The organism is Roseomonas sp. E05 (genome assembly GCF_030063475.1).
In the GTDB taxonomy this organism is placed as follows: Bacteria; Pseudomonadota; Alphaproteobacteria; order Acetobacterales; family Acetobacteraceae; genus Pseudoroseomonas.
This window is the reverse complement of record NZ_JASIRT010000004.1, coordinates 53,609-276,365: the sequence shown is the minus strand read 5'-3', so window position 1 is coordinate 276,365 and position 222,757 is coordinate 53,609. Positions and strand designations below refer to the sequence as shown.

General features: G+C 71.2%; 196 protein-coding genes, 1 tRNA gene and 2 pseudogenes. 127 read left to right on the top strand and 72 right to left on the bottom strand.

Going from position 1 to position 222,757, the window contains the following annotated elements; all coding sequences use genetic code 11:
• Positions 1-121 precede the first annotated feature (121 nt).
• A complete protein-coding gene (locus QMO56_RS07095) occupies positions 122-1,090 on the bottom strand; it encodes a LysR family transcriptional regulator (protein WP_283524476.1) in 969 nt (322 codons plus the stop codon).
• Between the two features lie 111 nt (positions 1,091-1,201).
• Here QMO56_RS07095 and QMO56_RS07090 point away from each other — a divergent pair, with 111 nt between their 5' ends.
• On the top strand, positions 1,202-1,633 hold the full coding sequence (locus QMO56_RS07090; protein ID WP_283524474.1) for a DoxX family protein: 432 nt from the start codon (positions 1,202-1,204) through the stop codon (positions 1,631-1,633).
• A 56-nt stretch (positions 1,634-1,689) separates the two neighbouring features.
• Here the strand turns inward: QMO56_RS07090 and QMO56_RS07085 are convergent, their stop codons facing one another.
• The 3 genes from QMO56_RS07085 to QMO56_RS07075 all read right to left on the bottom strand — a co-directional run bounded on the left by QMO56_RS07085 (position 1,690) and on the right by QMO56_RS07075 (position 4,348).
• On the bottom strand, positions 1,690-2,319 hold the full coding sequence (locus QMO56_RS07085; protein ID WP_283524472.1) for a hypothetical protein: 630 nt from the start codon (positions 2,317-2,319) through the stop codon (positions 1,690-1,692).
• Positions 2,320-2,472: 153 nt separating this feature from the next.
• Positions 2,473-3,708 (bottom strand): argininosuccinate synthase, encoded by a 1,236-nt coding sequence (locus QMO56_RS07080; RefSeq protein ID WP_283524471.1) that lies wholly within the window; start codon positions 3,706-3,708, stop codon positions 2,473-2,475.
• Between the two features lie 73 nt (positions 3,709-3,781).
• Entirely contained in the window at positions 3,782-4,348 is a 567-nt protein-coding gene (locus tag QMO56_RS07075) for a transposase (RefSeq protein WP_283524470.1), read from the bottom strand.
• A 213-nt stretch (positions 4,349-4,561) separates the two neighbouring features.
• Between QMO56_RS07075 and QMO56_RS07070 the strand changes: the two genes are divergently transcribed.
• Complete coding sequence (locus QMO56_RS07070) at positions 4,562-5,848, top strand: hypothetical protein (RefSeq protein ID WP_283524468.1); 1,287 nt, start codon at positions 4,562-4,564, stop codon at positions 5,846-5,848.
• Positions 5,849-6,131: 283 nt separating this feature from the next.
• On the opposite strand, the gene QMO56_RS07065 is transcribed toward QMO56_RS07070, so the two are convergent.
• Positions 6,132-6,851, bottom strand: a complete 720-nt coding sequence (locus QMO56_RS07065) for a response regulator transcription factor (RefSeq protein WP_283524466.1) — start codon at positions 6,849-6,851, stop codon at positions 6,132-6,134.
• 281 nt (positions 6,852-7,132) lie between these two features.
• Here QMO56_RS07065 and QMO56_RS07060 point away from each other — a divergent pair, with 281 nt between their 5' ends.
• From QMO56_RS07060 to QMO56_RS07045, 4 genes are all read left to right on the top strand, one after another.
• Complete coding sequence (locus QMO56_RS07060) at positions 7,133-8,302, top strand: GTP cyclohydrolase II (protein ID WP_283524482.1); 1,170 nt, start codon at positions 7,133-7,135, stop codon at positions 8,300-8,302.
• Between the two features lie 54 nt (positions 8,303-8,356).
• Positions 8,357-8,872, top strand: a complete 516-nt coding sequence (locus tag QMO56_RS07055; RefSeq protein ID WP_283524464.1) for a L,D-transpeptidase — start codon at positions 8,357-8,359, stop codon at positions 8,870-8,872.
• An 89-nt stretch (positions 8,873-8,961) separates the two neighbouring features.
• Positions 8,962-9,804, top strand: coding sequence for a bifunctional DNA-formamidopyrimidine glycosylase/DNA-(apurinic or apyrimidinic site) lyase (gene mutM / locus QMO56_RS07050; RefSeq protein WP_283524463.1), 843 nt, complete (start codon positions 8,962-8,964; stop codon positions 9,802-9,804).
• A gap of 20 nt (positions 9,805-9,824) precedes the next feature.
• Positions 9,825-10,607 carry an enoyl-CoA hydratase gene (locus QMO56_RS07045; RefSeq protein ID WP_283524462.1) on the top strand — a complete coding sequence of 261 codons (783 nt, stop codon included), beginning with the start codon at positions 9,825-9,827 and terminating at the stop codon, positions 10,605-10,607.
• Positions 10,608-10,740: 133 nt separating this feature from the next.
• Here the strand turns inward: QMO56_RS07045 and QMO56_RS07040 are convergent, their stop codons facing one another.
• Positions 10,741-11,091 (bottom strand): RidA family protein, encoded by a 351-nt coding sequence (locus QMO56_RS07040; RefSeq protein ID WP_283524460.1) that lies wholly within the window; start codon positions 11,089-11,091, stop codon positions 10,741-10,743.
• 250 nt (positions 11,092-11,341) lie between these two features.
• On the opposite strand from QMO56_RS07040, the gene rpsT reads away from it, so the two are divergent.
• From rpsT to QMO56_RS07005, 7 genes are all read left to right on the top strand, one after another.
• Entirely contained in the window at positions 11,342-11,620 is a 279-nt protein-coding gene (gene rpsT, locus QMO56_RS07035; RefSeq protein ID WP_283524458.1) for a 30S ribosomal protein S20, read from the top strand.
• A gap of 354 nt (positions 11,621-11,974) precedes the next feature.
• Entirely contained in the window at positions 11,975-13,429 is a 1,455-nt protein-coding gene (gene dnaA / locus QMO56_RS07030; RefSeq protein ID WP_283524456.1) for a chromosomal replication initiator protein DnaA, read from the top strand.
• 234 nt (positions 13,430-13,663) lie between these two features.
• Positions 13,664-14,617: a type I pantothenate kinase gene (gene coaA / locus QMO56_RS07025; RefSeq protein WP_283524455.1), complete on the top strand. Its 954-nt coding sequence runs from the start codon at positions 13,664-13,666 to the stop codon at positions 14,615-14,617.
• 239 nt (positions 14,618-14,856) lie between these two features.
• Complete coding sequence (locus tag QMO56_RS07020; RefSeq protein WP_283524454.1) at positions 14,857-16,470, top strand: MBOAT family protein; 1,614 nt, start codon at positions 14,857-14,859, stop codon at positions 16,468-16,470.
• An 8-nt stretch (positions 16,471-16,478) separates the two neighbouring features.
• Positions 16,479-18,392 (top strand): HAD-IIIC family phosphatase, encoded by a 1,914-nt coding sequence (locus QMO56_RS07015; RefSeq protein ID WP_283524452.1) that lies wholly within the window; start codon positions 16,479-16,481, stop codon positions 18,390-18,392.
• Entirely contained in the window at positions 18,389-18,646 is a 258-nt protein-coding gene (locus QMO56_RS07010) for an acyl carrier protein (protein WP_283524450.1), read from the top strand. Before QMO56_RS07015 ends, QMO56_RS07010 begins: the two co-directional genes overlap by 4 nt.
• Positions 18,639-19,703, top strand: coding sequence for a hypothetical protein (locus QMO56_RS07005; protein WP_283524448.1), 1,065 nt, complete (start codon positions 18,639-18,641; stop codon positions 19,701-19,703). Before QMO56_RS07010 ends, QMO56_RS07005 begins: the two co-directional genes overlap by 8 nt.
• A 199-nt stretch (positions 19,704-19,902) precedes the next feature.
• Here the strand turns inward: QMO56_RS07005 and QMO56_RS07000 are convergent, their stop codons facing one another.
• Positions 19,903-20,331: a VOC family protein gene (locus QMO56_RS07000; RefSeq protein WP_283524447.1), complete on the bottom strand. Its 429-nt coding sequence runs from the start codon at positions 20,329-20,331 to the stop codon at positions 19,903-19,905.
• A 559-nt stretch (positions 20,332-20,890) separates the two neighbouring features.
• Between QMO56_RS07000 and QMO56_RS06995 the strand changes: the two genes are divergently transcribed.
• The gene (locus tag QMO56_RS06995; protein ID WP_283524446.1) at positions 20,891-22,981 is read left to right on the top strand and encodes a methyl-accepting chemotaxis protein; all 2,091 of its coding nucleotides are present in this window, start codon (positions 20,891-20,893) and stop codon (positions 22,979-22,981) included.
• Between the two features lie 118 nt (positions 22,982-23,099).
• Here the strand turns inward: QMO56_RS06995 and QMO56_RS06990 are convergent.
• Positions 23,100-23,175: transfer RNA gene (locus tag QMO56_RS06990), tRNA-Ala, on the bottom strand.
• A gap of 110 nt (positions 23,176-23,285) precedes the next feature.
• On the opposite strand from QMO56_RS06990, the gene QMO56_RS06985 reads away from it, so the two are divergent.
• The 4 genes from QMO56_RS06985 to QMO56_RS06970 all read left to right on the top strand — a co-directional run bounded on the left by QMO56_RS06985 (position 23,286) and on the right by QMO56_RS06970 (position 26,289).
• Positions 23,286-23,579, top strand: a complete 294-nt coding sequence (locus QMO56_RS06985) for a YggT family protein (RefSeq protein WP_283524444.1) — start codon at positions 23,286-23,288, stop codon at positions 23,577-23,579.
• The gene (locus QMO56_RS06980) at positions 23,558-23,878 is read left to right on the top strand and encodes a DUF167 domain-containing protein (protein WP_283524443.1); all 321 of its coding nucleotides are present in this window, start codon (positions 23,558-23,560) and stop codon (positions 23,876-23,878) included. Before QMO56_RS06985 ends, QMO56_RS06980 begins: the two co-directional genes overlap by 22 nt.
• Positions 23,875-24,717, top strand: coding sequence for a bifunctional methylenetetrahydrofolate dehydrogenase/methenyltetrahydrofolate cyclohydrolase FolD (gene folD, locus QMO56_RS06975; protein WP_283524441.1), 843 nt, complete (start codon positions 23,875-23,877; stop codon positions 24,715-24,717). Before QMO56_RS06980 ends, folD begins: the two co-directional genes overlap by 4 nt.
• 384 nt (positions 24,718-25,101) lie before the next feature.
• Entirely contained in the window at positions 25,102-26,289 is a 1,188-nt protein-coding gene (locus QMO56_RS06970; RefSeq protein ID WP_283524439.1) for a GAF domain-containing sensor histidine kinase, read from the top strand.
• A 144-nt stretch (positions 26,290-26,433) separates the two neighbouring features.
• Here QMO56_RS06970 and QMO56_RS06965 read toward each other — a convergent pair whose 3' ends face one another.
• Entirely contained in the window at positions 26,434-28,731 is a 2,298-nt protein-coding gene (locus QMO56_RS06965) for an NADP-dependent malic enzyme (protein WP_283524438.1), read from the bottom strand.
• Positions 28,732-28,962: 231 nt separating this feature from the next.
• Entirely contained in the window at positions 28,963-30,540 is a 1,578-nt protein-coding gene (locus QMO56_RS06960; RefSeq protein ID WP_283524436.1) for an ABC transporter substrate-binding protein, read from the bottom strand.
• A 236-nt stretch (positions 30,541-30,776) separates the two neighbouring features.
• On the opposite strand from QMO56_RS06960, the gene mutS reads away from it, so the two are divergent.
• A complete protein-coding gene (gene mutS / locus QMO56_RS06955; RefSeq protein ID WP_283524434.1) occupies positions 30,777-33,512 on the top strand; it encodes a DNA mismatch repair protein MutS in 2,736 nt (911 codons plus the stop codon).
• Positions 33,509-36,346, top strand: a complete 2,838-nt coding sequence (locus QMO56_RS06950; protein ID WP_408906510.1) for a [protein-PII] uridylyltransferase — start codon at positions 33,509-33,511, stop codon at positions 36,344-36,346. Before mutS ends, QMO56_RS06950 begins: the two co-directional genes overlap by 4 nt.
• 102 nt (positions 36,347-36,448) lie before the next feature.
• On the opposite strand, the gene QMO56_RS06945 is transcribed toward QMO56_RS06950, so the two are convergent.
• Positions 36,449-36,787, bottom strand: coding sequence for a hypothetical protein (locus QMO56_RS06945; protein WP_283524433.1), 339 nt, complete (start codon positions 36,785-36,787; stop codon positions 36,449-36,451).
• 197 nt (positions 36,788-36,984) lie between these two features.
• On the opposite strand from QMO56_RS06945, the gene QMO56_RS06940 reads away from it, so the two are divergent.
• The 6 genes from QMO56_RS06940 to QMO56_RS06915 all read left to right on the top strand — a co-directional run bounded on the left by QMO56_RS06940 (position 36,985) and on the right by QMO56_RS06915 (position 40,901).
• Complete coding sequence (locus QMO56_RS06940) at positions 36,985-37,182, top strand: hypothetical protein (protein ID WP_283524431.1); 198 nt, start codon at positions 36,985-36,987, stop codon at positions 37,180-37,182.
• Between the two features lie 135 nt (positions 37,183-37,317).
• On the top strand, positions 37,318-37,668 hold the full coding sequence (locus tag QMO56_RS06935; protein WP_283524430.1) for a hypothetical protein: 351 nt from the start codon (positions 37,318-37,320) through the stop codon (positions 37,666-37,668).
• Positions 37,669-37,782: 114 nt separating this feature from the next.
• Positions 37,783-39,213, top strand: coding sequence for a LutB/LldF family L-lactate oxidation iron-sulfur protein (locus QMO56_RS06930; protein WP_283524428.1), 1,431 nt, complete (start codon positions 37,783-37,785; stop codon positions 39,211-39,213).
• Positions 39,210-39,890, top strand: coding sequence for a lactate utilization protein (locus QMO56_RS06925; protein WP_283524426.1), 681 nt, complete (start codon positions 39,210-39,212; stop codon positions 39,888-39,890). The genes QMO56_RS06930 and QMO56_RS06925 overlap by 4 nt, the downstream gene beginning before the upstream one ends.
• A gap of 130 nt (positions 39,891-40,020) precedes the next feature.
• Positions 40,021-40,554, top strand: a complete 534-nt coding sequence (locus QMO56_RS06920) for a Smr/MutS family protein (protein WP_283524424.1) — start codon at positions 40,021-40,023, stop codon at positions 40,552-40,554.
• The gene (locus QMO56_RS06915; RefSeq protein WP_283524422.1) at positions 40,551-40,901 is read left to right on the top strand and encodes a helix-turn-helix domain-containing protein; all 351 of its coding nucleotides are present in this window, start codon (positions 40,551-40,553) and stop codon (positions 40,899-40,901) included. The genes QMO56_RS06920 and QMO56_RS06915 overlap by 4 nt, the downstream gene beginning before the upstream one ends.
• A gap of 235 nt (positions 40,902-41,136) precedes the next feature.
• On the opposite strand, the gene QMO56_RS06910 is transcribed toward QMO56_RS06915, so the two are convergent.
• The 4 genes from QMO56_RS06910 to QMO56_RS06895 all read right to left on the bottom strand — a co-directional run bounded on the left by QMO56_RS06910 (position 41,137) and on the right by QMO56_RS06895 (position 44,286).
• Complete coding sequence (locus QMO56_RS06910; protein WP_283524421.1) at positions 41,137-41,901, bottom strand: (Fe-S)-binding protein; 765 nt, start codon at positions 41,899-41,901, stop codon at positions 41,137-41,139.
• Positions 41,902-41,997: 96 nt separating this feature from the next.
• Positions 41,998-42,156, bottom strand: a complete 159-nt coding sequence (locus QMO56_RS06905; RefSeq protein ID WP_283524420.1) for a hypothetical protein — start codon at positions 42,154-42,156, stop codon at positions 41,998-42,000.
• A 364-nt stretch (positions 42,157-42,520) separates the two neighbouring features.
• Complete coding sequence (locus QMO56_RS06900) at positions 42,521-43,606, bottom strand: murein transglycosylase A (RefSeq protein ID WP_283524419.1); 1,086 nt, start codon at positions 43,604-43,606, stop codon at positions 42,521-42,523.
• Positions 43,607-43,614: 8 nt separating this feature from the next.
• Positions 43,615-44,286, bottom strand: coding sequence for a Tim44/TimA family putative adaptor protein (locus QMO56_RS06895; RefSeq protein ID WP_283524418.1), 672 nt, complete (start codon positions 44,284-44,286; stop codon positions 43,615-43,617).
• 199 nt (positions 44,287-44,485) lie between these two features.
• Here QMO56_RS06895 and QMO56_RS06890 point away from each other — a divergent pair, with 199 nt between their 5' ends.
• From QMO56_RS06890 to QMO56_RS06875, 4 genes are all read left to right on the top strand, one after another.
• A complete protein-coding gene (locus QMO56_RS06890) occupies positions 44,486-45,043 on the top strand; it encodes a histidine phosphatase family protein (RefSeq protein WP_283524416.1) in 558 nt (185 codons plus the stop codon).
• Between the two features lie 118 nt (positions 45,044-45,161).
• Positions 45,162-45,698, top strand: a complete 537-nt coding sequence (gene secB, locus QMO56_RS06885) for a protein-export chaperone SecB (RefSeq protein WP_283524414.1) — start codon at positions 45,162-45,164, stop codon at positions 45,696-45,698.
• Between the two features lie 162 nt (positions 45,699-45,860).
• The gene (gene murJ / locus QMO56_RS06880) at positions 45,861-47,384 is read left to right on the top strand and encodes a murein biosynthesis integral membrane protein MurJ (protein WP_283524412.1); all 1,524 of its coding nucleotides are present in this window, start codon (positions 45,861-45,863) and stop codon (positions 47,382-47,384) included.
• 216 nt (positions 47,385-47,600) lie between these two features.
• Positions 47,601-48,338 (top strand): class I SAM-dependent methyltransferase, encoded by a 738-nt coding sequence (locus QMO56_RS06875; RefSeq protein WP_283524410.1) that lies wholly within the window; start codon positions 47,601-47,603, stop codon positions 48,336-48,338.
• 194 nt (positions 48,339-48,532) lie between these two features.
• On the opposite strand, the gene QMO56_RS06870 is transcribed toward QMO56_RS06875, so the two are convergent.
• Complete coding sequence (locus QMO56_RS06870; protein WP_283524409.1) at positions 48,533-49,237, bottom strand: alpha/beta fold hydrolase; 705 nt, start codon at positions 49,235-49,237, stop codon at positions 48,533-48,535.
• Positions 49,238-49,242: 5 nt separating this feature from the next.
• Entirely contained in the window at positions 49,243-49,617 is a 375-nt protein-coding gene (locus tag QMO56_RS06865; RefSeq protein ID WP_283524407.1) for a nuclear transport factor 2 family protein, read from the bottom strand.
• A 233-nt stretch (positions 49,618-49,850) separates the two neighbouring features.
• Here QMO56_RS06865 and QMO56_RS06860 point away from each other — a divergent pair, with 233 nt between their 5' ends.
• A complete protein-coding gene (locus QMO56_RS06860) occupies positions 49,851-50,675 on the top strand; it encodes a helix-turn-helix transcriptional regulator (protein WP_283524406.1) in 825 nt (274 codons plus the stop codon).
• Positions 50,676-50,720: 45 nt separating this feature from the next.
• On the opposite strand, the gene QMO56_RS06855 is transcribed toward QMO56_RS06860, so the two are convergent.
• The gene (locus QMO56_RS06855) at positions 50,721-51,035 is read right to left on the bottom strand and encodes a hypothetical protein (protein ID WP_283524405.1); all 315 of its coding nucleotides are present in this window, start codon (positions 51,033-51,035) and stop codon (positions 50,721-50,723) included.
• A 185-nt stretch (positions 51,036-51,220) separates the two neighbouring features.
• Between QMO56_RS06855 and coaBC the strand changes: the two genes are divergently transcribed.
• The 5 genes from coaBC (at position 51,221) to QMO56_RS06830 (ending at position 55,195) form a co-directional block, all read left to right on the top strand.
• Positions 51,221-52,429 carry a bifunctional phosphopantothenoylcysteine decarboxylase/phosphopantothenate--cysteine ligase CoaBC gene (gene coaBC, locus QMO56_RS06850; protein WP_283524404.1) on the top strand — a complete coding sequence of 403 codons (1,209 nt, stop codon included), beginning with the start codon at positions 51,221-51,223 and terminating at the stop codon, positions 52,427-52,429.
• Positions 52,426-52,875: a dUTP diphosphatase gene (dut, locus tag QMO56_RS06845; RefSeq protein ID WP_283524403.1), complete on the top strand. Its 450-nt coding sequence runs from the start codon at positions 52,426-52,428 to the stop codon at positions 52,873-52,875. Before coaBC ends, dut begins: the two co-directional genes overlap by 4 nt.
• Before the next feature lie 106 nt (positions 52,876-52,981).
• Entirely contained in the window at positions 52,982-53,809 is an 828-nt protein-coding gene (locus tag QMO56_RS06840) for a HesA/MoeB/ThiF family protein (RefSeq protein WP_283524401.1), read from the top strand.
• Complete coding sequence (locus QMO56_RS06835) at positions 53,806-54,180, top strand: DsrE family protein (protein WP_283524399.1); 375 nt, start codon at positions 53,806-53,808, stop codon at positions 54,178-54,180. Before QMO56_RS06840 ends, QMO56_RS06835 begins: the two co-directional genes overlap by 4 nt.
• 97 nt (positions 54,181-54,277) lie before the next feature.
• Positions 54,278-55,195, top strand: coding sequence for an SH3 domain-containing protein (locus tag QMO56_RS06830; protein ID WP_283524397.1), 918 nt, complete (start codon positions 54,278-54,280; stop codon positions 55,193-55,195).
• A 60-nt stretch (positions 55,196-55,255) separates the two neighbouring features.
• Here QMO56_RS06830 and QMO56_RS06825 read toward each other — a convergent pair whose 3' ends face one another.
• The 7 genes from QMO56_RS06825 to QMO56_RS06795 all read right to left on the bottom strand — a co-directional run bounded on the left by QMO56_RS06825 (position 55,256) and on the right by QMO56_RS06795 (position 60,964).
• Entirely contained in the window at positions 55,256-56,110 is an 855-nt protein-coding gene (locus QMO56_RS06825; protein ID WP_283524395.1) for a SirB1 family protein, read from the bottom strand.
• Between the two features lie 47 nt (positions 56,111-56,157).
• The gene (locus QMO56_RS06820; protein WP_283524393.1) at positions 56,158-56,538 is read right to left on the bottom strand and encodes a histidine triad nucleotide-binding protein; all 381 of its coding nucleotides are present in this window, start codon (positions 56,536-56,538) and stop codon (positions 56,158-56,160) included.
• A 29-nt stretch (positions 56,539-56,567) separates the two neighbouring features.
• Positions 56,568-57,125: a phosphoribosyl-ATP diphosphatase gene (locus QMO56_RS06815; protein ID WP_283524392.1), complete on the bottom strand. Its 558-nt coding sequence runs from the start codon at positions 57,123-57,125 to the stop codon at positions 56,568-56,570.
• Between the two features lie 4 nt (positions 57,126-57,129).
• Positions 57,130-57,906 carry an imidazole glycerol phosphate synthase subunit HisF gene (gene hisF, locus QMO56_RS06810; protein WP_283524391.1) on the bottom strand — a complete coding sequence of 259 codons (777 nt, stop codon included), beginning with the start codon at positions 57,904-57,906 and terminating at the stop codon, positions 57,130-57,132.
• A gap of 233 nt (positions 57,907-58,139) precedes the next feature.
• Positions 58,140-59,015, bottom strand: coding sequence for a 2-keto-4-pentenoate hydratase (locus QMO56_RS06805; RefSeq protein WP_283524389.1), 876 nt, complete (start codon positions 59,013-59,015; stop codon positions 58,140-58,142).
• Between the two features lie 119 nt (positions 59,016-59,134).
• A complete protein-coding gene (locus tag QMO56_RS06800) occupies positions 59,135-60,145 on the bottom strand; it encodes a tripartite tricarboxylate transporter substrate binding protein (RefSeq protein WP_283524388.1) in 1,011 nt (336 codons plus the stop codon).
• A 78-nt stretch (positions 60,146-60,223) separates the two neighbouring features.
• Positions 60,224-60,964 (bottom strand): RNA methyltransferase, encoded by a 741-nt coding sequence (locus tag QMO56_RS06795; RefSeq protein ID WP_283524386.1) that lies wholly within the window; start codon positions 60,962-60,964, stop codon positions 60,224-60,226.
• 201 nt (positions 60,965-61,165) lie between these two features.
• Here QMO56_RS06795 and QMO56_RS06790 point away from each other — a divergent pair, with 201 nt between their 5' ends.
• From QMO56_RS06790 to QMO56_RS06770, 5 genes are all read left to right on the top strand, one after another.
• Positions 61,166-62,173: a D-cysteine desulfhydrase gene (locus tag QMO56_RS06790; protein WP_283524384.1), complete on the top strand. Its 1,008-nt coding sequence runs from the start codon at positions 61,166-61,168 to the stop codon at positions 62,171-62,173.
• 308 nt (positions 62,174-62,481) lie between these two features.
• Positions 62,482-63,351, top strand: coding sequence for a branched-chain amino acid aminotransferase (locus tag QMO56_RS06785; protein WP_283524383.1), 870 nt, complete (start codon positions 62,482-62,484; stop codon positions 63,349-63,351).
• Positions 63,352-63,404: 53 nt separating this feature from the next.
• On the top strand, positions 63,405-64,112 hold the full coding sequence (locus QMO56_RS06780) for an RluA family pseudouridine synthase (RefSeq protein ID WP_283524381.1): 708 nt from the start codon (positions 63,405-63,407) through the stop codon (positions 64,110-64,112).
• Between the two features lie 4 nt (positions 64,113-64,116).
• Complete coding sequence (locus QMO56_RS06775) at positions 64,117-65,880, top strand: chloride channel protein (RefSeq protein WP_283524380.1); 1,764 nt, start codon at positions 64,117-64,119, stop codon at positions 65,878-65,880.
• A gap of 162 nt (positions 65,881-66,042) precedes the next feature.
• Entirely contained in the window at positions 66,043-66,360 is a 318-nt protein-coding gene (locus QMO56_RS06770; RefSeq protein ID WP_283524379.1) for a hypothetical protein, read from the top strand.
• Positions 66,361-66,378: 18 nt separating this feature from the next.
• On the opposite strand, the gene QMO56_RS06765 is transcribed toward QMO56_RS06770, so the two are convergent.
• The 4 genes from QMO56_RS06765 to QMO56_RS06750 form a co-directional block, all read right to left on the bottom strand.
• Positions 66,379-66,936: a cob(I)yrinic acid a,c-diamide adenosyltransferase gene (locus QMO56_RS06765; RefSeq protein ID WP_283524377.1), complete on the bottom strand. Its 558-nt coding sequence runs from the start codon at positions 66,934-66,936 to the stop codon at positions 66,379-66,381.
• Positions 66,937-67,168: 232 nt separating this feature from the next.
• On the bottom strand, positions 67,169-68,056 hold the full coding sequence (locus tag QMO56_RS06760; RefSeq protein WP_283524376.1) for a cation diffusion facilitator family transporter: 888 nt from the start codon (positions 68,054-68,056) through the stop codon (positions 67,169-67,171).
• A 400-nt stretch (positions 68,057-68,456) separates the two neighbouring features.
• Positions 68,457-71,957 carry a methionine synthase gene (gene metH / locus QMO56_RS06755; RefSeq protein ID WP_283524375.1) on the bottom strand — a complete coding sequence of 1,167 codons (3,501 nt, stop codon included), beginning with the start codon at positions 71,955-71,957 and terminating at the stop codon, positions 68,457-68,459.
• Between the two features lie 16 nt (positions 71,958-71,973).
• Entirely contained in the window at positions 71,974-72,927 is a 954-nt protein-coding gene (locus tag QMO56_RS06750) for a metalloregulator ArsR/SmtB family transcription factor (protein WP_283524374.1), read from the bottom strand.
• A gap of 40 nt (positions 72,928-72,967) precedes the next feature.
• Between QMO56_RS06750 and QMO56_RS06745 the strand changes: the two genes are divergently transcribed.
• Positions 72,968-73,318 carry a hypothetical protein gene (locus tag QMO56_RS06745; RefSeq protein WP_283524372.1) on the top strand — a complete coding sequence of 117 codons (351 nt, stop codon included), beginning with the start codon at positions 72,968-72,970 and terminating at the stop codon, positions 73,316-73,318.
• Positions 73,319-73,587: 269 nt separating this feature from the next.
• Here QMO56_RS06745 and QMO56_RS06740 read toward each other — a convergent pair whose 3' ends face one another.
• On the bottom strand, positions 73,588-74,154 hold the full coding sequence (locus QMO56_RS06740; protein WP_283524370.1) for a DUF4919 domain-containing protein: 567 nt from the start codon (positions 74,152-74,154) through the stop codon (positions 73,588-73,590).
• Between the two features lie 490 nt (positions 74,155-74,644).
• Here QMO56_RS06740 and QMO56_RS06735 point away from each other — a divergent pair, with 490 nt between their 5' ends.
• The gene (locus tag QMO56_RS06735) at positions 74,645-75,775 is read left to right on the top strand and encodes a 2-aminoethylphosphonate--pyruvate transaminase (RefSeq protein ID WP_283524369.1); all 1,131 of its coding nucleotides are present in this window, start codon (positions 74,645-74,647) and stop codon (positions 75,773-75,775) included.
• A 148-nt stretch (positions 75,776-75,923) separates the two neighbouring features.
• Here QMO56_RS06735 and QMO56_RS06730 read toward each other — a convergent pair whose 3' ends face one another.
• The gene (locus QMO56_RS06730) at positions 75,924-76,178 is read right to left on the bottom strand and encodes a tripartite tricarboxylate transporter substrate-binding protein (protein ID WP_349362346.1); all 255 of its coding nucleotides are present in this window, start codon (positions 76,176-76,178) and stop codon (positions 75,924-75,926) included.
• A 21-nt stretch (positions 76,179-76,199) separates the two neighbouring features.
• Between QMO56_RS06730 and QMO56_RS26915 the strand changes: the two are divergent.
• A pseudogene (locus tag QMO56_RS26915) lies at positions 76,200-76,262 on the top strand (hypothetical protein); the annotation flags it as partial.
• 49 nt (positions 76,263-76,311) lie between these two features.
• Complete coding sequence (locus QMO56_RS06725) at positions 76,312-76,707, top strand: LysR substrate-binding domain-containing protein (RefSeq protein WP_283524367.1); 396 nt, start codon at positions 76,312-76,314, stop codon at positions 76,705-76,707.
• Here QMO56_RS06725 and QMO56_RS06720 read toward each other — a convergent pair.
• From QMO56_RS06720 to QMO56_RS06710, 3 genes are all read right to left on the bottom strand, one after another.
• On the bottom strand, positions 76,622-77,287 hold the full coding sequence (locus QMO56_RS06720) for an exopolysaccharide biosynthesis protein (RefSeq protein WP_283524366.1): 666 nt from the start codon (positions 77,285-77,287) through the stop codon (positions 76,622-76,624). The two genes, QMO56_RS06725 and QMO56_RS06720, sit on opposite strands and share 86 nt — an antisense overlap.
• Before the next feature lie 266 nt (positions 77,288-77,553).
• The gene (locus QMO56_RS06715) at positions 77,554-78,072 is read right to left on the bottom strand and encodes a DUF421 domain-containing protein (protein ID WP_283524364.1); all 519 of its coding nucleotides are present in this window, start codon (positions 78,070-78,072) and stop codon (positions 77,554-77,556) included.
• A gap of 59 nt (positions 78,073-78,131) precedes the next feature.
• The gene (locus QMO56_RS06710) at positions 78,132-79,139 is read right to left on the bottom strand and encodes a PRC-barrel domain-containing protein (RefSeq protein WP_283524362.1); all 1,008 of its coding nucleotides are present in this window, start codon (positions 79,137-79,139) and stop codon (positions 78,132-78,134) included.
• A 161-nt stretch (positions 79,140-79,300) separates the two neighbouring features.
• On the opposite strand from QMO56_RS06710, the gene QMO56_RS06705 reads away from it, so the two are divergent.
• Complete coding sequence (locus QMO56_RS06705) at positions 79,301-79,915, top strand: DUF1194 domain-containing protein (protein ID WP_283524361.1); 615 nt, start codon at positions 79,301-79,303, stop codon at positions 79,913-79,915.
• A gap of 147 nt (positions 79,916-80,062) precedes the next feature.
• On the opposite strand, the gene QMO56_RS06700 is transcribed toward QMO56_RS06705, so the two are convergent.
• The 5 genes from QMO56_RS06700 to QMO56_RS06680 all read right to left on the bottom strand — a co-directional run bounded on the left by QMO56_RS06700 (position 80,063) and on the right by QMO56_RS06680 (position 85,366).
• Entirely contained in the window at positions 80,063-81,193 is a 1,131-nt protein-coding gene (locus QMO56_RS06700; protein ID WP_283524360.1) for a mechanosensitive ion channel family protein, read from the bottom strand.
• A 100-nt stretch (positions 81,194-81,293) separates the two neighbouring features.
• A complete protein-coding gene (locus tag QMO56_RS06695; protein ID WP_283524359.1) occupies positions 81,294-81,809 on the bottom strand; it encodes a GNAT family N-acetyltransferase in 516 nt (171 codons plus the stop codon).
• Between the two features lie 161 nt (positions 81,810-81,970).
• Positions 81,971-83,347, bottom strand: coding sequence for an esterase-like activity of phytase family protein (locus QMO56_RS06690; RefSeq protein ID WP_283524357.1), 1,377 nt, complete (start codon positions 83,345-83,347; stop codon positions 81,971-81,973).
• A gap of 101 nt (positions 83,348-83,448) precedes the next feature.
• Positions 83,449-84,486: a YihY/virulence factor BrkB family protein gene (locus QMO56_RS06685; RefSeq protein ID WP_283524355.1), complete on the bottom strand. Its 1,038-nt coding sequence runs from the start codon at positions 84,484-84,486 to the stop codon at positions 83,449-83,451.
• Between the two features lie 112 nt (positions 84,487-84,598).
• Positions 84,599-85,366 (bottom strand): GNAT family N-acetyltransferase, encoded by a 768-nt coding sequence (locus tag QMO56_RS06680; RefSeq protein ID WP_283524354.1) that lies wholly within the window; start codon positions 85,364-85,366, stop codon positions 84,599-84,601.
• Positions 85,367-85,487: 121 nt separating this feature from the next.
• On the opposite strand from QMO56_RS06680, the gene QMO56_RS06675 reads away from it, so the two are divergent.
• From QMO56_RS06675 to QMO56_RS06665, 3 genes are all read left to right on the top strand, one after another.
• Positions 85,488-86,279: a ferredoxin--NADP reductase gene (locus QMO56_RS06675; protein ID WP_283524352.1), complete on the top strand. Its 792-nt coding sequence runs from the start codon at positions 85,488-85,490 to the stop codon at positions 86,277-86,279.
• A gap of 343 nt (positions 86,280-86,622) precedes the next feature.
• Entirely contained in the window at positions 86,623-86,790 is a 168-nt protein-coding gene (locus tag QMO56_RS06670; protein WP_283524350.1) for a hypothetical protein, read from the top strand.
• 183 nt (positions 86,791-86,973) lie between these two features.
• Positions 86,974-88,479 (top strand): DASS family sodium-coupled anion symporter, encoded by a 1,506-nt coding sequence (locus tag QMO56_RS06665; protein WP_283524349.1) that lies wholly within the window; start codon positions 86,974-86,976, stop codon positions 88,477-88,479.
• A gap of 70 nt (positions 88,480-88,549) precedes the next feature.
• On the opposite strand, the gene QMO56_RS06660 is transcribed toward QMO56_RS06665, so the two are convergent.
• From QMO56_RS06660 to QMO56_RS06650, 3 genes are all read right to left on the bottom strand, one after another.
• A complete protein-coding gene (locus tag QMO56_RS06660) occupies positions 88,550-89,200 on the bottom strand; it encodes a LysE family translocator (protein WP_283524347.1) in 651 nt (216 codons plus the stop codon).
• 199 nt (positions 89,201-89,399) lie between these two features.
• On the bottom strand, positions 89,400-90,833 hold the full coding sequence (locus QMO56_RS06655) for a chlorohydrolase family protein (RefSeq protein WP_283524345.1): 1,434 nt from the start codon (positions 90,831-90,833) through the stop codon (positions 89,400-89,402).
• A 159-nt stretch (positions 90,834-90,992) separates the two neighbouring features.
• Complete coding sequence (locus QMO56_RS06650; protein WP_283524344.1) at positions 90,993-91,181, bottom strand: hypothetical protein; 189 nt, start codon at positions 91,179-91,181, stop codon at positions 90,993-90,995.
• A 114-nt stretch (positions 91,182-91,295) separates the two neighbouring features.
• Between QMO56_RS06650 and QMO56_RS06645 the strand changes: the two genes are divergently transcribed.
• The 3 genes from QMO56_RS06645 (at position 91,296) to purH (ending at position 96,501) form a co-directional block, all read left to right on the top strand.
• A complete protein-coding gene (locus QMO56_RS06645) occupies positions 91,296-91,520 on the top strand; it encodes a zinc-finger domain-containing protein (RefSeq protein ID WP_283524343.1) in 225 nt (74 codons plus the stop codon).
• Positions 91,507-94,371: a DNA polymerase I gene (polA, locus tag QMO56_RS06640; protein ID WP_283524342.1), complete on the top strand. Its 2,865-nt coding sequence runs from the start codon at positions 91,507-91,509 to the stop codon at positions 94,369-94,371. The genes QMO56_RS06645 and polA overlap by 14 nt, the downstream gene beginning before the upstream one ends.
• Positions 94,372-94,923: 552 nt before the next feature.
• Positions 94,924-96,501 carry a bifunctional phosphoribosylaminoimidazolecarboxamide formyltransferase/IMP cyclohydrolase gene (gene purH / locus QMO56_RS06635; RefSeq protein WP_283524341.1) on the top strand — a complete coding sequence of 526 codons (1,578 nt, stop codon included), beginning with the start codon at positions 94,924-94,926 and terminating at the stop codon, positions 96,499-96,501.
• A gap of 135 nt (positions 96,502-96,636) precedes the next feature.
• Here the strand turns inward: purH and QMO56_RS06630 are convergent, their stop codons facing one another.
• Both QMO56_RS06630 and QMO56_RS06625 read right to left on the bottom strand, forming a co-directional pair.
• Positions 96,637-97,152 carry a GNAT family N-acetyltransferase gene (locus QMO56_RS06630; RefSeq protein WP_283524339.1) on the bottom strand — a complete coding sequence of 172 codons (516 nt, stop codon included), beginning with the start codon at positions 97,150-97,152 and terminating at the stop codon, positions 96,637-96,639.
• An 8-nt stretch (positions 97,153-97,160) separates the two neighbouring features.
• Positions 97,161-97,739, bottom strand: coding sequence for a helix-turn-helix domain-containing protein (locus QMO56_RS06625; RefSeq protein WP_283524337.1), 579 nt, complete (start codon positions 97,737-97,739; stop codon positions 97,161-97,163).
• 98 nt (positions 97,740-97,837) lie between these two features.
• Here QMO56_RS06625 and QMO56_RS06620 point away from each other — a divergent pair, with 98 nt between their 5' ends.
• Positions 97,838-99,058, top strand: a complete 1,221-nt coding sequence (locus QMO56_RS06620; protein ID WP_283524336.1) for a DNA recombination protein RmuC — start codon at positions 97,838-97,840, stop codon at positions 99,056-99,058.
• 20 nt (positions 99,059-99,078) lie between these two features.
• On the opposite strand, the gene QMO56_RS06615 is transcribed toward QMO56_RS06620, so the two are convergent.
• Positions 99,079-99,390, bottom strand: coding sequence for a hypothetical protein (locus QMO56_RS06615; protein ID WP_283524334.1), 312 nt, complete (start codon positions 99,388-99,390; stop codon positions 99,079-99,081).
• Positions 99,391-99,616: 226 nt separating this feature from the next.
• Between QMO56_RS06615 and QMO56_RS06610 the strand changes: the two genes are divergently transcribed.
• The 4 genes from QMO56_RS06610 to QMO56_RS06595 all read left to right on the top strand — a co-directional run bounded on the left by QMO56_RS06610 (position 99,617) and on the right by QMO56_RS06595 (position 104,744).
• Positions 99,617-101,458 carry a glycoside hydrolase family 15 protein gene (locus QMO56_RS06610; RefSeq protein WP_283524332.1) on the top strand — a complete coding sequence of 614 codons (1,842 nt, stop codon included), beginning with the start codon at positions 99,617-99,619 and terminating at the stop codon, positions 101,456-101,458.
• 85 nt (positions 101,459-101,543) lie between these two features.
• Positions 101,544-101,798 (top strand): DUF2171 domain-containing protein, encoded by a 255-nt coding sequence (locus QMO56_RS06605; protein ID WP_283524331.1) that lies wholly within the window; start codon positions 101,544-101,546, stop codon positions 101,796-101,798.
• Positions 101,799-102,371: 573 nt separating this feature from the next.
• Positions 102,372-103,079 carry a sugar transferase gene (locus QMO56_RS06600; RefSeq protein WP_283524329.1) on the top strand — a complete coding sequence of 236 codons (708 nt, stop codon included), beginning with the start codon at positions 102,372-102,374 and terminating at the stop codon, positions 103,077-103,079.
• 138 nt (positions 103,080-103,217) lie between these two features.
• Positions 103,218-104,744: a lipopolysaccharide biosynthesis protein gene (locus tag QMO56_RS06595; RefSeq protein ID WP_283524327.1), complete on the top strand. Its 1,527-nt coding sequence runs from the start codon at positions 103,218-103,220 to the stop codon at positions 104,742-104,744.
• A gap of 97 nt (positions 104,745-104,841) precedes the next feature.
• On the opposite strand, the gene QMO56_RS06590 is transcribed toward QMO56_RS06595, so the two are convergent.
• Entirely contained in the window at positions 104,842-105,717 is an 876-nt protein-coding gene (locus QMO56_RS06590; protein ID WP_283524326.1) for a glycosyltransferase family 2 protein, read from the bottom strand.
• A 403-nt stretch (positions 105,718-106,120) separates the two neighbouring features.
• Here QMO56_RS06590 and rfbF point away from each other — a divergent pair, with 403 nt between their 5' ends.
• The 6 genes from rfbF to QMO56_RS06560 all read left to right on the top strand — a co-directional run bounded on the left by rfbF (position 106,121) and on the right by QMO56_RS06560 (position 112,329).
• The gene (rfbF, locus tag QMO56_RS06585) at positions 106,121-106,897 is read left to right on the top strand and encodes a glucose-1-phosphate cytidylyltransferase (protein ID WP_283524325.1); all 777 of its coding nucleotides are present in this window, start codon (positions 106,121-106,123) and stop codon (positions 106,895-106,897) included.
• Between the two features lie 5 nt (positions 106,898-106,902).
• On the top strand, positions 106,903-107,985 hold the full coding sequence (locus QMO56_RS06580) for an NAD(P)-dependent oxidoreductase (RefSeq protein ID WP_283524323.1): 1,083 nt from the start codon (positions 106,903-106,905) through the stop codon (positions 107,983-107,985).
• On the top strand, positions 107,982-108,548 hold the full coding sequence (gene rfbC / locus QMO56_RS06575; RefSeq protein WP_283524321.1) for a dTDP-4-dehydrorhamnose 3,5-epimerase: 567 nt from the start codon (positions 107,982-107,984) through the stop codon (positions 108,546-108,548). The genes QMO56_RS06580 and rfbC overlap by 4 nt, the downstream gene beginning before the upstream one ends.
• 18 nt (positions 108,549-108,566) lie before the next feature.
• A complete protein-coding gene (locus tag QMO56_RS06570; RefSeq protein WP_283524319.1) occupies positions 108,567-109,853 on the top strand; it encodes an NAD(P)H-dependent oxidoreductase in 1,287 nt (428 codons plus the stop codon).
• 522 nt (positions 109,854-110,375) lie between these two features.
• Positions 110,376-111,617 (top strand): outer membrane beta-barrel protein, encoded by a 1,242-nt coding sequence (locus tag QMO56_RS06565; RefSeq protein WP_283524318.1) that lies wholly within the window; start codon positions 110,376-110,378, stop codon positions 111,615-111,617.
• Positions 111,618-111,777: 160 nt separating this feature from the next.
• Entirely contained in the window at positions 111,778-112,329 is a 552-nt protein-coding gene (locus tag QMO56_RS06560; protein ID WP_283524316.1) for a polysaccharide biosynthesis/export family protein, read from the top strand.
• Between the two features lie 213 nt (positions 112,330-112,542).
• Here the strand turns inward: QMO56_RS06560 and QMO56_RS06555 are convergent, their stop codons facing one another.
• Positions 112,543-114,729 (bottom strand): Wzz/FepE/Etk N-terminal domain-containing protein, encoded by a 2,187-nt coding sequence (locus tag QMO56_RS06555; protein WP_283524314.1) that lies wholly within the window; start codon positions 114,727-114,729, stop codon positions 112,543-112,545.
• Between the two features lie 473 nt (positions 114,730-115,202).
• Here QMO56_RS06555 and QMO56_RS06550 point away from each other — a divergent pair, with 473 nt between their 5' ends.
• The 22 genes from QMO56_RS06550 to QMO56_RS06445 all read left to right on the top strand — a co-directional run bounded on the left by QMO56_RS06550 (position 115,203) and on the right by QMO56_RS06445 (position 143,871).
• The gene (locus QMO56_RS06550) at positions 115,203-116,486 is read left to right on the top strand and encodes a hypothetical protein (protein WP_283524313.1); all 1,284 of its coding nucleotides are present in this window, start codon (positions 115,203-115,205) and stop codon (positions 116,484-116,486) included.
• On the top strand, positions 116,483-117,349 hold the full coding sequence (locus QMO56_RS06545) for an aldo/keto reductase (RefSeq protein WP_283524311.1): 867 nt from the start codon (positions 116,483-116,485) through the stop codon (positions 117,347-117,349). Before QMO56_RS06550 ends, QMO56_RS06545 begins: the two co-directional genes overlap by 4 nt.
• Complete coding sequence (locus QMO56_RS06540; protein WP_283524310.1) at positions 117,346-119,061, top strand: FAD-dependent oxidoreductase; 1,716 nt, start codon at positions 117,346-117,348, stop codon at positions 119,059-119,061. The genes QMO56_RS06545 and QMO56_RS06540 overlap by 4 nt, the downstream gene beginning before the upstream one ends.
• Positions 119,058-120,320 (top strand): glycosyltransferase, encoded by a 1,263-nt coding sequence (locus QMO56_RS06535; RefSeq protein WP_283524308.1) that lies wholly within the window; start codon positions 119,058-119,060, stop codon positions 120,318-120,320. Before QMO56_RS06540 ends, QMO56_RS06535 begins: the two co-directional genes overlap by 4 nt.
• Before the next feature lie 112 nt (positions 120,321-120,432).
• Positions 120,433-121,485, top strand: a complete 1,053-nt coding sequence (locus QMO56_RS06530; RefSeq protein ID WP_283524307.1) for a class II aldolase/adducin family protein — start codon at positions 120,433-120,435, stop codon at positions 121,483-121,485.
• 14 nt (positions 121,486-121,499) lie between these two features.
• Positions 121,500-123,170, top strand: a complete 1,671-nt coding sequence (locus QMO56_RS06525) for an NTP transferase domain-containing protein (protein WP_283524305.1) — start codon at positions 121,500-121,502, stop codon at positions 123,168-123,170.
• Between the two features lie 28 nt (positions 123,171-123,198).
• On the top strand, positions 123,199-123,789 hold the full coding sequence (locus tag QMO56_RS06520; protein ID WP_283524303.1) for a phosphatidylinositol-specific phospholipase C/glycerophosphodiester phosphodiesterase family protein: 591 nt from the start codon (positions 123,199-123,201) through the stop codon (positions 123,787-123,789).
• Entirely contained in the window at positions 123,786-125,894 is a 2,109-nt protein-coding gene (locus tag QMO56_RS06515; RefSeq protein ID WP_283524301.1) for a phosphoribulokinase/uridine kinase, read from the top strand. Before QMO56_RS06520 ends, QMO56_RS06515 begins: the two co-directional genes overlap by 4 nt.
• A 9-nt stretch (positions 125,895-125,903) precedes the next feature.
• Positions 125,904-126,653, top strand: a complete 750-nt coding sequence (locus tag QMO56_RS06510; protein WP_283524299.1) for an HAD family hydrolase — start codon at positions 125,904-125,906, stop codon at positions 126,651-126,653.
• Positions 126,654-126,700: 47 nt separating this feature from the next.
• The gene (locus QMO56_RS06505) at positions 126,701-127,825 is read left to right on the top strand and encodes a glycosyltransferase family A protein (RefSeq protein ID WP_283524298.1); all 1,125 of its coding nucleotides are present in this window, start codon (positions 126,701-126,703) and stop codon (positions 127,823-127,825) included.
• Complete coding sequence (locus QMO56_RS06500) at positions 127,825-129,141, top strand: hypothetical protein (protein WP_283524297.1); 1,317 nt, start codon at positions 127,825-127,827, stop codon at positions 129,139-129,141. Before QMO56_RS06505 ends, QMO56_RS06500 begins: the two co-directional genes overlap by 1 nt.
• Positions 129,142-129,448: 307 nt before the next feature.
• Positions 129,449-130,099 carry a sigma-70 family RNA polymerase sigma factor gene (locus tag QMO56_RS06495; RefSeq protein WP_283524295.1) on the top strand — a complete coding sequence of 217 codons (651 nt, stop codon included), beginning with the start codon at positions 129,449-129,451 and terminating at the stop codon, positions 130,097-130,099.
• Positions 130,100-130,104: 5 nt separating this feature from the next.
• Positions 130,105-130,527, top strand: coding sequence for a hypothetical protein (locus QMO56_RS06490; RefSeq protein ID WP_283524294.1), 423 nt, complete (start codon positions 130,105-130,107; stop codon positions 130,525-130,527).
• Positions 130,524-130,979, top strand: coding sequence for a periplasmic heavy metal sensor (locus QMO56_RS06485; protein ID WP_283524293.1), 456 nt, complete (start codon positions 130,524-130,526; stop codon positions 130,977-130,979). The genes QMO56_RS06490 and QMO56_RS06485 overlap by 4 nt, the downstream gene beginning before the upstream one ends.
• Before the next feature lie 13 nt (positions 130,980-130,992).
• Positions 130,993-132,408: an efflux transporter outer membrane subunit gene (locus QMO56_RS06480; RefSeq protein ID WP_283524291.1), complete on the top strand. Its 1,416-nt coding sequence runs from the start codon at positions 130,993-130,995 to the stop codon at positions 132,406-132,408.
• Between the two features lie 14 nt (positions 132,409-132,422).
• The gene (locus tag QMO56_RS06475) at positions 132,423-133,715 is read left to right on the top strand and encodes an efflux RND transporter periplasmic adaptor subunit (RefSeq protein ID WP_283524289.1); all 1,293 of its coding nucleotides are present in this window, start codon (positions 132,423-132,425) and stop codon (positions 133,713-133,715) included.
• Positions 133,712-136,813 (top strand): efflux RND transporter permease subunit, encoded by a 3,102-nt coding sequence (locus QMO56_RS06470; protein ID WP_283524287.1) that lies wholly within the window; start codon positions 133,712-133,714, stop codon positions 136,811-136,813. The genes QMO56_RS06475 and QMO56_RS06470 overlap by 4 nt, the downstream gene beginning before the upstream one ends.
• A gap of 12 nt (positions 136,814-136,825) precedes the next feature.
• Complete coding sequence (locus tag QMO56_RS06465) at positions 136,826-139,927, top strand: efflux RND transporter permease subunit (RefSeq protein WP_283524285.1); 3,102 nt, start codon at positions 136,826-136,828, stop codon at positions 139,925-139,927.
• A gap of 551 nt (positions 139,928-140,478) precedes the next feature.
• Positions 140,479-141,231, top strand: a complete 753-nt coding sequence (locus QMO56_RS06460; protein ID WP_283524283.1) for a 3-deoxy-manno-octulosonate cytidylyltransferase — start codon at positions 140,479-140,481, stop codon at positions 141,229-141,231.
• Between the two features lie 34 nt (positions 141,232-141,265).
• Complete coding sequence (locus QMO56_RS06455) at positions 141,266-142,249, top strand: SIS domain-containing protein (protein WP_283524479.1); 984 nt, start codon at positions 141,266-141,268, stop codon at positions 142,247-142,249.
• 289 nt (positions 142,250-142,538) lie between these two features.
• Entirely contained in the window at positions 142,539-142,733 is a 195-nt protein-coding gene (locus QMO56_RS06450) for a hypothetical protein (protein ID WP_283524282.1), read from the top strand.
• Between the two features lie 112 nt (positions 142,734-142,845).
• Positions 142,846-143,871 carry a glycosyltransferase family 2 protein gene (locus QMO56_RS06445; protein ID WP_283524280.1) on the top strand — a complete coding sequence of 342 codons (1,026 nt, stop codon included), beginning with the start codon at positions 142,846-142,848 and terminating at the stop codon, positions 143,869-143,871.
• A gap of 16 nt (positions 143,872-143,887) precedes the next feature.
• On the opposite strand, the gene QMO56_RS06440 is transcribed toward QMO56_RS06445, so the two are convergent.
• From QMO56_RS06440 to pepN, 3 genes are read right to left on the bottom strand one after another with little or no spacing between them, the layout of a single operon-like run.
• Positions 143,888-145,267 (bottom strand): HAMP domain-containing sensor histidine kinase, encoded by a 1,380-nt coding sequence (locus tag QMO56_RS06440; protein ID WP_283524278.1) that lies wholly within the window; start codon positions 145,265-145,267, stop codon positions 143,888-143,890.
• Positions 145,268-145,275: 8 nt separating this feature from the next.
• The gene (locus tag QMO56_RS06435; protein ID WP_283524276.1) at positions 145,276-145,965 is read right to left on the bottom strand and encodes a response regulator transcription factor; all 690 of its coding nucleotides are present in this window, start codon (positions 145,963-145,965) and stop codon (positions 145,276-145,278) included.
• Positions 145,966-145,975: 10 nt separating this feature from the next.
• The gene (pepN, locus tag QMO56_RS06430) at positions 145,976-148,609 is read right to left on the bottom strand and encodes an aminopeptidase N (protein WP_283524275.1); all 2,634 of its coding nucleotides are present in this window, start codon (positions 148,607-148,609) and stop codon (positions 145,976-145,978) included.
• A gap of 148 nt (positions 148,610-148,757) precedes the next feature.
• Between pepN and QMO56_RS06425 the strand changes: the two genes are divergently transcribed.
• Both QMO56_RS06425 and QMO56_RS06420 read left to right on the top strand, forming a co-directional pair.
• Positions 148,758-149,483 carry a haloacid dehalogenase type II gene (locus QMO56_RS06425; RefSeq protein ID WP_283524273.1) on the top strand — a complete coding sequence of 242 codons (726 nt, stop codon included), beginning with the start codon at positions 148,758-148,760 and terminating at the stop codon, positions 149,481-149,483.
• Positions 149,484-149,530: 47 nt separating this feature from the next.
• Entirely contained in the window at positions 149,531-150,100 is a 570-nt protein-coding gene (locus QMO56_RS06420; RefSeq protein ID WP_283524271.1) for an XRE family transcriptional regulator, read from the top strand.
• Positions 150,101-150,329: 229 nt separating this feature from the next.
• On the opposite strand, the gene QMO56_RS06415 is transcribed toward QMO56_RS06420, so the two are convergent.
• Together QMO56_RS06415 and QMO56_RS06410 are read right to left on the bottom strand one after the other, a co-directional pair.
• Positions 150,330-151,151 (bottom strand): nitroreductase family protein, encoded by an 822-nt coding sequence (locus QMO56_RS06415; RefSeq protein WP_283524269.1) that lies wholly within the window; start codon positions 151,149-151,151, stop codon positions 150,330-150,332.
• 44 nt (positions 151,152-151,195) lie between these two features.
• The gene (locus tag QMO56_RS06410) at positions 151,196-151,387 is read right to left on the bottom strand and encodes a hypothetical protein (protein ID WP_283524268.1); all 192 of its coding nucleotides are present in this window, start codon (positions 151,385-151,387) and stop codon (positions 151,196-151,198) included.
• Between the two features lie 80 nt (positions 151,388-151,467).
• Here QMO56_RS06410 and QMO56_RS06405 point away from each other — a divergent pair, with 80 nt between their 5' ends.
• Together QMO56_RS06405 and QMO56_RS26910 are read left to right on the top strand one after the other, a co-directional pair.
• Positions 151,468-151,701, top strand: coding sequence for a LysR family transcriptional regulator (locus QMO56_RS06405; RefSeq protein ID WP_349362344.1), 234 nt, complete (start codon positions 151,468-151,470; stop codon positions 151,699-151,701).
• Positions 151,691-151,912: a hypothetical protein gene (locus tag QMO56_RS26910; RefSeq protein ID WP_349362343.1), complete on the top strand. Its 222-nt coding sequence runs from the start codon at positions 151,691-151,693 to the stop codon at positions 151,910-151,912. Before QMO56_RS06405 ends, QMO56_RS26910 begins: the two co-directional genes overlap by 11 nt.
• 45 nt (positions 151,913-151,957) lie before the next feature.
• Here the strand turns inward: QMO56_RS26910 and QMO56_RS06400 are convergent, their stop codons facing one another.
• Positions 151,958-152,941 carry a tripartite tricarboxylate transporter substrate binding protein gene (locus QMO56_RS06400; protein ID WP_283524266.1) on the bottom strand — a complete coding sequence of 328 codons (984 nt, stop codon included), beginning with the start codon at positions 152,939-152,941 and terminating at the stop codon, positions 151,958-151,960.
• A 242-nt stretch (positions 152,942-153,183) separates the two neighbouring features.
• A complete protein-coding gene (locus QMO56_RS06395) occupies positions 153,184-154,539 on the bottom strand; it encodes an LLM class flavin-dependent oxidoreductase (RefSeq protein WP_283524264.1) in 1,356 nt (451 codons plus the stop codon).
• A 160-nt stretch (positions 154,540-154,699) separates the two neighbouring features.
• On the opposite strand from QMO56_RS06395, the gene QMO56_RS06390 reads away from it, so the two are divergent.
• Together QMO56_RS06390 and QMO56_RS06385 are read left to right on the top strand one after the other, a co-directional pair.
• Entirely contained in the window at positions 154,700-156,355 is a 1,656-nt protein-coding gene (locus QMO56_RS06390; protein ID WP_283524263.1) for an ABC transporter substrate-binding protein, read from the top strand.
• Positions 156,356-156,442: 87 nt separating this feature from the next.
• Positions 156,443-157,336, top strand: coding sequence for an alpha/beta hydrolase (locus QMO56_RS06385; RefSeq protein ID WP_283524261.1), 894 nt, complete (start codon positions 156,443-156,445; stop codon positions 157,334-157,336).
• 70 nt (positions 157,337-157,406) lie between these two features.
• On the opposite strand, the gene QMO56_RS06380 is transcribed toward QMO56_RS06385, so the two are convergent.
• Positions 157,407-158,075 (bottom strand): YggS family pyridoxal phosphate-dependent enzyme, encoded by a 669-nt coding sequence (locus QMO56_RS06380; RefSeq protein WP_283524259.1) that lies wholly within the window; start codon positions 158,073-158,075, stop codon positions 157,407-157,409.
• 3 nt (positions 158,076-158,078) lie between these two features.
• Between QMO56_RS06380 and QMO56_RS06375 the strand changes: the two genes are divergently transcribed.
• From QMO56_RS06375 to holA, 6 genes are all read left to right on the top strand, one after another.
• On the top strand, positions 158,079-158,747 hold the full coding sequence (locus QMO56_RS06375; protein WP_283524258.1) for a thiamine phosphate synthase: 669 nt from the start codon (positions 158,079-158,081) through the stop codon (positions 158,745-158,747).
• Between the two features lie 118 nt (positions 158,748-158,865).
• The gene (locus QMO56_RS06370; protein WP_283524256.1) at positions 158,866-160,071 is read left to right on the top strand and encodes a porin; all 1,206 of its coding nucleotides are present in this window, start codon (positions 158,866-158,868) and stop codon (positions 160,069-160,071) included.
• A 100-nt stretch (positions 160,072-160,171) separates the two neighbouring features.
• A complete protein-coding gene (locus QMO56_RS06365) occupies positions 160,172-160,684 on the top strand; it encodes a DUF3576 domain-containing protein (protein WP_283524254.1) in 513 nt (170 codons plus the stop codon).
• A 140-nt stretch (positions 160,685-160,824) separates the two neighbouring features.
• Positions 160,825-163,407, top strand: a complete 2,583-nt coding sequence (leuS, locus tag QMO56_RS06360; RefSeq protein WP_283524252.1) for a leucine--tRNA ligase — start codon at positions 160,825-160,827, stop codon at positions 163,405-163,407.
• On the top strand, positions 163,400-163,951 hold the full coding sequence (lptE, locus tag QMO56_RS06355) for an LPS assembly lipoprotein LptE (protein ID WP_283524250.1): 552 nt from the start codon (positions 163,400-163,402) through the stop codon (positions 163,949-163,951). Before leuS ends, lptE begins: the two co-directional genes overlap by 8 nt.
• Before the next feature lie 46 nt (positions 163,952-163,997).
• Complete coding sequence (holA, locus tag QMO56_RS06350; protein ID WP_283524248.1) at positions 163,998-165,041, top strand: DNA polymerase III subunit delta; 1,044 nt, start codon at positions 163,998-164,000, stop codon at positions 165,039-165,041.
• A gap of 188 nt (positions 165,042-165,229) precedes the next feature.
• Here the strand turns inward: holA and QMO56_RS06345 are convergent, their stop codons facing one another.
• From QMO56_RS06345 to QMO56_RS06325, 5 genes are read right to left on the bottom strand one after another with little or no spacing between them, the layout of a single operon-like run.
• Positions 165,230-165,895: an RraA family protein gene (locus QMO56_RS06345; RefSeq protein WP_283524247.1), complete on the bottom strand. Its 666-nt coding sequence runs from the start codon at positions 165,893-165,895 to the stop codon at positions 165,230-165,232.
• Positions 165,895-166,668 carry an ABC transporter permease gene (locus tag QMO56_RS06340; RefSeq protein ID WP_283524245.1) on the bottom strand — a complete coding sequence of 258 codons (774 nt, stop codon included), beginning with the start codon at positions 166,666-166,668 and terminating at the stop codon, positions 165,895-165,897. The genes QMO56_RS06345 and QMO56_RS06340 overlap by 1 nt, the downstream gene beginning before the upstream one ends.
• Before the next feature lie 11 nt (positions 166,669-166,679).
• Positions 166,680-167,516, bottom strand: a complete 837-nt coding sequence (locus QMO56_RS06335; protein WP_283524244.1) for an ABC transporter permease — start codon at positions 167,514-167,516, stop codon at positions 166,680-166,682.
• Positions 167,513-168,598 carry an ABC transporter ATP-binding protein gene (locus QMO56_RS06330; RefSeq protein ID WP_283524242.1) on the bottom strand — a complete coding sequence of 362 codons (1,086 nt, stop codon included), beginning with the start codon at positions 168,596-168,598 and terminating at the stop codon, positions 167,513-167,515. Before QMO56_RS06330 ends, QMO56_RS06335 begins: the two co-directional genes overlap by 4 nt.
• A complete protein-coding gene (locus QMO56_RS06325; protein WP_283524240.1) occupies positions 168,595-169,647 on the bottom strand; it encodes an ABC transporter substrate-binding protein in 1,053 nt (350 codons plus the stop codon). The genes QMO56_RS06330 and QMO56_RS06325 overlap by 4 nt, the downstream gene beginning before the upstream one ends.
• Positions 169,648-169,809: 162 nt before the next feature.
• Between QMO56_RS06325 and QMO56_RS06320 the strand changes: the two genes are divergently transcribed.
• Positions 169,810-170,775, top strand: a complete 966-nt coding sequence (locus QMO56_RS06320; protein WP_283524238.1) for a 2-hydroxyacid dehydrogenase — start codon at positions 169,810-169,812, stop codon at positions 170,773-170,775.
• Positions 170,776-170,879: 104 nt separating this feature from the next.
• Here the strand turns inward: QMO56_RS06320 and QMO56_RS06315 are convergent, their stop codons facing one another.
• On the bottom strand, positions 170,880-171,458 hold the full coding sequence (locus QMO56_RS06315) for a phosphatase PAP2 family protein (RefSeq protein WP_283524237.1): 579 nt from the start codon (positions 171,456-171,458) through the stop codon (positions 170,880-170,882).
• A gap of 129 nt (positions 171,459-171,587) precedes the next feature.
• On the opposite strand from QMO56_RS06315, the gene QMO56_RS06310 reads away from it, so the two are divergent.
• Complete coding sequence (locus tag QMO56_RS06310) at positions 171,588-172,064, top strand: CreA family protein (protein WP_283524235.1); 477 nt, start codon at positions 171,588-171,590, stop codon at positions 172,062-172,064.
• 44 nt (positions 172,065-172,108) lie between these two features.
• Here the strand turns inward: QMO56_RS06310 and QMO56_RS06305 are convergent, their stop codons facing one another.
• The gene (locus tag QMO56_RS06305; RefSeq protein ID WP_283524233.1) at positions 172,109-172,426 is read right to left on the bottom strand and encodes a helix-turn-helix transcriptional regulator; all 318 of its coding nucleotides are present in this window, start codon (positions 172,424-172,426) and stop codon (positions 172,109-172,111) included.
• 96 nt (positions 172,427-172,522) lie between these two features.
• Here QMO56_RS06305 and QMO56_RS06300 point away from each other — a divergent pair, with 96 nt between their 5' ends.
• From QMO56_RS06300 to QMO56_RS06290, 3 genes are all read left to right on the top strand, one after another.
• Positions 172,523-173,590 (top strand): alkene reductase, encoded by a 1,068-nt coding sequence (locus QMO56_RS06300; protein ID WP_283524231.1) that lies wholly within the window; start codon positions 172,523-172,525, stop codon positions 173,588-173,590.
• A gap of 176 nt (positions 173,591-173,766) precedes the next feature.
• A complete protein-coding gene (locus tag QMO56_RS06295; protein WP_283524229.1) occupies positions 173,767-173,916 on the top strand; it encodes a hypothetical protein in 150 nt (49 codons plus the stop codon).
• Between the two features lie 180 nt (positions 173,917-174,096).
• Positions 174,097-175,077, top strand: coding sequence for a S1C family serine protease (locus tag QMO56_RS06290; RefSeq protein WP_283524227.1), 981 nt, complete (start codon positions 174,097-174,099; stop codon positions 175,075-175,077).
• Positions 175,078-175,203: 126 nt separating this feature from the next.
• On the opposite strand, the gene QMO56_RS06285 is transcribed toward QMO56_RS06290, so the two are convergent.
• A complete protein-coding gene (locus tag QMO56_RS06285; protein WP_283524225.1) occupies positions 175,204-176,514 on the bottom strand; it encodes a tetratricopeptide repeat-containing glycosyltransferase family protein in 1,311 nt (436 codons plus the stop codon).
• Positions 176,515-176,885: 371 nt separating this feature from the next.
• On the opposite strand from QMO56_RS06285, the gene QMO56_RS06280 reads away from it, so the two are divergent.
• The 10 genes from QMO56_RS06280 to QMO56_RS06235 all read left to right on the top strand — a co-directional run bounded on the left by QMO56_RS06280 (position 176,886) and on the right by QMO56_RS06235 (position 202,985).
• The gene (locus QMO56_RS06280) at positions 176,886-188,501 is read left to right on the top strand and encodes a calcium-binding protein (RefSeq protein WP_283524223.1); all 11,616 of its coding nucleotides are present in this window, start codon (positions 176,886-176,888) and stop codon (positions 188,499-188,501) included.
• Positions 188,502-188,577: 76 nt separating this feature from the next.
• Positions 188,578-188,868, top strand: coding sequence for a DUF3467 domain-containing protein (locus QMO56_RS06275; RefSeq protein ID WP_160937931.1), 291 nt, complete (start codon positions 188,578-188,580; stop codon positions 188,866-188,868).
• A 37-nt stretch (positions 188,869-188,905) separates the two neighbouring features.
• The gene (locus QMO56_RS06270) at positions 188,906-190,756 is read left to right on the top strand and encodes an efflux RND transporter periplasmic adaptor subunit (RefSeq protein WP_283524220.1); all 1,851 of its coding nucleotides are present in this window, start codon (positions 188,906-188,908) and stop codon (positions 190,754-190,756) included.
• Entirely contained in the window at positions 190,753-192,903 is a 2,151-nt protein-coding gene (locus QMO56_RS06265; protein WP_283524218.1) for a hypothetical protein, read from the top strand. Before QMO56_RS06270 ends, QMO56_RS06265 begins: the two co-directional genes overlap by 4 nt.
• Positions 192,896-193,720 carry an efflux RND transporter periplasmic adaptor subunit gene (locus QMO56_RS06260; protein WP_283524216.1) on the top strand — a complete coding sequence of 275 codons (825 nt, stop codon included), beginning with the start codon at positions 192,896-192,898 and terminating at the stop codon, positions 193,718-193,720. Before QMO56_RS06265 ends, QMO56_RS06260 begins: the two co-directional genes overlap by 8 nt.
• Positions 193,717-195,219 carry a TolC family protein gene (locus tag QMO56_RS06255; RefSeq protein WP_283524214.1) on the top strand — a complete coding sequence of 501 codons (1,503 nt, stop codon included), beginning with the start codon at positions 193,717-193,719 and terminating at the stop codon, positions 195,217-195,219. Before QMO56_RS06260 ends, QMO56_RS06255 begins: the two co-directional genes overlap by 4 nt.
• Positions 195,220-195,304: 85 nt before the next feature.
• Complete coding sequence (locus tag QMO56_RS06250) at positions 195,305-200,695, top strand: autotransporter domain-containing protein (protein WP_283524213.1); 5,391 nt, start codon at positions 195,305-195,307, stop codon at positions 200,693-200,695.
• 247 nt (positions 200,696-200,942) lie between these two features.
• Positions 200,943-201,758: a SapC family protein gene (locus tag QMO56_RS06245; RefSeq protein ID WP_283524211.1), complete on the top strand. Its 816-nt coding sequence runs from the start codon at positions 200,943-200,945 to the stop codon at positions 201,756-201,758.
• 32 nt (positions 201,759-201,790) lie between these two features.
• Positions 201,791-202,396 (top strand): invasion associated locus B family protein, encoded by a 606-nt coding sequence (locus QMO56_RS06240; RefSeq protein ID WP_283524209.1) that lies wholly within the window; start codon positions 201,791-201,793, stop codon positions 202,394-202,396.
• Between the two features lie 109 nt (positions 202,397-202,505).
• Positions 202,506-202,985: a hypothetical protein gene (locus QMO56_RS06235; protein ID WP_283524207.1), complete on the top strand. Its 480-nt coding sequence runs from the start codon at positions 202,506-202,508 to the stop codon at positions 202,983-202,985.
• Here QMO56_RS06235 and QMO56_RS06230 read toward each other — a convergent pair.
• On the bottom strand, positions 202,960-203,352 hold the full coding sequence (locus QMO56_RS06230; protein ID WP_283524206.1) for a hypothetical protein: 393 nt from the start codon (positions 203,350-203,352) through the stop codon (positions 202,960-202,962). The genes QMO56_RS06235 and QMO56_RS06230 overlap by 26 nt on opposite strands.
• A gap of 28 nt (positions 203,353-203,380) precedes the next feature.
• Positions 203,381-203,578 carry a hypothetical protein gene (locus QMO56_RS06225; protein WP_283524204.1) on the bottom strand — a complete coding sequence of 66 codons (198 nt, stop codon included), beginning with the start codon at positions 203,576-203,578 and terminating at the stop codon, positions 203,381-203,383.
• Between the two features lie 235 nt (positions 203,579-203,813).
• Here QMO56_RS06225 and ftsH point away from each other — a divergent pair, with 235 nt between their 5' ends.
• Positions 203,814-205,655 (top strand): ATP-dependent zinc metalloprotease FtsH, encoded by a 1,842-nt coding sequence (gene ftsH, locus QMO56_RS06220; protein WP_283524202.1) that lies wholly within the window; start codon positions 203,814-203,816, stop codon positions 205,653-205,655.
• A 66-nt stretch (positions 205,656-205,721) separates the two neighbouring features.
• Here ftsH and QMO56_RS06215 read toward each other — a convergent pair whose 3' ends face one another.
• Positions 205,722-206,036: a hypothetical protein gene (locus QMO56_RS06215; RefSeq protein WP_283524200.1), complete on the bottom strand. Its 315-nt coding sequence runs from the start codon at positions 206,034-206,036 to the stop codon at positions 205,722-205,724.
• Positions 206,037-206,209: 173 nt separating this feature from the next.
• Here QMO56_RS06215 and QMO56_RS06210 point away from each other — a divergent pair, with 173 nt between their 5' ends.
• From QMO56_RS06210 to QMO56_RS06175, 8 genes are all read left to right on the top strand, one after another.
• Complete coding sequence (locus QMO56_RS06210) at positions 206,210-207,307, top strand: glycosyltransferase (protein WP_283524198.1); 1,098 nt, start codon at positions 206,210-206,212, stop codon at positions 207,305-207,307.
• Positions 207,308-207,310: 3 nt separating this feature from the next.
• Positions 207,311-208,174 carry a nucleotidyltransferase family protein gene (locus QMO56_RS06205; protein WP_283524196.1) on the top strand — a complete coding sequence of 288 codons (864 nt, stop codon included), beginning with the start codon at positions 207,311-207,313 and terminating at the stop codon, positions 208,172-208,174.
• Between the two features lie 260 nt (positions 208,175-208,434).
• Complete coding sequence (locus tag QMO56_RS06200; RefSeq protein ID WP_283524195.1) at positions 208,435-208,878, top strand: hypothetical protein; 444 nt, start codon at positions 208,435-208,437, stop codon at positions 208,876-208,878.
• Between the two features lie 232 nt (positions 208,879-209,110).
• A complete protein-coding gene (locus QMO56_RS06195) occupies positions 209,111-209,632 on the top strand; it encodes a flavin reductase family protein (RefSeq protein WP_283524194.1) in 522 nt (173 codons plus the stop codon).
• Positions 209,633-209,673: 41 nt separating this feature from the next.
• Positions 209,674-210,480 carry an alpha/beta fold hydrolase gene (locus QMO56_RS06190; protein WP_283524192.1) on the top strand — a complete coding sequence of 269 codons (807 nt, stop codon included), beginning with the start codon at positions 209,674-209,676 and terminating at the stop codon, positions 210,478-210,480.
• Positions 210,477-211,031: a carboxymuconolactone decarboxylase family protein gene (locus QMO56_RS06185; protein ID WP_283524190.1), complete on the top strand. Its 555-nt coding sequence runs from the start codon at positions 210,477-210,479 to the stop codon at positions 211,029-211,031. The genes QMO56_RS06190 and QMO56_RS06185 overlap by 4 nt, the downstream gene beginning before the upstream one ends.
• Positions 211,028-212,758 carry an iron ABC transporter permease gene (locus QMO56_RS06180; protein WP_283524188.1) on the top strand — a complete coding sequence of 577 codons (1,731 nt, stop codon included), beginning with the start codon at positions 211,028-211,030 and terminating at the stop codon, positions 212,756-212,758. The genes QMO56_RS06185 and QMO56_RS06180 overlap by 4 nt, the downstream gene beginning before the upstream one ends.
• A 14-nt stretch (positions 212,759-212,772) precedes the next feature.
• Positions 212,773-213,846 (top strand): ABC transporter ATP-binding protein, encoded by a 1,074-nt coding sequence (locus QMO56_RS06175; protein WP_283524186.1) that lies wholly within the window; start codon positions 212,773-212,775, stop codon positions 213,844-213,846.
• A gap of 135 nt (positions 213,847-213,981) precedes the next feature.
• Here the strand turns inward: QMO56_RS06175 and QMO56_RS06170 are convergent, their stop codons facing one another.
• The 3 genes from QMO56_RS06170 to QMO56_RS06160 form a co-directional block, all read right to left on the bottom strand.
• Positions 213,982-214,722 carry an SDR family NAD(P)-dependent oxidoreductase gene (locus tag QMO56_RS06170; RefSeq protein ID WP_283524185.1) on the bottom strand — a complete coding sequence of 247 codons (741 nt, stop codon included), beginning with the start codon at positions 214,720-214,722 and terminating at the stop codon, positions 213,982-213,984.
• A gap of 2 nt (positions 214,723-214,724) precedes the next feature.
• A complete protein-coding gene (locus QMO56_RS06165; protein WP_283524183.1) occupies positions 214,725-215,840 on the bottom strand; it encodes an LLM class flavin-dependent oxidoreductase in 1,116 nt (371 codons plus the stop codon).
• Between the two features lie 110 nt (positions 215,841-215,950).
• Complete coding sequence (locus QMO56_RS06160) at positions 215,951-216,832, bottom strand: LysR family transcriptional regulator (RefSeq protein WP_283524181.1); 882 nt, start codon at positions 216,830-216,832, stop codon at positions 215,951-215,953.
• Positions 216,833-216,960: 128 nt separating this feature from the next.
• Between QMO56_RS06160 and QMO56_RS06155 the strand changes: the two genes are divergently transcribed.
• Both QMO56_RS06155 and QMO56_RS06150 read left to right on the top strand, forming a co-directional pair.
• A complete protein-coding gene (locus QMO56_RS06155) occupies positions 216,961-217,824 on the top strand; it encodes an SDR family NAD(P)-dependent oxidoreductase (protein WP_283524180.1) in 864 nt (287 codons plus the stop codon).
• A gap of 16 nt (positions 217,825-217,840) precedes the next feature.
• Positions 217,841-218,905, top strand: a complete 1,065-nt coding sequence (locus QMO56_RS06150) for an ABC transporter substrate-binding protein (protein WP_283524179.1) — start codon at positions 217,841-217,843, stop codon at positions 218,903-218,905.
• A 134-nt stretch (positions 218,906-219,039) separates the two neighbouring features.
• On the opposite strand, the gene QMO56_RS06145 is transcribed toward QMO56_RS06150, so the two are convergent.
• On the bottom strand, positions 219,040-219,993 hold the full coding sequence (locus QMO56_RS06145; protein WP_283524178.1) for an NAD(P)-dependent oxidoreductase: 954 nt from the start codon (positions 219,991-219,993) through the stop codon (positions 219,040-219,042).
• A 130-nt stretch (positions 219,994-220,123) separates the two neighbouring features.
• On the bottom strand, positions 220,124-220,306 hold the full coding sequence (locus tag QMO56_RS06140) for a hypothetical protein (protein ID WP_283524176.1): 183 nt from the start codon (positions 220,304-220,306) through the stop codon (positions 220,124-220,126).
• A gap of 237 nt (positions 220,307-220,543) precedes the next feature.
• On the opposite strand from QMO56_RS06140, the gene QMO56_RS06135 reads away from it, so the two are divergent.
• The 3 genes from QMO56_RS06135 (at position 220,544) to QMO56_RS06125 (ending at position 222,099) form a co-directional block, all read left to right on the top strand.
• Entirely contained in the window at positions 220,544-221,023 is a 480-nt protein-coding gene (locus QMO56_RS06135; RefSeq protein WP_283524175.1) for a hypothetical protein, read from the top strand.
• Between the two features lie 37 nt (positions 221,024-221,060).
• Positions 221,061-221,717 (top strand): hypothetical protein, encoded by a 657-nt coding sequence (locus QMO56_RS06130; protein WP_283524174.1) that lies wholly within the window; start codon positions 221,061-221,063, stop codon positions 221,715-221,717.
• Positions 221,718-221,823: 106 nt separating this feature from the next.
• Positions 221,824-222,099 (top strand): PfkB family carbohydrate kinase, encoded by a 276-nt coding sequence (locus QMO56_RS06125; protein WP_283524172.1) that lies wholly within the window; start codon positions 221,824-221,826, stop codon positions 222,097-222,099.
• Here the strand turns inward: QMO56_RS06125 and QMO56_RS06120 are convergent.
• Complete coding sequence (locus tag QMO56_RS06120; RefSeq protein ID WP_283524485.1) at positions 222,096-222,224, bottom strand: hypothetical protein; 129 nt, start codon at positions 222,222-222,224, stop codon at positions 222,096-222,098. The two genes, QMO56_RS06125 and QMO56_RS06120, sit on opposite strands and share 4 nt — an antisense overlap.
• Positions 222,225-222,353: 129 nt before the next feature.
• Here QMO56_RS06120 and QMO56_RS06115 point away from each other — a divergent pair.
• Positions 222,354-222,749, top strand: a pseudogene (locus QMO56_RS06115) (PfkB family carbohydrate kinase); the annotation flags it as partial.
• Positions 222,750-222,757: the final 8 nt, after the last annotated feature.

The following is a 222,757-nucleotide window of genomic DNA, read 5'->3' as shown; positions in this document are numbered from 1 at the left end:
CACTGGTCATCGCGCAACGCATCCGGGTCCGCGCTCATCCAGGCCAGCCTCCAAAAGCCAGCCTTGAATCACGCCCCGCTCAGCAGCGGAATCCCTCAGATCAGGAAATCGTCACCACCGCCTAGTCGTCCGCGGCGAGCACCAGACCCTGTTGCAGGGCCTTGATGCGGTCACAGCCCTCCGTCGCCTCGCGCGCCACCGCCAGGAGCAGGCGACGCAGCCAGGCGTGGCCCTGATCCGCCTCCAGCCGGCGCGGAAAGATCAGGGAGAGGCGCGTGTGCGGGATCGCCACCGGGCAGGATCGCAAGGCGAGCCCATGCGCCTCGGCCAGTTGCATGGCCAGGCGGGCGGTCAGCGCCATCACCATGTCGGTGCGCTTCAGGATGCCGGGCACGGCCGAGAGATGCGCCACCACCGCCCCCAGGCGGCGCGGATGCCCGGCCTGCCGCATCGGTTCGTCCAGCGCCCCCTCGCGCGATCCGTTCGGGGAATGCAGCAGATGGGGCCAGGCGGCGAAGCGCTCCGGCGTCATCGGCCCCTCGGCCAGGGAATGGTCGGCCCGCATCAGCGTCAGGAAGATCTCGGGCAGCAGGCGCAGCCGGGTATAGAGGGCGGGCGGCTCCGGCAGCATGCCCACCGCCAGTTGCACCGCGTCCTGCTCCAGCAGGGCCATGGCATTGGTGCGGTCGGCATGGCGGATGGCGAGCAGGCAGCCCGGCGCCTCGGCGGCCATCCGGGCCAGCAGGGGAGGCGCCAGCACCGCTTCGGCATATTCCGAGAGGCCGATCGGGAAGACGCGCGTGGCGCTGGCCGGCTCGAAGGGTGCATGCACGGCCAGCGCATCGCGGAGCCGGTCCAGCACCTCGGCCACCGGCTGCATCAGCGAGAGGGCAAGCGCGGTCGGCTCCACCCCGCCGGGGCGGCGCAGGAACAGCTCGTCCTGCAGGGTGGTGCGCAGCCGGGCGAGCGCGTTGGAGACGGCAGGCTGCGACAGGTTCAGCCGCTGCGCCGCGCGCGTGACATGCCGCTCGCGCGCCACCGCGTCGAACACCCGCAGCAGGTTGAGGTCGAGCCGGGCCAGGTCCGTCATTGATGCAGCCAATGATGGCCGTTTCCGATCGCGGTTGGAAGCGGCCGCCGGTGCAGGACTACAGGAGGGCATGGCGGCCACCCCGGCCGCAGGCCTCCTGGAGAGCGATCCATGCTCGATTCCCGCACTGCCCCCTATGCCGCCCTGCTGCTGCGCGTCAGCCTCGGCGTGATGTTCCTGGCGCACGGCTTCCTGATGAAGATCCTGACCTTCGGCCTCGCCGGCACGATGGGCTATTTCGGCAGCCTGGGCTTCCCGCCCCTCCTCGGCGCCGTGGTCGCGCTGACGGAGACGGCGGCCGGCATCGCGCTGGTGCTCGGCCTCTGGACGCGGCTGGTCTCGCTGCTCGCGGTGCCCATCCTGATCGGCGCCACGCTGCAGCATATCGGCAATGGCTGGGTGTTCAGCCGGCCGGGCGGCGGATGGGAGTTCCCGGTGTTCTGGATCGCCGCGCTCCTCGTGCAGGCGGGCCTGGGCGCCGGCGCCTGGGCGCTGGACCCGGCGCGGCTGCTCGGCCACGCCCGCCGGCCGCAGACCGCCTGAGCAGGCAGGCGAGTGCGCCGGGCGGGGAGCACCCCGCCCGGCGATCCGGCAAAGGGCTACCGCGGCGAGACGGGCCGCATGGTGCCATCCGGCATCTGTTCGAGAACCAAGCCGCCGCCGTTGTAGGCGCCGTTGCCAACGTTCTGCTGCGGCAGGTTCAGGCCCTGGAGGGACGAAGACCCCATACCGGTGCCGCCGCGCATGCCGCCAGACGGGCTCATACCGCCACCCGGCATGCCGCTGCCCCCGGACATGTTGCCGCCCATCATGCCGCCACCCGGCATGCCGCTGCCGCCGGGCATGTTGCCGCCCATCATGCCGCCACCCGGCATGCCGCTGCCGCCGGGCATGTTGCCGCCCATCGTGCCGCCACCCGGCATGCCGCTGCCGCCGGGCATGTTGCCGCCCATCGTGCCGCCACCCGACATGCCGCTGCTGCCGCCACCGGGGATACTGCTGCCGGACATGCCGCTGCTGCCGTAGGCGCCGCCGCCAGGGGTGCGGCTGTCCGGCAGGCGGGTGCTGGACGGGCCGACGCCGTTCTGCACGGCGCCGCCAAGCTGGGTCGGTGATTCCTGGGTTCCGTAGCCCGCCGTGCCGTAGGTGCCGGTCTGGGCGTGGGCCAGGGGAGCGCCAATGGCCAGCGCCAGGCCCGCGGCCGCGATCGTGGTCGGAAGACGGATCATGCGCGCCTCCTCCTTCGCTGCTTTGTTCTGCCGCCGGCCGGGTCGGCCGCGGCTCGTGGCGGAACAACGCGAGGGGTGGAGGGGGGTTTCGGACGCGGCGCGGCAGGGGGCGGGCCGCGGGAGAGGTTGCCCTCGCCCACGGCCCGCGGCGCATCAGAGGGCGCCGCCCTTGCGGCCGGCCATGGCGCCGAGGCGCAGGCGCAGGGCGTTCAGCTTGATGAAGCCCTGGGCGTCGAACTGGTCGTAGGCGCCCTGGTCCTCCTCGAAGGTGACGTACTTCATGGAGTAGAGGCTGTTGGGCGACTGGCGGCCGGTGACGATGGTGTTGCCCTTGTAGAGCTTCAGGCGGACGGTGCCGCTGACGCTGGCCTGGCTCTCGTCCACCATGGCCTGGATCATGCGGCGCTCGGGGGCGAACCAGAAGCCGTTGTAGATCAGCTCGGCATAGCGGGGCATCAGGCTGTCCTTGAGGTGGGCCACCTCACGGTCCAGGGTGATGCTCTCGATGGCGCGGTGGGCGACGTGCAGGATGGTGCCGCCGGGGGTCTCGTAGCAGCCGCGGGACTTCATGCCGACGAAGCGGTTCTCCACGAGATCCAGGCGGCCGATGCCGTTGGCGCGGCCGAGCTCGTTCAGCTTGGTGAGCAGGGAGGCGGGGGAGAGGCGCTCGCCGTTGATGGCGACCGCGTCGCCGCGCTCGAACTCCATGGTGATCTCGGTGGGGGTGTCGGGCGCGTCCTCCGGGCGGATGGTGCGCTGCCAGACGGTCTCGGGCGGCTCCTGCCAGGGGTCCTCCAGCACCTTGCCCTCGCTGCTGCTGTGCAGGAGGTTGGCGTCCACGCTGAAGGGGGCCTCGCCGCGCTTGTCCTTGGCGATGGGGATCTGGTTGGCCTCGGCGAATTCCAGCAGGCGGGTGCGGCTGGTGAGGTCCCATTCGCGCCAGGGGGCGATGACCTTCACGTCCGGCTTCAGGGAATAGTAGCCGATCTCGAAGCGGACCTGGTCGTTGCCCTTGCCGGTGGCGCCGTGGGCGACGGCATCGGCGCCGACCTTCTCGGCGATCTCGATCTGGCGCTTGGCGATCAGGGGCCGCGCGATGGAGGTGCCGAGGAGGTAGCAGCCCTCATAGAGCGCGTTGGCGCGGAACATGGGGAAGACGAAATCCCGCGTGAACTCCTCGCGCAGGTCGTCGATGAAGATGTTCTCCTCCCTGATGCCGAGGAGGCGGGCCTTGTCCCGCGCCGGGCCGAGCTCCTCACCCTGGCCGAGATCGGCGGTGAAGGTCACCACCTCACAGCGGTAGGTGGTCTGCAGCCATTTCAGGATGACGGAGGTGTCGAGCCCGCCCGAATAGGCGAGAACCACCTTCTTCACGTCCTTCACCGCCATTGCGCCGGGTTCCTTTTCCCAAGGAGCGAATTCCGCTGGGGTTTGCCGCAGCGCGGCGGCGCGGGCAAGGCGATCATGACCAGGCGAGGCGGACGGAACGGGGAATCCGCGCCCTTCCGGCGGCGGCGCGGGCGAGGCGGAGGAGGCTGCGGAGCGCCTCGGGCGGGGTGCGGGGGCCGAGGGGGAGGCGAAGGAGGGTTTCGGACAAAAGCGGATCGGGCAGGAGCCAGGGGGGCGCATCCAGCGCCGAGCGCAGGCCGAGACGGCGGATCAGGAGGATGAGCGGCAGGCCGCCGAGGCGCGCGGCGCGGCGGCAGGCGCGGCAGATGGCATATTCCAGGGCGCGGAGCGGATGGTTGGGCGGGGCCTTGGCGAGGGCGCGGAGCAGCGCATGCCAGACGCCGGCATGGGTGAGGCGGCGGAAGAACCGGGAGACGGTATCCGGCTTGCCGTGGTGCTCCGCGAGGGATTTCCACGGGGCGCCGGGCTGGTGGGCGAGGTGGAAGATGGCATCCAGCCGGGCGCGCGGATCGGCCGTGCGGCGGCCCTGGGGGGAGAGGGCCGGGAGGAAAGGCTGGAGGGCGGCCCAGGAGGCGTCGGAGAGCGGGGTCCAGGGGGTTCGGGGGGTGAGGCGGGACATGGGGGCCGCTCCGGAAGGGGGAGCGGGAGGGTGGTAGGAATTTAGTCCTTTTGTCAAGTGAGAGAAACAAAATGCGGACTTTGCCTGAGGGATACGCGCCTCAGGACAAGCTTATCCTGGCCTTAATCTGCTACCCCTCGTGATGGCTAAATCCGCCTCTTTCCGCCTGCAAATTTCAACGGTAACGACTGGCTGGCGTATGAGGAGGGAAGGATGAGCTATACCGACTGGGGTTTTCGTTCGGCTCCTTTTCAAACCTCGCCTCTGCCTCCCTCAGAACAGGGCGCACGCCTGTTGGTCGGCCGAGATGCTGCTCTGAGGTCGTTGATGGGCAAGATCGAGACGTCAGGAAAGATGCCCACTATTGAAGGCTTGAATGGTGTCGGCAAGACGAGTGTAGTCAATGTCGCTTCGTACAAGCTCTTCAATAGGCATGTGACGACAGGTGAAGGCGCCCTCTTTATACCTTGTCGCAAAGTTTTCCAACTTGACCCTAATCGCGACCTGCAGGAGTTCATACTTGCGGTCCTAATGGAAGTGGCGCAAACGCTGATTCAAGCGGCAGAGCCAATCATGGTTCATGGCCACTGGCTACAGACGAAAGAACTCGATCGTTGGTTGAACAAGCCGCAACTTGTCTCTTTTCAGGGAGGCGCTTGGGTCGTCCAAGCCGGAATACAGCAAGAAACCAATACTGGCACTGGTTTTGAAAAGAGTGGCTTGAAGAAGGCCGTAATAGCTTGGCTGGAGCAGATTTTTCCAGACCCTGAGGCTGGCGGCGTTGTATGCACAATCGACAATCTCGAATTGCTTCAGTCGTCCGAGACAGCCCGGACCAAGCTCGAGCAACTGCGCGATGAGCTATTTAATATTCCAGGGCTACGTTGGGTTTTGTGTGGCTCGCTGGGCATCATTTTTGGCGTCGTCTCGTCACCAAGGCTCGATGGCTACCTACATAAGCCAATTGAAATCAGCGAAATCGGTGGCGAACACGTTGGCGATCTACTGCAAAGCCGGATTTTGGGCTACGCGCGTCATGGCGAAACTCCCTATCTGCCGTTGACGACTCGGTCTTTCGAAAATCTTTATCAAGTACTTCACGGCAATCTCCGGAGCGTCTTGAATCAGGCGGACGAGTACTGCCAATGGATGTTTGACCGCATTGCACCAACCACAGATGTTGATAAAGAAGAAACGTTTGATATGTGGCTTAGTAATCAGGCGGCTGAAGTTTTCGAGGCTGCGCGCGCTCAGCTTCGGCCCAAACCCCTCGAAGTTTTCCAGACCGCTTGCGAAAAGGTTCTATTTAGCCCAGGCGACTTCGCAGATTTTGGCTTTTCTAGTGTGCAGGCTATTCGCCCGCACATCCGCGACCTGGAAAGTGTTAATCTACTAGTAAGCACTCAAGACGAAGGCGATAAGAGGCGCAAAACCATCCAGGTAACAGGTCAGGGTTGGCTAGTGAAACACCACCTCGATCAGAAGAAACAAAGCTTCTGAGACAAGGCCATCATATCGACATCCTTATAGAGGGATGTCGGATACCAAAGCGATAAAGATCGCAATTAGGCTGCTCGCAAACTGCTTCGCGGAGAGAGAAGCCCCGGTCCTACCAAACAGTGGCACCAAAGGCAGGTCCAGGAGGCTCAGCCTCCTGGCGGATGGGGGTCCGGGGGAAGGCGGCGCCTTCCCCCGGGCAGGCGGGCGGCCAGAAAGAAGCGCGCATGAAAAAAGCCGGGCCTATCCGGCCCGGCTTCGTTCGGTCTGAGCGGCGCGATCCCCCTCAGGCGGCGGCGGCGCGGCCGGCCTGGGGGTCGAGGCGGTAGCCGCCGCCCTCGGTGAGGAGGAGGCAGGCGTTGGCCGGATCGGGCTCGATCTTCTGCCGGAGGCGGTAGATGTGCGTCTCCAGCGTGTGGGTGGTGACGGCGGCGTTGTAGCCCCAGACCTCGTTGAGGAGGATCTGGCGGGCGACGGGGCGGCCGCCGGCGCGGTAGAGGAACTTCAGGATCGCCGCTTCCTTCTCGGTCAGGCGGATCTTGCGGTTCTTGACCGGCTCGAGCAGGAGCTTGGCGGAGGGGCGGAAGGTGTAGGGGCCGATGACGAAGACGGCGTCCTCGGAGTTGTCGAACACCCGGAGCTGGGCGCGCAGGCGCGCGAGCAGCTCGCCGACCCGGAAGGGCTTGGCGATGTAGTCGTTGGCGCCGGCGTCGAGGCCGCGCACCACGTCCTGCTCGGCGTCGGCGCCGGTCAGCATGATGATGGGGAGTTTCACGCCCTGCTGACGCAGGCGTGCGCAGAGGTCACGGCCGTCGCCATCGGGGAGGCCGATATCGAGCAGCACGGCGTCGAAGCGGGCGTCCCCGGCGAGGAGCTGCTCCGCAGCCTCCGCGGAGGAGGCAGCCTCGGCGGGCGCGAATTCACCATCCAGCGCCAGTTGTTCGGACAATGTGGCGCGCAGGGCGTCGTCATCATCCACGATCAGGATTGGCCGCGGGCCAGTCATGCGCTTTCTCGACCTAGCCAGTGGAAAGACAGGGCGTCACCCTTCCGGAATGGGGTTTCCGACCGAAAGGCTATCAAGCCTTATCGTGACGGCAGGCGGGCCATCGGGCAAGTGCTGGCACACCTTCGAGAGCATCCAAAGATTGATTTTTCTGATGAAAAGCGGGGGATGGCAACCCCAAAGACGAGGCCACATTGCCAGATGGGGGTCTGCACGACCAGATTACCGGAAAGCCGACGGGAAGCGATGGGATGACCAGCACAGGAAATGTCGCGCCGGACATGGGGCACGATCCGGAAATCGGACTCCCCGTGCCGGATGAGGCGGCCTTGACCCTGCGCGCGGTGCATCGGGCGGCGAGCGACCTGCGCCGTGGCACGCCGGTGTTGATCGAGGGGCCGCAGGGGCCGCTGGTGGCGGCGGCGGCCGAGGTGGTGGGGGCGCGGGGGCTGGCGGAGATCGGCGCCGTCGCGCTGGCGCCGCCGGTGCTGCTGCTGGCGCCGGTGCGGGCGGCGGCCGTGCTGCAGCGGCCGATCGCGGCGGTGCCGCCGGGCCGGGCGGAGGGGCGGAAGCTGGAGGAGGGGGTGGCGGCGCTGCGGCTTTCCCCTGCCCTGCTGGAGCCGGCCAGCCTGCGGCGGCTGGCGGACCCGGTGGCCGAGCGGCTGCTGCCCGAGATGCCCGAGCTGATTCCACCGCCCGCGCTGGCGCCGGCCGCGCTGGCGCTGGCGAAGCTGGGGCGGCTGCTGCCGGCGCTGGTGGCCGCGCCGGCGCGTGCCACGGCGGCGGCCAAGCTGGGGCTGCTGCGTGTGCCGGCGGCGGATGTGCTGGCCTATCCCGCCACGGCCGCCACCACGCTGGCCCGTGTCGCCGAGGCGCGGGTGCCGCTGGAGGATGCGCGGGACGCGCGGATCGTGGCGTTCCGGGCCGCGGATGGGGGGATCGAGCATCTGGCGATCCTGGTCGGCGAGCCGGAGAGGCTGGCGGAGGCCGGGGGGGCGCCGCTGGTGCGGGCGCATTCGGAGTGCTTCACCGGGGACCTGCTGGGCAGCCTGCGCTGCGACTGCGGGCCGCAGTTGCGCGGCGCGATCCGGCGCATGGGGGAGGAGGGCGCCGGGGTGCTGCTCTATCTGGCGCAGGAGGGGCGCGGCATCGGGCTGGTGAACAAGCTGCGGGCCTATACGCTGCAGGACCAGGGGCTGGATACGCTGGATGCCAACCGGGCGCTGGGGTATGGGGCCGATGAGCGCGGGTTCCTGGTGGCGGCGACCATGCTGCGGGCGCTGGGCATTCCGCGGGTGCGGCTGCTGACCAACAATCCGGACAAGATGGCCGGGCTTGCCGCCTGCGGGATCGCCGTGGAGGGGCGGGAGGCGCATCGCTTCGCGGCCAATGGCGTGAACGACAAGTATCTGGAGACCAAGGCGGAGCGGTTCGGGCACCTGTTGCGCTGAGGCCTTGTCTGCGGGTCTCTTGCCACGGCGCGCGGCGGCGCCATGCTGGGCGGCATGATTCGTCCCGACTCGCTGATCGCCTCCGTCTTTCCCGATGGCCGCGTGGTGCTGCGCGGCGCCACCTGGCGCTGCGCCCTGGGCAAGGGCGGGGTGCGGCGGGACAAGGTGGAGGGGGATGGGGCCACGCCGGTCGGGCTGCTGCCGCTGCGGCGGGTGCTCTACCGTGCCGATCGGGGGCCGGCGCCCGTCTGCGCGGTGCCGGTGGAGCCGATCGCGCGGAATGACGGGTGGTGCGACGACTCCTCCCATCCCGCCTACAACACGGCCATTCGGCTACCGCATGACGCGCATCATGAGGAGCTGTGGCGGCAGGACCATGTCTATGACGTCATCGGCGTGCTGGGCTGGAACGACGCGCCGGTGGTGCGGGGCCGGGGCAGCGCGATTTTCCTGCACCTCGCCCGGCCCGGCTATCCGCCGACGGAGGGCTGCATCGCCCTGGAGGCCGGGGAGTTGCGGGCGTTGCTGGCGGCGGGCGTCACCGGCTTCGAGGTGGTGGATGCCGGCTGAGCGCGTCCCATCTCTGCTGAACTGACAGAAAAAAGATGGGGGTCCGGGGGAATTCCTTCCCCCGGCCTTGTTTCCGCCGCAGGACGCCTATGCCCGAGCTTCCCGAAGTCGAGACCGTGATGCGTGGCCTGGCCGCCGTGCTGGAGGGCCGCACCATCACCCGCGCCGCCACCAACCGGGAGGGCATGCGCTGGCCCTTCCCCGCCGGGCTCGTCGGCCGCCTGACGGGCGCGCGGGTGGAGGGTTTCCGGCGGCGCGGCAAGTACATGCTGATGCGGCTCTCGGGCGGCGACTCGGCGCTGATCCATCTCGGCATGTCGGGGCGGATGGTGGCGCGGCCGCGCGGCGCCAATGCCCCGCCGCCCGCGCATGAGCACCTTTCGCTGGAGACCGATGACGGCACGGAGGTCGGCTTCGTCGATCCGCGCCGCTTCGGCTGCGTGGACCTGGTGCCGACGGCGGCGGAGGATGGCCACAGGCTGCTGGCGGGCATGGGGCCGGAGCCGCTGGAGGAGGGGTTCACGCCCGGCGTGCTGGGGGCGGCGCTGGCGGGGAAGAAGACGCCGATCAAGGCGGCGCTGCTGGACCAGGGGGTGGTGGCGGGGCTGGGCAACATCTATGTGGCGGAGGCGCTGTTCCGCGCCGGCATCTCGCCGCGCCGGCTGGCGCAGACCATTCCCGGCGCCCGCGCCAAGCGGCTGGTGCCGGCCATCAAGGCGGTGCTGGCCGAGGCGATCGCGGCGGGGGGATCGAGTCTGCGCGACTATGTGCAGGCGGATGGCGAGCTGGGGCATTTCCAGGACCGCTTCCAGGTCTATGACCGGGAGGGGGCCCCCTGCCCGCTCTGCCCGGGACCGCCGGCTTGCCAGGGCGTCGCCCGCATCGTGCAATCCGGGCGCAGCACCTTCTTCTGCGCCCGCACGCAACGCTGAACGAACCCGGAGGCCGCGCCATGTCCGAAGCCACACCCGCCGAAGCGATGATCCTGACCGAGGTGCAGGGCCGCGCCGGCCTGATCCGGCTGAACCGGCCGGCGGCGCTGAACGCCCTTTGCGACCAGCTCATGCAGGAGCTGGCCGAGGCGCTGCGCCGCTTCGACGCCGACCCGGCCATCGCCGCCATCGTGCTGACCGGCAGCGAGCGCGCCTTCGCGGCCGGGGCCGATATCAAGGAAATGCAGGGCCGCCGCTTCCCCGAGACCTATCTGCACGACTTCATCGGCGCGAACTGGGAGGCCGTGCTGACGGTGCGGAAGCCGGTGATCGCCGCGGTGGCGGGCTTCGCGCTGGGCGGCGGCTGCGAGCTGGCGATGATGTGCGACATCATCCTGGCCGCGGAGACGGCGAAGTTCGGCCAGCCGGAGATCAATCTCGGCATCCTCCCCGGCGCCGGCGGCAGCCAGCGCCTGACGCATGCCGTCGGCAAGTCCAAGGCGATGGAAATGGTGCTGACGGGGCGGATGATGAGCGCCGAGGAGGCCGAGCGCGCCGGGCTGGTGGCCCGCGTGGTGCCGGCGGAGGCGCTGGTCGGCGAGGCCGTCGCGCTGGCGGAGAAGATCGGCGCCCTTTCCGCCCCGGCCGTGGCGATGGCCAAGGAGGCGGTGAACGCCGCCTTCGAGCTGCCGCTGCGCGAGGGGGTGCGGCTGGAGCGGCGGCTCTTTCTCGGGCTGTTCGGCACCGAGGGGCAGAAGGAAGGCATGGCGGCCTTCCTGGAGAAGCGGAAGCCCCGCTTCTGAGAAAAAGAAAAAGGTCGGGGGAAGGAATTCCCCCGAGCCCGCATCTTCTTCTTGTCAGTTTTTCCGGAGCGCTGGCGCCGACTCGAAGAAAAAAGATGGGGGTCCGGGGGAATTCCTTCCCCCGGACTTTTTCTCACCGCGCGGCGACGGCGACGACTTCGATCAGCGTATCCGCCGAGCCCAGGTTGGCCACGCCGACCGTGGCGCGGGCCGGCAGGTTCTCGGCGCCGAAGAACGCCACCCAGGCCTCGTTCATCTCGGCCTTGGCGGCCATGTCGGTGACGTAGACGGTGGCGGAGAGCACCTTGCTCCTGTCGCTGCCGGCGCTGGCCAGGATCTCCCCGAGGCGCGCCAGGGCCTGCTCGGTCTGGCCCTTCATGCCCACGCCCTCCCGCTTCTCGGCGACGATGCCGCCGAGATGCAGCACGCCGCCATGGGCGACGGCGCGGTGCATGATCGGGGTGCGGTTGATCCGTTCAATCATCGGGTGATCCCATTCCAGGTGGAAGGCGGCAGTCTGCCGCCGCGCCAGGCGCGAGGGAAGCCGGGGCGAGTCCGACCCCGCGGGCGCGGCGCGGCGGCAACGCCCCACCGGAATCCGCGGCGGCGCGGGGCGCCAGGCCCGGCATCCATTGACTCTCGCGCTGCACGGGGGCTAAACCGCGCCTTCCCGCAGCGACCCCGAGGGGTTCCGCGCGTCCCTGAGACACAGACGACTGGTTCGAAACACCGCCATGGCGAATACGGCTTCCGCGCGCAAGCGCATCCGGCAGACGGCCACTCGCAACGAGCGCAACCGCGCCCGCCGCTCGCGCGTCGGCACTTTCCTCACCAAGGTCGAGAAGGCTCTGGCCTCCGGCGACAAGTCCGCGGCGCAGAGCGCCTTCAAGGACGCGCAGCCGGAGATGCAGCGCGCCGCGACCAAGGGCGTGCTGCACGCCAACACGGTCGCGCGCAAGCTCTCCCGCCTGTCCGCCCGGATCAAGGCGCTGGGCGCGACCGCGCAGGGCTGAACATCCCGCGTTCCTTCGCGGGATGACCAGCGGATCTCGTGTTCTCGCTAAGTCCCCGTTGCGCCAAAGGCGCAGCGGGGGATAGCCTCCAAAGACCACGCGCTGGACCATAACTACCCAATTACATCACCGCGTTACCGGTCGACTTTCGACGAATGGGTTCTGTTCTTGAATCCGGCGTCGCAAGCGAATCGGTGATTTGCGTCCTGCGCGCGGCGCACGGTAGGAATGTCTGAACCTGTTTCCGGCCGCGGCCGGAGCGGGCAGACCGGCCGTGCCGCACATCGGTTCCTTCCGCCCCGCAAGGGGATGCATCAGGCTGGCCTAGGGCCAAAAGGGTGGCAGGTGCTTCGCATGGAGAAAGAGCTCGGCGCTTCCCCTTCCGCTGCCCACGGGCAGGTCACGGAAGCCTGGGCCCGCATTCGCGGCCGGCTCAGGGAGGAAGTGGGCGAGGTCGAGTATCGCAGCTGGCTGCGCCAGATGACCCTCTCCGCCATCGACGGCGAGGAGGCGGTCATCCTGCTGCCCACCCGCTTCCTGCGCGACTGGGTGCGCAGCCACTACGGCGACCGCCTGCGCAGCCTCTGGACGGCCGAGAACCTGGGCGTGCGCCGGGTGGATATCCGCGTCGCGCCCGAGCTGCGCGCGCCCGAGCCCGAGACCGCCCTGGCGGACGGGCTGGCCGGCGCGGCGCCGGTGGCGCGGCCGCAGCAGGCGACGCTCGCGCTCGCCGAGCCGCTCTCCTCCCCGCCCCGGGCGGAGAACCGCGCCGAGTCGCGCAACGACTGGGCGGCGCCGCTCGACCCGCGCTTCACCTTCGACAGCTTCGTCGTCGGCAAGCCCAACGAGTTCGCCCATGCCTGCGCCCGCCGGGTGGCGGAGAAGCCGGCGAGCCCGGGCTTCAACCCGCTCTTCCTCTATGGCGGCGTCGGCCTCGGCAAGACCCACCTGATGCACGCCATCGCCTGGGCGATCAGCTTCAACGGCCAGCGCAACGTCGCCTACATGTCGGCCGAGAAGTTCATGTACCGCTTCATCGCGGCGCTGCGGGCGCAGTCCACCATGGAGTTCAAGGAGAGCCTCCGCTCCGTCGACGTGCTGATGATCGACGACCTGCAGTTCCTGATCGGCAAGGACAACACGCAGGAGGAGTTCTTCCACACCTTCAACGCGCTGGTGGATGCGGGGAAGCAGATCGTCGTCTCGGCCGACAAGTCGCCCTCCGACCTCTCGGGGCTGGAGGACCGGCTGCGGACGCGGCTCGGCTGCGGCATGGTGGCCGACATCCACGCCACCACCTATGAGCTGCGCATCTCCATCCTGCAGGCCAAGGCGCAAGGGGCCGAGGTGGAGGTGCCGCCGCGCGTGCTGGAGTTCCTGGCGCACAAGATCACCTCCAACGTCCGCGAGCTGGAGGGCGCGCTGAACCGGCTGATCGCCCATGCCAACCTGTTCGGCCGGCCGATCACGCTGGAGTCGGCGCAGGAGGTGCTGCACGACATCCTGCGCGCCCATGACCGGCGGGTGACCATCGAGGAGATCCAGCGCAAGGTGGCGGAGCACTACAACATCCGCCTCACCGACATGTCCTCCGCCCGGCGGGCGCGCAACGTGGCGCGGCCGCGGCAGGTGGCGATGTACCTGGCCAAGCAGCTCACCTCCCGCTCGCTGCCCGAGATCGGCCGCCGCTTCGGCAACCGCGACCACACCACCGTCATGCACGCCGTCTCCCGCGTGGCGGAGCTGATGCAGTCCGACAGCACCTTCGCCGAGGATGTCGAGCTGCTCCGGCGCATGCTGGAGAACTGAGGAAGCGGAACCGGGGGAGAATGAATTCTCCCCCGGACCCCCACTTCTTTCTTTTTATCGGTTTTGCCGCGCTGGCTGCGGCCCGTGAGAGACAGCCATTGCCAGGGGCATGGCCGAAGCTGGCAAAAGGAAGAAGGGGGGTTCGGGGGGGAATTCCTTCCCCCCGACCTTCGCATCGCAGCGCAGCAATGCCAGAATTGCCGGCACGTCCAGGCCGGCAAGGAAGGTTGCCTCATGAATGACGCTGCCGCTCCGGCCGAGGAGGCTTCGGTGACCGCAGCCTATCGCAAGTTCGGGCGCCGGGAATGGGCGGGGTTGCGGGCCAATACCCCCCTTTCGCTCTCCAGCGCCGACATCGAGGGGCTGCGCGGCCTCACCGAGCGCCTCTCGCTGGAGGAGGTGGTGGACGTCTTCCTGCCGCTGTCGCGCCTGCTGAACCTGCATGTGGCGGCGGCCCGCGGCCTGGGCCTGGTGCAGGACACCTTCCTCGGCCAGCCTGCCGCCCTGCCGCCCTACATCATCGGCATCGCCGGCAGCGTGGCGGTGGGCAAGAGCACCTTCGCCCGCGCGCTGCAGGCCATCCTGGCGCGCTGGCCCGACCACCCGAAGGTGGAGCTGGTGACCACCGACGGCTTCCTCTACCCCACGCGGGTGCTGGAGGAGCGCGGCCTGATGCAGCGCAAGGGCTTCCCGGAGAGCTACGACCTCCGGCGGATGATCGCCTTCCTCAGCGCGGTGAAGGCGGGCGAGCCGGCGGTGGCGGCGCCGGTCTATTCGCACCTTTCCTACGACATCGTCCCCGGCAAGCAGCAGGTGATCCGCCGGCCGGACATCCTGATCTTCGAGGGGCTGAACGTGCTGCAGGCGGCCGCGGGCGCGACCCTGCTGGCCTCCGACTTCTTCGACTTCTCGGTCTATGTGGATGCCGAGGAGAGCGCCATCGCCGACTGGTACGTGCAGCGCTTCCTGCTGCTGCAGCGCACCGCCTTCCAGCAGCCCGGCTCCTATTTCCACCGCTACAAGGACCTGCCGCATGAGGAGGCGGTGGCGGTGGCGGAGCGGATCTGGCGGGAGATCAACCTCCGCAACCTCCGGGAGAACATTCTACCGACACGCGAGCGGGCGCGGCTGGTTCTGCGCAAGGGGCCGCAACATGCGGTGGATGAAATCTGGCTGCGGCGGATGTGAATCGGCCCTTTCAGGCCAGCGCCGGAGGGGCTGCGGCGCAAAGTAAACAGTCCGCGACGGCCCATAACTCTTGGGCTATCTACTTCCGGGCAAATCGCCTTGAAATGGCCGTGATTCCTCAACTGGACGGTTCGAACGGTACAATTTTTTGAGTATCGTCTCGGGGACCGCCACAGCCGGAATTCCCCTCCCACCGGCTGGGCAACCCGCAATACCGGCTCCAAAAGGGTTTAAGCCCGATGCTGTTCAACTCGGCCATTTTCATCGCTGGGTTCCTTCCCGTCGTGCTCCTGGGCTTCTTCCTGTTCGCCGGCACCGGGCGGCAGAGGCTGGCCGGGGTCTGGCTGACCCTCGCCTCGCTGTTCTTCTATGCCTGGTGGGACCCGTACTACCTGCCGCTGCTGATGGGCAGCATCGTCGGCAACTACCTGCTGGGCGGTTGGCTGCTGAAGCATCCCTCGAAGCTGGTGCTGGTGCTGGGCATCGCCGGCAACGTGCTGCTGCTGGGCTACTACAAGTACACCGGCTTCCTGGTGGGCACGCTGGACGGCGCGCTCGGCCTCGACTGGAACGTGCCGCACATCATCCTGCCGCTGGCGATCTCCTTCTTCACCTTCCAGCAGATCGCCTATCTCAGCGACGCGCATGACGGCGCGGTGGTGGAGCACGACTTCCTCAACTACTGCCTGTTCATCACCTTCTTCCCGCACCTGATCGCCGGCCCGATCACGCACCACCGGGAGATGCTGTCGCAGTTCAGCAATGCCGACAACTTCCGGCCGCGAATCGACAACATCTCCGTCGGCGCCACGCTTTTCGTGCTCGGCCTGGCCAAGAAGGTGCTCCTCGCCGACCCGATGGGCGCGGAGGCCGGGCCGGTCTTCGCCGCGGCGCAGGGGGGCATGGCGCTGCCGCTGCTCGACGCCTGGAGCGCCGCCCTCGCCTATACGATGCAGCTCTATTTCGACTTCTCCGGCTATACCGACATGGCGATCGGCCTCGGGCTGCTCTTCGGCATCAGCCTGCCGCCGAATTTCGACAGCCCGTTCAAGGCGCACAACATCGCGGATTTCTGGTCGCGCTGGCACATGACGCTGACGCGCTTCCTGACCGCCTATCTCTACAACCCGATCGTGCTGCGGGTGACGCGCGCCCGCGTCGCCGCTGGCAAGCCGCTGCCGCGGCGCGGCAAGATGGGGGTGAGCACCTTCCTCGCCCTGGTCGCCTATCCGACGCTCGTCACCATGGCGATCTCCGGCATCTGGCACGGCGCGGGCTGGACCTTCGTGGCCTTCGGCCTGCTGCACGGCTTCTACCTGGTGGTGGTGCAGGGCTGGCGGGCGCTGAAGGCGCACTGGGGCTGGAAGGTGGACAGCACCAAGCTCCGGCACCGCGTGCCGGCCGTGCTGCTGACCTTCCTCTGCGTGGTGGTCGGCAACGTCTTCTTCCGCGCGCCCAGCATGGAGGCGGCGCTGAGCATGCTCTCCAGCATGGTGGGCCTGAACGGCGTGCTGCTGCCGACCTCCTTCGCGCGCATCCCCGGCATCGCGCCGATCGCCGGGTTGCTCGGCATTCCCTTCGAGCCCGGACCCTTCTTCCGGCCGGTCCTTGCCCTGGAGATCGCGCTGCTGCTCGGCATCGTCTGGTTCCTGCCGAACACCCAGCAGTTCCTGCGGCACTACCGCACGGCGCTGAACTGGCGCCCGCAGATGACCTGGCTGCAGCAGCGGCTGGCGGTGGCCAGCTGGCGGCCCAGCATGGCCTATGGCGTGGCGCTCGGGGTGCTCGGCTTCTTCGCCCTGGCCCGCGCCATGTCCGCGGCCCCCACCGAATTCCTCTACTTCCAGTTCTGAGGCGGATCATGGATCAGCTCGCCTGGTTGCCTACCCATTCCGATCTTGGCGCCGCCCTCTCGGCGGCGCGCCGCCTGCCGGACCCGGCGGCGCGGCTGGCCGAGGCCATCCGGCTTTCCGGCTTCCGGCGCGACTTCACCGCCACCGGCCGGATCGACCGGCTGGCGGCGGAGGGCCTCGCCGCCGGGGGCCGGCCGGGCGGGCTGACGCCGCTGCGGCTGGCCATCCTGGCCTCGCACACGGTGGACCACCTGGTGCCGGCCATCCGGGTCGCCGGGCTGGACCGGCGGGTGGCGCTCGCCGTGCATGTCGCGCCCTATGGCATGTACCGGCAGGCGCTGCTGGGCGAGGACCCGGCGCTGGCCGCCTTCGACCCGCAGCTCATCCTGCTGGCGCTCGATGCGCGCGACGCGCCGATCGACCTGCCGCTCGACTCGGGCGAGGAGGCGGTGGCCGCCGCCGTCGCCGCGCGCGTGGAGGAGCTGCGCGGCCTCTGGCGCCGGGCCAAGGCGCGCTACGGCGCGCAGGTGGTGCAGCAGACGCTGGTGCCGGCCGATCCGCCGCTTTTCGGCTCCTTCGAGGGGCTGGTGCCGGCCGCGCCGACCGCGGTGATCGAGCGGCTGAACACCGCGCTGCGCGCCGCCGCGCGGGAGGAGGGCGTGCTGCTGCTCGACCTCGCCTGGCAGGCGGCGCATTTCGGCTCGGCCGGCGCGCTGGCCGACCCGGTGCGCTGGCACCAGGCCAAGCAGCTCGTCAGCCCGGCCGCCGCGCCGCTCTATGGCGACCTCGTCGCGCGCGTCGCCGCCGCGGTGGCGGGGCAGGCGCGCAAGTGCCTGGTGCTCGACCTCGACAACACGCTCTGGGGCGGCGTCATCGGCGATGACGGGCTGGACGGCATCCGGCTCGGCCAGGGGAATGCCACCGGCGAGGCCTTCCTGGCCTTCCAGCGCTATGCGGCGGCGCTCGGCCGGCGCGGCATCATCCTCGCCGTGTGCAGCAAGAACAACCCGGAGGTGGCGGAGGAGGCCTTCGCCAAGCACCCGGAGATGGCGCTGCGGCGGGGCGACATCGCCTGCTTCGTCGCCAACTGGAACGACAAGGCAGGCAATCTGCGCCACATCGCCAGGACGCTGAACATCGGCCTCGACAGCCTGGTCTTCGTCGATGACAACCCGGCGGAGCGCGAGATCGTCCGCCGCGAGCTGCCGGAGGTGGCGGTGCCGGAGGTGCCGGAGGACGTCGCCTTCTATCCGGAGATCGTGGCGGCCGCCGGCTATTTCGAGACGGTCTCCTTCACCGCGGACGACGCGGCGCGCGGCCGCTCCTACGCGCTGAACGCCGAGCGCGCCGCGGCGCTGGAGCAGGCGACCGACCTGCAGGGCTACCTGCGCAGCCTGGCGATGACCATGCTGGCCAAGCCGGTCGGCCCCGCCGAGCTGCCGCGCGTGACGCAGCTCATCAACAAGACCAACCAGTTCAACCTGACCACCCGCCGCTACACCGAGGCCGATACCGAGCGCTTCTCCAGCGATCCCGGCACGGTGATGCTGGCCTTCCGCCTGCGCGACCGCTTCGGCGACAACGGGCTGATCAGCGTCGTCATCGCCCGGCCCGACCCGGCGCTGGCGCCGAACGAGCTGCTGATCGACACCTGGCTGATGAGCTGCCGCGTGCTCGGGCGGCAGGTGGAGGAGGCGACGCTCGGCGTGGTGGCCGGGCACGCCGCCCGCAAGGGAGCCGCCGCGCTGGTCGGCGAATACCGCCCCACCGCCAAGAACGGCATGGTGGCGGAGCATTACGCGAAGCTGGGCTTCACGCCCATGCCCGCACCGGAGGGCGCCGAGCCCGGCGCCACCTTCTGGCGATACGAACTCAGCGCCGTCCAGGCGCCTGAGCACTTCATTGAGGTTGAAGCCGCATGACCGAGCCCGAGATCTACGCCGCCCTGACCGAGGTGTTCCAGGAGGTGTTCGACGACGACGACATCGCCCTGCACCCGGAGACCAAGGCGGATGACATTCCCGGCTGGGACAGCCAGGCGCATGTGAACCTGGTGGTGGCGGCCGAGATGCGCTTCGGCGTGCGCTTCCGCACCGCCGAGCTGGAGTCCCTGCACGATGTCGGCGACTTCGTGAAGCTGATCGGCAGTAAGCTGGAGGCCGTCGGGAATGGATGAACCTGCCCCTAAGCGCGACGCCGCCAGGAAGGCGGAGAAGGTGGCGGCCCCGCCGCCCCCCGTCGTGCGGCCGCGCTACCTGGCGGCCGTCTTCGGCAGTGCCCTCGGGGCGCTGGCGCTGTTCTACGCCGCGCTGTTCACGCTGAAGGCGACGGACAACCTGCCGCCGCCGGCCTTCTCGAACTCGATCTGCGTCGATGAGAAGCTGGCCTTCCACCGCCAGCACCCGATCGGCGAGCCGAACCTGCTGGTGATCGGCTCCTCGGTCGCCTGGCGCCATTTCGACGGCGCCGTGCTGGTGCAGGACTCGCCCACCACCAAGCCGCTGAACGGCGCCTTCTGCGGACTGAGCGTCAACCAGACCCGCTACGTGGCCGACTGGTTCCTCGACCGCAGGCCGAGCATCCAGGACGTCCTGCTGATCACCTCGCCGCAGGACTTCGAGAACTGCACCACCACCCGGACGGCGCTGTTCGATGCCGAGGATGTCGAGGACTACGTGCTCGGCCACGGCACGCCCTGGGGCTACTACCTGCGCTACTTCGACCTGCTCTCGCTGGCCCGCAACGCCCGCGAGATCGCCGCCAAGCGCAGCGGCGAGAACTGGGTGGACCCGCTGGTCTTCGACCCCTATGGCGGCGGCCCCCTGGACACCAGGAGGAACCGCGAAACCCCGCTCTACGGCATGGTCCGGAACCTGGATTCGGCCTGCTTCGACGCGCTGGGCAGGCTCAGCGCCCGGCTGCAGCAGGAAGGCCGCCGCCTGATGGTCGCCTCGACCCCGCTCAACCCGGAATGGAAGGCCAGCGGCGATCCGGAGGGGCAGACCGTCACGGAATTCACGCACCGCATCCGCAAGACCCTGGCGGGCAATTCGCTGGCCGAGTTCTGGGACGGGGACGCCGCGCAGGTGGTCGGGCCCGCCGGCTTCTTCGACGCCATCCATCTGCGCTGGTCGGCGGCGAAGACCTACACCGCGGCGCTGGTGAAGGCGCTGCACCCCGGCATGACCAGCACGCCGCGCGCGATGACCGCGACGGAGCGGAACAAGCTCTGAGGCAGATCCCGGTCAGGTGCTTCCACCTGATCGGGAAGGTGCGCGCCAGGGCGGCCGGGGCGAGCGGGAGCCGCTCCGGCCCAGGGCGGGGGCGCGGCCGGCCGCCCCGCTAGTGTCCTGCCCGCGAAGTTCGCGGGATTTCCCGCGCACTTAGAGCATTTTCACCCGTTCCGATGATGCCATCGGAATGGGGTCTGCTCTAGCCCGGCGGCAGGATCTGGTGCCTGTGCCCGGGCGCCTCGATCAGCTCGATGATGACGCTGAGCGGGCTCATGAAGAACTGGATGGGCCGGCCGCCATAGGCGATGGCCGGCTGGGGCTCGGCGATGGGGAGGCAATGCGCGTCCCGCAGGCGCTCGCCCTCGGCCGCCAGATCCTCGACCAGGTAGGCGACATGGTTGAGGATGCGGGACTTGGTCTTGAGGGCCAGCGCGACCGGGCTTTCCTCGCCCAGCGGGGCGATCAGCTCATAGCAGACCCCGGACGGGTCGTAGCCGAACTGCACATGGACCTTGTTGACGGGATCTTCCCATTCCCGGGTCCAGGCGCGGATCTGCAGGGGCGGGCCCAGCATGTCGCGGCCCCGCTTCAGCGTCTTCACCACCACGCCGATATGATCGAATTGCATGCGCTGTTCCAGGCGTCCAGAGTCGGTCCGACAAGCCCCGACCCTTCCACGGAAACCCCTTCGCGTCGAGGCGAGGCGTGGAATTTCCGGGCGCCATTCCGGCCGCCCGCCCAGGGGGAAGCGGAAGCGGGGATGCGCCGCCGATCGCCTCGCCGCGGGGTTTCGGGAACGGCACCACCGGCTGGACGGCACCGTTCAGGCCGGAGGAGGTGAGCGGCCGGGTCGGCGTGGCCCGCCCTGGCCCTGCTGCCTGCGCGACTCGGCCCCTTCACCCTGGCCCGCAGCGCCGCGGAAACCGCGGAGAAGCACCGCGGCGAGGGCGGAGGGACCGGCCGGCCTTCGACCGCTGCGGCAGCGGCCTGCGGGACGTCGCCCGGAAGGGCGAGGCCCCGCTTGGGCGGTTGCAGCGCGAGGAGCGGCGCCTGCTGGTGGCCGGCCGCGCGGCTTGGCCGGGCAGCCTCGAAGGCGCCGGTTCGGCCGCCGTGAGGCACAGCGGCTTCGGGAATGAGAAACGATTCTCTCCTTTTCTTGAGGCTCGTCTTGAAAAGGGATGCCATTCGTGGCGCTGAAGCTCTCGATCCGCCGCAAGCTGGACCTGATCCTGGGCAGCATGGGGGTGCTGCTGCTGGTGCTGGCGGCGCTGGGCGTCCGCAGCGCGCTGCAGGGCAATGGCGATGCCCGCCGCGTGGCGGCGATGACCAGCATCGGCGAGCAGCTCTTTCAGGCCATGCTGCAAGGCCGGATCGAGCGCGGCGGGCTGCTGGGCGGCCTCGCGGGCGAGGCGCCGGCCGATGCCGCGGTCCTGAACCGGGTGCTCGAATTCCGCCGCAACTCGGATGCCGCGCTGGCGCGCGCGCTGCAGGAGATGGCGGCGGATGGCGGCGCGCAGACCGCCGCCGTGGCGGCACGCCTGCGCGCGGCCCGGGAGGGCGTGGCGGCCCTGCGGCAGCAGCTCGACGCACAGCTGCGCCTGCCCCGCAGCGCCCGCGCGGCCGAGATCACCGCCGCCGCGCCGCGCTCCAGCCAGGCCTACCTGGACGGCCTGCTCGCCGCGCATGACGAGGTGCTTGGCACCATCCGGCTGGTGAGCAGCCGTGTGGACCGCATGCTGGCCCTGAAGGACGCCGCCTGGTCGGCCCGGCTCTCCGGCGGCCTGATGGCCTTGCGAACGGAGGCCGGCCTCGCGCAGGGCGCGCCGCTCGACCAGGCGGCGCAGCTCGCGCTGGCGGAGGAGCGCGGGCGCATCAGGCTCGCCTGGGGGCAGGTCGCGGCCGCGGCGGGCCAGGCGGACCTGGCGCCGCCGGTGGCGGACGCCATCCGCCGGGCCGGCGAGGCCTTCCCGGAGCCCTTCTTCCGCCATGTGGCCGAAGTGGTGCAAAGCCTGGAGAAGGGCGCGCCGGACATGGCCCTGGCCGAGCTGCAGCGGCGCAACATCAGCATGCTCGGCGCCGCCGCGGATGTGGCGCTCGCCGCCATGCAGGAAACCGCGAGCCTCGCCAGGGCGCAGGCGGCGGAGAAGCGCCTGCTGCTCGTGCTGAACGGCCTGGCGCTCGCCGCGGCCCTGGTGCTGATGGCGGGCGGCTTCGGCCTGGTGCTGCGCGGCGTGGCCAGGCCGCTGGCCGCCATGACCTCGGCCATGCGCCAGCTCGCGGCGCATGACCTGGAGGTGGCCATCCCCGGCATCGGCCGCCAGGACGAGATCGGCGACATGGCCGCGGCGGTCGGCGTGTTCCGCGAGAACATGGCCACCGCCGACCGGCTGCGCGCCCAGCAGCAGGCCGCCCAGGCCGCCAGGGAGCAGCGCGCCGAGGCGCTGGCCCGGCTGATCGACGGCTTCCAGGCGCAGATCGGCGAGCGGGTGGGCGCCCTCTCCGCCGCCGCGCAGGAGATGGAGGCGACGGCCGGCTCCATGCGCAGCATCGCCAAGGAGACGGATGGCCAGGCGGGCGCGGTCACGGCCGCGGCGCAGGAGGCCAGCGGCGGCGTGCAGACGGTGGCCGCCGCCGCCGAGCAGCTGACCGCCTCGATCGGCGAGATCAACCGGCAGGTCGGCCAGGCGACCGAGGTGACCGCCGAGGCGGTGCGCAGCGCCGAGCACACCGATGCCACGGTGCGCGCCCTGGCGGAGAGCGCCCAGCGGATCGGCGATGTGGTGCAGCTGATCAGCAGCATCGCCGGGCAGACCAACCTGCTGGCGCTGAACGCGACGATCGAGGCGGCGCGCGCCGGCGAGGCCGGCAAGGGCTTCGCCGTGGTGGCCTCGGAAGTGAAGTCGCTGGCGACCCAGACCACCCGCGCCACCGAGGAGATCGGCGGCCAGATCACGCAGATCCAGGCGGCGACGCAGAAGGCCGTGCAGGCCATCCAGGAGATCGCCGGCACCATCGGCTCGGTCAGCGACATCACCGCCAACATCGCCACCGCCATCGAGGAGCAGAGCACGGCGACGCGGGAGATCGCGCAGACCGTGCAGCGCACCGCCCAGGCCACCGACACGGTCTCGCAGAACATCACCGCCGTCAGCGCCGGCGCCTATGAAACCGGCGCCGCGGCCCAGGAGGTGCTGAGCGCGGCCTCGGGGCTTTCCGGCCAGTCGGCGCAGCTCAAGCAGGAGGTGGATGCCTTCCTGGCGCGGGTGAAGGCGGCCTGAGGCGCGAAGCGGGGAGAGTGGGCCGGCCCGCACAGGGGAAGGCCGAGAGGCGGCACCGCAGGGGCGGGGCCTCGGGAGGGCAGCAGCCGGATCGTTCAGGGGGGTGCCGCGCGCGGGGTGGTGGAGCTGAGGGGAATCGAACCCCTGACCTCCTCATTGCGAACGAGGCGCTCTCCCAACTGAGCTACAGCCCCACACTCGCGCGGTGGGCGGGCTTATCCCCGAGGCCGCACAACAAGTCAAGTGGCGCTTGCTCCATCTGGCCTGGCTCCGTAGATGAAGGCCTCACGACAAGGGGATTGCGATGTACGCGGTGTTCTGGCTGATCGATCAGGCCATTGGCCTCTATGTCTGGGCCCTGATCATTGCGGCCGTGTTCAGCCTGCTGATTGCCTTCAACGTGCTGGACACCCGCAACCGCTTCGTCTGGGCGGTGTCCGACTTCCTCTACAAGCTCACCGAGCCGGCGCTGCGGCCGATCCGCAGATTCCTGCCGAACATGGGCGGCATCGACATCTCGCCGATGATCCTGATCCTGCTGCTCTACGCGCTGCGGATCTTCCTCTGGACCACGCTGTGGCCGCTGGTGGCGCGCTGAGGGGCTGGCGGGCCGTCGAAGGCGGCATCGAGCTGCGCGTCAAGGCGCAGCCCAAGGCGCGCCGCGCCGGCCTGGGCGGCTGGGTGGAGACCCCGGACGGCCCCCGCCTGAAGCTCGCGGTGCATGCGGCGCCGGAGGACGGACGGGCCAACCGCGCGATCTGCGCCCTGCTGGCCGAGGCCCTGCATGTCCCCGCTTCCGCCATCGCGGTGGTGCAGGGGGCGGCGGCACGCGAAAAGACCTGCCGCATCGCGGGCGACCCCGCCCGCCTCGCCGAGCAACTGGAGAACCTGCCATGACCGCCAGCATCATCGACGGCAAGGCCGTGGCCGCGGCGCTGCGCGGCCGCATCGCCGAGCGGGTCGCCGCCCTGCCCTTCACCCCTGCCCTGCGCGTGGTGCGGGTGGGCGAGGACCCGGCCAGCGGCGTCTATGTCCGCAACAAGGACCGCGCGGCGCAGCAGGCGGGGCTCGACAGCGCCACCATCCAGCTTCCCGTGGAGACCAGCGAGGCGGCGCTGCTCGGCCTGGTGCGGCAGCTGAACGACGACCCGGCGGTGGACGGCATCCTGGTGCAGCTTCCGCTGCCGCCGCAGATCGACCCCGCCAGGGTGCTGGCCGCGATCGACCCGGCCAAGGACGTGGACGGCTTCCACGCCATGAATGCCGGCCTGCTGGCCACCGGGCAGAAGGGGCTGGTGCCCTGCACGCCCAAGGGGGTGATGCACCTGCTGGCGGCGGCGCGCGTGACGGTCGCCGGGGCAAGGGCGGTGGTGGTGGGGCGCTCCAACATCGTCGGCAAGCCGATGGCGGCGCTGCTGCTCGCGGCCGACGCCACCGTGACCATCGCGCATTCCCGCACGCGGGACCTGGCCGGCGAATGCCGCCGGGCGGAGATCCTGGTCGCCGCCGTGGGGCGGCCGGAGATGGTGAAGGGCGACTGGATCGCCGATGGCGCCGTGGTGATCGATGTCGGCATCAACCGGCGGCCGGAAGGCGGGCTGGTGGGGGATGTGGAATTCGCCGCCGCGAAGGAGCGGGCGGTGGCGATCACACCGGTGCCGGGCGGCGTCGGGCCGATGACCATCGCCTGCCTGCTGGAGAACACCGTCGAGGCGGCGATCGCGCGGCGCGGGTGAAAATGGGCCAGGGGGCGCCGCCCCCTGGACCCCCGCCGGGGGGACAGTGTCCCCCCGGACCCCGCCATTCCTTTGGGCCGCCGCGTCCACGCAGCCGGATTTTCACGCCATTGCGCACTCTCAACAACACGTGGCAGGGCAAGATGCGGCCTTGTCCAGGGGGAAGCCCCGCCCGAAAGAACCGCGGGCGACCCGGGCGCGAGGCTCATGATGGAACCGGCCGCTCCAGAAACCGGTCGGCGCCCGGCCCGGTTGTGGGAGAATTCGCGCGCCCTTCCCGGCAGTGGACATTGCCCGATGGCACGGTTTGGGACAGCCGCCGAGAAAGCGTATCAGATCTCGCCTTCGTCCTCTCTGGGGGATAGTCTGGCAGGGGAAGTGGGCATGGAACGACAGGCAGACGACGTTGAAGCGATCCGCAGGATCGGCATCGTTCCGACGATTCTCGACACTGTCTGCCGCCTGACCGGGATGGGCTTCGCCGCGGTCGCGCGGGTCACCGACGAGCGCTGGATCGCCTGCAGCGTCCTCGACCACATCAGCTTTGGATTGCAGCCCGGCGGCGAGCTTCAGCTTGAGAGCACGATCTGCCACGAGATCCGGCAGTCTGGGCAGCCCGTCATCATCTCCGACGTGATGGCGGATGATGCGTTTTGCAGGCATCACACGCCGGCCATGTATGGCTTTCGAAGCTATATCTCGGTGCCGATCCGGCTGGCGGACGGGCGCTTCTTCGGAACACTCTGTGCCATCGATCCCGAGCCCCGGGACCTGGCCAGGCCGGAGGTGCAGGCTACGTTCCGGATGTTCGCTGATCTGCTGGGATTTCACCTCGATACCTCCGACAAGCTCGCCCTGTCGGAGGGGAAGCTCGCGACGGAGGTGGAGGCAGGCGAACTTCGTGAGCAGTTCATCGCCGTGGTGGGCCATGATCTGCGCAATCCGCTGGCCTCGGTCCAGGCCGGCGTGACGATGCTGCGGACTGTGACCGATGCGGAGCGCGCAAGGTCGATCCTTGGCCAGATGCAAAGCAGCGTCGACCGCATGTCATCGCTGATCGACAATATTCTCGATTTCGCGCGCGGCAGGCTGGGTGGCGGGCTTTCCCTGGACCTCCAGCTGGTCGATATGGAGCCGCTCGTGCGCCAGGCCGTGGCGGAGCTGGCATTGAGCCATTCCGACCGGGAGATCACCCTGTCCTGCGCAGGGGACCCAACGCTTCTGTACTGCGACCCGCGCCGAATCGGGCAGCTTCTTTCCAATCTTCTGGGCAACGCCCTCACCCATGGCGCGGCCGATCAGCCGATCGAGGTCCGGTGCAGAGCCGAGGGCGGCATCTTCACGCTGTCGGTCTCCAATGGCGGCGCCGAAATCCCGCATGCCGCGCAAGCCCGGCTTTTTCATCCCTTCGCACGCGGAAAAGCCGGGACGGATCGTGAAGGGCTGGGGCTTGGCCTCTATATCGCCTCCGAGATCGCGAAGGCCCATGGTGGCCGGCTCGCCGTGATCTCGTCTCCTGCGCAGACCCGCTTCACATTCTCGGTGCCGCTCGTCCGCGAAAGCGGCCCGTAGGCGGCGGGCCTCCGGTTCTGGTGGAGCGGCTCCGCCGGTTGGCCTGACAGGGCCCGGGGGGCCAGCGTGCCATCCGCGCCGCACGGGCTGACAGAAAAAAGATGGGGGGTTCGGGGGGAATTCCTTCCCCCCGACCTTTTTCCCTCAGCGCCGGATCGAGGCGTGCGCGGCGAGGCAGGCCATTTCCAGGATCTGGGTAACGGTGCTGCCCATGTTCACGAGCTGCACCGGCTTCTCCAGGCCGACCAGCAGCGGCCCGATGGTGGTGGCGCTGGTCAGGTGCGGCACCGCCTTGGTCAGGATGTGGGCGGCGTGCAGGCCGGGCATGACCAGGATGTTGGCCGGGCCGGTCAGGCGGCAGAAGGGGTAGAGCGCGCGGAGCTGCGGGTTCAGCGCCACGTCGGCGGCCATTTCGCCGTCGTACTCGAAGTCCACGCCCTTCTGGTCGAGCAGGCGCACCGCCTCGCGCAGCGGGCCGGTGATGGTGCCGCCCGGATCGCCGAAGGTGGAGAAGGAGAGGAAGGCGACGCGCGGGGTCAGGCCGAGCTTGCGGGCCTCGGCGGCGGACTGGATGGCGATGCCGGCCAGCGTCGCGGCATCCGGCCGCTCGTGGATGGCGGTGTCGGCCACCAGCACGGTGCCGGAGCGGCGCGCCAGCATCAGCGTCAGGCCGAAGAGCACCGTTTCCGGCGCGGTGTCGATGGCGAGCCGCACGTTCTCCAGCGTGTCGTTGGTGGAGCGGGTGATGCCGGAGACCATGGCGTCGGCGTCGCCGAGGGCCACCATGCAGGCGCCGAAGGCGTTGCGGTCCTGGTTCACCAGGCGCTGGCAGTCGCGGAACAGGAAGCCCTGGCGCTGCTTGCGGGCATAGAGGTGCTCGGCGTAGCGGCGGTTGCTGTCGGAGAGGCGGGCGTTGTGGATCTCGACGCCTTCCGGCAGCGGGATGCCGAGCGCGGCGACGGTGGCGTTGATGCGGTCCTCCCGCCCGACCAGCACGGGGGTGCCGTAGCCGGACTGGCGGTAGGCGATGGCGGCGCGGATGACCTTCTCCTCCTCGCCCTCGGCGAAGACCACCTTGCGCGGATTGGCCTTCAGGCGCTCGGTGATGATCTCCAGCGCGTTGACGGCGGCATCCAGGCGCCCGGCGAGGCCGCGGGAATAGCGGTTGAGGTCGGGGAGCGGGCGGCGGGCGACGCCGGTCTCCATCGCCGCCCTGGCGACGGCGGGGGAGACGCGGGCGATCAGCCGCGGGTCGAAGGCGTGCGGGATGATGTATTCCGGGCCGAAGCGCAGGCCCTTGCCGCCGCCGGCGCCGGCGACTTCCTCCGGCACGTCCTCGCGCGCCAGCATGGCCAGCGCCTCGGCCGCCGCGACCTTCATCGCGTCGTTGATGGTGCTGGCGCGGACGTCGAGCGCGCCGCGGAAGATGAAGGGGAAGCCGAGGACGTTGTTGACCTGGTTCGGGTAGTCCGAGCGGCCCGTCGCGATGATGACGTCCGGGCGGACGGCGCGCGCCTCGTCCGGGGTGATCTCGGGGTCGGGGTTGGCCATGGCGAAGATGATCGGGTTCGGCGCCATCGCGCGGACCATGTCGGCGGTCACGGCGCCCTTCACCGAGAGGCCGAAGAAGGCGTCCGCCCCTTCCAGCGCCTGGGCGAGGGTGCGGCGGTCGGTGGTGACGGCGTGCGCCGACTTCCACTGGTTCATGCCCTGCTCGCGGCCGCGGTAGAGCACGCCCTTGGTGTCGCACATCAGGATGTTCTCGGGCTTCATGCCCATCGCCTTCACCAGCTCGGCGCAGGCGATGGCGGCGGAACCCGCGCCGTTGATGACGAGGCGGGTTTCCGACAGCGCGCGGCCGGTCAGGTGGCAGGCGTTGATCAGCCCGGCGGCGGCGACGATGGCGGTGCCGTGCTGGTCGTCATGGAAGACCGGGATGTCCATCAGCTCGCGCAGGCGCTGCTCGATGACGAAGCATTCCGGGGCCTTGATGTCCTCCAGGTTGATGCCGCCGAAGGAGGGGCCGAGATAGCGCACGGCGTTGACGAACTCGTCCACGTCCTCGGTGGAGATGCAGAGGTCGATGGCGTCCACGTCGGCGAAGCGCTTGAACAGCGCGGCCTTGCCCTCCATCACCGGCTTGGAGGCCAGCGCGCCGAGGTTGCCGAGGCCGAGCACGGCGGTGCCGTTCGAGATGACCGCCACCATGTTGCCCTTGGCGGTGTAGTCATAGGCCAGCGCCGGGTCGCGGTGGATGTGCAGGCAGGGCTCGGCCACGCCGGGCGAATAGGCCAGCGACAGGTCGCGCGCCGTGGTCAGCGGCTTGGTGAGGCGGATCTCCAGCTTGCCCGGCTTGCCTTCCGCATGCAGGGCGAGCGCCTCCTCGGCGGTGATGCGGGCGGTGCGGGTGTCGCCCACTGGCATTTTCTTCGCGTCGTCCATGTCCTCGGGGCTCCCGTGCTTCTCACCCCCCTTTATGTCGGTCCCGGGCGATGCGCGAAAGGCAGCCGCTTCGCGGGTGCGGTAGAACGCGAGCGCGGCAAAGGCCGGGGGAATGAATTTCCCCGCCCCCCTTCTTCTTTCCCCGGGTTCCCGCGCCGGCGGCCCGCGAGCCCTTCCACGGACAGAAAGAAGATGGGGGGTTCGGGGGGAATTCCTTCCCCCCGACCTTTCTCAGGTCCGCCGGACGTTCCAGGGGAGGGGCGCCGGGGCCTCCAGGATGCCGGTGATGTCCTTGCGGAAGGCGGTGCGGATGGTGAACTGGCCGAGCGGGACGGTGGAAACCTCCTCCAGGCCGAGCCGGCCCAGCTCCAGCGCCGCCTTGCGCTGCGCCGCATCGTCCTTGGCGTAGAGCCATTCCTGCGTCAGCGCCTCGGCGCGGTCGCTCTTCCACCAGCCGAACCAGCCCTCGGCGCCCTGGCCGCGGATCAGCGGGGACATCGCCGGGTTGCCGTAGTAGGAGGAGGGACCGGTGGTGTGGAAGATGCTCCAGCCGCCCTTCTCCACCGGCTCGCGCGAGCCGCGCCGCTGGATCACCGTGCCCCAGTCGCTCTCCGCCAGATCGACGTTCATGCCGATGCGCTTCAGCGCGTCCGCCGTCACCTGGCCGAGCGGGCCGATATCGGGAAAGTCGGTCGGGTTGATGATGACGGTCTTCTGGTCGGTGTAGCCGGCCTCCTTCAGCGTGGCGCGGGCCTTGTCGAGGTCGCCCGGCATCAGGTCGGCATGGTCCTGGTAGTAGGGCGTGTGCTTGGGGAAGATGCTGCGCGTGTCGGTCCAGGTGGAGGTGTCGTCGCCCTGGCTGGCGCGCATGTAGTTCTCCTGGATCACCGACTGCAGCACGGCGCGCCGGACCTTCACGTCGTTGAAGGGCGGGTGCAGACAGTTCAGCCGCATCAGCGCCAGCCGGCCGGCCGGGTCCGTCACCTCGCGGCGGATGTCGCGGTTGCTGGCCAGCATCGGCTGCAGGTCGGAGAGCGGGCGCTCCCACCAGTCGGCCTCGCCGTTCATCAGCGCCGCCGCGGCGGTGGCGGGGTCAGGGATGATCATCCATTCGATGCGCTGGAAATGCGCGACCTTGCCGCCGGCGGCGGCGTCGGGCGGCTCGTCGCGCGGCACGTAGCCGTCGAACTTCTCGTAGGCCACGCGGCTGCCGGAATTGTACTCGCCGGCCAGGAAGCGATAGGGGCCGGAGCCCACCATCTCCGTGACGGCCTTGTTGGCATCGGTCCTGGCGAGGCGCTCGGGCATGATGAAGGCGGCATTGGCGTCCGGCTTGCCGATCGCCAGCGGCAGCAGCGGGAAGGGCCGGGTGAGGCGGATCTCGATGGTGCGGTCATCCGCCGCGCGCCACTCCTCCACCACCTTGGCGAGCAGCTGGCCGAAGCCGTCGCGCGCCGCCCAGCGCTTGAGGCTGGCGACGCAGTCGGCCGCGCGCACGGGCTCGCCATCGTGGAACTTCAGGTTCGGGCGCAGGCGGATGCGCCAGCGCAGCCCGTCCTCCGAGACCTCGTGGCCCTCGGCCATCTGCGGCTTCACCTCGCCCGCCCTGTTCACGGCATAGAGCACGTCGAAGACGTAGTAGCCGTGGTTGGCGGTGACGGTGGCGGTGGTCCAGATCGGGTCCAGCGCGCTCAGATTGGCCTGCGGGATGAAGCGCAGCGTGCTGCTGCCCTTGCTGCCCTGGGCGAGCGCCGGCGCGGCGAGCAGCGCGGCGCCGGCGCCGAGAAAGGTGCGGCGGTGCAGGTTCATGGTGGTCTTGCCCCTTGGTGCTTTCCTGGGGGCGCACCCTGCCCGCCTCTCCCCGGGGTGCCAAGAAGGCTGGGGGAATGAATTCCCCCAGACCCCCATCTTTTTTCTGCCAGTCATGCGCGCGCCAGGCCGCAGGGGAACGCCAAACGAACAGAAAAAAGAAGAGGGGGCGCGGGGGAGAATTCATTCTCCCCCGCTGCTTCCCCCGCCGCCGTGACCTGCTCTAGGAAAGGGGGATGACCTCCCGCCCCTACCCCTCGCCCGAGGGCGCGACGCCGGCCCTCGCGCAGTGGTTCGCCGCCAAGCAGGCGCATCCGGATGCGCTCGTCTTCTTCCGCATGGGCGACTTCTTCGAGCTGTTCTTCGACGACGCGGCGCGGGCGGGCGAGGCGCTGGGGCTGGCGGTCTCCCACCGGGGCGAGCATCGCGGCGAGCCGGTGCCGATGGCGGGCGTGCCGGTGCACGCCATGGAGAACTACCTGGCGCGGCTGATCCGCCACGGCTTCCGCGTCGCCATCTGCGAGCAGCGGGAGACGCCGGAGCAGGCCAAGGCGCGCAAGGCGCCGACCATCCGGCGCGAGGTGGTGCGGCTGGTCACGCCGGGCACGGTGACGGAGGAGGCGCTGCTGGACGGCGCCCGCCCGGCCTGGCTGCTGGCACTGGCGCGCGCCGAGGGGGAGTGGGGCGCCGCCTGGGCCGACCTCTCCACCGGCGCCTTCGCCTGCGAGACGCTGCCGGTGGCCGAGCTGCCCGCGCTGCTGGCGCGGCTCGATCCCGCCGAGGTTCTGGTGCCGGAGGAGCTTTCCGAGCTGGCGGCGCTGCGGCCCTTCACCGAGCGGGTCAGCCACCTGGAGCCGGCGCGCGACCCGGCGGGGCGGCTGGCCGGCTTCTTCGAGGTGGCCACGCTGGAGGGGTTCGGCAGCTTCACCGAGGCGGAGCTGGCCGCCTGCGCGCTGGCGCTCGACTATGTCCGCCGCACCCAGGGCGAGGCGGCGCCGCGCCTGCGCCCGCCGGAGCCGCAGGGCGGGCGCGCGACGCTGCGGATGGACGCCGCCACCCGCCGCTCGCTGGAGATCCTGAAGAGCGAGCGCGGCGAGACGCGCAACTGCCTGCTCGGGGCGGTGGACCGCACGCTGACCGCCGCCGGCTGCCGCGAACTCGCCGCGCGGCTGGGCGCGCCGCTGACCGAGGCGGCGGCGATCGCGGCGCGGCACGACGCGGTGCAGGCCCTGCTGGAGGCGCCGCCGCTGGCGGCCGGGCTGCGCGCCGCGCTGAAGGGGGCGCCGGACATGGCCCGCGCCCTGGCGCGACTGGCGCTCGACCGCTTCGCGCCGCGCGACCTCGCCGCCATCCGCGACAGCCTGGAGCGCGCCGAGATGATGGCCGACGCGCTGGCCCAGGGGCAGACGGAAGCGGCGCCGCTTCCCGCGCTGCTGGAGGGCGCGCGCGCGGCGCTGCTGCCGGCGGACTCGCCGCGCGGCGAGCTGGCGCGCGCGCTGGCCGCCGAACTGCCGGCGCGGCTGGAGGACGGCAACATCGTCGCCGCCGGCTATGACGGCGAGCTGGACGCGCTGCGCCGGATGCGCGACGACGCGCGCGGCGCCATCGCGGCGATGCAGCTCGACCTCGCCCAGGCCTGGGGCGTGGCCAGCCTGAAGATCCGCCACCACCAGCAGTTCGGCTTTCTCGCCGAGATGCCGGCGGCGGCCGGCGAGAAGCTGCTGCGCGCGCCGCCGCCGAAGCTGGCCGGCACGCCGCAGGCGCCGGTGCACCGGCAGACCATGGCCAATGCGCACCGCTTCACCTGCGCCGCACTGGCCGAGCTGGACCGCAAGCTGGCCGCCGCCGGCGAGCAGGCGGCGCGGCGCGAGGCCGCCGTGGTGCGCCACCTGCGCGACCTCTGCCTGCGCGCGGCGCGCGGCATCGACGCCGCCGCGGCGGCCATGGCGGAAGTGGACATCCACGCCGCCGCCGCGGCGCTCGCCGTCGAGGGCGGCTGGTGCCGGCCGGAGATGGTGGAGCGGCCCGAGTTCCGCATCCGCCAGGGGCGCCACCCCGTGGTCGAGGCGGCGCTGGCGCGCAACCGCGGGCCGGCCTTCGTGCCCAATGACGCCGACCTTTCGCCGGGGCAGCGGCTCTGCCTGCTGACCGGGCCGAACATGGCGGGCAAGTCCACCTTCCTCCGGCAGAACGCCATCATGGTGGTGCTGGCCCAGGCCGGGCTCTTTGTGCCGGCGGCCGCGGCGCGGATCGGGCTGGTGGACCGGCTGTTCTCGCGCGTCGGCGCGGCGGACGACATCGCCGGCGGGCGCTCCACCTTCATGGTGGAGATGACGGAGACCGCCGCCATCCTGAACCAGGCCACATCCCGCTCGCTGGTGGTGCTGGACGAGGTCGGGCGCGGCACCGCCACCTGGGACGGGCTGGCCATCGCCTGGAGCGTGCTGGAGGCGCTGCACGACCGCATCCGCTGCCGCGCCGTCTTCGCCACCCACTTCCATGAGCTGACGGCGCTCGGGGGCAAGCTGCCGGAGCTGCAGCTGGCGCATATGAAGGTGCGCGAGCATCGCGGCGAGGTGGTGTTCCAGCACCTGGTCGGTCCCGGCGCGGCGGAGAAGTCCTGGGGGCTGCATGTGGCGCGCCTCGCCGGCGTGCCGCGCGCGGTGGTGCAGCGGGCCGGCGCGGTGCTGGCGGCGCTGGAGGAGCGGGCGGGCGGGCTGGAGCCGCTGGCCGAGGAACTGCCGCTGTTCCATGGCCGCGCCGCCGCGCCCCCGACGCCCGAGCCACAACCGCAGGACACATTCCACCCCGCCCTGCACGCGCTGGAGGCGCTGGACCCGGATACACTCTCGCCACGGGAAGCGCTAGAGGCGCTCTATCGCCTGCGCATGCTGCATGGCGGCAATGATTCCGCCAAAACGGCTCACGAAGCTGTTGCCGCAGCACACAGCGCAGTATCATCCGCCAAATGAGAAGCTCCGGCGACCTGCCAGATGCCCCTGTCGCTGCCATCGACGCGCTCTCCGCCGCGCCGATGCGGCCGCTCCCCGACGTCGCCCTCGACCTGATCCCCCGGCCCGGCGCGCCGGTGCCGCGCGAGGCGGCGCTGACGCTGCTGCGGCGGCAGCTCGGCCGCATCCAGTCCCGCGTGCAGGAGGCCTTCGAGGCGCATGCCCTCTCCGGCCTGACCGCCGCGCGGATGCTGGGCGAGCTGACGGACGGGCTGATCTTTGCCATCCACGCCTATACCCTGGCGCAGGTCGCGCCCGCCCAGGTCGCACCCGCCCAGGTCGCGCCCTTGGGTGGCGAGGCGGACACCAACCCCTTCGCCGCCGCCGAGCCGCCCTTCGTGCTGGCGGCGACCGGCGGCTATGGGCGCGGCGTGCTGGCGCCCTATTCCGACATCGACCTGCTCTTCCTCTCCGACGCGCCGCTCGGCCCGCGCGGGCGGCGCGCGGTGGAGTTCATGCTCTACCTGCTCTGGGATCTCGGGCTGAAGGTCGGCCACGCCACCCGCAGCATCCATGAGTGCCTGGAGGATGCGCGGTCCGACGTCACCATCCAGACCGCCCTGCTCGACAGCCGCTTCCTGGCCGGGGATGCCGCCGTCTTCGACCGCTTCGAGACGGCCTTCGCCCAGGCGCGGCAGGACTGGGGCGTGGGCCAGTTCCTCACCGCCAAGCGCGCCGAGCGCACCGCCCGCCACCATCGCTACGGCGACAGCCCCTATCTGGTGGAGCCGCACATCAAGGAGGGGCGCGGCGGGCTGCGCGACGTGCAGACCATGTACTGGCTGGCGCGCTACGCCTTCGGGGTGAAGCGGATGCCCGAGCTGGTCGGGCCGGAGAGCCCGGGCGGCGGGCTGCTGACGGCGCGCGAGGCGCGCGCCTTCAAGCGCGCCTGGGACTTTCTCTGGACCGTCCGCTTCCATCTGCACTACGTCACCGGCCGCGCCGAGGAGCGGCTCACCTTCGACCTGCAGCCCGTGGTCGGCGCCCGCATGGGCTATACCCGCCACGGCAAGCAGGACGGGGTGGAGCGCTTCATGAAGCACCTGTTCCTGACGGTGCGGGACGTGGTGCGGCTCTCCCGCCTGCTGGAGCCGGCGATCGAGCGCGCGACGCTCGGCCCGCCCGCCGTCACCCGCGCGCCCGACCCGGCGCTGGCCGGCGAGGGGGTGGCGGTGGCCGACGGCAAGCTGCTGATCCTGCCCGACCATGACGCCGGCAGCGACCCCGTCGTCATGCTGCGCCTGCTGCGCGCGGCGCGGGACCGCGCGATCGCGCTGCACCCGCTGGCCTATCGCGCGCTGATCCGCAACGCCCCCGCGGCGCAGCGCCTGCGCGGCGATCCGACGGCCAACACGCTGTTCCTCGACCTGCTGACCGGCCGCGATTCGGCGCGCTGGATCCGCGTGCTGAACGAGGTGGGCTTCCTCTCGCGCTTCATCCCGGACTGGGCGCGCATCGTCGGGCTGATGCAGTTCGACACCTACCACGTCTTCACCGTGGAGGAGCACACGATCGAGGCGGTCGCCGTGCTCAACCAGCTGGAGGCGGGCCTGCTGGACGAGGCGGCGCCGGTGGCCAGCGAGCTGGTCGGCCAGGTGCATTCGCGCCGCGCGCTCTACGTCTCGGTGCTGCTGCACGACATCGCCAAGGGCCGCGGCGGCGACCATTCGGAACTCGGCGCCGGGCTGGCGCTGGAGATCTGCCCGCGCCTCGGCCTCAGCCCGGAGGAGACCGAGACCGTCTCCTGGCTGGTGCTGAACCACCTCCTCGTCAGCCAGACCGCCTTCAAGCGCGACATCGACGACCCCAAGACCATCCTCGACATCGCCGAGGTCGTGCAGTCGCCCGAGCGGCTGCGGCTGCTGCTGGTGCTGACGGTGGCGGACATGCGCGCCGTGGGCCCCAAGGTGTGGAACGGCTGGAAGGCGACGCTGCTGCGCGAGCTGTACTGGCGCGTGGCCGAGGTGCTGGCCGGCGGGCTCTCCGTGCCGGAGCGCGACGTGCGCGTGGCACGCGCCAAGCAGGCCGCCGCCGCCATGCTGCGGGACCAGCCGAAGGAGACGGTGGAGCATTTCCTCGGCCTCGGCTATCCCGGCTACTGGCTCTCCTTCGACCCGGAGAGCCATGCCCGCCATGCCGCCATGATCCGCGATGCGGAGGCGCAGGACATTCCGCTCTCCATCGCCACCCGCGTGCTGGAGGCGCGGGCGGTGACGGAGGTGACGGTCTACTGCTCCGACCATCCCGGCCTGTTCAGCCGCATCGCGGGCGCGCTGGCGGTGGGCGGCGCCACCATCGTGGACGCGCGCATCCACACCATGACCAACGGCATGGCGCTCGACACCTTCTGGGTGCAGGACGCGCAGGGCGGCGCGCTGGACGCGCCGCACCGGCTGGCACGGCTTTCCGTGCTGATCGAGCAGGCGCTTTCCGGCCGGCTCAACCTGGTGCAGGAGATCGGCAAGGTGCGGCGCGAGCCGGCGCGGCTGCGCGCGGTGCAGGTGCCGGGGCGCGTGGTGATCGACAACTTCGCCAGCAACACCCACACCGTCATCGAGCTGAACGGGCGGGACCGGCCGGGCCTGCTGCACGACGTCACCGCCGCCATCTCGGCGCAGGGCGTGCAGATCGCCTCGGCCCACATCACCACCTACGGCGTGCGGGCGGTGGACGTGTTCTACGTGAAGGACGTGTTCGGGCTGAAGATCGAGAACGAGCGCAAGCTGGCGACGCTGCGGGCGGCGCTGCTCGCCGCGCTGACCCCGCCGGGCGGCGAGGAGTCCAGCGGGGGGTGATTTCGGTCGGGGGGAACCTTTCCCCCGCCGGAAGTTTGAGTCCGTTACCGGCGCGGCACCAGATCGCGCCGCCCCAACGGAGAAAACCCCGATGCGCACGTCCTATGCTCTCATCGCCGGCCTTGCACTGGCCCTGGCCACGCCCGCCGCTGCCCAGACCACCGGCTCGGGCACGTCTTCGACCACCGGCTCGGGCACCTCTTCGACCACCGGCACCTCCTCCCGGGGCGCGGCAAGCGGCACCACCAGCGGCGTGCCCCTGAACCCCTCCGGAAGCCAGAGCGGCACGCCCAGCACCGGCTCCGGCGTCGGCGGCCCGAACAGCACCGGCATCGGCACGCCCAGCCCGGGCGGCCAGGGCAGCGGCAGCAATTCGGGCTCGAGCTCGGGCGGCAGCGGCGGCTCCGGCAGCGGTGGCTGAGACGCCTGGCGGGCCGGCATGCCCGCCCGGAGCCGTGGGGCCGCGCGCAAGGGCGGAGCGAAGAGGCAGTCCGCGCGCCGGCAAGGCCTCGGAGGGCGCCTGCCAGGCAGGCGCCCCGCCTTCCGCAGGCGCTCTGACGGCGGAGGCAGGCCGCCCCTTATCCATTGCAGCCTTCCATCCGGCGCGCCTTGCAGCGCGCTCACAGCGGGGAAAGACCATGCGAATCTCCCATGCCCTGATCGGCGGCCTCGGCCTCGTGCTGGCAGCCTGCGGCCCGATGCGGCCGGGTGGCGGAAGCGGGCCCGCGGCACCGACCGGGGCCAGCGGAATGTCGACCACCGGCTCCAGCACCAGCAGCATCGCGCCGATCCAGGGCCAGAACGACGTGGGGCCGAGCACCGTCACCGGGCGGTGAGGGCCTGGCTTGGCCTGGCGCGCCCGCCCGGCCTGCGGCCAAGCTGACGGATGCAAAGGCGCAACCTTTCCGATCGGGCGGATTTAGTCCTCCGCCGGCGCGGCCTTCCCCGCGTCACCACAACGGAGAAAGCACATGCGCACATCCTTCGCCCTGATCGGTGGCCTGGCTCTCATGCTGGCGGCCTGCGGCCAGTCGCAGACCGGCAGTGGCCTCGCGAACGGGCCCGCCGGACCGATGGGCAGTGGCGCACCGACCGCCGGCACGGGCACCATCTCGCCGGTCCAGGGCATGAACAGCGTGCCGCCCACCCGCAACACCCCGGGCGTGCCGACCGCCGGCACCGGCACCATCTCGCCGGTGCAGGGCCAGGACAGCGTGGCGCCCACCCGCGCCGGCCGTGGCGGCCGCACCGCCGGCACCGGCACCATCTCGCCGATCCAGGGCCAGAGCGACGTGGGGCAGGACACGGTGACGCGCCCCTGAGGTGACCGGCGGAGCGGCGCCCGCCGCTCCGCCAGGGCGCGCCGGAAGGGTCATCCCCTTTCCGCCCGCGCCGTTCCCGCTACATTCAGGTGACGCCCGGAGGAGTTCTCGCCCGTGCACGTCACCTCGCCCGCCTTCAAGGCCAATGCCGCCCGCGCCCTGGCCGATACCGGCCTGCAGAAGGCGCTGAGCCGGTCCGGCCCCTCCGCCCATGCCAAGCGCAGCCGCGCCGTCGCGGCGCTGCCCGAGTTCGAGCGGCTGCGCGAGACCGGGCGCGACATCAAGAACCACACCCTGGCGAATCTCGACTTCTACCTGGAGGCCTATGCCGCCAAGGTCGAGGCGGCGGGCGGGCATGTCCACTGGTGCTCCACCGCCGAGGAGGCGCGCGCCGCGGTGCTGGAGATCTGCCGCAAGGCCGGCGCCCGCACCGTGACCAAGGGCAAGTCGATGATCTCCGAGGAACTCGGGATCAACGACCACCTGGAGGCGAACGGCATCGAGCCGGTGGAGACCGACCTCGGCGAGTACATCCTGCAGCTCCGCAAGGAGCCGCCGAGCCACATCATCGGCCCGGCCTTCCACCTCAACCGCGAGGACTGGGAGGACACCTTCCGCAAGTCGCATATCGACCTGCCCTTCGACCGGAGCTTCGCACAGCGGCGGGACATCCTGGAGGAGGCGCGCGGGCGGCTCCGGGCGCGCTTCCTGGCGGCCGATGTGGGCATCACGGGCGCCAACTTCCTGATCGCCGAGACCGGCTCCTCGGTGATCGTGACCAATGAGGGCAATGGCGACCTGACGCAGACCCTGCCGCGCGTGCATATCGCGCTGGCCAGCATCGAGAAGGTGGTGCCGACGCTGGAGGACTGCACCTCGCTGCTGCGGCTGCTGGCACGTTCCGCCACCGGGCAGGATTTTTCCGTCTACACCACCTTCTCCACCGGCGTGCGGCGGCAGGGCGACCTGGACGGGCCGGAGGAATACCATGTGGTGCTGGTGGACAATGGCCGCTCCAACATGGTCGGCACCGAGTTCCAGGACATGCTGCGCTGCATCCGCTGCGCCGCCTGCATGAACCACTGCCCGGTCTATGGCGTGACCGGCGGGCATGCCTATGGCTGGGTCTATCCCGGGCCGATGGGCAGCGTGCTGACGCCCGCGCTGGTCGGCGTGGACAAGGCGGGGCACCTGCCGAATGCCTCCACCTTCTGCGGCCGCTGCGAGAGCGTCTGCCCGGTGAAGATCCCGCTGCCCAAGCTGATGCGGCACTGGCGGGAGCGGGAGTTCGAGCGGCACCTGACGCCGCCCACCCAGCGGCGGGCGCTGCGGCTCTGGGCCTGGCTGGCGCGGCGGCCGGAGGCCTACCGGCTGGCGATGCGGCTGGGGATCGGCGCGCTGGCGCGCTTCGGGCGGGGCAAGGGGGCCTTCACGAAGCTGCCGGGGGCCGGTGGCTGGACCGAGGGGCGCGACCTGCCGGCGCCCGAGCCCGGCGGCACCTTCATGGACCGCTACCAGCGGCAGCAGCGGGGGCGGCGGGCATGAGCCGCGAGGCGATTCTCGGCGGCATCCGGCGCGGGCTGAAGCGCGGGGAACTGCCGGCAGACCAGCAGGCGATGCTGCGGCACCGGCTGGAGAGCCATCCACGCCACCTGATCCCGGCGCGCTCGCGGCTGCCGCATGACGGGCAGGTGGCGCTGTTCATCGCGCGGGTGGAGGCGGAGTTCGGCACGGTGGAGCGCGTTCCCGACGCCGCGCAGGTGCCGGCGGCGCTGATGGACTATCTGGCCGGGCAGAACCTCGGGCCGCGCTTCGTGATGGCGCCGCATCCGGAGCTGGAGGGGCTGCCCTGGGCCGACCACCCGCTGCTGATGGTGGAGCGGCGGCGGGCCGAGGGGACGGATCAGGTCTCGCTCCAGCATGGCTATGCCGGGATCGCGGAGACCGGCACGCTGATGCTGCCGGCGGCGCCGGGGCGCCCCACCACGCTGAACCTGCTGCCGGAGACGGAGGTGGTGGTGCTGCACGCCGACCGCGTCGTCGGCGCCTATGAGGAGGCCTGGGACCTGTTGCGCGCCGAGAACCGCGACGCGCTGACGGGCGGCTTCATGCCGCGCAACGTGATGCTGGTGACCGGCCCCTCGCGCAGTGCCGACATCGAGCAGACGCTGGAGCTGGGCGCGCATGGCCCGCGCCGGCTGCATGTGATCCTGGTCGGCTGAGGGGGGTTGCCGCCTGGACCTGGGTTGCCTTCCTGACTAGAGGGAGGTGCAGGAACCTCAGGTTCCTGCCCGGGGTTCCAGGGGGCGGCGCCCCCTGGCCTCTGCTTGTTTTTTCCACCGCAGGACCGAGATGCCCCGCCGCGGCCGCAACCTGACCGAGCAAGAGCGCACCCTGTGGCGGGCCTATGTCGCCGCGGTGACGCCGCTGCCCGGCCATGCGCTGCCGCCTGTCGGGGCCGCGCCGGCCGAGCCGCCGCCGCCGCCTCCTCCGCCCGTCACCGCCCCCTTCCCTGCCGCGAAGCCGGTCCTGAAGCCTTTGCCGCCGGTGCTGCATGTCGGCGTACAGCCCGGCGGGGTGGACAGCCAGCGCTGGAAGGACCTGCGCCGCGGCCGCACCCGCCCGGAGCGGACGCTCGACCTGCACGGGCGGCGCGCACAGGACGCCTGGCACGCGGTGCGCGCCTTCCTGCACGCGGCGCAGGCCGACGGGCTGCGCTGCGTCGCCGTCGTGACGGGCAAGGGGCCGGTGCCGGATGGCGGCGTGCTGCGGCGGGAGCTGCCGCACTGGCTGAACGCGCCGGACCTGCGGCCGCTGGTGCTGGGCGCCGTGCATCCGGCGCCCAACCAGGGGGCGGTGCACCTTCTGTTGCGGCGGCGCCGGTGACGCCCTTCGGCGCCCGCCTGCGCGCCCTGCGCGAGGCCCGGGGCGTGACGCTGAAGGAGATGGCGGCGGCGCTGCAGGTCTCGCCGGCCTATCTCTCGGCGCTGGAGCACGGGCGGCGCGGACGGCCCAGCACCGGGCTGATCCACCAGGTGAACGAGTTCTTCGGGCTGATCTGGGACGATGCGGAAGACATGGCGCGGCTGGCCCGGCTCTCCCATCCGCGCGTGACGCTGGATACCAGCGGGCTTTCGCCGGAAGCGACGGAACTGGCGAACCTTCTTGCCGCGCGAATCCGGCGGCTCCCGCCGGACGTCATCAGGGAGATGCGGCGGCTGCTGGGGGAGTGAGGGAGAGGGCATCGAAAAAGGCTGGGGGAAGGAATTCCCCCAGGCCCCCTTCTTTTTTCTGTCCGTTTTGCCGGATCGGCAACGCGCGCACGCCGGGGCTGAAGCAGCCCCGGCGACTGTCACCGTAAGGGTCGTCAGGGCGCCCCTCGCCGCCAGCAAAACCGAAAACCAACAGAAGAAGGAGGGGGTTTGGAGAAGTTCACTCCCCCAAGCCTGGCCTCATTCTCCCCCGGCGTCAGGCCTCGCCGATCGGGGCCGCCGCCTGGGTCATGTCGGCCAGCACCTCGGCCACATGGCGCACCCGCACGGCGCTGCCCTGGCGCTTCAGGCGGCCCGCCATGTTCAGCAGGCACCCCATTTCGCCGGCCAGGAGGGTGTCGGCGCCCGTCGCCTCGACGTCACGCACCTTGTCCGTGACCATGCGGGTGGAGATCGCGGGATACTTCACGCAGAAGGTGCCACCGAAGCCGCAGCACAGCTCGGGCTCGGCCAGATCCTTCACCGTCAGCTCCTCGACCGTGCCGAGCAGCTGGCGCGGCTGGGCGCGCACGCCGAGTTCCCGCAGGCCGGAGCAACCGTCGTGATAGGCCGCCACGCCGGCATAGCGGGCGCGGACGCCCTTCATGCCGCGGATGTCGGTCAGGAAGGAGGTCAGCTCGTGGGTCCTGGCGGCCAGCGCCTCGGCGCGGCCACGGTAGTTCGGGTCGTCGTCGAAAAGGGCGGGATAGTGCTTCGCGATCATGCCGACGCAGGAGCCGGAAGGCGCCACCGTGTAGTCATAGCCCAGGAAGGCGTCGATCACCGGGCGGGCGAGGTCACGCGCCGTGGCGCGGTCGCCGCTGTTGTAGGCCGGCTGGCCGCAGCAGGTCTGCAGATGCGGCACCTCCACCACGCAGCCCGCCTGCTCCAGCAGGCGGATGGCGGCGAAACCGACGGTGGGCCGGTAGAGATCGACCAGGCAGGTGACGAAGAGCGCGACGCGCGGTTTGGCCGGGGACATGCCGAGGACGATAGACCCGGCCCCGCAGGATGCAAGGACCGCGCGCCGCTGCCGGCCGGCCCGGGATGGTCCGGGCCGGCTCGGTCGCGGGAGGCCTCAGCGCGAGGAGCCGCCCACAGCCGTGACGGCGGTGATGGAATCGGGGTTGATGACCATCATCACCGGGCGGCCCTGCTTGTCATTGGCCCGCACCAGGAAGGACTGCGGCATGACCCGCACATTGGTGAAGCCCGCCTGCTCCAGATCCTGCTTCACCTTGCTGCTGCGACATCATCTCATTCTGGCCGGACGTGGCCTGCTGCTGGCCGCGCCCGCCCGCGGAGCCGCCGCTCTGTGCGGTGGAGCCGGCGCTCTGCGCCAGGGTGGGCAGGGTGACGGCGAGCATCAGGCCCGCCAGGGCGCAGGCCGCTTCATGCATGGGATTGATCCGATTTTGCGGCGCCGCGCGGTCGCAGGCGAGCAACCCATGCCTTCGGGCGCGGTTTTGCTGCGCCAGGGCTTGCCGCCTTCGGATGAAGGTGAGGAATTTTCCGGGCTTTGCCACTCTTTCGCGCCACGATTGCATATCGCTTCCGGCATGCGCGGCGCGATCAGGCGCTTGGTGCCCCCCCCCCGGGGCTCAGGAACCCGCCGGCTCCAGCACGTAGAGGGAGGCCTCCTCCTTCATCCGTCCGGCGGCCTCGGCGGCGGCCTCGCCCCAGCCCCAGAAGAGGTCGGCGCGGGCCTCGCCCTTGATGGCGCCGCCGGTGTCCTGCGCCAGCACCAGGCGGCGCATCGGCGCGCCCGTCAGGGGGTGGTGCGTGACGATCCAGACCGGGCTGCCGAGCGGGATGTGGGCGCGGTCCACCGCCACGGCGCGCAGCGGCGTCAGCGGCACGCCGAGCGAGCCGGTGGGCCCCTGGTCGGGGCGGGCGGGGGTCTCGCGGAAGAAGACGTAGGAGGGGTTCTCGTCCATCAGCGCCTTGGCGCGGGCGGGGCCGGCGCGTTCCAGCCAGGCGAGGATGCTCTGCATCGAAACCTGCTCGCGCGGGATCTCGCCGCGCTCGGCCAGCAGGCGGCCGATCGGGACGTAGGGGCGGCCGTTGCGGGCGGCATAGCCCAGGCGGCGGACGGAGCCGTCCGGCAGCACCACCCGGCCGGAGCCCTGGATCTGCAGGAAGAAGGCCGCGGCGGGGTCGGCGGCCCAGAGCAGCACGGGGGCATCCGTGGCGCCGGCCTCGATGGCGGCGCGGGCGGGATAGGGGACGAAGGCCCCCTGCTCCACCCGGCCGAGGATGCGGCGGCCCTTCAGGTCCTCGGCGAAGCGGCCGAGATCGACCTCCATCAGGTCGTCCGGCCGGCCGAGCAGCGGCGTGCGGTAGCCCGGGCCGGGCGTCAGCGAGCCGCGCAGCTCGGGCTCGTAATAGCCGGTCATCAGGCCCTTGCCGGCGAGGCGCAGGGTGAAGCGGCGCTCGAAGAAGGCGCGCGCGGCGGCATCGTCGGCGGGCGGCAGGGCGGCGGCCTCGGCGCAGAGCGCGGCGGGGAAGCGGGGCGGGCGGCAGCCGGCCAGGAAGGGGGGGATGGCCTCGGAAAGCCGGTCCTCGCTCCAGCCGGGCAGCTCGGCCACGCGGCGCGGCACGGGGGCGCAGGCCGCGAGCAGCCCCAGCACGGCCAGGGCCGCCGCGAGCCAACCCGCCCGCGCCCGGCGGGGCGCGGCAGCCGGCACGCGCCGCCTCAGGCGGATTGCGTGCCGACCAGCTTCCAGGTCGGGTCGCTGCTGCGCAGGTCGCGCTGGAAGGTCCAGATGTCGGTCACCTCGGTCACCGCCTCGGTGCCCGCCACCACCTCGTCCTTGGCATCGGTGGTCACGTTCACCTGCTCGGAGACGATCCGCACCGTCACCTCGGCGGTGCTGCCGCGCAGCTCGGCCGCGGTGATCGCCGTCTCCAGGATGGCGCGGACCTCGGTGCGCTGGCGCTCGCCGGCCTGCTCCCGCGCGGTGACCGCCTGCTCGAAGCCGGCATAGGTGTCCTCCGAGAGCAGGTCGCGCAGGGTGGCGCGGTCGCCGCTGGCGAAGGCGGCGACGATCATGCGGAAGGCCCCTTCGGCCCCGGCCAGGAAGGCGTTCGGGTCGAAGGCGCGATCCATCTGCTGGATGCTCTGCAGGGCCTGCCCGACCGGCGAGCGGGCCTCCGGTACCACCTGGTGGGCACCGCTGCCGGCCACCGCCGAAGGCGGCAGCGCCTCCGCCTCGCGCAGGGGCGGCGCGCCAGGCGCCGGAACGGGGCGCTCGCGTGGCGGCCGTTCGAAGCCCTGCCGCCGTCCCAGCACGCCGCGCAGGCGCAGCACCAGGAAGGCCGCCACCATGCCGAACAGGATCAGATCGAGCGGGAAGCCGCCGGACATTGCAATCTCCTCATGTCCGACACTTAAGCGCGCGCACCCCGTATCGCAACGGCCCCTCCGGTGGCGGATGCGGTCTGGGGCCCCGCGCGGCGCACGAAACCGCCATCGCGCGGCCGGCGGCACGGCCCGCCGCTTGCGGTGGGGCGGGGCTGCCGGTACTGCCAGAGGCACCGCCCTGCCCCACCCCCGGAGTTCCGCGATGATCCTGCTGCGTCACGGCCAGAGCGAGTTCAACCTGCACTTCTCCGCGACGCGGCGCGACCCCGGCATCAAGGACCCCAAGCTCACCGTGCTGGGCCGGCACCAGGCCGAGCAGGCGGCGCAGGCACTGGCGGGCGAGGACATCCGCCGCATCATCGCCAGCCCCTATACCCGCGCGCTGCAGACGGCGGCACCGCTGGCCCGGCAGCTCGGCCTGCCGGTGCTGGTGCATCCCCTGGTGCGCGAGCGCTATGCCTTCACCTGCGATGTCGGCTCGCCCCGCACCGCCCTGGCGATGGACTGGCCGGAGCTGGAGTGGTCGCATGTCGAGGAGGTCTGGTGGCCGGCGGTCGAGGAGCCGGTGGACCAGGTCGAGGCGCGGGCGCGGCTGTTCCGCGCCGAGATGGCGGCGCTGGAGGACTGGGCGCATACCGTGGTGGTCTCCCACTGGGGCTTCATCCTCTCGATGACCGGCGAGTCGGTCGGCAACGGGCAGTGGCTGCGCTGCGACCCCTGCGCCCCGGCGCCGGCGGAGATTTCCTGGCACCACCGCTGACGCCGCGCCCCCTGACCCCGTGCCCCTGACAGCCTGCCCCTGACAGCCTGCCTGTGACAGCGCCGGCGCGCCGTGCTACCCCGCGCCCCGGAACCGGAACCTTACTCCAGGGGCTTGCATGTCCGACACCAGCCTTCCCCCCAACGGAAACCAGGCCCCGAACGGCGGCGCGCAGCCGCCGCAGGGCCAGCCGCAAGGTCCGCTGCTGCTGAACCTGCAGTACACCAAGGACCTCTCCTTCGAGGTGCCGGGCGCGCCGGAGATCTTCACCACGCTCCGCGAGCAGCCGCGCATCGACCTGGCGCTGGACGTGCAGGCGCGGCCGCTGCAGCAGGGCGGCAACGTCTATGAGGTGGCGCTGCAGATCCGCGCCGACGCCCAGGCCAACGGCCCGGACGGCAAGCCGCAGACCGCCTTCATCGCCGAGCTGGTCTACTGCGGCATCTTCACGCTGAACGTGGAGCAGAACCTCGTCGAGCCGCTGCTGCTGGTGGAGTGCCCGCGCCTGCTCTTCCCCTTCGCCCGCAACATCCTGGCCGATGTGACGCGCGACGGCGGCTTCCCGCCCGTGCTGCTCTCGCCGATCGACTTCGTGGCGCTGTGGCAGAGCCGCCGCGGCCCCGACGCCGCCGGGCAGCAGCCCGCCAACGCCTGAACAAGGCCGGGGGAAGGAATTCCCCCGGACCCCCTTCTTTTTTTCTTCGGGTTCGAGGCGCGGCCTGCGAGCGGGCGCCGCAACTGACAAAAAGAAGATGGGGGGCTCGGGGGGAATTCCTTCCCCCCCGATCTTTTTCTCCTCCCGGCGGGTGGCCCTGCGATGCTGCGCAACATCCTGACCATCGGCAGCTGGACCTTCGCCAGCCGCATCCTGGGCTTCGCGCGCGACATGCTGATCGCGGCGACGCTCGGCGCCGGGCCGCTGGCCGATGCCTTCTTCATCGCGCTGCGCCTGCCCAACCTGTTCCGCCGCCTGTTCGGCGAGGGCGCCTTCAACGCCGCCTTCGTGCCCGCCTTCACCGCCACATTGACGCTGGAAGGCCCACGCCGCGCGCGCGAGCTGGCGGCGCGCATGTCCACGCTGATGGCGCTCTGGCTGACGCTGATGGTGGGGCTGGGCATGGTCTTCATGCCACAGATCATGGCGGTGCTGACGCCGGGCCTGCGGGACGAGCCGCTGCGCTTCAGCCTGGTGGTCGAGCTGTCGCGCATCACCTTTCCCTATCTGCTGTTCATCTGCCTCACCGCGCTGGTCAGCGGCGTGCTGAACGCCATCGACAAGTTCGCCCTCGCCGCCGGGGCGCCGCTGATGTTCAACCTCTTCGCCATCGTCTCGCTCTTCGCGCTGACGCCCTTCGTGGCGACGCCGGCGCATGCGCTGGCCTGGGGCACCATGCTCTCCGGCGTGGCGCAGCTCGCGGTGGTGGTGGTGGCCTGCCACAAGGTAGGGATGGGCTTCAGCCTGATCTCGCTGCCGCGGCTGACGCCCGACACGCGCGAGGTGCTGCACCGCATGCTGCCCGGCGTGCTCGGCGCCGGGATCACGCAGATGAGCCTGGCGATCGACGTCTTCATCGCCTCGCTGCTGCCGGCGGGCGCCATCAGCTACCTGACCTATGCCGACCGCGTGGCGCAGCTGCCGCTCGGCGTGGTGGGGGCAGCGGTGGGCACGGCGCTGCTGCCGGTGCTCTCGCGCCAGCTGCGCGGCGGCAAGCCGCTCTCGGCGCATCGCAGCATGAACCGCGCGGTGGAGCTTTCCCTCGCCCTCACCATCCCCGCCGCCGTGGCGCTGGTGGTGATCGCCGACCCGATCATCCTGACGCTGTTCCAGCGCGGCGCCCTCAGCGTGGAGGAGGCGTATTCGGTGGCCTGGGCGCTGCGCGCCTATGCCTGCGGCCTGCCCGCCTTCGTGCTGATCAAGGCCTTCTCCCCCGGCTTCTTCGCGCGCGGCGACACCGCCACGCCGGTGAAGATCGGCATCGCCGTGGTGGTGGTGAACCTGGCGCTCAGCCTGCTGCTGACGCGCGTGCTGGCGCATGTCGGCATCGCACTGGCCACCGCCCTCGCCGCCTGGTGCAATGCCGGCCTGCTGTTCAGCCTGCTGGCGCGGCGCGGCCATTTCCATGCCGACCGGCGGCTGCGGCGCAACGGCTGGCGCCTGCTGCTGGCCGCGACGGTGATGGCCGGCGTGCTGGCGGTGGTCGAGCCCTGGCTCTTTCCGGCGCAGGGGCTGATGAAGCTGGCGGGGCTCGTCGTGCTGGTCACGCTGGGGCTGGCCACCTATTTCGGCAGCACCCAGGCGCTGGGCGCGCTCGACCTGCGGGAGCTGCGGCGGCGCTCCTAGAGCATTTTCCGTTCGCTCTGGCTCACGGAAAATGCTCCAGCCGTTTGTTTTGACGAGCATCTTCACCCGTGCCGATGATGCCATCGGAACGGGATCTGCTCCAGTGCCCTGATCGCGAAGTCCTTTGGACTGCCCGATCAGGGCACGAGCGGAAAGCCGGATGCGGGCGGCGGCCCCGCCCCTTCCCGCCGCCGCGCATCGCGCTATCCTGCGGGCATGACCCAGACCACGGATTTCGGCTTCCGCGAAGTGCCCCGTGACGCCAAGGCGTCCATGGTGCGGCAGGTCTTCGACAGCGTCGCCCCCAAATACGACGTGATGAACGACCTGATGTCGCTCGGCCTGCATCGGGCCTGGAAGCAGGCCTTCGTCGCCGCCATCGGCGCCGGGCCGCGCGACACCCTGCTCGACCTCGCGGCCGGCACCGGCGACGTCGCCTTCCTGGCGCGCAAGCGCGGCGCGGGGCGCGTCATCCTGGCCGACATCAATGCCAGCATGCTGGGCGTCGGGCGGGACCGGGCGCTGCAGAAGGGGCTGATGGACGGCCTCTCCTTCGTCTGCTGCGACGCCGAGCGGCTGCCCTTCCCGGACCGCAGCGTGGAGAAGGTCTCCATGGCCTTCGGGCTGCGCAACTGCACCGACAAGGACGCGGTGCTGCGCGAGGCCTTCCGCGTGCTGCGCGTCGGCGGGCGGATGCATGTGCTGGAATTCTCCCGCCTGGAGATCGACGCGCTGCGGCCGCTCTACGACGCCTGGTCCTTCAAGGCGCTGCCGGCGATCGGCGCGCGCATCGCCAAGGATGCGGAAAGCTACCAGTACCTGGCCGAGAGCATCCGCATGTTCCCGGACCAGCCGACGCTGGCCGGGATGATGGAAGGCGCCGGCTTCGAACGGGTGAAGTGGCAGAACCTCTCGGGGGGCGTGGTCGCCATCCATACGGGCTGGAAGTTCTGAAGGGTTGTGCCGGGGGAGAATGAATTCTCCCCATCGGACGCATGCGTCCGATCCCCTCTTCTTTCTTTTCTATCCGTTTGTTGCGCGGGCGGCCTGCGCGCGCGCCGGGGCTGAAGCAGCCCCGGCGACTGCAAGCGATTCAACTGACGGAAAGAAGATGGGGGTTTGGGGGAATTCTTTCCCCCAACCTTTTTCTAGCCGCGCGCGAAGGCGATCAGGTCAGCGTTGAGCCGGGCCTGGTGGGTCAGGAACAGCCCGTGCGGCGCGCCCTCGTAGATTTCCAGCCGGGCCTTGGGCAGCAGCGCGGCGGTGGGGCGGGCGGTCAGGTCGGGCGGGCTGGTCATGTCCCGCTCGCCATGCAGCAGCAGCACGGGAACGTCGATGGCGCGCGCCTCGGCGCGGAAGTCGGCGGCGGCCAGGGTGCGGTGGCATTCCAGCAGGGCGCGCAGCGAGCTGCGCAGCGCCATGTCGCGCACCCAGTTGCGCAGGCCGGCGGGATTGTCGGGCGCGCGGGTCAGCATCGGCGTGGTGGTGCCGATCAGCACGGCGCGGGCGACGCGGCCGGCGGCGCCATGCCGCGTCAGGCAGCGCAGCACCTCGCCGCAGCCCATCGAGAAGCCGACCAGCGTGGCGCCGCGCAGGTCGAGCTGCTCCAGCACGGCGGCGAGGTCGTCGGCCAGGGTGTCGAAATCATAGCCGCGGCCGGGGTCGTCGGAGCGGCCGTGGCCGCGCCGGTCATAGGCGACGCAGCGGAAGCCGGCCCCGGCCAGGGCCAGCATCTGGTAGCACCAGGAGTCGGAGGGCAGCGACCAGGAGGCGACGAAGACCACGGGCGGGCCTTCACCCCAGTCGCGGTGGAACAGCGCGACGCCGTCGCGCGTGCGGATGGGGGCGGGCATGGGGCTCAGGCCTCCCCGGGCAGGCGGTCGAGGAAGCCGCACACCGTGCGCAGGCGGCCATCCTCCGCGAGCCGGGCGAAGTCGGTGCCGGCGACCAGCGGCGCGCCCGCCTCGGGGCCAAGGGTCCAGGAGAAGCGCAGCCGGTCGGCATAGCCGTCGGGGCGGCCGGCGAGCGCGAAGCGGTGTCCGGGGAAGCGGGCCTGCACGCCCGCGATCAGGGCGGCGATGCCCTCATGCCCCGCGCCCTGCATCAGCGGGTCGCGATAGGTGGCGTCCTCCGTCCAGAGGCCGGCGAGGAGCGCGCGGCGGCGGGCGGGGTCGGTCTCGTTCCAGGCGGCGATGTAGCGGGTGGCGAGGGTCTGGGCGTCGGTGGCGGTCATCGGTCGGGCTCTCCTCTCGGATGCCCCGCGCTCCTGCGGGGAGGGCCGCAGTGTTCCGCCTGCCGTGCGGCGGCGCGATTACCTCGCAGGTCATGGGCGCGCGGCGGCGGGGCGGGCCAGAGCGTTTTCCGTCCGCCCTGGCTCACGGAAAACGCTCCAGCCGTTTGTTTTGACGAGCATCTTCACCCGCTCCGATGATGCCCTCGGAGCGGGAGCTGCTCTAGGCTGGCGCCATGTCCCTGTCGCGGCCGCTTTCCTCCGGTCCCTCCATCGGCGCCCTGCTGCGCGGCTGGCGCCAGCGGCGGCGGCGCAGCCAGCTCGACCTGGCGCTCGACGCCGAGATCTCGCAGCGGCACCTCAGCTTCGTCGAGAGCGGGCGGGCGGCGCCGAGCCGCGAGATGGTGCTGCGGCTGGCCGAGCAGCTGGAGGTGCCGCTGCGCGAGCGCAACGCCCTGCTGCTGGCCGCCGGCTTCGCCCCCGCCTTCGCCGAGCGCCCGCTCGACCACCCCGCCATGGCGGCGGCGCGGGAGGCGGTGGAGCGCATCCTGCAGGCCCATGCGCCGCAGCCCGCCCTGGCGGTGGACCGGCACTGGCATCTGGTGGCGGCGAATGCGGCGGTGGCGCCGCTGCTGGAGGGGGTGGCGGAGGCCGCCCTGCTGGCGCCGCCGGTGAACGTGCTGCGGCTCAGCCTGCATCCGCGCGGGCTGGCGCCGCGCATCGCCAACCTGGCCGAGTGGCGCGCCCATCTGCTGGAGCGGCTGCGGCGGCAGGTCGCCGCCAGCGCCGACCCGGCGCTCGCCGCGCTGCTGGCGGAACTCGCCGCGCTGGAGGCGCCGGAGGCGGGGGTGGGCGTGGCGGGGGAGCATCCGGCGGCGGGGCTGGCCGTGCCGCTGGAGCTGGAGAGCCGGGCGGGGCGGCTCTCGCTGCTCTCGACCACCACCGTCTTCGGCACGCCGGTGGAGGTCACGCTGTCGGAGCTGGCGATCGAGGCCTTCTACCCGGCCGACGCCGCCACCGCGGGGCGGCTGCGGCGGCTCTCGGCGGAAGCCCGGACATGAAAAAGGGGGCCGGAGCCCCCTCTTCCGCATCGGCGTGATGCGCGATCAGCCCTGCGGGTTGCCCGCAGTGTCGGCGCTGGGCGCCGGCGTGTAGATGATCTCGTTGTTCTCGCCCTGGTTGGCGAAGCTGGCCACCAGGCCGTGCTGGGCGGGCGAGTCCGGCGCATAGATGTACCGGGCGTTCTCGTTGCGGCCGATCACCTTCACCGGGCCGCCACCGACAATGTTGCCACCGTCGTTGGAGTAATCGACAGCGAAGTTCTCGCCGGTGCCAAGAACACGGATGCTGCTCTCCTGCGCGGCGGCAGCACCGATCACGCCGAAAGCCAGAACCGTCGAAAGAATTGCCTTGCGAAACATTTTGCGTTCCCCTGTTCAGTAGTAGGGGACGTCCTTGCGTCCTCTTACGGGAAGCTAAATGGCGCCGCCACCGCGCCGGCGCCAATCGTTCGGCCGGATACCCAACATCCGCCTGCGTGATGACAGAAGCATGACAGGCGCACCGCGGCTTCCGGCGGCGGCCTGGCCGGTCTAGCCTGCGCGCCATGCTCGCGGACAAGCGCATCCTCCTCATCGTCGCCGGCAGCGTCGCCGCCTACAAGGCGCTGGAGCTGACCCGGCTGCTGCGCAAGGCGGGGGTGCGCGTCACCCCCGTGCTGACGGCGGGCGGCGCCCGCTTCGTCACGCCGCACGCGCTGCAGGCCATCGCCGGGGAGGCGGTGCACCAGGAGCTCTGGTCGCTCGCCGGGGAGGCGGAGATCGGCCATATCCGGCTCGCCCGGCTGCCGGACCTGGTGGCGGTGGTGCCGGCCTCGGCCGACATGCTGGCGAAGATGGCGCACGGGCTGGCCGACGACCTCGCCACCACCCTGCTGCTGGCCACCGACCGCCCGGTGCTGGTGGCGCCGGCGATGAACTGGGCGATGTGGGGCCATCCCGCCACCCGCGCCAATATGGCGAGCCTCATGGCGCGCGGCGTCGCCGTGGCCGGCCCCGGCGAGGGCGCCATGGCGGAGGCGGAGAGCGGCCCCGGGCGCCTCGCCGAGCCAGCCGAGATCTTCGCCGCCATCGCGTCGCTGCTGGGCGCGGCGCCGCGGGCGCTGGAAGGGCGGCATGTGCTGGTCACCAGCGGGCCGACGCATGAGCCGATCGACCCGGTGCGCTACATCGCCAACCGCAGCAGCGGGAAGCAGGGCCACGCCATCGCCGCCGCGCTGGCGGCGCTGGGCGCGCGGGTGACGCTGGTCTCCGGCCCGGTGGCGATTCCCGACCCGGCGTGGGTGCAGGTGGTGCGGGTGGAGAGCGCCGCCGAGATGCTGGCGGCCTGCGAGGCCGCCCTGCCGGCCGATGCGGCAGTCTGCGCCGCCGCGGTGGCGGACTGGCGGACTGCCACCGCGGCCGGGCAGAAGATGAAGAAGGTGCCCGGCGAGGCGCCGCCGCCCCTGGCGCTGGCGCTGAACCCGGACATCCTGGCGACGCTCTCCACCCATGCGCGGCGGCCGCGGCTGGTGGTCGGCTTCGCGGCGGAGACGGAAAACGTGATGGCCAATGCCGTGGCGAAGCGGCAGCGCAAGGGGTGTGACTGGATCGTGGCGAATGACGTGTCGGGCGACGTGATGGGCGGGGCCGAGAATGCCGTGCACCTGGTGACGGAAGGCGGGGTGGAGGACTGGCCGCGCCTGCCGAAGGCGGAGGTGGCGCGGCGGCTGGCCGCCCGGCTGGCGGCGGCGCTGGCCGAGGGGGTTTCCGCATGAGCCGCGCCGAGATCATCGTCCGCCGCCTGCCGCATGCCGAGGGGCTGCCGCTGCCGGAATACGCCACCGCCGGCGCGGCGGGCTTCGACCTGCTGGCGGCGGTGACGGCGCCGCTGGTGATCGCGCCGGGCCAGCGGGTGCTGGTGCCCACCGGGCTCTGCCTGGCGCTGCCGGCAGGGCACGAGCTGCAGGTGCGGCCGCGCTCCGGGCTGGCGCTGAAGCACGGCATCGTCCTGCCCAACAGTCCCGGCACCATCGACGAGGACTATCGCGGCGAGCTGCAGGTGATCGTCATGAATGCCGGCGAGGCGCCCTTCACCGTCGAGCGGGGCATGCGAATCGCGCAGGGCGTGCTGGCGCCGGTGACGCGCGCCACCTGGCAGGAGGCCGATTCGCTGCCGGAGACGACGCGCGGGACGGGCGGCTTCGGCAGCACGGGGCACTGAGGCGCAGGGGCCACGCGCGGCGGGCCATGGCAGCCATGCCTGGCCCGCGGCTGCTTCCGCGCGCCGCCCATTGCGCCGGCCGCGCCCCCCCGCCCATATGCCCGGCATGGACCTCGATTTCTCCGAAGCCGAGCTGCACCGCTACTCCCGCCACATCCTGCTGCAGGAGGTCGGCGCGGTCGGGCAGGCGAAGCTGCGCGCGGCGCGGGTGCTGGTGGTCGGCGCCGGCGGGCTGGGCTCACCGCTGGCGCTCTACCTCGCCGCCGCCGGGATCGGCACCATCGGGCTGATCGACGACGACCACCTGGAACTCTCCAACCTGCAGCGGCAGGTGGCGCACGACACGGCGCGGATCGGCCGCAACAAGGCGGAGAGCGCGGCCGAGACCATCCGGCGGCTGAACCCGGAGGTGGCGGTCGAGACGCATGCCCGCCGGCTGGATGCCGCCGCCGCGCAGGAGATCATCCCACGCTACGACCTGGTCTGCGACGGCACGGACAATTTCGCCACCCGCTTCCTGCTCGGCGATGCCTGCCATCTGCTGGGCCGCACGCTGGTCTCCGCCGCCGTGCTGCGCTTCGAGGGGCAGCTTTCCGTCTTCAAGTCGCATCAGGGGCACGCCTTCCCCTGCCAGCGCTGCCTGCACCCCGAGCCGCCGCCGCCCGGCCTGGTGCCGACCTGCTCCGAGGCGGGGGTGCTGGGCGCCGTGACCGGCGTGATGGGCACGTTGCAGGCGACCGAGGTGCTGAAGGAGATCCTCGGCATCGGCGAGAGCATGGCCGGCCGGCTGCTGCTGTGGGACGCGCTCGACGCCCGCTTCCGCACGGTGAAGCTGCGGCGCGACCCGGCCTGCCCGCTCTGCGGCGAGGCGCCCAGCATCCATGACCTCGCCGGGCACGACACCGCGCCCGCGGCCTGCGCCCTGCCGGCATGAGCGCGCCGCTCGGCATCCTGCTGCGCTCGGCCGGGCACGAGCCGGCGCATTACGCGCTGGTGCTGGCCACCGGGGCGGCGGCGATCGGGCGGGAGGTGGTGCTGTTCGCCACCAATGCCGGCTGCCGGCTGCTGCTGCGCGACACGCCCTTGCCGGCCGACCCGCGCGAGGCGCTGCTCGGCGCGCGCGGCGTGGCCGGCATCGGGCCGCTGCTGGAGGCGGCGGAGGAGCTGGGCCTGCGCCGCATCGCCTGCGAGGCCGGGCTGCGCGCGGAGGGCATCACCCCCGAGGCGCTGGCGCCGGGCGTGGAGGTGGCGGGCGTCGTCACCTTCCTGGCGGCGGTCGGCACCGGCCAGATCGTGTCGCTTTGAGGAAAGAGGCCGTTTCGTTGCAGGCTGACGCTTGACCGCGCGCCCGGGTTGCGCGCCAGATCGGGCCATGGCTTGGCTTCGTCTCGCATCCCCGCTGTTGCTCCTCCTCCTCGCCGCGCCGGCGGCCGCCCAATCGGCCCTCGGCTCCTCCAGCCTGGGCGGCCCCTCGCCCTCGCTGCCGCAACCGGTGCCGCCCGGCGGCGCGCATGTGCTGCGCGCGCCGCCCGGCATGGTGCCGCAGCGGCCGGCCTCCCCGCCCGCCGCCGCCCCGGCGCGGCCGGCGCAGAGCCTGCAGCCGCCACCCGCCTCACCACCCGCCGGACCCCGGCCGGCTCAGCGCCCGGCGGCCGAGCCGCGCCGCGCGCCGCCGGCCGCCCCGCCACGCGCCGCCGCCGGCGCGCCAACCCAGCCGGCGCCGCAGACCCCGGTGAAGCAGCGCCCGCGCAGCGGCGGGACGGCTCCCGCGGCAGCCGGCGCGGCCGCCGGGGTCGCAGCCGGGACCGCCGCCGCGGGAGCCGCCGCCGAGGCCGCGCCCCCGGCCTCCCCCGCCCCCACCCCGCGCGAGCTGGAGTCGCCGGATGTCGGCAGCGTCACCGGCCTGCCGCTGCCGCGCTTCGTCTCGCTGCGCAGCGACGAGGTGAACTTGCGGATCGGGCCGGACACCCGCTTCCCCATCGAATGGACCTACCAGCGGCGCGACCTGCCGGTGCAGATCCTGCGCGAGTACAGTCACTGGCGCCGCATCCGCGACATGGACGGCACGGAAGGCTGGGTGCACCAGTCCACCCTGGCCGGGCGCCGCACCTTCCTGGTGCGCGGGCCGCAGGAGCACGTCCTGCGCGCAGGCGAGGGCGATGCGAGCGGCGTCGTCGCCAGGCTGATGCCGGGGGTGGTCGGGCGCATCCGCAACTGCCGCGGCGGCGGCACCTGGTGCGAGGTGCAGGTGAGCGACTATCGCGGCTACCTGAAGCGCAGCGAGATCTGGGGCGTCACCGCCGATGAGGAGGTGAACTGAGCCGCGGGCGGCAGGCCGGGTGAGGCAGCCTCCCCCGGCGCCGCTCCGCCGCGCCCGGTCTCAGTGCAGGCGCTGGCGCAGTTCCGCCGCCATGGCGCGGGCGCGCTGCGCCGCCTCGCCTTCCGGCACCAGCGCCAGGAAACGCTCCAGGCAGGCCAGCGCGGCGCCGATGCGGTCGAGCCGCTGGTTCATCAGCGCTGCCTCGCGCCAGAGCGCCGCCACGTCGGGCGCCAGTCGCAGCATGTCCTGCGTGCAGGCCAGGGCGCCCTGCAGGTTGCCCGTTCCCAGCCGGCGGAGCTTGATGTTGTTCTGCAGGCGCAGCAGCACGGCGCGCTTGCTCACCGGGGCCAGGAACTCCGGGCGCAGCTCCGCCTGCGCGCCCTGCACCCGCTTGAGGATGGCGCGCAGCTCCGGCGCATCCAGCGGCCGGGCGGGCTGGAACGGATCGATCACCGCGGCGCCGCGGCTGCCTTCGATGCCGAGCAGGAAGTGGCCCGGGAAGTCCAGCCCCCAGGCGCTCCAGCCGGCGGCCTCCGCCGCGTGCAGCCAGAGGATGCCAAGCGCCACGGGCAGGCCGCGCCGCCGCTCGATGACGTGGATCAGGTTGGCGTTCTCGGGCGCCTCGTAGGTCTCGCTGTCGCCGGCATAGCCGAAGCGGTCCTGCACCACCGTGCGCAGCACCGCGGCGCGGCGCAGGCCATTGCCCGCATCGGCCTCGCGGTCCTTCGCGGCGGCGGTGACGGCGGCGCGGGCCAGCTCCGAGAGGTGCTGCGCGGCCGCGCCCCAATTGGCTTCCGGCGCGTCGATGCGCGCGAACTGCAGGGCGACGGAAGCGAGGTCCAGCTCGGCCTCCGGCAACTGGCCGGCGGCCTCCAGCGCGGCACGGGCCTCGGCCTCGGAGGTGGTTTCGGTCATGCCTTCTGGATGGCGATGCGGCGCGGCCCGATCAAGGGCCGCGCGCCTCAAGGCTCCGACAGCATGGGGCCGAGCGCACGGCCGCCGAAGATGTGCACGTGGAAATGCGGCACCTCCTGCCCGCCATCCGGCCCCATATTGGTCAGCACGCGATAGCCCGGCCCCTCCAGCCCGAGCTGCCGGGCGACCTGCCCGACGGCGCGCCAGAAGCCCGCCACCGCCTCGGCGCCGGCATTGGCGGAGAAGTCGGCGACCGAGACATAGGCGCCCTTGGGGATCACCAGCACATGCACCGGCGCCTTGGGGGCGATGTCGTGGAAGGCGAGGGCGTGCTCGTCCTCATAGATTTTCTTGGCGGGGATCTCGCCGCGCAGGATGCGGGCGAAGACATTGCCGCCGTCATAGGGCGGCAGGCCGGAGACGGGCATGGCAGTTCCTCCTCGCAGGGCAGTTTGCCTCAGGGCAGTTTCGTGGTCTCGGCGGCGCGCAGGATGGCCTTCGGCCGCGCCGCCTTCTCGGCGATGCCGGAGATGCCCTCGCGCCGCACCAGCTCGGCCCATACTTCCTCCGGCCGGATGCCCGCGTCCACCCAGACGACGATCAGGTGATAGAGCAGGTCGGCACTCTCCATGATGGTGGGCTGGCGGTTGCCGAGCGTCGCCTCGATGACGCATTCCACCGCCTCCTCGCCGAGCTTCTGCGCCACCTTGGCGGTGCCGCGCGCCATCAGCCGGGCGGAGTGCGAGCTGGCGGCATCGCCGGCGAGGCGGCGCGCCTCCACCGTCTCCCACAGCCGGCGCAGCACCTCGATGTCGCCGGGGGCGGGCACATCCAGCGGCGCCAGGTGGCGCGCCTCGGCCTTCAGCACCCGCTTGCGCGGCTTGGCGGCGACGGGCAGGTCCGGCGGCGCCGGCAGGGCGGCCGCCGGCGCCTTCGGCTTGGTCACCTTCTTCACCACCTTCTTCGCGGCGGGCTGCTTGGCCTTGAGGGGCTTCTTCTTCGCGTCCTTGCCCATGGTCTCAGGCTGCCTCCCGGAATGGGGTGGGGCGCACCGGCAGGCCGGCGGCGGCCAGCGCGGCCTTCGCCTCGCCGATCCGCATCTCCCCGTAGTGGAACACGCTGGCGGCCAGCAGGCCGGTCGCGCCGGCCAGGGCCCCCTCGACGAAATGCTGCGCCGTGCCGACGCCGCCGGAGGCCACCAGCGGCAGCCGCACCCGCCGCCGCAGCGCGCGCAGGAGATCCAGGTCGAAGCCGGACTTGGTGCCGTCGCGGTCCATCGAGGTCACCAGCAGCTCGCCGGCGCCGAGGGAGGCCATCCGCCCCGCCCAGTCCAGCGCGTCGATGCCGGTGGCGCGGCGGCCGCCATGGGTGAAGATCTCCCAGCGGCCCGGGGCCACCGTGCGGGCGTCGATGGCCACCACGATGGCCTGGCTGCCGAAGGCCTCGGCGGCGCGGCGCACGAGGTCGGGGTCGGCGACGGCGGCGCTGTTGATGCTGGCCTTGTCGGCGCCGGCCAGCAGCAGCCTGCGCACGTCCTCGACGCTGCGCACGCCGCCGCCGACGGTCAGCGGGATGAAGACCTCGGCCGCGGTGCGCGAGACCACGTCGTACATGGTGTCGCGGTTCTCGTGGGTGGCGCCGATGTCGAGGAAGGTGATCTCGTCCGCGCCCTCGGCATCATAGGCGCGGGCCTGCTCGACCGGATCGCCGGCATCGCGCAGCGCGACGAAGTTGACGCCCTTGACGACGCGGCCTTCCTTCACGTCCAGGCACGGAATGACACGCAAGGCCAGCATGGCGGCGCCTCCAGACCTTTGACTCACAGGTTAAACGGGGGCGATGCGCCGGGTTGCGGCCGGGGTCAAGCCCTGTTGCCGCAGGGGTTGCATGCGGGAACAAGGTCGGGGGAATGAATTCCCCCGAACCCCCTTCTTCTTTTTGTCAGTCCTGGCGCGCGCTGGCCGCCCGCGCGGGCAACCCGAAGAAAAAAGATGGGGGGTTCCGGGGGGAATTCCTTCCCCCCGGCCTTTTACCTCAGCGTCACGCTCACCGAGGCCGGCTTCTCCAGCAGGCCGGTATAGGTGACGGTGTAGGTCCGCCCGGCCTCCGCCGGCAGCGCGGGCGAGAAGCCGCCGAGCGAGATCAGGTCGCCCGCCTTCAGCGCCGTGCCGCGCGCCTTGAGCTCCTTCACCAGCCAGGGGATGACGTTCAGCGGGTGGCCGAGCAGGGCGGTGCCGGGGGCCGTCGCCAGCTCCTTCTGGTCGGTGGCGAAGCGCACGGTCATGCTGCCGAGGCGCTTCGCGAAGTCCTCCGTCGCCTCGGGCGCGATCGGCTCGCCCACCACGCCGAGCCGGGCGCCGACGCCGATGGCCAGCAGGTTCGGCCCGTCCATCTGCTTGAGATCGGAGAGCGCGAGGTCGGGCAGCTCGATGAAGGGGATGACCTGGTCGAGGTGCTTCAGGATGGCGACGTGGTCGTCCCCGGCCTGGTTGATGCCCTCGTCCTTCACGCGGACGATCAGGTCGGCCTCGGCCACCGGCACGGCGGCGAAGTCCGCGGGGAGGGTATCGCCGGAATGCGCCCGCACCGTCGCCTGGTAGATCGGGCCGGCCAGCGGATGGGCGACGCCGAAGCGCTTCTGGGCGGCCTCGTTGGTCAGCCCGACCTTCCAGCCGACCGTGGGGCCGAGCTGCTTCTCCATCGCCGGCACCAGCTTGCGCTGGGCGCAGAGCGCATCCTCCAGGCTGAGGCTGCGGCCGAAGGCCTCGACCGGGGCCTTGGCCAGCAGGGAGGCGGCGAGCGCCTGCATGGCGGCGTCATCCGGGCAGGTCAGGGCGGCGGGAGCGGCCTCGGCTCCACCGGCCAGGGGAACCAGCAGGGCGGCGGCGATCAGGGCTCGGCGCATGGGCGGCATTCCTCCGGTGCTTGGCGGAGGATGCTAGCGGCAGAGGCGGCACCGTCACAATGCGCCGCAGCGGGGCGGAGAGGGTCTCCCCGCTCCGCCCCCCGAGGGTCAGGTCCCCGTCAGTCCAGGCTGGCGCCGGACTCGGCGACCAGCTGCTTCCACACCGCCTCCTGCGCGCGGATATAGGCGCCGTAGGCGGCGGGGGTGGCGTCCACCACGGTGGTGAAGCCGTTCGGCTCCATCTTCGCGCGGAACTCCGGCGTGTCCACGACGCCCACGATCGCCTTGTGCAGCGCCGCGATGCGGTCCTCCGGCGTGCCGGCGGGGACGTTGATGCCGTACCAGGACTGCATGTCGATGCCGGAGCCGGGCAGCAGCTCCTTCATCGCCGGCACGTCCTTCAGCTCCGGCGCATAGGTCACGCGCTCGGCGCTGGCGGCGGCCAGCACGCGCAACCGGCCCTCGCGCACATGCGCCATGGAGAGCGGGATGACGTCGAACATCATGTCGATGTTGCCGGCCAGCAGGTCCTGCAGGGCCGGGGCGCCGCCGCGATAGGGGACATGGGTGATGTCGGTGCCCGTCACCTTGCAGACCTTGCTGATCGTCAGGTGGCTGATGGTGCCGGTGCCGGAGGAGCCCATGGTGATCCCGCCCGGGTCCTTCTTCGCCGCCGCGATGACCTCCTGGAAGGACTTGTACGGGCTCTGGGCGTTGACCGTCATGAACACCGTGCCGGTGGTCACGCGCGTCACCGGCGCCAGGTCGGCGAGCGGGTCGATCGGCATCGACTTGGCGTAGAGGAACTTGTTCGCCGCCAGGATCGAGGCGGAGCCGAGCAGCATGGTGTACCCGTCCTTGTCGGAGCGGGCCGCCTCGGCCGCGCCGATATTGCCGCCGGCGCCACTGCGGTTGTCCACGACGACGCTGTGGCCGAGCACCGGCTCCAGCATCTGCGCCATCAGGCGCGCGGTCATGTCCACCGAGCCGCCCGGCGCATAGGGCACGACGATGCGCAGGTTGCGGGAGGGAAAGGTCTCCTGCGCCCGCGCGACATGCGGGGCGAAGAGGGCCGAGGCGGCCGGGAAGGTGGCGGCGGCACCGAGCAGCGTGCGGCGGCGGAGCGTCATGGTCTTGGGAGCCTCCGGTTGGGTCCGGGGCGGGTTCTGATCGTTCCGGGACAGGGGGGCAAGCCCTGCGCGGATTCGTTACAGGCCAGCGCCCAGGCTGTGCATCAGCACGGCCGCCGCCACCGAGACGTTCAGGCTCTCCACCGCGCCGGAGCCGGGCAGCGTCACCCGCGCGGCGCAGGCGGCGACGGTGGCTGCCGGCAGGCCCTGCTCCTCATTGCCGAGCACCAGCGCCACCGGGCGGTCCCGCGGCAGGGCGGCGGGCGGCACGCCCTCCCGCGCCACCGCCGCCACCGTCAGGTAGCGGGCGGAGAGGCGCCGCAGCGCCTCCGGCAGGTCGGGCGCGCGGTAGAGGGCCAGCGCCTCCAGCCCGCCCTCGCTGGTGCGCCAGGCGGCGTCCGACAGGCCGGCCTGGCGCGGATCGCCCGAGAGCAGCATGGCGCGGCAGCCGAAGAAGGCGGCCGAGCGGGCGATGGCGCCGAGATTGTGCGGGTTGCCGATGCCGTCCAGCACCGGCAGCAGGCCGGGCGGCAGTGCCTCCGGGGCGGGCAGGAGCGGCACCGGGCGCGGCGCGGCCACGGCGACGATGCCGCCATGATGCGTGGTGCCGGCGACGCGCGCCAGCTCCTCGGGCGGGACTTCCCGGTAGGGCTTCCGGGCGCGGGCGAGCCGGGCGCAGAAGGGGCCGGCCTCGGCGCGGCGGGCGGCGACATAGAACAGCCGCAGCACGGCCTCCGGCCGGTGCGCGAAGGCGGCCGCCACGGCGGCGGGGCCACAGAGGCGGTCGGGCTCGGGCTGCGGCGGACGGGGCGGTCTCATGCGGCAGGGCAGTAGCGCCAGGGGAAGGTCGGGGGAAGGAATTCCCCCGAACCCCCATCTTCTTTTTGCTTTCCAGGCGGCGGAGGAAGGCGAGGCAATGCCGGGGAGGCGGTCGCGCAGCCGGCGCCCCGGTCGATTTGGCACCCGTCCCCGGCGGGCCTAGGCTGCGGCGCGGCCACAAGACCTGGAGGAATCCGCCCCATGAACCTCGCCCGTTTCCCGCGCATCCGGCTCGGCCACCTGCCGACGCCGCTGGAGCCGATGGAGAACCTCACGCGCCATCTCGGCGGGCCGCGCCTCTGGATCAAGCGGGACGACGCCACCGGACTTTCCACCGGCGGCAACAAGACCCGCAAGCTGGAATTCCTGATGGCCGAGGCGCTGGCGCAGCAGGCCGACACCGTCATCACCCAGGGCGCCACCCAGTCCAACCATGCGCGGCAGACCGCCGCGGCGGCGGCGAAGCTCGGCCTCGCCTGCCACATCCTGCTGGAGGACCGCACCGGCGACCACAGCCCGGCCTATGCCCAGTCCGGCAACGTGCTGCTCGACAAGCTGCACGGCGCCAGCATCTCCCGCCGCCCCGGCGGCGCCGACATGCAGGCGGAGATGGAAGCGCTGGCCGCCGAGCTGCGCGCCAAGGGCAAGCGGCCCTACGTCATTCCCGGCGGCGGCTCCAACCCGGTGGGCGCGCTGGGCTATGTCAACGCGGCGCTGGAGCTGGTGAACCAGGCCGCCGAGATGGGGCTGCGCATCGACCACGTGGTGCACGCCACCGGCAGCGCCGGCACCCAGGCCGGGCTGGTGGCGGGGCTGGTGGCGCTGAACAGCGGAATCCCCGTGCTCGGCATCGGCGTGCGCGCGCCGCGCGAGAAGCAGGAGGCGAACGTGCTGGCGCTGGCCCAGCGCACCGCCGAGCACCTTGGCCTGCCCGGCATCGTCAAGGCCGAGCACGTGGTGGCCAACTGCGACTATGTCGGGCAGGGCTACGGCATCCCGACCGAGGGCATGGTCGAGGCGGTGAAGCTGCTGGCGGAGAAGGAAGGCATCCTGCTCGACCCCGTCTATTCCGGGAAGGGCATGGCCGGGCTGATCGACCTGATCGGCAAGGGGCGCTTCGGCAAGGACGAGAACGTGGTGTTCCTGCACACCGGCGGCGCCGTCGGGCTGTTCGGCTACCCCGACGCCTTCGGGGTGTCGCAGGACTGAGGGCCAGGCAAGGCCGGGGGAGAATGAATTCTCCCCCAGACCCCCTCTTCTTTCTTTTTTATCAGTTCGCCGCGCAGGCTGCATGCGCTCGCGCCGGGGCTGGAGCAGCCCCGGCGACCGCCAGCGCAGCGGCGTTCAGGAACGCCTCCGCCTCCGGGCGGAGCCGAAAACTGACAGAAAAAGGAGGGGGTTCGGGGGAGTTCCCTCCCCCGATCTTCCTGCGTTTTTCCGCCTGTCGCCGCCCTTCAACTCGGCGGCGAGGCGTGCCACTCTCCGCGCCCTCCGTTGCAGCAGGGAAGGAGTTCTCCATGGCGGGCGTCTTTTGGCACGACGGCAAGTGGATGACCGAGGAGCCGAAGGTGCTCGGCCCGATGGACCATGCCTTCTGGCTGGGCTCGATGGTGTTCGACGGCGCGCGCGCCATCCGCGGCCTGGTGCCCGATCTTGACCAGCACTGCGCGCGGGTGATCCGCAGCGCCGAGGCGATGATGATGAAGCCGACGCTGGCAGCCGGCCGCATCGAGGAACTCTGCCGCGAGGGCGTGGCGAAGATGCCGGCCGATGCGGAACTCTACATCCGGCCGATGTTCTTCATCCGCCGCGGCATCGGCGCCGCCTTTCCCGACCCGGCGAGCACCGAGTTCATCCTCTCCATCTATGACGCGCCGCTGCCGGACGCCTCGAAGGGCTTCTCGGCCTGCCTGGTGCCCTTCCGCCGCCCGGCGGCCGACATGGCGCCGACCGACGCCAAGGCCTCCTGCCTCTACCCGAACTCCTCCCGCGCCGCCGCCGCCGCCCGCGCCCGCGGCTTCGACAACGCCGTGCTCTGCGACTTCGAGGGCAATGTGGCGGAATTCGCCACCTCCAACATGATGCTGGTGAAGGACGGCGTGGTGATGACGCCGGCCGTCAACGGCACCTATCTCGCCGGCATCACCCGCTCGCGCGTGCTGACGCTGCTGCGCGAGGCCGGCATCGAGGCGCGCGAGTGCATCGTGACGCCGCAGATGCTGCGCGAGGCGGACGAGATCTTCGCGACCGGCAATTTCGGCAAGGTGCAGTACTGCATCAACTTCGAGGGCCGCGCGCTGCCGATCGGGCCGGTCGCGCAGAAGGCGCGCCAGCTCTATTTCGACTGGGCGGAGCGCACCAGCCGGATGCTGCCCAAGGCGGCCTGACCCCCGGGGGCGCCGCCCCCGGACCCCCGCCATCCCTTTCCAGGATCCCTCTGATGGGAGATCCAAGAACCTCAGGTTCTTGGCGGGGAGAGTCTGAGAGGGGCGGCGCCCCTCTCAGGGTTCTCCAGCAGACCGACACGGTCCTGATCATCGACAAGCCCGCGGGCCTGCCGGTGCATGCCGGCCCGCGCGGTGGCCGCAGCCTGGAGGATTTCCTGCCGGCGCTGGCCTTCGGCAAGCGGCGCCTGCCGCAGCCGGCGCATCGCCTGGACACCGATACCTCGGGTTGCCTGGTGCTCGGCCGCACCAAGCCCGCGCTGGCGGAACTCGGCGCCCTGTTCGCCGCCGGCCGTGCCCGCAAGACCTACTGGGCGGTGGTGGCGGGCGGCCCGGCGGCGCAGTCCGGCCGCATCGACCTGCCGCTGCGCAAGGTGAGCAGCGCCGCCGCCGGCTGGCGGATGGAGCCGCATCCCGAGGGCCAGCCCGCCCTCACCCGCTGGCGCGTGAAGGGCCGCGGCGAAGGGCTGGCCTGGCTGGAGCTGCGCCCGGAGACCGGCCGCACCCATCAGCTCCGCGTCCATTGCGCCAGCCAGGGCTGGCCGATCCTCGGCGACCCGCTTTACGGAAAAGCATGCCCGGCCGGGCTGCATCTGCTGGCCCGCGCCATCGTTCTGCCGCTGGCTTCGCCGATTGAGGCCACGGCCCCGGTGCCGGAGGCCCTGCGGCCGGCCTTCCGCGCCTGCGGCTGGAAAGAAGAGTGAGGCGATGACCCCGATCCACCGCTGGCTGCGCCGGCGTTTTCCCGTCAGCCTGCGCCAGGCCGTGCGGCAGACCGAACCAGGCATCATCGGCCTTGGCATCGTGGCGGGCATCGCCAGCGGGCTGGTGGCCTCCCTGCTGGGGCTGGCGGCCAAGGGGCTGCACTTCCTTCTGTTCGGCGCGGAGAGCGAGCATGGCCTCAGCGCGCTCCGCGACGCCAGCCCGCTGAGCCTGCTGCTCTCCCCGGCGATCGGCGGCCTGCTGCTGGCCCTGCTGGGCATGGCCCTGGCGCGCTGGTGGCCGCGCCAGCCGGTGGACCCGATCGAGGCCAATGCGCTGCATGGCGGGCGCATGTCGGTGATGGACGGGGTGGTGGTGGGGGCGCAGAACCTGCTCTCCAACGGCTTCGGCGCCTCGGTCGGGCTGGAGGCGGCCTATACCCAGGCGGGCGGCGGGCTCGCCTCGCGCCTCGGCCGCGCCTTCGGGCTGCGGCGCGGCGATCTGCGCGTGCTGGTGGGCTGCGGCGCCGCCGGCGCCATCGCCGCCTCCTTCCAGGCCCCGCTGACCGGCGCCTTCTATGCCTTCGAGCTGGTGATCGGCACCTATGCCATCGCCCATCTGGGGCCGGTGGTGGCGGCGGCGGTGGCGGGAACGGTGGTCGCCCGTGCGCTGGGCGGCGCCACGCCGGTCTTCTCCGGCGGCATCGCCCCGCCCGACTGGGACGACGGCGTCACCGCCCTGATCGTCGGCCTGCTCTGCGGCCTGGCCGCCATCGCGCTGATGCGCGGCGTCACCCTGGCCGAGGTGGTGATCCGCCGCGTCATTCCCTGGAGCTTCCTGCGGCCGGCGACGGGCGGGCTGATGGTGGGGGCGCTGGCGCTGGTGACGCCCGCCGTGCTCTCCGCCGGGCATGGCGCGCTGCACCTGACCTTCATGGTCGAGGGCCCGGCGATGCCGGTGCTGGTGCTGCTGCTGCTGAAGGCGCTGGCCGCCGCCATCTCGATCGGCAGCGGCTTCCGCGGCGGGCTGTTCTTCGCCTCGCTGCTGCTGGGGGCGCTGCTCGGCAAGCTGCTGGCGCTGCCGGCGAGCTGGGCCGGCTTCGTGGTGGACCCGCTGCTGACCGCGGTGGTCGGCATGAGCGCCTTCGGCGCCGCCATCATCGGCGCGCCCTTCGCCATGACCTTCATCGCGCTGGAGACCACCGGCGACTTCGCCGTGGCGGGGGTGACGGTGGCCGCCGTCATCGTCTCCTCGACCACCGTGCGACGCCTGTTCGGCTACTCCTTCGCCACCTGGCGCTTCCACCTGCGCGGCGAGGCGATCCGCAGCGCGCATGACATCGGCTGGCTGCGCGACCTGACGGTGGGCAAGCTGATGCGGCGCGAGGTGCGGACGGTGAAGACCGACATGCGCATCTCCTCCTTCCGGCGCGACTTCCCGCTCGGCTCCACCACCCATGTCATCGCGCTCGACCAGGCGGACCGCTACGCCGGGCTGATCCTGGTGACGGAGGCGCACGCGCCCGAGGTCTCGGAAAACGACACGGTGGCGACGCTGGTCCACCTGCCGGACAAGGTGCTGCTGCCGGCGCAGAACGCCAAGCAGGCCATGGCCATCTTCGACGCCACCGACGCCGAGGCGCTCGCCGTGGTGGACAAGCAGGACACCTCCCGCGTGCTCGGACTGGTCACCGCCTCCTACCTGCTGCGGCGCTACAGCGAGGAGCTGGACAAGCGGCGGCAGGACGAGCTGGGCATCATGCCGGCCTGAGGAGGGAGGGACAGGGCGGGGGGAAGGAATTCCCTCAGGCCCCCTCTTGTTCCTGCCTGCCGGCGCCTGTGGCTCCGTTCACATCATGGCAACAACCCTCTCGCTATCGTGAGCTTCCGCGCCGGGGATGCACCGGGCAGCAGGGACAGCGGGATCAGGGCCATGCGCTATTCGGAGCTCGGCGGATCGGAGGCCGAACTGGACTACGCGATGGGCGTCGCCGAGCGGGGCTTCGCGGCGGAGCCGCCGGCCGCGCAATTCACGACGCTCTGCCTCATGGCCGTCATCGTCTCGCGCTACCCGCCCGGCCCGTGCCAGGAGGAGGCGGAGGACCGGCTCTGCGGGCTGCTCGGGCAGGTTTCGCTCACGCCGGAGGAGCTGGCCATGCTGCGCCGGTTCCGCGCGCAGGGGCTGCAGGTGGATGCGCGCAGGGCACGCCGGCGCGCCACGGCCGGCACGGCGCCCCGCCGGCCGCGCTGAGCGCCGCGCGCAGGGCGCTCACGCTTCCGGCTTTCCTCCCGGGACCCAGAGCACGTCCCCGCCGGCATTGAGCACGCGCGACAGCACGAAGAGGTGGTCCGACAGGCGGTTGAGATAGCGCAGCGCGGCCGGGTTGACCGCCTCCGCCGCCGAGAGCGCCACCACCACGCGCTCGGCGCGCCGCGCGGCGGTGCGGGCGAGATGCGCATGCGCCGCCGCCGGCGTGCCGCCGGGCAGGACGAAGGAGCGCAGCGGCGGCAGGCCGGCATTCATCGCGGCGATCTCGCCCTCCAGCCGGGCGCACTGGGCGTCGGTCACGCGCAGCCGGCCTTCCGTCTCATCGCCCGGCATGCAGAGATCGGCGCCGAGGTCGAAGAGGTCGTTCTGGATGCGCGCCAGCATGGCATCCGCCTCGCCTTCCGCGTGCAGGCGGAGCAGGCCGAGCGTGGCATTGACCTCGTCCACCGCGCCGATCGCCTCGACGCGCAGCGCGTCCTTGCGCAGGCGGGTGCCGTCGCCGAGCGAGGTCTCGCCGCGGTCGCCGCCGCGGGTGGTGATGACGTCCAGCCTGACCATCGGTGCAGCCCCTGCCCTGGAGCATTTTCCGTTCGCTCTGGCGCACGGAACGCTCCAGCCGTTTGTTTTGACGAGCATCTTCACCCGTGCCGATGATGCCATCGGAACGGGATCTGCTCCGGTGCCCTGATCGCGAAGTCCTCCGGACCACCCGATCAGGGCATTCGCCTTTGTTTTCAGTGTCCTGCCCGCGAAGTGCGCGGGAAATCCCGCGCACTTCGCGGGCAGGACACTAGAGCACCAGGACGCCCTGGTGCTTCGCCTTCATCTCCGGCTCCACATGGATGGTGATGACGGTGCTGCCAAGCATGGCCTTCAGCGCCGCCTCGATCCGGTCGCAGATCTCGTGCGCCTCGGCCACCCGCATCTCGCCGGGCACGACGAGGTGGAACTCGACGAAGGTGGTGCTGCCGGAATGCCGCGTGCGCAGGTCATGCGCCTCGATCGCGCCGGCCGCCTCCTGCGAGACCAGGGCGCGGATGCGGCCGAGCAGTTGCGGCTCCACCGCCTCGTCCATCAGCCCGCCGACGCTTTCGCGCATCAGCCGCCAGCCGGAGACCAGGATGTTCAGCGCCGTCAGCGCCGCCAGCAGCGGGTCGAGCCAGAGGATGCCGGTCAGCGCCACCGCGCCGACACCGACCACCACGCCGGCCGAGGTGACGACGTCCGACAGCAGGTGGCGTGCATCGGCCAGCAGGGCCGGCGAGCGCAGCCGCCGCCCGGCGCGGAACAGCAGCCAGGACCAGGCGCCGTTCGCCGCCGTGGCCACCGCGGAGATGGCGAGGCCGGTGGCCGGCAGCTCCGGCGCCTGCGGGTCGCGCCAGGCCTGCCAGGACTCGCTCAGGATCAGCAGCGCGGCGACGACGATCAGCGCCCCTTCCAGCACCGCCGAGAAATACTCCGCCTTGGCATGGCCATAGGGGTGGTTGGCATCCGGCGGCGCGGCCGAGAGGCGGATGGCCAGCAGCGCGGCGACGGCGGCGGCGACATTGACGATGGACTCCAGCGCATCGGCCATCAGCGCCACGCTGCCGGTGAGCCACCAGGCCAGGGACTTGAGGCCCAGCACCGCCAGGGCCACGCCCACACTGCCCGCCGCGAGCGACGTCGCTCGGCTCATCCAGTTCACTCCACGCTGTCCGGTAGAGGGGGTTCTAAGGCAGGGGGGGGCCGGGTGGGAAACCCGAAAACGCCGCGCAGGTGCCGCGCGGCAGCCGCATGGAAGGGGGAGCCTCGGGCAGGCCGGCCCCTGGACCCGGCCAGGGGCGGAACCGGGGGAGAATGAATTCTCCCCCGGACCCCCGCTTCTTTTTTTGGCGGTTTTGCCGCGCTGGCGAAGCCGCCCCGGCGGCTGCGGCCGGCAGGGTGGCGAGGGATGGCCGGCACGAGGACTCGAAGAAAGAAGATGGGGGCCGGGGGACTGTCCGAGGCAGTGCCTCGGCCCCCCCCGGACTTTTTCCCGGAGCGCTTTGACGAGCATCTTCACCCGTTCCGATGATGCCACCGGAACGGGATCTGCTCTAAACCGAGAAGTACTTGGCGCGCGGGTGGTGCAGCACGATGGCGCTGGTGGACTGCTCGGGATGGAGCTGCCACTCGTCGCTGATCGAGACGCCGATGCGCTCGGCCTGCAACAGCTTCAGCAGCGGCGCCTGGTCCTCCAGCCGGGGGCAGGCGGGATAGCCGAAGGAGTAGCGGCCGCCCCGGTAGCCCTGGGCGAGCATCTTCTCCATGTCCCGCGCGTCCTCGGCGGCGAAGCCCCATTCGGCGCGGATGCGCTTGTGGACGTATTCCGCCATCGCCTCGGCCATCTCGACCGAGAGGCCGTGCAGGTAGAGATAATCCTGGTAGCGGTTGCCCTCGAACCATTCGCGCGCCACGTCGCTGGCCTTCTGGCCGACGGTGACCACCTGCAGGCCGATGACGTCGCGCTTCGAAGGGCCGTCCTCGATGTCGCGCAGGAAGTCGGCGATGCATTCGCCATCCTGCCGGGGCTGGCGCGGCAGGGTGAAGCGGGCGGCCTCGGTGACGCCGTCCTCCTCGAAGAGCACCACGTCATTGCCCTGGCCGGCGCATTTCCAGTAGCCGTAGATGGCCTGCGGCTTGAGGATCCTCTCCTGCTCGGCCAGCGCCAGCATGCGCTTCAGCACGGGGCGCAGCTCCTGCTTGGCCCAGCCGATGAAGTCCTCCAGGCTGCGGCCCTGCTTCCGGAAGCCCCACTGGAACTGGTAGAGCGAGCGCTCGTTGACGAAGGGGATGATGGCCTTCGGGTCGGCCTCCATGATGCGCGCGCCCCAGAAGGGCGGGGTCGGCACCGGCTCGTCCCGCGTCAGGCGGTGGCGGCGCTCCCGGGCATAGTTGACGTCCACCGGCGCGAAGCCGCGCGGGTCGGCGGTGCCGAGGGTGCGGGCGGTGTTGCGCGACTTGCCCGAGCGCTTCTGCTGCAGGGTGGCGAGATAGCCGTCGAAGTCGTTGCCCATCACCTTGTCCATCAGGTGCAGGCCGTCGAAGGCGTCCCGCGCATAGGCGACGCGCCCGTTCGCATAGGCGCGGACGCAGTCATCCTCCACGAAGTTGCGCGTCAGCGCGGCGCCGCCCAGCAGCACCGGCACCTCGACGCCGAGGCGCGACATCTCCTCGAGGTTCTCCCTCATCACCACGGTGGACTTCACCAGCAGGCCGGACATGCCGATGGCATTGGCGCGGTGCTCGCGCACGGCGGCCACCATGTCGGTGAGCGGCACCTTGATGCCGAGATTGACGACCTTGTAGCCGTTGTTGGTGAGGATGATGTCGACCAGGTTCTTGCCGATGTCGTGCACGTCGCCCTTCACCGTGGCGAGCACGATGGTGCCCTTCTCCTGGCCCTCCACCTTCTCCATGTGCGGCTCAAGGAAGGCGACGGCGGCCTTCATCGTCTCGGCGGATTGCAGCACGAAGGGGAGCTGCATCTTGCCGGCGCCGAACAGCTCGCCCACCACCTTCATGCCGTCGAGCAGGATGCCGTTGATGATGTCGAGCGGGCGGATGCCCTTGTCCAGCGCGTCCTGCAACTCGGCGTCCAGGCCCTTGCGGTCGCCGTCGACGATGCGGTCCTTCAGGCGGCCCTCGACCGTCTCGGCCTTCTTCTTCGCCGCCGCATCCGCCGCCTTCCGGCCGGCGAAGATTTCCAGCAGCTTCTGGAGGGGGTCGTAGCCCTCGCTGCGGCGGTCGAAGATCAGGTCCTCGGCGACCTTCGCCTCCTCCGGCGGGATGGCGTGCAGCGGCTTGATCTTGCTGACATGCACGATGGCGCCGGTCATGCCGGCCTTCACCGCGTGATCCAGGAAGACGCTGTTCAGTACGTGGCGCGCGGCCGGGTTGAGGCCGAAGGAGATGTTGGAGAGGCCGAGGATGATCTGGATGTCCGGGAATTTCTGCCGGATCAGGCGGATGCCTTCGAGGGTCCACAAACCGAGCTTGCGGTCGTCCTCGTTGCCGGTCGCGATGGTGAAGGTCAGCGGGTCGATCAGCAGGTCGCTCTGCGGCAGGCCGTGCCTGTTGCAGGCGAAATCCACCAGCCGCTCGGCGATGCGGAGCTTGTCCTCCGCGGTCTTCGCCATGCCGACCTCGTCGATGGTCAGCGCGATGACGGCGGCGCCGAACTTCTTGGCGAGCTTCAGGCGGTCGGTCGCATGGCCCTCGCCGTCCTCGAAGTTGATCGAGTTGATGATCGGCTTGCCGCCATGCAGCTTCAGGGCCGCCTCGATCACCGGCGTCTCGGTCGAGTCGATCACCAGCGGCGCGTTGACGGAGCCGGTGAAGCGGCGGACCACCTCGCTCATCTCGGCCAGCTCGTCGCGGCCGACGAAGGCGGTGCAGATGTCGAGCGAGTTGGAGCCCTCGCCCACCTGCTCGCGGCCCATGGCGACGCAGCCATCCCAGTCATGCGCCGCCTGCCGCTCGCGCCAGGCCTTGGAGCCGTTGGCGTTGCAGCGCTCGCCGATGGAGAAGTAGCTGTTCTCCTGCCGCAGCGTGGTGGCGCCGTAGAGGCTGGCCACCGCCGGCACCCAGTGGACGCTGCGCTTCACGGGCGCGGGGCGGAAGCGGCCGCCATCCACGCGGCGCAGCATGGCGTCCAGCGCCTGGATATGCGGCGTCGAGGTGCCGCAGCAGCCGCCGATCAGGTTCACGCCGTCCTCGGTGACGAAGCGCTCCATCCAGAGCGCCATGTCCTCCGGGGCGAGCGGGTAGTGCGTGCGGCCGTCCACCAGCTCGGGCAGGCCGGCATTGGGCTGGCAGGAGATCAGGCCGGGCCAGTTCTGCGCGAGATAGCGGACATGCTCGGCCATCTCCTGCGGGCCGGTGGCGCAGTTCAGGCCCATCAGCGGCACGTCGAGCGCCCGCACCACCGTCGCGGCGGCGGCGATGTCGGCGCCGACCAGCAGGGTGCCGGTGGTCTCCACCGTCACCTGCACGAAGATCGGGATGTCCTTCCCCGCCTCGCGCCGGGCGGCCTTGGCCGCGTTCACGGCGGCCTTGATGAAGAGCGTGTCCTGGTTGGTCTCGGTGAGCAGCGCATCGGCGCCGCCGGCGATCAGGCCGCGGCACTGCTCGGTGAGGGCGGCTTCCAGCGTGTCGTAGTCGATATGGCCGAGGGAGGGCAGCTTGGTGCCCGGGCCGATATCGCCGATCACCCAGCGGTGCCGCCCGTCCGCGAAGCTCTCCGCCGCCTCGCGCGCCAGCTCGACCGAGAGCCTGTTGATCTCGAAGGCGCGGCTGCCGAGCTCGAACTCCTCCAGCGTGATCGGCGAGCCGCCGAAGCTGTTGGTCAGCACCATGTCCGCGCCGGCCTCGTAGTAGCCGCGATGGATCTCGCGCACGAGGTCGGGGCGGGCGAGGTTCAGCACCTCGGTGCAGTTCTCCTTGCCCCAGTAGTCCTTCTCGACGTCGAGGGTCAGGGCCTGGACGCGGCTGCCCATGCCGCCATCGCAGAGCAGGACACGGTCACGCAGGGCATCGAGCAGGGCGGGACGGGCCATTGGGCAGGGCCTTCCTTCAGAAGTTCAGCGTGGTTTCGGGCAGGAGCGCGACCGGCACGGCCAGGCGCCGGGCGGGCCAGAGGCGGACCGGCAGCGGGCCGGCGATCTCGACGGCGGGCAGCGGCGCGCAGCCGGCGGCGCCGAACCACCCCGCGAGCGCTGCGTCGTCGAAGCCGGGCCAGCGATGGGCGTTGCGGGCCAGCAGCTCCTGCCGGGCGTGCGGGGCGAGGTCGATCACCACCAGGAGGCCATCCGGGCGCAGCAGGCGGGCGGCCTCGGCGAGGGCGGCGGTGGGGTCCTCGGCATAGTGCAGCACCATCTGCAACGTGACGGCGTCGAAGCCGGCATCGGGCAGTGGCAGGCGGTACATGTCGGCGAGGCGGACGGAGGCATTGGCGATGCCGCGCTCGCCGAGGCGCGCGCGGGCCAGCGCCAGCATCTCGCGGCTGGCATCCAGGCCGAGCACGGATTGGGCGCGGGGGGCCATCACCTCCAGCAGGCGGCCGGTGCCGGTGCCGATATCGGCCACCCGGCCGAGCCGCTCCGGCAGCAGCGCCAGAAGGGCCATCTCGATGGCGCCGGCGGGCAGGCCGAGGGCGCGCATCTCGTCCCAGTCGGCGCCGTCGCGGCGGAAGGCTTCCGAAGCCGCGCGTGCCCGTTCGGCGGCGATGCGGGCGGCGGCGCGGCGGTCGGCGGCGATGGTGGGGTCGTCCTCCGGCAGGCGGGCGAGCACCTGGCGGGCGAGGTCGGCCGTCGGGGGGAGTTGGAAATAGACGTTGGCGCCCTCGGGCAGGCGCTCCAGAAGGCCCGCCTCCACCAGCAGCTTCAGGTGGCGCGACAGGCGCGGCTGGCTCTGGCCGAGGATGGCGCAAAGCTCAGACACGCAGAAGGCGCCGCGGGCGCAGAGGGCCAGCAGGCGCAGGCGGGTCGGTTCGGCGGCGGCGCGCAGTTGCGCCAGCAGGGGCTCCATGGGCTTGCCAATGACATAAAGACTTCTTTATGTCTAGTGGATGAGCTGGTCCCTCGACGCCCGAACCCCCGTCCGCTCCCTCGACGCCGCCGAATGCCCGCCCGGCGCAGTGGTGCTGGCGGAGGATGGGGCGCCCCTTCCCGCCGGTGCTGCGCGGGTGGAGCGCTTCGCCGCGCCGCCGATTGGGGCGCATCCGATCGGCTGCGCCTGCTGCCAGCCGCGCAACCCGGTGGCCATCGCGCTGGACCGGCTGTTTCTGGCGCGGGCGCGCGGGGATGCGCCGTGGTTCGGCGAGGTGATCGCCATCACGCGGAGCGATGCGGGACGGCAGGCGCTCACCGCCTCGCTGGAAGGGGACAGCGTGACCCGGGCGCGCTTCCGGGCGGGTTAGCTTCTCCAGGGGGCGCCGCCCCCTGGACCCCCGCTGGGGGGACAGTGTCCCCCCAGACCCCGCCATCAGTGGTCCTTTCCGCGAAGTGCGCCGGGGGGCGATAGCCTCCTGCGACTGCGGGTGGGTGGGGCCTTTATGGGGAAACCTGATCAGGCAGGGCGACTCACGGCCTGGAGCGGACTTTCGAATCCGGCTCATCGATGCCCAGCCTGGGAGCCGCAACGACATGCATGTGCTGAGCGTGACGAACGACGCCTGGGAGAAATTCCTTAAGTGCCTGCACGCCCTTGTGGCTGCGACTGAGGAAGGTTCAGGAGGCGGGGATAGGCGGCGAACAGCAGGTCCACGTTGAAGTAGACTTGGCGGACCGTTCCAGCAGCATCGGTGGTCGTCAGGCGGTCATACTTATGGCCGTTAACCTCGATCAGTGCCTGCGCCCTGACGTGCTGATTGGCCAGAAGGACCAGCAGATACTCCTCCCCTGTCGCGATGACGGTGTAGGCCGTTGCAGGCGAGGTACCATCACCGGACGACCTGATCGACCTCACCAGGCCCGCGCCGACGGTGCGGTGCATTGTCGCTTGCTCCGCCTCGCCAAGCCTTGTGGCGGCGTCAGCAGCGAAGAGGTGGACGGCGACATCGAGCCAGTACTCGTCGAGCAGCGCGTTCGCCCTCGTGAGGGCGGCGCGATCGTCCCGCGCCTGCATCAACGGTGCCAAGCTACTCGAGCGGCGGAGGACACCAAGGAAGGGGTTGTATTCGGGACTGCGGGCATAGGCGAGCCGAAGCGCGGTGTAGTCCGCCGCTGCCGGATTCCGCTTCGCCGCCAGCAGCAAGTCCGCATATGCGGGCCCGGAGGTGGCCTGGGCCGAGACGGGAGCCGATGCAGCCATCCCAACAGCATTGCCCTGAGGCGCGGTGGCGCAACCCGGAGCAAACAAGGTCAGGATAAGGGCAAGCGCGGCGCTGCGGTGGCGTGAGCGGCCGATGCCGCATCGCTTTGGTGTCATGATATACAGTAATATTCGCCTTGTTGGAGAAGCAAGGCTGCAGGCGGAAGCAAGAAGACATCCTCGTGGCGCTCCCTCCTGCGGCCGCCTCGCCACGGCAGTTCCAAAGCCTAAAGACGAATGGCGGGGTCCGGGGCGACACTGTCATCCCGGCGGGAGGGGTCTGGGGAGGGCGGCGCCCTCCCCAGGGAATGAGCCCCCTTCCCTTTCGCGTGCCGACCGGGCAGCCTGTGGGGTGGCTGTTTGTGCAGAGGCGCGGGTCGGGCCCGCCGGCTTCCGGATGGCCATCCCGAAGCTTTCCGCAGGACGTCCTTCCATGTTGTTGCTCATTCCCGGTCCCGTGCAGACCCGTCCCGAAGTGCGGGCTGCGATGGCGGTGGACATCGCCCCCTGGGACAATGATTTCGCCCCGGAATACATCGCCATCCGCGAGAAGCTGCGGGACGTGGCGGGTGGGGTCGCCGGGCGGCATGTCTGCCTGCCCTTGCAGGGCGCGGGTCATTTCATCACCGAGGCGGCCATCCGCACCTTCATCCCCGCCGCGGCGGCGGCGGGGGGTGGCAAGCTGCTGATCCCGATGAACGGCACCTATGCCGAGCGGATGGCGCGGCTGGCGCGCGAGGCCGGGCGGGCGGTGGTGGAGCTGCCGACGCCGGACAGCCGTGGCGTCGCGCCCGAGGCGGTGGCGGCGGCGCTGGCGGCGGACCCCTCCATCTCGCATTTCGGCGTGGTGTACTCCGAGACGGGCAGCGGCCTGGTCAACGACGTGCCGGCGCTGGGTGCCGTGGTGCGCGCGGCGGGGCGGCGGATGATCGTGGACGCCGTCTCGGCCTTCGGCGCGCTGCCCTTCAGCCTGGAGGCGCAGCCGGAGGTGGACGCGGTGGTGTTCACCTCCAACAAGTGCATCGAGGGGCTGCCGGGCATCGGCTTCGCCATCTGCCCCGCCGAGCGGGTGGAGGCCGCGGCGGGGAATGCAGGGTCCTGGTCCTTCGACCTGGCCGACGTCTATTTCACGGGGAAGCGCGCCGGCTGGGGAAGCTTCCGCTTCACCCCGGCGGTGCAGGCGCTGCACGCCTTCGGGGTGGCGCTTGACATCTTCATCGCCGAGGGCGGGCAGCCGGCGCGGCTCGCGCGCTACCGCGAGAACTGCCGCATCCTCTACGAGGGCGGCAAGGCGCTGGGGCTGCGGCCCTATCTCGACTGGGAGAACCAGGGGCCGGTCATCGTGCTGTTCCACCAGCCCGAGCATCCGGGCTTCACGCTGCAGGGCTTCGTGGATGCGCTGAAGCGGCGCGGCGTGCTGATCAGCAACTTCTACAACACCGCGGCGCCGACCATGCGGATCGGCTGCATCGGCCATGTCGGGCCGGACGAGATGCGCTTCGCGCTCGGCGCCATGCGCGGGGCGCTGGAGGAGCTGGGCGTCCGGCAGCGCAACGCGGCCTGAGGGCAGGCATGAGGGGGCGCTTCCCCCTCAAACTCTCCCTCCACCCCTCTGGGCAGGGGACACGGTCCCCTGCACCCGCGAATGGGTTTCCAAAGGCCTCAGGCCTTTGGCGGGGAGGGACCGGGAGGGGCAGCGCCCCTCCCGTGCCTCACTCGACGGAAATGCCGGCCTCGCGCACCAGCCTGGCCCAGCGCGTGCGCTCCTCCGCCATGAAGCCGCCGAAGCGCGTGCCGCCCAGGCGGGAGGGCTCGGCGCCTTCCTCGTGCAGGCGCTTCACGACGGCGTGGTCGGTCAGGCAGTCGGCGATGGCGCGTTCCAGCCGGGAGCGGATCTCCGCGGGCGTGCCCTTCGGCGCCAGCACGCCGTACCCGGCGGAGCTGCGGTAGGCCGGCAGCGCCGCCATGCCGGTCGACCTCGACCAGCTCTGCACCTTCGTCGCCTCGCCGAGGCGGAAAGCCTGACGCGCGCGACGGAGACGCTGCATCTCTCGCTGCCGGCGGTGTCGCGGCGGCTCGACGAGCTGGAGGAGAGCCTGCTTGGCATCCGCGAGACGGCGGCGCGGGCTCGTCACCATCGCCTGCATTCCCACCGCCGCCTACTGCTTCCTGCCGGCGACGCTGGCCGATTTCGCCCGCCGCTTCCCGGCGGTGCGGGTGATGGACCTCTCGGCCGGTGGCGTGGTGGACGCGGTGGCGAGCGGCGAGGTGGAGTTCCGGCCGCTGCGGCGCGACCCCTTCGTACTGGCCTGCCGGCGCGACCACCCGCTGGCGCGGCGCCGCGCCCGGCCCGGCCGCCCGCACGCTGCTCGACCTGCTGGAGCGGCGGATGGCAGCGGGGTGAGCCGGCTCAGAACAGCCAGCCGAGCGCCCGCAGCCCCATCCAGCAGAGCGCCAGCAGCACGCCGCTGGCGAGGAGGCAGCCCACCAGCGTGACGGCGAGGCCGGCGGCGGTGACGCGGCTGTCCTGCTCCACCACGCCGAGCGCCATGATGATGGTGCCGAAGGCCGGCGGCCCGTTGGTGCCGGGGCCGGGCAGGATCAGCATCAGCGCCGCATAGACCGTCAGCCAGCCGACCAGCCGCTCGCCGACCGGGCTGACGCACCAGCCCGGGCGCGGCCGCACGAAGCGCTCGACGAAGCGCAGCCCGCGCGAGGAGGCGGAGGCCAGCCGCAGCAGGTCGGTGCGGCGGACCGTCTTGCGCGACAGGAAGCCGGGCAGTTGCGGCTGCCGCCAGCCCAGGCCCATCTGCAGGCCCAGCACCAGCATCGGCAGACCGAAGACGCTGGCCATGCCCGGCAGCAGGCTGGGCAGGCAGAGCAGCAGGATCAGCAGGCCGAAGGCGCGGTCGCCGAAGGCCTCGGCCATCTCGCCGAGGCTGATGCGCTCGCCCGGGAAGGTGGCGGCCACCTCGGCGATGATGCGGGTGATCGGCGCACCCTCCCCGGCTTCATGACCCTTCGGGCCATGCGGCGGCGGGTCATGGGGCGCCGAAACCCGTCGAAGCTCGTCCATCCCGGTTCCCGGCGCGGAGGCACCGGCGGTTCCATCCATCATCCTGCCTCGTCGCCCATCCTGCCTCGTCGCCTGGAGCACCGCCGGCGGCACGCCGGCACCGGACTCACGCGCAAAACCGGGCGCGCTCCCTCCGGCGCCTGCGGAGGGCAGCTTCCCGGCTCTGCGCCCCGCCTCGGGAGAGGCAGGGCATGGCCCTGGGAGATGAGGCGGCGGCGGGCGGGATCAATAGGGCGCGGTGCAAATGGCGCCCCTCATGGTGGCCCTCAGGCCACGGGCGGCGCCGCGACGCCCGGCAGGCGCTCCCGCTCCTCCAGGTGCGGGGCGCCCAGCACGCTCAGCGTGCCATCCGTCTCCAGCACCACGGCGCCCACCTGCTCGGGCCGGGCGAAGCCCTGCCCGCGCAGGGCGGAGAGCACCTCCTCCCGCGTCACGCGCTGCGCCCGCAAGGCGCTGTCCAGGAAGCGGCCCTGGTGCAGCAGCAGGGCGGGTTCCGACTTGACCAGCGCGTCGAACCGCTCGGAGCGCACCGACAGCCAGGCCACCACGAATTGCAGCCCCGCCAGCAGGGCGAAGGCGAGGATGCCCTCCGCCAGCGCGACCGACTTGCTCAGCAGCACCGTCGCCAGGGTGGAGCCCAGCGCCACCGTGACGATGAAGTCGAAGGCGTTGAGCTTGGCCAGGGTGCGCTTGCCGGAGACGCGCAGCAGCACCACCAGCGCCACATAGGCCAGGCTGCCGACGATCAGCACGCGCGCCAGCCCGGTCCAGGAATCAAAGAACATTGGTCAGGTTCCACCATGGGCGGCGGAGGGGGTGCGATCCCCCTCCGCCCAGTTTCGGGTCAGCCGCCCTGGGTCTGCTGCTGCCAGAAACTGTCGATCTGCTGGGCCTGCTGCGCGTAGCCATCCGCGGAGCTGAAGCTCTCCGGGTCCACCTTGGGCGCCTGCCCGAGCGTCTCGGGCTTGGCCTTGAGCACGAAGGCGTCCATCTGCGGCGTGGCGCTCAGCCTGTTCCAGGGAACCGCCACATAGTCCTCCCCGATGCCCAGAAAGCCGCCGCGCTCCACGACGACGTAGCGGATCTGCCCGTTCGAGGGATTGACGACCACGTCCTCCACGCTGCCGAGGTACTGGTCCTGCGGGTTGCGGAGGTCGGTATCGGTGATGTCGTCGGCCCGGAAGCCGCGCTGCATCTGGGTGACCGGCTTGGCCGCCGCCAGCTGCTGCGTGCGGTAGGAGTTGACCTCGCCCGGCTCGACGCCGGCATTGCGCAGGTCCTTCGCGTACTGGTCATAGCTGCTGCGCAGCTCGCCGAGCACCATCTGGCAGCCTTCCTCGTTGCCGCGATGCGCCATGACGATGGCGGCGTTCTGCAGCGCGGTGAGCGCCCGGGCCGGCGCCATGCGCCAGTTCACATCGCCCCAGGGGGCATCGTTCCCGGCGGTGGCCGCCGTGCTGCCGGGCGTGGCGCCGCCTGCGGCACCGCCCATGGTGGCGGCCGGCGCCGCGGCGAGGCCGCCGGCCCAGCCCCAGCCATAGCCCTGGCGATAGCCACTGAGCCAGTAGCCGTCCTGGCCCACCCGGTCCCGGAAGGCCTGCAGGTCCTTCAGGCATTGCTGCGCCACGCCCTGCTGGCCGGCGCTGGCCTGCTGCCGGGCCGGGGCGCCGGACTGGCCCTGGCTGCGGCTGCCGGACTGCTGCTGCGCCTGCTGCTGCGCCTTGCCGCCGGATTGCTGCTGCGCCGGGGCGTTCGTCTGGGAGGCGCCGGGGGTCGTCTGGGCGGCCGCCATCCAGGGCGCCAGGAAGAGCGCCGCGAAGGCCGAGCGGGAAAGCAGAGTGGTATCGCGCATGGTGTTCTCCCGTGCTTCTGGAGTCCACGCCGAGGGGCCGCGGACACGGCAGGTCGCCGTTCCCGACTCAACTCCCTCCCCCTCCGGAGGTTCGCAAATTTGCCTGAATTCCGCCTTTTTTACGCCTTTATTCGCTTCACCTCTCCGGGAGAGAACAACCCATGCAGCCGGTCGACCTTGCGCTCTGCCTTGCCGTGGATGTCTCGGCCAGCGTGGATTACGACGAGTTCGGCCTGATGATCGGCGGCCTGGCCGGAGCCTTCCGGGAGGCGGACATCGCCGCCGCCTGCGCCGCCGGGCCGCAGGGGGCGGTGGGGGTCGCGGTGCTGTTCTGGTCCGGCGCGCAGGAGGTTGCGGTGCCGTGGATGCGGATCGGCGGCGCGGCCGAGGCCGAGGCGCTGGCGGAGGCGATCGGGAACGCGCCTCGCCTGCCCTCCCCTGGCGCCACCGCCCTCGGCCCGGGCATGGCGGCCGGGCTGGCGCTGCTGGGGCGCTTCGCCGGCGAAGCGACGCGGCTGGTGCTCGACGTCTCGGGCGACGGGGCGCACAACCAGGGGCGCGCGCCCGGGCCGGTGCGCGACATCGGCGTGGCCGCGGGCGTGACCATCAACGCCCTGGCGGTGCTGAACGAGGAGCCGGACCTGCTCGCGCATTACGAGGCCGAGGTGATCGGCGGACCCGGCGCCTTCGCCATGCCCTGCGCCGACTATGCCGACTTCGCCGAGGCGATCCGCCGCAAGCTGCGGCGGGAGATCCTGGGCGGGATGATCGCCTGAGCAGCCGCGGACGAAAAAAGCCCGGGGGAAGGAATTCCCCCGGACCCCCATCTTCTTTTTGTCAGCTTGAGGCGGCGCTGGCCGCCTGCGCCGGAAACTCGAAGAAAAAAGAAGGGGGTCCGGGGGAATTCATTCCCCCGGCCTTGTTCACTCCCCTGCGGCCAGGGCGCTGTCGTCCGCCCAGGCGGCGCCCTTCGGCAGGCGCTGGATCTCGGCGCGCTGGCGCGGCAGGGCGCCGGGGTGCTCGGCCTGCAGCCAGGCGATCATCTTCTCCCGCACCTCGCAGCGCAGGTCGAAGGCGCGGCCGGCACTGGTGGCCGAGACCAGCATGCGCACCTCCATGACGTTGGGGCGGAAGTCGGTGACCTGCATGTTCACCACCCGGCGGTCCCAGACCTTCGAGCCGCGGGCGACCTCCTCCAGCTTGCGCCGCATGGCCTCCACCGGCGCGGTGTAGTCCACGTAGATCAGCACCGTGCCGATCAGCGAGGAGCTTTCGCGCGTCCAGTTCTGGAAGGGGTGCTCGATGAAGTAGCTGAGCGGCAGCACCATGCGGCGCCAGTCCCACAGCCGCACCACCACGTAGGTGGAGGTGATCTCCTCGATATTGCCCCACTCGCCCTCGACGATGACGGCGTCCTCCAGGCGGATCGGCTGCGTCACGGCGAGCTGGATGCCGGCGATCAGGTTCTTGAGCAGCGGCTGCAGGGCAAGGCCGACGACCAGGCCGGCGGCGCCGGCGGAGGCCAGCAGGGAGACACCGTATTGCCGCACGCCGTCGAAGGTCATCAGCGCCGCCGAGGCGGTGATGAGGACGATCAGCGTACCCGCCACCCGCTTCAGGATGCGCGACTGCGTGGCGTGCTTGCGCGCCAGCAGGTTGTCCTCGGAATCCAGCTTGAAGCGGCGGAGATAGACGGTGGTCCAGATGTGCAGCACCGTCAGCGCCACCCAGCCGACCAGGCAGATGAAGCAGATCGCCAGGATATGGCGCAGCACGCCGGCCTGCACCGCGCTCAGCGGCGCGATTCCGGCGGCGATGCTCAGGAAGAGGACGATCAGGGCAAGCCGGCTCAGCCCCTTCGTGCGCTGCACCAGGGAGCGCCAGAACAGGTCCCGGTTCTGCACCATCCGGGTGAACACCCGGTAGGCCGCCCGGTTGACCACCACGGCCAGCAGCAGGGCGGCGGCCAGGATCAGCAGGCTGATCAGCCAGGGCGGCACCCAGTCGAGCGAGGCGACAACCCGCCGGGCGGCAATGTCGAATTGGTCGAGCAAGAGCCTCTCCCTTCCCGCACTGTCCGCTGCAATGCACGGCAGTGCAAAATGTTTCCGCCATTCTGCAGCCGGAGCGGGAGGGTGAAGCGCCAAGTCTTTGTCAAGGCAGGGTCTTGTCTCCCACGCCCAGGGCGCGCTGCATGTAGATCACGTCCAGCCAGCGGCCGAATTTCAGCCCGGCGCTGCGCAGCAGGCCGACCTGCCGGAAGCCGAGCGACAGGTGCAGCCCGATCGAGCCGACATTCTCGGAATCGCCGATCACTGCGAACATCTGCCGGAAGCCCGCCTGCTCCGCCCGCTCCAGCAGCGCCGCCACCAGGCTCTTGCCCAGCCCCTGCCCATGCACGTCATGCCGGACATAGATCGAGTCCTCGACCGAGAAGCGGTAGGCCGCGCGCTCCCGCAGCGGCCCGAAATAGCCGTAGCCCAGCACCGCGCCGTGCTCCTCCGCCACCAGCCAGGCGCAGCCGGCCTGCTGGATGCGGGCCATGCGGGCGGCGAGCTCGTCCTGGCCCGGCGGCACCTCCTCGAAGGTTCCGGTGCCGGTCAGGACATGGTGGGCATAGATCGCGGTCATGGCCGGCAGGTCGTCGGCGGTCGCGTCGCGCAGCGGCATTCAGGGGCTCTCCGCAGGGGAACTCGTCTCTCGCCCCTGGGGTTAAGCGGGGCGGCGGGGCACGGCAAGCGGCGGGACGCATCCGCCCGCACGCCGCCGCGCCCCACCGCCCGGGAACCCCCGGCCCCGCGCGAAGGTTTCCGGCGCGGCAGCCCGCAGGCTCAGCGGGCGCGCAGCAGCCCGGGCACGTGCAGCAGGATCATCTCGTTGTCGTCGGCGTGGGCCAGGTGGCGCCCCGCGCTGAAGGGCAGGTTGTTGTCGTTGCCGAGGATGATGTGCTCCTCGTCCACCCGCGCCACGTTCTCGATGGTGACGAAGGGGAAGGCGAAGCGCTCGCGCGGGGCCTCGGCGGCGCGGTCGCCGCGCTGGCGGGCGAGGCCCTCCGGGTCACGGATGTCCAGCAGATCGACATGCGCCAGCTTGCGGACGAAGCCTTCCGCATCCGGCTCGCCGAGATCAAGCAGGGAGACGCGCTTCAGCCGCGCGGGGGTGGCGAAGCAGCCGGGCGGGTTCTGCCCTTCGGCGCAGGCCAGCGAGGCGTCGCCCTCGCCATTGTCGCGCTCGATCACGAGGGCGCGACGGTCGTCGATGAAGTTGAAGTCGCCGATCGCCACGGCTCCCGGCGCCAGGCGCAGCTTCAGGCTGCGGCCGGTCCAGTCGCCCTTCTCCGTGTCGAACTCCAGCATGCGGAGGAAGGGGCCCTCGGGCTGGTCGGAACCCTCGCGGTAGAGCGGCTGCTCCAGCAGCGCCCAGAGGCGGCTGCCATCGGGCAGCATGGCCATGCCCTCATAGCCGCCCGAGCGGCGGGCACGGAAATCGGCCCCGGCGGTGGGCGTGGCGCCGACGAAGAGCGCCGGGTGGTCCGGCCCGCGCAGCGGCTGGCCGTCCAGCTTCGTCTCGACCACCCGCTGCACCCGCCCCTCGGCATCGACGCGGAGGATGAAGGGGCCGAACTCCTCGCCGATCCAGAAGCCGCTGCCGTCCCGGGCCGGCTGGATGCTTTCGGGGTCGAAGTCGGCACCGGTCAGGTAGCGTGCATCGGTGCCCTCATGGGTGATGCGGAAGGGCACCCGCCGGTCCGGGTCGGAGAGGAAGACCGTCTTTTCCACCGCCACCTGGCCGGTGGCGAAATCCGGGCGGAGCTTGCGGAAGGCCAGCAGCGCATCGCCGCTGTTGCGCTTGTTGCCGAAGCCGTTGTCGGTCAGCACCCAGTAGGCGCCCGGCTCGCCCTCCACCGGCTTGATGCCGGAGAAGCCCTGCACGGGCTGGCCGACGAAGGGCAGGGCGATGCCGGTGGGGCGCCCGGCAGGGGCGGGGCCGGTGCTGCCGGGCAGGCTGCCCGGCCGGTCCTCGCGCGCCGCGCCGGTGAACTTGCCGGCGACCAGCGCGTCGCGCGGCGCGTCGGCCGGCGGCAGGGCCATGGAATAGGCGGGCAGCACGGCATGGCCGGCGAGCCGGGCCTCCACCTTCATGTCCGCGGCCCGGGCGGGGCCGCCCAGGCCGAGAAGCGCCGCGGTCGCCAGCAGGAGTGCACGCATGTCCGGTTCTCCATCCTCGGTCCGATGGAGCCGGCTGTTACGGCCGGCCGGTTGCAGCCGCTTGACGGAAGCATGACGAAACCGGGTCGGCGGCGGCAGGCTCAGGCCTTGGCCACCGTGTCCGCCATCTCGGCGCCGCGCTGGCCCATCCGCTGCTCCGGCCCGGTGGTGGTGTCGCGCGCCGTCTGGTGCTCCATCTCGGCGTTCAGCTCGGCGCCGAACAGCACGACGATGCCGGAAAGCCACATCCAGGTCATGAAGCCGATGACCGCGCCGAGCGAGCCATAGGTGGCGTCGTAGTCGCCGAAGTTGCTGACATACCAGGAGAAGCCGAAGGAGAGCAGCGCCCAGGCCACCGCCGCGAAGACGCCGCCCCAGGTGACCCAGCGCCAGCGCGCCTTCTCGCGGCTCGGGCCGAAGCGGTAGAGCGCGGCCAGCAGCACGGTGATGGCCAGCAGCAGGATCGGCCAGCGCGCCAGCCGCAGCAGCCATTCCGCCGCGCCGCCCAGGCCGATGAAGTTCAGCACCACCGGCAGCACCACGATGCCGGTGATGGCGAGCAGGGTGAACACCAGCGCGCCCAGGGTGAAGGCCAGGGTGATCACGGTGCGATAGACGAAGCCGCGCTTCTCCTCCTCCTCGTAGACGATGTTCAGCGCGTCGAACATCGCCTTGGTGCCCTGGTTGGAGCTCCAGAGCGCCGTGAGCAGACCGACGATGGCGCCGAAGCCGAGCGCGCCGGTCTGGCTGGAGGTCACGCGCTGCAACTGCTCGTTGATGATGTCCATGCCGCCGCCGGGCACGAAGCCGCTCAGCATGCTGACATGCTCCTGCACGGTCTGCGGATCGGCGAAGAGGCCGTAGATCGAGACCATCGCCGTCAGGGCGGGAAACAGGGACAGCAGCGCGTAGAAGGTGATGCCGGCGGATTCGGTCATCACCCGGTCGTTGTTGGCCTCGATCGCGGCGCGCTTGAAGATGCTCCACCAGCCGCGCGCGGGAATCTGCGAGGGATTGCGGGCAGCGTGGCCCTGCCCCTCGCGGCTTTCCCGGGCGCCCTCACGGTTTCGTCCGGAGGGCGTCCCGGAACTGGAGCGCGCTGGCTCGCGGATGGTCTTCGACCGGCTGAAGAGCGACATGGCAGGGTCCCCGGCGCTGAAGGGTGGTGGGCGCCATCCTGGCGCGCCACCGTAACGTCGGCAGAGCAACGACGCAGGCCGGCCGAAGTTCCCAGGCTGCCGCTTCGGCGCCTCAGCCCGCCGCCCGCTCCGCGCCCTCGCCGGCCCGGAGTGGCCGCCGCGCCACACCGGTGTGGTCGAAGTTCCCCTCCGCCAGCCAGGCGGCGATGGCGTCGCGCCGGGCGGGCCACTCGTCCTCCAGGATGGAGAACCAGGCGGTGTCGCGCCGCCGCCCCTTCACCACCAGATGCGCCCGGTGCACCCCCTCCGGCACGAAGCCGAGCCGCGCCGCCGCCCGGCGGGAGGGGGCGTTCAGCGCGTTGCACTTCCAGACCAGCCGGCGGTAGCCGAGGTCGTCCATGGCGTGGCGCATCAGCAGGAACATCGCCTCCGTCGCGGCGCGGGTGCGCTGCAGGCGGGGACCGAACCAGATGTTGCCCAGTTCGATCGCGGCATTGGCCGGCTGGATCTCCATCAGCGTCAGCCAGCCCGAGGCGCGGCCGGAGACATGCGGCCGCACCGCCCAGGCCATCGGGTCATGCGTGGTGGCGAAGCCGGCGATGAAGCGGCGGAAGCCGGGGAAGTCCGGGAAGGGGCCGTAGCCCATATAGGCCCAGCTCTCCTCCGCGCCGCGGGTGGCCTCCCACAGCTCCTCGGCATGGCGGACGCCGAGCGGCTCCAGCGTCACGGCGCCGCCGCGATGCGGCAGGCGGGCGGGCAGCGGGCGGGGCGTGGGATCGACCTCCGGCCCCACAGGGGGCGCCGCGGGGGCGCGCGCGGGGGGCGCTGCGGGAGGATCGGCAGGCGAGGCTTCGGGTGTGGCGTCGGGGGCGGCTGTCATGATAGGCGAAGGCTGGACCGCAAAGGCGCCGCGGCGCAAGCCGCGCCGTTCCCCCCCACCTCTTCCTTTTCCGCCGCGGAGGCGCTTGTCCCGCGCGCGGCCGAGACAAATCTTTCCGCCGATGAACGCACCCGCCCCCAACGCCGCCTTCTTCACCGAGACGGTCGAGCACGTCCATCACTGGACGGACCGGCTGTTCACCTTCCGCTGCACGCGTGACGCCGCCTTCCGCTTCCAGGCCGGGCAGTTCGCGATGATCGGGCTGATGGTGGAGGGCAAACCGCTGCTGCGCGCCTATTCCATGGTCTCGGCGCCCTACGACCCCTCTCTGGAGTTCCTCTCCATCAAGGTGCCGGACGGGCCGCTGACCAGCCGCCTGCAGCACATCCAGCCCGGCGACCAGGTGCTGATCGGCCGCAAGCCGGTCGGCACGCTGGTGCCGGACAACCTGCTGCCCGGCCGCACGCTGTGGATGTTCGGCACCGGCACAGGCCTCGCGCCCTTCATGTCGCTGGTGAAGGACCCGGAGGTCTATGACCGCTTCGAGCGCGTGGTGCTGCTGCACGGCGTGCGCGAGGTGAAGGAGCTGGCCTATTACGACTGGCTGAGCCAGGAGCTGCCGCAGCACGAGCTGCTGGGCGAGCTGGTGCGGGAGAAGCTGGTCTATTACCCGACCGTCACGCGCGAGGCCTTCCGCAACCAGGGCCGCGTCACCGACCTGATCGAGAGCGGCAAGCTCTGCGCCGATCTCGGCCTGCCGCCGATCTCGCCGGAACAGGACCGCGTGATGCTCTGCGGCAGCCCGGAGATGCTGGCCTCGATGAAGGCGCTGCTGGAGGCGCGCGGCTTCGAGGAAGGCTCGAACAACCGCCCCGGCCACTACGTCATCGAGAAGGCCTTCGTGGAGAAGTAGCCGCGACACTCTGTTGCGAAGCGTGCGACACCGTCACGCCCTCATGCGTTAGCCTTCCGCAGAGGGGGGCGGCACTGTCCGGCCCTCCCGAGAACGAAGGGAGAATATCATGCGCAGGATGCTGATTCCGGTCGTTGGGGCCGCTTGCCTCGGCCTGGCAGGGCTGGCCGTCGCACAGCCCGCCCCGCCTTCCGGCTCCGGCAATGGCAGCCCGCCGGCAGCGGGCAGCGAATCGCCCCCCTCCCCGCCGATGCGCGGCCCTGGCGGACCCGGTGGCCCTGGCGGACCCGGTGGCCCTGGCGGCCCCGGCCGCCCGGATGGCTGGCAAGGTCCGGGCGGGCGGATGATGATGATGGGCCGGCACCATCCGCCGGTGTCCTCGGGCGCCTCGTTCCGGATGCGCCGCGGCAGCGACTCCATCGCGATCGAGTGCTCGGAGCGCGAGTCGATGCAGGCCTGCGTGAACGCCGCCTCGGCAATGCTCGACAAGATGGGCGGCGCCCTGCGCTGAGAAGGAAGCAGGCTGGGGGAAGGAATTCCCCCGGACCGCCATCTTTTCCTTCTGCGGGTTTCCCGCGCCGGCGGCCAAGGGCCGCCGAATTGATCTCCGTCAAGGCCAAGCCGCGGCAATCCGCGCATCTCTCCCCGCCATCAGGGGAGGGCTGCCCGGCCCTTCCGGCCGGAAGGATTGACCATGCCGCAGACCGCCGCCGCCTCACCCCCCATCGGCTCGCCAACCGTGCCGGCCACCAACCGCAAGCTGGCCTTCCTGTTGCTGGCGCTGGCGCTGTACGGCCTGGTCCTGGCGCTGCCGACGCCGGCGGGCCTCTCGCCGGCCGGGCAGGTCTCGCTCGGACTGCTGGCGCTGGTCATCACCCTCTGGATCAGCGAGTGCGTCTCGCCCGCCACCAGCGCCGTCCTGCTCGTGGGCATGGCGGTGGTGGGGCTGATGGGCAAGCCGCTCGGCAATGCCACGGCGCCGCTCGGCTCGGCCGGCGCGCTGAACCTGATGCTGGCCGGCTTCTCCTCCAGCGCGGTGCTGCTGGTGGCGGCGGCGCTGTTCCTGGCGGTGGCGCTGAAGCTCACCGGGCTGGACCGCCGGGTGGCGCTGCTGGTGATGAGCCGTGTCGGCCTCTCGCCCACGCGGCTGACGCTCGGCGCCATGCTGGTGGGCTTCGTGCTGGCGCTGTTCATCCCCTCCGCCACCGCCCGCGTCGGCGCCGTCATCCCGATCATGGTGGGCATCACCAGTGCGCTCGGCCTGCCGGTGACCAGCAGCCTGGGGGCCACGCTGATGGTGGTGACGGCGCAGGCCTGCTCGATCTTCAACATCGGCATCAAGACCGGCGCGGCGCAGAACCTGATCAGCCTGAACTTCATGCAGGCCGCCTTCGGCCACACCATCACCTGGGGCGGCTGGTTCCTCGCCGCCCTGCCCTTCACGCTGGCCATGTGCGCGGTGCTCTTCGCCGTCTCGCTGCTGCTGCTGCGGCCCGAGGTGCCGGAGAAGGGCGCGGCGGAGGCGAAGCTGCGCGCCGAGCTGGCGGCGCTCGGCCCGGTCACCGCGCCGGAGAAGCGGCTGATGGCGGTGGCCCTGCTGCTGCTGGTGCTGTGGTCCACCGAGGGCTGGCTGCACCCGCTGGACACCGCCACCAGCACCCAGCTCGGCATCGCCCTGCTGCTGATGCCGCGCATCGGGGTGATGCACTGGGCGCAGGCGGAAAAGCTGGTGCCCTGGGGCACGGTGGTGCTCTTCGCCGCCTCCATCTCGCTGGGCCTGCTGCTCTCCCGCACCGGGGCGGCGGCCTGGCTGGCGCAGGCGACGCTCGGCCAGCTCGGGCTCGGCACGCTGCCGGTGGTGGCGGTGGTGGGCGCGCTCTCGCTGTTCAGCATCGTGCTGCACCTGGGCTTCGCCTCGGCCACCGGGCTGGCCAGCACGCTCATCCCGATCGTCATCGCCTTCACCCAGACCCTGCCGGTCTCGAAGGAAACCGCCTTCGGCATCGTGCTGGTGCAGAGCTTCGTGGTCTCCTTCGGCTTCATCCTGCCGACCAACGCGCCGCAGAACATGCTCTGCTACGGCACCGGCGCCTTCGGCATGGCGCAGTTCGCCAAGGTGGGGCTGGTGGTGACGCTGGCCGGCTTCGGCCTCATCCTGCTGCTCTCGGCGACGCTCTGGCCGATGATGGGCGTGCTGTGAGGGCGCCCAGGGGCTCCGCCCCTGGACCCCGCCGGGGGAACTGAGTTCCCCCGGACCCCCGCATCCGTTTTCAGGTCGCGGGGCGCTTCGCCAGGGCGAGGCCGAGGCCGAGCGCGATCATCGCGGCGCCCGATGCCTCCCGGAGGCGGCGGATCAAGGCAGGACGCGCCGCCGCGCCTTCCCGGATGCGGCCCGCCGCAAAGGCGACCACGAGGTCGGCAAGGGTGTTGAGCAGAACCGACAGGAAGCCGAGCACCACGAACTGCAGGGCCACCTGGCCCTGGGCCGGGTCCACGAACTGCGGAACGAAGGCCAGGAAGAAGGCCGCCGTCTTCGGGTTCAGCGCCTCGACCAGCACGCCCTCGCGGAACGCCCGCCGCGGCCCGACCGGCGGGGCCGCGGACCCGCCATTCAGAACCGCCGACGCGTCCCGGCGGGCGGACTGGAAGGTGCGGATGCCGACCCAGACCAGATAGGCGGCACCGATCAGCTTCAGGGCGGTGAAGAGTTCCGCGCTGGCGAGCACGATGGCGGAAACGCCCAGGCCGCCCGCGAGGACGTGGACCATGCCGCCCAGGCCGGTGCCGAAGCTGGAGGCCACGCCTTCCGCACGGCCGCCCGCGAGCGTGCGCGCGGCGACGTAGAAGATGCCCGGGCCGGGCGTGACGGCGAGCACGAAAGCCGCCGCGAAGTACAGGGCGAGTTGGGTCGGATCTGGCATGATGACGAACCCTTACTGAACCATCGGCGGGGTGCCCAGAGAAAAGACGGAGCCCAGCCCGCCGCGCTGGCGGCGGGAGGAAGCCTTCCCTCGCCGGAACGGCCTCGCACCCGGTGGAAGCGCGACAGGCTGGCAGAAAAAAAGAAGAGGGGGGTCCGGGGGAGAATTCCTTCTCCCCCGCTCCTGCCGCCGGGCTGCCTCAGCCCGCGAAGGCCGGGAAGCTGGAGGGCGAGAGCTGCTCGATGTCGCGCCCGGCCCAGTCGCGCTCCTTCATGCCGGCCCACATGGCCTCGGCGCCTTCCTGCACGGCGCGGCCGAGCTCCACCGGGTCGTAGCCCGGCACGACGCCATCCTGCATCACCACGCGGCCGTCGATGATGGAGGTCTCGAGGTCCTCCGCCGTGGCGGAGAAGACGATGTTGCGGATGGGGTCGCGCAGCGGCGTCATGAACAGCGAATCCGCCTTCCAGATCAGCAGGTCCGCCTTGGCGCCGGGAGCGATGCGGCCGAGGTCGTCGCGGCCCAGCGCCTTGGCGCCGTTCAGGGTGGCGGCGTTGAAGACGTCGGCGGCGGTGGCGACCTGGGTGCGGCGGTCCACGACCTTGCTGACCACCGAGGTCCAGCGCAGCGCCTCGATCATGCTCTGCGGACAGGTGTCGGTGGCCAGCGTCATGTTGACGCCGCGCGCCTGGTAGCGCGCGAAGCTCTCCATGGCGATGCCGCGGCGGGCGAAGACCCAGACGGCATGGGCGACGTTGGCGCCGGTATCGGCCAGGATGCCGATGTCGTCGGCCTGGTAGTTGGCCCAGCTGCTCTCGCCGGGGATGATGCAGTGGCCGAGGATGCAGTTGGGGCCGAGGAAGCCGATCTCGTTCAGCCACTCGATCGGCGTGCAGCCGTTGCGCCGCGTCATCTCGTGGAACTCGGGGACGGATTGCGAGACGTGCAGCGCCAGCGGCACGCCCATGGCGCGCGAGGCCTCGGCGGAGCGGCGCAGCAGGGCCTCGGAGCAGGTGTCCACCTGCATCGGCGTCAGGAAGCCCTTGATGCGGCCGCCCTCGCGCCCGTCCACCTGCTCGATGAAGCGGATGGCGGCGTCCATGGCGCCGAAGCCGTCATCCTCGGACCATTCGTACTCCACCGCGCGGCCATTGGCGGTGAACCAGCGGCCGGAGCGGTAGCCCTGGCCGATATAGGCGCGGATGCCGCAGCGCGCGGCGTGCTCGGCCACCACGTCGCCGTGCCAGCCGATCTCCATGATGGTGGTGGTGCCGGTGCGCAGCAGCTCGGGCATGGAATAGGCGATGCAGGCGCGGCGCGCCGCCTCGGTGATGGCGCCGTCGCGCGCGGAGAGGAACTCGAACAGGCCGGAGAGGTAGAACTGCCGGGGGCCGCGATCCTCGACGAAGCTCTTGTCGAGCGGGCTTTCGGAGAGGTGGGCGTGGGTGTTGATGAAGCCCGGGGTGACGACCTTGCCGGTGGCATCGAGGGCCTGGTCCACCGGGCCGTCGAAGTCGCGGCCGACATGCAGGATGCGGTCGTCCTCCAGCACCACCACGCCGTCCTTCAGGTGGCGGTGGCCGCCCTGCTGGTAGGCGATGATGTGGGAGGCGCGGATCAGGGTGCGGGCCAAGGTCGGTCTCCTCAGGGGCGGCTGGCGGTTTCGTCGCGGCAGGGCCAGCCTTCCCCAGGCCCCCGGTCCGGTCAACCGCTGGTGGCGGGGTCCGTCGCCCTGCCGCCGGGGGACATCCGCCGGAGCAAGGGCCGGCGCGCCGGGGCGGGGGCGCCTGTCTCATCGGCGCCCCGCCTGAGCGGACGGGTTCAGTCGCCGCCGGGATTGCGCCAGCGCGAAGGCCAGCAGGAAGCCGGCCACGGTGATCAGCCCGGCCTCGTCATGCGCCGCCTCGAAGGCCTCGGGGATCATGGTGCCGGCCAGGATGGTACCGGTGGGGGCGATTGCCCGCGCGGCGGATCGCCGCACGCCCTTGCACGGCGTGACCGGAGCCGGGCGCGGCCATGCCCCGGCGCCGACTGGCGGCCCGCTCCCGCTGCCCTTATGTTCCGGGCAGTCCTGCCCCATCACGGGAAACCAGCCATGCGCGACCCGAACCTGACGCAATACACCCCGAAGGCGCTCGCCGGCGTGACGCCGGAGGAGCTGATCGAGGTCCAGAGCCGCGTGGTGGCCTGCGACGGCGGCGGCGGGGCACTGGGCCATCCGAAGGTGTTCCTGCGCATCGAGGACCGCCAGGTGACCTGCCCCTACTGCTCGCGCACCTACGTCCTGGCCGAGGGCGCGGGCGACGATGGCCACCACTGAGGCGGCCAGCGTCACCCCCGAAATCCTGGCCGAGCCCCCCAGGGAAGCCGAGCCGCACCTGATCCTGGTGGACGGCTCGGGCTACATCTTCCGCGCCTTCCACGCCCTGCCGCCGATGAACCGGCCGGACGGGACGCCGGTGAACGCCGTCTTCGGCTTCACCAACATGCTCGCCCAGTTCCTGACCAAGCATGCGAGCACGCATCTCGCGGTGGTGTTCGACGCCTCCCGCGTCACCTTCCGCAACGCGATCTACGACCAGTACAAGGCGCACCGGCCGGAGGCGCCGCCGGAGCTGGTGCCGCAGTTCGGGCTGATCCGCGAGGCGACCGCCGCCTTCAACGTCGCCTGCATCGAGCTGGAGGGCTTCGAGGCGGACGACCTGATCGCCGCCTATGCCCGGGAGTTCGCCGCGAAGGGCGGGCAGGTCACCATCGTCTCCTCCGACAAGGACCTGATGCAGCTCGTCCGCCCCGGCGTGCAGCTGCTGGACCCGATCAAGCAGAAGCCGATCCGCGAGCCGGAGGTGCTGGAGAAGTTCGGCGTGCCGCCCGAGAAGGTGGTGGACGTGCAGGCGCTGGCCGGCGACAGCACGGACAATGTGCCGGGCGTGCCGGGCATCGGCATCAAGACCGCCGCCGCGCTGATCACCGAATATGGCGACCTGGAGGGGCTGCTGGCCGCCGCGCCGCAGATCAAGCAGCCGAAGCGGCGCGAGGCGCTGATCGCCAATGCCGAGCTGGCCCGCATCAGCAAGCGGCTGGTGACGCTGGACGCCGCCGCGCCGCTGCCGCAGCCGGTGGACGCGCTGCAGGCGAAGCCGCCGGAGCCGGGGCGGCTCGCCGGATTCCTGCGCGAGCAGGGCTTTCGTTCGTTGCTGCACCGGATGGGGCTGGATGGCGACGCGCAGCCGGAAACGGCGCCGGTCAGCCGGCCGCGCTACAACGTGCCTGCGCCGGCCACGCCGGAGCCGGAGGCCGCGCCCGCGGCCGATGCGGCGCCCTTCGGCGGCTACGAGACGATCACCGAGGCGGCCGCCCTTGGCCCCTGGATCGCCGCCGCGCGCGAGGCGGGGGTGATGGGGCTGGACACCGAGACGGACAGTCTGGACGCGCTGCACGCGAAGCTGGTGGGCATCTCGATCGCGGTGGCGCCGGGCAGGGCCTGCTACATCCCGCTCGGGCATGGCGCGCCGCCGGGCAACGGCGACATGCTGCAGGAGGCGCCCGCCGCGCCGGTGCAGATGGCGCAGGAGGAGGCCGTCGCCGCGCTGAGGCCGCTGCTGGAGGACCCCGCGGTCCTGAAGGTGCTGCACAACGCGAAGTATGACCTGGAGGTGCTCTGCCGGGCGGAGAATGGCGGCATCGCCGTCGCGCCGGTGGATGACACCATGCTGATCTCCTACAGCATGGATGCCGGGCGGCACGGGCACGGGATGGACGAGCTTTCGCTGCGCCATCTCGGCCACCAGCCCATCACCTATGACGAGGTGACGGGCACCGGCCGCGCCCGCATTCCCTTCGGGCAGGTGGCGCTGGAAAAGGCCACCGCCTATGCCGCCGAGGATGCCGACGTCACGCTGCGGTTGTGGCAGATCCTGAAGCCGCGGCTGCGGCCGGAGCACGCGCTGGCGCTCTACGAGCAGGTGGAGCGGCGCATGGTGCCGGTGCTGCGCGACATGGAGCTGGCCGGCATCAAGGTGGACGGCGCCGAGCTGGCGCGCATCGGCGAGGACTTCTCCCAGCGCATGGTGGAGCTGGAGAAGCAGATCCACGAGCTGGCCGGGCGGGTCTTCAACATCGGCTCGCCGAAGCAGCTCGGGGAAATCCTGTTCGACGAGATGGGGTTGCCGGGCGGCAAGCGCGGCAAGGCCGGGGCCTGGGGCACCGACGCCGCCGTGCTGGAGGAGCTGGCCACGCGGGGGCACGAACTGCCGCGCCGGGTGCTGGACTGGCGCCAGCTCGCCAAGCTGAAGTCCACCTATGTCGAGGGGCTGGCGGCGCAGATCGACCCGCGCGACCGCCGCGTGCACACCGACTTCTCGATGGCCGTCACCTCGACGGGGCGGCTCTCCTCGACCGAGCCGAACCTGCAGAACATCCCGATCCGCACGGAGGAGGGGGCGCGCATCCGGCGGGCCTTCGTCGCCGAGCCCGGGCATGTGCTGCTGGCCGCCGACTACTCGCAGATCGAGCTGCGGCTGCTGGCGCATCTGGCCGATGTGCCCTCGCTGCGCGATGCCTTCGCCAAGGGCGAGGACATCCACAGCCGCACCGCCGCCGACATCTTCGGCCTGGCGCCGGACAAGGTGGACCGGGAGGCCCGGCGGCGGGCCAAGACGATCAATTTCGGCATCATCTACGGCATGTCGGCCTTCGGGCTGGCCTCGCGGCTCGGCATTCCGCCGGCCGAGGCGCGCAGCATCATCGACGCCTATTTCTCCCAGTATCCCGGCATCCTGGAGGAGATGGAGCGGCTGAAGTCCGAGGCGCGGGAGAAGGGCTATGTGCTGACGCCCTTCGGGCGGAAGCTGTGGATCGACGGCATCCAGGCCAAGGAGCAGGCGCGGCGCGGCAATGCCGAGCGCGCGGCGATCAACGCGCCCTTCCAGGGGGGTGCCGCCGAGATCATCAAGCGCGCCATGGTGCGGATGCCGCGCGCGCTGAAGGCGGCCGGGCTCAAGGCGCGGATGCTGCTGCAGGTGCATGACGAACTGCTGTTCGAGGTGCCCGAGGGCGAGGTCGAGGCCACCGCCGAATGCGTCCGCGCCGTGATGGAGGGCGTGGCGGAGCTGCGCGTGCCGCTGAAGGCCGAGATCGGGCACGGGGCGAACTGGGGCGAGGCGCACTGAGAAGGGGGGGCGCTCCGCGAGGGGCGGGTCCGCAGAAGCGAAGGGGGAGGCAAAGCTTGGGGGAGTGAACTCCCCCAAACCCCCTCCTTCTTCTGTCAGTTCCGGGTCGCGCCTGCGGCCAGCGCGGCAGGACTGACAAAAAGAAAGAATTCTCCCCCGCTCCTGCCCCTGACGGGTTTCCGGCGGTCGCCCCCTGTTCAGCCCGGTTTCAGGCTGACCCAGAAGCATCCTTCGAAGGGCAGCGCCACGCTGCTCGACGCCGCCCTCCGCTACGACCTGGAGGCCCTGGCGCCGGCGCTGAAGGGGGTGCGGCTGGCGGTGAACGCCACCAACCTGACCGGCAAGGAATACGCCACCTGCGCCCAGGGCTACTGCTACTGGGGGCCGGCCGCACCGTCATCGGCAGCCTGCGGTACCGCTGGTAGAGAAGCGGCGGCGGGCCATTCCCCTCCGGAGGCGACGCGTATCCCTGACCTGCGCCGCTTCCGGTTGAGCCGGGCGCCGCAAGGGTCTATCCCGCGCGCCAGAGACTGCTTGGAAGGCTCGCCCGCCATGGCCGACATCATGACCATCCGCCGCGCCCTGATCTCGGTGCATGACAAGACCGGATTGCTGGACTTCGCCCGCTTCCTGGCGGGCAAGGGGGTGGAGATCCTCTCCACCGGCGGCACCGCGCGGCTGCTGCGCGAGAGCGGCGTGGCGGTGGTGGACGTCTCCGACCATACCGGCTTTCCCGAGATCCTGGACGGGCGGGTGAAGACGCTGGTGCCGCAGATCCATGGCGGCCTGCTCGGCCGCCGCGCCGACCCCAACCATGTCGCGCAGATGCAGCAGCACCGGATCGCGCCGATCGACCTGCTGGTCTCGAACCTCTACCCCTTCGAGGCGACGGTGGCGAAGGGCGCCTCCTACGAGGAGACGGTGGAGGAGATCGACATCGGCGGGCCGGCCCTGACCCGCGCGGCGGCCAAGAACCACGAGGACGTGGCGGTCATCACCGATCCCGCGCAGATGGCCGGGGTGCAGGCCGAGATCGAGGCGCAGGGCGGCACCACGCTCGCCACCCGCAAGCGGCTCGCCGCCGCCGCCTTCGCCCGCACGGCCGCCTATGACACGGCGATCTCCACCTGGTTCGCCGCGAAGCTGGAGCAGGACTTCCCGCCGCGCCTCGCCGTCGCCGGCGCGCTGAAGCAGACGCTGCGCTACGGCGAGAACCCGCACCAGCAGGCCGCCTTCTACACCGATGGCAGCGGCCGCCCCGGCATCGCCACCGCGACGCAGGTGCAGGGCAAGGAGCTCTCCTACAACAACCTGAACGACACCGACGCGGCCTTCGAATGCGTCGCCGAGTTCGAGAACCCGGCGATCGTCATCGTCAAGCACGCCAATCCGTGCGGCGTGTCGGAGGGGGGCTCGCTCGCCACCGCCTGGGACCTGGCGCTGCGCTGCGACCCGGTCTCGGCCTTCGGCGGCATCGTCGCCGCCAACCGCAGGCTCGATGCCGCCGCCGCCGAGCGGATCTCCGCCATCTTCACCGAGGTGGTGGTGGCGCCGGACGCCGACGACGAGGCCAAGGCGATCTTCGCGAAGAAGAGGAACCTGCGCCTGCTGCTGACCGGCGGCCTGCCCGACCCGGCGGCGCCGGGACGGATCATCCGCTCGGTCTCCGGCGGCTTCCTGGCGCAGTCGCGCGATGCCGGGCGCATCACCGAGGCGGCGCTGAAGGTGGTGACCAGGCGCGCACCGACCGAGCAGGAGATGGCCGACCTGCTCTTCGCCTTCCGCGTGGCGAAGCACGTCAAGTCCAACGCCATCGTCTATGCCAGGGGCGGCGCCACCGTGGGCATCGGCGCCGGGCAGATGAGCCGGGTGGATTCCGCCCGCATCGCCGCCTGGAAGAGCGCCGAGGCCGCCAAGGCCGCCGGGCTGGAGGCGCCGCTGGCGCATGGCTCCGTGGTCGCCTCGGACGCCTTCTTCCCCTTCGCGGACGGGCTGCAGGCCGCCGCCGCCGCCGGCGCCACCGCGGTGATCCAGCCGGGCGGCTCGATCCGCGACAAGGACGTGATCGCCGCCGCCGACGAGGCGGGACTCGCCATGGTGTTCACGGGGATGCGGCACTTCCGGCACTGATGGCCGCCGGGGGAGAATGAATTCTCCCCCGGACCCCCTCTTCTTTTTTCTGCCGGTTCGGCCGCGTGGGGGCGCGCGCCCTCGCCCCGGGCGGAGCCGAAGACGGACAGAAAAAAGAAGGGGGCCTGGGGGAATTCATTCCCCCAGCCTTCGGTACATGAAGGTCGTGCTGACGCCTGAGCCATCGTTGTCCAGCGCGTAGCCCGGCACCTGCCCGGCGGGCCGCCAGCCGAGCGAGCGGTACAGCGCCTCCCCGGCGTCGCCGCTGCGGGTGTCCAGCACCAGCAGGGGGCGGCGCAGGTCACGGGCGAGGCCCTCCAGGGCCAGCATGATGGCCCGGCCGATGCCCTGGCGGCGGGCTTCCGGGTGGACCATCACCTTCGAGACCTCCGCCCGGTGCCGGCCGTTCGGCATCCCCGCCAGGGCCAGCGCCCCGGTGCCGAGGATGCGCCCGCCCTGGCGCGCCACCAGCACGCGGCGGGAGCCCTCGCGCAGCGCCGCCTCCTGGCCGCGCCAGAAGGCCTCCGCCTCGCCCGCGCGCATCGGCAGCAGGAAGCCGATGCTGGCGCCATCCCCCACGCAGGCGCGCAGCAGGGCCGCGAGCTCCGGCACCGCCGCCGGCAGGGTTTCCGCGGTGAGTTCCTCGATCATCGGCATCCCTAGGGCTGGCAAATGGCGAGGACGTAGCGCGCGGCCTCGCCCCCGGACGGGCAGTGGAAGCGCGTCGCGCCATGCAGGCGGTAGCGCAGGCAGTCCCCGGGCGCGAGGCGGTGCGTCACGCCCTCGACGGTCAGCTCCAGCGCGCCCTCCAGCAGCCAGAGATGGTGCTCCAGCCCGGGCTGCGGCGAATCCTCGTAGGCGATGGCGGCGCCGGGCGGCAGCCGGCCCTCCAGCATCTCGCCGCGCAGCCCGGGGCCGGGCGGCGAGACGGTGCGGCGGCGGAAGCCGGTCTCGGGGTCGGTCCAGCAGGGCTGGGCGGCGGCAGGGACGAAGGGCGAGGCGCTTTCCTCGATCTCGCGCATCAGCCAGGAGAGGGTGCGGCCATAGGCGGCGCAGAGCCGGCCGAGCATGGCGGCGGTCGGGCTGGTCTCGCCGCGTTCCAGGCGGGACAGGGTGGCGCGGCTGATGCCGGTGCGCTCCGCCAGCGCCTCCAGGGAAAGCCCCTGCTCCGCGCGCAGCCCGGCCATCCGGTTGGCGAGGCGGGCTTCCAATGGATCGGGCGCGGGGTTCTCTCTCACGTGAGAGAATTTCTCTCTCTGGAGATGCGCCGTCAAGCCCTTGTTCGCTCCGCTCCCGCGCGGCCTGTAGAATGGGCGGGACTGCCCCGGAGTGCGCCATGTCCGACTGGATCCTGCCCATCGCCTGCGTCGCCGTGCTGATCACGCTAGGGCTGCTCGCGCTCATGCTGCGGCGGCGCCCCGCGCAGGAGGAGGGGCTGGCGATGGAGGGCTTCGCCATGCTGGCCGGCAAGCTGGAGGCGCTGGCCGGCAGCCAGGAGCGGCTGGCCGGCATGACCGCCGACCGGCTGGCGCAGCAGGACCGGCTGCTGGCCGAGCGCCTCGCCGCCGCCACCGAGGCGCTGAACCGCAGCATCCTCGCGCAGAACCAGCGGCTCGACACGGCGCTCGCGACGCAGAACGAGCGGCTGGCCCGCAGCCTCTCCGACTCGGCGCAGCGGGCGCAGGAGACGGCGGGGCAGATCCATGAGCGGCTGGCGGTGATCGACGCCGCGCGGCAGAACATGGAGGCGCTGGGCAGCCAGGTCAGCACCCTGGCCGGCATCCTCGGCAACAAGCAGTCGCGCGGGGCCTTCGGGGAGATGCAGCTGCGCCAGCTCATCGAGGACCGGCTGCCGCCGGACGGCTTCGCCTGGCAGCACACCCTCTCCACCGGCGTGCGCTGCGACTGCCTGATCCGCCTGCCCTACCCGCCCGGCCCGGTGGTGGTGGACAGCAAGTTCCCGCTGGAGGCCTGGCAGGCGCTGCGCGACGCCGAGGACGCGCCCGCCCGCACCGTCGCCGCCCGGCAGTTCAGCGCCGACATGCGCAGGCATATCGACGACATCGCGCGGAAGTACCTCATTCCCGGCGAGACGGCGGAGGGGGCCATCCTCTTCGTGCCCTCGGAGGCCGTGTTCGCCGAGCTGCACACCGGCTTCGCCGCGGTGGTGGACGAGGCGCAGCGCAAGCGCGTCTATGTCGCCTCGCCGACCACGCTCTGGGCCATGCTCTCGGCCATGCGGGCGCTGATGCAGGACATCCGGATGCGGGCGCAGGCCGGGCGCATCCAAGAGGAGGTCGGCAAGCTGATGGGCGATATCGGCCGGCTGAACGACCGCGTCGGCAAGCTGAAGGCGCACTTCACCCAGGCGCAGGACGATATCCGCCAGATCGACATCAGCACGGACAAGATCCTGCGCGCCGGGGCGCGGATCGAGGCGGTGGAGATCGAGGACGAGGCCGCCGCGCTGCCCGCCGGGGAGGGCAAGGGGCAGGCGCCCGCGCTGTGGTCGGCCGGGGCCAGGGGCGCCGCCCCTGGAACCCCGGCGGGGGGATAGGCTCCCTCCGGACCCCGCCGTCAGGGGCGGTGCAGGTCCTTGCAGGCCACCCACCACTGGGTGGTGGCCACGGCATCGGTGATCGCGCCGACAATCCCGCCGTTTTGCTGCGCGAATTCCAGCACGCAGAGCGGGCCCGCCGGCGAATCGACCTCCGTGACCGTGACCGCCCGGCAGCCCTCCGGCGAGAGGTTGCCGTTGCTCTGGATGGCCTGCTCCATCTTCTCGCGCGTGGGGCAGGCAGCGATGCTCAGGGGCTCGGCAGCGCCGGCCTCGCCCAGGATCAACAGGCCGGCCCCGAAAGCGGCCGTCGCGGCAGCGAGACGTAGCATGGCAGGTTCCCTCCGGGCCATTCGGCAGGGAGACGCGGCAGCAGGGCATCCGGTTGCAGCCGCCGGTGCGGCTCCGGCGGCCGGAAGCTGGCAACGGAACCGCCCGGCCCATGTTCTGCAAACGCGAGAAGGAGGTTTCCATGCGGCGGCAGCCGGAAGACCCGCCTCGGCGCGAAGGCCCCTCACCCGCCGGCGCGGCGGGCCTTCGCAGAGGGAGGCACTGAGCATGGCGCTCCGCATCGAGGACTACGCCCTGATCGGCGACACCGAGACGGCCGCCCTGGTCGGCCGGGATGGCTCGGTGGACTGGCTCTGCTGGCCCCGCTTCGACAGCGGCGCCTGCTTCGCCGCCCTGCTGGGCACGCCGGACCACGGCCGCTGGCGCATCGCGCCCACCGCCCCCGAGCCCCGGGTGCACCGCGCCTACCGCGACGGCACCCTGATCCTCGAGACCCGTTTCGAGACGCCGGAGGGCGCGGTGACGCTGGCGGACTGGATGCCGGTCCGCCAGGGCGCCCCCCACCTGGTCCGCAGGGTGACCGGGCAAAGAGGCCGCGTCGCCATGCAGATGGAGCTGACGCTGCGCTTCGACTACGGGCGCGACGTGCCCTGGGTGACGCAGCTTCCGGACGGCGCGGAGGGCATCTGCGCCATCGCCGGCCCGGACATGGCGGTGCTGCGCTCGCCCGTGCCGGTCGAGGGGAAGGATCTGCGGACCATCGCCGCCTTCGAGGTCGAGGAGGGGCAGTCGCTCACCTTCACCCTCGCCTATGGTCCCTCCCATCTGCCCGTGCCTCCGCCTCTCGATGCGGATGCGGCGGCCGCCGAGACGGAGGAGGCCTGGCGGAGCTGGGCGGGGCAGGTCGAGGAGGCCGGCCCCTGGACGGAGGCCGTCCGGCGCTCCGCCGTCACCCTGAAGGCGCTGACCTATCGCCCGACCGGCGGCATCGTCGCCGCCCCCACCACCTCGCTGCCGGAATGGCCGGGCAGCGAGCGCAACTGGGACTATCGCTATTGCTGGCTGCGCGACGCCACCTTCACGCTGCTGGCGCTGCTGCGCACCGGCCATGTGGAGGACGCCCGCGCCTGGCGCGACTGGCTGCTGCGCACCACCATGGGCAGCCCCTCCCAGGTGCAGATCATGTACGGGCTCGCCGGCGAGCGGCGGCTGTCCGAATGGGAGGTGGACTGGCTGCCGGGCTTCGAGGGCTCGAAGCCTGTCCGCATCGGGAACGGCGCGCACCGGCAGCTGCAGCTCGACATCTACGGCGAGTTGATGGACGCGCTGCACCAGGCGCACCGGCGCGGGCTGACGATCACGCCCGCGGCCTGGGACCTGCAGCGCGCGCTGATGGATCACCTGGAGACGGTGTGGCAGGAGCCGGACGAAGGCCTCTGGGAGCCGCGCGACCGCCGCCGCTGCTTCACCCATTCCAAGGTGATGGCCTGGGCCGCCCTGGACCGCGCCGTACGCGGCATCGAGGCCTTCGGGCTGGAAGGCCCGCTCGACCGCTGGCGCGCGCTGCGTAAGGCCATCCATGCCGAGATCTGCGAGAAGGGCTACGACGCCGACCGTGGCAGCTTCGTGCGCAGCTACGGCTCGCGCGAGGTGGATGCGAGCCTGCTGCTGCTGCCGACGGTCGGCTTCCTGCCGCCGGAGGATCCCCGCATCCGCGGCACCATCGCCGCCGTCGAGCAGGACCTGCTGGTCGACGGGCTGGTGCGGCGCTACCGCACCGAGCATGTCTCGGATGGCCTGTCCGGCCGCGAAGGCGCCTTCCTCGCCTGCAGCTTCTGGCTTGTCGATGCCTATGCGCTGACCGGGCGCCGCGCGGAGGCGGCGGCGCTGTTCGAGCGGCTGCTGGCGCTGCGCAACGATGTCGGCCTGCTCTCGGAGGAATACGACCCGCAGGCAGGGCGGATGCTGGGCAACTTCCCGCAGGCCTTCTCGCATGTCGCGCTGGTGAATGCCGGCTACACCCTGGCCGCCACGCAATCAGAATCGCGCCGGCTGCGGACCGGGACGCCGGCCGGCCCGGACCCCGAGGCCGGCCGCTCGGCGCAGTGAGCCGGGCGGGGCGGCATCCCCGGGCCGCCGCCGCCGTTAACCGGCGGTGGGACGGCGTGCCCACCGAGCGAGAAGGATGCAAGCCATGGTCGACACCACGCGGATCCGTGAGCACATGCCCGTGCTGGATTGCAACGGGGAGCATATCGGCACGGTGGACAAGCTGGATGCCGGCCGCATCAAGCTGACCGCCGCGGACAGCCGGGACGGGCAGCACCATTTCCTGCCGCTCTCGGAAATTTCCGCGGTGGACGAGGAAAAGGTCACGACCCAGCTGAGCCGTGAGGAAGTGCTGCGCCTGCTGCGGAGTGGCGCGCAGCGCCGGCACACCGAGGCGTAGCGGCGCGCTCGCGGGGCTGCGTACCGCGTCTCTGGCGCTTTCGTGAGGGGCAGGCCGCTTTCGGCGCCGCTCACATGCCTGTCGCACCGGGCGACAAAACCGGAAATTCCATTTGCAGCACAGGATTGCCGGGCAATCGGTGTCCTGCGGAAGCGGGATGCCGGCCCCCCCCTGTCAGTAAGCCGTGATCGTCCTGCTCTCTGGCTTGCCTCGCCGCAGGCAAAGGCCGAAGAATGTGCACTGCAGCGCAAAAGCCGCCGATTGCAGGGAAACCTCATCTGAGCAGGGTGGTTATAGCAGGCGCCCCCAAAGGCCGGCTGCAAAAGACGACTTCCTGGCAGCAGGAAAAGACAGCAATCAGAAATTGAACGCTGCGCGTGGTAACCAACCGCAAGTATAAACTGGCGGTTGATAAACCCCGCGCCCTCTAACGCCAGCCCGGCGCGGGCGCACAGATAGTTTATAAGATTCGGTTAACTAATAGCAAATTCGTTCTACCAATCGTTTTTTTCGTGTGTATTTTGAGACGCCATCGCACGGATATTCCAAGCCGCCTGTGACCGGAGTCCCTCTATGACCCATACAAACTGGTTGAACAACATCCAGATCGACAACGCGACGAATCTGGAACAAGGCCTGTATGGATCCATTGCTCCGGCACGCCCGGCTTGGCATCACGTCGGCAAACGTGTTCTTGATGTGGCAGCTTCCGGAGCGGCGCTTCTTGTCCTGGCGCCTCTTTTTATTCTGCTTTCCCTTGTCATCATGCTGGATGGCGGCTCGCCCGTCTTTGGTCACCAGCGGATCGGCCGCAACGGCCGTTCGTTCCGCTGCCTGAAGTTCCGCAGCATGGTGCCCAATGCGGGTGAAGTGCTCGCCAAGCTCCTGCAGGACGATCCGGAGGCGGCACATCTCTGGGCCACCACGCGCAAACTGCCGCGTGATCCGCGCGTCACCTCCATCGGACGCTTTCTGCGCGCCACCAGCCTCGACGAATTGCCGCAGCTGATCAACGTGCTGCGCGGCGAGATGAGCCTGGTCGGCCCGCGACCGGTGGTGCAGGAGGAACTGACCGAACATTATGGCGCCGCGGCGGCCAGCTATCTCTCGGTGCGGCCCGGCATCACCGGCCTGTGGCAGATCAGCGGCCGCAGCGACACCAGCTACGCGGAGCGCGTGGCCCTCGATTGCCGCTATGTGCACGAATTCTCCTTCTGGTCCGACCTGAACATCCTGTGGCGCACCATTCCCGCCGTGCTCGCCGGGCGCGGCGCGTACTAAGGTCCAGCCACCCGGAATGTCCGTCCTGCAGACCCCGCCCATGGCGGGGTTTTGCATTTTCCAGGCCCCTCCCCGCCCTGCCCTGCCACCCGGCATGACGGAAACCATGCTGGCGCCCTCGAAGGAATCGCGGAAACGATGATCGCGCGCAACGTCCTCGCCAACCTGATCGGGATGGCGGTCTCCATCGGCGTGCAGGCCGGACTCGCCTTCGGTGGCTACCGTCTGGCAGGCGCCGAGCAGTATGGGCTGATCGGCTTTTTCACCGTTCTGCTGATCGCCGCAGCGATCTTCGACAACGGCCTGGGGCAGACCGTCACGCGCGCCGTGGCCCGCAACCAGGTGGAAGCGCCCGCCACCACCGGCACGCTCGTCTTCAACTTCGCCCTGATCTATCTCGGCCTCGCCACCCTGCTGATCCTGGCCGTCTGGGCGCTCGCGCCGCTGCTCGCCACCCACTGGCTGAAGCCGCAGCACATCAGCACGGCGGAGGTGCGCGAGTGCCTGGTGCTGATGGGCTTCGCAATCGGCATCCAGCGCCTGCGCGGCATCTTCCAGGCCACCCTGGAGGGGCTGGAGCGGCAGGTGCTGAGCAACCTGCTGCTCTCCGCGACAGGGCTGCTGCGGCTCGCGCTCGGGCTGGGCGCGCTGGCCTTCGTGGCGCCGACGGCGGAAGCCTTCTTCTGGGGCCAGATCCTGGCCAGCCTGTGCGAGACCGTCACCTTCGCCTGCGCGGTGGGGCGCGTGACGCCCGGCGCCTTCCGCCCGCAAGGGCTGGAAGGCGGGCTGATCTGGCAGACGCTGCGTTTCGCCGGCGTCAACATGGCCGCCGCCGCCACGGGAACGCTGGTGCAGATCGCCGATTCGCTGGTGATCAGCGCCATGCTGCCGCTGGCGACGTTCGGGAAATACTCGCTCGTCTCCACCATGTGCTCCGCGATGGTGCGCCTGACCGCGCCGCTGATCACCGCCGCCTTCCCGCGCATGGCCGCCTATGTGCGGGCCGAGCGGGCGGCCGAGTTGCGGCGCCTCTTCTTCACCGCCTCGCAGGCGACCTTCGCGCTGATGCTGACCGCGGCCGGCGCGCTGGTCTTCTTCGGCGCAGCCTTCCTGGAACTGGTGAGCGGCGATTCCGCAGCGAGCGCCGACTTCGCCCCCGTTCTCGCCGCCCTGGCCCTCGCCTATGCGCTGAGCGGCCTCTGCCGCCCCGCGCACGCGCTGCAGATGGCGGAGGGCGATCCGGCCACCGCGCTCAGGATCAACCTGGTGACCGGCGCGCTGTACCTGCCCGCGATTCTCCTGCTGACGCCCCGCTTCGGCGTGATCCTGCCGGCGCTCTGCCTGACGGGCGCCAACCTGCTGGCCTTCGTGCTGTTCACCGCCACGGCCTTCCGCGGGCGGCTGCGCGGCGAGGCGCTGCGATGGCTGCGGAGCAGCGTGCTGCCGCAGGCCGCCGTGATCGCCGCCGCCTATGCCGGTCTGCGGCTGATGACGGACACGGCCCTGCCGCTGCCCGTGCGGCTGGGCATGGCCGTGGCAGCCTCGGGGCTGGCGCTGGGCGCGGCCGTGCTGGTCAGCAACCGCCTGCGCCCGCATCTGCTGCAAATCCCGCGGCGCCTCCACCTGCGGTCCGGCCAGAACGGCGCCTCCACCGCGGCATCCTGAAGCCTTCCGCAGCCGCCGCAAAAGCGACGAAGGCCGGTGGATTGCTCCACCGGCCTCCGCATCGCGTCAGGGCCGCACGGCGCGGGCGCCGCCAGCCTCACAAAGAGCGGGCGCTGCTGCTGCGCAGGCGGGCCCGCGCGCGCTCCAGCTGCGCCAGCAGCCGGACCGCCGGCGCCACCATGGGCATGCGGTACTTGGCATACATCAGCGCCTGAATCGCATTGCGGCGCAGGATGCCGGCGCGGCAGGCACGCCAGATCTCGGGCGGCAGGCGGCGGCGCAGCACCTGCGTCATCGGCAGATGCGGGAACCAGCGGTAGAGTGCCTTCGGCTGGTTGCGGACCAGCGTGCGGTGATAGTGATCCTCGGTATGAGCCTCGCGGGTGAGCAGCACCTCCGACAGCTCCAGATGCTCGCCCTCCAGCAGGTTCAGCGCCATGACGATCCAGTCATAGCCGAAGACATCGATGTCCGCCGGGAAGCTGCGCTTCAGCGCCTCGGTGCGGAACACGCCGTAGAAGCGCGAGACCTCGCCCGGATCCCAGAGGAACCGCGCCAGGCGCTCCTGCTGGGTGCCGCGCAGGGCGAAGGTGCCGTTCGACATCTCCTGCCGCCCGCCGGGCCAGGCCATGACCACGCGCGAGGTGCTGACCACGGCGGTGGGATGCGCGCGGAGGTTCTCCAGGTTCTTGCGGATGAAGTCCGGCGCCCAGACATCGTCATGGCAGGCCCACATGAAATAGGGCGAATCGGCCTGCATCAGTACGAAGCGGAAATTGCCGCAGATGCCCAGATTCTCTGGCTGCCGGATCACCGTCACGCGGGGATCCGCGCGCGCATAGGCATTGCAGATCTCGACGGTGTCGTCAGTCGAGCAGTTGTCGGAGATGATCAGGCGCAGATTGCGGTGGGTCTGTGAAAGCAGGGAATCGATCGCTGTTCTGATCTGATCACCACCGTTTCGAACAGGCATGCCGATCGTGACTAGCGGTTCATCCATCATGCTGAGCATCCCCGGTCGGGCGGTGGGTTGGTAAAGCGTGGTGGGCGGCGGTTACCTCACCGGCTCCAGCATTGTGTAAAAAAAATCGATCCATGCACGCCGAAATAATACAAATTTTTGAGATTATCGGGGCGTGCAGGAGAGACTTCCGTTTTCCGGGGGCGCAAAGCATGGGAAGGACGGCGGCTCAGGGGATGAGGCTACTTCATGCCAGCTTGGCGAAATTTTGAAAATCACAAAGCGGTTGAAGTAACCAATCAGTGATGATGAGCATCCTGTACAAAAGGCGAATAACAAACCAAACTGAGAAACTGTCGCGGGAATAAGACAGGTTCCCATAATATTGGTTTGCCCCAGAGCAAGGGTTCGCAGGATGAAGGCAGTAATCTTGGCCGGTGGACTTGGCACCCGACTTTCGGAAGAAACGACCGTGCGGCCGAAACCCATGGTTGAGATTGGCGGAAGGCCTATCCTTTGGCATATCATGAAGATCTACAGTGCCCACGGCATTAACGATTTCATCGTTTGCCTGGGCTATCGTGGGAATGTCATCAAGGAATACTTTAAAAACTACTTCATGTATATGTCGGACGTGACTTTCGATCTCCGTGAAAACCGGGTCGAAATTCACAATGCCCGTGCCGAGCCCTGGCGCGTCACTCTCGTCGACACGGGCGAGGCCAGCATGACCGGCGGTCGAATTAAGCGGGTACTTCCCTACCTGCGCGGCGATGACGCCTTCTGCCTGACCTATGGCGATGGGGTTGGCAATATCGACATCACTGCAACCATTGCTCTGCACAAGCGGGAGGGCCGCCTGGCGACGATGACGGCGACCCAGCCGGCCGGACGCTTCGGCGCCCTGCGGATCGAAGGCAACCAGGTGAAGGCCTTCAAGGAGAAGATCCATGGCGACGGCGGCTGGATCAACGGCGGCTTCTTCGTCCTGAGCCCGCAGATCGGCGAGTATATCGACGGCGACAGCACGGTCTGGGAGGACGCCCCGATCGAGCGGCTCGTCGCCGACGACCAGATGAGCGTGTACCAGCACAACGGCTTCTGGCATCCGATGGATACGATCCGCGACCGCGCCCATCTCGAGGGCCTCTGGGCCTCGGGCAAGGCCCCCTGGCGTATTTGGGAGTGCTGAACGCCATGCGCATCCTCATCACCGGCAACATGGGCTATGTCGGCCCGGTCCTCGTCGCGCATCTGCGCGGCGTCATGCCCGAGGCCCATCTGGTCGGCTTCGACCGCGGCTGGTTCGGCCACTGCCTCACCACGCGCGACCCGCTGCCGGAGACCCTGCTCAATGAGCAGCGCTTCGGCGATGTGCGGGACATCGGCGTCGAGGACCTGCGCGGCTTCGATGCGGTGGTGCATCTGGCCGCCATCTCGAACGACCCGATGGGGCAGCGCTTCGAGGCGGTGACCGACGCCATCAACCACCAGGCCAGCGTGCAGGTGGCCAAGGCGGCGGCCGAGGCCGGCGTGAAGCACTTCGTCTTCGCCTCCAGCTGCAGCGTCTATGGCTTCGCCTCCGAGGGCCGCGCCCGCGTCGAGGGCGACACGCTGAACCCGCTGACCGCCTATGCGCGCTCCAAGATCGACACCGAGACGTCGCTCCGCGCGCTGGACAACAGCGGCATGGTGATCAGCTGCCTGCGCTTCGCGACCGCCTGCGGCATGTCGCCGCGCCTGCGGCTCGACCTCGTGCTGAACGACTTCGTCGCCGGCGCGCTGGTCAACAACGAGGTCAGCGTGCTGAGCGACGGCACGCCCTGGCGCCCGCTGATCCATGTGCGCGACATGGCGCGCGCCATCGAATGGGCGATCCAGCGCAGGCCGGAGAATGGCGGCGCCTTCCTGACCGTCAATGTCGGCAGCGAGCGCTGGAACTACCAGGTGCGCGATCTGGCCGAGGCCGTGGGGCGCGCCATGGAAGGCGCCAAGGTTTCCATCGCCACCTCCGCGCCGCCGGACAAGCGCTCCTACAAGGTGGACTTCTCGCTCTACGAGAAGCTGGCGCCGGACCACCAGCCGCAGGAGACCCTGGAAGGCGCCGTCGCCGAGCTGCGCGACCGCCTGCAGGAGCAGGGCTTCGCCGACCGCGACTACCGCAAGTCCGCCGCCATCCGGCTGGTCACGCTGGAGAAGCTGATCGCCTCCGGCGCGGTGGACGGCAACCTGGAGCCGGTGGGCGCCAAGCGCGAGCTGCAGCGGGGAGAGGCCGCATGAAGTTCACCAAGGCACCCCTGCAGGATGCCTATGTGATCGAGATGGAGCCGCGCGGGGACGAGCGCGGCTTCTTCGCCCGGGCCTATTGCGAGAACGAGTTCCGCGAAGCGGGACTGGTCAGCCATTACGCGCAGGTCAACAACTCGCTCAGCGTGCAGAAGGGCACCCTGCGCGGCATGCACTACCAGCTGCCGCCCGCCGCGGAGGTGAAGCTGGTGCGCTGCCTGCGCGGCGCGCTCTACGATGTCATCCTCGACCTGCGGCCCGATTCGGCCACCTACGGCAAGTGGTTCGGCATCGAGCTGAGCGAGGACAACCGCACCATGCTCTACGTACCGCGGGGCTTCGCGCATGGCTTCGTCACGCTGCGCGAGAACACCGAGGCCTTCTACATGGTGAGCGACGCCTACATGCCCGGCGGCGAGCGGGGCCTGCGCTATGACGATCCGCAGTTCGGCATCGAATGGCCGATTCCGCCGGAGGTCATCTCGGAGAAGGACCAGAACTGGCCCCTCTTCGACCCCGAGTTCCACGCCATTGAACGCCTGCGCGGCCTGCGCTGAGGGCGCGAGAGAAGACCCATGATCTATGACAGGCTGCTCCGCGAGCGCGCCCAGGCCGGGAAGCCGGTGCGCGTCGGCATGTTCGGCGCCGGCTTCATGGCCCGCGGCATCACCAACCAGATCCTGAACTCCGTGCCGGGCATGGTGCTGGCGGTGATCTGCAACCGCAGCGTCGAGCGCGCCCGCGCCGCCTATGAGCAGGCCGGCGCCCGCGAGGTGGAGGTGGTGGACTCGAAGGCGGCGCTGGAAGCCTGCATCCGCGACGGCCGCCCGGCGATCACCGCGGACCCGATGCTGCTCTGCGAGGCGGAGGGGCTGGACTGCCTGATCGACGCCACCGGCGCCATCGAGTACGGCGCCGAGATCAGCCTGGCGGCGATCAGGAACCGCAAGCCGATGGTCTCGATGAACGCCGAGCTGGACGGCACGGTGGGGCCGCTGCTGAAGCGCAAGGCAGACGAGGCGGGCGTCATCTTCACCGGCGCCGACGGCGACCAGCCGGGCGTGCAGATGAACCTCTACCGCTTCGTCGTCTCGATCGGGCTGACGCCGCTGGTCTGCGGCAACATCAAGGGCCTGCAGGATCCCTACCGCAACCCGACGACGCAGGAAGGCTTCGCCAGGCAGTGGGGGCAGGACCCCTACATGGTGACCAGCTTCGCCGACGGCACCAAGATCAGCTTCGAACAGGCCATCGTCGCCAATGCCACCGGCATGACGGTCTCGAAGCGCGGCATGATCGGCGCCGACCATCGCGGCCATGTGGACGAGCTGACCCAGGCCTATGACATCGACATGCTGCGCGAGAAGGGCGGCATCGTGGACTACGTGGTGGGCGCCAAGCCGGGCCCCGGCGTCTATGTGCTGGCCACGCATGACGATCCGAAGCAGAAGCACTACCTGAACCTGTACAAGCTCGGCACCGGGCCGCTCTACAGCTTCTACATCCCCTACCATCTCTGCCATTTCGAGGTGCCCCTCTCGGTGGCGCGGGTGGTGCTGTGCCAGGACCCGGTGATCCAGCCGCTGGCCGGCCCGCGCGTCGAGGTGGTGGCCACGGCCAAGACCGACCTCAAGGCCGGCGACGAGATCGACGCGCTCGGCGGCTACAAGAGCTATGGCCAGTGCGAGACCTACACCATCTCCCGCGCCGAGCGGCTGCTGCCGATCGGCATCGCCGTCGGCTGCAGGCTGAAGCGCGACGTCGCGAAGGACACGGTGCTGACCTATGACGACGTGGAGCTTCCCGCCGGCCGGCTGATCGACCGGTTGCGCGCCGAGCAGGACGAGGTCTTCCCGGCCTGACCGCGGGCCGCCTTTCTCCAGGCGACCCACCCCTTTGCAGAGAAGCCCGCCGGCCAGGGCAGGCGCGCGCAGACCCCGGCGCGCCTGCCGCCCCCCCTACAGGTCGGCGGACCCGATGCCGCACCCCGCCCCCCCCTTCCCCCTGCGGGGTGCGGCATCACACCATGGCAGAAATCCCACAAGCCGCGGCTTCCTGACTCCGGCTCTGCCGGACAGTCTTGATTAAGTCGCTTTTCATGAGACAATTCGCCGCCGCGTCCATTCCGGTGCGGGTCTAGAGCAGATCCCGTTCCGATAGCATCATCGGAACGGGGGAAGATGCTCGTCAAAACAAACGGCTAGAGCATTTTCCGTGAGCCAGGGCGAACGGAAAATGCTCTAGGGGCAGGATCGGATAAGGTCGCCAATATGTTTCTGCGAAACGGTTCCGCTGGGAAAGAAACGAATTCCGCCGCCCGCGGCCGCGCGGCCTCCTCCTCAACCGCCGACTGCCTCCGCTGCGCCCGTGGCCTGGGGCGCGCCGTGCTGCCGGGCGCCGTCCTGCTGCTGCCTGCCCTCGCCGCCGCCCAGACCCAGACCATCGGCCCTGAGGCGACCGAGCGCGGCGTGACCGTGCTGACCCGCCCGCGCCCGGACTACGATCCGACCGGTGTCCGCCTCGGGGCCTTCCGCATCGACGGGGCGGTCGAGGCCGGCATGGGCTTCAGCGACAACATCGAGCCCTCGCGCAGCGAGGAGCTGTCCGACGGTTTCTTCAGCGAGCAGCTGACCGCCGGCATCGGCAGCCAGTGGACGCGGCATGCGGTCGGCCTCAGCGTCACGCAGGACACGCGCCAGTACCTCCAGTACAGCGCCCAGAACTGGAATGATTACGGCGTCGGCATCAACGGGCGCTACGACGTCGGCCGGGCCTCCTCGCTGAACGCGAGCTACAATCATCTTCACAGCCATCTCAGCGTCGACAATTTCGATGTGCAGCAGCAGGAGGGCAGCCTCAGCCGCCCCGTGCCGTTCGACAGCGACATCTTCCAGGTCGGCGGCACCGCGGCCTTCAATCGCCTCGCGCTGTCCACCTCGCTGAGCTACGCCACGATCCGCTACGAGAACGAGACGAATGACGGCGTCCTCGAGCGGAACTCGGAGGACGACTACGACTCGAAGAGCGGCGAGTTCCGCGGCGAGTACAGCCTCGTGCAGGGCCGGCGCATCGTCGGCCTGGTCCGGCTGCAGGACATCAGCTACACGCGCACCGGGCAGAGCGGCCGCGATTCCTTCACCTGGGAGGCGCAGGCCGGCTTCGACTACGATTTCGACGGCGTCTGGCAGGCGCGCCTGCTGGTCGGCTATCGCCAGCGCGACTATGACGAGCCCGGCCGCAAGTCGCTGACCGGCCCGGCCTTCGAGGGCCAGGTCATGTGGATGCCCTCGCAGCTCACCACGGCCACCGTCGCGGTCCAGCGCACGATCGAGGAATCGATCCGCCAGGACAATGTCAGCTACACGCGCACCGCAGCGCGCCTGACGGTGGACCACGAGATGCTGCGCAACGTGATCGTCACGGGCGAGCTGCGTGCCGAGCATCGCGACTATCCCGAGCGCGGCACGGTGACGGACGGCATCGCGCTTGTCGGCGCGCAGATCCTGCTGAATCGCCATCTGGCGCTCAATGCGCAGTACCAGCACACCGAGCGGCTGGATGCGCCGGAAGGCTACCGCGAGTACGGCATCAACGAAGTGCTGGTGCGGCTCCGCTTCGCGCTGTAACGATTTGGCGAATTCGCTTGGCCGACTGAACCCTTCGCGTTCACGGCCAAGCTTTGCTCGGATACAATCTGTTGGCTTGTCCAAAGATTTATCATCCGGGGGTTCGCCCATGTCCCGTTTTCGGTCCCTAGCTTCCGTCGCACCTACGGCACTGCGTGGAATGACACTCGGCGTCTCGCTCCTGGTGGCGGCCTGCGCCACGCCGGGCGCCGGCCTGCCGCCGATTCCGCAGACAGCCGAGAGCAGCACCACCTACAAGCTGGGCTCCGGCGATCAGGTCCGCGTCACGGTCTTCAACGACCCGCGGCTGACCGGCGAATTCCGCGTCAGCGACTCCGGCGTGATCGCGCTGCCGCTGGTCGGCGCAATTCCGGTTTCCGGCCGCACGACGGCCGAGGCAGAGCGCGCCATCGAGCGCGCCCTGCGCAGCCGCAACCTGTTCAACGACCCTTCGGCGGCGGTGGAGATCATCGAGTACCGCCCCGTCTTCGTGCTGGGCATGGTGGAGCGCGGCGGCCAGACGCCCTATCAGCCGGGCATGACGGTGCTTTCGGCGGTCGCCACGATGGGCGGCTTCAACTACCGCGCCATCACCGACTACGTCTCCATCACGCGCCTCGACGAGAATGGGGTGCCGCAGGAATACCGCGGCGAGCGTGACTCGCTGCTGCGGCCCGGCGACGTCATCACGGTGTTCGAGCGCCGCTTCTGAGCCTGCCGATCCCGGCAGGGCTGGCTTGAAGGGCTGGGGAGCCTTCGCGCTCCCCAGCCCTCTTTCGTTTGCGCCGCCTCCCGGACCCTCCGGGGAGGCAGGGCCGCCTTCCCGGACCCCGCGGCCCCTTCATCAGGAAGAGGGCCCCGCAAAGCAAAGCGGGGGAAGATTGCTCTTCCCCCGCTTCGGCAGGCCAGGCCAGGCGCCTGAAGGTCAGGCGGTCGGCGCCGGCAGGCGCTTCAGGTCGGGCGCACCGCTCTTCGCGTAGCCCTCGTAGTAGCCCAGCGGGTCCAGGCGGCCCGGGCGCACCCGGGTCATCACGGTCGCCACGCGGGCGCGCATGGCACGCGGCAGGCGCCGCATGGCCTCCACGACGACCGTGCGGGAAGCCCGCTCCCAGCCGACCGCGAAGAGCACCGCATCGCTGTGCTGCGAGAGCACCACCGCATCGGCCACGCGCATGATCGGCGGGCTGTCGAGCACCACGAGGCGGTACTCGCGGCGGGCGCGGCTCACCAGCTCGGCGAACTGGCGCGATTCGATCAGCGCCTGCGGGTTGGAGGAGGAGCGGTCGGAGAGCAGGACATGCAGGCCCGAGCGCTCATCCACCTGCACCGCATCCTCGAAGCGGGTCTCCCCGCTCAGCACGGCCTCGATGCTGCGGCCGGGCGGCGGCGCACCGAAATAGGAGGAAAGCTGCGGGCGGCGCATGTCGGTCTCGATCAGCAGCACGCGCAGCCCGTCGGCGGCGGAAAGCCGCGCCAGGGAGGCGGCGACGGTGCTCTTGCCGTCCCCCGCCTCGGAGGAGGTCACCAGCACCGTGTTGGCCGGCCCGCCACCGGCGACCGCCTGCATGCTCAGGCGCAGGGCGCGCAGCGTCTCGGCGATGCCGGACTGCCCCTGGTCCAGCACCATGGCCGGCATCCGGTTCTTCCGGCCCCGGCCGAGCGCCGGCAGGCTGCCGACATTCTGCACGCCGGTGATGGTCACGAGATCCTGCACGGAGTTGATCGTGCCGTGCATCAGGCGGCGCAGCACCAGGAAGCCACCCACCAGGAACAGCGCGGCGAAGCCGGTGAAGGCGGCGACGACGGAAGCCGGCGGGCCGCTCGGGCGGAACGGCGCCACGGCGGGCGAGATCACGCGCGCCATCGGGAACTGCGCCGAGGCCAGGCGGGTCTGCTCCGCGCGGGTCAGGAAGGCCTGGTAGATCTGCCGCCTGGCATCGGCCTCGCGCTGCAGCTGCATCAGGCCGACCTCGGCCGTGGCGCCGGTGCGGGCGGTCCTGATCGAACTGTCGAGGGCGGCCTGCGCATCGGCCAGCCGGTCGCGCGCCGCATCCACGTCGCGCCGCAGCGAGCTGACGATCTTGCCGATCTCGGCGCCGATCTGCCGGCGCACGTCACGCAGCTCGGCCTCGGCGGCCAGCCGGTCGGGGTGGCGGGAGCCGAGACGCTGCGCCAGGCTGGCGGCCCGCGCGCCGATCTCGGCCTCGCGGTCGCGCAGGCTCTGGATCACCGGGGAGCCGAGGGTCTCGCTGGCGGCATTGCCGCGCTGGCCGGAGCGCAGCGCGCTGTCCAGCGCCGCCTGGGCGCGGGAGAGCTCCTGCCGCGACACGGCGACACGGCCCTGCTGCTCGCTCACCTGCACGCTGCTGACCGCGCCCTGGGCGGTCTCCAGCAGGCCGGACTGGCGGCGGTAGTCCTGCACCTTGCGGTCGGCCGCCTCGACTTCCTCGCGCAGCGCGTTCAGGCGCTCGGTCAGCCAGACATTGGCCTGCAGCGTGGTGTCACGCTTGGCCATCACCTCCTGCGAGATGTAGCGGTCCATCAGCGTGTTGACGACGTCGGCCGCTTCCTTCGGCGAATCGGCGAAGTAGCGCACCGCCACCACGTTGCTGTTCTCGGTGGTGCGGATCTCCAGGTTGTGCTGCAGCTTCTCGACCGCCACGCCGATGCGGTCCGTCGGGCGCGCCGGCTCCGCCTCGCCCTCGAGCGGCACGGAGGTGCCCAGCACCTCTCCCGCCCAGGCATTGAGGGAGGTGACGGCGCCATGCACCCAGGCGGTCACCGGCGTCAGCAGTGCCGCCATCATGCCGGGCGCCTCGTCGGGCTGTTGGTCCAGCCCCAGGGAGCGGGCCACTTCCTCGGCCAGCTGGCGCGAGCGCAGGATGTCCGCCTCGGTGCGGACGCGCTGCGGACCGGGCGCGTTGAGCGCGGCCATCTGGTTCAGCTCGGGGATGGCCTGCTCGCGGCTTTCCACCAGCAGCAGGCCCTCGCTGGCAAAGCGGTCGGGCAGGGACTTCGTCACCACGAAGCCGAGCAGCCCGGCGACCACGACGGAAAGGGCAAGCATCAGCTTGCGCCGCCACAGCAGACTCAGGAGATCAGTCAGGCGCATATCGTTTGCCTCATGGGGCCACTTCGACAATCTCTGTGCTGGTCACCCAGAGCCGCGCGGCACAGCCATGCAGGCATGGCGAGGCGCAGCCGGGGATCTTCTGTTTTTACTAAACATGAACAGAGCAAGCCTGTCCAAATAATCATCCCCTGCTCACACGAACGTGGCTGGAGATCGAAAAACTGCCTCGGTAGACAAGCAGAGGCATGTTCGAGGATCCCGGACCGGCTTTTTCTTTGCTTGCTTGCGCGCTGCAACCAGGCTGCCGCTCGGTGCGACGGAAGGAACCGGCTTTGATGCTCCGAGTGCCTGGAGGACGGAATGCTCGTGTTCTTGGCTGCGTTTCCGTTGCACGGGACGCGGTTCTCCCTCTCGCGCGGAGAGCCCCGCTCCTTCGGCCGACTTTGCAAGCTGCAGAGGGCTGAGGCAATGGCGCCTCGCGCAACTTTTGGTGCGGCAGGAAGCAAAAATCGATGATGCCGCCTCTGGCCATTGACGGCGCCGAGCTCCGCCAGGGCCTCTCCGCCGACGAGGGAGAGGCGGCGGTGGTGCGGCGGTGCCTGATCACCGCTTTGTTCGCCTCCATTTTCCTGCAGCGTTTCGCGCTGCCGGTTGGCGAGGACGGCGTCGCGATCAACCTGCTGGTGACGGTCTTCGCCCTGCTGGTGATGGCGGTGCGCGGCGCACTCACGCTCGATCCCGTGCGCACCGTGCTGTTCTTCCTCCTCGCCGCCGCGGCGTCGCTGAGCACGGCGATCAATGCCGGCATGGCCTCGGTGCCGTCGCTGGCATTGTTCCTGCTGATCTACGCGCCCTACATCCTCTCGCTGCGCAACAGCGAGGGCGTGTTCGACGCCTGCGTGCGCGCCTTCCAGGTGATGGTGCTGATCTGCGCGCTGCTCGGCATCCTGCAGTTCTTCACGCAGTTCGTCATCGGCAACCCGATTCCCTTCACCTTCAAGGGAATCGTGCCGGACTGGCTGCTGCTGCCGGGCTTCCACACCGCGAACCCGCTGAGCTGGAACTCGCCTTACTTCAAGAGCAACGGCTTCTTCCTCGTCGAGCCCTCGACCTTCTCGCAGTACCTGGCGATGGCCGTCATCCTGGAGCTGCTGTTCTTCGGGGTCACCTGGCGGCTTCTGGTGTTCGGCCTGGCGCTGCCCACCTCCTATTCCGGCACCGGCCTGGTCCTGCTGCTGTTCATCCTGCCCTGGCTGATGCTCTACCTGCGCGCCTATGGCGCGGTGGTCGGCGCGCTGGTGCTGGTGGTGCTGGCAGTCCTCACCGGCAGCCTGTGGAACCTGGATGCGCTGCTGAACCGCGTGAACGAGTTCGGCTCGCAGGGATCGAGCGCCAATGCGCGCTTCATCGCCGGCGCCTGGGTGGTGGGCGAGTTCCTGCTGGATTCGGCGCGCGACGTGATCTTCGGCTTCGGCCCCGGTTCCTATCCGCAATACGTGAAGCTCGTGCCCTATGAGGCGCATGACCCCGCCTGGGTGAAGATGATCTTCGAGTACGGGCTGCTCGGCTCGGCGGTGTTCTGGCCCTTCTTCCTGATCGCGCTGTTCCGCGGCAGCCCGTCGCGCTGGGTCACCTGGTCCGTGCTGATCGGCTATCTCACCTTCGGCGGCATGCTGCTCGACCCGCGCCTGCATGTCTGGATCCTGATCTTCTGCGTCCTGCCGAAGCGCCCGGCGCCCGCGGCGGTCCAGGCGCGGGACGACTGGACCTCCCCCTTGATGCGGCCGGTGTCATGACGCTTCCCACCATCTTCCTCGGCCAGCGCAGCGGGCTCCGCGCCTCGGCCATCGGCCTGGGCTGCAGCCGCCTCGGTTCCACCCTGAGCGGCTGCACCGGCGCCGCGGCGGAGGGGCTGGTGCGGCACGCGCTGGATGCCGGCGTGAGCCTGTTCGACACCGCCGACATCTATGGCCAGGGTGAAAGCGAGCGGCTGATCGGCGCGGCACTGCGCGGACGGCGCGCCGAGGCCCTGATCGTCACCAAGGCGGGGCAGCGCTTCACCCCGGCGCAACGGCTGGCGGCCCTGGCCAAGGCGCCGCTGCGGCAGCTGGCGCGCCGCCTGCCCGGGCTGAAGGATGCCATCGCCAGCCGCCGGGCCGCGCCGCTGCCGCGCGACTATTCGCCCGCGCATCTGCAGCGCGCGATCGAGGGCAGCCTGCGGCGCCTGCAGGTGGAGCGGATCGACCTCTTCCTGCTGCACAGCCCCACGGCCGCCGTGGTCGAGCAGGGCGAGGCCGGCGCGCTGCTCGGCCGCCTGGTGCAGCAGGGCAAGCTGGGCGCCTGGGGCGTCTCCTGCGACGATGCCGAATGCGCCCGCGCCGCCCTGCGCCTGCCCGCCGTGGCGGCGCTGCAGATCCCGCTGGAGGTGGCGGAGGGCATGCGTCCGGAGCTGGCGGCGGCCGCCACGCAGGGGGTCGGGCTGATGCTGCGTGAGATCTTCGCCGGCCGGCCGGCCACCGCCGCCGCGCGGGAGGGGGCGATCCAGGCGGCCCTGACCTTTCCGCAGGCCCTCGCGCTCGTCGGCACCACCTCGGCCTTGCATCTGGACGAGACGCTCGGCTTCGCACAACGCACCCGGACGGTGGACGCTGCATCGTGATTCTTGACGCTCTCTCCCTCGCCCCCGGCGCCACGCTGGAGGCGGATCTCTGCATTGTCGGTGGCGGCGCGGCGGGGCTCTCGCTGGCCTGCGCGCTGGAAGGCTCCGGCCTCTCCGTGCTGTTGCTGGAGGCGGGCGGCCGCAAGTTCGGCGCCGCGGCACAGGACGGGCTGAACGGCGAGGTTGCGGAAGGCAGCGTGCATTCCCCGCCGCACATGTACCGCCGGCGCGTGCTGGGCGGCGCCACCTCGATCTGGGGCGGCCGCTGCGTGCCCTTCGACCCGATCGACCTGGAGCGCCGCGCCTGGGTGCCGGGGAGCGGCTGGCCGATCGGCTGGGAGGCGCTGAGCGCCTATTATCCGGCCGCGCAGGCGTATTTCGAGGCCGGCGCCTATGCCTATGACGTGCCCGAGGCGCTGGGCCCCGAGGCGCCGCCCACCATCACGGGCTTCAGCGATCCCGACCTGACCGCCTCCCGCATCGAGCGCTTCAGCCGGCCGACCGATTTCGGCAAGGCGAATTTCGCGCGGCTGGCCGCCTCCTCGCAGGCGCGGGTGCTGCTGAACGCCCATGCGGTGCGGCTGGTGGCGGAGAACGGCCCGGTCGAGTCGCTGGAAGGCGCCAGCGCGCCGGGGCGCGGCTTCACCGTGAGGGCGCGGCGCTACGTGCTGGCCAGCGGCGGCCTCGAAGTGCCGCGGCTGCTGATGGCCTCCGACACCTCCCGCCGCGGCGGGCTGGGCAATGAGGGCGGCGCGCTCGGCCGCTACTACATGTGCCATGCCGAGAACACGCTCGGGCGCCTGCGCCTGCTGCCGGCCGACCGGCCCGTCGCGCTGGACTTCGAAACCACGCCGGAGGGCATCTATGTCCGCCGCAAGTTCGGCCTCTCCGATGCCGCGCAACGGCGCGAGGGGCTGCTCAACACCATCTTCCGCCTGCACTACCCGCTGATCGCCGATCCCGCGCATGGCAGCGGCGTGCTTTCCGCCATGTATCTGGTGAAGGATGCCATCCTGCCGGAATACCGCCGCAAGCTGGCGACCATCGAGATCGCCAATCGCGGCCGCATGACGCGCGACGCACGCTTCTGGCTCGCGCATGTGGGGAACGTGCTGCGCGATTCGCCGGGCGTGCTGAATTTCGGCCAGAAATGGCTGCGCAAGCGTACCTTCGCCAGCCGCAAGCTGCCCTTCGTGGTGGTGCGCGCGCGCGACGGCAGCTACCCGCTCGACGTCAATGCCGAGCAGGTGCCGAATGCCGACAGCCGCGTCACCCTCGGCCGGGAGACGGACGCCTTCGGCCTGCCGCGCCTGCGCGTGGACTGGCGGCTGCATCCCACGGATGTGGACAGCCTGGTGCGCAGCATGAAGCTGGCGCGCGCCGCCTTCGCCCGCTCCGGCGTGGCGCAGCTCGACTTCGACGACGCCACCATCGAGGCCGAGGTGCGCGCCTCGACGCCCGTGGGCGGCCACCATATCGGCACCGCCCGCATGGCGGACTCGCCGCGCGCGGGCGTGGTGGATGCCGACTGCGCCGTGCATGGCGTGCCCAATCTCTACATCGCCAGCTCCGCGGTGTTCCCGACCTGCAGCCATGCCAACCCGACGCTGACCATCGTCGCCCTGGCGCTGCGGCTGGCGGACCACCTGAAGGCGCGCGCGGCGCAGGATGCCGCGCCGGCATCGGGACGGCTGGCGGAGCTCACCGAATGATCCGCTGCCTCTGGCTCGCCCGCACCCTCCCCTTCCCCTGGACGGCGGGGGACCGCATCTACACCGCCAAGCTCGCCGGCGCGCTGGCCGGCGCCGGCGTGGACGTCACCTTCGCCGGCTTCGCCGCCGAGGCGCCGGCGCAGCCCATGCCTGGCATCACCTGGCACACCGTGCCCGGCGGGCCGCGTGCCCGCCTGCCGGCGCTCGCCAGCCCGATGCCGCTGGTCGCCGCGCGGCACGACACGCCGGCCTATCGCGCCGAGCTGGCGAAGCTGGCGCGGCAGGGCCCCTGGCAGGCCGTGGTGGTGGACCAGTACGGCATGGGCTGGGTGCTGCGGCACCGCCATCTGTTCGAGGGCAGCAGGCCGGCCTTCGTCTTCGTCACGCACGACCATGAGGAGAGCGTGACCGGGATGCAGTGGCGCGATGCCGGCGCCTCGCCGGGCAAGCGGCTCTACCTCGCGCAGAACTGGCTGAAGACACGCTGGTTCGAGCGCTGGATCGCGCGGCAGAGCGACCTCGTCACCACCATCACCCAGGCGGATGCCGACCTCTTCGCCGCCAATGCGCCCGGCGTCACCATGCTGCCGCTGGTGCCGGGCTATGACGGCGTGCGCGTGCCGGAACGCCGGATCACGCCGGAGACGCCGCGCGCGGTGGTGCTGTTCGGCTCCTACCGCTGGTCGGCCAAGCAGGCCAACCTGCGCATCTTCCTCGACAAGGCCGATCCGGTGCTGGCCCGCGCCGGCGTGGCGATCCAGGTGGTCGGCGACATGCCGGACGACCTCCGCCGCACGCTGGAGGGCCGCTACAAGGCGGCGCGCTTCACCGGCTTCGTAGAGGACCCCGCGCCGCATCTCGCCGGGGCGCGCATGGCGGTGCTGGCCGAGCCGATCGGCGGCGGCTTCAAGATGAAGCTGCTGGAATACGTGTTCAACCGCGTGCCGGTGGCGGCGCTTTCCGTCTGCGCCAGCGGACTTGCCGATTCGGTCCGCGCCGAGATGCTGCTGGAGCCGGAGCTGGACGGGCTGCTGCAGCGCGTCCTGCAGCGGATCGACGACATGCCGGCGCTCAATGCGCAGCAGCAGCAGGCCTTCACGGCAGCCGAGCACGCTTTCGACTGGCGCGAGCGCGGCCGCTGCCTTCGTGATGCCATCCTCGTGCGGCATGATCAGGTACAGGCTAAAGCCGGTGGCTCCGTGACAGCCCCTTCCATCCATGCCCGCATCAAGGAGACGGTCAGCGGCGAAGGAGCCTGACCCGCGCCTTTCAACAGGACAATACCGCAATGACGGAACCGAGGCCCAAGCCGGCCACGCATGCCGGGCGCCCTTCCCGCGGCGCGGCCGGCCCGGCTCCCGGCGCGCGGCCATGAGCGGCGCGCCCATCACCGACCCCGATCTGGCCGCGCTGGCCGCGCTCTCGGCGCGGCTGGGGGCGGACCGCAGCCTCATCCAGGGCGCGGGTGGCAACACCTCGCTCAAGCGGGGCGGGGCGGAGCTGTGGGTGAAGGCCTCCGGCACCTGGCTCGCCGCGGCGGAGCGCCAGCCGATCTTCGTCGGGCTGGACCTCGCCGAGCTGCGGCGGCGCATGGCGGCGAACGAGGCGGAGCCGGCGATGCCGGCGCGGCTCGACCCGGCCGGCACGCTGCGCCCCTCGATCGAGACCACGCTGCACGCGCTGCTGCCGCATGCCGTGGTGGTGCACGTCCATTCGGTGAACACCCTTGCCTTCGCCGTGCGGCGCGACGGGCCTGACCTCCTGGCGGAGCGGCTGGCGGGGCTGCGCTGGGCCTGGGTGCCCTATGCCAAGCCCGGCCTGCCGCTCACCCGGGCGGTGCAGGAGAGGCTGGAGGGGGCGCCCGACGTCCTGGTGCTGGGCAATCACGGACTGGTGATCGGTGCCGGCAGCACGGAGGCCGCCGACGCGCTGCTGGCGGAGGTCGAACGCCGGCTGGCCGTTCCCGCCCGCGCCACGCCGCCGCCGGACCTGCCCACCCTGGAGCGGCTCGCAGCCCGCTCGGCCGGGCGCTACCGCCCCGCGCGGCTGGCCGAGGCGCATGCCGCCGCCACCGGGCCCGCCAGCGCCGCGACGGCCGGGCGCGGCGCGCTCTATCCGGACCATGTGGTGTTCCTCGGCCCCTCGCCCCTTCCCGTGCTGCCGCCGGACCAGGCCGAGCCCTGGCTGGAAGCCGCCACGGCGGGAGCCGACATGCCCGCGCTCCTGCTGGTTGAAGGATCGGGCGCCCTGCTGCGCGCCGATCTCGGCGCCGGCGCCGAGGAGATGGCCGCCTGCCTGGGGCTGGTGCTGCCACGGCTTGACCCGGAGGCGCCGCTGGTCTTCCTGAGCGCCGAACAGGAAGCCGAGCTGCTGGACTGGGACGCCGAGAAATACCGCCAGTCGCTCAACACCGCCGAACAGTGACGGAATCCTCTCCCATGCAGATTGTCATCCCGATGTCCGGCTTCGGCGAGCGCTTCCGGCGCGCGGGCTATGCCGTGCCGAAGCCGCTCATCGAGGTGGATGGCAAGCCGATCATCGCCCATGTGCTGGACCTCTTTCCGGGCGAGACCGACGTCACCTTCATCTGCAACGCCGACCACCTGGCCGAGCCGGCCTACCGGATGGAGGAAATCCTGCGCGAGCTGTGCCCGACCGGGCGCATCCTCGGCATCGCGCCGCACAAGCTCGGCCCGGTGCATGCCGTGCTGCAGGCGGTGGACGGGCTCGACCCGGAGCGGCCGGTGGTGGTGAACTACTGCGACTTCACCTGCTACTGGGACTGGCAGGACTTCAAAGCCTTCGTGCGGGAGACCGACTGCGCGGGCGCCATCCCCGCCTATCGCGGCTTCCATCCGCATTCGCTCGGCTCCACCTTCTACGCTTACTTACGCGAAGAGAACGGTTGGGCCAAGGATATCCAGGAGAAGCAGCCCTTCACCGACCGGCCGATGGAGGAGTACGCCTCCAGCGGGACCTACTATTTCGCCTCCGCCGCGCTGATGCGGAAATACTGCGAGGAGACGCTGCGCCAGCAGATCCAGGTGAACGGCGAGTACTACGCGAGCCTCGTCTACAAGCCGATCTTCGCCGAGGGGCTGCCGGTCGCGGTCTATCCGCTGCAGCACTTCATGCAGTGGGGCACGCCGGCCGACCTGGAGGAATACCGGCGCTGGTCGCGCGCCTTCGCCGATCTGGTGGATGCGCCGATGCCGCCCGCCCAGGAGGGCACCGTGCTGGTGCCGATGGCCGGCGCCGGGCAGCGCTTCCGCGATGCCGGCTACACCGAGCCGAAGCCGCTGATCGCCGTCTCCGGCCGGCCGATGGCGGTGCAGGCCGCCGCCGACCTGCCCTTCGCGCCGCGCACCCGCTTCATCCTGCGGCGCGACCTGCCGTTCCTCGACGCCGTCACCGCCGCCCTGGCCGCCGGCGTGCCGGGCTGCGAGACCGTGCTGCTCGACCGGCTGACCGATGGGCAGGCGCGCACCTGCCTGGAAGGGATGGAAGGGCTGAACCTCGACCGCCCGCTGACCATCGGCGCCTGCGACAACGGCGTGCTGTTCGACGCCGACGCCTTCGCCGGCCTCATGGCGGAGGGGGGGCCGGACGTGCTGGTCTGGGGCGTGCGCGGCCACCCCGCCGCCAAGCGCAAGCCGACCGCCTATGGCTGGATCGAGGCCGACGGCTCGGGGCGCATCCGCCGCGTCGCGGTGAAGGAGCCGCTCGCCGATCCCGCCACCGACCCGATCGTCATCGGCGCCTTCACCTTCCGCCGCGCGCGCGACTTCGTGGCGGCGGCGGAGCGGATGATCGGCCGCGCGGCGCGGGTGAACGGCGAGTTCTACATCGACACCTGCATCAACGACGCCGTGGCGCTCGGGCTCGATTGCCGCCTCTTCGAGGTGGCGCACTACCTCGGCTGGGGCACGCCGGACGAGTTGCGCACCTTCGAGTACTGGCAGTCCTGCTTCCACAAATGGCCGCAGCACCCCTACCGGCTGGAACGCGACCGTCGCGTGCCGGCGCCGGCCGTGGCGGCGCTGGAGGCGCGCTATGCCGCCACCGTGCCGCCGCGCCCGCCGCGCGCCGCGGCCTGGTCAGCCACCTGACGACCGCGCCGCAGCCGGAGCACGACCGATGATCCTGATCGCCCATCGCCGCAACACGCTGGAACAGCTGGCCGAGACGCCGACCGAATACGGCGTCGAGGTGGACATCCGCAGCCAGGGGCCGAAGCTCATCATCCACCACGACCCCTTCGTGGCGGATGCGCTGGACTTCGAGGAATGGCTCGCCGCCTACCGCCACGGCACGCTGATCCTCAACGTCAAGGAGGAGGGGCTGGAGGATCGGCTGCTGGCACTGATGGCCGAGCGCGGCATCGAGGACTTCTTCTTCCTCGACCAGTCCTTTCCTTTCCTGGTGCGCACCGCGAAGCGCGGCGAGCGGCGCTGCGCCGTGCGCGTCTCGGAATTCGAGTCGCTGGACACCGCGCTCAGCCTGGCCGGCAAGATCGACTGGGTCTGGGTGGACTGCTTCACCCGCTTCCCGCTCGACCGGCGCGACGCGGAGCGGCTGCGCGAGGCCGGGTTGAAGCTCTGCCTCGTCTCGCCCGAGCTGCAGGGCCGCACCGGGCCCGAGGAGATTCCCGCCCTGCGCGCCCAGCTGGCGCGCGAGGGCATCGCCGCCGAAGCCGTCTGCACCAAGCGTCCCGAGCAGTGGCGTTGATCCCTTCCGATCTCCGCCGCAATCCCTGGTTCCACTTCGGGCTGGCGCTGCGGATCGCGGCCGTCCTGCTGCTGGTGCCGGCGCTGCAGGCCGACTGGTACACACCCTTCATGGCGCGCAGCCTCGCCGCGCCGACGCTCGACCCCTGGACCTGCTACCTGGAGCGGACGGGCCAGCTGCCCGCCTTCTTCGCGGGGCCGGTGATGTACCTGTTCCACGCGCCCTTCGTGGGCTTCGGCATGCTGCTCGACTGGGCCGCGGGCAGTGGTGCCGCCCTGGCGCAGATCGGCCTCGGCCTCAGCCTGCTGGTGGCGGATTACGGGCTGCTGCTGGCGCTGCGCGCCATGCAGCGGGGATCGGAGGACCGCCTCCTCCTCGCCTACTGGCTCTCGCCTCTGGTGCTGTTCATCACCTACTGGCATGGCGACACCGACGTGGTGCCGACGGTGCTGATGGTGCTCTCGCTGGTGCTGCTGCGGCAGGGTCATCCCGGCCGGGCGGGCATGGTGCTCGGGCTCGGCATCGGCGCCAAGATCAGCATCCTGGCCATCCTGCCCTTCCTGGTGGTGTTCCTCTGGAGCCACCGGCGCCACCGCGACATCCTGCCGCGCTTCCTGCTGAGCACCGCCGTCGTCTCGGCGCTGCTGGTGGGGCTGCCGCTGCTCTTCTCGCCGGCGGTGCAGGAAATGCTGCTGGTGAACCCGAAGCTGCTGATCGCCAATCCCGGCATGATCTCGATCCTCGACGTCGACATCACCGCCGGGGCCGGCCACAAGCTCTACATCATGCCCGTCTTCTACCTGCTCGGCCTGTACGGCGCCTGGCAGGTCGGCCGGATGAACTTCAACCTGCTCTACACGGTGCTGGGCGTCGTCTATCTCGCCGTGCTGCTGCTGACGCCCTCGGCGGTGGGCTGGTACATGTGGCTGGTGCCCTTCCTGGTGGCCTACCGCATGCGCGCGGGCCAGCGGGGCGCGCTGCTGGTGATGGCCTTCGCCGCCGCCTTCATCGTGCACAAGCTGATCGTCACGCCGATGCCCGGCATTCCCCTGCTGGGCCTGGAGCCAGGGCTGATGCCGCTGATGCCGGAGGACGTCACCTGGGCGCTGCGGCTGACCTCCCTGGCCTTCTCGGTGCTGACCGGCATCGGCATCGTGCTGGCGCTGAACATGCTGCGCCGCGGGCTGGAGGAGAACGACTTCTTCGGCCTGTCGCAGCGGCCGCTCGCGATCGGCATCGCCGGCGACAGCGGCACCGGCAAGGACACCCTGGCGCTGGCCATGGCCGGGCTGTTCGGCGAGGGCGCCGTCACCGGCATCTCGGGCGACGACTACCACCTGTTCGAGCGGCGCGGGAAGCTGTGGCAGGCCTTCACCCATCTCGACCCGCGCGCCAACGACCTGGAGGCCTTCACGCGGGACGCGCTCTCGCTGATCGCCTGGCGGCCGATCCTCTGCCGCCACTACGACCACGCCACCGGCCTGTTCACCCCGCCGCGGCGCATCCAGGCGAGCGACGTGGTGATGGTGACGGGCCTGCACGCGCTCTACCCGATCGCCCTGCGCGAGCGGCTGGACGTCGCCGTCTATCTCGACATGGACGAGGCGCTGCGCCGCTTCTTCAAGCTGCGGCGGGACGTGCTGCAGCGCGGCCACAGCCAGGAGAAGGTGCTGGCCTCGATCGAGCGGCGGGTGTCCGATTTCCAGGCCTTCGTGCAGCCGCAGCGGGAGCATGCCGACGTCGTCTTCTCCCTCCTGCCGGCGGACCCGGCGACGATCCAGGACCCCGGCCATCTCGGCCCGGTGCCGCTGAAGCTGCAGGTGCGGATGCGCCGCGCCACCAATCTCGACCGGTTGGCCCGCTACCTGATCGCGCTCTGCGGCGCACAGGTGGACGTGTCGCAGGCCAGCAGCCAGGGCATGGCCGAACTGGTCATCGACGGCAGCGACGTGCAGCCAGAGGACATCGACCTGGCGGCCCGCCAGCTGGTGCCGGAGCTGGAGGAACTGCTTGCACGCAATCCCACTTGGCAGGCGGGGATGACCGGCATGATGCAGCTCATCGTCCTGCTTCAGCTCGCCGAGCTGACGCCGAAACGCCGCTGAGGAACGAGGATGCGCCTCCTGAACCCCGACGCCACCCGCGAGCGACCGCGCGCCATCCTGTTCGACCTGGACGACACGCTCTATGCCTACCGTCAGCCGCATGAGCGCGCCATGGCCGCGGTGCGCAACAAGGTGGAGCGCTCGCTGCGCGTCACCCCGGCGCAGTTCGACGAAGCCTTCACCCAGGCGCGAAAGGGGGTGAAGGCGATGCTGGGCGAGACCGCCAGCGCGCACAGCCGGCTGCTCTACTTCCACCGCACCATCGAGATCCTCGGCCTGAGCAGCCAGCCGGCCATGGCGCTCGACCTGGAGCAGACCTACTGGCGCACCCTGCTGACCAGCGCCCGGCTCTATCCCGGCGCCGAGGACACGCTGATCGAGCTGCGCGCCGCCGGCCTGCCACTGGCTCTCGTCACCGATCTCACGGCGCAGATCCAGTTCCGCAAGCTGATCTATTTCGGCATCGACCGCTATTTCGACGTCGTCGTCACCTCCGAGGAAGCCGGCGTGGACAAGGTCGGGCTGCGCCCCTTCGAGATCGCCGCCGCCAAGCTCGGCATCGGCCGGAACGACCGCGTCTGGTTCATCGGCGACGCGGAATGCGACGTGGTGGCGAGCAAGCAGGTGCTGAACGCCGCCACCTTCCAGAAGGTGCATGACCGCAGCGGCCACAACCACCTGCACGAGGGCATCGACGGCACCTTCCACGCCTTCACCGACTTCCGCGACTGGGCGCGCAGCATCGTCGGTCCGGCGTGAGGGGCGGCGGGCATGCGGTCGTTCCATCCATCGCGGAGCAGAAGCTCATGAGGGAGTTCGTCGTCACCGGCCGCGAGGACCTGTACCGGCTCAAGGCCATGCGCGGCCTGTCGCGCGTGGTGGTCGAGACGCGGCGCCTGCTCTATCGCAACCTGCTGCCGCACGCGCTGAAATACGCCGCCTGGGCGCTGATGCCGGGCGGCACGCTGCTGGTGCGCGACGCCTCGCCCAATGTCTTCGACCTCTGGCCGCGCTTCGTCTCGGGCAAGATGGTGCGGCAATGGACCTTCAAGCTGCTGGCGGGTGAGGCCGAGCTGGTGCGGCTCGATCTCGCCGCCGGCGAGATCGAGCTGCGCCGCACCCGCCTGCCGACGCCGCCGGGCTGGGGCGCGGGGGTGGTGTTCTCCGGGCAGGAGGCGGAGCTGCCACGGCTGCGCCAGTGCCTTGATGCGCTGCTGCGCCAGCCGGAGCTGGGCCCGGAGCGCGAGGGCGAGATCGTGGTCTGCGGCCCGGCGGCGGCGAGCGACAGCATCGCCGGCTACCGGCAGGTCCGCTACCTGCCCTACGAGATGCCGCCCGGGCCGCGGGTGATGATCTGCGGCAAGAAGAACGCCCTGATCCGCGCCCTGCGGGGGCCGCGCATCCTGGTGCTGCACACCCGCGTGCTGCTGGCGCCCGACACGCTGCGGCACGTGCCGGAGGAGTTCGAGATCTCCACCCCCCGTGTCTTCGCCGACGGCCCCGCCGGGCGGGAGGACTATCTCTCGCTCGGCGTGCACGACCCGAGCCTGCCCGGGCAGGCGCCGCGCCTGACCCCCTCCAGCCTGCGTCGCATCCCGGCCGAGCGCTATCTCGACCTCTATGCGGAGGGCGCCCCCTATGTGGATGGCGGCGTCTTCATGGTGCGCAAGGACGTGCATGCGCGCTGCCCGCTCAACGAGGACGTCGCCTGGGACGAGGTGGAGGACCTGGAGTGGTGCACCCGCGCCCTCGCCGCGGGCTTCCTGATCGACCTGGCGCCGGAGGCGACCGCCACCTCCGTGGTGGCCAAGCTGCGCTCGCCGCCGCTGCCGCCGCAGGTGATCCGCTGGCTGCGGAGCGGCAAGTTCGCCGTCCATGCCGGCCGCCACCGCCTGCGCGACCGCGCCGAGCGCCTGCTGGAGCGCCGCTGATGCTGAGCAAGAAGGCGGCCCGCAAGTCGCTCACCTTCTTCATCCTGAAGGCGGCCAATACCGGCCTCGCCACGCTCTGGAGCTTCCTGCTCGCCTATAGCCTGGTGCGCATCGTGGGGCTGGAGAGCTATGCCTTCTTCGCCACCGTGATCGCCTTCGCCTCGCTGATCCTGCAGGCCGATCTCGGCATCTCCATCCGCCTCTTCGGCCAGTTGCGGGAGAACTACCTGCACCCCGAGAACAGCTCGCGGGCCGATCTCGGCAGCGCCGTGGCGGCGGCGCTCTGGTCCTATGCGGCGGTGGCGGTGGCGGCCACGGGAGTCTTCGCGGCCCTGGTCTGGGGCCTCGGCCTCGGCGATGCCCAGTACCGCCCCATCTACCTGCTGCTCTTCGCCGGCTCGGTGCTGCCGCTGCCCTGGATGGTGCTGCGCCTCGCCGCCAATGCCTTCGACGCCTATGTGCTGACCGAGGCGATCGACTGCGTCCGCCGCACCCTGCTGCTGGCGCTGACCGCCGCGCTGGTGGTCGGCCTGCCGCTGATGGTCTATGCGGCGAGCTTCGTGGTGCTCTGGCTCTCCGGGCTGGTGGTGCTTTTCGTCATCGCCCGGCGCCGGCTCGGCTTTCTCACCGGCGCGCGGATCGGCCGGGGCTTCCGGGCGCTGCGGGGGGACCTGCACGGCATCGCCGCCTCCGCGGCGCTGTCCTTCTCCGAATTCCTGATCCTGATCTTCCCCTACTACGCCATCCCGCTGATGCACGGGGAGGCGCTCGCGCTGGTCGCCTTCGACATGTTCTACAAGGTGACCCGCTTCGCCACGACGGCCTATTTCACCGTCACCGAGACCATGCTGCCGCACCAGACCCGCGCCTGGCACGCCGGGGACGCGGCGGCGCTGCGCCGCTGGACGCGGATGGCCTTCGCCATCGGCGCCATTCCGGCCCTGGCCGGCGGCGCCGTCATCGGCCTGTTCGGCGACCGCTTCTTCGGCCTCCTGCTCGGCCATCCCGGCGTCGTCTCTCCAGGGATGCGGATCGCCATCTGCGTCATGCTGGCGCTGATGCTGGTGCAGGTGTCGAGCGGCATGGTGCTGGCCGGCATCGGCCGGCTCGCCGCGCTCGCGCGCCGCGCCGCGCTGACGCTCGTCGCCATGCTGGTCTTCTCCGTCGTTACGGCGCTGCAGGGCTGGTCCATCGAGCGTTTCATCGCCGGCTACGTCTTCCTCTATGGCTGCGAGGCCTTCTCCTACCTGCTGCTGCTGCGCCGGATGTTCCAGGAGGCGGACCGGACGCCGCAGGGCTTGCCCCAGCAGGCCTGACGGGAAGATTCCCGGGAGAATGAGGGCCTGTCCTCAGAGCCGCCAGAGGATGGAAGCGGGGGAGAAAGAATTCTCCCCCGCGCCCCCACTTCTTCTCTTTTATCGGTTTTGCCGTGCCGGCGAGGCCCGCTCGCGCCGGGGCTGAGGCAGCCCCGGCGACCACGACCCTAAACCTGCAGAAAAAAGATGGGGGCTCGGGGGAATTCCTTCCCCCGACCTTTTTTTCCACCTTCTGGCGAAAAAAATCCAATTGCCGGCGCGTGGGTTTCGGCGTTCACCCCCGTATCAGGGGCACGAAGCGAGCCCCATGCCGAACATTCTGACCCTTTCCCTCCGCCCCCTCATCGCCTGGGAGGCCTCCATCGCCGAACGGTCCTCGCCTGCTCCGGGCGCCGCAGCCCCGCTGGCGCGCGACCTGTCCGAGGCGGAGGACGCGACGCTGCTCGGCTGGGCCGCGGCGGGCGACCGACGGGCCTTCGACGCGCTGGCGGCACGGCACCTGCCGCTGCTCTACCGCGTGGCGCTGCGCGTCACCGGGCAGCCGGCCGAGGCCGAGGAGGTGGCGCAGGAGGCCATGCTGCGGCTGTGGCAGAACGCGGCGAAGTTCGACCCCGCGCGGGCGCAGCTCGGCACCTGGCTCTACCGGATCACCGCCAACCTGGCGATCGACCGCGCCCGCCGCGCCCGCTTCCAGCCGCTCGCCGAGGCCGAGGAGGCGCTCGACCCGGCGCCCGGCCCCGAGGCGGCCCTCGATGCCCGCCAGCGCCGCGCCCTGCTCGCGGCGGCGCTGGAGGAACTGCCGCCCCGCCAGCGCGCTGCCCTCGCCCTCTCCTATGACCAGGGGCTGAGCGGCGCCGAGGCGGCGGCGGCGCTCTCCGTTTCGACCCGCGCCCTGGAGGGGCTGCTGCGCCGCGCGCGCCGCTTCCTCGCCGCCCGGCTGCGCGGGGAGGGGGAATGATGCCGATGCGGCTCGATGACTTTGCCCGGCTGCTGGACACCCACGGCGCGGACCCCGCCCGCTGGCCGCCCGGGGCCATTCCCGCTGCGCGGGCGCTGCTGGAACGCTCCGCCACCGCGCGCGGGCTGCAGGCCGAGGCCAGGGTGCTGGACGAGGCGCTGCGCGACAGCCTGCCCGGCCCCGCCCCGGAGGCGCTGGCGAGGATGCGCGCCAATGTCGCGCGCGCCGTGGCCCGCGCGCCCCGGCCGGCGGCGCCGGAGCGCGGCGGACTGCTGCACTGGCTGCGGCCCTGGCTGCCGGCGGGTTGCGGCGCGCTGGTGACGCTCGCCGTCTGCGGGTTCTGGCTCAGCCGCATGCCGCAGCCGGCGCCGGAGGAGGTGCTCGGCGCCCCCCGTATGCTGGCGATGATGGAAGAAACCCCCGAATGATCCGCACCCCTGGCCTCCCCGTGCTGCTGAAGGGGCTGCTGGGCGCTTCCCTGGCGCTCAACCTGGTGCTGGGCGCCCTGCTCTGGCAGGACTCCGCGCCTGATCTGCCGCCGGTCAGCCGGATGCAGGCGCATATCGAGCGCATCCTGCCTGAGCCGGACCGCAGCGCCTTTCGGCGCGCCATGGAGGCGGGGCGGCCGGCCTATGAGCCGGCCCGCGCCGCGCTGCGCGACAGCCATGCGGCGGTGCGCGCCGCCCTGACCCGCGAGCCCTTCGATCCCGCCGCGCTGCGCGCCGCCATGGCGGCCTCCCGCGAGCGCTGGGGCGAGTTCGGGCAGCTCTTCGAGGACAGCCTGGCGGCGGGGCTCTCGGCCATCTCGCCCGAGGGGCGGCGGCTGATCGCCGAGGACATGGCGCGGGACGGGCGGCGCCACGGGGGTAAGCGGGACTAGCATGATGACCGTCTTGACGAGGAACGCGGCGCCGCGCGCGCGGGCCGGATGGGCGCTGCTGCTGCTCGGCGCCCTGGCGGCCTGCGGGCCGCGGCCCGAGCCCGTGCTCTCCGGGCTCGCTGCCACGGCCCGCTTCCGCAACGCCGATGCCGCCAGCCCCGCGCAATGGCCCGACCCGGACTGGTGGACCCGCTTCGACGCGCCCGAGCTGGACCGGCTGATGACGGCGGCGATGGCCGGCAATTTCGACCTCGCCGCCGCCACCGCGCGGGTGCGGCAGGCCGATGCCCAGCTGCGCATCGCCGGCGCCTCGCTGTTTCCCACGGTGGGCGTGGATGCCGGCGCCACCCAGGCGCGCTCGGTGGCCAGCAGCAGCCTGGCCGGGCGCAGCCGCAACTCGACGCGCTACGACGCCACCCTCTCGGCCAGCTACGAGGTGGATTTCTGGGGCCGCATCCGCTCGCTCACCGAGGCGGCGCGGCAGAACCTGCGGGCCAGCCGCTTCGACGTCGGCACCGTGCTGCTGACCACCGAGGCCTCGATCGCCAACACCTATTTCGAGGTGCTGGCCGCCCGCGAGGAGCTGCGGGTGCAGGAGCAGAACCTGGCCGCGGCGCGGCGCATCCTGGAGGTGATCCGCCAGCAGGTGAACTTCGGCACCGCGACGGGGCTGGACCTGGCGCAGCAGGAGACGGTGGTGGCGCAGCTGCAGGCCGCCATCCCCAGCCTGCGGCAGACCGCCGAGCAGGGCGCCAATGCGCTGGCCGTGCTGACCGGGCAGCCGCCCAGCGCGCTCGACCTCTCGCCCGACGCCTTCGACCGGCTGCGCATCCCCACCGCCGCCCCGGGCCAGCCGGCCGACCTGCTGGCGCGCCGCCCGGACGTGCAGGCGGCCGAGGCCAGCCTCGCCGCCGCCAATGCCGATGTCGCCGCCGCCCGCGCCGCGCTGCTGCCGGCGGTGACGCTGAGCGCCTCGGGCGGCGTGCAGTCCGCCATGCTGGGCACGCTGCTGCGGCCGGAATCGCAGTTTTTTTCCCTGGTGGCGGGGCTGGCGCAGACCATCTTCGATGGGGGGGCGTTGCGCGGCCAGGTGGCCCTCAGCCGTGCCCAGGCGGAGGAGCTTCTGGTGGAGTACCGCCGCGCCATCGTCACCGCCCTGCAGGACGTGGAGGATGCGCTGGTGGCCCTGCGCGAGACCACCGCGCAGGAGGAACTGCGCGCCGAGGCGGCCGCCCGCGCCCAGCGTGCCTATGACATCGCCGAATCGCAGCTGCGGGCCGGCACGATCACGCTGATCACCCTGCTGAACACGCAGCAGACCCTGTTCTCCGCCCGCGTCAACCTGGTGCAGGCGCGGCTCGCCCGGCTGGAAGCCGCCGTCGCGCTGTTCCGCGCGCTCGGCGGCGGCTGGCAGCCGCAGCCTCTCTGACCCCGGATCCCATGATGGCCCGCTCCCGTATTCTGCTCGTCACCCTCACCGTCCTGGCGCTCGGCGCCGGAGCGGGGGCCTATGTCTGGCAGCAGCGCCAGGAGGCCATGCCGGCCGAACGCAGCGCCGCGCAGACCACGCCCGGCCAGCCCGGCGGGCGCGGGCGCGGCGGCATCCCCGTGCCGGTCACGGTGGCGGCGGCGCAGCGGAAGGACCTGCCGCTCACCCTCGACGCGCTGGGCACGGTGCAGGCGCTCAACAGCGTCACGGTGCGCTCGCAGGTCACCGGCCAGCTCACCGAGGTGCTGTTCCGCGAGGGGCAGGAGGTGCAGGCCGGCGCGGTGCTGGCCCGCATCGACGACCGCACCTATGTCGCCGCCCTGGCCCAGGCGCAGGCGAAGAAGGCCTATGACCAGGCGCAGCTGGAGAATGCCCGCACCGACCTGAAGCGTTACCAGGGGCTGCTCGCCGCCAATGGCGTGACGCGCCAGCAGGTGGACACCCAGCGCGCCCAGGTGGCGATGTACGAGGCGCAGGTGGCGCAGGACCAGGCCAGCATCGACACGGCGAAGGCCCAGCTCGACTACACCACCATCCGCGCGCCGTTCGACGGGCGTGTCGGCCTGCGGCAGGTGGACCCGGGCAACCTGGTCAGCGCCGGCGACACCACCGGCATCGTCAGCATCACGCAGATGCGGCCGATCGGGGTGAGCTTCACCATCCCGCAGGCCGAGCTGCCGCGGCTGCGGCGCGCCATGGCCGCCGGACCGGTGGCGGTGGAGACCGTCCCCAGCAGCGGCGGCACCGCCAGCCAGCCGGTCGCCCAGCCCGAGGCGCCGGCCCGCGGCACGGTGATGACGGTGGACAACCAGGTGGATTCCGCCACCGGCACGGTGAAGGTCAAGGCCGTCTTCCCCAATGAGGGCACCCGCCTCTGGCCCGGTGCCTTCGTCAGCCTGCGGCTGCAGATCGAGACCGTGCCGAACGCCACCGTGATCCCGCTGGTGGCGGTGCAGCAGGGACCGAACGGCGCCTTCGCCTTCGTCGCCAAGCCCGACGACACGGTGGAGCAGCGCCCGCTGGTGCTCGGCGCCGTGACCCGCTCCGAGGCCGTCATCCGCGAGGGGCTGCAGCCGGGCGAGCGCGTCGTCACCTCCGGCGCGCTGCGGCTGAACCCGGGCAGCCGGATCGCCGTTCCCGAGGGCACCACGCCGGGGGGCGCGGCGCCAGGGGAGGGCCAGCCCTCGGCGGAGCAGGGGCGCAGCCGGCCGCGCCGCGCGGCGGAAGCCGGCCGGAGCACGCCGTGAACATCGCCGCCCCCTTCATCGCCCGGCCCGTCGCCACCACGCTGCTGGCCATCGCGGTGCTGCTGGCGGGGATCTTCGGCTATCTCCGCCTGCCGGTCTCCTCGCTGCCGGAGGTGGACTTCCCCACCATCGAGGTGACGACGCAGCTTCCCGGCGCCTCGCCCGACACCGCCGCCGTGCTGATCACCGCGCCGCTGGAGCGGCAGTTCGCGCAGATCTCGGGGCTGCAGGTGATGTCCTCGGTCAGCGGGCCGGGGGTCAGCCGCATCACCCTGCAGTTCCGGCTGGACAAGAGCATCGACGAGGCCTCGCAGGACGTGCAGGCGGCGCTGGACGCGGCGCGCGGCACGCTGCCCTCCTCGCTGCCCTATCCGCCGGTCTATTCCAAGGTGAACCCGGCCGATCCGCCGGTGATCACGCTGGCGCTGACCTCCGACACCCTGCCGATCATGCGGCTCTCCGACACCGCCGACACGCTGCTGGCGCAGAAGCTCTCCCAGGCGACGGGCGTCGGCCGCGTCACGGTGCAGGGCAACATGCGTCCCGCCGTGCGGCTGCGCGTCGATCCGCTGCGGCTCGCGGCCTACGGCATCGGGCTGGAGACGGTGCGGACGGCGATCACCGCGGCCAACCAGAACTCGCCGAAAGGCTCGCTGGACGGGCCGCGCCAGGCCTCCTCGATCCTCGCCAACGACCAGATCACCACCCCCGCCGAGTTCGGCGACATCATCCTGACCTGGCAGAGCGGCGCCCCGGTGCGGCTGCGCGACGTCGGCGAGGCGGTGGAGTCGCTGGAGAACGAGCGCAACGGCGCCTGGTTCAACGGCCACCCCGCCGTGCTGATCGACGTGCAGCGCCAGCCCGGCGCCAACATCGTGCAGACGGTGGAGCGCATCCGCACCCTGCTGCCGCAGCTGGAGAGCGCCATCCCGGCGGGCGCGCAGCTCACCGTGGTGTCGGACCGCACGGAGACGATCCGCGCCTCGGTGCACGAGGTGCAGTTCACCCTGGTGCTCTCGGTCGCGCTGGTGGTGGGCGTGATCTACTTCTTCCTCGGCAGCGGGCGGGCGACGCTGGTGCCGGCGGTCTCGCTGCCGCTCTCCATCATCGGCACCTTCGGCATCATGGCGGTCATGGGCTACTCGCTCGACAACCTCTCGCTGATGGCGCTGACCATCGCGACGGGCTTCGTGGTGGACGACGCCATCGTCATGATCGAGAACATCGTCCGGCTGATCGAGAAGGGCGAGAAGCCCTTGGCCGCGGCCTATGCGGGCTCGCGGCAGATCGCCTTCACCATCGTCTCGCTGACGCTCTCGCTGATCGCCGTCTTCATCCCGCTGCTGTTCATGGAGGGCGTGGTGGGGCGGCTGTTCCGCGAGTTCGCGGAGACGCTGACCGCCGCCGTGCTGGTCTCCATGGTGGTCTCGCTGACGCTGACGCCGATGATGTGTGCCCTCGTCCTGCGCGCCGAGCACCGCCCTTCCCGCGTGGCGGCCGGCTTCGAGCGCGGCTTCGAGCGGCTGCGGCTGGCCTATGGCCGGGCGCTCGGCGTCACCATGCGGCATGAGGGGCTGATGCTGCTGGTGGCCACCGCCACCGTGGCGCTGACCGCCTGGCTCTACGTGGTGATGCCGAAGGGCTTCCTGCCCGTGCAGGACACCGGCCTCATCCAGATCATGACCGAGGCGCCGCAGGACACCTCCTTCCCGCGCTCGGCCGAGATCCAGCAGCGGGTGGCGGCCGTGGTGCAGGCCGACCCGGCGGTGGCCGCCGTCACTGCCGTGGCGGGCGCGGGCGCGCTGAACCCGGCGCAGAACACCGGCCGCATCACCGCCGTGCTGCGCCCGCGCGACGAGCGCGACCTGGACGCGCAGGGCGTGATCGCCCGGCTGCAGCCGAAGCTCGACGCCATCCCCGGCGCCGTGGCCTATCCGGTGGCGGTGCAGGACATCCAGATCAGCCCGCGCGTCAGCACCACGCAGTACCAGTACACGCTGACCGACGCCGATGCCGCCACCCTCTCGCTCTGGGCGCCGCGCGTGGTGGCCCGGCTGCGCGCGATTCCCGGCCTGCGCGACGTCGCCACCGACCAGCGGGAGGACGGCGTGCGGCTGGCCATCCAGGTGGACCGCGACCGCGCGGCGCGCCTCGGCGTGACCATGCAGGCGGTGGACAACGTCCTCTACAACGCCTTCGGCCAGCGGCAGATCTCCACCATCTACGGCCAGAGCAACCAGTACCGCGTGGTGCTGGAAGCCTCCGACCGGCTGCGCGAGGACCCGACGGCGATCGGCCAGCTCCGCGTCGCCGGCACCGACGGCGCGCAGATCCCGCTCGCCGAGATCGCCAGCTTCACCCGCACCAGCGGCCCGCTGCTGGTGACGCGGGAGAACCAGTTCCCCGCCGTCACCGTCAGCTTCAACCTGGCGGATGGCATGTCGCTCGGCCAGGCGGTGGAGGCCATCCAGGCCGCCGAGCAGGAGATCGGCCTGCCGGAGAGCGTCGCCGGCCGCTTCGCCGGCGACGTGGCGGAGTTCAATGCCTCCCTCTCCGGCCAGCCCTGGCTGATCCTGGCGGCGGTGGTGGTGATCTACATCGTGCTGGGCGTGCTCTACGAGAGCGTCATCCATCCCATCACCATCCTCTCCACCCTGCCCTCGGCCGGCATCGGCGCGCTGCTGGCGCTGCAGCTCTGGGGGCTGGACCTTTCGGTGGTCGGGCTGATCGGCATCATCCTGCTGATGGGCATCGTCAAGAAGAACGCCATCATGATGATCGACTTCGCGCTGGAGGCGCAGCGCGACCACGGCATGGCGCCGCGCGAGGCGATCGTCGAGGCGGCGCTGCTGCGCTTCCGGCCGATCATGATGACCACCGCCGCGGCGCTGCTCGGCGCCCTGCCGCTGATGCTGGGCTCCGGCACGGGCTCGGAGCTGCGGCTGCCGCTCGGCGTCTCCATCGTCGGCGGGCTGCTGCTCAGCCAGCTCGTGACGCTGTTCACCACCCCGGCCATCTACCTGGCGCTGGAGGCGGCGCGGGCGCGGGTGCAGCGCTGGTGGCAGGGGCGCGATCCGCAGGCGGCGCCGGCGGAATAGGGGGGACGGGCGATGTTCTCGATCTCCGCGCCCTTCCTGCGGCGGCCGATCGGCACCATGCTGCTGGCGCTGGGCCTGGCGCTGGCCGGGCTGGTGGCGCTGCGGCAGCTTCCCGTCTCCTCCATGCCGCGCGTCGATATCCCGACGCTCTTCGTCAGCGTCAGCCAGCCCGGCGCCAACCCGGAGACACTGGCGGCGACGGTGCTGGCGCCGCTGGAGCGGCGCATCGGCGAGGTCGCCGGCATCACGGAGATGACCGCCAATGCCTCGACCGGCAGCGGCAACATCATCATCCAGTTCGACATCTCGCGCAGCCAGGCGGATGCGGCGCGCGACGTGCAGGCGGCGGTGAACGCGGCGCGCGAGGACCTGCCCTCCGGCCTGCCCAACCCGCCGCAGGTGCGCAAGATCAACCCGGCCGACGCGCCGGTGCTGATCCTGGCCATGACCTCGGAGACGATGCGCTCCACCGCGCTCTACGACGTGGCGGACAGCATCGTGGCGCAGCGGCTCTCGCAGATCTCGGGCGTGGCGCAGGTGCAGGTGGGCGGCGCCGACCAGCCGGCGGTGCGGGTCGCGGTGAACCCGGATGCCGCGGCCGCCGCGGGAATCTCGCTGGATGACATCCGCACCACGATCACCAGTGCCAACGTGACGCAGCCGGTCGGCAGCATCGAGGGGCCGGAGCAGTCGGCCATGCTCTCGGTGAACGACCGCATCAGCCGCGCCGAGCAGTACCGCACGCTGGTGGTGAAGAGCGCCGATGGCAGCATCACGCGGCTCTCCCAGGTCGCGGATGTGCGCGACGGCACGCGCTCCAGCCGGCAGGCGGCATGGTTCAACGAGCGCCCGGCCATCCTGATGATGGTCTTCAAGCAGGCCGACGCCAATGTGCTGGACGTGGTGGCCGGGGTGAAGGCGCTGTTGCCGCAGCTTGATCGCTGGGTGCCGGGGGGCGTCCGTATCGACATCATGAGCGACCGCTCCGGCACCATCCATGCCAGCGTGGAGGAGGTGCAGTTCACGCTTCTGGTCACCATCGCGCTGGTGGTCGGCGTGGTGGCGCTGTTCCTGCGGCGGCTCGGGCCCACGCTGGCCGCCAGCGCCACGGTGCCGCTCTCGCTGCTCGGCACGCTCTTCGTCATCTGGATGATGGGCTATTCGCTCAACAACTTCTCGCTGATGGCGCTGATCATCTCGGTCGGCTTCGTGGTGGACGACGCCATCGTCATGATCGAGAACATGGCGCGGATGCGCGAGCGCGGCATGCCCCCCTTCCAGGCGGCGCTGGAGGGTGCGCGGCAGATCGGCTTCACCATCGTCTCGATCACCCTCTCGCTGATCGCGGTGTTCATCCCGCTGCTGGCCATGCCCGGGCTGGTCGGCCGCTTCTTCCGCGAGTTCTCCGCCACGCTGGCCATCGCGGTCGGCATCTCGGCGGTGCTGGCGCTGACGCTGACGCCGATGATCGCGGCCCATCTCGACCCGCCCCCCGACCCCTCGGGCGCCGAGAAGCCGCCCGGCCGCTTCGGCCGCGCCTTCGAGGCGATGATGGACGCGGTGGTGCGCGGCTACATGCGCTCGCTCACCGTGGTGCTGCGCTTCCGCTGGCTGATGCTGCTGGCCAGCTGCGGCTTCGTGGCGCTCACCGTCTGGCTCTACGTCGTCGTGCCCAAGGGCTTCTTCCCGGAGCAGGACACCGGCCTGCTGGTCGGCAATGCCCAGGCGGCGCCGGATACCTCCTTCGCCACCATGGAACGGCTGACGAAGGAGGTGACGCGCATCCTCCTGCGCGACCCGGCGGTGGCCAGCGTCGGCGCCTCGATCGGCGGCAGTTCCTGGAATGCCGGCACGAATTCCGCCAGCTTCTACATCGCCCTCAAGCCGCGCGAGCAGCGCGACGCCTCCGCCAATGACGTGATCGCCCGGCTGCGCGCGCCGCTCGGGCGCATCCCCGGCGTCAACGCCTTCCTGCGGGCGCAGCAGGACATCTTCATCGGCGGGCGGCCGGGCAACGCCTCCTATTCCTACATCCTGCTCGGCACCGATCTCGGCGAGCTGCGTCAGTGGACCAACACCATGGTCGAGAAGCTGCGCACCGTGCCGGGGCTGGCCGACGTCTCCAGCGACCAGGAGCGGTCCGGCCTGGTCAACCGCGTGGTGATCGACCGCGACGCCGCCGCCCGGCTCGGGGTCGGCATGGACGATGTCAGCACGGCGCTGAACAACGCCTTCTCGCAGCGCCAGGTCTCGACCATCTACGGCAGCCGCAACCAGTACAAGGTGGTGCTGGAGATCGATCCGGCGCTGCAGCAGGCCTCCACCCAGCTGAACCGCATCTTCGTGCCCGCCGGCGACGGCACGCAGGTGCCGCTCGGCGCGCTGGCGCATGTGGAGCGCGACGTGGCGCCGCTGCGCGTCACGCATCGCGGCCAGTTCCCGGCCACCACCATCAGCTTCAACCTTGGCGAGGGGGTTGCGCTCAGCGACGCCACCGCCCTGGTGCAGCAGGCGGAGCGCGCGGCGATGCTGCCTGCCTCCATCCGCTCGCAGTATGGCGGCAATGCCGCGGCCTTCAACGATTTCAGCCGCTCCCAGCCGCTGCTGATCCTGGCGGCGCTGGTCTCCATCTACCTGGTGCTCGGCATTCTCTACGAGAGCTTCATCCATCCGCTGACCATCATCTCCACCCTGCCCACGGCCGGACTCGGGGCGCTGCTGGCGCTGCTGGCCACCAACACGCCCTTCTCGGTGATGGCGCTGATCGGCGTCATCCTGCTGATGGGCATCGTGAAGAAGAACGCCATCATGCTGGTGGACTTCGCGCTGGAGCACGAGCGCACCGAGGGGCTGGGCAGCACCGCCGCCATCCTGGCCGCCTGCCGCGACCGCTTCCGGCCGATCCTGATGACCACCCTCGCCGCGCTGCTGGGCGCCGTGCCGCTGGCGGTGGGCACCGGCACCGGGGCGGAGATGCGGCAGCCGCTCGGCATCACCATCATCGGCGGGCTGCTCGTCTCGCAGCTGCTCACGCTCTACACCACGCCGGTCATCTTCCTGGCGCTGGACCGGCTGCGGCGGCGCCGGGCGCCAGCCATGGCGGCGGCGGAGTAAAAGAACCGGGGGGGATGAGGGTCTGTTCTCAAATCCGGCGGAGGACAGAACCGGGGGAGAATGAATTCTCCCCCAGACCCCCTCTTCTTTTTTTTATCAGTCCGGTGGCGCTGACGGCCCGCGCCCGCGCCGGGAGCGGCCCTCATCATCGGCGCGACCGAAAACTGACGGAAGAAGGATGGGGCCTGGGGGAGTTCATCTCCCCCGACCTTTCTTCAACCACGCCTTTGAGGGCACGCCTGAATTTCCTCGGACGCCCTTCTTTTTCTTCGAAAAAAGGCGTGGCCTCTCAGCAGGCGCCAAAGGCCGCGAGACGGAGACAGGAGGCCGGGGAGTTTCTTCCCCCGGGCTTTTCCCGGCCGGCCGGCGTTGCCTCCCGGCGGTCTGCGTGCGAAAGGCTTGCGCCCTGCATGGCACTGCGGTCTGTCTGGAATGATGAAGCCTGACCCGATTGTCGAAGCCGGCGCGGCCCGCTTCGGAAAGGCTCCGCCGCTCCCGGCCTCCGCCGGCCTGCCCATCGAGACCCGCCAGGACGAGGCCCCGCGCACGGCATGAACCCGGTTGTCCTGATCCCCGCCCGGCTCTCCGCCACGCGGCTGCCGAACAAGCCGCTGGCCGACATCCATGGCGAGCCGATGATCGTGCATGTCTGGCGCCGCGCCGTGGAGGCCGATGCCGCGCCGGTCTGGATCGCCACCGACGCCCCGGCCATCGCCGAGGCGGTGCAGGCGGCCGGCGGCCAGGCGGTGCTGACCGGGACCGACCATCCCTCCGGCTCCGACCGCATCTTCGAGGCGCTCGGCCGCATCGACCCGGAGGGGCGCTTCGACACGGTGCTGAACGTCCAGGGCGACCTGCCCACCGTCATGCCCGCCACGCTGCGCGCCGCGCTCACCCCGCTGGCCGATGCCGAGGTCGCGCTCGGCACCGCGGTGGCCGAGATCGTGCGGGAGGAGGAGCGCACCGCTCCCTCCGTGGTGAAGATGGTCGGCTCGCCGCTCGGCGGCGGGCGCTTCCGCGCGCTCTACTTCACCCGCGCCACCGCGCCCTGGGGCGAGGGGCCACTCTACCACCATATCGGCCTCTATGCCTGGCGCCGGACGGCGCTGGCCCGCTTCGTCGCCCTGCCCCCCTCGCCGCTGGAGCGGCGCGAGAAGCTGGAACAGCTCCGGGCACTGGAGGCGGGCATGCGGATCGACGCCATGCAGGTGGCCGAGGTGCCGCTCGGCGTGGACACGCCGGAGGACCTGGAGCGGGCGCGGGGCCTGCTGCGCGGACGTGCCATACCGGCCCGCGAGGCCTGAGGCCGCAGCCGGGAGGACAGAGGGCGCCGTGAACATGGCTCCGACCACCGACGAGACCATCCTGGCCCCGGCCCGGCGCACCCTGGAGCTGGAGGCCGAGGGGCTGGCCGCGCTGCGCCGGGCGCTGGACGGCCCGCTGGGCGAGGCGCTCGAGCGGGCCATCGCGGCCCTGCGCGCCGCCACCGGCCGCGTCATCGTCACCGGCATGGGCAAGTCCGGCCATGTCGGCCGCAAGATCGCGGCGACGCTCGCCTCCACCGGCACCCCGGCGCATTTCGTCCACCCGGCCGAGGCCAGCCATGGCGATCTCGGCATGATCCAGGAGCAGGACGTGGTGATCGCCCTCTCCTGGTCGGGCGAGGCGCCGGAACTCTCCGACATCGTCGCCTATACCCGGCGCTTCAAGGTGCCGCTGATCGCCATCACGGCGCGCGCCGGCAGCGCGCTGGGCAAGGCGGCCGACCTCCCGCTGATCCTGCCCACCATGCCGGAGGCCTGCCCGAACGGGCTGGCGCCCACCACCTCCACCACCATGCAGATGGCCATGGGGGACGCGCTGGCGGTGAGCCTGCTCTCGCTGCGCGGCTTCTCGGCGCAGGATTTCCGGCAGTTCCATCCCGGCGGCAAGCTCGGCGCGCAGCTGCGCACGGCGCGCGACCTGATGCATGGCGGCGACACCGTGCCGGTGGTGCCCGAGACCGCCACCCTCTCCCGGGCGATCATGGAGATGACGGGCAAGCGCTTCGGCATCACCGCCGTGGTCGATGAGGCGGGGCGGCTGACCGGCGTGATCACCGACGGCGATCTGCGCCGCGCCTTCGAGGGCGGCGGCTTCGTCGAGCAGCCGGTCAGCCAGGTCATGACCCGCCATCCCCGCACCATCGCGCCTGACGTGCTGGCCCCGCAGATCCTGGCCGAACTGAACCGCTCCGCCATCACTGCGGTCTTCGTGGTCGAGGAAAACCGCCCCGTCGGCGTGCTCCACATCCACGACCTGCTGCGCGCCGGCGTGGCCTGAGGGCAGGCCCCGCTCGCGGCCTTTCTCATCCTTCATGCGATTCGCCGGGCCGCTGCGGAGCGGCTTTCCGTGCCCTGGCGCTCCTCCGCAACGCCTTCAGGTCCTTCCGGCGAAGGCTTCACAACCTGCGAATGATCCTGAAAGGCGATTTCGCGCTTTTCGGTCTCGCGGAAATGTGCACAAACGGGTAAATTCCTGGTGAGAGTTACCCCGCACTGTGAGGTCCGCCTGGATGAGCATCGCTTCGGAAAGGCCAAACCCGACCGCCGAGCTGAAGGAAGACCGTATCATGCGGCCCATGCCTCTTCCCGAAATGTCGTCCCGTGGCGCCGGGCAGGCAGATGCCTCTCCATTCGCCGAGCTGCTCCGCCATCTGCGTCGCCTCGGCGCGGCGCGCCCTTCACCGGCACGCGGCCTGCTCTTCGGCCTGTTCCTCTCGGTCCTGCTCTGGGCGGCCATCATCGGCTTCCTGCTCGCCCTCTGAGCGCCCGGCGCTGTCCGATCTGTGACAGCCCCTCGCCGGTTTTTGCCAGGGTTACGCTGGCCCTTGGAGGGGCTTGTCCGTTAGAGCCTCCGGATCAGGAGGCAGACCGACCATGTCCGTCGCTACACCCGCGCAGGAGCGTGAGCTGATCACGCTGGCCGTTCCCGTCCTGAACGAGGAACACTATATCGGCCCCTGCCTGGAATCCCTGCTGACGCAGGGCGATACCTACCGGCTGGAGATCCTGGTCCTGGACGGCGGCAGCCATGACCGCACCGCCGGGATCGTGCGCGCCATGGCCGCCACCCACCCCGAGATCCGCCTCGTCGAGAACCCGGCGCGGCTGCAATCCGCCGCCGTCAACCTGGCCGCGCGGGTCGCCGCGCACGAGTCGCGCGTGCTGCTGCGGGCCGATGCCCATGCCTGGTACCCGCCCGGCTTCGTCACCGGCGTGGTCGCGGCGCTGCGCGCGCAGGAAGCGACCTCGGTGGTGGTGCCGATGCTCACCCTCGGCCGCGAGGGGATGCAGCGCGGCATCGCGGCGGCGCAGAACAGCCGGCTCGGCAATGGCGGCTCGGCGCACCGGCTCGGGCGGCGCTCGGAATGGGTGGACCATGGCCACCACGCCGCCTTCGACCGCGCCTTCTTCCTCTCGGTCGGCGGCTATGACGAGAGCTTCACCCACAACGAGGATGCCGAGCTGGACCACCGCGCCCGCGCGGCGGGCGGCCGCATCTGGCTCTGCGCCGACCATCCCGTGACCTATTTCCCGCGCAAGGACCTGGCCTCCCTGGCGCGGCAGTACATGAAGCACGGGGCCGGGCGGGCGCGGACCCTGCTGAAGCACCGCCTGCGGCCGAAGCCGCGGCAGATGGCGCCCGTCATCGCGCTGCTCGGCAATGTCGCGGCCCTGCTGGTGGCGCCCTTCTGGCTGCCCGCGCTGCTGGTGCCGGCCCTCTATGCCGCGCTTTGCCTGGGCTGGGGCGGCTGGCTCGCCTTTCGCCGGCGCGACCCCTGGCTGGCGGCGGCGGGGCCGGCGGCCATGGTCATGCACATGGCCTGGGGCCTCGGCTTCCTGCGCAGCCTGCTGCGCCATCGCGGCCAGCGCGGCTTTCCGGTACCGGCCTCGGCGGGCTGAGGCGGCTGGCACCGGGTCACGGGTCCTGCCGGGTCCCTGCCGGCGCCTCCGGGAGGCCACGCCCGGTGGAGGCGCCGCCCGCCCGCAGGTCGAGCGTCACACCCAGCCCGCGTCCTTCCGGCCCTTCCTCCAGCGCCACGCGGCCGCCATGCAGCCGCGCCACCGCCGCCACCAGGGCGAGACCCAATCCGGTCCCGGGCGTGTTGCGGCTGCGGTCGAGCCGGTAGAAGCGGCGCAGCACGCGCTCCCGCTCCTCCGGCGGGACGCCCGGGCCTTCATCCGCCACCGTCAGCACCGGGCCGGGCCGCAGCGCCACATGGATCGTGCCGCTGCCATGGCCGAGCGCATTGTCGAGCAGGTTGGCGAGCGCCTGGCGCAGCAGCGCCGCGCTGCCGGGCAGGCGCTGGCCCGGCGCCACCTCGGCGCGCAGGACGCGGCCGGCCTCCTCGGCAACCGGCGCATAGACCTCCGCCACCCCCTCCACCAGCGTGGAGAGGTCCACCGGGGCGAAGCCCTCCCGGCCTGCCCCCGCCTCGGTGCGGGCGATGCGCAGCAGCGCCGCGAAGGTGGCGAGGATCTGGTCCAGATCGGCGATGGCGCCTTCCAGCACGGCGGCGTCGGCCTCCGGCCCGCGCGCCTGGGCCAGCGCCGCCTCCAGCCGCTGCCGCAGGCGGGAGAGCGGCGAGCGCAGGTCGTGCGCCACATCGTCCGTCACCTGCCGCACCTCGGCCACCAGTTCCTCGATGCGCGCCAGCATGGCGTTGATGGTGGCGGCGAGGCGGTCGAACTCGTCGCCGGAGCCGCCTTCGGGCAGGCGGCGGGTCAGGTCGCCCGCCATGACGGCGCGGGCGGCGGTGCTGATGCCGGCGAGGCGCCGCTCCAGCCGCCGTGCCACCAGGAAGCCCAGCACCAGCGCCAGCAGCGCCGCCAGCCCGCCGGCGATCGGCGGGCTCCAGGCCAGGGCGGCGGCGGCGCGGTCCACCAGGGCAAGGTCGGTGGCGACGATCAGGTTGCTGCCGTCCGGCAGGATGGCGCCGAGCGCGCGCAGGCGGCTGTCGCCCTCCTGCGGCGGCAGGGTGGCGAAGCCGCGCAGCCGCGCCGGGGCGCCGGGCAGGCGGCCGGCGATCGGATGGCCGTTCGGCGCCAGCAGCAGCACGCGCAGCGGTCCGCCGCGGCGGGCATAGACCGCGGCCGCATCCGCCAGGCCGCGCAGGCCGTAGGTCTCGTAGTCGCGCAGCAGCCCCTCGGCATCGGCCGCCAGCACGAGGTCGAGCTGCCGCCGCAGCGCCTCCTGCGCGCGCAGCCAGCCCCAGCCGGCGCCGAGGAAGGAGGCCACCAGCACCACGGCGCCGACCAGCAGCGCCACGCGCGGCGCGAAGCTGCGCAGCCAGGGCACCCGCCAGCTCAGCCGGGCTCGGCGCCGGGCGGCGCCAGGATGTAGCCGGCGCCACGCACGGTGCGGATCATCGGCGGCTCGCCGCCCGCCTCCAGCTTGCGGCGCACCCGGCTGACATGCACGTCCACCACATTGGTGGTGGGGTCGAAGGAGAAGTCCCAGACCTTCTCCAGCAGCAGGGTGCGCGTCAGCACCTGGCCGGGGTGGCGCATCATGAACTCCAGCAGGCGGAACTCGGTGGGCAGCAGCTCCACCGCACGGCTGGCGCGCGTGACGGTGCGGCGCAGCAGGTCCATGCGCAGGTCGCCGACCGTAAGCTCCGTCACCTCCGCCTGCGGCGCGGGACGGCGGGCCAGCGCCCGCACCCGTGCGCGCAGCTCGGCGAAGGCGAAGGGTTTTGCGAGATAGTCGTCCGCCCCGGCCTCCAGCCCCTCGACGCGGCGGTCCACCTCGCTCAGCGCCGTCAGCATCAGCACCGGCGTGGTGATGCCGGAGGCGCGCAGGGCGCGGAGGATGGCGAGCCCGTCCGCCCCCGGCAGCATGCGGTCGCTGACGATGACGTCGAAGGGCTCGTTCAGCGCGAGATAGAGCCCGTCCCTGCCGTTGCGCGCGAGATCGACGACGTAGCCCTCCTCGCCCAGGCCCTTGGCGATGTAGTCGGCGGTGGCGGCATCGTCCTCGATCACCAGGATGCGCATTTCGGCTCCCTCAGGCCGCGAGACCCTTGGAGACCTTCTCATAGGTCCCCTTGGAGAGGCCGGGCCGCGCCAGGATGCGCCCCAGCTCGGCGCGCATCAGGGCACCGCGCGCCGCGTCCTGCCGCTTCCACAGCCCGAGCGGCGAGACCATGCGCGCCGCCACCTGCGTGTTCACGGCATCCAGCGCGATCACCATGTCGGCCAGGAAGCGGTAGCCGGCGCCCGAGGCGTCATGGAAGCGCGCCGGGTTGCCGGCGGCGAAGGCGCCGACCAGGGACCGCACGCGGTTCGGGTTGCGCAGGTCGAAGTCCGGATGCCGGACGAGGGCGCGCACCGCCTCCAGCGCGTCGGGCCGCGGGGCGCTGGCCTGGATGGCGAACCACTTGTCCAGCACCAGGTCGTCATGCCGCCATTTCACGTGGAACGCCGCCAGCGCCGCGGCGCGCGCCGGGCTGTCGGAGTCGACCAGCACGCGCAGCGCGGCCAGCACGTCGGTCATGTTGCGGCCGGCGTTGAATTGCTTCTCGGCGCGGGCGAGGCCCTCGGCGCCCGCCGCGCCCTCGGCCCGCGCGAGATAGACGAGGCTGGCATTGCGCAGCGCCCGGCGGCCGATCGAGGCGCCGTCGATGCGGTAGGGGCCGGTCTCCTCCAGCCTGCCGTGCAGCTCGGCGAGGCGCGGCGCGAAGCGGGTGCCGAGCGCGCCGCGCAAAAACTGACGCATGGCGTGGATCGCCTCGGGATCGGCCACCGTCATCTGGTCGGCGACGAAATCCTCCGAGGGCAGCGCCAGCGCCTCGGCGGCGAAGGCCGGGTCCTCCGGGGCGCGCTCCAGCGCCGCGCCGAAGATGGCGGCCAGCCCTTCCGGCAGGGTGAGCGGCTTCTGGCTGCGGACATCCTCGACGAGGCGCAGCATCTCGGCCGTGGCGTATTGCTGCGCCGAATCCCAGCGCACGAAGGGGTCGGTGTCATGCGCCGCGAGGAAGCCGAGTTGCTCCAGCGAGAGGCCGGAGAGCTTCACCGGCGCGGAGTAGCCGCGCAGCAGCGAGGGCACCGGCCTGGCCCCCAGCCCCTCGAAGGTGAAGTCCTGTTCCGCCTCCTCCAGCAGCAGCAGGCCGGCGCCGGGCAGCTCGGCGCCATCGGGGCCGATCAGCCCCGTGGCGACCGGGATCGGCACCGGCTGCTTCTCGGGCTGGCCGGCGGTGGGCGGAGTAGATTGGGACAGGGTGAGCGTGTAGCGGCCGCTGGCTTCGTCGAAGGCGTCGCGCACGCGCAGCCGGGGCGTGCCGGCCTGGGCATACCAGCGGCTGAAGCGGGAAAGGTCGATCCCCGAGGCGTCCTGCATGGCATGAACAAAATCCTCGATCGTCACGGCCTGGTTGTCGTGCCGGCGGATGTAGAGGTCCATGCCCTTGCGGAAATTCGCCTCGCCGATCAGGCGGCGCATCATCCGCACCACCTCGGCGCCCTTCTGGTAGACCGTGGCGGTGTAGAAGTTGTTGATCTCCACATAGGAATCCGGGCGCACCGGATGCGCCATCGGCCCCGCATCCTCGGGGAACTGCGCGGCGCGCAGGCGGCGGACATCGGCGATGCGCTTCACCGCGGCGCTGCCCTGGTCGGCGGTGAAGTGCTGGTCGCGGAAGACGGTCAGCCCCTCCTTCAGGGAGAGCTGGAACCAGTCGCGGCAGGTGACGCGGTTGCCCGTCCAGTTGTGGAAATACTCGTGCGCGACCACGGTCTCGATGCCCTCGTAATCGGCATCCGTCGCCGTCTCCGGCCGCGCCAGGATGTACTTGGTGTTGAAGACGTTGAGGCCCTTGTTCTCCATCGCTCCCATGTTGAAGTCGGAGACGGCGGCGATGTTGAAGACGTCGAGGTCGTATTCGAGGCCGTAGGTCTCCTCGTCCCACGTCATCGAGCGCTTCAGCGCGTCCATGGCGTGGCCGCAGGCATCCTCGTCGCCGCGGCGGACATAGATGCCGAGCGCGACCTCGCGGCCGGAGCGCGTCGTGAAGCGGTCCCGCACCGCGACGAGGTCGCCAGCCACCACGGCGAAGAGATAGGAGGGCTTGGGGTGTGGATCGACCCAGCGCGCCCAGTGGCGGCCCTCGGGCAGTTCGCCGGCGCCATCCGGGTTGCCGTTGGAGAGCAGCACCGGGCAGGTGGCGCGGTCGGCCTCCAGCGTGGTGGTGTAGCGCGCCATCACGTCCGGCCGGTCGGGGAAGTAGGTGATGCGGCGGAAGCCCTCGGCCTCGCATTGCGTGAAGTAGTTGCCGCCGGAGAGATAGAGGCCGGAGAGCTCGCTGTTGGCCTCGGGCGAGATCTCCACCTCCGTCTCCAGCGTGAAGGCCTCCGGCACGCCGGTGATGCGCAGCCCGCCGCCGGGCAGGTGAGCCAGGCGGCCCTCACCCAGCGGGGCGCCATCCAGCCGGGCCGCGACCAGGGTCAGTGCCTCGCCGTCCAGCTCCAGGTCGGGCACGGCCTCGGCCGCGGGGTTGCGGCGCAGGGCCAGCTTCGCCTTCACCCGCGTCGCCGTGGGATGCAGGGCGAGGTGAAGGTCCACCTGCTCCACCAGGAAGGCGGGCGGGCGGTAGTCCTCGCGGCGGATGGTGGGGGGCGGGGATTGCGGTTCGGTCTCGGCCATGGCTCGCCCTCGGATCACGCGGAAGGCCCGCAATATGGCCCCGCCCACCGCCCGCGCCCAGGGCGGGGCCGCCCGGGCCGCGCATTCACCCTTCCCGCAGCATGGCCCGGCATGGCACCGTTCCGGCAATGGCCTGCGGAGACCCGCGATGATGCGCCTGCACGATTTCCGTGTCCTGACCTTCGACTGCTACGGCACCCTGATCGACTGGGAGAGCGGCATCCACACCGCCTTGCAGCCCTTGCTGCGACGCGGCGGCCTGGACCTCCCGCGCGATGCGGTGCTGGAAGCCTTCGCGCAGCACGAATCGGCCCAGCAGGCGGAAACCCCGGGCATGCGCTATGCCGAGCTGCTCACCCAGGTGCACCACCGCCTCGCCGACGAGTGGGGCCTCGAGCCGGACGAGGCGGGCGCCGCGCGCTTCGGCGCCTCGGTGCCGGACTGGCCGGCCTTCCCCGATTCCGCCGGGGCGCTCGCCTATCTCAAGCGGCACTACAAGCTGGTGATCCTCTCCAACGTGGACCATGCGAGCTTCGCCGGCAGCCAGAAGCGGCTGGGGGTGGATTTCGATGCCGTCTACACCGCGCAGGACATCGGCAGCTACAAGCCGGACCCGCGCAATTTCCAGCACATGCTGACCAGGCTCGGCACGCAGGGCCATGGCCGCGGCGAGATCCTGCATGTGGCGCAGAGCCTGTTCCACGACCATGCGCCGGCCAAGCGGGTCGGCCTCGCCTCCGCCTGGATCGACCGGCGGCATGGCCAGGAGGGCTGGGGCGCCACCATGCCGCCGCCCTCCGGCGCGGGCTACGAGTTCCGCTTCGCCTCGCTGGCCGAGATGGTGGCGGCGCACCAGGCCGACGCCCTGGCCTGAAGGGCGGGGGGATTCTTTCTCCCGCCCCTTCCGCCTATGCTCGGGCCATGTCCCTCACCGACAGCAGCGCCCAACTGGCCCAGCGCCTGAAGGCCGAGCGCGAGGCCCGCAACTGGTCGCTGGCCGAGCTGGCGGAGCGTTCCGGCGTCTCCAAGGCAATGATCAGCAAGATCGAGCGCGACGAGGTCAGCCCGACCGCGGCGCTGCTCGGCCGCCTCTCCGGCGCCTTCGGCCTCAGCCTGTCGCAGATGCTGGCGCGCGCCGAGCAGGGCGGCGGGCAACTGGCACGCCTGGCGGAACAGCCGGTCTGGCGCGACCCCGAGACCGGCTTCATCCGCCGCGCCCTCACCCCCGCCGGCGGGCCGCCGACGCCGCTGGACCTGGTCTGGGGCGAATTGCCGGCCGGCCAGTCCGTGGATTACCCCGCCGCCGCCTTCGCTTTCATCCAGGACCAGCAGATCGTGCTGCTGGAGGGGATGCTGCACTTCACCCAGGGCGCGGTGCTGCATGAAATGAGGGCCGGGGACTGCCTGCGCCTCGGGCCGCCCGAGGCCTGCCGCTTCCACAATCCGGGGGGCACGCCCTGCCGGTATCTCGTGGTTCTGCTGCGGCGGTAAGGAAAAAAGGTCGGGGGAATGAATTCCCCCGAACCCCCTTCTTTTTTCTGCAGGTTTGCGATCACGCCGCAGCCGCCGGGGCGGCTTCAGGCCCGGTGTGAGCGCTCTCCGGCAGCGCGGCAAAGCTGATGGAAAAAAGAAGTGGGGGTCCGGGGGAGAATTCATTCTCCCCCGGTTCCGCCTCCTGGGAAAGCCGAGGGCGGGCCCGGATTCCCTCCGGACCTTTTCTTCACTTCAGCGGAAAGCCGAGATCCCGCAGCGCCGCCTTGAGCCCGTCCCTCCCGTGCAGTGCGGAGATGCGGCCGAGCCGCGCCAGCACGCGGTCGGTCCAGCGATAGGCCTTCATTTCGTTGCGGGCGCTGAATTCGCTCAGCGCCACGTCGTAGAGGCCGCGCATCTCCGTCTCGGCGCCGGCGTCGTACTGCTCGCGGTGAAGGATGGCGCCCTGCGGCAGGCGCGGCTTCACCTCGGCGCGCGCCGCGGGATCGGCATAGCCGACACAGAGGCCGAACACCCCCACCACGCCCGGCGGCAGCGCCAGTTCCGCCGCCACGCGCCGCACGTCATTGCGCAGCGCGCCGATATAGACGGTGGAAAGACCCAGCGACTCGGCGGCGACCGTGGCGTTCTGCGCCGCCAGCGCGGCATCGAGCGCGGCGACCAGGAAGGTTTCGAAATAGGGCAGCGCTTCCAGCGTGGTGCCCTCGGCCTCGGCCAGCCGCGCGTTGCGCGAGAGGTCGGCGAGCCAGACCAGGAAGAGCGGGCATTGGATGATGTGGCGCTGGTTGTTCGCCACCTCGGCAAAGACCGCCTTGCGCGCCGGGTCGGTCACCGCGACGACGGACCAGGTCTGCATGTTGGAGGAGGTGGCGGCGGACTGCGCCGCCGCCACCAGGGTTTCCAGGGTCCCCTCCGGCAGCGGGTCGGAGCGATAGGCGCGGACGGAGCGGTGCGCCATCAGCGCCGCGATCACGTCGTTCCAGGGGCCGGCGGGCGGCAGGGCGGCCGCGCCGTAGCGGGCCGCGAGGGCCTCATGCTGATCAATGCTCATGCCCCTCATTCTGCGGCCATTCCCGCCCGTGCCGGAAGCCGCCCTCAGACCGCGGGCGGGTTCAGCCGGGCGAAGGCCGCCTGCCGCCGGTAGGGAAAGTAGGGATAGGGCGCGGTGACGGCGCTCGCCGCGTCCGGCCGGGCGACCTGCTCCGCCGTCAGGGTCCAGCCGAGCGGGCTCCAGACCATGACACCCAGGCCCTGGTCGAGCGCCAGCGGCACGGGTTTGGTCCCCATGGCAGGTGAAAGCGATGGGACAGAAGCTATGGAACGGCCAGCCTGTGCTGTAGAACCGGCGCCGGAACAGCATTTTTGAGATGAACGCCAGGATGGCGCGGCTGGAGGTCAACCGCTCGGGGGAGATGGAGGTCTTTTTGCAGGTGGTGCGGCTGGGCGGCTTCTCGCCCGCCGCGCGAGCCTTCCGGATGACGCCCTCGGCCGTCAGCAAGCTGGTCGCCCGGCTGGAGGCGCGGCTCGGCGCGCGGCTGGTCAAACGCTCCACCCGCCGGCTCCAGCTCACTGCCGAAGGCTGCACCTTCTATGAGCTATGAGCGCGCCGCCCGCATCCTGGCCGAGCTGGACGAGGCCGAGCGCCAGGCCGGCACGGGTGAGCGGCCGGCCGGCTGGTGCTGGTGCTCGAACCCCCTCAACCCGGGCGACAGGGAGGCCTTCCACGCCGTCTTCCTCGGCCAGGGCGGCCCCCTTCCCTCGCGCATCCGCGTCCTCCTCGACTTCCTGGCCGAGGAGGGCCGGGGGAGCTGACGGCGCGCGGCAGAGGGCGTGGCGGGCGCCCCCTTCCCGGAGCGGTCAGTCGATCCGGATGCCGGCGCGCTCCACCAGCGCGCCGTAGCGCTCGGCCTCCTGCCGCACCAGCGTCGCCGCGTCCTCCGGGCTGCCGCCGCCGGGGAGGAAACCGGCCTCTTCCAGCCGCTTGCGGATATCCGGCTCGGCCAGGGCCTCGTTCATCGCCGCGCTCCAGCGCTCCACGATCGGCCTCGGCAGGCCGGCCGGGCCCAGCAGCATGTACCAGACGGTGATGGCGAAGCCGGGGAAGCCGCTTTCCGCCACCGTGGGCACCTCCGGCAAGGCGGCGACGCGCTCGGCCGTGGTCACCGCGAGGGCACGGGTGGTGCCGGCGCGGACATGCGGCAGGTGCGAGGGCATGGTGTCGATCGCCAGGTCGAGCGTGCCGGCGATCAGGTCGGTCACCACCTGCCCGGTGCCGCGATAGGGCACGTGCGTCATCTCGATGCCGGCGGCCTGGGAAAGCATTTCCGCCGCCAGGTGCTGCTGCGTGGCGACGCCGGAGGAGGCGTAGTTCAGCTTGCCCGGGTTCTTGCGCGCGTAGTCGATCAGGCCCTTGAGGTCCTTGTAGGGCGCGCTGGCCGGCACCAGTACCACCAGCGGAACGGTGCCGGCGAGCGTGACCGGCGTGAAGTCGCGCATCTGGTCATAGGGCGGGGTGCGCATCAGCGGCGCCACGACGGCCTGGGTGCTGACCGTGCCCATCACCAGGCTGTAGCCATCCGGCCGCGCCCGCGCCACCGCCGCGGCGGCGAGCGTGCCACTGGCGCCCGGCCGGTTGTCCACCGTCACCGGCTGGCCCAGCTTCGCCTGCAGCGAAGGCGCCAGCAACCGGGTGATGATGTCCGTCCCGCCACCGGGCGCGAAGCCCACCAGCATCGCGACCGGATGGTTCGGGTAGTCGGCCTGCGCCCGCGCGGCGCGCGGGGCGAGGCCGAGCGCGGGGCTCGCCGCCAGTGCGCCAAGCCAAGTGCGGCGTGTCAGCATGGACTTCCTCCGGCACGGGGTCGTTTCCCCGGCATATTGTTAACAGTGGACAACGGAAGCCTGCCCTCAGCGCCTTGCCGCGCCAAGAGGTTTTCTTGCATGCCGCGCCTTTTCGAGGGGCAAGATAATCGTATCGTTACAACACCGCGGGCCGGAGGCGGTGGGCGCAGCGCCGGCCGCGAGTGCGTGGAGACCCGAAGGAAAAAAGAAGGGGGTCCGGGGGGAATTCCTTCCCCCGCCCTTCACGCCCAGGCGGCCTGGCGCATCGCCGCCGCCGGATGCGGCGCCTCCAGCAGCGGCCCGGCACCGAACAGCTTCTCGCGATAGGTGCCGGGCGCATAGGCGCGCTTGTAGACGCCACGCTCCTGCAGGACCGGCACCACCAGCTCCACGAAGCGCTCCAGCCCCTCCGGCATCACCGTGCGGGAGAGGTTGAAGCCGTCCACATCCGCCTCCTCGGTCCAGGACATCAGCGCATCGGCCACCTGCTCCGCCGAGCCGAGGATGGGCGGCTGGCGGCTGCCGAGCACGAAGCGGTCGATCAGGTGGCGCTTGGTGAAGACCCCGCCGGCGGCGCGCTTCATGGCCTCCACATTGGACTGGATCGCCTGGGACTCGCCGCCCTCGATCGGCTCGTCCATGCCGTAGCGCGCGAAGTCGATGCCCAGCGAGGCGCTGGCATGGGCGAGCGCGCCCTCCACGCTGGCGTGCCGGCGGTACTCCTCCAGCAGGTCCCGCGCCTCGGCCTCGGTGCGGCCGACGATGGCGGTGGCGCCGACGAAGACCCGGATCGGGCGCGGCGCGGCGCGGGCGCGCAGGTCGGCCACCAGATCAGCCACATGCGGCTTGGCCCCGCCATTGACGAAGACGCATTCGGCATGGCGCGCGGCGAACTGCCGGCCGCGCTGCGAGGCGCCGGCCTGATAGAGCACCGGCGTGCGCTGCGGCGAGGGCTCGCAGAGATGGATGGCGTCCATCTGGAACTGCCGGCCCTCGTGGCGGACGCGGCGCAGCTTCGCAGGATCGGCGTAGAGCCCGGCCGCGCGGTCGGCGCGCACGGCGTCGGGCGCCCAGCTCGCCTCCCAGAGGCCATAGACGACGTCCATGTACTCGTCGGCGAGGTCGTAGCGGTCGTCATGCGCCATCTGGCGGCTGAAGCCCATGGCGCGGGCGGCGCTGTCCAGGTAGCCGGTGACGATGTTCCAGCCGATTCGCCCCTGCGTCAGGTGGTCCAGCGTGGACATCCGCCGGGCGAAGAGGAAGGGCTGCTCATAGGCGAGGTTGCAGGTGATGCCGAAGCCGAGATGGGTGGTCGCGGCCGCCATGGCCGGCACCAGCATCGCCGGGTCGAGCAGCGGCACCTGAACGGCGTTGCGCAGGGCGGCATCCGGGCTGCCGCCATAGACATCGTAGATGCCGAGCACGTCGGCCAGGAAGAGACCGTCGAACAGCCCGGCCTCCAGCGTGCGGGCCAGCGAGACCCAGTGGTCCAGCCGGTTGTAGTTCACGCTGGTGTCGCGGGGATGCGTCCACATCCCCTGCTGGATATGGCCGATGCAGGCCATGTCGAAGGCGTTCAGGCGGATCTCGCGCGGCATGGGCGGCTCCTGCGGCTTTCGTCCATTATCAGAGATAAATGTTTATCATGGAAGATGATATTGCGGCCTGCACGCCCCTCCAGGCTGCGGCGGGGCCGGTTGCAATCCTTCGTCCGCGGGTGTTTCTCGGCAGCCGAGGCAACGAAGGGTCCAGGACACGATGCAAGGCTTCCCCCGACTCCGCCAAAGGCGCGCGGCCTGGCCGGCCATGGCGCTGCTCGCCGCCGCCACCGCCCTGGGCCCGGCGCTCGCCGCCCGCCCGGCCGCGGCGCAGACGCTGCGCATCGCCATGGCGGGGGAGACCACCTCGGCCGACCCGCACAACTACGCCCTGGGACCGAACAGCACCCTCTCGCGGCACATCTTCGAGGCGCTGACCCGAATCGACGCCGACCTCAAGGTCGGTCCCGGCCTGGCGACGCGCTGGGAGCGGCAGGACGACCGCACCTGGATCTTCCACCTGCGCGAGGGCGTGCGCTTCCAGAACGGCGACAGCTTCGGCGCGCCGGACGTGGTCTACAGCTACTGCCGCATCCTCAACAATCCGGGCGAGGTGGTGCAGTCCTTCTCGCGGCTGGTCCGGCGGATCGCCAGGCTCGAGGTGCTCGACGAGCACACGCTGCGGCTGACCACGCGCCTCCCCGAGCCGCTGCTGCTGAGCGACCTCAGCAACCTTTCCATCCTGCCCCGCCAGCTGGCGGGTGATGCCAGGCCCGACTTCAACGCCGGCGAGAGCTGCGGCACCAGCGGCCCCTGGCCGGCTCCCGCCCAGTTCAACGACGGCACCGCCGCCATCGGCACCGGCCCCTATCGCCTCGTCAGCTACACGCCCGGCGGCGCCATCATCCTGGAGCGCAACGAGGGCTACTGGGGCGAGAAGCCGGACTGGAAGACGGTGCGGCTGACCCCCGTCACCGCCGCCGGCCCGCGCCTCGCGGGCCTGCTGGCGGGCGACCAGGACGTGATCGAGGCCCCCGCCACCGGCGACATCCCGCGGCTGCGCCAGGATGCCGACATCCGCCTCGCCAACAAGCAGACGACGCGGCTGATCTTCATCCAGCTCGACACCGCCCGCAGCCCCAGCCCCTTCGTGCAGGGCGGCAGCGGCCCCAACCCGCTGCAGGACCTGCGGGTACGCCAGGCGCTCTCCCTGGCGATCGACCGCAAGGCCATCGAGCAGCGGGTGATGGACGGCGTCGCCACCGCCGCCACGCAGTTCCTGCCGCTCGGCATGGTCGGCACCATCCCCGGCCTGCCGGTGCTGCCCTATGATCCGGCCAAGGCCAAGGCCCTGCTGGCCGAGGCCGGCTACAAGGACGGGTTCAGCCTGACCTTCCACGCCACCAACAACCGCTACATCAACGACGCCCGGCTGGCCCAGGCGCTGGCGCAGTACTGGAACCGCATCGGCGTGAAGGTGGCGCTGGACACCATGCCGAGCGCCGTCTTCTTCGGCCGCCGCGGCAAGCGGGACTTCAGCGCCTCGATGGGCGGCTGGGCCACCGACGCGGACGAGACGATGCTGTTCTTCCGCTCCTGGCTGATGTCCACCGACCGCGAGCGCGGCCTCGGCACCAGCAACTACGGCGGCTGGTCGAACCCGAAGTTCGATGACCTCGCCGGGCGGGCCATGATGACCATGGACCAGGAGGCCCGCGCCGAGCTGCTGCGGCAGGCCGGCCGCGTGGCGCTGGAGCAGATGCCGGTGATCCCCGTGCAGTTCGAGAACGCCGTCTGGGCCTTCCGCAAGGATCTCACCTATGGCGGGCGCGTGGACCAGACCACCAACGCCGCCGAGATCCATCCGGCGAAGTAAAGGCCGGGGGAAGGAATTCCCCCGCACCCCCATCTTTCTTCTTCGAGTTTCCGGCGGAATGCCCCGCCTTCCTGGAGAGCGTCCCAGATGAGCTTCACCGAAACCCTGGCGCAGGCCCTGGCCAGGCCGGGCCGGCAGGCCGTTCCCTTCACCGATGAGGCCGGCGACCCGACGCGCCCGCTGGTGCTGCATACCTATCGCCCGGCCAGCTTCACCCCGGACAGTCCGGTGGTGATCGTGCAGCACGGCATGAAGCGCAACGGCGACGAGTACCGCGACTTCTGGATTCCCGCCGCCGACAGGCACGGCCTGCTGATCGTCGCGCCGACCTTCGCCGATGCCGAGTATCCGGGCGCCGACCTCTACAACAACGGCCACGTGCTGGCCGAGGACGGCACGGTGCGCCCGCGCGCCCAGTGGGGCTATGCCGTGCCGGCGCGGGTCTTCGGCCTGCTGCGCCAGGCCGGCGTCACCCGCCGCCCGCGCGCGCATTTCTTCGGCCACTCGGCCGGCGGCCAGTTCGGCCACCGGATGCTCGCCACCCAGGCGCCCGAGGCCTTCGAGGCGATCGCGGTGGGCAATCCCGGCTGGTACACGCTGCCGACGCTGGAGAAATCCTTCCCCGAAGGGCTGGCCGGCATTGGCATCGGCGAGGCGGAGCTGCTGCGGCTGCTGGCCTATCCGCTGCTGATCCTGGCGGGCATGCAGGACATCCAGACCGCCGATCCCAGCCTGCCCTCGCAGCCGACGGCGCTGGCGCAGGGCCCGCACCGCTTCGCCCGCGCCCACACCTATCTGGCCGCCGGCCAGGCCGAGGCGGCGCGGCGTGGCGTGGCCTGCAACTGGCGCCTCGTCGAGGTGCCGCATATCGGCCATGACGGCGCGGCGATGTCCCGCGTCGCCGCCAGCCTGTGGTTCGAGGGCCGGATGCCGGAGGATTCGGTGCTGGCGGCCTGGGGCACCGGCCAGGGCGCTCTCTGACGGAGGGCGGGGTCCGGGGTGGCACGGCCACCCCGGCGGAGGAGGCGCGGGGGAGGCGCCGCCTCCCCCGCTACGGGTGCCGCTCCCCGAAGATGGCGGTGCCCACGCGCACATGCGTGGCGCCGGCGGCGATGGCGGCCTCGAAGTCGCCGCTCATCCCCATGGAGAGCGTGTGCAGCCCGAGTCGCGCCGCCAGCGCGGCCATGCGGTCGAAATGCGGCGCCGGGTCGTCCTCCGCGGGCGGGATGCACATCAGCCCTGCCACCGGCAGGCCATGCGCCTCGCGGCACTCGGCGACGAAATCCGCCACCGCATCGGGGTCGATGCCCGCCTTCTGCGGCTCGCGGCCGATGTTCACCTGCACCAGCAGCTGCGGGCGCCGCCCCTCCTTCGCCATGGCTTCCGCCAGGGCGGCGGCCAGCTTCGGCCGGTCCAGGCTTTCGATGACATCGGCGATGCGCACCGCGTCGCGTGCCTTATTGGTTTGCAGCGCGCCGATGATATGCAGCCGCAGCGCGGGGTGGCCGGCGCGCAGCGGGGGGAACTTGGCCGCCGCCTCCTGCACGCGGTTCTCGCCGAAGCTGGCCTGCCCGGCGACGAGGGCTTCCCGCACCGACTCGGCGGGATGGAACTTGGAAACCGCCACCAGGGTGACGGAGGCCGGGTCGCGGCCGGCGCGGGCGCAGGCGTCGGCGATTCGCTCCCGGATGCGCTGCAGGTTTTCGGCGATGGAGGGCATGATGTGCGGACCGTAGATGCGGCGGCGATGCGGCTCAAGCGGAGGCGGGCCCCGAGTCGCGGTCTCCTGCCCCGGCTCTGGCTGTTCAGCGATCCGGCACGGCTGCCGGACCCGCGGGTGGCTCTGGCGGCGCTGCCGCGCGGCAGCGGGGTGGTGGCGCGGGGCGTGGCGCCGGCGCTGCGCCCGTCGCTGGCGCGGCTGCAGCGCCGCCGGCGCGGCGTGCTGCTGGTGGGCGGCGAGGCACGGGCGGCGCTCCGCCTGGGCGCCGGCCTGCACTGGCCGGATCGGCCTACCACCTTGGAAATTCTGCCTTTTCTTCTCGCCCGCCGGGCCGGTGCGCCCTGGGCACGGCTTTCGGTCGCGGCACATGGGCGGGCCGGGCTGGTCCGCGCGGCGCGGCTGCGGGCGGACCTGGTCTTTCTCTCCCCGCTCTTTCCGACTCCCAGCCATCCCGGCGCGCCGGCACTCGGTCCCTGGCGCTGGGCGGCGCTGGCGCGGCGGGCCAGGCGGCCGGTGGTGGCACTCGGCGGCATCCTCGCGGCGACGGCCGGGCGGGTTCCACCCCCGGCCTGCGGCCTGGCCGCCATCACCGCCCTGTTGCACTCAGGCCACAGTGTCTCAATGAAGTCGCGATCACCGCAAGCGGAGCATTGCCCGCCTCAACAGGCCTGAACCATAGTCCGCCGCAGGCCTGACAGCCCTGTGAGCATTGTTGCACGGGGCCCTGCCGAGGGGGGCAGACAGGCCGCGGGACCAGCCGGGACGCCCCGGCGCGTGAGGAGGACTAGGGATGCGCAAGATTCTGTTGGCGACCACCGCCGTTGCCGCGGCCGCCGTGTTCGGGGCGGCCCCGCTTGCGGCGCAGGAAGCCCCGACGGTTCGCGTCGGCGGCTACTTCCGCTTCAACTACGCGTTCACCGACCAGGACGGTGCGACCAGCTCCACCGCGAACCTTGGCAAGTCCGACTTCACGTCGGACATGGAAATCCACGTCATCGTGCAGGGCAAGGCCGCCAACGGCGTGTCCTACGGTGCCACCATCGAGGTGCAGGACGACCAGAACCGTCAGGCGACCTCCGGCGTCGCGACCAAGATGTCGCTCGACACCGACGAGATGTATCTGTGGGTGTCCTCGCCGCAGGCCGGCCAGCTGCGCTTCGGTGACGAGGACGGCGTGGTCCTCGGCGCGATGGCGACGGGCTGGATCACCAGCTTCGGCACGGGCGGCATCGACGGTGACTGGCTCGACAACGTGGTTGGCGGCAACAACCGTCCGTCCTACTTCGTCGGTGGCGGCCTGGTCGACAGCACCAAGATCATCTACACCTCGCCGCAGTTCTTCGGCTTCGACTTCGGCGCCAGCTTCGGCTTCAACGAGGGCGAGGGCGAGGACAGCGGCTGCGAGGCCCTGGGCACCAACTGCGACCGCTACGACTCCAGCGGCCCGCTGGGCACCTACAGCCTGCGCCGCAAGAACGAAGTGCAGGCCGCCATCCGCTACCGCGGCTCCTTCGCCGGCGTCGGCATCGCGGGCATGGCCGGCTATATCGGCTCGGGCGTGACCAAGAACAGCTCCGGCCTCTCCGGTGAGGGCCTGAGCGTCGGCGTGTTCGGCCTGCAGGCGACCGCCTACGGCTTCACCGCCGGCGCGAACTACGCCTTCGGCCGCGCCAATGCCGGCCTTGGCCTGCTGCAGAACGGCGCGGGCCTCGACGACCAGGACATGAAGCAGTGGGTGGCGGGCGTGGCCTACACCTTTGCCAACCTGACCGTGGGTGCGAACTTCTTCGACGTCCGCAGCGCCGGCAGCCAGACCAACCCGAACGAGCGCAAGGATCAGGCCTGGTCGGTCGGCGCCAACTACAACCTGGCTCCGGGCCTGGCGCTGGTCGCCGAGTACACCCAGGGCACGAAGGAGGAGGACGCCACCGCGACCGCGACTGGCGTCGACACCGACACCAAGGTGTTCCTCCTGGGCACGCGCATCGCTTTCTGATCCCGCAGGGGTCGGTTCGCGAGGGGCGGCGGGGCAACCCGCCGCCCTTTTTCGTTTTTGCGCTTGCCTGGGCTTGCCAGCCGCCTATCGTGCGGCCGCCATGCGCAAGCTCCTCGCCTTCGGGCTGATCCTCACCCTCACCGCCTGCGGCTACGGCCGCGAGGTGAAGAACGACGAATACTACGACGACAGCAGGCGGGCCCGCGTGCAGGGCCGGCTGAGCGGGTCGGACGGGATCCTGATCTTCGGGACCGATCGCTCCTCCCAGCAGGCGGATTCGCAGGAGGGCGGGCTCGGCGTGAACGCCTATCTCTGGCGGGCCACGCTGGACACGCTGTCCTTCCTGCCGCTCTCCTCGGCCGATCCCTTCGGCGGCGTCATCATCACCGACTGGTACTCGCCGGCGGCCACGCCCACCGAGCGCTTCCGCGCCACCGCCTACATCCTCGGCCGCCAGCTCCGCTCGGACGGCGTGCGCGTCTCGGTCTTCCGCCAGGAGCTGCGCAACGGCGGCTGGATGGACGCGCCCGTGGCGCCGACCACCAACACGGACATGGAAAACCAGATCCTCGCCCGCGCCCGCGAGCTGCGCAGCCAGACCGCCGCCCGCTGAGGCACTGACCGCCCGTGGCCCCGGAGCCGGCCGCAGAATGAGCAGGGGCCGGGGCGGATGGCAGCCATCCGCCCCCGCGCCCTTTCCTTGCGGGCGCCAAGATCGTATCCCTTCCCTGGAACTCCTGATCGCCCGGTCCGATGAACGACGCTGCCACACCTGCCCGTTACGATTTCGCCAGCGCCGAGCCGCGCTGGCAGCACGCCTGGGAGGACGCCCGCTGCTTCAGCGTGCCCGACGTGCCGTATGGCAGCCGGCCGAAATACTACGTGCTGGAGATGTTCCCCTACCCCTCCGGCAAGATCCATATGGGGCATGTGCGGAACTACACGCTGGGCGACGTGGTGGCGCGCTACAAGCGCGCCCGCGGCTTCCAGGTGCTGCACCCCATGGGCTGGGACGCCTTCGGCCTGCCCGCCGAGAACGCCGCCCGCGAGCGCGGCGTGCACCCGGCCGCCTGGACCTACCAGAACATCGACACCATGCGCGCCGAGCTGAAGCGCATGGGCCTCTCCCTGGAATGGGAGCGCGAGTTCGCCACCTGCGATCCCTCCTACTACGGGCAGCAGCAGAAACTGTTCCTCGACTTCCTGCGCGCCGGGCTGGTCGAGCGCAAGGAGAGCGCGGTCAACTGGGACCCGGTGGACCACACCGTCCTGGCCAATGAGCAGGTGATCGACGGCCGCGGCTGGCGCTCCGGCGCGCTGGTGGAGAAGAAGCGGCTCTCCCAGTGGTTCCTCTCCATCACCAGGTTCGCGCCCGAGTTGCTGGAGGCGCTGGACGGCCTCGACCGCTGGCCCGAGCGCGTGAAGCTGATGCAGGCCAACTGGATCGGCCGCAGCGAGGGCGCGCGGGTCCGCTTCGCGCTGACCGAGCCGGTGGCCGGCATGGAGCAGGTGGAGGTCTTCACCACCCGGCCGGACACACTGTTCGGCATGTCCTTCCTGGCCGTCGCCGCCGACCATCCGCTGGCCACCGCCGCCGCCGGGCGCAGCCCGGAGGTCGCCGCCTTCATCACCGAGGTGCGCAGCCTCGGCACCTCCGAGGCCGCCATCGAGCAGGCTGAGAAGCGCGGCATCGACACCGGCCTGCGCGTCGCGCACCCCTTCATCGAAGGCGCCAGCTATCCGGTCTGGATCGCCAATTTCGTGCTGATGGAATACGGCACGGGCGCCATCTTCGGCTGCCCCTCCGGCGACCAGCGCGACCTCGACTTCGCCCGGAAATACGGCCTGCCGGTGCCGCCGGTCATCCTGCCGCCGGGCGAGGACCCGGCCACCTTCGCCATCGGCGACACCGCCTATACCGAGGACGGCACGCTCTACAATTCCGGCTTCCTCGACGGGCTCGGCACCGCCGAGGGCAAGCGCGCCGCCATCGCGGCGCTGGAGAAGATCGGCGCCGGCACCGGCGTGGTGAACTGGCGCCTGCGCGACTGGGGCGTCTCCCGCCAGCGCTACTGGGGCTGCCCGATTCCGGTCATCCACTGCGAGGCCTGCGGCGTGGTGCCGGTGCCCGACGACCAGCTCCCGGTGACGCTGCCGGAGGATGTGGACTTCTCGAAGCCCGGCAACCCGCTGGACCACCACCCGGTCTGGAAGCATGTCGGCTGCCCGCAATGCGGCAAGCCGGCGCAGCGCGAGACCGATACCTTCGACACCTTCGTCGACAGCTCCTGGTACTTCGCGCGCTTCACCGCGCCGAAGGCGGGCACGCCGCTGGTGCCGGCGGCGGTGAATGGCTGGCTGCCGGTCGATCAGTATATCGGCGGCATCGAGCACGCGATCCTGCACCTGCTCTACTCGCGCTTCTTCACCCGCGCGCTGCACAGCATGGGGTATGTCGGCGTGGCCGAGCCCTTCGCCGGCCTGTTCACCCAGGGCATGGTGCAGCACGCCTCCTACAAGGCCCGGGACGGCCGCTGGCTGGCCCCGGACGAGGTGGAGGTCGCCGCCGACGGCAGCGCCACCGACAAGGCCAGCGGCCTGCCGGTGACCGTCTCGCGCAACGACAAGATGTCGAAGTCGAAGCGCAACACCATCGACCCCGGCGCCATCATCGACCAGTACGGCGCCGACACCGCGCGCTGGTTCATCCTCTCCGACAACCCGCCGGACCGCGACATGGAGTGGACGGCGGCGGGCGTCGCCGGCGCCTCGCGCTTCAGCCAGCGCCTCTGGCGCCTGGTGAACGGCGCCGCCGCCACCCTGCCGCCGCCGGGCACCGAACCGGCGGAGGGCGCCGCGCGCGACCTGCGCCGCGCCACCCACCGCACCATCGCCGCCGTCACCGAGGCGCTGGAGAGCTTCGCCTTCAACGTCGCGGTCGCGCGCATCCACGAGTTCGCCAATGCCATCGAGGCGGCGGGCGAGGCGGATGGCGCCGCCCGCCGCGAGGCACTGGAGGCGGCCGCCCGGCTGATCAGCCCGATGATGCCGCATCTGGCCGAGGAGCTGTGGTCCCTGCTGCGCCCCGGCGCCGGGCTGGTGGCCGGGCTGCCCTGGCTGGAGTCGGATGCCGAACTGGCCAAGGCCGACAGCGTGACGCTGGCGGTGCAGGTGCTCGGCAAGCTGCGCAGCACCATCGAGGTGCCGGTGGGCGCCGACGAGGCCACCGTCTTCGCCGCCGCCGAGGCGGAGGAGAACGTTCAGCGCGCCATCGCCGGGCGCCCCATCAGGAAGCGCATCCATGTCCCGGGCCGGATCGTCAACTTCGTTGTCTGAACGCCGGCCCGTCTCCGCCGCCCGCCGCCGCCTGCTGGCACTGGGCGCGGCCGGGCTGACGCTGGCCGGCTGCGGCTTCCGCCCGCTCTACGCGCCGCGGGACAGCGCCGCCACGGCCAGCGACCCGGCGATCCGCTCCGTGCTGGCCTCGACCGAGGTGGCGCTGATCCCCGAGCGCAGCGGCCAGTTGCTGCGCCGGGCGCTGCAGCAGCGGCTGGGCCGCTTCGGTGCCGCGGCGCCGACGCAGGAGCTGCGCGTCAGCCTGCAATTCGGCGCCGAGCCGGAGGGCTTCCGGCGCGACGGCACGGCGACCCGCACGCGCTACACCGCCACGGCGAGCTGGCTGCTGGTCTCCCGGAGCACGCCGCCCGCCCAGGTGGCGCAGGGGGTGGAGCGGGCCTTCGACGCCTTCGACATCCCGGACAACCAGTTCTTCGCCGCCGACTTCGCGCGGGACGCCACCATCCAGCGCCTGATCGAGCAGCTGGCGGATGACATCGTGCTGCGCCTCTCCGTCCAGTTGCGCGCGCAGCAGAAAGCCTGAACCGGGCCGGCGCGCGGCCCACCCCCGCGAAGGACGCCCTTCCCCCTTGGCCAAGCTCGACCAGCGCCGCATCGCCGCCTTCCTCGCCCAGCCCGGCGCCTGCCGCGTGGTGCTGCTGCATGGCGACGATGCCGGGCTGATCCGTGAGCGCGCCGAGGCCTTGCAGCAGTCCGTCATCGGCGGTGACGATCCCTTCCGCCTGGCCGACCTGCCGCGCGAGGCGGCGGCGAAGCCCGGCGCCCTGGCCGGCGAGATGGCCGCCCTCGCCATGACCGGCGGCCGCCGCCTGGTGCGGGTGCGGGACGCCGCCGACGGCCTCACCCCCGCCGTGAAGGAGGCGCTCGCCGGCCCCGGCGAGGCCCTCCTCGTGCTGGAAGCCGGCGAGCTTCCCGCCCGCGCCAAGCTGCGGACCCTGCTGGAACCCGCACCCGACGCCGCCGTCATCGCCTGCTATCGCGAGCGTGGCGCGGAGCTCGCCGGCAGCATCGCCCGGATGCTGCAGGCGGAAGGCGTGGCCGCCGCGCCCGCCGCGCTGGAATGGCTGGCCGCCCGCCTCGGCGAGGACCGCATGCTGCTGCGCCGCGAGGTGGAGAAGCTCGCCCTCTATGCCGGCGCGGGCGGCCGCCTCTCCGAGGAGGACGTCATGGCCTGCACGGGCGATGGCTCGGCGCTCGACCTTGACGAGGCGCTGGTGGCCGCCACGGCGGGCGATGTTTCCACCGCCGACCGCGCGCTGGACGCCGCCTTCGCCGAGGGCGCCAGCCCCATCATGGTGCTGCGCGCGGCGCTGCGGCATGTGCAGCGGCTGCATCTGGCCTCGCTTGGCGTGGCCGCCGGGCAATCCGCCTCCGGTGCGCTGGAGGCGCTGCGGCCGCCCGTCTTCTTCCGGCTGAAGCCGGGTTTCGAGCAGGCGCTGCGACTGTGGAACCCGGAGCTGCTGGCGGCGGCCGGCGCGGCGCTGCTGGAGGCGGAGAAGCAGGGGAAGTCGGGCTCCGCCAACCGGCCCATCCCGGATACGGTGGTGGCACGGGCGGCGGTGCTGCAACTGGCGCGGCAGGCCATCGCGCTGCGGCGGCGGAGCGCGGCGTAAAAAAAGCCCGGGGGAAGGAATTCCCCCGGACCCCCATCTTCTTTCTGCAAGTTTTTGCTCACGCCATGGCCAGGGTTGTTCCGGCCCCGGCGTGTGCGCGCATCGTCAGTGCTGAAAACCGACAAAAAGAAGAAGAGGGGGTTCGGGGGAGAATTCATTCTCCCCCGGGTTCCCTCCCCCGCCGGATCTCAGGACAGTCCCGCCTGCACCTTCGCGCTGGCCCCCGAGAGATCCCCGAGCTTCGCCCCCTGCGCGACCTTCTCCTGGTTGCCCAGGCCGCGCTCCTGCCGCGCGATGGCCGCGCGCGCCTCGGATTCCGCCTCGCCGGGCGGCAGCACCAGCACGCCGCTCTCGTCGCAGAGCACGGCATCGCCCGGCATCACCACCGTGCCGCCGATGGCGACCGGCACGTTCAGCCGCCCGCCCAGGTCGTAGATGCGGGTGGTGATCGGCGCGAGGCCGCGGCACCAGAGCGGGAAATCAGAGGCCTCGACCTCCTCGATATCGGTGCAGGGGCCATCCACCACGCCGGCCTTGGCGCCGGCGGCCTTGGCGGCGACCGTGACCCCGCCGCCCCAGCAGGCGTGGCGGTCATCGCCAAGCCGGTCCACCACCAGGATGTCACCCGGCCGCAGCAGGCCAAGCGCGTGGTGCAGCAGGGTGGAGTCAGGTCCCGGGATCTGCAGCGTCACCGCCGTGCCGGCCACGCGCTTGCGCAGCAGGCCCTGGATGCGGCGGTCGCAGAAACCCCAGTGGCGCCAGTGGCCGACCGTGGCGGTCTCCGTCTGCTCCAGCAGCGCGACCACCTCCGCACTGATCGGCGCGGGCATCGGCTCGACAAGGTATTTCGGCATCAGTCACGTCCCATGGCTCGGGTGAAGCCCATCAGCCGCTCGACCACGGCGACCATGAGCAGGGCGAAGGCGATCAGGCTCATCGCCAGGGCGGCGATCAGCGGGTCGGTGGTGCGCTCGGCGTAGCGGAACATCTCCACCGGCAGGGTGGTCAGGCGCGGTCCCACCAGGAAGAGGCTGATCACCGTCTCGTCGAAGCTGACGAGGAAGGTCAGCACCCCTGCGGCAATGGCGCCGGGCGCGGCATTGGGCAGGGTGATGCGCAGCGCGGCACGCAGCGGCGTCGCGCCCAGCGTCCAGGCGGCGGCCTCCAGTTCCTTCGGCACGGCGGCGAAGGCGGTGGTCATGATCCGCACCGCGAAGGGAATGGCGACCAGGCTGTGCCCCAGCATCAGCCCCGGCCAGGTGGCGACGAGGCCAAGCGGCTGCAGCACCAGCAACAGGCCCAGGCCGAGCACCAGGGTGGGCAGCAGCAGCGGCGCCATCAGCAGGGTGGCGAGCACGTCGCGTCCCGGGAAGTCCAGCCGGGCGATGGCATAGGCGGCCGGGGCGCCCAGCAGCAGCGCCAGCGCCGCCACCAGCGCGGCCAGGATGGCACTGGTGCCGAGCGCCGCCATCAGCCCGGGATGGGAGAACAGCGCCGCGTACCAGCGCAGCGAGAAGCCGGGCGGCGGGAAGGTGAGGAAATCCCCGGCGCTGAAGCTGACGACCAGCACCAGCGCGCCCGGCGCCAGCAGCACCAGCAGGCCGAGCGCGGCGAGGAGACGCAGCATCCAGCTCGGCCTCATGCGCGCCGCCCTCCCAGACGAGCCAGCGCGCCGCGCAGGAGCATCAGCAGCACGAGGCCGCCGAGCAGCAGCATCGCCAGGGCCGAGGCGGCCGGCCAGTCCACATATTCCAGTGCCAGGTCGTAGATCTCGGTGGCCAGCACGAAGACGCGCCCGCCGCCCATCAGCCGCGGCGTGATGAAGGCGGAGATGCCGAGCACCAGCGCCAGCAGCCAGGCTGCCAGCAATGCCGGCGCGGCGAGCGGCAGCGTCACGCGCAGGAAGGTGCGCACCCGCCCGGCGCCGAGCGTCGCCGCCGCCTCCTCCAGCCGCGGGTCGAGCCGGCCGAGCCCGGCGATCAGCACCAGCACGGCATAGGGCATCAGGCTCTCGACGAGGCCGATGCGCACGCCGGTCCAGTTGTTGATCAGCGGGTATGGCGTGTCGCGCAGGCCGAGGCCCATCAGCACGGCGTTGATCAGCCCGTTGTCGCCCAGGATGGCCATCCAGCCGATCAGCCGCGCCGTGCCGGAGACCAGCAGCGGCGCGATCGCCATCAGCGCCAGCGGACCGCGCCAGCGCGGCGAGGCGGCGCGCACCATCAGCGCCACCGGCAGGGCCAGGGCCACGGCGATGGCGGCCGAGCTGCCGGCCAGCAGCAGGGTGTTCCAGACCAGCTCGCGGATGAAGTCGTCGCCGAGCAGCTTGGCATAGCTCTCGGTGGTCAGCGCGGTTTCCATCGCGCCGGTCTCGGTGGTGCGGTTCAGGCTGATGCGGAACAGGCCCGCCATCGGCCAGACGAAGGCGAGCGCCAGCACGGCCAGCGCCGGCGCAGCGAGCAGCCAGCCGATCATGGCGCGGGAAACACCGCGAGGTCGGCGGGGCGAAAGGCGAGGCGCAGCGGCGCGCCGGGGGCGAGGCCGCGCCAGGCCTCGTCGGCGCCCGCGTGCAGCTCGGCCATGACCGGGCCGGCCGCCGTCTCGGTCTCCAGCGCGATCACCTCGCCGGTATAGACGCGGCGCGCCAGGGTGGCGTCGAGCAGGTTGTCGAAGCCGGGCGGCGGCGCCTCCGCCGGCGCCAGCAGCCGGACGCGGTGCGGGCGCAGATAGGCCTCGGCGGGACCGGGCGCGAGGTCGGTGGCGCTGCGCAGCGCGAGGCCGCCGCAGCGGAGCACCCCGCCCGGCTCCAGCACGCCCTGGAGCCGGGCCGCGCGGCCGACGAAGGTGGCGACGAAGCGCGTCGCCGGCCGTTCGAACACCTCCTCGGGCGCGGCGAGCTGCTCCACCCGGCCCGCATTCATCACCGCCACGAGGTCGGCCATGGCCAGCGCCTCGGTCTGGTCATGCGTGACGAAGACGGTGGTGGTGCCGAGCCGCTGCTGCAGCGCGCGGATCTCGTCCCGCACGCCCTCGCGCAGCTTGGCGTCGAGCGCCGAGAGCGGTTCGTCCAGCAGCAGCAGCTCCGGCTCGATGGCGAGCGCGCGGGCCAGCGCCACGCGCTGCTGCTGGCCACCGGAAAGCGCGCGCGGCCTGCGCCCGGCCAGCGCGCCGAGGCCGACCATCTCCAGCGCCGCCCGGGCACGGCGGGCGCGCTCGGCCCGGCCGAGGCCGCGCATCTCCAGCCCGAAGGCGGTGTTGCCGGCCGCCGTCATGTGCGGGAACAGCGCGTAGGACTGGAACACCACGCCCATCTGCCGCCGGTGCGGCGGCAGCGCCGTGACGTCCTGCCCGCCGACCAGGATGCGGCCGCCATCCGGCCGCTCCAGCCCGGCGATCATCCGCAGCGTGGTGGTCTTGCCGCAGCCGGAGGGGCCGAGCAGCGCCAGCAGGGCGCCGCGTGGCAGGTCGAGCGAAATGGCGTCCACCGCCGGGGCGGGCGCCCCGGCATAGTGGCGGCTCAGCCGCTCCAGCCGCAGGTGCGGCGCCGCCTCGCTCATCGCGGCGCGGCCGAGATCACCTCGCGGCGCCAGCGCTGGTTCCAGTTGTCCCGCAGCTTCAGCATCTCGTTCCAGTCCACGCCGATGACGCGGGCACGGTATTCCGGCGCCAGGGCGGTGCGCTGCATCGCCTCGGGCGAGACCTGCGCCTTGGTGTTGGTCGGGCCGTAGAACATCCGCTCGGTGAAGGCCTTCTGCCCGGCGGGCGAGAGGGCATGCTTGATGAAGGCCAGCGCCGCATCGCGGTGCTTGCTGTTGGCGACGAGGTTGATGGTGTTGATCTGGAAGGCGGTGCCCTCCTCCGGCAGCACCACGCCGAGGCGGCCCTTGGACTGGTCGTGGTAGAGCTGCGCGCGCGCGTTCCAGCCGGTGGCGAAGCGGATCTGGTCGTTCAGGATCATGCTGTAGCCGTCCGGCTTCGGGTCGAAGGTCTGCGCGTTCGCCGCCATCGCCTTCAGCGCCGGCAGGGCGGCGGAGATGTCCTTCCAGTCCTTGCCATGCGCCTTGGCCAGGATGGCGGTGAGCGCCAGGCCCTGGATGTTCGGCGGCGCGGCGAGGCCCACGGCGCCCTTCTGCGCCTTGTCGGCCATCGCCTCGAAGCGGGTCGGCGGCGGCTTCACCGCCTGGGCGTCATAGACCATCACCAGATGGTCGAAGGTCACGCCGGGGCCGCAGTCGCCGCCAGCCTGGCGCGCCTGCGGGTCGAGGTCGTTCAGCACCGGCAGGGTGTCCGGCGAGAGCTTCTCCACCAGCCCCTCGGCGCAGGCGAGCGCGGCGGTGGTGACGTCCATGATGACGACGTCCACCTGCGGGTCCGCCTTCTGCGCGCGCAGGGTGCCGAGCATCTGCGAGCTGGTGCCGCCCTCGAAATACTGCACCCGGGCGCCATTGCCGGATTCGAACGGCTTGACCACGGCCTCCGCGTAGTTCTCGCGGAAGATGCCGGCATAGGCCATCAGGGTCAGCGGGTTGCCGTCCTGCGCCGCGGCGGGCAGGGCGGTGGCGGCGAGCCCGGCGAGGCCGAGCAATGCCTCTTTCCAGCAGATCATGTCTGAAGCCCCCTGTTCTTCGAGGCTTCGCATCATGGAGAGAGCCTGCGGAGGCGGCAACCCGGGGCAGGACGGCTTGCGAGGCACGGGTTTTGCACTCAGGCTGGGCAAGGCGCCTCCATGCCGCCGCTCCGCAGATCGCAAGCAGGACTTGGCCCAGGAATGACCAGCAAGATCGTCGTGCTCGACCCCATCACCCCGGAAACCGCGCGTCGCATGCGGGGGCTGCTGCCGCCCGGCCTGGTGCTGGAGCACGCCGAGGGGCGCGACCGCGCCCACCTGCTCGCCATCGTGGCCGATGCGGACGTCATCGTCTCCGGGCAGATCCCGGTGGATGCGGACTTGCTGCGCGCCGCGCCGCGCGCCCGGCTGCTGCACAAATGGGGCGTCGGCGTGGACAATTTCGACCTGGAGGCGGCGCGCGCCCAGGGCGTGACGGTGGCGCGCACCACCGGCAGCAACGCCATGCCGGTGGCCGAGTTCACCCTGGGCCTGATGATCGCGCTGCTGCGCAACCTGGCCTGGGGGCACTGCTCGCTGCGCGGCGGCGAGTGGCGCAACACCTCCATGCCGAAGCCGAGCCTGATGCTCTCGGGCAAGACGGTCGGCCTCATCGGCTTCGGCGCCATCGGCAAGAACGTCGCGAGGCTGCTCGCGCCCTTCGGCGGCAGGATCCTCTACAACAAGACCAGGCCCCTGGACGCGGCGGAGGAGCAGGCGCTCGGCGTCACCTACGCCAGCGTGCCGGAACTGCTGAAGGAGGCCGATGTCGTCTCCCTGCACTGCCCGCTGACGCCGCAGACGCAGGGGCTGATCGACCGCGCCGCGCTGCAGAGCATGAAGCGCAGCGCCGTGCTGATCAACGTGGCGCGCGGCGGGGTGGTGAACGAGCAGGACCTCGCTGACGCCCTGCGCGCCCGGGAGATCCTTGGCGCCGCCACGGATGTCTACGAGACCGAACCGCCGCCGGCCGGCCATCCGCTGCTGGCGCTGGACAACGTGGTGGCCACGCCGCATATCGCGGCGATGGCGGCGGACAACTTCGAAAAGACGATCAACCAGATGTTCGGCAACATCGCGCGCTTCGCCAGGGGCGAGGGCGTGCCGCCGACCGACTTCGTCTGCTGAGGAAAGGGCCTCAGGCCGGCCGGCCCCTGGAGGGTCGCCGCCCCTCCAGGACCTCTCCGCCGGGGGAATTCAATTCCCCCGGCCCCCCTCATTCCGAAGCGGCGTCAGAGCAGGCGCACCAGCCGCTGGGCGGTGTGCTGGATGGCCCTTTCGGCGCCCAGCCGCTCGCCATGCATCAGCCCGACGACCACCAGCACCGTCATGGCCAGGGCGAAGCGGGAAACCGTGCGCGGCACCGGCGGCGTCAGGCGCAGCAGCACCACGACCCCGGCCAGCCCCACCACGCCGCCCACCACCACCTCCGGCAGGTTGTGGTAGCGCAGCAGGAGCCGCGTCGCCGCGATCAGCAGCGCGACGCCTCCGGCGACCAGCAGCGCCAGCGCACGCCGCTCCAGCAGCAGCACCGCCAGCCCGCCATACAGGATCGCCGCCGCCGCGACATGGCCGCTCGGGCTGCGCAGGTCCCAGGGACCGAAGAAGGCGGGGAAGGCGTGCGCCGCCAGCTTGAGCGCCAGCATGAGGCCCAGGGTGGAAGCCACCACGAGCCCCCAGCACAGCGCGCCGCGCCGCCACGCCGTGGCCATCAGCGTCAGCATCAGGGCCAGCGTGGCGGGGAGGATGACCGCCTGGTCGGCGAAATCGGTGAGGAACTGCATGATGCGCCAGCATAGCGTGGCCGCCATGGCGGGGCGTATCAAACTCTGCCTGAGCCGTTGCGCGCAGGGGCCGCATGGCAGGGACGCGCCGCTTGCCGAGGGGGGAGCGGCCACAAACCTGTGGAGGCCTCAGGGCCAGGAAGGGAGAAACCGCTGATGAGCAAGTTCACGGGCTGGCGCGCGCTGGCCGGCGGGGCGCTGGCGCTCTGCCTGCCGCTGGCGGCTTCGGCGCAGACGCGGGTGGGCGAGGTGAGCACCACCTTCCGGCTGGTCGGCCCCAACGACAAGGTGGTGGTCGAGCGCTATGACGATCCGCGCGTCCCGAACGTCTCCTGCTACGTCTCGCGCGCCGACACGGGCGGCCTTTCCGGCTGGGTCGGGCTGGCGGAGGACCCCTCGCGCTTCAGCATCGCCTGCCGCGCCACCGGTCCGGTGACGCTGCCGGGCGGCCTGCCGCAGACCGAATCGGTGTTCCGCCAGTCCGCCTCGCCGTTGTTCAAGGCGCTGACGGTGACGCGCATCCTGGATGCGGAGAAGCGCGTGCTGATCTATCTCGTCACCAGCACCAAGCTGGTGGACGGCTCCCCCTACAACAGCGTGACGGCCGTGGCGCTGGGAGCGCCGCCGGGCTGAAAGAAAGACGATGGGGGTCCGGGGGAATTCCTTTCCCCCGGCCTTCACGCGGCCGATTGGCCGGGCGCCAGCCGCAGCACGGCGGCGAGAAGCCCGGGGAAGCGCGCCTCCATCTCGGGGCGCAGGGCGACGATGCAGCGTGTGCCCTCCCGCCGGTGGGTGACCAGCCCGGCCTGCCGCAGCACCTTCATGTGATGTGACAGGGTGGAGGGCGCCACCGGGGCCTCGAAATCCCCCCAGCCGCGCTCCTCGCCCGCCGCCAGCGCCGCCACGATCCGCAGCCGCAGCGGATCGCTCAGGGCGTGCAGCACCTCGGGCAGCTGCACCTCGGCCATCTCCGGGTGCGGGTAGTGCTCTTGCATTCGTTCTCCTCCCTTCCCACACCATGGTCATTCGATAGTCGTCGAACAACGCCGTGCGCGCCGCGCCGGTTCCCCGACCCAGGAGACTTGTACCCCATGGCCAGCCTGTTCGACCCCATCCGGATGGGGGCGCTGGAACTGCCCAACCGCGTCATCATGGCGCCGCTCACCCGCACCCGCGCCACCGCGGACAGCCGCGTGCCGACGCCGCTGATGCGGGACTACTACGTCCAGCGCGCCTCCGCCGGGCTGATCCTCTCGGAGGCGACCTCGGTCACCCCGATGGGCGTCGGCTATCCGCGCACCCCCGGCATCTGGTCGGAGGAGCAGGTCGAGGGCTGGAAGGCCGTCACCGAGGCGGTGCATGCCGCCGGCGGGCGCATCATGCTGCAGCTCTGGCATGTCGGGCGCATCTCCGACCCGATCTACCTGGACGGCGCCCTGCCGGTGGCGCCGAGCGCCATCGCCGCGCAGGGGCATGTCAGCCTGGTGCGGCCGCAGCGCCCCTATGTCACACCCCGCGCGCTGGAGACGGAGGAGATCCCCGGCATCGTCGCGGCCTTCCGCAGGGGGGCGGAGAACGCGCAGAAGGCCGGCTTCGACGGCGTGGAGATCCATGGCGCCAATGGCTACCTGCTCGACCAGTTCCTGCAGGACTCCACCAACCATCGCACCGACGCCTATGGCGGCCCGGTGGAGAACCGTGCCCGCCTGATGCTGGAGGTGACGGATGCGGCCATCGGCGTCTGGGGCGCCGACCGCGTCGGCATGCATCTGGCGCCCCGCGCCGACTCCCACACGATGGGGGACAGCGACCTGCCCGGCACCTTCTCCTACGTGGCGCGCGAGCTGGGGCGGCGCAAGATCGCCTTCCTCTTCGCCCGCGAGCATCCGGGGCCGGACCGCATCGGGCCGCAGCTCAAGGAGGCCTTCGGTGGTCCCTTCATCGCCAATGAGCGCTTCTCGCCCGAGGCGGCGGCGGCAGATGTGGCGGCGGGCCACTCGGACGCGATCGGCTTCGGGCTGAAGTTCATCGCCAACCCCGACCTGCCGCGCCGCCTGCGCGAGGGCGCGCCGCTGAACGAGGTGGACACCGCCACGCTCTATGCCGAGGGCGCGGCGGGCTACACCGACTATCCGTTCCTGCAGGCGGAGGCCGCCTGAATCGGGCTGGCCCGGCAACCCCGCCGGGCGCCCCGCTTTCCTCTCGGGCAGGCCCGCCGGCCTGCGCGAGAGGAAAGGGCGGAGCAGATATGGCCCAGCAGGAAATGGCCCCGAAAAAACCGGCCGCCAGGAAACCGGCCCCGAGGAAACCGGCCCCGACCGGCAGCGCGGCGCGGATGAACAGCGCCGACCCGGAGAGCCAGCGCACCGCCACCCAGGTGCAGCAGGGCAACACCACCACCAATCCGGGCGCCAAGGTGCCCTCGGACCTCTACCCCAACCCGCCCGGCGTCTCCGACAAGGTGCGGGGCGCACCCGACGATTGAGGGGGCACAGGAAGGCGATTCCCGGCGCAGGCCATGCGTCCACCCCGCCTTTTCCGTTTCGGCCGGCGAGCTTGCCAGAGTTGAATGGCTGGCGGGCCGGCCCCGCACCGGCGCCCCCGGGTGGTGTTGCGCCTCGACGGCCGGCACAATCTAGAGGCCAGCAGAAATCGGGAGTGGACCATGGTGCGACCAGACAAGGACGAAGCGGTCCCGGCTTCCCTGCAGCCCCGACCGGAGGATTATGGCTACGACCTCGACCGGGCGCTGCTCGGCGTGGTGACGCTGCGCGCCCGCACGCCCGAGGACGCCTTCACCGCCGAAACCCTCGGGACGGAGCGGATCGGCCATGCGGTCCTGATCCGCGAGGACGGCCTGCTGCTCACCATCGGCTACCTCATCACCGAGGCGGAGGAAGTCTGGCTCACCACGGCGCAGGGCCGTGCCGTTCCCGGCCATGTCGTGGGCTACGACCAGGTCACGGGCTTCGGGCTCGTCCAGGCGCTGGGCAGGCTGGAGATCCCGGCGCTGGCGCTGGGGGATTCCGGCGCGGTGCAGCCGGGCGAGCCGATCGTCTTCGCGGGGGCAGGAGGGCGCGCCGGGGCGCTGGCCGGCCGCGTCGTCGCCCGGCAGCCCTTCGTGGGCTACTGGGAGTACCTCCTGGACGACGCCATCTACACCGCCCCCGCCCATCCGCTCTGGGGCGGCGCCGCGGTCATCGGGCCGAAAGGGGATGTCATCGGCATCGGCTCGATCCAGCTCGGGCACGACCCCGGCGACGGCAAGGTGCGCGTGCTCAACATGAGCGTGCCGGTGGACCTGCTGAAGCCCATCCTCGACGAGATGCTGACACTGGGCCGGCCCAACCGGCCGCCACGGCCCTGGCTCGGCGTCTCCGCCGTCTCGGAGGAGGGCCGGGTTCTCCTCATCGGCGTCACCCGCAACGGCCCGGCGGCGCGGGCCGGCCTGCGGAAAGGCGACGTCGTCCTGGCCGTTGCCGGGCAGCCGCTGAGCGACGAGACCGGCTTCTTCCATGCCCTCTGGGCGCTGGGCCCGGCGGGTGTGGACGTTCCGCTGCTCCTGGAGCGCGACGGAGACCAGTTCGAGGTCAGCGTCACCTCCGGGGACCGCCAGCGCTTCCTGAAGTCCGCCCCGCTTCACTAGAGCATCTTCATCCGTTCCGATGATGCCATCGGAACGGGATCTGCTCAGCGGCCTCTGCCGCGGCGCGCGGGAGAGCGCCGGGCCCGCGCGCCTGCGCGGCCTTCGCCCGGGCCCCGGCCTCCCGGTTCAGCCGGCGCGGGCGGCGGCCAGCGCCATCAGCGCCGCCCCGGCCGCATCGAAGACATGGTCCCACTCCTCCTCGGCCCTGGGGCGGAACAGCCGGAGGGACGGATACCAGGGACTGTCCTGGCCGCTTCCGCTCCAGAGCCAGTGCGCGTTGCGTCCCAGCAGCACCCAGACTGGCCTCCCCAGCGTGCCCGCCAGATGCGCGACGGCGCTGTCCGTCATGATGATGAGGTCAAGCTGCGCGATCGCCGCGGCGGTATCGGCGAAATCGCCCAGCAGCGGCGCGAGGTCGATGACCGAATGCCCGGCGGCCCGCTCCAGCTCCGCGCGCGGCGGCCCCATCTGCAGGCTGTAGAGCTGCACGCCCGGCTGCTCGAAGGCCAGGCGGAAGCGCGCGAGCGGCTGCGCACGCTCCCCGTTGCGGCGGAAGGTGGTGCTCCCGGACCAGACGATGCCGACCCGCAGCGCATCCGCCGTGATGGCGGCGCCGAAGCGGGCGAGGCGTGCAGGGTCCGGCAGCAGCGCGGGCAGCGGCGGAATCGCCGCGATATCCGGCGTGAAGAGGCCCGGCAGGCTGCACTGATGGACATGCCAGTCGGCCGCCGGCAGCGTCGCGCCGAGCGGCACCACCGCGTCCACCCCCGGCAGGCGGGAGAGCAGCGGCACCAGCTCGGGCTGGCACTCCAGCAGCACCGTCCCACCCCTCGCCTTCACCAGGGGCATGTAGCGGCAGGCCCAGATCGTGTCGCCGAAGCCCTGCTCCGAGGCAATCAGCAACCGCTGGCCCTGGAAGCCCTGCCCGGCCCAGCGCCGGCCCGGAAGAGCGCGGGGCGGCACCAGCCCATTCGCCAGGCGCACCTCATAGTCCACCCAGCCCTCGGCCAGACGGCCGAGATGGAGCAGACTGCGCCCACGGTCCCAGCGCGCCATGTCGTGCTCGGGCTGCCAGGCGAGCGCGGCGGTGAAGGCCTGCGCCGCCGCCTCGTGACAGCCGGCCTCGGCCAGCGAGATGCCGCGATTGTAGTGGTGCCCGCTGTTCTGCGGCGCCAGCGCCAGGGCCCGGGCGTGGCAGGCAAGCGCCGTCTCGTGCTGACGGAGAAGCGTGAGCGCGTTGCCGAGATTGGTCCAGAGCGCGTCCATCCCGGCCGCTTTCCGCAGGGCGCGGCGGTAGCACAACACCGCCTCCGCGGGACGGTTGAGGCCGGCAAGGGTCACTCCCAGCGCGTTCCAGAGGAAGGGATCGTCCGGCCGCTGGGACAGGGCTTCGCGCAAGCTATGCTCGGCCTGGTTGAAATCTCCTTTCCGATGCATCCTAAGTACATCGTCAAGAAGTTCGGGGACGGTGACTATCCGGGCGGTACCCGGCGCTGCACTCACAGAAGGCATGCGGCTGTTTTTTTATTTTTATGGAAAATTGTTTGTGAGAATGCCCGAAGCACGGACTCGCACGACTCCGCATAACACATTGATGAACAATAATTTTTTAATTCTCACACAAAATACCTCCCAAATCCGTGATCGATGCGGTAGAAATATAACCCGAACGATAAACCACGGCGAGGATCGCCGCGCGTTAGGGGTGCTAACGGGTGCAGGCATTGATTGGTCGTCTTTCCCGTTCCCTTCGCGTCACGGGCGCGGGGCCGGTGCATCCGAACCTACAACTTCCGGTCGTAGAGGGCATGGAGCCCCGCCTGCTCCTTTCGGGCACCACCGTGAACGCGGCCGCCCTGCAGGCCCTGCACGACAATTTCGCGCATCTCGAGACCGTTCTGGAAGGCGTGGAGGGCGAAGGCGTCTTCGCCCAGGCCATCCCCCTGATGAACATCAACGACAGTCATCTCGCCGGCGAGATGCTTGCCTTCTCGAAGGTGTTCGAGAGCAACATCGCCGATCCGGTGAAGGCGCTGATCAACGCGGTGCCCGCGGATTCCGGCGCCCTGGCCGCCGCCCTGCAGTCCGCGATCAATGACCTCACCGATGCCGATACCGGGCACCAGGTCCAGGCCCAGGTCACCGACATCTCGGCCGGCTCGGTCATCGGCCTGACCATCCAGGTCGCCGACCTGACGACGCAGAGCTTCTCCATCGACCTCGGCGACACCGCCACCCCCTACGGAATCAATTTTCCCACCGTCACCGGCACCGCCGAACTCAGCTACGGCTTCACCTTCACGGTCCGGCTCGACACCGCCGCCCTCGGGGCCTCGCCCACCGATGCGCAGGAGGCGGCGGCCTTCAACCTCTCCAGCGCCTCCTTCACCACCGGCTTCCATGCCACGGCCGACCTGGCCGGCACCGACTTCAGCTTCGGCCTGCTGACCCTCACCGTCGCCCCCGGCGCGGCCGGCATCGACCAGCAGGCCGGCTACGAAGGGGCCATCGCCGACATCTCCGGCACGGATCTGCGCGCGGCGGCCAGCGCCATCGAAGGCGGCGACCATTCCAGCCTGCGCGGCGCCGGCGCGCTCGTCACCGCCAGCATCGCCAGCCAGACCGACGGCACGGCGACCCCGCTGCTCGACCTGCCGGTGATCCTGACCGGCGACCATGTCATTCCCGGCATCACCCCCTTCGAGACGCCGGTGCACCTGACGGTGACGGGTCACGCCGCCGCGGGCGATGCCGTGGTGGACCTCGAGCCGCTGCTGGATGCGCTGCGAAATTCCGTGGGCGACCCCGATTTCGACCCGCGCAGCCTCAACACCTTCGCCGCCAAGGACCTGGTCACCCAGCTCGCCAAGGTCGGCACCTATCTCGGCTATCTCTCGGGCGGCGAGGACCTCGCGGTCGAGATCCCCTTCACCGACGGCCTGACGATCGGCGACGTCATCAACGTCGCCACCACCTTCAAGAGCGACATCATCGACCCGCTGCAGGCGGTGGTGGGCGTGCTGGGCTTCACCGAGGGCCAGCACAACACGGACGGCGCGAACTTCATGGAAGGCGCGGCGCTGACCGCCGCCAACCTCGCGCACCTGCCCGACCAGATCGCGATGATGGTGACGCTGGACAACGGCAAGTCCGCCTCGCTCAGCTTCGCGCCGACCTACCTCGACAGCAGCAAGGTCTCGCACAAGGTCGAGACGGTCGACGACCTGGCGCTCGCCATGAACCAGGCGATCGCCGCGAGCGCCCTGGCCGGCTACCTGCAGGCCAGCAACGACGCGGGGCGCATCGCCCTCACCCTCACCGCCCCCTCCTCCGGCACGGCCGCCACCAAGGTGACGGTCGCCAGCGCGCAGGGGGCCACCGTCTTCTCCAACCTGCGGGACTTCGGCATCCTGCTGGCGAAGACGCTGCGCCTGCCGGGCTGGGACGACACCACCTCCGACCCGACCGAGGTGGGCGACCGCCTGCTGACAGCGCTCGGCCTCGCCTACGACGCCGGCACCAACGCCATCACCCTCAGCATCTCGAAGGAATTCGAGATGCCGGACGTGCTGGCCGACGTCTCCTTCGACCTCGACCTCAGCGGCGTCGCCGGCCTGTCGGTCAGCAATGCCAGCTTCCACCTGACCAGCAGCGTGCTGCTGAACCTGACGGTCGGCTTCAGCCTCGACCCGCTCGGCAGCCACGTGAACCAGGAAGGCGGCCCGCAGATCGGCGACGGCCAGAACGGCACGCCGAGCACGACGGTGGGCGAGCTGCCCGTCTATGTCGCCGCCTCCAACGGCGGCGAAGTGCCGATCACCGCCAACGAGATCGCCGACGCGCGCGACCCCGGCACCACCCACACCAACCTGGCCGACCTGCAGATCATCGGCCGCGACGGCGTGGTGGCCACCTTCGTCATCACCCCCGACATGACGCTGGCGAATCTGGAGACCGCCATCGCCAATGCCTTCGGCCGGGAGATGGAGGTCCGTTTCAACGCCCTCGGCAATACCGAGCTGGAGATCATCGACACCGAGGCCGCCTATGACGGCCCCTCCCCCGCCTCGCTGGGCCTGACGGTCGGCACCCTGGCCCAGGCCAATGCCGTCAATGGCAGCAGCACCAACTACCAGGCGGTGCTGGAGGGCACGCCGGTGGACGACGCCGACTATGCGGCGGCCTCCAAGTTCATCCTGACCATCGGCAAGCTGCCGCCTGTCGTGGTGGATGTGGCGGCGGGCTCGGGCAGCGTCGCGGCCTATGCCACCGCCATCAACACGGCGCTGGCGCAGCTCTCGCTCGATCCGGCGCTGATCGGCCTGTCCAGCGGCACGCTGCACTATTCCGACATCGTCCGTGCCAGCGTCGGCAGCAACGGCGCGGTGCAGCTCACCACCACCATCTACGACGCCATCGTCAACGCGCAGCACGAGGCGCCCTACCTCTCCACCCAGCGCAGCGCCGTCCGCTACGGCCTGCAGGTGGACGCGGTGCAGCTGACGGTCTCCGCCCTCAACAACTCCCTGCTGCCCGGCCTGCTCGGCCTGATCGGCAAGGACATCAATGACGGGGCCGGCGACCAGGCGCTGATCATCGGCTCGCCGCTGCATGGCGAGACGCTGACCGACCGCTTCTTCCTCAAGGACACCGGCATCTCGGCGACCATCGACATGGCGCTGGAGCCCACCGACCCCACCCAGCCTGTGGCGATCACCGGCACGCTGGGCGGCTTCGAGTTCGGCGCCCTGCTCTACGATCCGGAGGACCCGGATGCGGAGCTCGGCGCCTATGTGTCGCTGCGGGCCGCGCTGCTGCTGAACTACGACGGCAACGCCGAGCCGAACACCATCACCTTCGCCCAGCTCAGCGATTCGCTCTCCAACGGCAGCTTCAGCGACATCTGGGCCTTCACCCTCGGTTCCGGCCGCGGCGACGAGCCTTTCGCCATGCTGGACATCAAGTCCGTCAGCCTCAGCGCGGGCGGCGTGGACCTTGCCTCGGTGGCCAGCCCCGAGATCATCATCACGCTCGACGACGCCTCGCAGCTGCTGAGCCTCTCGGTGCCGAGCCCGCAGGTCGAGGTGATCGGCCTCGACGCCAAGCTCGTCGTCGCCGACGTGGTGGAGGCGGTGCGCCAGGTCTTCCAGAGCATGAACTCGGACCTGGCGAACCAGACCATCCCGCTGGTGAATGTCAGCCTGGACGACATCCTCGGCTTCAGCAGCAAGTTCCTGGTGGCGCTGAGCGAGGCGGAGCAGGACCCGGACGCGGCGCTCGGCTCGATCCAGACCGCGATCAACGACGCGCTGGGCGGCGACTACGTCCATTTCAGCCTGGAAGACCAGGACCACCTCATCCTCTCGATCGCCTACACGCCGGTCGACGTCCACACGCAGCTTCCCTTCAACCTCGACCTCGACAGCCTGGCCGACTTCCTGGGCAGCGACGGCAGCGCGCTGCACGACCTGGTGGACGCCATCGGCAGCATCGCCAGCCTGAGCGCGAGCGGCACGCTGGACGTGAGCGCGGGCGTGAGCCTGGCACTGACCCTGGGCATCAATCTCGGCGACAACTCGCACGCCGCCGGGCTGAATGAGACGCTGGCCACGCTGAACGGCCGCAACGGCCTGCGCACGGGCACGGCCGGCAAGCCGGACCTGCAGTTCACGCTGGGCAGCGGCCGTGTCTTCACCGTCAGCGTCGGCGCCCTCGGCGCCAGCGCCACGGTGCAGGACCTGCTCGACGCCATCAACACCGCCGCGGGACAGGCCGATTTCGCCAGCTACGACGACGCGACCGGCGCGATCGTCTTCCACGACAGCAGCACCAGCCCGGCCAGCGGCCTGTCCGATCTCGGCTTCCAGGACGGCCAGACCAGCGTCGATACCGGCTCCACCTCCTCCATCACCGCGGCTTCCGCGGTGACGGACCCGAGCCAGGCCTACAGCTTCGCCATCTCCATCGGCACGGATGTGACGGTCGAGGTCTCGGTGGGCGCCGATGCGAGCCGCACCACCCTCGCCGGGCTGGTGACGGCGATCCGCTCCGCCCTCGCGACCACCCTGGTCTCCGCCGCCGACCTGCTGCACGAGAATGTCCGCCTCCCCGGCAGCGCCGGCTCGCTGGACGGCGACTTCGACGTTGCGCTCGGCCAGATCATCTCGGTCGCCGGCAAGAACGGCAAGCTGGTCTTCAGCGCCAAGGATTCGGTGCTGGGCACGGATGCCGACGGCAACCTGCTGAACACCTTCCGCCTCTCCGAGGCGCAGCCGAAGCTGACCCTGACGGTGGAGTCGATCAACGGCTCCCAGATCGCCGAGGATCTCGGCCTCGGCGGCAAGCTGATCGCCCAGGACGAGACGGTCGACGGCGTCCGCACCATCGCCGGCCGCCTGACCGCGCCGAACTCGACCAGCGAGCGCTTCTTCATCGAGACCGGCGAGGATCCAGACACGCATGAGCTGCTGACAGGCATCCGGGCGACGCTCGGCATCGAGGCGAGCAATCTCAGCTTCACCGCCGCGCTCGGTCCGCTGAGCGCGACGATCGTCAACGGCCACGCCATCCTCGGCGCCGATCTGGGCATGGTCGCGGCCGGCGAGGACGGCTTCGCGGTCGGCGGGATCGCCGCCGCGCCGGCGACCTTCCTCATCACGCTGGATGACGGCTTCGGCGGCGCGACCGCCGGCGAGGGCATCCTGACCTTCGCCAACCTCGCGAAGCTCGGCTCCGCCGGCAACAGCCTGAGCGACCTCATCCATTTCTCCGCCAATGCCGCGCTGGAGGTCTCCCTCCCCGTCGTGATGCTGGGCCAGCAGCTCGGGCCGGTCGAGCTGCAGATCGGCAACCTGTTCAACACCACGGGCGTGGACGGCCTGCCGGAGCGCAGCGTCCACACCGCCTTCCCGAGCCTCGACGGCATCTCCGTCGGCAGCATCCTGAACGACCCGCAGACGCTGATCGACGGGCTGGACGCCTTCCTCTCCGACATCGCCTACGGCACCTTCGCCCAGGCGCTCTACGGCCTCGACCTGCCGCTGATCGGGCCGGCCCTGCAGGGCATCGGCAGCTTCTTCGCCACCCTGCATGACAGCGTGATCGGCACGCTGCAGTCCCTACTGGACGACTTCAAGACCGCCCATCCCGGCCAGCCGGCCTCCACCCAGAACATCATCACCCAGGGCCTGGAATACGTCCTCACCGACCTCCTGCACCTGCCGGGTGACGTCTATTCCTACATCGACAGCATCGACTCGCCGACGGAGATCTCCTTCGTCTGGCACTTCGACGTCACGCTGCTCGACACCATGGTCAATCTCAGCGCCGATCTCGGCATCCCCGGGCTCGGGTTGCAGATCGAGAACGGCCTGGTGAACCTGCTGGCCGAACTCGATTTCACGATCGGCTTCGGCTACCTGAAGGACAAGGGCTTCTTCGTCTACGACATGGGCGTGCCGGGCGCGCTGGAGCATTTCGAGTCCAACAACGACCCGAACGACGTCTTCGTGGCCGACTTCCGCGAGCTGCACGCCGTCGAGCTGCTGGTGGCGGTCTTCATGCCGACGGACCCGGCCTTCAGCGCGACGCTGAACCTCGGCTTCCTGCGGATGACGGCGACCAACGGCTCGACGCTCTCCGCCACGCTGGGCGGGCGCGAGTATCTCGGCACCAGCCTCACCGGCAGCATCTACGTCGATATCGGTCCTGCCGACCAAACCGGGCGCCTGCTGTTCAGCAACTTCGCCAAGGGCTCGATCATCCGTTCCGGCATGGAGATGACGCTCAACGTCGATCTCCTGCTCGACTCCGGCTTCGGCATCGGCATCGGCAGCACCTCCACGGCGCTGCCCTCGGTCTCCACCGAGCTGCTGTTCTCCTACGCCTTCAACAAGGTCTTCACCGGCGCGATCGGCGACGAGCCGGAGAGCGGCATCGTCACGCCGCTGACCTTCCTCGACGTCACGCTCGACGTCGGCAGCTTCCTGAACACCATCCTGAAGCCCATCCTCGACACGATGGGTGACGTGATCGAGCCGATCCAGCCGATCCTGGACTTCCTGACCTCGCCCATCCCTGGCCTCTCGCAGATCGTCGGCTCGACCTCCGTGCTGGATCTGGCGCAGCAGTTCGGCGGCCCGAAGGTGCAGGACGCCGTGCGGTTCATCCAGATCCTCGACGACGTCGCGGGCCTCGTGCGCTCCCTGCAATCCATGCAGGACTCCGGCGGCATCAAGGTCAACTTCGGCACCTTCGTCTTCGGCCAGACCGACGATCCGGACGCCACCTCGCTGAGCGGCAGCAACCTCGACCCCTTCGCGGGCAAGGTCTCGCAGGCCGATGTCAGCGCCGCGGCCAGCTACTTCCAGAACAGCTCCGCCGGCTCGGCGGCGGCCGATGCCGCCCTCGCCCGCCTCTCCGCCCAGAGCCACAGCAATATCGGCGGCCAGCTCCAGTCGCTGGAGAACGCGAAGGGCGCCGGCGGCAAGGCGGTCTTCGACTTCCCGATCCTTCACGATCCGATGTCGATCGTGAAGCTGCTGATGGGCCAGGTGAACCCGGTCGATCTGGTGCATGTCACCCTGCCGACCTTCGACTTCAACTTCAGCAAGGAACTGCCGTTCCGCTTCCTGATCGGGCCGGTGCCGGTGACGGTCACCTTCTATGCCTCGGTCGGCGTCGAGATCAATCTCGCCTTCGGCTACGACACGACCGGCATCATCAAGTTCATGTCGAACAACAACCCGCTGATGCTGATGGACGGGTTCTATGTCGACAACACGATCGGCCCGCAGCTCGATTTCTACGCCACCTTCGGCGTCACCGCGGCGGTGAACCTCGCCCTGGTGGCCGCCGGCGTCGGCGGCGAGATCAGCGGCCACGTGACCTTCCAGCTGCACGACGTCAGCGGCGACGGCAAGCTGCATGCCTCCGAGCTGCTGACCGCGCTGCTCGACAACCCCCTGCACCTCTTCGACATCGCCGGCCAGCTGGACGCGCTGGTCTATGCCTTCGTCTGGGTGGGCATCGACCTGCCGATCATCGGCAAGATCACGCTGTTCGAGGCGAGCTTCGACATCATCGACGTCACGCTGCTTTCCTTCAGCTACAACTATTCCGATGTCCACTCCACGCCGTCCCTGGCGCAGCAGGAGTCCGACGGCACGCTGACCCTGAACATGGGCAAGAACGCCGATCGCCAGGAGGTCGGCTCCAACCTCACCAACCCGAGCCAGACCTATGAGATCGCCCATGTCGGCGGGACGGCGGGGAACGAGGACATCGCGATCACCGCCAACGGCGTGACCACGGTGTACCACGGCGTCAAGGTGGTGGTGGCCGATGTCGGCGATGGCAACAACGTCATCCGCTTCGGCAACGGCTATGTCGGCAACGTCACCATCACCGGCGGCAGCGGCAACAACATCATCGATCTCGGCGGCGTGGACGGCGACCCGCTGATCACCCTTGGCGACGGCAACAACGTCGTCTTCGGTGCCAGCATCGACACCACGATCGTCGCCGGCAACGGCAACAACACGATCTTCGGCGGCAATGCCCGCAACACGATCACCGTCGGCAGCGGCCGCAACACGATCGTCGGCGGCGCGGCGCAGGACACGATCACGGCCGGCACGGGCGACAACACCATCTATGGTGGCGCCGGGGACGACGTGATCGTCGCGGGCAGCGGCAACAACACGATCTGGGGTGGCGAGGGCGCGAACGTCATCTCCATCTCCGGCGGCGCGGGCCAGAACATCATCTTCGGCCATGGCGCCAACTCGCTGGACGACGTGACCAGCACGACCGTCACCGCCACCCTCGTCTCCGCCAACGCGGCCAGCGCGAACGACATCAGCAGCACCATCACCGGCGGCAGCGGGCGCGACATCATCTTCGGCGGCGGCGGCGACAATACCATCAGCACCGGCGCCGGCGCCGACATCGTCTTCGGCGGCCTCGGCAGCGTCACCCGCACCGCGCAGGGCCAGCTGATCCAGGCTTCCGCCACCAGCGGCGTGGGCGGGCACAACGTCATCACCGGCGGCGCGGGGGACAAGATCCTGTTCGGCGGCGGCGGGGACAACACCATCACCAGCGGCGGGGGCAACGACATCATCCTCGCCGGCGGCGGCACGGTGGACGGCGCCGCAGGTGGCTCGGCCGGCCGCTTCACGGTCTCGGGCATGGCCTTCGGCAGCCACAGCGTGGTCGATGGCGGCCTGGGCAACGACCTGGTCCTCGGCTCGGGCGGCAGCAACGCCATCACCGGCGGCGGCGGCGACGACATCATCGGCGGCCACGCCGCCATCGTGGTGCGCGATGCCGCGATCGGCCGCACCGCCCACCTGCTCAGCGTGCAGACCAGCCTTGAGGGCATCGGCGGCAACGACGTCATCTCCGGTGGCGCCGGCAACGACATCATCCTCGGCGGCGCCGGCAGCCACACCATCGATGCCGGCACCGGCAGCGACGTGGTGATCGGCCACTACGGCCAGGTGACCGCGACCAATGCCGGCCAGAACCTGACGATCGAGGGCTGGCACGGCGCGGCGGCCGGCAATGGCGACAACGTCATCACGGCGAGCCACAGCGCCGTGATCATGGGCGGCGGCGGCAACAACACCATCACCACCTACGACGCCACCTCCCCGGCCGACCCGGCCAACAACCTGCCCGCCATCACCGCGGCGGACCGGCAGATGCTGGTCTTCGGCGCCAACGGCATCGCCACGGTGGACCTGCTCCTGGCCGGCGGCATCAAGATCCACCAGGCCCGCACCGTGGCGGGCGAGGAGGATGCGGGCGGCAACAACCGCATCACCGTGGGCGATGGCAACGACATCGTCTTCGGCGGCGCCGGCACCAACACCATCACCGCGGGCAATGGCGACAACATCATCCTCGGCCATACCGGCTTCGTGGACCTTGACCGGCTCGCCAGCCCGGACACCACCGGCCGCTCGCCGGACGTGATCGGCTACGTGCTCGGCCAGGACGGCACGGCGCTGCGCGGCACCGGCTCGACCATCACCTCGGGCACCGGCAACAACGTCATCCTCGGCGGCACCGGCAACAACGTCATCACCACCACGGGCGCCGGCAACAACATCATCTTCGGCGCCGCGGGTGCGGTGACGCGGGACGGCACCGCCGGCAACGCGCTGCTCTATGCCGAGACGCTGGAGGAGAGCCTGGCCGGCGACAACACCATCACGGCCGGCCTGGGCTTCACGGGCGCCAACGTGGTGTTCGGCGGCATCGGCAACAACCACATCGCCGTGGGCGACGGCAACAACGTGGTGCTCGGCCATCTCGGCGTCGTCAACAACGTGGTGTTCTCCGCCTTCACCGACGCGGCGCGCGCCGACGGTGCCCGCCCCGACGTGCTGGCCCGCACGGTGCCGGAGCGCGGCACCCTCGGCCACAGCGCGCTCTGGCCGAACGCGACGCTCGACCGGGCGGTCGCCTCCACCAGCGCCGTCATCACGGCTGGCCGGGGCGACAACGTCATCCTCGGCGGCGCGGGCGACAACACCATCACCGCCGGGGACGGCAACAACACGGTCTTCGGCGCCTCGGGCGCGGTCACCCGCTACGCGGTGAGCAAGCAGGTCGCCTTCGCCACCACGGTGGAGGAGAGCCTGGGCGGCGACCATGCCATCACCCTGGGCGACGGCGCCAACCTCGTCTTCGGCGGCGCCGGCTACAACCAGATCACCGTCGGCAACCGCGACAACATCGTCTTCGGCCACCTCGGCCAGGTGAACTACTCAGTGCTGACCGACTTCAGCACCGCGCAGCGGGCGACCGGGAACTACCCGGACCTGATCGGCCGTGTGCTGCCGGCCATCGGCAACAGCCAGCCCTACACCACGGCACCCTTCGGCGGGCTCGACCAGCCACTGGCCGAGGCCGGCTCGGTGATCCATGCCGGCAACGGCGCCAACATCATCTTCGGCGGCGCGGGCGACAACACCATCGTCGCCGGCACCGGCTCGAACACCATCTTCGGCGCCGGCGGCGCGGTCACGCGGGACACGCGTGCGAGCGCCGTCCTCTTCGCCGAGACGGTGGAGGAGACCCAGGGCGGCAACAACACCATCTATGCCGGCGCCCGCTCCACGGCCACGCAGGTGGTCTTCGGCGGCCCTGGCTTCAACACCATACGCCTGGGCGACGGCGCCAACGTGGTGCTGGGCCATCTCGGCTACGTCGATCTCGGCGCCATGCTCTACTACACCTCGGCGCAACGCGCGGACGGCTCCCACCCCGACGTGGTCGGCCGCATCGTGCCGGAGCGCGGCAACATCTCGCCCATCACGCCGAACGGCAGCCTGGGGCTGGATCAGGCGCCGCTCGGCGGCGGCAGCGATATCCGGGTGGGCGGCGGCAGGAACGTCATCATCGGCGGCGCCGGCGACAACCACATCTACACCGGCCACGGCAACAACATCGTCTTCGGCGCCGCCGGCGCGGTGACGCGCGACGCCCGCAGCCTCAGCCTGCTCCATGCCACCACGGTGGAAGAGACCCTGGGTGGCAACAACTTCCTGGAGCTCAGCCTGGGCGGCACCGGCAGCGCGATCGCCTTCGGTGGTCCGGGCAAGAACCTCATCCTCACCGGCTACGGCAACGACATCGTCCTCGGCCATCTCGGCACCGTCGCGGCGAGCGTTCGCTCCACCGGCGCCGGGCCGCAGGACCTGGTGATCGGCGAGCGGATCACGGTGACCGGGCGCAGCGTGCCCGTGATCGGCAACCTCCAGCCCTCCACCACCGCCCCCTATGCCGGGCTTGGCCAGCTGCTGCCCAACAGCGAGGCGGTGATTAATGCCGGTGCGGGCGACAACCTCATCATCGGCGGCGTCGGGGCGAACGCCGTCCCGGCTGGCGACGGCAACAACCCGGCCTTCGGCGCCTCCGCCACGGCCCAGCGCGACCGCAGCGGCGCCACCCTCTCCGCCCAGGTGCTGGAGGCGGCGCTCGCCGAGCGGGCCGAGCTGATCCTCGGCGGCGGCGTGAACACCGTCTTCAACACGGCGCCGGCGCCCAGCTTCGCGCCGGCGGCGCAGGCAGCGGCGGTGCCGGCCGCCGGGGTCTTCCTGGTTGCGGGCAGCGAGACGCTCTCGAGCGGCGCCAGCCTCGCCGACCTCGCCGCGGCGGCGCAGTTGCAGCGCAGCCAGCCGGCGGAGACCGCGGCGGTGGAGGCACCTGCCTCCGCTCCGGCGGCCATGACGGCCCGCACCGGATCCTCCACCCCCACCGGTTACGTGCTCGACGAGGCGACCGGCAACTGGGTGGCGGATGACGGGGCCGACCCGATGCTGCTCCTGTTGCTCACCGGTGGTGCGGCGCCGGAGCTGACCGTGCAGGGGAACTCCACCACCGGCACGCCGCGTCCACGCCTCGCCGCCTGATCCTGGCGGGGCGTGATCCCTTCAATGCCTACCGGGGCTGCAGAAAGCGGCCTCCATTCACTGGGACTGAAAAATTATGTCCGATGACCGTAGCGGCCTGAAGACCACGATCTCCGGCCAGACCAAGATCAAGTGGGACGACAGCAAGCTCCGCACGACCTACGCGAATGTCTGCAACGTCGCGACGACGCGTGAGGAGGTGATGGTGCTGTTCGGCACCAGCCAGGCCTGGATGGGCGCCACCGAAGAGGTGACCGTTGCCCTCACCGATCGCGTCCTGCTGAACCCGCACGCGGCGAAGCGCCTTGCGGCGATGCTGAACAAGACAATCGAGGAATTCGAGAAGGCCTACGGCAGCCTCGGCTGAGGCCCGCCGGACAAACTGGGCAAGCAAGTAAAGCACCATGGCCGAGCCTCTCGTCACTTCCGATGCTCCCTCCTCCGCCGGCACGACGTCCGGCCAGACATCCTGGCGCCTGTTGCTCGGCGCCGGGGATGCCGGACTGGCGGCGCAGGCCTGGCTTGACCTGGCCGTCGCTCTCGTCACGCAGGCGGTGCCGGATGGCGCCGCCGCACCGGTGCAGGGCGCCTTCGTCGCTCTGCGGCAGGACGGCGCGCGCTATGCCCGCGCCGCCAGCTTCGGGGAGGGCGCGGTCAGCTTCCTCCTGGCCAAGGCGGCGGAGCGCTGCCTGCAACTGCAGCGCAGCGTCGTGCAGAACGACGAGGCCGCCGGCAGCGCCTGCCAGCTCGCTTTGCCCATCCTGAGCGGGGACCGGCTGGAGGGCGTCGTCGCCTTCGAACTGGCCCGCAGCGTCCTGCCGCATCTCGACCGCGTGACGCGGCTGGTGCAGTGGGGCCTGGGCTGGTTCGGCCGGGCCGGGCAGGGCAACGCCATGCCCTCGCCGGGGCAGGCGGTGGAATGGCTGGGCCTGGTCACCGGGGCCGGCGACGCCGACACGGCGCTGGAGGCCGTGTGCAGCATGCTGGCGGGGCAGTGGTCGCTCGCCCGGGTCAGCATCGGCTTCGGCGGCGCCGGGAAGATGCGGCTGCGCGCCACCTCGCGCGGCCGGCTTTCCACGCTGCAGACGGACTTCGTCATCGCCCTCAAGGCGGCGATGGAGGAGGCGGTGGAGGCCGGCACGGCGCTGGCCGTGCCGCCGCCGGAGGGCCAGCTCGCGGCCATCGGCGCGCACCAGCGCCTGTGCCGCGCGCATGGCGTGGCCTGGTCCGCCACCCTGCCCGTGCGCCTGCCGGACGCACGCGGCGGCGCCGGCTGGGTGGCCATGACCCTGCAGGGCGACGGGGCCGCCCCGCAGCCCGATCAGATTGCCGGCTGGCAGGCCGTCGCCGCGCAGGTCGCGCCGCTCCTGGCGCTGCGCCTGCGGGCCGATCGCGGCCTGCTCGGCCATGCCGGCGCGCTGGTGAGGGGGGCCGGCGCCGGGCGCGCCGCCTGGAAGCCGGTCCTCGCCCTCGCGGCCGTGGCGGCGCTGGTGGGCACCGCCCTGTTCCCCGTGCCCTTCCGGGTGAACGCCCGCGCCACGCTGGAAGGCACCGTCAAGCGCAGCATCGCCGCGCCCTTCGACGGCTACCTGGTCGAAGCCGCGGTGCGGCCGGGCGACCGGGTCGCCGCCGGCACCGTGCTGGCGCGCATGGACGACCGCGAGCTGCGCCTGCAGAAGCTGGACTACGTGGGCCGCATCGCCGAGAGCCGCCGCCAGGCGGACGAGGCGATCGGCCGGCGCGACATGGCCACCGCCGGCATCGCCACCGCCCGCCGCATGCAGGCGGAGGCCGAGCTGCGGCTGATCGACGCGCATCTGGCCCGCACCAGCTTCGTCGCGCCCTTCGACGGCATCGTCATCGCCGGCGATCCCAGCCAGTCCATCGGTGCGCCGCTGCGCCGGGGCGAGGTGGTCTACGAACTCTCGCCGCTCGACGGCTACCGGGTGGCGCTGGAGGTGGAGGAGAACGATTTCGCCGCCGTCACGCCGGGACAGGAGGGACGCATGGTCCTCGCCTCCATCCCCTATGCCTCCTGGCCGATCCGGGTGACCGGCGTGACGCCGCTCGCCACCGCCAAGGACGGCCGCAACGCCTTCCGCGTCGAGGCGCGGCTGGAGCAGCCGGACGCGGCGCTGCGCCCGGGCATGCAGGGCATCGGCAAGATCGAGGCCGGCACCGCTCCGCTCGCCTGGGTCTGGGTGCGCGGCGCCGTCGCCTGGGCGCGGCTGAAGCTGTGGGCCTGGATGCCATGAGCGCCGCCACCAGCACGGCGGAAGGGCCGCTGGGCCAGATGGCCCATCTCCGCCCCCGCCTCAAGCCGCATGTCGAGGCCTTCCGCCATCTCTACCGCGGCCTGCCCTGGTACGTGTTCCACGACCGCGCGGCGCACCGCTTCTACCGCGTCTCCCGCAGCGGCGCCGAGATCGTCGGCGCCATGGATGGCCGCCGCACGCTCGGCGAGATCTGCGAGGGGCTGGACGAGGCCGGGCGGCAGCCGGTCGATCCGCAGGCCGCGGCCGGCTTCGTCATGCAGCTCGGCGCGCTCGGCCTGCTGCAGCGCGACGGCACGCCGGACCCGGCGGCGATGGCCGAGCGCAAGGCGCGCGAGCGCCGCCGCATGCTGGCGGCGCAGTTCCGCACGCCCCTCTCCTTCAAGCTGCCGCTGATCGACCCGACGCGGCTGGTGGATGCCATCCTGCCCTGGTGCGGCTGGATGTTCGGCCCGGTCGGCATCACGCTCTGGCTCGCCGTGGTGCTGCTGGGCGCGGTGCTCGGCGTCATGCACTGGGGCGAGCTGACCGCCAACTTCACCGACCGCATGTTCTCCGCGCAGAACCTGATGCTGGCCTGGCTGGTCTATCCGGTCGTCAAGGCCATGCATGAGATGATGCACGCCATCACCCTCCGCCGCGCCGGCGTGGAGGTGCGGCAGGTCGGTCTCCTCTTCGCCGCCTTCATTCCCGTCCCCTATGTGGACGCCACCGCCTCCGCCACGCTGGAGCGGAAATGGGACCGCATCCTGATCGACGCCGCCGGCATCCTGGTGGAGCTCTTCCTCGGCGCCCTCGCGCTGATGCTGTGGAGCAGCTCGGAGCCGGGCCTGCTGCGGGCGATCTGCTACAATGTCATCATGATCAGCGGGTTCTCGACGCTGCTCTTCAACGGCAATCCGCTGCAGCGCTACGACGGCTACTACATCCTGGCGGATTTCGTCGAAATCCCCGGCCTCGGCACCCGCGCGGGCGCCTATCTGGGCTATCTCTTCCAGCGCTACGTGCTCGGCCGGGCCGAGGCGCGCGCGCCCATGGCGACGCCGGGCGAGAAGGCCTGGTTCGTGCTCTACGGGCCGCTCTCCTTCATCTACCGCTTCGGCCTGATGCTGGTGATCGCACTGCACGTGGCCGAGTACTACGAGGCCCTCGGCATCCTGCTCGCCGCCTGGTCGGTCGTCGGCTATGCCTGGCCGATGCTGGCGGGCGCCGTTCGCGGCCTCGGCGGGCAGCAGCCGCATGCGCGCCGGTTCAGGGCGCTGGGTGGCCTCGGCGCGCTGGCCGCGCTGGTCCTGGCGCTGCTCTTCCTGCTGCCGGCGCCGAACCGGCTCGTCGTGCAGGGCTTTGTCACCGTGCCGGAGGAGAGCATCGCCCGCCCCGGCGTGGGCGCGATGGTCACCCGCCTGCTGGTGCCCGACGGCACGGCGGTCGAGGCGGGGCAGCCCATCGCCCAGCTCGCCGATCCCGCCGTTCCGGCCAAGGTGGCGCGCATGGTCGCGCGCCAGGCCGAGCTGGAGGCCCGCCACACACGCGAGCTGACCGATGACCGCGTGCGTGCCGCCATCGCCGCCGAGGCGCTGGCCCAGGCCGGCCGCGAGCTGGCCGATGCGCGGCGCGACGAGGCGGCGCTGCTGCTGCGCAGCCCCGCGGCGGGCCAGCTCGTCCTCGCCACCGCCGCCCAGGACCTGCCGGGCCGCTTCCTCGGCAAGGGCGAGCAGTTCGCCCTGATCTACCGACCCGACCGCGCCATGGTGCGCGCCCTCGTGCCGATGAGCGAGATCGACGCGCTGCGCCACCGGCTGCAGGGCGTCAGCCTGCGGCCGGCCTATGACGCCGGCGCCGAGACCCCGGCCACGCTGCTCCGCATCGTGCCGGCCGCGACCGACATCCTGCCCAGCCCCGTGCTGTCGCTCGATGGCGGCGGCCCCTTCGCTGTCATGCGTGACAGCAGCAACCAGCTCCGGATGGAGGAGCCGGCCTACGAGGTCCAGCTCCGCCCCGACCAACCCCTTCCTGTCACTTACCTGAACGGCCGGGTCTATCTCCGCTTCGATCTGGGGACCGAGCCGTTGGCCTGGCAGCTCTGGCGCGAGCTGCGGCTGGTGTTCCTGAGGCATTTGCATGCGTAAGCGTTATCTCCCCGCGGTGGTCCTGGGCTGGCTCGCCGGCACCACCCTTGCGTCCGCGCAGGACGCCGCCTCGCGCCCCGAGTTCCCTTGCCAGGTCTTCGCCGCCAAGCGCGTCGAGCTGGCGAGCCCTGTCCCCGGCGTGCTGGCCGAGGTGAAGGTGGAGCGCGGGGACCGTGTCACGGCGGACCAGGTGGTCGCGCAGCTCCGCACCGAGACGGAGCAGGCGCAGCTCGCCCTGGCCCAGGCGCGGGTGGGCGCGGATGCGCAGCTCCGCCTCCGCCGCGCCCGCCTCTCGCTCGCCGACCGGACCCTGCGGCGCAACCAGGGCCTGCAGGAGGCGCGGATGATCTCGCCGCAGGACCTCGACCAGATCCGCACGGACCGCGAGGTGGCGGCGCTCGAGGTGGCGGCCGCCTCCGAGAACATCGCCATCGCCCGCGCCGAGCTGGAGCAGGCGCGCGCGGCCCTGGCCATCCGCACGCTGCGCAGCCCGATCGCCGGCATCGTCACCGAGCGCAACCTCCAGGTGGGCGAGCAGGTCCGCGACAAGCCGGTCATGGTGATCGAGGACGTCGACAGCCTGCATGTCGAGGTGGCGCTGCCGGCCTCGCTCTTCGGCCGGGTGCGCAAGGGCGCGCGCGGGCGGCTGAGCTTTCCCGGCACCGGTCTCGCCTCGCTGATCACCCCCGTCTCGCTGATCGACAGCGTGGTGGACCCGCGCAGCGACATGTTCGGCGTGCGCTTCGTGCTCGACAACCGGCAGCTCCGCATCCCCGCGGGGCTGAAGTGCCGCGCCGAGCTGGAGCTGACGCCATGAGCCTGCGCCAGCTTCTCTGCGCCAGCGCGGTGCTGCTCTCCGCCGCGATGCCGGCCGCCGCCCAGGCGCCCTCCAGCCATTGGCAGACCCAGGTCGCCGCCCCGAACGGGGGCCGCGCCATGGCCCAGGCCATGACCGGCCGCAACGAGGTGCCGGCCACCCGCAGCCCGCGCGACGCCGGGCCCACGATCGGCCTCGCCGAGCTGGCGGACCGCGCCAATGCCGCGCATCCCCAGGTCCGGCAGGCCGAGGCGGGCAAGGATGCCGCGCGCTACAGCCTGCGCGACGCCTATCTCGGCTTCGCGCCGCGCGCCAACATCGTCTTCGACAAGGGCAAGGAGCGGCTGAACGTCATCCGTTCCGACAACTTCCTCTATCAGCTCGGCGTCAACAACTTCCGCAACCAGGGCTACACGCTGGAAGTGGTGCAGCCGATCTTCGATCCGCGGCTCTTCGCCCAGTTGCACGGCGCCTATGCCACGCTGCGCCGCGCGCGGGACGAGCTGACCGCGGCCCGCCAGCGCACCCTCTTCGACCTGATGCAGAGCTATCTCACCACCCTGGCCGCCTATGACGGCTACCAGGTGGCCCGGGCCGAGGAGGAGACGCTCGCGCGCCAGATGGCGGAGGTGCAGACGCGCCACCGCCTGGGCCTGGCGAGCGATGGCGACGCGGACGAGGTGGAGGCGCGGCTGCGCGCCGCCGAGGCGCAGCGCATGGCGGCCGCCGCCTCGCTGAACGAGAACTTCGCCTCGCTGGAGCGGCGCGCCGGCATCCGCGTGGGTCCGCTGGCGCCGCTTGCCGCCCGCATTCCGATGGCGCTCCCCAACCCGGCGAGCGCCGATGCCTGGGTGCGCGAGGCGCGGGCGCACAACGTCGATCTCCGCGCGCTGGAGAGCGCCACCACCGAGGCGCGCGCCCAGGCCGAGACCCAGGCCGCCGCGCTGCTGCCGCGGCTGGACCTGCGGCTGACGCAGGACCGCTCCGACAATGGCGGCACCATCTATGGCGGCGGCTCGACCATCAACGACCGTACGCTGCTCTTCCGCCTCACCGTGCCGCTCTTCAACCCGGACGGCGCGGGCTATCCGGTCTTCGCCGCGCGCGCGCGCTACCAGGCCTCGACCTACCGGCTGGAGGACCAGCGCCTGGAAGTCGAGGAGAAGGTGCGCACCGCCTTCGAGGAGGTCGTCGCCAACACGCGGCGCGACCAGGCCCTGGTGCGGGCGCTGGGGGCGCAGACGCGCATCGTCGCCGGCAAGCGGGCGCGCTACGCCGCCGGCACCCTGCCCATCAAGGACGTGCTGGACAGCGAGCGGGATCTCTACCAGGCGCAGCGCAACCTGCTGGCGGCCCGGTACAACTACCTGCTGAACCTCATGATGCTGAAGCGGCTGGCGGGCGACTTCGCCGAGGCCGACCTTCTTTACATCGATTCCGCCCTCGACCGTCACGCGACGCCGGTCCGCCGGCTCGTGGGGGAAGGGCGCGATGACTGATCTGACCGCAGGCCTGCCGGCGGGCATGCGTGCAACGGAACCGAATACGTGGCGCACGGCGCCAGGGGATATGCGAGAGATGACGATGCGGGGGAGTGAAATGGGTGTGGACCGGCAGCGCGAAAATTCATCGCGCCCGGCGAGCCGCGGGCGCCGCCTGGCACAGTGGCTGGTGCTGTTCACCGCCCTGACGCCGGTCGGGCACCTCGCGGCCCAGACGGTGCTTGCCGGCAACTATGTCGTCACCCAGGCCACCGACACGGGCAATACCGGCGCCGCCGGCTCGCTGAGCTGGGCCATCGCGCAGGCCAACGCCAATCCCGGCTCCACCATCACCTTCAGTTCGTCGCTCGCGAACACGACGGTGGTGCTGGGCGCGCCGCTGCCGGTCATCAGCAGCAGCGTCACCATCGACGGCAGCGGCGCCTCGGGCCTGACGATCAGCGGCAACAACCAGAACCGCGTCTTCTTCGTGAATGGCGGCACGGTGGCGGTCGAGAACCTCACCATCGCCAATGGCAGTGCCCAGGGTGGCGCCGGCGCCTCGGGCGGCGGCGGCGGCATGGGCGCGGGCGGCGCGATCTTCGTCAATGCGGGCGCGGTCGCCGTCTCCAATGTCAACTTCGCCAACAACAGCGCGACCGGTGGCACGGGCGGCAACGTCACGCGCGGCCCGGGCAGCGCGGGGGGTGGCGGCGGTGGCCTGGGCGGTTCCGGCGGACGGCCGGCCGACGCGGCGGGCGGCGGCGGCGGCTTCAGCGGCGGCGGCGGCGGCGCGGGCGTCTATGACGCGAGCGGCGTCACCCCCATCGGCGCGGCCGGCGGCGCGGGCAATGGCGGCGCGGGCGGCGCAGGGGGCGGCGCGGGCCTCGCCGGCAGCACCGGCGTGAACGGTGCGGGCGGCGGCGCCGGCTATGCCGCCGCCTCGGGCGGCGGCGGCGGCGGCGGCGGTGCCGGCGCCGGCCAGGGTGGCGCGGCCTATGATGGTGCGGGCTGGGGCGGCGGCGGCGGCGGCGGCGGCAACGGCTTCCCGGCCGGCACGGCCGGCGCCGGCGGCTCCGCCTTCAACCCGGGTACCGACGCGGCCGGCTATGGCGGCGGCGGCGGTGCCGGCCATGGCGGCACCAGCGGCGGCGACGGCGCCGATTTCGGCGGCGGCGGCGGCGGCGCCAATGGCAATGGCGGCAGTGGCGGCTTCGGCGGCGGCGGCGGCGGTGGCTCGCAGTCCTCGGCCGTGCTGGCCTTCGATGGCGGCGCAGGCGGCTTCGGCGGCGGCGGCGGCAACCGCGCCCTGGGCGGCGTCGGCGGCGGCGCCGGCGGCTCGGACGGCTCGGGCGGCGGCGGCGCGGCCTTCGGCGGTGCGGTCTTCGTGCGGGACGGCGCCTCGCTGATCATCGGCGCGGGAGACTTCTCCAGCAGCGCCGTCACCGGCGGCACGGCCGGCTCCACCGGCGTGATTGCCGGCACGGCAGGCGCCGCGGCCGGTTCGGACCTCTTCCTGATGAGTGGCTCCACCGCCCGCTTCGCGCCCGGCGGCGGCAACACGACCACGGTCCGCGGCACCATCGCCGATGACAGCACCGCCAGCGTCGCGGCCGGCCAGGGCTACACGGCCGGGACCGGCGCGGGCGCCGCGGTCGCGGTCGCGGTGGAAAGCGGCCTGGTGGTCTTCCAGAGCGCCAACACCTATGCCGGCGGCACCACCATCTCCGGCGGCACGCTGCAGATCGGCAATGTCTCCTCCCTCGGCACCGGCGGGCTGGTGCTGAGCGGCGGCGGCGCGCTGCAGGTGGACGTGGACGGCTATGACCGCAGCGGCCCGGTCGCGCTCGGCGCCGGCGGCGGCATCATCGACACCTTCGGCCATGACGCCACGGTTTCCGCCGCGATCTCCGGGATCGGCGGCCTGGAGAAGACCGGCGCCGGGACGCTCACCCTCAACACGGCCCAGGCCTATTCCGGCCCGACCACCATCTCGGGCGGCACGCTGAACCTCACCGGCGCGGCCGACATCGCCACCTCATCCGGCGTGGCGCTCACCGCCGGCGGCACGGCGCTGGACATCTCCACCGCCTCCGGCGCGCGTGGCGTCCAGACCCTGGACGGCGTGGCGGGCAGCAGCGTGGCGCTGGGCACCAACACCCTGACCGTGGCGGATGGCGGCAGCTTCGCCGGCAGCATCGCGGGCGCAGGCGGCCTCACCATTGCCGGCGGCACCATGACGCTGGCGGGCGCCAACACCTACACCGGCGCCACCCTGGTGAACACCGGCACGCTGGCCCTGAGCGGCGCGGGCGACATCGCCGCCTCCTCGGGCGTGACGCTGGCCGCCCCGGGCACGCGCTTCGACATCGCCGCGGCTTCCGGCACGCCGGCCGTCCAGACGCTGAACGGCGTGGCGGGCAGCGAGGTGGCGCTGGGCGCCAACACCCTGGCCGTCGCGGATGGCGGCAGCTTCGCCGGCACCGCGGCAGGCACCGGCGGCCTCACCGTCGCCGGCGGCACGCTGACGCTGGCGGGCGCCAACACCTACACCGGCGCGACCTCCGTCACCGGCGGCACCCTGGCGCTGGACGGCGCGGGCGACATCGCCCCCTCCTCGGGCGTGGCCCTGGCGGCCGCGGGCACGGCGCTGGATATCTCCGCCGCCTCCGGCGCGCGCAGCCTCCAGAGCCTGAGCGGCGCGGCGGGCAGCGCGGTGACGCTGGGCGCCAACAGCCTGACGGTAACCGGCGGCGGTAACTTCGCCGGCGGCATCGCGGGCACCGGCGGCCTCACCGTCACCGGCGGCACGCTGACGCTGGCGGGCGCAAACATCTATACCGGCGCGACCCAGGTGGAGGCGGGCACGCTGGCCATCGCCGGCGCCGGCTCGGTGGCCTCCTCCTCCGGCCTTGTCCTGGCGAATTCCGGCGCGGCCCTGGACATCAGCGGCGCCACGGACGCGGTCGCGCTGAACACGCTGAACGGCGTTGCCGGCAGCGGCATCGCCCTCGGCGCACAGCAGCTCCGGGTCCTCAATGGCGGCGTCTTCGAGGGCACCGCCGGCGGCACGGGCGGGCTGGAGGTGGCCGGCGGCACCCTCACCCTCAATGGCGTCAACACTTATACGGGCCTGACCTCCGTCAGCAGCGGCGTGCTGCTGCTGGGCGATGCCGAGCACGCCATGGCGCGGACCGGCGGCGATGTCGGCGTCGCCCCCGGTGCGGGCCTTGCCGGCACCGGCACCGTGGGCGGCAGCCTCGTCAATGCCGGCGTCGTGGCGCCGGGCATGGCCGGGGCGCCAGGCACCCTCACGGTGGGCGGCAACTACGTCCAGACCTCCAGCGGCACGCTGCAGGTGGCGCTGACGCCCAGCGCCGCCTCCACCCTGACCATCGCCGGCACCGCCTCGCTGGACGGCGGGCTGAGCATCATCCCGGCCAGCGGCCCCTATGCGCCGGACAGCCTCTACACCCTGCTCACCGCCTCGGGCGGCGTGACCGGCAGCTTCGCCACCCTCGCCGGCAGCATCGACGGCATGGAGCTGATCACGCTCTACAAGCCGAACCAGGTGGACCTGCTGCTCGCATCGCTTCTGGTGGACCAGTCCAAGCCGATCTTCACGCAGGACGATGCCGCGGCCCGCGCCCCGGCCATCGTCTTCGCCGGCGGCACGCTGCAGCCCACAGCCAGCGTCACCTTCACCCAGCCCGTGGTCGTGAACAGCGGCAACGGCATGGTGGACACGGCCGGCGGCGACGTCACCTTCGCCGGCGCCGTCAGCGGCGTGGGCGGCCTGACCACCCTGGGCAGCGGCGGCGTGAACCTGACCGGCGGCGCAAGCCTCGGCGGTCCGCTGGTGATCAGCGGCGGCACCTTCTACGCCAACAGCACGATCCAGGCCGCCTCGCTCGACGTGCAGTCCGGCGCGACGCTGCGCGGCACGGGCACCGTCGCGGCGCCGGCCACGGTCGAGGGCACGCTGGCGCCGGGCAACAGCCCGGGCACGCTGACCTTCACCGCGCCGGTGACGTTGTCCGACGGGGCGACCTTCGCGCTCGACATCGACGGCACCGGCACGGGCAGCGGCGCCGGCAACTACAGCCGCGTCGTCGTACAGGACGCCACCTTCACCGCGGCCGGCACCATCACGCCGATCCTGCGCGGGATCGCCGGCTCAGCCACCAACGCCTACACCCCCTCGGTCGGCACCGGCTTCACGGTGGTGCAGGCGGCGGCGGTCGAGGGCTCCTTCAGCGGCCTCGTCCAGCCCGAGGGGCTGGCCACCGGCACGCGGATGGACGCCGTCTATCTGCCCACCAGCCTCAGCCTCTATGTGACGCCGGGCTCCTACACCCAGCTCTCCCTGCTCGGCGTCCAGCAGACACCGAACCAGCTCTCGGTCGGCCGGGCGCTGGACGCGCTGCGGCCGGAGCCTGGCGTGCGCGCGGATGCCGAGATCGAGGCCGGCCTGGCCGCCCTGTTCCCGCTCAACACGGCGCAGGTGCAGGACGCCACCATCCGGCTGGGCGGCGCCATCTACGGCGATGCGCTGATGGCCGGGGTGGACAACAGCCGTCTCTTCGCCGGCGCGATCAGCGACCAGCAGGCCGCCCGCCGGGCCGACGGGGCGGTGACCAGCCGCGCCCTGACCGTCCAGCAGGGCCGCTTCACCACCTGGATCAGCGGCCTCGGCCAGACCTTCCACACGGGCGCCAAGGACGGCACCACCGCCTACCACGCCTCCAGCGGCGGCGTGGCGGTCGGCCTGGAGACCGGGCTGGGCAGCGGCTTCAGCCTCGGCCTCGCGGCCGGCTACACGGCGGGCAGCGTCACCTCCTCCGCCACTGGCGGCGAGGCGGACACCAGCACCGGCCATCTGGCGGCCTATGGCAGCTATACCGGCCCGCGCTTCTTCGCGGATGCGCAGGTCAACGGCAGCTTCGGCCAGATGGATGTCGACCGGAACCTGGGCGCGCTCGGCATGACGGCGCATGCCTCGCCCTCCATCACGAGCTTCGGCAGCGGGGTGGATGCGGGGCTGCACTACACGCTGGGTGGCTGGACCCTGCAGCCGGGCGTCGGCTTCCGGATGGACATGGTGGACCGCGACGGCGCCACCGAGAGCGGCGCCGGCGTGCTGGGCCTGAATGTGGACAGCGAAAGCGTGACGGCCACCCGCAGCACGCTCGGCCTGCGCGCCAGCACCAGCCTGCCGCTTTCCTCCGGCATGGTGCTGACCCCGGCGGTGCGCCTGCAATGGGCGCATGAGTTCGGCGATGTCGCGACCGACACCGGCGCCACGCTGATCGGCGTGTCCTCCGTGCCGATCCAGACCGCCACGGCCGCCACCGGGCGGGACCGCCTGCTCGGCGGCCTCGGCGCCAGCCTGACGATCAGCCCGCAGGCCTCGCTGTACCTCAACTACAGCGTGGACCTGCGCACCAACTACACTGGCCAGGCCGTCAGCGGCGGCCTGCGCTGGGCCTGGTGAGCGCGGGCCGGGGCGCCGCGCGGCGCCCCGGCCCCACCCTGCCGCCTCTGCATCCGGCGCTGCCTCGCCGCGCGTCGGGAGTTCCTGCTGGACAAGGCAGGGCAGCGACGGCAGATGACGCCGCGTAGGGGCGGCCCGCCTGTGTCCGCCGCGCCCCCACGCTCCCCCGGCGCTGCCGGACGACGTTTTCTCCCTGTTCTTGCAGGCGCCCGCCTTCCCACGCGGTCCGCGCCAGGAGTGCCGCCCCATGGCCGATGCCTCCCCCGCCTCTTCCCATCCGGCCCCGCAGCCCGCCCCGCAGCCCGCCCCGCAGCCCGCCCCGCAGCCCGCCCCGCAGCCCGCCCCGGGCATGCCGCCCCTGTTCGGCCGCGTCGAGCCGCTGGACCCCGCCCGCCATGCCGGGCTGCGGCTGGACCGCGCCGCCGGCCTCAGCTTCGCCGCGCGCGCCAATGCCGTGCCGCTCAGCATCGTCGAGCTGCCCTTCGCCGCCCGCCACTTCCCGATCGTCTTCGCGAGCGGCCCGCTGCCCATGCCGCTGGCGGTGCTTGGCTACCGCACCGGGGAGAACCTGTTCGTGGACGACAAGGGCGGCTGGCGCGCCGGCACCTACCTGCCGGCCTATCTGCGCGCCTATCCCTTCATCTTCCTGCAGGCGGAGGGCAGCAACCAGCTGCATCTCGGCATCGAGCCGGACGCCCCGGCGCTGCACACCGGCTCGGGCGACCTCCTTTTCGAGGATGGCAAGCCCAGCGCCTTCCTGCAGGAGATGCTGCGCTTCTGCTCCGACTACCGCGCCAGCCTGGAGGAGACCCAGCGCTTCGCCGCAGCCCTGAAGGCGGCGGAGGTGCTGGAGCCGCAGGAGGCGCGCGTGGAGTTCCGCAGCGGCGGCAGCGCGCGGCTGAATGGCTTCCTGATGATGAACACCAAGCGGTTCGAGGAACTCGCGGACGACACCATCCTGGAGTGGCGCCGGCGCCACTGGCTCGGCGCCGCCTATGCCGTCCTGCATGCCAGCGGCTCCTGGAGCAGCGTGCTCCACCTGGCCGAAGGCAAGCCGGCCTGACCCGCGCCCCGACAAGACCGAGGATGCCCCCGATGACCAAGGCGCCGCTCATCCTGCTGTCCGCTGCCGCCCTGCTCCTGGCCCTGGCCACCGGGCCGGCGGCCGCGCAGTCCTCCCGTCAGGCGCCGGCCCGGCCCGCGGCGCCGGCCGCCACACCCGCGGCTCCCGCCGCGCCGGTGCCGGAGCGCACCTCCTCCAGCTACGGCGACTGGGTCGTGCGCTGCGAGAACCGCGCCGCCGAGGGCACGACGTCTGCCAGCCGCATCTGCGAGATGGCGCAGGGCGTGCAGAACCAGCAGCAGCAGCCGATCGCGCAGATCGCCGTCGGCCGCCTGGCGCGCAGCCAGCCCTGGCGCCTGATCGTCGCCGTGCCCGCCAATGTCTTCGCGCCCGGCGCCACCCGGCTGCTGCCGGAGGAAGGGGGACAGCCGGTACCGCTCCAGCTCCGCACCTGCACCCCCGCCAACTGCACGCTGGAGGCGGAGCTGACGGAGGCGCTGCAGCGCCGCCTGCGGAGCCGCGAGGGCGGCATGGGCCGCATCGAGTACAAGCTCGCGAACGAGAGCGACATGTCCATCCCCGTCTCCTTCCGGGGCTTCGGCACCGCCTTCGACGCGCTGCAGCGCGAGCCGGGCTGATCCTCGCGGCCGCCGGCGCGGGAAGCGGGCAGAAAAAAGATGGAAGGTCTGGGGAGAATTCCTTCCCCCCGGCCTTCCCCTCGGCCTTCCTCCGGGAAATATGCACCCGATGATGACCGGCCTTTTCCTCGACCTCGATGGCGTTCTGGCCGATTTCGACCGTGGCGTTCAGGCGGTGACCGGCAAGCGGCCGGAGGAGCTGCCGCTGAAGACGATGTGGTCCGCGCTCGCGCGGGCGCCCCGCTTCTTCGAGACGCTGGAGTTCATGAAGGATGCGGAGGCGCTCTGGCGCTTCTGCGCACCGCACCGGCCGACCATCCTGACCGGCCTGCCGCTCGGCGCCTGGGCCCCGGAGCAGAAGCGCCGCTGGGTGGCGCAGATGCTGGGGGCGGAGGTACCGGTGATCACCTGCATGAGCCGGGAGAAGCCGCGCTGGTCCGGCCCGGGCTGCGTGCTGGTGGACGACCGCGCCTCGCTCCGCGAGGGATGGGAGCGGAAGGGCGGCACTTTCATCCACCATGTCTCGGCGGAGCGTTCGATCGCGGCGCTGCGCGGCCTTGGCTTCACGGGCGAGGCCGCGCAGGGCTGAGAAAGAGGCGGGGCTCCAGCCGCACCCGGCGCCGCCCGAGGGGCGTCCAGCCATGCTCCTGCAGCACGGCATTGCTCTCCACGGGCCGGCGACCCGCCGCAAGCGACCAGGTGATGTGGTAGGTCAGGCCATCCGGCCGGCTTGTGGTGCCACCGATCTCGAGCACGAGCGCCTGTATGCCCGCACCGTCATCGGCCAGGCCGACGACAAAGCCCTCCGTCTCGCGCGGCAGAGGAAAGCCGGCCGGGACGCCGAACCTCAGCGTGACATGGTGCGCGAGGATGCGGGGATAGACGGCCGGGCGAGCGGAAAGCAGGCTGGCGCGATCGGCCGGGTCGAGCAGCCAGCCCGCGAAGCGCCGGGGCATCGCACACCCCGCTCTCCGCGAGGCCGGCTCAGTCCTTCTTCACCGGCTCCTGCGCCTGCTTCTTACCACCCTGCGGCCCCACGATGGCCGCCTGCCCGCCGACTTCGTTGTTGTACATCTTCTCCGGCACGGGGCGCCTGGCCTGGGGGTCCGCCTGGTCCTTGTTGACGTCATGCGGCCCGACATTGCTGGGCCGGGCTGTCTCGTAGCGTTTCCGGTCGTCCATTGTCTCTCCTCCGCCTCCACTCGGGCCTCCATTGGGGCGGCCAATCACCCGGGGTAAGGGCGCGACGAGAGGGCCCGTTGCAGGCCGGAGCGTCACATGCCCGTGCAGCGCCCTTCCGCCGGGATGCAACATCCCCCGCCCTGAGCCGTTTGCCGGAGGGCGGGAGATCCGGGCAGCGCGGCCATCGGCCTGCGCGGTGGAGCCCGGAGATGACGCAACACGCCAGGGAGCAGCCATGAAGCCGCACGCCCGGTTCAACCTGAGCTACTGGATGGCCGCCCTGCTGGGCGTGCTGCTGATCCAGTATTTCCTCGCCACGTACCAGGGCGTTGCGCCGATCCCCTACAGCCGCTTCGAGCAGCTGCTGCATGACGGCAAGGTGGCGGAGATCGGCGTTTCCGACCGCTTCATCCAGGGCAGGCTCAAGGAGCCGCTGCCGGGCGGCGAGACGCGCTTCACCACCACCCGCGTGGACCCGGACTTCGCGCAGGAGCTGCAGCAGTACAACGTGCAGTACACGGGGCAGATCGAGAGCACCCTGCTGCGCGACCTGCTCTCCTGGATCGTGCCGATGGCGCTGTTCATCGGCATCTGGATGTTCATGCTGCGGCGCATCGGGCGCGGCATGGGCGGGCTGATGCAGGTCGGCAAGAGCAAGGCCAAGATCTATGTGGAGAACGACACCCAGGTGCGGTTCGACGACGTCGCCGGCGTGGACGAGGCGAAGGACGAGCTGCGCGAGGTGGTGGACTTCCTGCGCGCGCCGAAGGAGTACGGCCGGCTCGGCGGACGGATGCCGAAGGGCGTGCTGCTGGTCGGCCCGCCCGGCACCGGCAAGACATTGCTCGCCAAGGCGGTGGCCGGCGAGGCCAAGGTGCCGTTCTTCTCCATCTCCGGCTCCGAGTTCGTCGAGATGTTTGTCGGCGTCGGCGCCGCCCGCGTGCGCGACCTCTTCGCCCAGGCGCGCGAGAAGGCGCCGGCCATCATCTTCATCGACGAGCTGGACGCGATGGGCCGCGCCCGTGGCGTGGGCGGCTTCGGCGGGGGCAATGACGAGAAGGAGCAGACGCTGAACCAGCTCCTGGTCGAGCTGGACGGCTTCGATTCCTCGACCGGCCTGGTGCTGCTGGCCGCCACCAACCGGCCGGAGATCCTCGACCCCGCGCTGCTGCGCGCCGGCCGCTTCGACCGCCAGGTGCTGGTGGACCGGCCGGACAAGAAGGGCCGCATCGACATCCTGAAGGTGCACATGCGCAAGGTGCAGCTTGAGCCCGGCACCGACCCCGAGAAGGTGGCGGCGCTGACCCCCGGCTTCACCGGCGCCGACCTGGCGAACCTGGTGAACGAGGCCGCCCTGCTGGCGACGCGCCGGCAGGCACAGGCGGTCAACCTGGCCGACTTCAGCAACGCGGTGGAGCGGATCGTGGCGGGGCTGGAGAAGCGCAACCGGCTGCTCAACCCGCGCGAGCGGGAGATCGTCGCCTATCACGAGATGGGCCATGCGCTGGTGGCGCTGGCCACCCCGGGCGCCGACCCCGTGCACAAGGTCTCCATCATCCCCCGCGGCGTCGGCGCGCTCGGCTACACCATCCAGCGCCCGACCGAGGACCGCTTCCTGATGACCGCGCAGGAGCTGGAGAACAAGATGGCCGTGCTGCTCGGCGGCCGCGCCGCCGAGTGGATCGTCTTCGGCCATCTCTCCACCGGCGCCGCCGACGACCTCGCCAAGGTGACCGACATCGCCCGCTCCATGGTCACCCGCTACGGCATGACGAAGCGGATCGGCCATGTCTCGCTGGAGAAGGACAGCCGCTCCTTTCTCAGCCCCAATCCGCTGGCGGGCGGCGCGCAGGAGCGCGCCTATTCCGACGAGACGGCGGCGGCGGTGGATGAGGAGGTGCACGATATCGTCCAGCGCGCCTTCGAGCACACCGTGACCATGCTGAAGGAGCGGCGGGAGACGCTGGAACGCACCGCCCATGCCCTGCTGGAGCGCGAGACGCTGGATGAAGCACAGTTGCGCAGCCTGGCGGGACCGGCACCGGCCCATGCCGCCGTGCCGGGCGCAGGGGGCTGACCCAGGCAGGCGCAGCGACGGAGGGAGAGCCACCTCCGGCGCTGCGGCTTCCGCGGCGGCGCCGCGCTATCGCTTCTCGTGGCGGGAGGCATGGTGGTCGCCGTGCTCGTGGCGTTCCATCGTGTCCCGCCCGATGATCTTGTTGAACAGGCCGTCCTTCTCGTAGAGCAGGGCCAGCCTGCTTTCGTCAAACTGCCGGAAGAACTCGTCCCGGGAGATCTCGACGAGCGCGCCATGCTCCGACTGCTTCGACTTCGGGAACATGATGCGCAGGATTCCGGTATCGCCGCCCTTGTGCGTGCGGTCCACCGCTGCCGGTTTGCCGCCGTGCGCCTCGGCCCATTTCCGGATGGTGGCGTGGTCGGTGGCGGCGTCCGCCATGGCTTCCACTCCCGCTTCGGCGTTGCGCCTGACCAACCGGGGCTCCGCACGAGGGTTCCCCGACCGCGCGCCTTGCAGCGGCCTCTTCTCACGTTTCCTTGCCGTTACAGGCCCTCCGGAACTGTGGAACTCTGGATCGGTTCCCTTCGTCCCACGCACGATGGATGCGCTGCATGAAGCTTGTCGTCTTTGGCCTCACCATCACCTCCTCCTGGGGGAACGGCCATGCGACATTGTGGCGCGCGCTGTGCAAGGCGCTGGTGCGCCGCGGGCACCGCATCGTCTTCTTCGAGAAGGACGTGCCCTGGTATGCCGGCGCGCGTGACCTGGATGCGCTGCCGGGCGTCGAGATCATTCTCTATCCCGACTGGGATTCGGTGCGGCCGCTGGCCGAGCGGCATCTCGCCGATGCCGGACTCGGCATGGTCACCTCCTACTGCCCGGACGGCATTGCCGCCTCGGAGCTGGTGACGCATTCGCCGGCCGAGACCCGCGTCTTCTACGATCTCGACACGCCCGTCACCCTCGCGCGGCTGGCGGCCGGCGAGCCGGTGGGCTACCTGCCGCCGCAGGGGCTCGGCGCCTTCGACCTCGTCCTCAGCTACACCGGCGGCGCCGCACTCGCGCAGTTGCGCAGGCTGCTCGGCGCGCGGCGCGTCGCCCCGCTCTACGGCAGCGTGGACCCCGAGGCGCACCGGCCGACCGCGCCGGCCCCCGCCTACCGCGCCGATCTGTCCTATCTCGGCACCTATGCGGCCGACCGGCAGGCCAGCCTGGAGGCCCTGCTGGTGCGGCCCGCGCGGCAATTGCCGGAGCGGCGCTTCGTCATCGGCGGAGCGCAATACCCGGCGGACTTCCCCTGGTCGGACAACATCCACTTCGTCCGCCACCTGCCGCCGGCGGAGCATCCCGCCTTCTTCTCCTCCGCGCGCCTGACGCTGAACATCACCCGGCAGGCCATGGCGGAAATGGGCTATTGCCCTTCCGGCCGGCTCTTCGAGGCGGCGGCCTGCGGCACGCTGGTGCTCAGCGACAGGTGGGAAGGGCTGGAGGGGTTCTACGCGCCCGGCAGCGAAATCCTTGTCGCCAGCACGACGGAGGAGGCCATGGCGGCCCTCACCCTCGAAGAAGGCGAGGTGCGCCGGATGGCGGCGCGTGCCCGGCAACGCACCCTGGACGAGCACACCGCCGACCGCCGCGCGCGCGACCTGGAAGCGGCCCTGGCGCTGATCACCGCGCCGGCGCCCGGCGCCATGGCCGAGGAGGTCTGAGCCATGTGGGGCATCATTCCGGCCGCCGGCCTCGGCAGCCGCATCCAGCCGCTGGCCTTCTCGAAGGAGCTGCTGCCGGTGGGCAGCCGCATCGAGGAGGGCGTGGAGCGCCCGCGCGCCGTCAGTGAGCACCTGATCGAGCGGATGATCGCCGCCGGCGCCGACAAGATCTGCTTCGTCATCGCGCCGGGGAAGAGCGACATCATCAACTACTACGGGGCCAGCATCGGACCGGCGCGCATCGCCTATGTCGTGCAGCCCGAGCCGGGCGGGCTGTGCGACGCGATCTTCCGCGCCGCGCCCTTCATCGCCGCCGAGGAGTCGGTGCTGGTGGGCCTGCCCGACACGGTCTGGTTCCCGCGCAACGGCCTTGCGCTGCTGCCGGCCGAGGAGCTCTCCTTCCTGCTCTTCCCCGTCGAGCATCCCGAGCATTTCGACGCCGTGGTGAGCGATGCGGAAGGGCGCGTCAGGGAAATCCAGGTGAAGTCGCGCGATGCCCGCTCGCGCTGGGTCTGGGGCGCCTTCCGCATGCCCGGCCATGTGCTGCATGCGCTGCATGCGCTGTGGCAGCAGCCGGGGCGCGGCGACGAGTATATCGGCACGCTGGTCAACGCCTATCTCGCCCAGGGCGGCCGCGCACGCGGCCTCCGCGCCGGCGAGGCCTATGCCGATGTCGGTACGCTGCACGGCTATCGCCAGGCGCTGGAACTGCTGGAGAGCCGGCCGAAGGGCGGACAGGAGGCGGCGCTGCCCTTCCGCGTCCTGCAGCAGCGCGCCGCGCCGCGCCGCCCGGACCGGCCTGGCCGCGCGGACGGCGCCGGCGGCCTGCCGGGATGGCGCGCCAGCGCGGCGGGCGGCAGCGAGTGATGCCCGCATGGAGGGCGACCGCGCCCGCCGCTTCCCGGCCGGGATGGCCGCCGGTGGCGCGCCGATTGCCGCGCCCGTGCTGGTCGCCGCCGCCCATCCGGTGGGACCTCCCCGGCGCACTCCGTGCCTGGCTGGAGGAGGCCGCGCCGGATCGGTGCCTGCTGGCGGAGGATGTGCGGCCGGCCTTCGGGCAGTTCGCGGCCTTCTGCAGCCCATCGCCCCGGAATTCCGGCATCCGTGGCTTGCCCCCCGGCTTCGGCTTGGAAGCCGCCCTGCGAGCGGTGCTGCGCCGGCAGGAAGCCGTGCTGGGGCACCCTCCCCGGCTCACCTCGGAACTGGGCGAGCAGGGGCTGCAGACTGCCGCGCTTTCCCTCGCCTCCGCGCCGCTGGCCGTGCGCACCAACGAGGTCACGATCTGCTCGCCCTTCTGGCCGCGCCAGCCGGAGCTGGGCAGCCATGGCGCGCATTTCGTCGGGCTCAATGCGCGCCATATCGCCCGGGACTATTACGACCGTCCCGCCGATGACTGGATGCGCGCGCATTGGGCGCGTCATCGGGCGGCGCTTTACCGGCGCACCGTGCACCGAGGAAGCAAGCCTGGGGGAATGAATTCCCCCAGGCCCCCTTCTTCTTTCTTCAGGTTTCCCGCGCGGGCGGAAGGTGCGGCTCCAAACCGCCGGAAAGAAGATGGGTCAAACCGATAGGTTTGACCGGGGAATTCCTTCCCCCGACCTTCCCTTTTGAATTTCTGGCCCTTTTGAATTTCTGGCCCTTTTGAATTTCTGGCCCTTTTGAATTTCTGGCCCTTTTGAATTTCTGGCCCTTTTGAATTTCTGGCCCTTTTGAATTTCTGGCAAGAATGATTTTCTGATTTCGGATTTTCCCAGCACCAAACCGCACTGATATCCTGGCGAAAACGTCCGAGATCATTGCCCGGTGAGCCAGTCCCTTTCCGAATCCGGCCTGTTGCCGGCCACCCCCGCCAGCTTCCGCGCCGCCATGGGCGCCTTCGCCACGGGTGTCGCCGTGATCACCACGGAATGGCAGGGGGCGCGGCATGGCATGACGGTCAATTCCCTGACTTCGGTTTCCCTCGAACCCTGCCTGCTCCTCGTCTGCCTCCGCCAGGGCAGCGTCACCGGCAGCGCCATCCAGGCCAGCGGCGCCTTCGCGGTCAACCTGCTCGCCGCGGACCAGGAGGCGCTGGCCCGCCGCTTCGTCGGCGCGCTCGGCGAGCGCTTCATGGGGCTGCCGCCCTCCTGCTGCGAGAACGGCCAGCCCCTGTTGCCGGGCTGCGTGGCGCAGCTGAGCTGCCGCCTCCACGCCACTCATCCCGGCGGCGACCACGACATCCTGGTGGGCGAGGTGGCATCCTGCACCGCCCCCGAGGGCGCGCCGCTGGTGTTCCACCGCGGCCGCTTCGGCCGCTTCCTGCCGGAGGCCACGGTCCAGGGCTGAGCCGGCCAGCCACCACAAGAAAACTCGGGGGAAACGTCGCCATGCAGGTCGAAACGAATGGCACCGCGCTGCACGCGGTCGTGGAAGGGGTGGAGAAAGGGCCCTGGGTGGTGCTGGCGCATGGCATCGCCACGGACCTCCACCTCTGGGACGGCGTGGCGCGCGTCCTGGCGCCGCACTACCGCATCCTGCGCTATGACACGCGCGGGCATGGCCGTTCGGAAGCGCCGCCCGGCCCCTACGACCTCGACATGCTCGGGCGCGACGCCATCGGCCTGATGACGGCGCTGGACATCGCCCGGGCGCATTTCGTCGGCCTCTCCCTCGGCGGCATGACCGGGCTGGGGCTGGCGCTGTCTCACCCCGAGCGGCTGCTGAGCCTAGCCTGCTGCGATGCCCGCGCCTCCGCCCCCGCCGCCTATCGCGACGCCTGGGCCGAGCGCGGCGCGGCCGTCGCCGCGCAGGGCATGGAGGCGATGGTGGAGCCGAGCCTCTCCCGCTGGTTTGCGCGCGGCTTCCGCGAGGCGCAGCCGGACCTCGCCGCCCAGGTCGCCGGCATGGTGCGCGGCACCGCACCAGAGGGCTATCGCGGCTGCGCCGCCGCCCTGCAGGGCCTCGACTATGGTGGCCAGCTCGGCGACATCGAGCTGCCCGTGCTCTATCTGACGGGCAAGGAGGACCAGGGCGCGCCGCCCGAGGTGATGCGCGCCATGCAGCACGCGACGCCCGGCGCCCGCTATGTCGAGATCCCGCATGCCGGGCATCTCTCGGCGATCGAGCAGCCGGAGGCGGTGGGGGCCGCGCTGCACCGGTTCTTCTCCAGCCTCGCCGCGGAGCCGGCGCGATGAGCCGCCTGCCCTCCATTGATCCCGAAACGCTGAGCCCGGCGCAGTCCGAGGTCTATAACCGCATCGCCACCGGCGCGCGGGGCGGTGTGCGCGGCCCTTTCCTGGCACTGCTGCACAGCCCCGGCCTTGCCGCGCGGGTGGAACAGCTCGGCGTCTATGTCCGCTTCCAGTGCGCCGTGCCGGAGCGGCTGCGCGAACTGGCCATCCTGACCGTCGCCACCCACTGGCGCTGTGACTACGAATGGTACGCCCATGCACCGCTGGCCGAGCGGCTGGGGCTGCCGGAGGCGGTGCTGGCGCAGCTCGGCCGGGGTGAGGCGCCGGATTTCGAGGAGCCGAACGACGCCCTGGTACGCGACTACTGCGCCACGCTGCTGCGCGAGGGCCGCGTGCCGGACACACTCTACAACCGTGCGCGCGAGGCGCTCGGCCAGCAGGGCATCGTCGATCTCACGGGCCTTGTCGGCTATTACACGCTGCTGGCGCTGACGCTGAACGGACACGAGGTCGCCGCCCCCGGCGACGCGCAGCTCCCATGGCGCACGGCATGAGCGCCGCAGGCATCGGGCGCGGCCTCACGCCCTCTCTGGCTGAGGCGCCATCGGCGCCGCGCCGCTTCCTCGGCCTGCAGCGGGCCTTGCCGGCGGCCGGCGTGATCGCCGGGCTGCTGCTGATCACGGGGCCGCTGCTGGCCATGCTGATCCGCAGCCTGCTGGTCTGGGAAGGCGAGGCCGGACGGCTTTCCCTCGCCAACTTCACCCGCGTGCTGGCGGAACCGCGCGTCTGGGAAGCGGTCGGCAACACCGCGATCTGCGGCGCCGGCGCCACGCTGCTGAGCTGCACCCTCGGCTTCACCCTGGCCTGGCTGGTGGCGCGCACCGACATGCCGGGCCGGCGCTGGCTGGAGCTGGGGAACCTGGTTCCCTTCTTCCTCTCGCCCTATGTCGGCGCCATCAGCTGGATCTACCTCGTCGCGCCGGGCAGCGGCCTGCTGCAGCAGTTCGCGATGCGCCATCTCGGCCTCGATCTCGGCTTCATCAACATCTACAGCCTGGGCGGCGTGATCTGGGTGCTGACCCTGTTCTACACGCCCTACGTCTATCTCTTCGTGATGTCGCCGCTGAAGCAGATGGACGCGGCGCTGGAGGATGCGGCGCGCGTGCACGGCGCCGGCTTCTGGTACACGCTGCGGCATGTCAGCATCCCGCTGGTCAGCCCGGCGCTGCTCTCCGGCGCGCTGGTGGTGTTCATCACCAGCGCCGGCCTGTTCGACGTGCCGCTCGCCCTCGCTTTGCCCAGCGGCATCCCCACCATGCCGACCGAGATCTTCGCCGCCGTGCAGTACCCGGCCGATTTCGGCCGCGCCGCCGCCTTCGGCATGATGGTGCTGGGCGTGACCATCCTGCTCACCCTGGCGCAGCGGCGCTATCTGGCGCGGCGGCGCTACGAGATCGTCACCGGCAAGGGCTACCGGCCGCGCCTGCTGCCGCTCGGCCGTGCCGGCCGCATCGTCGCGCTCGGGCTGGAGGCGGTCTATATCGGCGGCGCCGTGCTGCTGCCGATGATGGCGCTGGTGATGGTCTCGCTCTCCCGCCTCTGGACCGGCAGCTTCGACATCAGCCGCGCCAGCCTCGCCAACTTCACCTATGTGCTGTTCAGCTTCCGGCTGACGCAGCAGGCCATCCTCAACAGCCTGATCCTGGCGGTCACGGGGGCCACCATCGGCGTCGCGCTCGCCGTACTGCAGGCCTATTACCTCAACCGCGGCACACCGGCCCGGCGCGGCCTCGCCGATGCGGTGCTCTCGCTGCCGCTCGGCATCCCCGGCATTATCCTCGGCCTCGGTTTCCTGATCCTGGCGATCCGCACGCCGCTCTACAGCACGCTGACCATCGTGCTGATCGCCTATGTCGCGCGCTTCTTTCCCTTCGCCACCCGCACCGTCTCCGCCATGTTCCTGGCGATCAACCCGGAGCTGGAGCAGAGCGCGCGGGCCAGCGGCGCAAGCTGGGCGCAGAGCATGCGCTGGGTGCTGCTGCCCTTGCTGAAACCGGCGGTGATCGCGGCCTGGCTGATGCTCTTCGTCATCTTCATCCGCGAGCTGGGCGCAACCATCCTGCTTTACGCCCAGGGCACGGAGACGATCAGCGTGGCGCTGGTGCTGCTGGCCGACCGCAGCGCGGGCTATGTCGCGGCCCTGGCGGTGGTGCAGCTCGTGCTGCTGCTGCTCGCCTTCACCCTGTTCCGCCTGACCCGCACCACCGTCACCCAGTCCTGAGCGGAGAGAACGTCATGGACAGCAAGGCCTTCATCCGCGTGGACGGGCTGGTCAAGCAGTACGGCCCGCATCGTGCGCTGGACGGCGTCTCCTTCCAGGTGGCCGAGGGGCATACCCTGGCCCTGCTCGGCCCCAGCGGCTGCGGCAAGACCACCATGCTCCGCTGCATCGCCGGACTGGAGACGCCGGATACCGGCGTGATCGAGATCGCCGGCCGTGTGGTCTTCGACGCCGCCCGTGGCATCAACCTGCCTTCCGAGGAGCGCCAGCTCGGCATCGTCTTCCAGTCCTATGCGGTCTGGCCGCATATGAGCGTGGCGGAGAATGTCGGTTTTCCGCTGCGCGTGCGCCGCGTGCCGAAGGCGGAGCAGCAGGCGCGCGTCGCCCGCATGCTGGAGATCGTCGGCCTCGGCGCCTGGGCGGAAAAATCGGCCACGCAACTCTCCGGCGGGCAGCAGCAGCGCGTGGCGCTGGCCCGCGCGCTGATCCACGAGCCGCGCCTCGTGCTGTTCGACGAGGCGCTCTCCAACCTCGATGCCCAGCTGCGCGAGCAGATGCGAATGGAGCTGAAGATCCTGCAGGACCGGCTGGGCTTCACCGCCATCTACGTCACGCACGACCAGTCCGAGGCCTTCGGCCTGGCCGAGCGGCTGGTGGTGATGAACCGCGGCCGGGTGGAGACCGAGGGCGGCCCGCGCAGCGTCTTCCACCGCCCCGCGACGCCTTTCGTCGCACGCTTCCTCGGCCTCAACGTGCTGGAGGGCGAGATGCTCGGCAGCGAGGGCGGGCAGGCCGAGATCCGCCTGCCGCAGGGCATGAGGCTGCGCGGCACGCTCGGCGACGGCACCATCCCCGCGCGCGGCAGCAAGGTGCTGGCCTGCGTGCGCAAGGAGCATGTGCGCTTCGGTGGCTTTGGTTTGCCCGCGGAACTGCGGGCCTCCTCCTTCCTTGGCCTGACGGAGGAATACGTGCTCGACCTGGGCGGCATCGAGCTGCGCGCCGTGCAGCCGCCGACCGGCGGGGCCCCGGGCGACCGCGTGCAGGTGGCAATCCGGCCGGAGGAATGCGTGGTGCTGCCGGCGGGGTAGAAAAGATCGGGGGGAAAGAATTCCCCCCGAACCCCCCATCTTTTTTCTGTCAGTTTTGGCGCTTGCGGCAAACAAGCGCAGGAAACTCGAAGAAAGAAGATGGGGGTCTGGGGGAATTCCTTCCCCCAGCCTGTTTCAGGCCGCCGTCACCCCGCCATCCACCGCCAGGATCTGCCCGGTGACCGCGCCCGCGCCCGCGCCCGCCAGATAGCAGACGGCATCGGCGATCTCCTCCTCCACGGGGAAGCGGCCCAGGGGGATGCGGTCGAGCATGGTCTGACGCCGCGCCGGATCGGCCAGCATGGTTTGGCGGGAAGGCGTGAGCACCGTGCCGGGCGCCACCGCGTTGACGCGGATGCCCTGTGCCGCCCATTCGATGGCCAGCATGCGCGTCATCTGCACCATGCCGCCCTTGGAAATTCCATAGACGCTGCGCCCGGCGATGCCGACCAGCCCATGCGTCGAGGCGATGTTGACGATGGCGCCGGGAGCGCCACGTGCGATGCAGTGCCGCGCCAGGTGCGCTGAGAGGAAGAAGGCGCCCTTCAGGTTCACCGCCGTCACCGCGTCCCAGTCTTCCCAGGTCACTTCGGTGGCCGGCACGCTGAGCGGACGCCCGGCATTGTTCACCAGCAGGTCGATGCCACCCAGGGCGGCGCAGGCGGCGGCGAAGCAGGCATCGAGACTGAGCTGCACGCGCAGATCCAGGGTGACGGGCACCACGCGCCGCCCCGTGAGGTCGGGATGCGCCAGGAGAGGCCCGAGCGTGGCAGGGTCCAGCTCCGCCAGCACGAGGTCGTGGCCCTGGCGCGCCAGGGCACGGGCGATCGCCGCGCCCAGCCCGGAGGAGGCGCCCGTGACCAGCGCCCGCGCCATGCTCAGGCCGCCCGCTCGGCCTCGCGGGCGATGGCGGCGTTGACGCGCGGCATCACCTGCTCGGCCATCAACTGCATGGAGCGCTTCGCCAGCGCCGGCTCCACCCAGTCGAGCCCGGCATAGACGATCTCGCCGAAATCGCCGACCCGCTCGCGCAGGGCGAGGATCTGCTCCACCACCTGGTCGACCGTGCCGCGGATCACGCATTCCCGCATCACGCGCTCCTGCGTCACCGCCTCGTCCGGCTCCTCGCGATGCGTCTTGAACACGAAGAGCCGCTTGCTGCGCGTCAGCTTCGCCAGGAGCTGGCGGTAGTAGAAGGCATAGGGGCTGTTCGGGTCGTCGCCGCCATAGCGGGCTGCGGTGGTCTCGTCATCGGCGACGAAGATGGTGCGGGCGACGCGCCACTCCTCGCTGCGCGCGGTCTGGCCCACCTGCGCCTTGCCCTCGGCATAGTTCTCCCAGTGCGAGCGCAGCCACATCGGCAGCAGGAAGTTGGCGGAGAGCGGGTGGAAGTCCCGCCGCCCCATGGCGATCACCCCCTGCGAGCCCGGCGCCAGCACCGTGCCGACGATCTCCGGCCGCGGCTTCTGGTAGGGCTTCGCCAGGTTGCCGACGCCGAGATGCAGCGCCTGGGTGCGCGCCGTCGAGACCTTGAAGCGGTTGTCCGGCAGGTCGATGTCGTAAGGCGGGTCGCGCGCCCAGATCTCCAGGATGACGTCGATCGCCTCGGCGAAGATCCTGTTGCGGTCCTGGTCGAGGATGCCGAGCACCTCGGCATCCGAGGTCAGCGCGCCCGGGCTGATGCCGAGGATGAAACGGCCTTCCGACAGATGGTCGAGCATCGCCGCCTGGCTGGCGATGATCACGGGATGGTGGTGCGAGAGGTTGGCCGTGCCGGTCGCCAGCTTGATGCGCTTGGTGTCCGAGACCAGCGAGGCCAGGAACATCATGCTGCTGGTGACGTTCTCGCAGGTGTCGGTCAGGTGCTCGCCGATGAAGGCGTCGTGGAAGCCGAGCTGGTCCGCCAGGATCACGGCCTGGCGGTCCTCCTTGAGGGTCTCCGTCCAGTTCCGGTGCATCGGATGGATCGGCATGGTGAAGTAGCCCAGTCGCATGGTCGCCTTCCTCTGCTGCCGCCCGTGACGGCGTGCCGCCAATGAGGCATGGCCCGCGCCTGTTGCAAATGTCCGAAGATGCCAAAACAACCTTGCCGGATTGTCCGAGATCAGGAGGTACGGGTGATCGCCACCAGGAAGTCGATGAAGATGCGCACCTTGGCCGGCAGATGCCGCTGCGCCGGGTAGAGGATGGAGATCGGCATGCCCTCCGGCGCGTAGTCCGGCAGGATGGAGTCCACCAGCCCCCGCTCCAGGTCCTTGCGCACCAGCCACCAGGTGCCCTGGCCGATGCCGATGCCCGCCACCGCCGCCTCGCGCAGCGCATCGCCGCTGTTGACGACGGCATTGCCGCTGACGCGCACTGTCATCGGCTTGCGGTCCGGCCCGCGGAAGCTCCATTCCGGCCCGAAGCGGCCGACGATGCAGTTGTGGTCGCGCAGGTCCTCGGGCGCCCGCGGCGTGCCATGGCGCGCCAGATAGGAAGGCGCTGCGAAGGTCACCTGCGAGCCGCGCGTCAGCAGCCGCGTGGTCAGGCGGGAGTCGCTGATCTCCCCGGTCCGCACGGCAACGTCGTAGCCCTCGGCGATCAGGTCCACCGGCTGGTCGCTGAAGTTGAGATCGAGAACGATCTCGGGATACTTGCGCAGGAAGGATGGCAGCTCCGGCACCAGCGTCACGCGCCCGAAGGAGAAGGGCGTGATGACGCGAACCCGTCCGCTGTAGGAGATGCTGCCCTGGCGCAGCGCCGTCTCGGCATCCTCCAGGTCGGCGAGAATGCGGATGCAGCGCTCGTAGAATTCCTGGCCGTAGTCGGTGGTGTGAAGCTGCCGCGTGGTGCGGTTGAAGAGCTGCGTGCCCAGATCGTCCTCCAGCCGTGCCACGGTCTTGGTGACGGCCGAGACCGAAAGGCCAAGCCGGCGCGCGGCGGCGGTGAAGCCGCCATGTTCCGCCACCTTGGTGAAGACCGTCAGCGCCAGGAACTTGTTCATCGCTCTTCCCATCTCGGACTTTTGGGCAAGAGCGTATTTCTTTTCCCGGACATTTCCACCCGTCGTGAAGGCCGATAACGTCCGAAACGAATGGCCACCAAGGGCCGGAACGGGAGAGGAAACGGGAGATGGCCGAACGCGTCGCCATTGTCACCGGCGGGCTGCGCGGGCTCGGCCAGGCCATGGCGCTCGGCCTGGCCGAAGCCGGCCACCGGGTGCTGGCTGTCGGGCACATCGCCGATGATGTCGCGCCCATGGAGGCCGCGACCGCGGCGCGCGGCATTCCCGTCGGGCGCGTCCTGCCTGTTGTCGCCGACATCCGCGACCCCGCCGCCTGCGATGCACTGGTCGCCGCCGCGCGCAAGCAGCTCGGCGGGCTCGACATCCTGGTGAACAATGCCGGGCTGACCTTCACCTATATCAGCCCCGACAAGTTCCGCCGCCCAACGCCGCAGCCCTTCTGGGAGTGCACGGATGGCATGGTGCAGGCAGTGATGGACACCAACTTCGTCGCCGCCGACCGCCTCGCCCGCCGCGCCGTGCCGCACATGCTGGCGCAGGGCTGGGGGCGCATCGTCAACGTCACCACCAAGCTCGACACGATGAACCGCGTCGGCAGTTCGCCCTACGGGCCGTCCAAGGCGGCGCTGGAGATGGCGACGGAGATCTGGGCCAAGGAGCTGGCGGGCAGCGGCGTCACGGCGAACATCGTCAATCCCGGCACCGGCGCCAACACGCCGGGCATGGCGGAGGAGGCGCGCACGGCCAGTCGCGAGGGCCGCATGCCGCGCCTGCTGGAGCCGGATCAGATGGTGCCGCCGCTGCTCTTCGTGGTCTCCGAGGCCGCCGATGCCGTGAACGGCTTCCGCTTCGACGCCAACCACTGGGAGGCTGGCCTGCCGGCGGCGGCGGCGGCGCGGCGCTGCGCGCGCCCCGCGGGCCTCGTGCTGCACGAGCCCGCCGCCTGGGCGCCGGCCACGGCCGAATCATAGGGAAGGGAGGAACACCATGCGACGCAGAAGCTTTTCCGCCGGCCTGCTCGGCCTTGGCGCCCTGACATTGGCGCGTCCTGCCCTTGCCCAGGGCACCAATGAGAACCGTGCCAAGCTGATCGAGGGCGCCAGGCGGGAGGGCAGCCTGAGCTACTGGGACACCGTAATCCAGCCGGAGACGAACGACGCGCTGACCGAGGGCTTCCGCAAGGCCTATGACCTGCCCTCCTCCTTCCAGGTCAACTACACGCTTTCCAACACCGGCAACCTGGTGACGCGCGTCGAGCAGGAGATCGCGGCGCAGCGCGCCACCATCGACATCGCTTCCATTGCCTCGCCCACCTGGGTCTTTGAGAAGGTGGAAGGCGGAAACATTCTCGAATACCACTCGCCGGAATACGAGCATTACGGCCGCGTCTTCGAGGCCAGCATGGGCCAGAAGGGCTACTTCGCCTTCAACGGCGCCTACATGTTCGTGCCGATGTGGAACGGCGACACGCAGGACTTCAAGGTCGCCTCCTGGCGCGACGTGCCGGGCTTGCTGAAGCCGGGCCGCTTCAGCCTGGGTGACGCCACCATCTCCGCCAGCTATCTCGCCACCTTCATGGGCCTGCGGAAGGTGCTGGGCGATGACTACTTCCGCGAGTTGGCCAAGCTCAAGCCGAACTTCCTGGTGCGCTCGGAGCAGATCGCCAGCCGGCTGGTGAGCAACCAGGACATGTTCGCCGTCTTCGGCCAGCCGACGCGCGCGCTGCAGAACAACGAGCGCGGCGCCAGCCTGAAATTCGCCCATCCCAACGAGGGGGTGGTGCTGATGCCGCAATGCAGCTTCATCCTGAAGCAGGCGCCGCACCCGAACGCGGCGAAGCTCTGGATCGACTACGTCCTCTCGCCTGAGGCCCAGGCGATCCTGGCGAAGCGCGAGGCCATGAGCTCCGGCCGCGCCGCCTTCCAGAGCCCGGTGCCGGACTACGCCCCGAACATCGAGGGCATGAAGCTGGTGGACCTGGACTGGCGCGCGCTCTCCACCGAGGACATGCAGAAGGCGCGGGAGGACTGGCGAAAGATCTTCAGCGGCTGAACAAGCCCGGGGGAATGAATTCCCCCGAACCCCCGCCTTTCCTTTGCTGGTTTCGGGCCTTCGCTTCCGCCGAGGCGGGGAACTCGAGGAAAAAAAGATGGGGGTCTGGGGGAATTCCTTCCCCCAGGCTTTTCCTATGCCGCCACGGCCGCGCCGCGCATCTCGGGAACCGGCGAGACCGGCGGCATTCCCGCCAGCAGGGCCTCGATGTTCTGGCGCAGCAGCTCGGCGCTGGCCGTGCGTACCTCCGGCGCCCAGGCCGCCACATGCGGCGTGATCACCAGGCGTGGCGCGGCGAGCAGGGCCGGCGGGATTTCCGGCTCGCCCTCGAACACGTCCAGCGCCGCCCCGGCGATGGTGCCCTCCTGCAGGGCCGTCGCAAGTGCCGCACTGTCCACCACGCTGCCGCGCCCGACATTGACGAGGAAGCCCTGCGGTCCCAGCGCCTGCAGCACCGCCGCATCCACCATATGGAAGGTGGCGGGGCCACCCGGCACGGCGACGATCAGACAGTCCGACTGCTCCGCCAGCACAGGCAGGCTGCCGACATGGCGCCACGGCACCTCCGGCCGCGGCCGCCGTGTATGGTAGGCGATCGTCATGTCGAAGCCTGCCGCGCGGCGGGCGATCTTCTCGCCGACTGCGCCCAGGCCGAGCAGGCCCAGCCGCTTGCCGGTCGGGATCGGGCGCACGCCGACATTGTCGCGCCAGAGGCCCTGCCGCGCCTCGCGATCCAGCCAGGGCAGGTCACGCATGGCCGCCAGCAGCAGCGCCATGGCGTGGTCGGCCACGGCGGCGGCATTGCTGCCCGCCCCGTGCGTGACGATGATGCCGCGCGCCCGCGCCGCCTCGATATCGACATTCTCATACCCCGTACCGAGGCAGCAGATCATCGCCAGTTCCGGCAGCGCCTCCATTTCCGCGCGTGAGGCACCGATGGTGCCGTTGGTGACAAGGACGCGCGCCCCACCGCAACGGGCGGCGAGGGTCGCGGGCCCGGTCTCCGTCACCTCATGCAGGGCATGCCGGCTTTCCAGGACCTGCCGAACGGCATCGGTCAGCGGAATGCGGAACAAAATCTCAACCATCTCGGGAATCACCGCCTTGCAGCATCTTGCCGGGCGCGGGACGTGAACGGCGCTCCGCCGGCTCCGGCATGGTGGCCGGACCAATGCACATGGCGTGCCAGCCTGGGCCGCGGCTGCCGGGCGAAGGCGGTCAGGAGCCGGGGCGGGGGGTCCGCAGGAGCATGTCGGGGTTCGGGAGATCCTGGCTGCCGCTCGTGATGAGCAATTGCACGCTGCTGATGATCACCACGGCCACAAGGACGCCGACAAGTCCGTATTCCAGCACCGCAATGCTGCGGCGGTCACGGCAAAGCCGCATCACCCAGCCCAACATCCCGCCAACCCCCTGCAAACCCCGCGCACTCACGAAATCTGGAGCAGGCCATAGGCTGTTTGCGCCGGCGGCGTCCATGGAATTCGGGGGGTGCCGGTGCCTCACCACGCTTCCCCTGCCCTGTGGCAATGCCGCGTTTTTGCCCGCCGCCCCGAAAACGCGCGCCGGGCTGCGCCGTTATCTCCAACGATCGGCGTCCACTACCGCCGAGTGAAAACCATGAGGGAGATCCCACGCATGCGGTCCACGACAACCGCCCTGGCGCTCGCCGCCACCCTCCTTGCCGCGCCCATGGCCCTGGCGCAAGGGCAGCCGCAGGGCCAGCAGCAGGGCACGGTCGGTTCTCCCCTGGCTCCGGGCGGCGGCGGTTCCAGCATGGCGCAAGGCACGCCGGGCACCACCAACGCGCCGGGAGTGAGCGCCCCACCGGTGGCCGACACGCCGCAGACGCGGACGCAGACGGAGCGGCGCGCCGATCCGAACGCCACCGGCACCGACAGCCCGCCGACCACCGCGACGCCGGCCGCCGGCGCCAACAGCTTCACCCAGGGCCAGGCGCGCGACCGCATCGCGGCCGCCGGCTACACCGATATCCAGAACCTGCGGAAGGACGAGCAGGGCGTCTGGCGCGGCCAGGCGATGCGCAATGGCCAGCGCGTCGATGTCGGCCTTGATTTCAAGGGCCAGGTGGTGACCGGAAACGCCGCCGCGAAGTGAGCGGCCACTCCTTCCCCCGCCCGCACAGGAGAATTCCATGCCCAACCACACCATCACCCGCATGTTCGACAGCCGCGAGCACGCCATCGCGGCGGTGCGGGACCTCGAAGCCGCCGGCTTCTCGCATGACGATGTCGGCATTGTCGCCAGCGACCCCCACCGCGACACCGCGTCCACGACGAAGGAGCATCATGAGGGTTCCTCCGGCGCTGGCATCGGCGCCACCCTTGGTACCGTCCTCGGCGGCGGGGCGGGGCTGGCGGCCGGGCTCGGCGCCCTCGCCATTCCGGGGATCGGGCCGATCGTCGCGGCCGGCGCGCTGGTTGCGGCGCTGACCGGCGCCGGCGCCGGCGCGGCGGCGGGCGGTCTGATCGGCGCCCTCACCGGCTCTGGCGTCAGCGAGGCCGAGGCGCCCGTCTATGCCGAGGGCATCCGCCGCGGCGGCAGCCTGGTCACGGTGCGGACCGATGCCAGCCGCGAGGCCGAGGCGCAGGACATCCTGAACCGCCACAACCCCGTGGACATCCGGGCCCGCGAGGCCGACTACCGCGCCTCCGGCTGGCGCGGCGCCTATGACGACACCACCCCGGGCGATGCCGCCACCGATCTGCCGGGCACCGCCTCCAGCCGCGGCGTCGGCCCGGCGGCCGATCCCACCCGCTCGGGCACGGCGATCCCCGACCGGCGCATCTGACCGGCCGCTCGCCGGGGGAGCCACACTCCCCCGGCGGCTTCCGGCTTGACGGTAGCCAGGCCTGCGCGGCATCCCTTCGGTTTCGCCCGGTCCGGCAGGCAGCCGCATGATCCTGGTCTTCGGCTCCATCAACCTCGACCTGATCGCCCGGGTGCGGGATATCCCGCGCCCGGGCGAGACGGTGCTGTCCGAGCGCTATGACACCAGCTTCGGCGGCAAGGGCGCCAACCAGGCAGTCGCCGCGGCGCGCGGCCGGCGGGATGCCAGCCACCCCGTCTGGATGGCCGGCGCCGTGGGGGAGGATGCCTTCGGCCGTGCGGCGGTGGAAAACCTCGCCGCCGAGGGCGTGGACACCCAGGCGGTGCGGGTGGCGGCGGGCTAGCCCACCGGATGCGCCTTCATCACCGTCAATGCCGCCGGGGAGAACGCCATCACGGTTGCCAGCGGCGCCAACCTGGCGCTGCGTGCCGCGGAGGTGCCGGCCGGCTTGCTGAGCACCGCCCGCATGGTGGTACTGCAGATGGAGGTGCCGCCAGCCGAGAGTCTGGCGGTGGCCGAACGGGCGCGGGCACAGGGCACGCGTGTGCTGCTGAACCTCGCACCCGCCCCGGAGGCAGCGCAGGCCAGCCTGCTTCCCGCCTGCTGGCCGCCACGGACATCCTGGTGGCGAACCAGCACGAAACCCTTGCCGCCCTGCGGCTGCTGGAGGGCGATGCGTCCACTGACCCCATGGCGGCCATGGCGAAGCTGTCCGGCTCCTGCGCCGAGGCCGGCATCGTCACGCTCGGGGCCGAGGGGGCTGTGGCGTATGCGCGTGCCGGGGGCAGCATCCGCGTCGCCGCCCGGCCGGTGGAGCCGGTGGACACGACCGGCGCGGGCGACACCTTCGTCGGCTTGCTGGCGGTCGGGCTTGCCGAAGGGCTGGCGCTGGAGCCTGCGCTGCGGCGGGCCTGTCACGGCGCCTCGTTGGCCTGCCTGGCGCCGGGTGCGCAGGCCGGAATGCCGCGCGCGGCCGATCTGCCGGACGGATAAGAAGGCTG

Coding starts and splice junctions, on each gene's coding strand:
- QMO56_RS07095 (WP_283524476.1), bottom strand. CDS start 1,090: ATGACGGACCTGGCCCGGCTCGACCTCAACCTGCTGCGGGTGTTCGAC.
- QMO56_RS07090 (WP_283524474.1), top strand. CDS start 1,202: ATGCTCGATTCCCGCACTGCCCCCTATGCCGCCCTGCTGCTGCGCGTC.
- QMO56_RS07085 (WP_283524472.1), bottom strand. CDS start 2,319: ATGATCCGTCTTCCGACCACGATCGCGGCCGCGGGCCTGGCGCTGGCC.
- QMO56_RS07080 (WP_283524471.1), bottom strand. CDS start 3,708: ATGGCGGTGAAGGACGTGAAGAAGGTGGTTCTCGCCTATTCGGGCGGG.
- QMO56_RS07075 (WP_283524470.1), bottom strand. CDS start 4,348: ATGTCCCGCCTCACCCCCCGAACCCCCTGGACCCCGCTCTCCGACGCC.
- QMO56_RS07070 (WP_283524468.1), top strand. CDS start 4,562: ATGAGCTATACCGACTGGGGTTTTCGTTCGGCTCCTTTTCAAACCTCG.
- QMO56_RS07065 (WP_283524466.1), bottom strand. CDS start 6,851: ATGACTGGCCCGCGGCCAATCCTGATCGTGGATGATGACGACGCCCTG.
- QMO56_RS07060 (WP_283524482.1), top strand. CDS start 7,133: ATGGGGCACGATCCGGAAATCGGACTCCCCGTGCCGGATGAGGCGGCC.
- QMO56_RS07055 (WP_283524464.1), top strand. CDS start 8,357: ATGATTCGTCCCGACTCGCTGATCGCCTCCGTCTTTCCCGATGGCCGC.
- mutM (WP_283524463.1), top strand. CDS start 8,962: ATGCCCGAGCTTCCCGAAGTCGAGACCGTGATGCGTGGCCTGGCCGCC.
- QMO56_RS07045 (WP_283524462.1), top strand. CDS start 9,825: ATGTCCGAAGCCACACCCGCCGAAGCGATGATCCTGACCGAGGTGCAG.
- QMO56_RS07040 (WP_283524460.1), bottom strand. CDS start 11,091: ATGATTGAACGGATCAACCGCACCCCGATCATGCACCGCGCCGTCGCC.
- rpsT (WP_283524458.1), top strand. CDS start 11,342: ATGGCGAATACGGCTTCCGCGCGCAAGCGCATCCGGCAGACGGCCACT.
- dnaA (WP_283524456.1), top strand. CDS start 11,975: ATGGAGAAAGAGCTCGGCGCTTCCCCTTCCGCTGCCCACGGGCAGGTC.
- coaA (WP_283524455.1), top strand. CDS start 13,664: ATGAATGACGCTGCCGCTCCGGCCGAGGAGGCTTCGGTGACCGCAGCC.
- QMO56_RS07020 (WP_283524454.1), top strand. CDS start 14,857: ATGCTGTTCAACTCGGCCATTTTCATCGCTGGGTTCCTTCCCGTCGTG.
- QMO56_RS07015 (WP_283524452.1), top strand. CDS start 16,479: ATGGATCAGCTCGCCTGGTTGCCTACCCATTCCGATCTTGGCGCCGCC.
- QMO56_RS07010 (WP_283524450.1), top strand. CDS start 18,389: ATGACCGAGCCCGAGATCTACGCCGCCCTGACCGAGGTGTTCCAGGAG.
- QMO56_RS07005 (WP_283524448.1), top strand. CDS start 18,639: ATGGATGAACCTGCCCCTAAGCGCGACGCCGCCAGGAAGGCGGAGAAG.
- QMO56_RS07000 (WP_283524447.1), bottom strand. CDS start 20,331: ATGCAATTCGATCATATCGGCGTGGTGGTGAAGACGCTGAAGCGGGGC.
- QMO56_RS06985 (WP_283524444.1), top strand. CDS start 23,286: ATGTACGCGGTGTTCTGGCTGATCGATCAGGCCATTGGCCTCTATGTC.
- folD (WP_283524441.1), top strand. CDS start 23,875: ATGACCGCCAGCATCATCGACGGCAAGGCCGTGGCCGCGGCGCTGCGC.
- QMO56_RS06970 (WP_283524439.1), top strand. CDS start 25,102: ATGGAACGACAGGCAGACGACGTTGAAGCGATCCGCAGGATCGGCATC.
- QMO56_RS06965 (WP_283524438.1), bottom strand. CDS start 28,731: ATGGACGACGCGAAGAAAATGCCAGTGGGCGACACCCGCACCGCCCGC.
- QMO56_RS06960 (WP_283524436.1), bottom strand. CDS start 30,540: ATGAACCTGCACCGCCGCACCTTTCTCGGCGCCGGCGCCGCGCTGCTC.
- mutS (WP_283524434.1), top strand. CDS start 30,777: ATGACCTCCCGCCCCTACCCCTCGCCCGAGGGCGCGACGCCGGCCCTC.
- QMO56_RS06950 (WP_408906510.1), top strand. CDS start 33,509: ATGAGAAGCTCCGGCGACCTGCCAGATGCCCCTGTCGCTGCCATCGAC.
- QMO56_RS06945 (WP_283524433.1), bottom strand. CDS start 36,787: ATGCCGGCCCGCCAGGCGTCTCAGCCACCGCTGCCGGAGCCGCCGCTG.
- QMO56_RS06940 (WP_283524431.1), top strand. CDS start 36,985: ATGCGAATCTCCCATGCCCTGATCGGCGGCCTCGGCCTCGTGCTGGCA.
- QMO56_RS06935 (WP_283524430.1), top strand. CDS start 37,318: ATGCGCACATCCTTCGCCCTGATCGGTGGCCTGGCTCTCATGCTGGCG.
- QMO56_RS06925 (WP_283524426.1), top strand. CDS start 39,210: ATGAGCCGCGAGGCGATTCTCGGCGGCATCCGGCGCGGGCTGAAGCGC.
- QMO56_RS06920 (WP_283524424.1), top strand. CDS start 40,021: ATGCCCCGCCGCGGCCGCAACCTGACCGAGCAAGAGCGCACCCTGTGG.
- QMO56_RS06910 (WP_283524421.1), bottom strand. CDS start 41,901: ATGTCCCCGGCCAAACCGCGCGTCGCGCTCTTCGTCACCTGCCTGGTC.
- QMO56_RS06895 (WP_283524418.1), bottom strand. CDS start 44,286: ATGTCCGGCGGCTTCCCGCTCGATCTGATCCTGTTCGGCATGGTGGCG.
- QMO56_RS06890 (WP_283524416.1), top strand. CDS start 44,486: ATGATCCTGCTGCGTCACGGCCAGAGCGAGTTCAACCTGCACTTCTCC.
- secB (WP_283524414.1), top strand. CDS start 45,162: ATGTCCGACACCAGCCTTCCCCCCAACGGAAACCAGGCCCCGAACGGC.
- murJ (WP_283524412.1), top strand. CDS start 45,861: ATGCTGCGCAACATCCTGACCATCGGCAGCTGGACCTTCGCCAGCCGC.
- QMO56_RS06875 (WP_283524410.1), top strand. CDS start 47,601: ATGACCCAGACCACGGATTTCGGCTTCCGCGAAGTGCCCCGTGACGCC.
- QMO56_RS06870 (WP_283524409.1), bottom strand. CDS start 49,237: ATGCCCGCCCCCATCCGCACGCGCGACGGCGTCGCGCTGTTCCACCGC.
- QMO56_RS06865 (WP_283524407.1), bottom strand. CDS start 49,617: ATGACCGCCACCGACGCCCAGACCCTCGCCACCCGCTACATCGCCGCC.
- QMO56_RS06860 (WP_283524406.1), top strand. CDS start 49,851: ATGTCCCTGTCGCGGCCGCTTTCCTCCGGTCCCTCCATCGGCGCCCTG.
- QMO56_RS06855 (WP_283524405.1), bottom strand. CDS start 51,035: ATGTTTCGCAAGGCAATTCTTTCGACGGTTCTGGCTTTCGGCGTGATC.
- coaBC (WP_283524404.1), top strand. CDS start 51,221: ATGCTCGCGGACAAGCGCATCCTCCTCATCGTCGCCGGCAGCGTCGCC.
- dut (WP_283524403.1), top strand. CDS start 52,426: ATGAGCCGCGCCGAGATCATCGTCCGCCGCCTGCCGCATGCCGAGGGG.
- QMO56_RS06840 (WP_283524401.1), top strand. CDS start 52,982: ATGGACCTCGATTTCTCCGAAGCCGAGCTGCACCGCTACTCCCGCCAC.
- QMO56_RS06835 (WP_283524399.1), top strand. CDS start 53,806: ATGAGCGCGCCGCTCGGCATCCTGCTGCGCTCGGCCGGGCACGAGCCG.
- QMO56_RS06825 (WP_283524395.1), bottom strand. CDS start 56,110: ATGACCGAAACCACCTCCGAGGCCGAGGCCCGTGCCGCGCTGGAGGCC.
- QMO56_RS06820 (WP_283524393.1), bottom strand. CDS start 56,538: ATGCCCGTCTCCGGCCTGCCGCCCTATGACGGCGGCAATGTCTTCGCC.
- QMO56_RS06815 (WP_283524392.1), bottom strand. CDS start 57,125: ATGGGCAAGGACGCGAAGAAGAAGCCCCTCAAGGCCAAGCAGCCCGCC.
- hisF (WP_283524391.1), bottom strand. CDS start 57,906: ATGCTGGCCTTGCGTGTCATTCCGTGCCTGGACGTGAAGGAAGGCCGC.
- QMO56_RS06805 (WP_283524389.1), bottom strand. CDS start 59,015: ATGCGCCGAGCCCTGATCGCCGCCGCCCTGCTGGTTCCCCTGGCCGGT.
- QMO56_RS06800 (WP_283524388.1), bottom strand. CDS start 60,145: ATGACGCTCCGCCGCCGCACGCTGCTCGGTGCCGCCGCCACCTTCCCG.
- QMO56_RS06795 (WP_283524386.1), bottom strand. CDS start 60,964: ATGAGACCGCCCCGTCCGCCGCAGCCCGAGCCCGACCGCCTCTGTGGC.
- QMO56_RS06790 (WP_283524384.1), top strand. CDS start 61,166: ATGAACCTCGCCCGTTTCCCGCGCATCCGGCTCGGCCACCTGCCGACG.
- QMO56_RS06785 (WP_283524383.1), top strand. CDS start 62,482: ATGGCGGGCGTCTTTTGGCACGACGGCAAGTGGATGACCGAGGAGCCG.
- QMO56_RS06780 (WP_283524381.1), top strand. CDS start 63,405: ATGGGAGATCCAAGAACCTCAGGTTCTTGGCGGGGAGAGTCTGAGAGG.
- QMO56_RS06775 (WP_283524380.1), top strand. CDS start 64,117: ATGACCCCGATCCACCGCTGGCTGCGCCGGCGTTTTCCCGTCAGCCTG.
- QMO56_RS06770 (WP_283524379.1), top strand. CDS start 66,043: ATGCGCTATTCGGAGCTCGGCGGATCGGAGGCCGAACTGGACTACGCG.
- QMO56_RS06765 (WP_283524377.1), bottom strand. CDS start 66,936: ATGGTCAGGCTGGACGTCATCACCACCCGCGGCGGCGACCGCGGCGAG.
- QMO56_RS06760 (WP_283524376.1), bottom strand. CDS start 68,056: ATGAGCCGAGCGACGTCGCTCGCGGCGGGCAGTGTGGGCGTGGCCCTG.
- metH (WP_283524375.1), bottom strand. CDS start 71,957: ATGGCCCGTCCCGCCCTGCTCGATGCCCTGCGTGACCGTGTCCTGCTC.
- QMO56_RS06750 (WP_283524374.1), bottom strand. CDS start 72,927: ATGGAGCCCCTGCTGGCGCAACTGCGCGCCGCCGCCGAACCGACCCGC.
- QMO56_RS06745 (WP_283524372.1), top strand. CDS start 72,968: ATGAGCTGGTCCCTCGACGCCCGAACCCCCGTCCGCTCCCTCGACGCC.
- QMO56_RS06735 (WP_283524369.1), top strand. CDS start 74,645: ATGTTGTTGCTCATTCCCGGTCCCGTGCAGACCCGTCCCGAAGTGCGG.
- QMO56_RS06730 (WP_349362346.1), bottom strand. CDS start 76,178: ATGGCGGCGCTGCCGGCCTACCGCAGCTCCGCCGGGTACGGCGTGCTG.
- QMO56_RS06720 (WP_283524366.1), bottom strand. CDS start 77,287: ATGGACGAGCTTCGACGGGTTTCGGCGCCCCATGACCCGCCGCCGCAT.
- QMO56_RS06715 (WP_283524364.1), bottom strand. CDS start 78,072: ATGTTCTTTGATTCCTGGACCGGGCTGGCGCGCGTGCTGATCGTCGGC.
- QMO56_RS06710 (WP_283524362.1), bottom strand. CDS start 79,139: ATGCGCGATACCACTCTGCTTTCCCGCTCGGCCTTCGCGGCGCTCTTC.
- QMO56_RS06705 (WP_283524361.1), top strand. CDS start 79,301: ATGCAGCCGGTCGACCTTGCGCTCTGCCTTGCCGTGGATGTCTCGGCC.
- QMO56_RS06695 (WP_283524359.1), bottom strand. CDS start 81,809: ATGCCGCTGCGCGACGCGACCGCCGACGACCTGCCGGCCATGACCGCG.
- QMO56_RS06690 (WP_283524357.1), bottom strand. CDS start 83,347: ATGCGTGCACTCCTGCTGGCGACCGCGGCGCTTCTCGGCCTGGGCGGC.
- QMO56_RS06685 (WP_283524355.1), bottom strand. CDS start 84,486: ATGTCGCTCTTCAGCCGGTCGAAGACCATCCGCGAGCCAGCGCGCTCC.
- QMO56_RS06680 (WP_283524354.1), bottom strand. CDS start 85,366: ATGACAGCCGCCCCCGACGCCACACCCGAAGCCTCGCCTGCCGATCCT.
- QMO56_RS06675 (WP_283524352.1), top strand. CDS start 85,488: ATGAACGCACCCGCCCCCAACGCCGCCTTCTTCACCGAGACGGTCGAG.
- QMO56_RS06670 (WP_283524350.1), top strand. CDS start 86,623: ATGATGATGATGGGCCGGCACCATCCGCCGGTGTCCTCGGGCGCCTCG.
- QMO56_RS06665 (WP_283524349.1), top strand. CDS start 86,974: ATGCCGCAGACCGCCGCCGCCTCACCCCCCATCGGCTCGCCAACCGTG.
- QMO56_RS06660 (WP_283524347.1), bottom strand. CDS start 89,200: ATGCCAGATCCGACCCAACTCGCCCTGTACTTCGCGGCGGCTTTCGTG.
- QMO56_RS06645 (WP_283524343.1), top strand. CDS start 91,296: ATGCGCGACCCGAACCTGACGCAATACACCCCGAAGGCGCTCGCCGGC.
- polA (WP_283524342.1), top strand. CDS start 91,507: ATGGCCACCACTGAGGCGGCCAGCGTCACCCCCGAAATCCTGGCCGAG.
- purH (WP_283524341.1), top strand. CDS start 94,924: ATGGCCGACATCATGACCATCCGCCGCGCCCTGATCTCGGTGCATGAC.
- QMO56_RS06630 (WP_283524339.1), bottom strand. CDS start 97,152: ATGATCGAGGAACTCACCGCGGAAACCCTGCCGGCGGCGGTGCCGGAG.
- QMO56_RS06620 (WP_283524336.1), top strand. CDS start 97,838: ATGTCCGACTGGATCCTGCCCATCGCCTGCGTCGCCGTGCTGATCACG.
- QMO56_RS06615 (WP_283524334.1), bottom strand. CDS start 99,390: ATGCTACGTCTCGCTGCCGCGACGGCCGCTTTCGGGGCCGGCCTGTTG.
- QMO56_RS06610 (WP_283524332.1), top strand. CDS start 99,617: ATGGCGCTCCGCATCGAGGACTACGCCCTGATCGGCGACACCGAGACG.
- QMO56_RS06605 (WP_283524331.1), top strand. CDS start 101,544: ATGGTCGACACCACGCGGATCCGTGAGCACATGCCCGTGCTGGATTGC.
- QMO56_RS06600 (WP_283524329.1), top strand. CDS start 102,372: ATGACCCATACAAACTGGTTGAACAACATCCAGATCGACAACGCGACG.
- QMO56_RS06595 (WP_283524327.1), top strand. CDS start 103,218: ATGATCGCGCGCAACGTCCTCGCCAACCTGATCGGGATGGCGGTCTCC.
- QMO56_RS06590 (WP_283524326.1), bottom strand. CDS start 105,717: ATGCCTGTTCGAAACGGTGGTGATCAGATCAGAACAGCGATCGATTCC.
- rfbF (WP_283524325.1), top strand. CDS start 106,121: ATGAAGGCAGTAATCTTGGCCGGTGGACTTGGCACCCGACTTTCGGAA.
- QMO56_RS06580 (WP_283524323.1), top strand. CDS start 106,903: ATGCGCATCCTCATCACCGGCAACATGGGCTATGTCGGCCCGGTCCTC.
- rfbC (WP_283524321.1), top strand. CDS start 107,982: ATGAAGTTCACCAAGGCACCCCTGCAGGATGCCTATGTGATCGAGATG.
- QMO56_RS06570 (WP_283524319.1), top strand. CDS start 108,567: ATGATCTATGACAGGCTGCTCCGCGAGCGCGCCCAGGCCGGGAAGCCG.
- QMO56_RS06560 (WP_283524316.1), top strand. CDS start 111,778: ATGACACTCGGCGTCTCGCTCCTGGTGGCGGCCTGCGCCACGCCGGGC.
- QMO56_RS06555 (WP_283524314.1), bottom strand. CDS start 114,729: ATGCGCCTGACTGATCTCCTGAGTCTGCTGTGGCGGCGCAAGCTGATG.
- QMO56_RS06550 (WP_283524313.1), top strand. CDS start 115,203: ATGATGCCGCCTCTGGCCATTGACGGCGCCGAGCTCCGCCAGGGCCTC.
- QMO56_RS06545 (WP_283524311.1), top strand. CDS start 116,483: ATGACGCTTCCCACCATCTTCCTCGGCCAGCGCAGCGGGCTCCGCGCC.
- QMO56_RS06535 (WP_283524308.1), top strand. CDS start 119,058: ATGATCCGCTGCCTCTGGCTCGCCCGCACCCTCCCCTTCCCCTGGACG.
- QMO56_RS06530 (WP_283524307.1), top strand. CDS start 120,433: ATGAGCGGCGCGCCCATCACCGACCCCGATCTGGCCGCGCTGGCCGCG.
- QMO56_RS06525 (WP_283524305.1), top strand. CDS start 121,500: ATGCAGATTGTCATCCCGATGTCCGGCTTCGGCGAGCGCTTCCGGCGC.
- QMO56_RS06520 (WP_283524303.1), top strand. CDS start 123,199: ATGATCCTGATCGCCCATCGCCGCAACACGCTGGAACAGCTGGCCGAG.
- QMO56_RS06510 (WP_283524299.1), top strand. CDS start 125,904: ATGCGCCTCCTGAACCCCGACGCCACCCGCGAGCGACCGCGCGCCATC.
- QMO56_RS06505 (WP_283524298.1), top strand. CDS start 126,701: ATGAGGGAGTTCGTCGTCACCGGCCGCGAGGACCTGTACCGGCTCAAG.
- QMO56_RS06500 (WP_283524297.1), top strand. CDS start 127,825: ATGCTGAGCAAGAAGGCGGCCCGCAAGTCGCTCACCTTCTTCATCCTG.
- QMO56_RS06495 (WP_283524295.1), top strand. CDS start 129,449: ATGCCGAACATTCTGACCCTTTCCCTCCGCCCCCTCATCGCCTGGGAG.
- QMO56_RS06490 (WP_283524294.1), top strand. CDS start 130,105: ATGCGGCTCGATGACTTTGCCCGGCTGCTGGACACCCACGGCGCGGAC.
- QMO56_RS06485 (WP_283524293.1), top strand. CDS start 130,524: ATGATCCGCACCCCTGGCCTCCCCGTGCTGCTGAAGGGGCTGCTGGGC.
- QMO56_RS06475 (WP_283524289.1), top strand. CDS start 132,423: ATGGCCCGCTCCCGTATTCTGCTCGTCACCCTCACCGTCCTGGCGCTC.
- QMO56_RS06465 (WP_283524285.1), top strand. CDS start 136,826: ATGTTCTCGATCTCCGCGCCCTTCCTGCGGCGGCCGATCGGCACCATG.
- QMO56_RS06460 (WP_283524283.1), top strand. CDS start 140,479: ATGAACCCGGTTGTCCTGATCCCCGCCCGGCTCTCCGCCACGCGGCTG.
- QMO56_RS06455 (WP_283524479.1), top strand. CDS start 141,266: ATGGCTCCGACCACCGACGAGACCATCCTGGCCCCGGCCCGGCGCACC.
- QMO56_RS06450 (WP_283524282.1), top strand. CDS start 142,539: ATGCGGCCCATGCCTCTTCCCGAAATGTCGTCCCGTGGCGCCGGGCAG.
- QMO56_RS06445 (WP_283524280.1), top strand. CDS start 142,846: ATGTCCGTCGCTACACCCGCGCAGGAGCGTGAGCTGATCACGCTGGCC.
- QMO56_RS06435 (WP_283524276.1), bottom strand. CDS start 145,965: ATGCGCATCCTGGTGATCGAGGACGATGCCGCCACCGCCGACTACATC.
- pepN (WP_283524275.1), bottom strand. CDS start 148,609: ATGGCCGAGACCGAACCGCAATCCCCGCCCCCCACCATCCGCCGCGAG.
- QMO56_RS06425 (WP_283524273.1), top strand. CDS start 148,758: ATGATGCGCCTGCACGATTTCCGTGTCCTGACCTTCGACTGCTACGGC.
- QMO56_RS06420 (WP_283524271.1), top strand. CDS start 149,531: ATGTCCCTCACCGACAGCAGCGCCCAACTGGCCCAGCGCCTGAAGGCC.
- QMO56_RS06415 (WP_283524269.1), bottom strand. CDS start 151,151: ATGAGCATTGATCAGCATGAGGCCCTCGCGGCCCGCTACGGCGCGGCC.
- QMO56_RS06410 (WP_283524268.1), bottom strand. CDS start 151,387: ATGGGGACCAAACCCGTGCCGCTGGCGCTCGACCAGGGCCTGGGTGTC.
- QMO56_RS06405 (WP_349362344.1), top strand. CDS start 151,468: ATGAACGCCAGGATGGCGCGGCTGGAGGTCAACCGCTCGGGGGAGATG.
- QMO56_RS26910 (WP_349362343.1), top strand. CDS start 151,691: ATGAGCTATGAGCGCGCCGCCCGCATCCTGGCCGAGCTGGACGAGGCC.
- QMO56_RS06400 (WP_283524266.1), bottom strand. CDS start 152,941: ATGCTGACACGCCGCACTTGGCTTGGCGCACTGGCGGCGAGCCCCGCG.
- QMO56_RS06395 (WP_283524264.1), bottom strand. CDS start 154,539: ATGCCGCGCGAGATCCGCCTGAACGCCTTCGACATGGCCTGCATCGGC.
- QMO56_RS06390 (WP_283524263.1), top strand. CDS start 154,700: ATGCAAGGCTTCCCCCGACTCCGCCAAAGGCGCGCGGCCTGGCCGGCC.
- QMO56_RS06385 (WP_283524261.1), top strand. CDS start 156,443: ATGAGCTTCACCGAAACCCTGGCGCAGGCCCTGGCCAGGCCGGGCCGG.
- QMO56_RS06380 (WP_283524259.1), bottom strand. CDS start 158,075: ATGCCCTCCATCGCCGAAAACCTGCAGCGCATCCGGGAGCGAATCGCC.
- QMO56_RS06370 (WP_283524256.1), top strand. CDS start 158,866: ATGCGCAAGATTCTGTTGGCGACCACCGCCGTTGCCGCGGCCGCCGTG.
- QMO56_RS06365 (WP_283524254.1), top strand. CDS start 160,172: ATGCGCAAGCTCCTCGCCTTCGGGCTGATCCTCACCCTCACCGCCTGC.
- leuS (WP_283524252.1), top strand. CDS start 160,825: ATGAACGACGCTGCCACACCTGCCCGTTACGATTTCGCCAGCGCCGAG.
- QMO56_RS06345 (WP_283524247.1), bottom strand. CDS start 165,895: ATGCCGAAATACCTTGTCGAGCCGATGCCCGCGCCGATCAGTGCGGAG.
- QMO56_RS06340 (WP_283524245.1), bottom strand. CDS start 166,668: ATGCTGCGTCTCCTCGCCGCGCTCGGCCTGCTGGTGCTGCTGGCGCCG.
- QMO56_RS06335 (WP_283524244.1), bottom strand. CDS start 167,516: ATGATCGGCTGGCTGCTCGCTGCGCCGGCGCTGGCCGTGCTGGCGCTC.
- QMO56_RS06330 (WP_283524242.1), bottom strand. CDS start 168,598: ATGAGCGAGGCGGCGCCGCACCTGCGGCTGGAGCGGCTGAGCCGCCAC.
- QMO56_RS06325 (WP_283524240.1), bottom strand. CDS start 169,647: ATGATCTGCTGGAAAGAGGCATTGCTCGGCCTCGCCGGGCTCGCCGCC.
- QMO56_RS06320 (WP_283524238.1), top strand. CDS start 169,810: ATGACCAGCAAGATCGTCGTGCTCGACCCCATCACCCCGGAAACCGCG.
- QMO56_RS06315 (WP_283524237.1), bottom strand. CDS start 171,458: ATGGCGGCCACGCTATGCTGGCGCATCATGCAGTTCCTCACCGATTTC.
- QMO56_RS06310 (WP_283524235.1), top strand. CDS start 171,588: ATGAGCAAGTTCACGGGCTGGCGCGCGCTGGCCGGCGGGGCGCTGGCG.
- QMO56_RS06305 (WP_283524233.1), bottom strand. CDS start 172,426: ATGCAAGAGCACTACCCGCACCCGGAGATGGCCGAGGTGCAGCTGCCC.
- QMO56_RS06300 (WP_283524231.1), top strand. CDS start 172,523: ATGGCCAGCCTGTTCGACCCCATCCGGATGGGGGCGCTGGAACTGCCC.
- QMO56_RS06295 (WP_283524229.1), top strand. CDS start 173,767: ATGAACAGCGCCGACCCGGAGAGCCAGCGCACCGCCACCCAGGTGCAG.
- QMO56_RS06290 (WP_283524227.1), top strand. CDS start 174,097: ATGGTGCGACCAGACAAGGACGAAGCGGTCCCGGCTTCCCTGCAGCCC.
- QMO56_RS06285 (WP_283524225.1), bottom strand. CDS start 176,514: ATGCATCGGAAAGGAGATTTCAACCAGGCCGAGCATAGCTTGCGCGAA.
- QMO56_RS06280 (WP_283524223.1), top strand. CDS start 176,886: ATGGAGCCCCGCCTGCTCCTTTCGGGCACCACCGTGAACGCGGCCGCC.
- QMO56_RS06275 (WP_160937931.1), top strand. CDS start 188,578: ATGTCCGATGACCGTAGCGGCCTGAAGACCACGATCTCCGGCCAGACC.
- QMO56_RS06270 (WP_283524220.1), top strand. CDS start 188,906: ATGGCCGAGCCTCTCGTCACTTCCGATGCTCCCTCCTCCGCCGGCACG.
- QMO56_RS06265 (WP_283524218.1), top strand. CDS start 190,753: ATGAGCGCCGCCACCAGCACGGCGGAAGGGCCGCTGGGCCAGATGGCC.
- QMO56_RS06260 (WP_283524216.1), top strand. CDS start 192,896: ATGCGTAAGCGTTATCTCCCCGCGGTGGTCCTGGGCTGGCTCGCCGGC.
- QMO56_RS06255 (WP_283524214.1), top strand. CDS start 193,717: ATGAGCCTGCGCCAGCTTCTCTGCGCCAGCGCGGTGCTGCTCTCCGCC.
- QMO56_RS06250 (WP_283524213.1), top strand. CDS start 195,305: ATGCGGGGGAGTGAAATGGGTGTGGACCGGCAGCGCGAAAATTCATCG.
- QMO56_RS06245 (WP_283524211.1), top strand. CDS start 200,943: ATGGCCGATGCCTCCCCCGCCTCTTCCCATCCGGCCCCGCAGCCCGCC.
- QMO56_RS06240 (WP_283524209.1), top strand. CDS start 201,791: ATGACCAAGGCGCCGCTCATCCTGCTGTCCGCTGCCGCCCTGCTCCTG.
- QMO56_RS06235 (WP_283524207.1), top strand. CDS start 202,506: ATGATGACCGGCCTTTTCCTCGACCTCGATGGCGTTCTGGCCGATTTC.
- QMO56_RS06230 (WP_283524206.1), bottom strand. CDS start 203,352: ATGCCCCGGCGCTTCGCGGGCTGGCTGCTCGACCCGGCCGATCGCGCC.
- QMO56_RS06225 (WP_283524204.1), bottom strand. CDS start 203,578: ATGGACGACCGGAAACGCTACGAGACAGCCCGGCCCAGCAATGTCGGG.
- ftsH (WP_283524202.1), top strand. CDS start 203,814: ATGAAGCCGCACGCCCGGTTCAACCTGAGCTACTGGATGGCCGCCCTG.
- QMO56_RS06215 (WP_283524200.1), bottom strand. CDS start 206,036: ATGGCGGACGCCGCCACCGACCACGCCACCATCCGGAAATGGGCCGAG.
- QMO56_RS06210 (WP_283524198.1), top strand. CDS start 206,210: ATGAAGCTTGTCGTCTTTGGCCTCACCATCACCTCCTCCTGGGGGAAC.
- QMO56_RS06205 (WP_283524196.1), top strand. CDS start 207,311: ATGTGGGGCATCATTCCGGCCGCCGGCCTCGGCAGCCGCATCCAGCCG.
- QMO56_RS06190 (WP_283524192.1), top strand. CDS start 209,674: ATGCAGGTCGAAACGAATGGCACCGCGCTGCACGCGGTCGTGGAAGGG.
- QMO56_RS06185 (WP_283524190.1), top strand. CDS start 210,477: ATGAGCCGCCTGCCCTCCATTGATCCCGAAACGCTGAGCCCGGCGCAG.
- QMO56_RS06180 (WP_283524188.1), top strand. CDS start 211,028: ATGAGCGCCGCAGGCATCGGGCGCGGCCTCACGCCCTCTCTGGCTGAG.
- QMO56_RS06175 (WP_283524186.1), top strand. CDS start 212,773: ATGGACAGCAAGGCCTTCATCCGCGTGGACGGGCTGGTCAAGCAGTAC.
- QMO56_RS06170 (WP_283524185.1), bottom strand. CDS start 214,722: ATGGCGCGGGCGCTGGTCACGGGCGCCTCCTCCGGGCTGGGCGCGGCG.
- QMO56_RS06165 (WP_283524183.1), bottom strand. CDS start 215,840: ATGCGACTGGGCTACTTCACCATGCCGATCCATCCGATGCACCGGAAC.
- QMO56_RS06160 (WP_283524181.1), bottom strand. CDS start 216,832: ATGAACAAGTTCCTGGCGCTGACGGTCTTCACCAAGGTGGCGGAACAT.
- QMO56_RS06155 (WP_283524180.1), top strand. CDS start 216,961: ATGGCCGAACGCGTCGCCATTGTCACCGGCGGGCTGCGCGGGCTCGGC.
- QMO56_RS06150 (WP_283524179.1), top strand. CDS start 217,841: ATGCGACGCAGAAGCTTTTCCGCCGGCCTGCTCGGCCTTGGCGCCCTG.
- QMO56_RS06145 (WP_283524178.1), bottom strand. CDS start 219,993: ATGGTTGAGATTTTGTTCCGCATTCCGCTGACCGATGCCGTTCGGCAG.
- QMO56_RS06140 (WP_283524176.1), bottom strand. CDS start 220,306: ATGTTGGGCTGGGTGATGCGGCTTTGCCGTGACCGCCGCAGCATTGCG.
- QMO56_RS06135 (WP_283524175.1), top strand. CDS start 220,544: ATGCGGTCCACGACAACCGCCCTGGCGCTCGCCGCCACCCTCCTTGCC.
- QMO56_RS06130 (WP_283524174.1), top strand. CDS start 221,061: ATGCCCAACCACACCATCACCCGCATGTTCGACAGCCGCGAGCACGCC.
- QMO56_RS06125 (WP_283524172.1), top strand. CDS start 221,824: ATGATCCTGGTCTTCGGCTCCATCAACCTCGACCTGATCGCCCGGGTG.
- QMO56_RS06120 (WP_283524485.1), bottom strand. CDS start 222,224: ATGCGGGCGGTGCTCAGCAAGCCGGCCGGCACCTCCGCGGCACGCAGC.